Source organism: Aliidiomarina sedimenti (genome assembly GCF_003986955.1).
In the GTDB taxonomy this organism is placed as follows: Bacteria; Pseudomonadota; Gammaproteobacteria; order Enterobacterales; family Alteromonadaceae; genus Aliidiomarina; species Aliidiomarina sedimenti.
Window position 1 is genome coordinate 1 of record NZ_PIPN01000002.1, and the last position, 228733, is coordinate 228733.

Sequence of the window (228733 nt, forward strand, 5' to 3'; positions counted from 1 at the left end):
GCGTCATTACAACGAGGAAAGACCTCACAGTTCACTGAATTATTTACCGCCAGCTGAGTACGCAAAACAGGTGGCATAAAAACTGAAATCTCATTGAAAATGTGGTGTTATTTCAGGGGAAAGGTCAGCTCGCGTCAAATTCACTCTCCCCCTGAAACATAACGCCCGCCTAAACGCGAGCAACTTGTTGCGAGTCCAGCGGACAAAGGCCGCGTTGTTTAAGGCGTTTGTTATGCTTATTTTTTAACTATTTGCTCTGCCGGAGTTGAAGCCAGCGATGCAGCACAACCACCATGCATATTTATATATTGTGAAACTAAATTGAAGCCTACCCAATAGGCTGCGTGATTAGGGAATTTTGACTCGTCCTCACCGCCAAAATATACCGGGTAGCTAAATTTTGTGCTGTTTAGTTCCGGTCGCATTTTCTCATAGAGCGTCACCCAATCTTGATTCTGAATACCATTGAACAGAGAAGGAAGTTTACTACCGTTAAACTTGGTCTCAAAATGACAAGCTAAGCCCTCTGCCACAATATTCTGTAGTAGTGTTTTACACTCTACACCGGACGAAGCCCTAACCACATGGTGGATTTCATGCGCTATCACAGCAGGCAACTGAACATTAATTATATCGATAAGGTCTTCTCGGTCTGTATCTAGCATTAGATCAATAAGATATGGCGTAGTAACACACCCCAAGATACCGCTCTTAGTTCTATATTCTTCGGAGCAAGGGCTTATGACGATATCTAGGTTTGGTAACTTAAGGTAATTCTGGATCTCGCTTAGGGCACTAAGTGCTTTAGACTCTAAAGCCTCAATAACATGGTTGAATTTTTCACTGGCATTTAAAATGTTTATTTTGATACTCATATTCTTCCATGAAAACATAACTATTGATAAGCATAACGCCCCCCAATGTGCACCGCTTGCGGCATCGCTTTTGAGCGGTTTGTTAGTCGCTTCATCTCGCAAATACCGTGCTGATGCGCTTCGTAATGAAGCTATCTTAAATTCAACCTAATGAAGCCTTGGTTTCCTCAAAGCCATTTTGAAACCCATCAGAGAAGCCCGGAAGCGCAACAGCGACAACTAAACACAGAGACGCGGCGAGCATCGTGTTTCGATTGTTTTTCTTATACCCAACGACCATTAATACAACGAATGAAATCAATAAGATAACTTCTAAATAGAACATTTTCAGATTCCTAAGTTAAGGTATTACAGCAATTCGGTTTTCCAGATAACCATTGCCCCACTCACCGCTCAAGCACCTCACCCAGCCACTCAAATATATCGTCCTCTGAGACTCGCATAAGTGAGTGGCCCTGGCCGGGGTAGATCTTAAGCTCGTACTCGTGTCCGCTTTCGTCCAGCGCGGCGGCCAGCAGGTGGGCCTGTTCTACGTCCACTTTGTCGTCCTGGTCGCCATGTAGTATCAGTACTGGCACCTGAGGCAGCTCGTCGGCCCAGTAGACGACTGAGCGGTCTATCATCGCTTGCTCGCGGTTTTCAGCAAAGTTGGGGACCCGGTTTTGGTAGACCTGGAGCATTTCCGGGCGGGTTACCAGGGATTGTTCGTGGTCGGCTGCGCCCATCTCGAAAATCAACGCATGGATGTCGTCGCGCCCGCGTGCAACCTGCATCATTTGGCTGGCGCCCCGACTTGAGCCCCACAGTGCAATGCGGTTCTGGTCGACGTGGTCCATGCCCTTGACGATAGACAGAATGGTTCGTGCGTCTTCAACATCGACGCCACCAAATTCGTCGTCCGCACGCAGGTTGCTGCCGATAATGGTATAGCCCCGGTCCATCATTCCCATGTACCGGGCATACAGGTTCAAAAAGGTAATCGCACCGAATCCGCCGTTACCGCCGCGGTGATAAACCAGCACCGGCGTGTCTTCGCTATCACTGCTACCTGCATTAGGGGGGCGCACCATAAAGCCGGGTACTTCGACACCGTCTACCTCGTAGGTGAAACGTATGCATTCAGCCTGACGTTGCCGCATTGCAAACACCTGGTCACTAAAAAGGCGATCCACAGCCTCTCTGGACATGCCACTGAGTTCCCGCGCCATAGTGCGCAAACGCTCCGCGTCATCAAACGGTGGAGCGAAGCAGTCATGCTGGCTGGTCATGCCTTCATAGCTGCTGAAAGACTGCTGCAACTCCCCTGAATCAGCAACAGCCGACGTTGCAGTCGCCAAAAAAGTGAGAGAAATAAGTGGTACCGCAAGCAGTGACGTTTTGAACATGGTGATTTTCCCTTACCCTGGTTTGTAGCCGTATGCAGGTTATAGCGCCCACGCTACCGCCCCTGCTAAGAGCTGCGCAGATTCGATCATGCGGGTGCTGAAATTGAACAGAGGTCGATGGGGCTGTACGCTCTAATCCGTTAAAGCAGGCTGCACGTGGAGGGCAATTGTAATTATTTCGTTAAGTTGAAAATCCAGATTATAAGGTTCACTTTGCGATTGCAACCCTGACACTTGCCGGGCCGCGGGCATAAAAAAACCCAACCGATTGGTTGGGTTTTTAGGTTCATACCTAAACTGAAAGTAAGCTAAAGGTTACTTCTTCTTCGCCTTTTTGTTCGGCAAGTCAGTGATTGAACCTTCGTACATTTCAGCGGCAAGGCCAACTGATTCATGCAGCGTTGGGTGAGCATGAACGGTCAGCGCGATGTCTTCGGCGTCGCTGCCCATTTCGATGGCCAGGCAGATTTCGCCCATCAGTTCGCCAGCGTGTGAGCCAACAACTGCGCCACCAATCAAGCGGTCGTTTTCTTTATCGAAAATCAGCTTGGTGAAGCCATTGGTTGAGTTAGACGCAATGGCACGGCCCGATGCTGACCATGGGAAGGTTACAGCTTCGTACTTAACGCCCTGCTCTTTGGCTTCTTTCTCAGTCAAACCTGCCCAGCACACTTCCGGGTCGGTGTACGCAATAGAAGGAATCACCTTAGGTTCGAAGAAGTGCTTCTTGCCTGCGATGTTCTCAGCCGCTACGTGGCCTTCGTGAGTCGCTTTGTGCGCCAGCATTGGCTGACCAATGATGTCACCAATGGCGAAGATGTTGTCAGCGCTGGTGCGCAGCTGGTTATCGGTTTTGATAAAGCCTTTGTCGTCAACTTCAATGCCGGCTTTGTCGGCACCAATTTTCTTACCGTTTGGAGTACGGCCAACCGCGACCAGAACCGCGTCGTACTTAACTGGCTTGTCTGGTGCGTTTTTGCCTTCAAAGGTAACGTGGATGCCGTCTTTCTTGGCTTCAACTTTAGTTACTTTGGTTTCAAGCATGATGTTTTCATACTTGGTTTTCATTTCTTTGGTGAAGACTTTGATCAGGTCTTTGTCGGCCGCTGGGATCAGCTGGTCCATGAACTCAACCACGTCCAGTTTCGAGCCCAGTGCGCTGTAGACACAGCCCATTTCCAGACCGATGATACCACCACCAAGAATCAGCATTTTCTCTGGTACGAATGGCAACTCAAGTGCGCTGGTTGAGTCCCAGATACGCTCGTCTTCATGTGGAATGAACGGCAGTTCGACTGGCTGTGAGCCGGCTGCGATAATGGCGTTGTCAAACTTGATAGTGGTCTCTTTGTCGCCAGACACTTTCAGTTCGTTGGCGCCGGTGAATTCACCTTTACCGGTAACTACTTTCACTTTACGCATTTTCGACATCTGGTCGAGGCCGCCGGTTAACTGGCCGACTACTTTTTCTTTGTGCGCGCGAATTTTGTCCAGGTCGATCTTAGGTTCGCCGAAGGTTACACCATGGTCGCCCATGTGCTTGGAATCTTCGATGTGCTTAGCTAAGTGCAGTAGTGCTTTTGAAGGAATACAGCCAACGTTCAAGCAAACACCGCCTAAGGTGCTGTAACGTTCAACCAATACCACGTCGAGGCCTAAATCGGCCGCGCGGAATGCTGCTGAATACCCGCCAGGTCCTGCGCCTAGCACTACAACCTGAGTTTTAATCTCGTTACTCATGATGACCCCTATAGTTAACCGTTTAACTTACCCGGGTACTTAATTGACCCGCTCATCCGGTAAGCAACCTGTTAGTCCAAAATTTTGTACATATAGATACAAATTGCGCGAAATGGGCAATATTGTACCGAGAATTTCATCCAACGTCTTGTCCATTCGCCGCCTAATTCGCTCGAATGACGGCAGCGAACGGACAAAAGCCGCCTCAATCACAGGCGGCTTTTCAATCACTACAGCAGTAGCTTGCGAATATCAGACAGCGCGTGGTTCAGATACGTAGTGAACCGCGCGGCGACTGCGCCGTCAATGACACGATGGTCGTAGGACAGGCTCAGTGGCAGTTTCAGCCGCGGCACAAACTCGCTGCCGTTCCACACTGGCTTCATCTCGCTTTTCGACACGCCTAAGATAGCCACGTCCGGTGCATTCACGATTGGTGTGAATGCGGTACCGCCGATACCACCTAAGCTTGAAATCGAGAAGCATCCGCCCTGCATGTCAGCCGCTTTCAGCTTGCCGTCACGCGCCTTGACGCTGATCTCTGATAACTCTTCGGTCAGCTGCTTGATGCCTTTCTTGTCGACATCACGCACCACCGGCACGACCAGACCATTTGGCGTGTCTACGGCAATACCGATGTTGACGTATTTTTTCATGATCAGGTGTTCGCCGTCTTCATGCAGCGACGAGTTGAACACCGGATATTCGCGCAGTGCCTGAGCACAGGCTTTCATGATAAACACCAGCGGGGTGAACTTCATGCCAGACTTAATTTTCGCCTGGTATTCGTTCTCCGACTTCCGGAAGTTCTCAAGCTCAGTAATGTCCGCTTCGTCAAACTGCGTCACGTGTGGAATAGTGACCCAGTTGCGGTGCAGGTTCGGTCCGGAAATACGCTGAATGCGTGACATCTGGACTTTCTCGACCTCACCGAACTTTTCAAAGTCGACTTTCGGCTGCGCGATGACCTGCAGGCCACCTTCACCACCGGTACCCGGTGCTGCTGAGGCTTTCGGCCGTGACAATTCGTATTTCACAAACTGCTGCACGTCTTCTTTCAGGATGCGGTCTTTCGGTCCGCTGCCTTTCACCTGGCTTAAGTCGACACCGAATTCACGGGCCACACGGCGCACGGACGGTGACGCGTGGACAATGCCATCGCTCTGCCCTTTGCGCCCAAGCGGGTGATCCGGTACTGGTGGCTTGCGTGAACGCGAGCTGTGCGTTTCACTCTTACCTTCACTTTCGCCACTGTCTTTATCTTCGTTTGAAGATTTTTTATCGTCGCTTGAATCTTCAGTTGACGACTTGCTTGAGCTGCTGGCACTGCTGCTGTCGCTTTTCGCTTTCGAGTCAGCTGAACCTGAGTCTGACGACGCGGAGCTTTTGACTTCCAGCTTAATCACCAGCGAGCCCTGTTTAACCTTGTCACCTTCTTTCACCATCACTTCTTTGACCGTACCGCCTTGTGGGCAAGGCACGTCCATGGTGGCTTTGTCGGTTTCCAGGGTGATCAGACCGTCTTCTGCTTCAACGGTATCGCCTTCTTTAACCAACACTTCAATCACTTCAACTTCGCCGTCTTCACCGATATCCGGTACTTCAACGTCGATAATTTCAGAACCACCGGACTCGTCGCCGGAGGCTTTTTCGTCTTCTGAATCTTCGTCGTCCGACGCTGTATCTTCAGCTGAATCGTCGTCATCAGATGATTCATTTTCGTTTGAAGATTTTTTATCTTCTGATTCATCTTCATCTGAAGACTCCTCAGAATCATCCTCATCCGAACCACCCGCCTCGGCGATCATCGCCAGCAGGTCGCCCTCTTTAATTTTATCGCCCACCTGGACTTTAAGGTCCTCGATGGTGCCACCAAAAGGTGCCGGGATATCCATTGACGCTTTATCGCTTTCAACAGTAATCAGCGAGTCTTCAGCGTCAATGCTGTCGCCTTTGCTGACCAGTACCTCAATGACTTCGACTTCTTCGCCACCGACGTCGGGGACTTTAACTTCTTTTGCATCTGCCATAGTAGCCTCCGTTACGCGTGCAGTGGGTTGATCTTGTCAGCGTCGATACCGAAGTCTTTGATAGCTTTCGCTACCACTTTCTTATCGATATCACCCGCTTGAGCCAGTTCAGCTAACGCTGCCACAACAATGTAGTCTGCGTTCACTTCAAAGTGACGGCGCAGATTCGCGCGGCTGTCTGAGCGGCCAAAGCCGTCAGTTCCCAACACCCGGTAAGGTCCTGGCACCCAGGCGCGAACCTGGTCAGCGTACAGCTTCATGTAGTCGGTTGCGGCAATCACCGGCCCTTTACCGTTCTTCTCTAAGACGTCGGTAATGTAGGCAGTTTTTGCTTTCTTGGTTGGGTTAAGCATGTTGTAACGCTCAACGTCCAGACCATCACGCGCCAGCTCGTTCAGTGAGGTGGCACTGAAAATGGTGCTGCTGACGTTGAAGTCTTTTTCCAGAACCGCGGCGGCTTCACGAACCTGCTGCAGGATGGTGCCAGAACCCAGCAGGCGCACATGGCCTTCGGCTTTCTTGGCTTTTTTCTCATCCAGCTTGTAGATACCGCGCAGAATGCCTTCTTCTGAGCCTTCCGGCATTTCTGGTTGCTGATAGTTTTCGTTCATCACCGTGATGTAGTAGAAAACGTTTTCGTTCTCATCATACATCCGACGCAGACCGTCCTGGGTAATCACTGCCACTTCGTAGCCGTAAGTCGGGTCGTAGCTGATGCAGTTCGGTACAGTGTTGAACAGAATCAAGCTGTGGCCGTCCTGGTGCTGCAAGCCTTCGCCGTTCAGCGTGGTGCGACCGGCAGTACCACCGATTAAGAAACCACGGGTCTGACTGTCACCGGCTGCCCAGACCAAGTCCCCCACACGTTGCGGACCGAACATCGAATAATAGATGTAGACCGGGATCATCGGTTCGTTGTTGGTTGAGTAGCTGGTACCGGCAGCAACCCATGAGGCTAATGCACCCAGCTCGTTGATACCTTCCTGCAGTACCTGACCTTTCTTGTCTTCACGGTAGTAAGCGACCTGATCGGCATCCTGCGGGGTGTATTTCTGACCCTGGTGGGCATAAATACCAACCTGGCGGAACAGACCTTCCATACCAAAGGTACGGGCTTCATCCGGAATAATTGGGACCACGCGCTGGCCGATTTTCTTGTCTTTCAGCATCGCGGTTAAGACACGAACGAAGGCCATGGTGGTCGAAATTTCACGATCCCCTGAACCTTTTAAGACTGAATCAAAAGCTTTCAGTGAGGGTACTTCCAGCTCTTTATCGCTGTTTCTGCTGCGCACTGGCATGAAGCCACCGAGTTTTTCACGGCGCGCCTTCATGTATTTGTACTCTTCGCTGTCCTCAGGGAAGCTGTAGTACGGGATATCTGCCAGATCTTCGTCTTTAATTGGAATATTGAAACGATCACGGAAGTGCTTAATCGCATCAATGTCCATTTTCTTGACCTGGTGAGCCACGTTTTTACCTTCACCAGCTGAACCCATGCCATAGCCTTTAACGGTTTTAGCTAAGATCACCTGTGGACGACCTTTGGTGTTCACGGCTTTGTTGTAAGCGGAGTACACTTTTACAGGGTCATGGCCACCACGGTTGAGGCGCCAGATATCTTCGTCTGACAGGTTGGCCACCATTTCTTTGGTTTCCGGGTACTTACCGAAGAAGTGCTCACGGGTGTAAGCGCCGCCTTTGGCTTTGTAGTTCTGGTATTCACCGTCCACGCTCTCTTCCATGACCTGGGCCAGTTTGCCTTCGGTGTCACGGTACAGAAGCGGATCCCAGTAGCGACCCCAGACCACTTTAATCACTTCCCAGCCTGCGCCGCGGAAGGTGCCTTCCAGTTCCTGAATAATCTTGCCGTTACCACGTACCGGGCCATCCAGGCGCTGCAGGTTACAGTTCACGACGAAGGTCAGGTTATCCAGCCCTTCGCGGGTGGCCAGGCCGATAGCACCCAAGCTTTCTGGCTCATCCACTTCACCATCACCTAAGAAGCAATAAACGCGCTGCTTGGAGCAGTCTTTAATGCCACGGTCCGTAAGGTATTTTAAGAAACGTGCCTGATAAATCGCCTGAATAGGACCAAGGCCCATCGACACAGTCGGGAACTGCCAGAAGTCTGGCATCAGTTTCGGGTGCGGGTAGCTTGGTAAGCCATCGCCATCAACTTCCTGACGGAACTTGTCCAGCTGCGCTTCGGTGATACGGCCTTCAAGGAAAGCACGGGCATAAATACCTGGCGAGACGTGACCCTGAATAAAAAGGAAGTCACCGCCGTCTTCGTCCGTTGGTGCACGGAAGAAGTGGTTGAAGCCGACATCGTAGAGCATCGCTGATGAGGCAAAACTGGAAATATGACCGCCCAGCTCGAGTTCTTTTTTCGATGCGCGCAGTACCATCGCCAGTGCGTTCCAGCGGATAGCGGCACGGATCCGTGATTCCAGCGTGTGGTCGCCTGGCATCACTGGTTCCTGACTCACCGGAATAGTATTCAGGTACGCCGTGGTCGGCTTGTACGGTAAATACGCACCGCTGCGGCGCGCTTTATCAATCAGTTCTTCAAGCAGGAAGTGGGCGCGCTTTGGCCCCTCAGCTTCCAGCACACCTTCTAAGGCCTCAAGCCATTCCAGCGTTTCCTGTTGATCGATATCGTTCTTTTCTTGTTCAGCCATAATGATTCCTTAACTCTTTCACCGACTCTTATCACCGGTGACGGTGATTCATCTTACGATGCTTCTACTGTTCACTGCGCCGGCTTGCTCGCTGCTGACGCTGGTGATCACGATTTAATTGCAGCAGAGTAGCCTCAATATAGGTCAGATGCTGATGACATGCATCGCGTGCCTGCTCGGGCTGCCCTGCTAAAATAGCCTCAACAATAGAGGCCCTGTGCTGTTGTAATTGGGTTCGTATTTCACTGCGGCGGGTCAGGACGTCCAGGTTTTGCCGCATGTTCTCCATTAAAATATCCTGCATGCCACGCACCAGATGAAGCAATACCACATTGTGGGAAGCTTCAGTGATGGCGACATAGAATGTCATTAAGGCTTTGGCTTGTTCGGCCACCCCTTGTTCCGCTGCCTGAGTCGCCGCATCAAAGCTTTCTTCAATGCGGCGATGGTCGTCATCGGTGCCACGTAGCGCAGCATAATAAGAGGACACCCCTTCCAGGGCGTGACGAAACTCGAGCAGGTCATAATGGGCTTCCGGATTTTGCGCCAGCAAAGCAAACAGAGGGTCAGTGACTTTCTGATGCAACGCACCGGAAATATAGGTACCGCCACCCTGACGCCGGGTTACCAGACCTTTTGCTTCGAGTTTCTGAATGGCTTCCCGCAATGAAGGACGCGACACATCCAGTTGACGTGCCAGCTCGCGCTCAGACGGCAAACGTTCGCCGGCCGCATAGGTGCCGTCGACGATTAAGCCTTCCAGTTTTTCCATGATCACGTCGGACAATTTGAATGCCTGTACGCGCGATAAACCTGTCATCCTGATGTCGCTTCCTTAAATTGGTCTTACCAATAGACCTATTTTAAATCGTTCGACTATAAAACCCAAGTAAATCATGCCGCAGATTGGTATGACCAGCGCAACCGAGGCGGCAATCCAGAGTTTGTAAACCTTCCACCCCACTCAGGACAGCCAGCCGAGTAAGGTTGCCACCGCCGTGGCTGCCAATAAAAAGGTCATTGTCCGCTTAGCGAGCTTAAGCATCGCACAAGGCTCGTCGGTCAGGTCTTCGTGTTCTGCCTGGTCCTCGGCGCGCTCGGCGATGGTCTGTAAATACCCTGCATTTAGTTCGGCATCTTTGCCGAAACCTTTCAGCCAGACAGGCAAGGCCCGGTTGAAATGGCCTACCAACAAATAGGCAAAACCTGCGACCCGCACCGGCACCCACTCCAGCCAATGCAGAATACGGATAAAGTGGCTGTTCTGTTCAATGGTAGCGGTTTCTGCTTCAATTGCCTTGTCTGCGGAGGCATTCTTCGTTTGTGCCTGCGCCTGGGCATGCCGCGAATCACGCACTAACGCATAGAGTAGAGCCCCTGGCGCACCAAAAACAATAAACCAGCAGCACACCGCAAAATAGTAGCGAAAATTCAGCCACACCAGGTGCCCACCAAGGGTGGTGGCTTCCGCGTCCGGGTTCGCCGCGTCCAGCTCTGCTTTTAACTGCTGACAACCTGCATCGTTGTTGCGATGTGCCTTATGCAGGTAATCGCGGACCAGCAAGCGCTGCGGCGAACACCCTAAGGTCACCACCAGTACCAGAATATTCACTAACAATAGCAATAAAGCGCTGTCCTGCAGCCATAACAGAACTCCCAGGATCACTGCCGGTGCTACCCACAGCAGCACACTTCCGGCGGGGTCGCTGATTGCTCTTTGCAGTGGAGCGTGGTTGCGTGCCTGTTTGTGCAAAAAACGGCCCCAGCTAACTGCCAGCATCCGTGATTGCCAGCGTTGGCGCTGGCGTAAACTGCGATCAATCAAAATGGCGATGAGCAGTGAGAGAATAACCATGGCTAGCTGTTGTCCTTGTTGTTATTTGTTTTGAAGCTCGCCTGCAAAGCCGCAGCGCAGGGTTCCGGTTGAGCCTGGCACTGTGCTGCTAATGCCTGCCAGTCAAACCCGGGACCGGGGTCTGTTTTACGCCCCGGCGCGATGTGTTCATGGCCGGTCACGGCATGCCCGGCTATCTGCGGATAGGCAGTACGGAGGGCATCAATCAACTGACCCAACACCCGGTACTGTGCTTCGGTATACGGAATGTCGTCGGTGCCTTCCAGCTCGATTCCTATCGAAAAGTCATTGCAACGTTCGCGCCCGTGCCAGCTTGAAACCCCGGCATGCCAGGCTCGTTTGTCAAAAGGCACGTACTGAATAAGCTCGCCGTCACGGCGGATCAGGCAATGCGCTGACACTTTTAGCCCGTCCAGAATGGCGAAGTCAGGCTTTTCAGTGCAGTCCAGCGTGCCCAAAAACAGCTGATCGATATAAGGCAAGTCAAACTGCCCTGCAGGCAGGCTTATGCCATGCACCACAACCAGCTCAATGTCGCTGCCTGGGGGCCGCTCGTCGCAATGGGGCGAAGCACGAAAGCTCGCCGTTTCTACTTTATGCTGTGATACTCTAAGCACGAATACCCTAGAATGTTGATTTTATAGACCAGTATCAAGTATCCAAGGTCTTAGTGTAAAGGTAAAGCGAAGGTGGTTGTGGTATGAGCAGCTCGGACTCAAGTGCGCGTATCGGTAAATGGTTTGCCGGGTTAGCCTGGATTTTCCTCCTGGTGGTGTTGTACCTGTGGTTTGGCGACCTGCTGCAGAAGCAGGAAAACCCCAATCAGTCAGTCGCCAGTTACCAGCAGGACGGCCGTGCCGTGGTTGAATTAAAGCAGAATCGTTCCGGCCATTATGTCGCCAACGGCGCCATCAACGGTCAACAGGTGACCTTCATGCTCGATACCGGTGCGACCCAGGTTGCTATCCCGCAAACCCTGGCTGCAGAGCTTGGCCTTGCCCGGGGCAACCCGGTCATTGTACGCACTGCCAATGGCACCGCACGCGCGTATACCACCACCATTAATGAACTTCGGTTAGGCGATATCCGGCTTCACGATATCGCCGGGACCATTGTTCCCGGCTATCAGTCGGAGCAAATATTGTTGGGCATGAGCGCGCTGAAAACGTTAGAATTCACCCAACAGAATCGTGTTTTAACGATTTATCAGTAACTCATTACCCGTTAAGTTAAAGAAGGCAAGCCATGAACGAGATCCAGCCGCAGGTGCTGCAACAGCAGATAGAAGCCCAGGTACGTCTGGCCCTGAGTGAAGACCTCGGCGGCGACATCGATATCAGCCGGGATATCACTGCGCAGCTTATTAATCCGTCCACCACCGCTAACGCGCGCGTTATTACCCGTGAAGACTGCGTCTTTTGCGGTAAGGCCTGGGTGGATGAAGTGTTCGCCCAGCTCGGTGGCGATGTCAGTATTGCCTGGCGCGTCAACGACGGTGATGAATGTGCGGCCGGCGATACCCTGTTCGAGCTCTCCGGCCCGGCGCAACAACTGCTGACCGGCGAGCGCAGCGCGCTCAACTTTGTCCAGACTTTATCGGCGACTGCCACCCAAACCGCGCGCGCGGTCGATTTACTGCAGGGCTTCGCCACGCGCTTACTCGACACCCGTAAAACGCTGCCTTGCCTGCGCTTTGCACAAAAGTATGCGGTTGCCTGTGGCGGCGGTAAGAACCATCGCCTTGGCCTGTTTGATGCGTACTTAATTAAAGAAAACCACATCAGTGCCTGTGGTGGGGTCCAAGCAGCCGTGCAAACCGCTCGCCAGCGCCACCCCGAGCGTTGGGTTGAAGTTGAAGTCGAGAGCATGGACGAACTTCAGCAGGCACTGGACGCTGGTGCCGATGTGATCATGCTGGATAACTTCAGTCTGGATGATATTCGCCGCGCGGTAGACCTCACCGCAGGTAAAGCCAAACTGGAAGTGTCCGGCAACGTCACCGCCGATCAGCTGCGCGATTACGCGGCAACTGGCGTTGATTTCATATCCTCCGGTGCGCTGACCAAGCATGTGCAGGCAATCGACCTGTCAATGCGATTTGCCAATATGGGCTAAGCCCTGCACTGACCTCGAGTTAATAAGAAAAGGCTGCCTTCGGGCAGCCTTTTTGCGTTAAGGCGTACAAGGTCCGGCTGGCCGCTTTGGGCTTACAGGCTATTACTTAAGCATAGGGGTCTTTTGTGTCGATCTGCTCGTCCACAGGACCCGGATTAACGTCACTTTGCTAAGGATAGCGCTATGAACTTCATTACCTTTGGCCGCCAACGCGGCTTTAACCTGATTGAACTGATGATTGTGGTCGCCATTATTGGCATTTTAAGTTCGGTCGCCATACCTGCCTACACCGATTACACCCAGCGGGCACGGGTCAGCTCCGCACTGGCGGGGGTCGCCCCCTGGCTAACCTCAGTCGCGCTGTGCTGGCAAATGGAGAGTCAGCTCAGCAGCTGCCATTATGGGGGGAGCCACGTTGCCATGCCGGGCGACTTACCCCGCGGTATTACCAATGCGACCACCACCGGCAGTACACTCACGGTCACCCTGGATGCCAATGACCGCAGCTCGCAACCGATTCTGGTCCGCTATACACCAGATACCTCAAGTGCCGGCTATCTCAACTGGACCATCGGGTGTTCCGACTACGATGACACCGCGCGTCCGGTATCCCGGGTGACCGAATGCACTGAGGCAATACTGTGACCCCGCTCCCGGCCGACTCGGCGGCTGAGCGGCTGGTCAGCCAACTGGTCCAGCGCTGTGTTCAGTCTGCGGCTTCTGACTTACACCTTGAGCCTACGTCCACCGGCTACCGGGCGCGGTTGCGCAGCATGGGTCAGCTTAAGGTGATAGAGAGCATTGATGCTCAGTTAGCGCCGCGTGTAGTCGCGCATATTAAAGTCCTGGCGCAGCTTGATATCACCGAACGCCGGTTACCGCAGGATGGGCGTTGCCGCTTTCAGTTACCGGGCCAGTTGGTCGATTGTCGGGTTAATACCTTACCCACCTTAGGCGGCGAAAAGCTGGTATTACGGTTACTTGGTGTCGGCAATGCCAACCGCTGCCTGAGTGAGGCGGGTTTATTACCCAGCCAGCGCAAAACTGTCGACGGCATTCTAAATCACCGTGAAGGGCTCATTCTGACCACTGGGCCAACCGGCAGTGGTAAAACGCAGACTTTATATACGCTGCTGCAAATGCTCAACCGCGAAACCACCAATATCAGTACTGTAGAAGACCCGGTTGAAGTGGACCTTCCCGCCGTCAATCAGGTCAGCGTGCAACCGTCACTGGGCCTTACCTTCGCCCAGGTACTGCGCGCGTTAATGCGTCAGGACCCGGATATTCTGATGGTCGGTGAGATCCGCGACGCCGAAACCGCCAGTATGGCCTGTCAGGCTGCGCAAACCGGCCATTTGGTGTTGGCAACCTTGCATGCGGCAAGCCCATTAAGTGCCCTGATCCGATTGCAGCAACTGGGGGTTGATGGCTATCAGCTTGCTGCAAGCCTGTTACTGCTGATGAACCAGCGGTTGGTCAGCCTGACTGAGAGCAAGCGTATTGGCGTCTTTGAGCTGGTGCCAATGACCGACAGATTGCGCATGGCGCTGCTGGCTAATCCGAACCAGACCCATTACTGGCAAACGCTGGCCAATGCCTGTGTGGCTGATATCGACCTTAAGCAGGCCCAGCAGCAACACCTGGCGGAGCTGGTCGGTGTTTAGGAAAACCCTGCGCGCCTGGCACTGGCAGGGTCGTAACCGGCATGGGCTTAAGTTGCGAGGTATTGCCTTTATCCCGCCACAATTACTGCGCCTGCAACTGTGGCAGCAGGGTGTGCAACTGGTCTCGACCCGGCTGGTGCGTCAACGCCCCTTGCGCGGCAAACGGCTGCGTAGCTGGCAACTTGATTTCACCGCCGCCTGGGCCAGTTTACTTAATTCGGGGTTGAGCCAACTGGATGCTTTTCGGCTTTTAATGGAGCAGGCTCAGCATGCGGAAGTCAGTCAGTGGTTACACAGCCTGCTGGCAGCACTCCACAGTGGCAGTAGTTTGCACCATAGCCTGCAACGCAGTGCGGCTGGGTTCTCTGCGCAATACTGCCGGCTGGTCGAAGTGGGTGAACAAAGCGGCCAGTTGCCACAGGTACTAAGCCGGCTGCAGCAGCAAATGGAACAGTCCGCGGCGCAAGGCAAGGCGGTTCGTAAAGCCCTGACCTACCCCCTGATAGTGCTCACGGTGGCTGTTATGGTGGTATTTGCAATGCTTTACTTTGTGGTACCTCAGTTCGCCCAATTGTATCTGCAAATGGATGTGGCTATTCCGCCTTCCACGGCCTCGCTGCTGGCTTTAGCAGATGCGCTGCGCGAGCCAGCCAGTTGGTTACTCCTGCTTCCGCTCGCTGCGCTGTGGCCGCTTAAACGCGTCTTCCAGCACAGCATGGGACGTTCCCCGCTATTTGTACGCTGGCTCTATCAGCTTCCGGGTATCGGCAGTCTGCTGCTGCGTCAGCATTTAACCGCTGACTTTGCGACTCTGCAACTTGCCTATGCCAGTCATTTACCGCTGACCGACGCGTGCCAGCTCACCGCGCGCAGCTGCGAGTCGGCGTATCTGCGTCAGCACTGGCAACGCTGCACCCAATTACTGGCCGGCGGTAGTAGCCTGTATGAGATTCTGCAGCAAAACCCCTGCCTGAATCAGGAACAGCTGCGCATCATTGACCTTGGCGAACGCAGTGGCCGGCTAAGCGAACAGCTGGAGCGCTTGACCCAGCAACTGGCGGATCAGGTTGAACAGGTCCAGCAGCGTATTCTTAAAGCCCTTGAACCGGCATTTCTTGCTATTACTGGTGTTATTACCGGCGCTATTTTAATGGCGTTGTACATACCGCTCTTTCAGCTTGGCCAGTTGGTGGGGTAAACTGGCCTCATTGTGCAAGGAGCCAACTGTGACTGAACTTATTTTCGCTGCACTGCTCGGCCTGTTGCTGGGGAGTTTTTTTAATGTGGTAATTGTCCGCCTGCCGCGGATGATGGAGCTGCAATGGCAACTCGACTGTGGCCAACCGAAGCCGCCTCAGGGGAAACCCTATAACCTGGCCTGGCCGGGCTCGCACTGCCCTGCCTGCAAAACCCCCATTAAAGCCTACGACAATATCCCCTTGCTCAGTTACCTGCTCCTGCGCGGCCGGTGCCGCCATTGCCAGGCCCGAATCCACTGGCAGTATCCGACGGTTGAACTGATCAGCGCCCTGGTCCCGGTGTTGTGCATTCTCCAGTTTGGCCCGACCCCGCTCGCAGCGGCCTATAGCGTGCTGCTATGGGGGCTGCTGATATTAAGCGCAATCGATTTACGCCACTTACTGCTGCCTGACCAACTCAGTTACCCGCTACTCTGGCTCGGCTTACTCGCTTCGGTTAGCGTGCTGCCAGTGGAGCCGGTTGACGCTATGTATGGTGCTGCCGCAGGTTACCTTTCGTTATGGCTGGTTTACTGGGTGTTTAAACTATTGACCGGTAAAGAAGGACTTGGCTATGGCGATTTTAAGCTCCTGGCGGTACTTGGGGCATGGTTCGGCTGGTCCATGTTGCCGCTGATCATTTTAAGTGCCTCCTTCGCTGGGGCCTTGATGGGGATTGGTCTGCTGGCAGTGCAACGGCACCAACGGGGATCACCGTTGCCATTTGCGCCTTTCCTCGCCATGGGTGCGGTCATCGCGCTGTTCTTTGGTGACCCTATTTACAGCTGGTACTGGCAGTGGGCGGGGTTTGCATGAGTAATTTCGTGGTGGGCGTCACCGGCGGTATCGGCAGTGGTAAAACCACCGTCACCGATGCCTTCGCCGCCAAAGGTATTCCGGTTATTGATGCCGACGTCATTGCACGCGAAATGGTTGCTGCCGGCAGCGACTCGCTCAGCGACATTGCCCGCCATTTCGGGCCGGACATACTCACCGCACAAGGCGAACTGGACCGGGCTCAACTGCGGCAGCGTATATTCGCCGACGAGACCGAAAAAGAATGGCTCAATCAGTTACTTCACCCCCGTATTCGCCACGCCATCGAAACCCGGCTCAACGACGCAGATGCAACGTATTGCATCCTCTCAGCCCCTTTATTGCTGGAGAATAAACTCACCTACCTGACGGACCGGGTACTGGTTGTAGACGTGCCTGAGAGTCTCCAGATCGAGCGCACCATGGCCCGTGACAATAACAGCGAGGCTCAGGTCGAGGCGATTATTGCGGCGCAGATGCCACGCCAGCAGCGGCTGGCCCAGGCTGATGATGTGTTGAGCAATGACGGCACCGTCGCGGACGTGTATGATCAGGTTGAAGTACTTCATCAACAGTATCTTCAGGCTGCTGCTAGCAAGCGTCAGCAATAAACCTATTTTTAGATTCAGACAGGCAGGATTATCAGTGTATGAGTAAGCAATCGGCTCCCCTCATTGTGCAATGCCCAACGTGCGACAAGCCAGTGGTATGGCAGCCAAGTTCAGAGTTTCGTCCGTTTTGCAGCGAGCGCTGCCGACTGATTGATTTAGGTGAATGGGCGAACGGGGAAAAAGCAATTGCCGGGGATCCACTGCCGCAGGCCGTGAACCCGGATGCTGATAAAGAGGACGATGGGTGGTAATTGCTTACCGCTGGCAGTCGCTAACCTAGTCTTCCGCCAGCAGGCGTTCGATGATCGGCTCATTGGCTTGCGGAAACGGATAGGCTTCCAGTTGATGGCGCGGGACCCAGCGCCACTCCTGCCCTTCGAGCCCTTCAACCTGGCCGCTAAAACGAGTCACTGTCCATACATCCAGGCGCACTCGTTTGTCACTGTAAGCATGTTCGACCACGGTTAATGGCGCGGACTCTTCCACCACCAAATTCATTTCTTCACGCAATTCACGCGCCAGTGCATCCTGCACCGTTTCCCCGGCTTCCACTTTACCGCCAGGGAACTCCCACAGGTTGCCCTGATGCTGGTGCGCCGCGCGGCGACTTAGTAAAAACTCACCGCGCGTATTCTCAACCACACCTACCGCGACGTGGACAACGGGCTGCGATGCCATCGGTTAGCTCAGCTTACCGTGGCATTGCTTGTATTTCTTCCCTGAGCCACAAGGGCAAGGGTCATTACGCCCTACTTTTTCGCCTTCGCGAACCTGCGGCTGGCCTGTTGGCGCCCCCACCGGTAATGGTTTATCTGCAGCATCGTTGTTCGCACCGCTGGTTGCGGCACTCTCGTGCTGGAAGCTACGTTGTCCGGCGTCTGCTTTACGACGTTGCGCTTCGACCGCTTCCACGTCTTCTTCAGCCCGTACCTGAACTTTACTTAAGATACCGACCACATCAACTTTCAGTGCTTCCAGCATTTCCATAAACAGGGTATAAGCCTCACGCTTGTACTCCTGCTTTGGATTTTTCTGGGCATAACCACGCAGGTGAATACCCTGACGCAAATGGTCCATGGCTGCCAGATGCTCTTTCCAGTGCTGATCCAGGCTCTGCAACATGACCGCTTTCTCAAACTGACGCAGCACTTTTTCACCGACACGCTCTTCTTTCAGCTTGTAGGCTTTATTCGCTTCTTCAATAATCCGCTCGCGCAGAACTTCTTCAAACAGTTTGTCATCGTTGTCGAGCCATTGCTGCACTGGCAGCGGCAGGTCAAAGTCAGCACGTAAACGCTCTTCCAGACCACTGATGTTCCACATTTCGTCCAGTGAACCCGGCGCAATGTACTCGCTGATCACATCATTTAGCACGTCGTCGCGAATACGTTCGATGGTTTCCGCCACGTCGCCTTCGTCGAGCAATTCGTTGCGCTGCTCATAGACCACTTTACGCTGGTCGTTGGCGACGTCATCGAACTCAAGCAGTTGCTTACGAATATCAAAGTTGCGCGCTTCGACCTTACGCTGAGCATTTTCAATCGCTTTAGTCACCCACGGGTGTTCGATCGCTTCGCCGTCTTTCATGCCCATCCGCTTCATCATTGAAGCCATCCGTTCAGAGGCGAAAATACGCATCAGTGGATCTTCAAGGGACAGGTAGAAACGTGATGAACCCGGGTCACCCTGACGACCGGCACGGCCACGCAGCTGGTTATCAATGCGGCGTGATTCATGGCGTTCGGTGCCGACAATATGCAGACCGCCCGCTTCAAGTACCGCGTCATGGCGCTTTTGCCATTCCTGCTGTGCTTTTTCGATAGCGTCTTCGCTGGCATCGCCCATGCCTTCGAGCTCGGCCTGCCAGTTACCACCCAGCACGATATCGGTACCACGACCAGCCATGTTGGTAGCGATGGTTACAGCGCCCGCCTGACCTGCCTGGGCAATGATTTCAGCTTCCTGAGCATGGAACTTGGCGTTCAGAACCTGGTGCTTAATTTTTGCCTGTTTCAGCAACCGTGAAACCAGCTCTGAACTTTCAATTGAGCTGGTACCCACCAGTACCGGACGACCTTGCTCGCGGCATTCCCGAACATCTTCGACAATGGCTTTGTACTTGTCTTCAGCAGCGAGGAAAATCAGATCAGGACGGTCATCACGAACCATAGGTTTATTGGTTGGAACGACTACGGTTTCCAGACCATAAATTGACTGGAACTCAAAGGCCTCAGTGTCAGCAGTACCGGTCATACCGGCCAGCTTTTCATAAAGACGGAAGAAATTCTGGAAGGTAATCGACGCCAGCGTCTGGTTCTCGTTCTGGATCTTGACCCCTTCTTTGGCTTCAACTGCCTGATGCAGGCCTTCAGACCAGCGACGCCCTTCCATGGTACGCCCGGTGTGTTCGTCAACGATCACCACCTGGTCTTCTTTTACAATGTAATCGACGTCACGCTGATACAGGTGGCGCGCGCGCAGCGCCGCATTGACATGGTGCAACAGGGTAATGTTCGCCGCTGAATACAGCGACTGACTGTCGTCCAGCAACCCTTCTTCACGCAGGATATCTTCAATATGTTCCTGACCATGCTCGGTCAAATGCAACTGGCGGGCTTTTTCGTCGATAGTAAAGTCACCGACCTCGCCCACTTCGTTGCCATCTTCCATCAGCTGCCGGGTCAGCTGCGGCACTATGGTGTTCATTCGCTTATACAGCTCTGAGCTGTCTTCGGCGGCACCGGAAATAACCAGTGGGGTCCGCGCCTCATCGATTAAGATCGAGTCGACCTCATCCACAATCGCGTAATGCAGTGGGCGTTGTACGCGGTCTTGCGGGCTAAATGCCATGTTGTCGCGCAGGTAGTCAAAACCAAATTCATTGTTGGTGCCATAGAGCACGTCACAGGTATAGGCATGCTTCTTCTCGTGCGGCGCCATACCAGCGACGTTACAGGCCACAGTCATGCCCAGAAACTCAAACAACGGGCGGTTCCAGTCCGCATCACGACGTGCCAGGTAATCGTTCACTGTAACGATATGGACACCTTTGTCGGTCAGCGCATTCAGATACGCCGACAACGTTGCGGTCAGGGTTTTACCTTCACCGGTACGCATCTCGGCAATCCGGTTATTATTCAGGATCATGCCGCCAATTAACTGCACATCGAAATGACGCATTCCAAAAACGCGTTTACTCGCTTCGCGCACAGTTGCAAACGCTTCGGGGATTAGATCATCCAGTTTAGTGCCATCACTCAGGCGTTGCTTAAACTCGTCTGTCTTTGACCGTAACGCGTCATCGCTTAATTGCTCGTATTCACTTTCCAGCTGATTGACCTGGATAGCCACTTTGCGTAACTGGCGAATAATGCGGTCATTACGGCTACCAAACATGCGTTTAAATAAACTGCTGATCATGAGTTCTTATCTGTCCTAAATCCGTTATAAGTAGTGTCTGTTTGCTTCTACTGTGAAGCCAGACGGCGTTGCACATGGCTACTGGGGTTTACGTGGCGCCCGTTTTCTATTACTTCATAATGTACGTGCGGCCCCGTTGAGCGGCCTGTATTACCAACCGCGGCAATCGACTGACCACGGGTGACGACGTCGCCCACCTTAACATCAATCCGGCTCATGTGGGCGTAACGAGTTCGCAGTCCACCACCGTGGTCAACTTCGATCAGATTCCCGTATCCAGCACGACGACCCGCAAAGGTAACAATGCCTGCGCCGGTGACCACCACGGGTGCGCCTTCTGAACTGGCAAAATCAACTCCCCGGTGCATCCGCGGATTCCCATTAAAAGGGTCTTTACGAATACCGTAGGGTGAAGACAACCAACCAGTCGTAATCGGGCGCCCTGCAATTTGTCTCTCATCATTCATATGGTGATTAACCATCACAGACTCAAGTAGGCGAAGCTGTTTTTGTCGTTCTTCCAGCTGCCCCAGCATCGCATCGATGTCATTTAACACCGAATGCTCAGTGTCACTCGGCCATTCGGCAACGGTAACTTCAGGACCACCGACCGGCATTGGTTGTGAGAAATTGAATTCACCAGGTTCGAGCTGAGCTACTTCTGTTAACCGTTGGCCCAAGGCTTCCAGGCGCAGCAGTTGTGACTGCATCTCACCAACCCGCATGGTCATCGCCATCAGTTCCTGCTCAGCGTGACGACGCACTTCGCGTACAGCTTCACTTTGTAAAGCCAGTTGCTGCTTCTCGTCGCTAATGCGATGCTGCGCATAGGTGGCATCCAAACCGTCGCTGGCCCATGGCTGATAATAACTAACAACCAGAAATGCACTCAGACCGGCTAGCGACAACAAACGTCGACGCGAGAACCGTAGTCCGAACTTCACTTTCCTGCCACGATAAATAATTGATAAACTCATGCTAATACTCTTTTCTGTGCCGAGAACAAAATGATCCGCAAGCGAGCGCGAGACATTCGCCAAATTATGCAACAAAGCCGCCTGAGCTCGGTGCAGCAACGCACGGAGCAGTTTCAGCTATGGCAACGCGTCTGGCAGGAGTCTCTGCCTGCGGACTTAGCGCCTTTTTGTCGTTGTACCGCGGTATCTCAGGGCGTTATTAAAATCGCTGTCGCCAGCGCGGCCTGGATTCCACGGCTTCGCATGTTAGAGCCCCATCTTATTGATTATTTCAATCAATTTCTAGAACAACCTGTCCATGCGACCGAAATCAAAGTGGACCCTGGGTTTAGCCAGCGCCGCTAATTTCGCCTGCCTTAAAATGCGAAAAGCGGTGTCCTTTAGGGACACCGCTTTTTTTAATACTATTCAAGACCTTAAGCAAGTACGGGTTGCAGGTAACTAATTGGAGACTCGACCCGCTCTTCCTCGAAGGTTGTAAATTCCCAGGCCTGCTGATTTTCCAGCAAGGCAACCAGTAATTGATTGTTCAACGCATGACCTGATTTGTAGGCACGTAAATGGCCCAGGATACTGTGACCGCTCATGTACAGGTCACCCACCGCATCAAGGATTTTATGCTTCACAAACTCATCGTCATACCGCAGGCCGTCGCTGTTTAATACGCGGAACTCGTCGAGCACCACCGCATTTTCAAAGCCACCGCCCAGCGCCAGGTTATTTGCGCGCAGGGTTTCAATGTCTTTCATAAAACCGAACGTGCGGGCACGACTGATATCTTTAATGAAGTTCTGGCTACTAAAGTCCATCGATACCATCTGATTGGTATCGGCAATTGCAGGGTGCTCGAAGTCGATCGCAAAGTCGATGCGGAACCCGTTATGGGGTAACAGTTCCGCCCACTTGTCGCCATCTTCCACGCGCACCTTCTCTTTCACCCGGACAAATTTCTTCGGTAGCATCTGTTCCTGCACACCCGCAGACTGCAGCAGGTAAATAAACGGGTGCGAGCTACCGTCCATGATTGGAATTTCATGGGAGTCCACTTCAATGATCAGATTATCAATACCCATCCCTGAAATTGCGGCCAGCAAGTGTTCAACCGTCGACACGCGAACGTTGTCGTCGTTGATTAAACAGGTACACATACGGGTATCGCGTACCAGTTCAGGTGATGCTTTAATTTCCACCACCGGGTTGAGGTCGACACGACGGAACAACAGGCCCGAGTTTGCCGCTGCGGGACGCAACGTCAAATTGACCTTATTGCCTTTATGCAAGCCAACACCTGTAGTGCTGATCGCTTGCTGTATCGTACGTTGTCTAATCATAAAAACCTCACTTTCACTTGCTGCATGCCCCAACTTTATTTTGCGCATTACTTGCGCTTGGGGAAAGTGTACTAACCGCTCCAGTAAGGGCGGCCGAGCACTATAACAAATAACACAGCAATGGTCAATCAATAACCATTCGTATCAGTCTGCTTGTCGACGTAAAAACGCTGGGATATCAAGAAAGTCAGCATCCGTTGACGGCTTTGACTTCGCAGCTGGTTTTTCCAGTGACTCCTGAGTCTCGCTTTGCTCTTTATAAGCGCGCGCGGTGGCTTCTTTACTGCTCGCGTAGCTGCCAGTGCTTGCACTGCTGCTGGTACGGCTGCCGCTGCCTTCAGGTTTCTGTGTGTTAACCAGTGAAATATCCGGCTTGCGCTCTGCGCCAATACCCGTCGCAACCACGGTGACCCGTAATTCATCTGACATTTCCAGGTCAATCACGGTTCCCACGATCACGGTCGCGTTATCAGAAGCGAACGACTTGACCGTATTACCGACCGTTTCGAACTCTTCAATACTCATATCCATGCCCGCAGTGACGTTTACTAATACGCCACGCGCGCCAGACAGATCAATATCTTCCAGCAACGGACTGTTGATCGCCATTTCCGCGGCTTCCTGCGCACGGTCTTCACCTGAAGCGACGCCGGTACCCATCATCGCGGTACCCATCTCACGCATAACTGCCTGCACGTCAGCAAAGTCGACGTTGATTAAGCCCGGACGAGTAATCAATTCAGCAATACCCTGCACCGCGCCTAACAAAACGTTGTTCGCTGCGCTAAAGGCATCCAGCAAGCTGGTTCCGCGGCCCAGTACTTTAAGCAGTTTTTCGTTTGGAATGGTAATCAGTGAATCGACGTGCTCAGCCAGTGCAGCAATACCTGCATCGGCAGACGCCATCCGCTTCTTCCCTTCAAACGGAAACGGCTTGGTCACTACTGCAACGGTCAGAATGCCTAATTCTTTAGCAACTTCTGCTACCACAGGTGCTGCACCAGTTCCGGTACCACCGCCCATGCCTGCGGCGATAAACACCATATCGGCCCCTTGCAGTTGGCGCGCCAGCTCTTCGCGGTTTTCTTCCGCAGCCAGACGACCAATTTCAGGGTTAGCGCCTGCACCCAGGCCTTTAGTGACATCCACACCCAGCTGGATAGTGACATCTGCTTCATGTCGACGCAGCGCCTGCGCATCGGTATTGGCGGCAATAAACTGCACGCCTTCAATCGATTCGCTGACCATGTGTTGAACGGCGTTACCACCGCCACCACCGACACCGATCACCTTAATGACCGCATCGGACTCGTAATTGTCCATTAACTCAAACATGCTACTCATTGTTTTTCTCCACTTACCTGCTAGTTGTTGTTACCCCATTACGATCTTTTTCTAAGGCGCTTAGAACTCGCCTTTAAACCAGCTCTGGATTCGTTTCCACCATTTGCTGGTTTCCTTGCGTTCTTTTTCTTTTAACTGTTCATTCAATTTCAGCTGCCCGAAGCGTAGCAGGCCAATGCTGGTTGCATAGGCTGCATCGCTGACATAGTCGGTCAGCCCTTTGATATTCAGCGGGGTGCCTAAACGCACCGGCATCTGAAAGATTTCTTCGGCGAATTCCAGCGCGCCTTCCATCTTCGCGGTCCCTCCGGTCAACACAACACCGGCCGCTATCTGCTCATCCAATCCACTTTTCTGAATTTCGTCACGCACCAGTTCGAACAGTTCCTGGTAACGAGGTTCAACCACCTCGGCCAAAATATGACGTGACATGGTCCGCGACGGACGTCCGCCCACCGACGGTACTTCAATATTATCTTCCTGGCTAACCATCTGGCGCAGTGCACAGGCGTACTGCACCTTGATGTCTTCTGCGTGGCTCAGCGGCGTACGAAATATTTTCGCTATATCATTGGTGACCTGGTTGCCGGCCACCGGAATGACCGCGGTATGGCGCAACACGCCGCCTGAGAACAGGCAGATATCAATGGTGCCGCCGCCCATGTCGACCAGGGCACAGCCAAGCTCTTTCTCATCATCGGTTAAAACCGCATGACTTGAGGCCACCGCCGAGAAAATCAAGGACTCAACTTTCAAATCACAACGTTCGACCGCTTTCTGAATATTTTTCGCCATGTCGTTGGCACAGGTAATAATATGTACCCGCGCTTCCATCCGTACCCCGGACATACCGATCGGGCTTTTGATACTTTCTTGCGAATCAATCACATATTCTTGCGGCAGCACGTGCAGAATGCGCCGCTCCTGGGCGATTGGGACTGACTTGGCTGCGTGAATCACACTCTCCACGTCGTCCTGAGTTACTTCCGTTTCGTTGATCGGCACCATCCCGTTTTCGTTCTGGCAACCCACATGACGCCCTGAAATATTCAGGTACACCGAAGACACCCGGCAATCCGCCATCAGTTCGGCTTCATCAACCGCACGCTGAATTGACTGCACTACCAGGTTGAGGTCGTTGACGCCGCCTTTGTCCATGCCGCGGGCAGCGGTTACACCCACACCGACCACACTCAGTTCACCGTCGGGTAACATCTCACCGATCAGCGCGACCACTTTGCTAGTCCCGACGTCCAGGCTGACAATCATTTTGTCTTCTTCTGTTTTCACGATCACGGTTAACTCACTTCTCTCATTCTTCACGCCAACCTACGGCGACACCTGTGTCATACCGTAAATCGACATAGTCAATGTCTCTGTCATCGGCCCGCTGCAAACGTTCATGTAAATCAATAAAGCGTTGAATGCGTTGCAGCCGCGCTTCACGCCCTAAGTGAAGGGTAATTCCCCCTTCTAGTCCGACACTGACCGAGAATCGCTCGGTCACGCTCAGTTCATCAATCCGGTAGCCGTTCAACTGCAACAGCTCATCGATTCTCAGGTACTGACGCATTACTTCGTCAATATCTGCTGGCGGTCCGTACAAATGAGGAAGCCAGTCCTCAACTTGTTCAACCCGCCCGGAAAATACTTCGCCGTCTCGGTTTACCAGCGCATCGTCGTTCCAAATTGCCAGCGGCACCTGCTCGACCAGGAAAATCCGTAACCGTCCTGGCCATTCCTTGCGCACCGCCGCACTATATATCCACGGCAGAGCTTCAACCCGCGCCTTCAGGGTCGTCATATCGGCGCCAAAAAAGCTACCTACCTCGCCTGCCACCAGCGCATCGCGAACTTCATCGGAACTGGTATAGACCAGCTCACCCTGCAGCACTATCGCGTCCAGCGGGACCTGTTGCTCGTCCATCAGCACCCGGTAAACCCAGTTCCCGGCCAGATAGATCCCAACCAGCAACAGCACCAGACTGAGCAGGCCGAACCAAAAGTCCCATCGAACTTCGCGCCAGTCGACTGCCATCAGTCTCACTCCTGGCTGCTACGTAAAATCCGCACAACCAGGTCGCTAAAGCTCATTCCCTGCTGACGAGCGGCCATCGGTACCAGGCTCTTCTCTGTCATCCCCGGGACCATGTTCACTTCCAGCAATTGCAGGTCGCCCTGCGTATCGGTTTTAAAGTCAACCCGACCCCAGCCTTTGCCGCCGACGGCAGCAAACGCCTTGACCGCGACACGACGCAACTCATCTTCAAGTGCGGCGCTGATCGGAGCAGGACAAATGTACTCGGTGGTATTGTCCTGATACTTGGCTGCATAATCGTAAAACTCATGCGGTGTCCGCACTTCAATTGCCGGCAATGCGTCGCCATTCAATACCGCGACCGTGTATTCCGGCCCATCCAGCCACTGTTCCACCAGCACTTCCTGGTCATATTGCAACGCTTGCTGCAATGCATGCTGAAGCTGCTCCGCGTTTTCCGCCTTCGCCATGCCAACACTCGACCCTTCCTGGCTCGGCTTGACCATGACTTTGCCGCCCAGTTCAGCCAGCACGTTGGCCAGGTTCTCGTTCAGATCGATTTTTGTCAGTACTCTCGACGCCGCAGTCGGTAAGCCGATGCCACGCCATAAATATTTGGTTCGCGCTTTATCCATTGCCAGCGCACAAGCCATCACACCGCTACCGGTGTAAGGCAAATCAATCGCCTCCAATACCGCCTGGGTATGCCCGTCTTCGCCGCCACGACCATGCAAGGCAATAAACGCACATTGGTAGCCGACGTTTTTCAACGTCAGTACGTCGGTCTCTGCGGTGTCAACGAAGTGAGCGTCCACTCCTGCTTGCTGCAGACCTTTACAGACAGCCGCCGCCGAGCGCAGGGAGACTTCCCGCTCTGCCGAATTGCCGCCGCCAAGCACTGCTACTTTGCCAAAGGAAAGCGATTCACTCATTGCTTGCCTCCCGACTGCTGACGCAATTGTTCCGGGTTCAACGACTGGGCATCCAGTACTTTCGCCAGACCACCAACATTGCCGGCGCCCTGCGTTAAGACGATATCGCCGGGCTGGACGATGTCCGCCAGGCGACTGGCCAGTTCATCAACCTGTTTCACATAGACTGGTTCCAGACCCGCCTGCTGTCGTAACGAACGGCACAGTGAACGGCTGTCAGCGCCTGCAACCGGCTCTTCGCCCGCGCCATAAACTTCCAGCAACAGCAATGCGTCAGTTCGTCCAAGCACTTCAACAAAGTCTTCATACAAGTCGCGGGTGCGGCTGTAACGGTGTGGCTGGAAACACATCACCAGGCGACGTTCAGGCCAGCCCGAACGAACCGCTGCAATGGTGGCTGCCACTTCACTCGGGTGGTGGCCATAGTCATCAACCAGCATCACGTCACCATCGCCAAGCGGGTACGTGCCATAGTGCTGAAAGCGCCGGCCAATACCTTCAAAGTTAAGTAGCGCCTGCTCAATCGCACTGTTTTCGATCCCTTCGTCCGTTGCCACCGCAATCGCCGCCAACGCATTCAGAACATTGTGCCGACCCGGCAGGTTGAGCACCACCGACAATGGTGACTGCCCTTTACGCTGCACGGTAAAGCGACTTTCGTTGCCGGTTTGGGTGTAATCCAGTGCCCGCACATCGGCGTCTTCGCTAAAACCATACGAAACAATCTGACGGCCCACCTGCGGCAGCAATTTACGAATAACCGGGTCGTCAATACACATCACCGAGAGGCCGTAAAATGGCAGGTTATGCAGGAATTCTAAAAACGTATCCTGGACCCGGCTGAAGTCACCTTCATAGGTGTCCATGTGGTCCGCTTCAATATTGGTCACCACGGAAACCATTGGCTGCAGATGCAAAAACGAGGCATCACTTTCATCCGCTTCCGCGATTAGGTACTTGCTGCTACCCAGCCGTGCGTTACTGCCGGCGCTATTCAGCAAACCGCCAATAACAAAGGTCGGGTCACGTTCAGCCGCCGCAAAAATACTTGCAATCAGGCTGGTCGTGGTAGTTTTGCCGTGCGTGCCGGCAATCGCAATACCATGTCGGAAACGCATCAGTTCGGCCAGCATCTCGGCGCGACGCACAACCGGAATCAACTGCTCACTGGCGGCCGTTAATTCCGGGTTATCCGCTTTAATGGCGGAAGAGACCACTACCACACTGGCGGTTTTAACATGCTCAGCATCGTGGCCCATTTTAATACAGGCGCCTAACTGACGGAGTCGCTGCGTATTGGCGTTCTCAGCAATATCGGAGCCGGAAATCTGGTAGCCCTGATTGAGCAGCACTTCGGCAATCCCGGCCATGCCCGCGCCACCAATGCCAACGAAATGGATCCGCTTAACGCGGCGCATTTCAGGCACACTGATCACGGTAAATGGCTGGCGGTCGGTGCCGCTTCTGATCTCACTCATACTACTACCTGCTCTTTCATTAACTGCTGACAATGGCGCACAATCAGTGACGTCGCCTCAGGTTGCGCGACTTTGCGTGCATTTTCGCCCATTTGACGAAGCTTATCCGGCACCGCTGTCAGTTCTTCCAGGGTGGCAAGCAGATGCTCCGCCGTCATTTTCGTCTGTGGCATCAGTACCGCAGCGTGCTGCATGACCAGCACTTCGGCATTGCGCGTCTGATGGTCATCCACTGCATGCGGAAAAGGCACCAGCACACTGGCAATGCCTGCCGCTGCCACTTCCGCCACGGTTAACGCCCCGGAGCGACAAACAATTAAATCATGGCTGGCGTATGCCGCCGCCATGTCCTCAATAAATTCAAGCACTTCCACCTCAACCGTTGGCGGGCACTGCTGATAGGCCTGCAGGGTCTGGTCACGGTTGCCCTGTCCTGCCTGATGGGTAACGCGGATGGCATCACCCCGCCACTGACTCAGTGTTTGCGGTACGCGCTCATTCAGCACCCGGGCGCCTAAACTACCGCCAACAACCAGGATACGAATGGCCTGGTGAGCGCGTTCAACGCCCCGGTTGAGGGTGAAAACCTCCTCGCGTACCGGATTACCAACCCACTCTGCTGAGGGCAGGGTTTTACGCGCAATTTCAAATCCAAGCAAGCTCCGATTAGCGATCTTTGCTAATAATTTATTGGTCAGCCCGGGTACCGCGTTCTGCTCATGAATTAACAACGGCACGCCGATCAGTTTCGCTGCCACCCCACCTGGCCCTGCAGTATAACCGCCAAAACCAAGCACCAGCTCGGCACGCAACCGTTTTAACAGCCGGGCTGCCTGCCACACCGCGCGACTTAACACGAAAGGGGCTTTCAGGTAACCGACTACACCACGCCCGCGCAACCCCTGCTGCGACATCGCGTGAAACTCAAAACCTGCTGCCGGGACCACTCGCGCTTCAATTTTCTGCTCGGTGCCAACCCAGCTAATCTGATACCCCGCATCACGTAACTGGCGGGCCACGGCTAACGCCGGAAACACATGCCCGCCGGTGCCGCCAGCAAAGATCACCACTTGCTTACTCATGAGTGCACCACCTTACGCCGCCGCGGTGCGCTTTTTTTCTTCGCCGGGCTGGCTCGGTAGCCAACCCGAAGCTCGTAATCAATACGCAACAAAATGGCCAGTGCGATGGTCATCGCCAACAGACTGCTACCACCGTAACTGATAAACGGAATGGTTAAACCTTTGGTAGGAATAATACCGGCGGCGGCACCCACGTTGACCATGGTCTGAAAGCCAAACCAGATGCCAATTCCATGCGCCAGATAGCCGCTGAATGCCCGTTTTTGACGCAACGCACGTTGCCCCAGAAACAGCGCCTTTATCACCAGCGCAAAGAGCAATGTTACCGTAATCAACACACCGATAAAACCTAACTCCTCGGCCATCACCGAGACAATAAAGTCGGTATGGGCTTCCGGCAGATACTGTAACTTCTGCACACTATTGCCCAAACCCTGACCAAGCCAGTCGCCGCGACCAAATGCCATCAGCGACTGGGTTAACTGGTAGCCACTGCCAAAAGGATCTTCCCACGGGTTCCAGAAAGAGGTCACCCGGCGCATCCGGTAGGGTTCGAAAATAATCAGCGCCAGCAGCGCAATAAGCAGGGTCAGCACCACGCCAAAGAACTGGGTAATGCGGGCACCGGCCAGAAACAACATGCCCATGCTGGTCATTGCCACTACCACCACGGTCCCCAGGTCGGGCTGCGCCAGCAGCAGCATACTAATCAGGCCTAACAGCGCCAGCGCTTTAAGAAAGCCCTTAATATTTTTTCGCACTTCGTCATGCCGACGGTGCAGGTAACTGGCCAGAAAGATAAAGAAGAACAACTTGGCGAACTCAGCGACTTGCAGGGTCATTGGACCAATCCGGATCCAGCGGGTCGCAGCATTCACCGTATGGCCGACGAAGAGCACGGCGACCAGCATGACGATAGCAGCCAGACACAGCCAGCCATTGATCGCCTCCCAGCGTGACATCGGCTGAGTTAGCACGGCCATGGCCACTGCCATGCTGAATGCAAGGTAAAACCCATGGCGAATCACAAAATAGAATGGGTTACCGGTCAGCCGCTCGCCCACGGGCATCGATGCACTGCTCACCATAACAAGACCAATCGCCGCCAGAGCGAGCATAATGAGCAGTAACTGCCGGTCATATAACAGCACCGACTGTTGTTGATGATACCAGTGGCGAACGCGCGTCATCACACCATCGCGAACCGGCATCTGCAGTTCCAGTTGTTGCTCACGCGTCGCCATACAGCCCCTCCACCGCGGCAGTAAATACATCACCACGTTGTTGGTAGTCGCGGAACATATCGAGACTGGCGCACGCTGGCGATAACAAAACCAGACTATCTTTGCTGGTATGTCTGGCCGCTTCACGCACCGCTTCTTCGATGCCTTCGACCTCGATCGCACCGCGTTTCAGTGCTGCGATCTTGCTGCCGTCACGGCCAAGGGTAATAAGCACATCTACCTGTTGCAAAGGCGTTTTCAATACATTCAGATCAGCCCCTTTACCGTCACCGCCAGCTATCAGAATCAGCTTGCCGCTGACATCGCCGCGCAACCCTTCGATAGCCGCAATACAAGCCCCTGCATTGGTTGCCTTGGAGTCATTGACCCAACGCACACCGTCCACATTGGCTACCTGCTGGCAGCGATGCGGAAGCGGTTCAAAGCTGGCCACCGCATCTGCAGCACACTCAAGATCTGTGCCCAAAGCCGCTACCAGAGCCAGCGCTGCCTGTACGTTGAGCTTGTTGTAATCACCCGGCATTGGCATGCTCGACACCGCCAGCAGAGGCTGTCCGGCAAAAACGATGAATTCCTCACCGTCGACCATCTCAACTGTCAGGTTATGCTCGTCTGCGTGTAAACCAACACTGATAAAATGCTGCAGTTGACGACGACGTAACGGCACGCTGAGCGCATCATCACGGTTGTAAATGCACATATCGGCTTTACGGTAGATCCGGTTTTTAACCCGGGCGTAGCTTTCCAGATCCGCATAACGGTCCATGTGGTCAGCGCTGACATTAAGGACGCAGGCCGCTGCCGGGCGTAAGCTGTAAGTCTGCTCTAACTGAAAACTTGATAACTCGAGAACAATGCAGTCATGGCCCTGATCGAGTAACTCCAGCGCCGGGATACCTATATTGCCACCGAGACCGACATTGCGCCCGCACTGGCGCAGAATATGGGTGGTCAGGCTGACCACGGTCGATTTACCGTTCGAGCCGGTCACCGCTAACACGGGAACATCAACCAGCCGTGCAAACAATTCAATATCGGAAATAAACTCGACCCCGGCATCGCGTGCCATCAGCAGCGCTGGGGCAGTAAATGCCAGACCCGGACTGACAATGACCAGATCCAGGCCAAGCAGGTCTTCAAGTTTAAGCTCACCCAAATAGCATTCGTAGTGCGCTAAATCGGTTGCCTGCTGATACTGCTCAGAACCTTGTGGACGGGTATCAAACAATACAGGTGCGACGTCGTGCGCCGCTAAAAAGCGCGCAGCCGACATCCCGGTCATGCCAAGACCGATAACGCCGATGCGTTCATACCCCTGTAAAGCCGCCTTCACGTCCATAACTTACCTTAGTTTGAGTGTGGCCAGGCCGATTAACACCAGTACCAATGACAGGATCCAGAAACGCACAATAACCCGTGGTTCCGGCCAGCCTTTTAATTCATAGTGATGGTGAATAGGCGCCATCCGGAAAACCCGTTTGCCGCGCATTTTATACGAGCCCACCTGCAGCATGACCGACAGCGTTTCGATAACGAACACGCCGCCCATAATGAAGAGAACCAGTTCCTGCCGAACCAGAATGGCGATAATGCCAAGTGCTGCGCCCAGTGCCAGCGACCCAACGTCGCCCATAAACACTTGTGCCGGATAGGTGTTAAACCACAGAAAGCCCAACCCGGCACCGCAAATTGCAGCGCAGACGACGGTTAGTTCCGCGGTTTCCGGAATATAGGGAATCTGCAAATAGGTGGAAAAATTGGTGTTGCCGGTCACGTAGGCAAACACGCCCAGCGCACCCGCGACCATGACCGTCGGCATAATAGCCAGACCATCAAGGCCATCGGTGAGGTTGACCGCGTTGCTGGTGCCGACAATGACAAAATAAGCGAGTAGCATGTAAAAGGCACCCAGCTGCGGCATCACGTCTTTGACGAAGGGGATTAGTAGCGCCGTTTCCGCACTTTGCCCTGCGCTCCAGAAAAGGTACACCGCAACAGTTCCGGCAATCACCGACTGCCAGAAGTATTTCCAGCGTGCAATCAATCCGGCCGGGTCTTTGCGTACCACTTTGCGATAATCGTCAATAAAACCGACAAGGCCAAAGCCGCCGATAATAAATAAGGTTACCCACACATACCGGTTGCTTAGGTCAGCCCACAGTAATACTGAGACAAAGACTGAAATCAGGATCAGCAGGCCACCCATGGTCGGTGTGCCGGTTTTACTTAAATGACTTTGCGGGCCGTCGTCGCGAACGGTTTGGCCGACCTGCAAGCGACGCAATGCCCGAATCACTTTCGGACCCAGCCACAGCGACAGCATTAAGGCGGTTAAGATACCCAGAATGACACGCATGGTCAGATACTGAACAACGTTGAACCCGGTATAAAAGAACTGCAAATAATCCGCTAACCAAACTAGCATGTGGAGTACCCCACTTTTGCTTTAGCAGTGTAGTCACGGATCGATTCAACGATCCTTTCCATGCGCGCGCTGCGCGACCCTTTTACTAAAATAGTGACGTCGTTTTTCTGCTTCATAATTGTTATTAGTGCATCCACTAGTGCGTCGTTATTATCAAAGTGCTGGCCACCATGGCCGTTGAACATCTGGCTGGCACTCTGGCTGAGGCCTCCCAGAGTAAACAGACTATCAATCCCTGAATCGATAGCATAGGTTCCTACTTCTTCATGGTATCCCCGCGCATGCGCACCGAGTTCACCCATATCACCGAGGACCATCACCCGATAGCCAGTAAAGCTTGCCAATACATCCAGTGCCGCCTTAGCTGATGCTACGTTGGCGTTGTAGGTATCATCAATTACTCGTAAACCCGGGCGTAAATTGTATACATTCATTCGCCCCGGTACTGGTTTCAGGCTGGCAATCCCGCTGGCGACATCCTTCAGAGTGCTTCCGAGTTCCATACACAATCCAGCCGCAGCCAGCGCATTGGCGACGTTATGGGCCCCGGGCAACGGCACCGAAATGGCCTGCTGCTGGTTTTTACAGGTCAGGGTGAAATGCGCACAGCCCTGCTCATCAAGTTCAACGTCGCTGGCTTTGACATCCGCGGCTGGATTCTGCACGGCGAATGTTTTGTGCACCCGGTTGGCATATTCGCGTTGCCAGAACTGGTCAAATTCCGAGTCGGCATTGGTGTAGATCACACCATCCTGCGCCAGCCCCTTAACAATTTCTGATTTTGCCCGGGCGACACCCCAGATATCCCCGAACCCTTCAACGTGTGCCGGCTGAACATTGTTGATCAGGGCTACATCAGGTCTGACTAATGCACTGGTATACCCAATTTCACCACGATGATTGGCGCCCAGTTCTATCACTGCAAATTCATGCTCGTGAGTTAAATTAAGTAAGGTTAGAGGCACCCCAATGTCGTTATTGAAATTGCCCTGAGTCGCCAGCACGTTGCCGCGTTGACGCAGGATCGCCGCGCACATTTCTCTGACTGTGGTTTTTCCGCTGCTGCCAGTCATTGCCACCGTTTTAACATCGACCTCGGCTTTAACCGCGGCGGCTAAACGGCCTAACGCATAACGGGTGTCTTCGACCACCACCTGAGGCACATCCAGCGCCAGTTGCTGGCTGGTCATGATCGCCACGGCGCCGTCCGCAATAGCTTGCTGCGCATAGTCATGGCCGTCAAAACGCGGCCCTTTGATAGCAATAAAAAGGTCGCCTCTGCGCACGTCGCGGCTGTCAATAGTGACCCGGCTGATGTCTGCATTGCCACCATGTAAGTGACCATTCACCTTGCTTGCAACCCAATTAATATCAACGTCTATCATAGGGCGACCTCGTTCATACAGGCTGCTACCACAGCGCGTTCGTTGTAATCCAATGTTTGTGTACCTACGATCTGGTAGTCTTCATGACCTTTTCCGGCCATCACCACCACATCATCGGGCTGCGCATGTTGCAGGCTGTAGCGCACTGCTGCCTCCCGTCCGGGATGCTGAATTATCTGTGCGCTTCCGGTCACGCCGCTGACCACATCGGCGATAATTGCCTCAGCCGACTCGGTACGCGGATTGTCATCGGTGACCACCACGATATCGGCATGCTGGCTTGCTACATTGCCCATTTGAGGGCGTTTGCCGCGATCACGGTCGCCACCACAACCGAACACACACCATAACTGTCCCTTGCAATGACGACGCGCGGCTTTAAGAACCTGTTCCAGCGCATCCGGGGTATGGGCATAGTCGACAATGGCGAGCGCACGCTGCGGCGCGCTGAAGGTTTCCATGCGGCCGGCGACCGGTTGTAAGGTCGATAACAGCGGCACCACATCGAGTAAGGTGTAGCCTTCACTCAACAGCACCAATAACGCGGCTAAGGCGTTACTGACATTAAATTCACCCAGCAACGACAGGCGTGCCGCCACCTGCTGACCCTGCCAGTGCAAGGTAAACTGTGCACCCTCATGGTCAAACTCCAGACCCGTTGCGCGCAGAACACCTTCGCCGTTGTAGCCGTCAGCGGGGGCTTCAAGACTGTAACCATAGGCTGGTCGCGCCGACTGCTGATACCAGCCACAAACGATCGGGTCATCAAGGTTATAGATCCGCGCACGAGCCGGATAATGGTCGAATAAATCCTGCTTTGCAGCGGCGTAGGATTCCATCGAACCGTGGTAGTCGAGGTGGTCACGGCTCACATTCGTCGCCACCACGGCGGCAAAGCGTAAATCGTTAACCCGCCCCTGAACCAGCGCGTGGGAGGAGACTTCCATCGCCACCACATCCGCCCCTTCATTGGCGAGACCGGCTAACCGTGACTGCACGGTCAGCGCGTCGGGGGTGGTATTTTTTTCTGCCAGCAGCGCATCGATAAAGCCGCTTCCCAGCGTACCAAGCACCGCAGCTTTTTCAGCCAGCCCCTGGTATAACTGAGCCACCAGGTGAGTCACCGTCGTTTTACCATTGGTACCGGTCACTCCGATTAACTTAAGACGCTCACTTGGCTGATTATAAAAACGACCACCAATGGCTGATAGTTGCTCGTTTAACTGCGGTACCGAAATGATCGCAGCACCGTCCCGCTGCTCAATCGAAAAGTTGTCTGCTTGCTGTAACACAGCGCTGGCGCCCGCTTGCAACGCAGCGTTAATAAAGTGTCGTCCATCCACCTGATAGCCAGGTACAGCAACAAAACAGTCGCCGTGTGTAACCTGGCGACTGTCAAGTTTAAGTCCGCTCACCTCAATATCGGGCAGCGTTTCAGGTGCGTCCGGGAGTAACTGGATGAGTTTAATCACGTTGCCCCCCAAATCCTGCTGAGCGTAAAGTAGCTGGCGAGATGTCATCCGGTGCCACATTCAGGATCCGCATACTGCCTTCCGCTACCGTAGAAAAGAGCGGCGCAGCCACGCTACCGCCATGATAGGCATCACCTTCTGGTTCATTGATCATCACTGCAATCGCAATGCGTGGGTTCGAGGCGGGAATAACGCCGGCAAACAAGCCCACATATTCATCGCCGTAACCACCCGGCACCGCTTTTCTTGTGGTTCCGGTTTTACCGGCAACCCGGTAGCCGCGGACCCGAGCCTGACGCCCTGTGCCCTCGCTGCTCACCACTGATTCCATCATCCGCAATACGTCTTCAGTTAACTCGGGGTCAAAAACCTGCCGTCCCTCATGCGGGTTTTCCAGCGCCAGCACGCTAAGTGGACGCTGCACCCCACCGTTCCCCAGAATCGCATACATCTGAGCAAGTTGCATGGTCGTCGTTCCCAGGCCATAGCCATAGGATAACGTCGCCACTTCAAAGTCAGACCAACTGGTGCGGTGGCGGATTAAGCCCATGCTTTCGCCAATCAGGTTTATCCCGGTATCACTGCCAAAACCTGCCCCAGCGTAGGTATGCAGCAGGTCGTCAATGTCAATCGACAGCGCCAGTTTACTGATCGCTACGTTGCTCGAATGCTGCAAAATTTCCGCTAGGCTGAGTTCACCGTAATTGCGTGCGTCCTGAACCCGGCGCCCGCCGAGTCTCATCCAGCCAGGGCTGGTATCTATAGTGCTGTCCAGATCAACCACGCCCTGCCGCAGCGCCTCTAACATAACCAGCGGCTTCACCGTCGAACCCGGCTCAAAGGTGTCAGTAATGGCACGGTTGCGCATCAGGTGGGGCAGCATTTCCTGGCGGTTATTCGGGTTATAGGACGGGCTGTTCACCATCGCCAGGACTTCCCCGGTGTGCACGTCAACCGCAACCAGCGACCCCGAGGTCGCGCCGTGATAACTCACTGCTTTTTTCAATTCGCGATAGGCCATTGCCTGAATTCGCTGGTCGATGGAAAGACGCACATTCTGCGGGTATTCAGCCTGGCGAACTTCGAGCTCTTCGATAACCCGGCCCTGGCCGTCTTTGCGATACTGGCGCTGACCGGGCGTTCCGGTTAGCATGCCATCATACACCGCTTCGATACCGTCGAGGCCTTCACCGTCAATATTGGTAACGCCAATAATGTGCGAGTTGATTTCCCCGGTAGGGTAAAAGCGACGTGATTCGTTTTGCAGATAAACACCAGGAATATCCAGCTGCCGCACGTACTCAGCCACTGCCGGCGTAACCATGCGTTTGAGATACACAAAGCGCCGCTGCGGGTTATCAACCCGCGCTAATAAGTCATCCACCGGGGTTTGAAATACATCAGCCAGCGCCTGCCAGCGCCGCATATCTTCCAGTCCGCTTTGCTCATGCATGCGCAGTGGATCCGCCCATACGGTCTGCACTGGCACGCTGACTGCCAGCTCAACGCCGTTGCGATCGGTAATATTGCCACGCTGAACTTCACTGTGGGATACCCGCAGCGAACGAAGATCACCTTCATGGCGCAGCCGATCCGGTTCCACCACCTGAATAAAGGCCGCTCGCCCAACCAGACTGAAAAACACCAGTCCGATCATGGCCAGCATCACCTGAAAGCGCCATTGAATAGGTTCAGGTCGCAGGATGCGTTGGTTACGTTTTACCGCCATGGTACCAGCACCTCCTGATCTTCCTGCGGCCGCTGCATCGATAGATTGCGCGTAGCCAGCTGTTCAATACGGCTGTGCTCGGCCAATGCGGTTTGCTCAATCACCAGGTGACGCCACTCTACATCCAGCGCATCGCGCTGCTGCAGAAGCTCTTCGCGGTCTGCCACCAGTTCACGATTGAGGTGGGTCAGATAAATCACCCCAAGACTGGTGGCAACAGTCAGTGCCGTCAGCGTGAGCAACCCTAAATGGCGCCCCAGATCCTGACGGATCACGTGCAATAACGTGGACTGTTGTAGCCGGCTCATGCTAAACGCTCCGCAATCCGAAGAACGGAGCTGCGCGCTCGCGGGTTCGTCTGTACTTCAGCCGCTCCAGGTTTTATCGCACGGCTCAAGGGCTTTAAAGTACAGTCTTTCAGTCGTTCAGCTTCCGTCACCGGTAACCCGGCAGGCAACTGTGCGCCATCACTTTGTTGTTTGATAAAGCGCTTGACCAAACGATCTTCCAGGCTGTGGAAGCTAATAACTGCCAGCCGGCCACCCGGTGCAAGCACCTGAATAGCGGCATGCAGAGCCGTTTCGGCTTCTTCCAGCTCCTGATTTACATGAATGCGGATCGCCTGAAACACACGTGTAGCCGGATGTTTATGTTTTTCTTTCACCGGACTTACCCGTGCGATCAGCCCCGCAAGCTGCGCAGTAGAGAGAAAAGGGGTGGTTTTACGGTCATGTTCTATGGCCCGCGCGATACGGCGCGCATAGCGTTCCTCGCCATAGTGTTTAAATACATATACCAGGTCATCGATCGAGGCCGTGTTAATCCACTCTGCCGCAGACTGACCCTGTTCCGGGTCCATGCGCATGTCCAGAGGACCGTCACGCATGAAACTGAAACCACGTTCGGCGTCATCAAGTTGTGGGGACGAGACACCTAAGTCAAATAAAATGCCATCAACCTGGCCGCTGATTTGCTCGCGTTGCGCGGCTTCAGCCAGAGTGGAGAAAGGAGCTTGGATGAAGTGAAACTGGGGGTGTCCGGCGAGTTCAGCGGCGGCGTCTGCAGCACGCGGATCGCGGTCAAACGAATAAAGACGACCTTCTTCGCCCAATTCGTCAAGAATTGCACGACTATGCCCGCCACGACCAAAGGTCATGTCGATGTAGGTTCCATCCGGGCGAATCGCAAGTGCTTCAATGGCTTCATTGAGCAGTACCGGAACATGTTTGGCTGGCATCGTCATTATAATGTGAAATCTTTTAGTCGGTCTGGAACTTCAAAGTCGCCACGCTGCTCAATTTCAATGTCACGTTTAATTTGTTCGTTCCAGGCGTCTTCTGACCAAATTTCAAATTTGTTCAGTTGACCAACCAACATGACTTTCTTATCAAGCGCAGCATGGCTGCGTAGAATGGGAGCTATCAATAAGCGGCCATTTTTATCCATGTCACAGTCGTGGGCATGCCCGAGAACCAGGCGTTTAACCCGGCGTTCAGCAGGCTCAAAATTGGAAAGCCCCGCCAAATACTGCTCTACCACCTTCCATTCCGGCATGGCATAGAGCAACAGACAGGGTTGCAGAGTATCAATCGTGCAGACCATCTTACCTTCAGCCTGCGACAATACCTGGCTACGATACTTACTAGGTATCGCCAGTCGGCCTTTGTCATCAATGCTTACAGCAGTTGCTCCACGAAACATGATCGTCTCCGGGATCGCAGCGCGATCCACTTTTCTCCACTATTCCCCACAATAGTACAGTCTAGGCGTCATAAAAGCACCCTGTCAAGCAAAAACAGGGGCTTAAGAAGCATTGCTTTACCTTATTTTTACTGGGCTTTGAGCAAGTTCATGAAACTGGGTGGGAAATTGTGGGAGAAAATGAATGAGCCAACCTACTAATACTTTATATTGATCTAATTTTGACCATACTGGACTATGTATACATATTACCAGAATAATTAGGTTGTCCCTATGGTTGCGATGCGTCGCTGGTTCATTCTTTTTCTTGTCGTTAGCTTCGCTGTGCTACAAGGGATCCTGATCGCGTTACTCAATAGTTATCAGACACAACAGGCAAACAACGAACGTATCGCTGCATTTCAGCAGCTTGCCACCCTGCGCGCTCAGTTTGACGGCCTCCTCAATGCGAACCTCGCCAGCATGCGTGGCTTGCGTGCCGAATTCATGGCCAACCCAGCGATCGACGAACAACGTTTTGCGACGCTCAACCAATACCTGCTGGCTGATGATCTGCATACCCGCCATGTCGCCGTAGCGCCGGATCTGGTGATCCGCTATGTCTATCCACGCAATGGCAACGAGCAGGTCCTGGGTACTGACTACCGCGAGCTCCCCACACAAATGGAGTCAGTTCGTCAGGCCATTGAAAGCGGCGATATCGTATTTCAGGGGCCAGTCCCCTTACTGCAGGGAGGGGAGGCCCTAATCGCCCGGGTTCCCTTAGTCCATGACGACAATAACTGGGGTATTATCTCACAGGTTCTGGATCATCAGCGGCTGTTCGCTGATGCCGGGATTGGCCACGGCGACTCATTGAATACTGCATTGCGCGCTGGTGACGACCATCTCGCCGGTGATGAGCAGATCTGGAATCACGACGTGGTTGAACTACCCATTCAGTTGGGTGTGTTGCAGTGGTCCCTCGCCGGCTATCCAACATACGGCTACTGGGCACCGCCCTGGTGGCATTACTGGCCCTTGCTACTGGCTGGGAACCTGGTCATTGCCGCCATACTGGCGTTGTTTATTGTGGTCTTCATTAACCACCGTCGACTCCAGCACGCGTTCTCGCAGATTACCGAACAAGCGCAGCGTGACCCGTTAACCGGGCTTGTTAACCGTGTCTATTTGCGCCAGCTGCTGGGCCGCTATATCGACTATTGCGAGACGCACCAGGTAAAATTCTGTGTCCTTTTCATCGACCTCGACCATTTCAAACAAGTGAATGACAGTCTGGGCCATGATCTCGGCGACCAATTGTTGATTACCATCGCGGAGCGGCTCAGTAACCGTCTCCGTGAACGCGATATTGTTGCGCGCATCGGTGGCGATGAATTCATTCTGGTGCTCAAAGACGTCGACGATCTGGAAACCTGCATGAACCTGGCCAACCAGCTGCAGCAAACACTAACCCAGCCGGTCGAGCTGGACGGTCATCATATCCACATGCATGCCAGTATTGGCATCGCCATGTATCCGGAGGATGGCGAAGACGTCATGACGCTGATTAAACATGCAGATGTGGCAATGTATTCAGCGAAAAGTGCAGGCCGCAACACCAGTGCCTTCTTCGACGCCAGTATGCAGCGTTCCGCCGAAAGCCAGCTCAAACTATCCGAGGAGATGCGTACAGGCCTCAACAGCGGCCAGTTCGTGATTTACTATCAGCCGATCGTCACCCCCGTCGGCGCGATAACTCACCTCGAAGCCCTGGTCCGCTGGCAACATCCCGCGTTGGGGCTGCTCAGCCCCGCTCAGTTTATACCCTGTGCCGAACGCAATGGGATTATTGCACTTATTGGTGATTTTGTACTGACCCGGGTGTGCAGCGATTTGGCTTCGTTGCGGGCCTTGATCCCCGACGTCAAAGTCAGCATTAACCGCTCGCCGGCAGAATTCAATGACCCGCAGGTAGCATCGCGCTGGCTGGCGATCATGACCGAATATCAGGTCGCCAGTCGCGATGTGATTTTCGAAATTACTGAGTCCATGTTGATGCCGGATCAGCCTCGCCAGCATGCGCTGATCAATCAGCTTGACGAAGCAGGTATTCAATTAGCAATTGATGATTTTGGCACCGGCTACTCGTCGGTCAACTATGTCCGTCGCTTTCCAATCCGACTGATTAAAGTAGATCGCAGCTTTACTCAGCACCTGGCAGAGGACCGCCGGGTGGTGGCAATGGTCGGTGCGCTGGTGCAAATGGCGAAAGCGCTGGACGTACAAGTGGTTGCCGAAGGCGTCGAAACCCAGGCTCAGGCGCAGATGCTTGAGACCCTTGGGGTCGATTATTTGCAGGGGTATCTTTACACCGAGCCGTTACCGCGTAACCAGCTGGCTAAATGGTATCCAGACTATGCCGCCAGGCTTTCAGCCCGCGGCATAGCACAGATAAAATAAGGGGAGTCAGCCAGTAAGCCGGGTTCTGTCGTGGACAATCATTCGTCTAGGACTACAGTCGCCTGTAGCCTCCAGCAACCTACCCGGATCCGAGGCGGGCCACCCCAAGGATCCCTATTTGGTCTTGCTCCGGGTGGAGTTTACCGTGCCACGAACTGTTGCCAGCCGCGCGGTGCGCTCTTACCGCACCCTTTCACCCTTACCTGTTCCCACTCCGAAAAGTGAGTCATCGGCGGTTTGCTCTCTGTTGCACTGGTCGTCGGCTCGCGCCGCCCAGGCGTTACCTGGCACCCTGCCCTATGGAGCCCGGACTTTCCTCCCCCCACACACCCGAAAGTATGCGGGCAGCGATTGCCCTGGCTGACTCCGGCGGACATTGTACGCGCCCAGGGGGGCAGGTCAATCTATTCTTGTCCACCCTCCTGCTGCTCGAGGCCCCATTGGTAGAGCTGGTTTTTGCGTACCCCATAATGCTCAGCGACCACCGCAGCGGCTTTTTTCAATGCCATGTGGGGTAACAGTTGCAGCAACAGTCGGGTCGCGTCTGCTGGCAGTGCATCGGCTGCCCGTCGTGCACCGTGTACCATGATTACAATCTCACCACGTTGCTGATTGCTGTCCGCCGCGACCTGTTCAATCAACGACGAGAGGCTACCAGCAAGGAAGGTCTCAAATTGCTTGGTCACTTCACGTGCCACGACCGCCTGACGGTCAGCACCATAGACGTCCTGCATATCCCGTAAGGTGCTCAGAATGCGACGTGGGGATTCATAAAACACCAGGGTTCCGCTCTCCTCGCTGACCGCAGTGAGCTGGCTGACCCGGGCGGCGGATTTAGCCGCAAGGAAGCCAACAAACAAAAAGCGATCTGTGGGAAGCCCGGCGGCACTTAACGCAGCGATCGCCGCACAGGGTCCCGGAATAGGCACCACCTGAACGCCCGCTTCACGACAGGCATGAACCAGCGGATACCCCGGGTCACTGATCAACGGGGTCCCTGCATCACTGATTAACGCAATATTTTCACCTGCCAACAAGCGCTTAACCAGGTACTCACTACGCTGGCGTTCGTTGTGCTCATGCACCGTAGAAAGCGGTCCTTCGACCCCATAATGATCAAGCAGCGGCCTGCTGTGGCGGGTGTCTTCAGCCATAATCAGGTCCGCCTGCTGCAATACCTGAACCGCGCGGTAGGTCATATCGCTAAGGTTCCCTATCGGCGTGGCAACAATATAAAGTATCCCGCTGGGTGACTCAGACCGCATATCCTATAGCCCTTTGATTGTGTCCTCGCCGTTGGGCGTTTATAGTATGGACATGTGAATTACCAAGAGCGTTTATTGTGCCAAAGAAGTTACTTGCCTGCATCGCTATTTTCGCCCTCGCGGGTTGCGCGGGTCAGCCATCTGCACCGGTTACAGACCGATCTGCTATAGAGGATGAGCCGTTAGCGGACACCACGACGCTGATCGATGCCAGCCCGGAGGACTTCCTTGAACGCGCAGCGTTCGCTGAGAACCGCGCCCAGACCTATCAGTTCCTGCTCCAGGCCAGCGAAGCTTTCTTTGCCCGCGGAGAATGGCAACAGGGTGCATCGGTGTTGAGCCAAATGGAAGATGTCGCCCTGCCCGGCCGACTGCGCACTGAATACCTGATGCAGCGTGCCGCCTTGTTGCTTTACTTCGAGCAGTGGCAGACAGCGCAACAGATTCTTGATGATATTGAGCGAACCAGCTCCCGCGAGCAACGGGTTGCCCTTTTACGCCTGTATTATCAGTCCTACGCGGGGCAGCAGCGCCACCTCAGTGCCGCCCGTCAACTGGTCGAATTGTCGACCTACGATGAGCAGGACCATAATCCAAGGATTTGGCACCATTTAAGTCAGGTGCCCGCCGGGTACTGGCGCAATGCCGCCCGCGAAAGTAGCGAGCGGATGCGCGGCTGGACCAGCTTATTTACCCGTCTGACTCAGGCACTAGACTACCGGGAACCCGTCGCGCCAACATTAGAACGCTGGCTGCAACAGTTCTCCGGCCACCCCGCCCGACAACAAGTTGAAGAGGTGCTCGCCGACCAGCCATGGCTCCACGAGCAACCTCGCCGGATAGCCGTTTTGTTACCGTTGAGTGGTCAATTCGGACAACAAGGCCTGGCGGTTCGTGATGGCGTGCTCGCCGCGCTAAGCAATGAACGAAATGAAGACGTACTGTTTATCGACACCACTGCCTACAATGCCGACGAAGTACTAGAACGTCTGCAACGGGAAAATATCGAAGCGGTCATAGGTCCATTGTCCCGCGATTACGTTAACCGGTTCGCCGCGACGCTGAACGCACAGGACGAGCCGATGCCCTGGATTCAGTTGTGGCTAAACCGAACACCGGATGATTATGAGCCGGGGCTGGACAATTTCTTTGCCCTCGATATCGATACTGAAGTTGAATCCGCGGTTGACTATCTTAGCCAGCGCGACCACGAAAATGTCCTGGTACTAGGCGCTGATACCCAACGCGGACGGCAGCTCGCCAGCCAGTTTGAAAGTCAGTGGGTGGCTAAACACGGCGCCACCAGCGTCCATGTTGGTCGTTACAGTTCGAGCAATGACATGCCTGACCGGGTGGCTGAAAGCCTTCACGTGCGCGATTCCAACAACCGTATCGAGCTAGTCGAACGCGCCGCCGGCACCACTACGATTGAATCTGAACCGCGCAGTCGACGAGACGTTAGCGCTATCTACCTGCTCGGTGATGCAGCCCAGGCGCGACTGTTAAAACCCTTTATCGAAACGAATATCAGCCCGTTTGCCCGCCGCCTGCCGGTCTTTGCCTCATCCTCAGTTCACGAAAGCTCAGACAGCCGAGGCAGCAGTGACCTTGACGGCATTGTCTTTTCAGAAGCGCCGTGGCTGTTACCAGAGCATTCTGAGCGCGCTTTATTTGAACGCTTTCAGCAACTGCGTCCGAATCAGTCACCATCGTCGCAACGGCTTATCGGGATGGGCTATGATGCAATGGAACTGTTACCCCGCCTGAGCGTAATGAACTGGCTGCCCGGATATGACCATCCGGGCCTGACCGGGCAATTGCGTATTTCTGAGCATGCCATCAGCCGTCAGCTACACTGGGCCGTATTCGACAACGGCCGTATTGTGGAGCAACGCGGAAATGAGCAGTCGTTCAGTGGGGACACACTTTGAGTACCAGGCAGAAGCGTATTTGAAGCAGCAGGGGCTGACCCTGGTGGAGCGTAATTTTCGCCTGCATGGCGGTGAAATTGATTTGATTATGCGCGACCAGGACTATTGGGTCTTTGTCGAAGTTAAGTTTCGCTATAATGCGACCGTCGAGCATCCGCTGGGGCAGATCCGCCAGGGTCAGCTACAACGGATCCGTCACTGTGCAAAAGTTTATCTTTATTCCAATGATTTGTCCGAGTATCTTACCCCCTGTCGGTTTGACGTCGTCGCCATTACGGCCGACCCGGCGGAGTTACTCTGGGTCAAAGACGCTTTTTAAAAAACCTAAGGTTTTCCATGCGCGAGTTTCTCAAAAACTATTACAACGAGAGTATACAAATTCAGGTTGCCGCTTCTGAAACATTAGCCGATGTTTTAGTCGACGCTGCCGACCTGCTGGTCTCCAGCCTGCTGGCTGGCCAACGGGTATTCAGCTGCGGCGACGGACAGAGTTTGTTTGTTGCCAATCACTTCGCTGACCTCTTACTGCAGGGCTCAGAACTTGAACGCCCGCCCTTTCCCGCGCTGGCGTTGGGGCTCAGTTCAAGCCAGACCTCTGAGCTGGAGTCTATTGCGCGCCAGGTGCAGGCGATTGGGAGCCAGGGTGATATTCTGGTTGCCTTCATTAGTGAACAGCATTCCGAGCGGGTCCATCAGGCGATGGAAGCAGCGCTGTCCCGTGAGATGACCATTATCGCTATTATTGGCACCGAATCCGGCGACGCAACCGGTCTGCTCGGTCCGGCTGATATCGAAATACAAATCCCAGCCGCCAACCCGGCACGTATCACTGAACAGCAATTGTTTATCAGCCATCTGCTATGTAGTCTGATTGAACAACAGATTTTTCAGGGGGGGACGTCCTAATGAAACGCATGGTTATGCTGCTATGTTTACCGTTGCTGGTTAACCTTTCCGGTTGTGCCCTGGTCGTTGCTGGGGGTGCCGTCGGTGCTACTGTAGTGGCCATGGACGGGCGTGATGTCGGCACTCAGGTGGACGACAACAGTTTGCGCTTGCGGGTAGAGAGCCATCTTAATGATGACCAGACGCTTCGTGAGCAACGCATCCAGATCGTGGCTTACAATGGCAATGTATTAATTTTTGGGCAAGCTGAAAGCGACCGCATTCGCGATCAGGCAGTGCGGGTTACCCGTGATGTGAATGGCGTTAACCGTGTCTATGACCAGCTCCGTGTCGGTCCTAAAGCGACCTTAAGCGAACGCTCGCGAGACACCTTTCTCACCTCAAGGGTGAAAGCAGCCTTGATCACCGACAGCGAGTTTGACCATAGCAATATCAAAGTATATAGCGAAAAAGGTGAAGTGTTTCTGGTAGGAGTGACCACTGCTGATGCCGCCGCCGATGCCATTGAACAAGTTCGTCACATGAATGGTGTGGAACGGGTTATCGATGTACTGGAGCGCCGTTAACGCGCGCTCCAGCTTAGTCGTTACTTACTTGACTACTTTCAGTGAAGGTTTACCCTTCGCTGGTTTCTCAGCTGCGGGCTCAGAAGCAGACTCAGGATCACCCTGATAGTCATCCAGCCCCGGTTCCTGTTCGAAGATAGTGCCTGCACCATTCTCCCGCGCATAAATTGCGGTCACCGCCGTCATAGGGACCCAGATACGCCGTGCAGCACCACCAAAGCGGGCTTCAAAGCTGACGTGATTGAGATCCATGGTGAAGCGAGTCACTGCATCAGGATGCACGTTGAGCACGATCTGGCCGTCCTGCACGTGTTCCTGTGGCACATCAACAAACTCCAATGTCGCATCCACAATAAGATGCGGTGTACATTGGTTATCAACAAGCCAGTCATACATGGCTCGCAATAAATAAGGACGCTGTGGAGACATCTTTAAATCCATAACCCCTCTTGGCGCAGCTCAGGATTACCCCTGAGCTAATTCGCGCTCTGCTTCGGTCAGTGACTTCTGGAATGATGGACGCTCAAACAGGCGTACCATATACCGCTTAATCTCTTTCGCTGTGGAACCTTCTAACTCAATCTTGTACTGCGGCAAACGCCATAACAACGGCGCCAGATAGCAATCCACCAGGCTGAACTCTTCGCTCATGAAGTAATCACTGTCAGCAAACATCGGCGCCAGTGCCAGCAAGCCTTCACGCAGCTCCTGTCGGGCCTGGTTGGCTTCTTTGTTGCTGCCTTTCAGAATCGTCGATGCCAATGCATACCAGTCACGTTCAATGCGATACATCATTAAACGGCTGTTGCCACGGGCGACCGGATAAACTGGCATCAATGGAGGATGCGGAAAACGCTCATCAAGGTATTCCATGATAATTTTTGAGTTGTACAGAACCAGCTCGCGGTCGACTAAGGTCGGTACTGCGTCCGGATACGGATTCAACTGAATCAGATCTTCCGGTTTTTCATCACCTTCGACAAAGCTGATCTCAACACCCACCCCTTTCTCAGCCAGCACGATGCGGGCCTGATGACTGAACAAATCGTCTTTGCCAGAATAAAGGGTCATTACCGAACGTTTATTGGCAGCTACAGCCATGATTTTCTCCAGTTTATGCAAACAGCAAAGGGGGCGAACTTCGCCCCCAATGTTTTATGGTTTATCCTGCGGCGATTACTTAATATCGCGCCAGTACTCTTTCTTCAGCAATATTGTCAGAATTAAGAAAACAATCAGGAAACCAATAACGAAATAACCCATGCGCTGACGCTCAAGGATCATAGGCTCGCCGGTGTACACCAGGAAGTTAGTCAGATCGAGCATCGCCTGATCAAACTCTTCCGGGCTCATTGTGCCGTTACCATCGGCGCGAATACCGACGTACACGTCTTTCATTTCACCATCAACCATACGCTGTTCTTCAACGCGGCGAGGTGTGCCCTGCAGCTCTTCGAGTACGTGAGGCATACCGACGTTTTCAAATACGTCGTTGTTAACACCAAACGGACGCGAGTCGTCAGCATAGAAAGAACGTAAGTAAGTGTAGATGAAATCTGCACCACGGACACGCGCAACCATGGTTAAGTCAGGCGGCGTCAGGCCAAACCACTCAGCAGCAGCATCGCCGTCAATAGCAGAGGTTTTATGTCCGCCCGGCTCGTTGGTGAATTGCAGCAACTCTTCGCCCAGTTCCTGAGGAATATCCAGGTCATCAAAGGTACGCGAGTAGCGCTGATACTGCATTGAGTGACACGCCAGGCAGTAGTTCATATAAAGTTGGGCCCCACGCTGCAGTGACGCCTTGTCACTCAGGTCGTGGTCCGCGCGATCAAGCGGTCCGCTGTAGCCGGCCGCAAATGCGACCGACGGAAGAAGCAGAGCCAAGGCTAGAAGAAAACGCTTAATCATTTCGTAACCCTCTCTGGCAGTGGCTTAGTGCGCTCGTTTTTGCTGTAGAACCACATCACAATAAAGAACGCGAAGTACAGGAACGTAAAGATACGCGCCATAATAGTGTACACATCGGTTGCTGGCTTGACGCCCAGATACCCTAGCGCAATGAAGCTGATAACAAACACGGTCAGGTTCACCTTGTGCAAGGTACTGCGATAGCGGACCGAACGTACTTTACAGCGGTCCCACCAAGGCATCAGGAACAGGAACACGATGGCCAGGAACATTGCGATAACGCCGAATAATTTATCCGGGATAGCACGCAAAATTGCATAGAATGGCGTGAAGTACCAGACAGGTGCAATGTGCTCCGGTGTTTTCATTGGGTCGGCAGCCTGGAAGTTAGGCGGCTCAAGGAAGAAACCTCCCATCGTCGGCGCAAAGAAAATCACCCAGGCAAACAGAATCAGGAACCCTGCCAGACCTACCAGATCCTTAACCGTGTAGTACGGATGGAACGGGATAGCATCGACAATGTCTTTCTTCGCTGTGTAACGCTCGTGGAATTCAAACGGCGCTTTCTCGTCGTCTGGCACAGACCCTTTTGGTTTCTTAATGTCGATACCGTCTGGGTTGTTCGAACCTACTTCGTGCAATGCAATCAGGTGCAGGAACACCAGAATTACCAATACCAGCGGTAAGGCAATTACATGCAAGGCAAAGAAACGGTTCAGTGTGGCACCGGAAATAACGAAGTCGCCGCGGATCCAGGTCGTCAGTTCTTCGCCGACGAACGGAATTGCACCGAACAGCGAAATAATAACCTGCGCCCCCCAGAACGACATTTGTCCCCAGGGTAACAAGTAGCCCATAAAGGCTTCTGCCATTAGCACAAGGAAGATGAGCATGCCGAAGATCCACAGCAATTCACGTGGACGCTGGTATGAGCCATACATCAGACCACGGAACATATGCAGATAAACCACCACGAAAAACGCGGAGGCCCCGGTTGAGTGCATATAGCGCAGCAGCCAGCCGTAATCGACATCACGCATGATGTATTCGATTGAGGCAAAGGCGCCGTCGGCACTCGGGTTATAGTTCATGGTTAGCCAGATACCGGTCACGATCTGGTTTACCAGCACAACCAGGGCCAGTGAGCCCATGATGTACCAGAAGTTAAAATTCTTTGGTGCCGGATATTGCGTCACGTGCAGCTTCAGCGAGTTGCTGAAAGGTATACGTTCGTCTATCCAGTTCATAATACGTGACATTATGCAGCCCCCTCGTCTTCACCAATCAAAATGGTGGCGTCGTCGATAAAGTAATATGGCGGTACGACAAGGTTGGTTGGTGCGGGAACGCCCTGGAAAACACGCCCGGCGATGTCAAACCGCGAACCATGGCAAGGGCAGAAAAAGCCAGAGTCAACGCCGTCCATATCACCGAAATTACGCGGCAGAAACTGTGGAGAGCAGCCTAGATGAGTACACACACCGACCGCGACAAACCACTCAGGGTCAATCGAACGATGTTTATTCTTAGCGTATTCAGGTTGCTGCGGTTGTTCCGACTCGGGGTCGCGGACTTCGTCATCAGTCAGGCTTAACGATTCCAGCATTTCCGGGGTCCGACGAATAACCCAAACAGGGCTTCCCCGCCATTCAGTTCTGACCAGCTGGCCCGGCTCTATCTTGTCGATCTTCATTTCAACAGGAGCCCCGGCGATACGCGCGCGCGCACTCGGGTTCCATGAAGCAATGAAAGGCACGGCAGCAGCGACAGCTCCTGCTCCACCTACAACAGAGGTAGCAACAGTCAGGAACCGACGGCGGCCTTTATCTACAGGCGCATTGCTCATCCATTTATCTCCAGTTTTGGACGCTTGACGGAGGCATCCGCAGCGAAAAACTAATTTTATTGTGACAAATTTATCAAGCGTGATGATAAAGAAAAGCCCTACCTTTTACAAGGCTAGGCACCTCTTTATACGTGCTTAATCCGTTTTCTTCTTGGTGATTATCAGGTCTCCACAAGAATTGGGGAACCGGTGGTACTGGTCAATGTCGTTGCGCGCACCCTTTACTCTGAGGCAGGCTCCACGGTAAACCGGGTCAGGCCTATTAGCTGCCCCGAGTCGGTAACCACCCGTACCTGCCAGTTGCCTTCCGCGTTCACCGGGAAATTAAGCTTATGAGTCCAGGCGCGGTAGCCCTGGTCGCGGCCGCCGACGATATCCACAGTAATACGGTCAACCTCGTTGCCATTTAGTAACCACAGGTGGTGAATGCGTTCGTTGAGACCTCGTGGGGCCCGTACCGCTGTCCAGGCAAAGAGCCCATCGCGGTGAAGACTGGCCACGTCGATGTTTCGAATACTGTCCCCGGGAACCCGTTGTTCACGATCCATTTGCTGCGACAACGTGATTTCTGTCATGCGCAACGACGCCGGCGGGATCCAGCTGCGTATCTGCCAGGCGCCCGTCGCCATCACAACCAGCATCAAAGATATCAGCGGCAAGCGCCACCAACGGCCGCTGGGTATGAATCCCTTAAGACTGGGTAGACTGAACAACAAGGCTAAAACCAGCGCGAGTATCAGACTCTGGCCCGTATCCAGATTGAGTAACAGAGGGTTAACCACCAGCAGCACGGCAAAAAGAGTGAGCGCATGAAAGGCAACAAACAGTCCGCGCTTGGGAGCCAGCCAGTTGTAATAGATAGGATCTATAAGGGAGATAAGCGCGCAGGTAATAAGTAACAGCGTAAATACCAGCTGACCGTGATTCCAGGTGGTTGCCGCCAGAAAAAATGGAAGGGTAAAAAAGAGACTTTCCTGGTGCACCATCTGGGTCGCAAACCGCATCACTGCAGGGGGCATTTTGAAGCCAAAACGCTTGATAATACCCAGTCGCAACCAGCGCTCCAGAATAAGCCATGCCCAGCTAAGCAGCATCAGCAACGCTATGACCTGTGCCAGTGATTCATTGCGCTCAACCAGAAAAAAACTGGCCAGCCCGGAGGCAAAACCGAACGCTGCCATTAAGCCGGGATGGTCCTGAACCAATGTTGCCAGACGGGTAAGCAGGTTTAGCAAGGCAGCTTTAACTGATTTCATTTAAATTTTCCGGATGCGGTCACTTACTTGGTACTCCTGATGTTGCAATATACCACCTGCAAGCGGTGAGCAAAACGGGCACAAAAAAACCGCGCCGAAGCGCGGTTTTTGTAGAAGGTCCAGAAACCCGGGCGACTTAACGCTTCGAGAACTGTGGACGCTTACGTGCTTTATGCAAGCCGACTTTCTTACGCTCAACCTGACGCGCGTCACGAGTAACATAACCCGCTTTACGCAGTTCAGGGCGTAGTGATTCGTCGTACTGCATCAGTGCACGAGTAATACCGTGACGGATTGCGCCCGCCTGACCAGTCGTACCGCCACCTGTTACAGTGACGTAGAGGTCGAATTTCTCAGTCATTTCTAACAGCTCTAGCGGCTGACGAACAACCATGCGAGCCGTTTCGCGACCGAAGTATTCTTCCAGAGTACGCTGGTTAATTTTGATGTCACCGCTACCTGGACGCAGGAAAACACGTGCAGTCGAGTTTTTGCGACGACCGGTACCGTAGTATTGATTATCTGCCATTTTCATCTGCTCCGTAATTAAATATCAAGGGTTTGAGGCTGTTGAGCAATATGGTTATGCTCAGCACCTGCATACACTTTCAGCTTACGGAACATGGCACGACCCAACGGACCACGTGGCAACATGCCTTTTACCGCGCTTTCGATAATCATTTCAGGTTTTTTAGCCTGCAACTTATCGAAGCTGATCTCTTTAATACCACCCGGGAAACCGGTGTGTGAGTAGTACATTTTGTCAGTGGTTTTATTACCAGTAACAACAACTTTCTCAGCGTTTACAACGATGATGTAATCACCAGTGTCAACGTGCGGCGTGTATTCAGCCTTGTGCTTGCCACGCAGACGGCGAGCGATTTCAGTGGCCAGACGACCAAGTGTTTTATCAGTGGCGTCTACCACGAACCAGTCGCGTTTTACGCTTTCTGGCTTAGCTACAAAAGTTTTCATGACTTTTAATTACCCAGTTTAATAAGTTCCACAACATGACATATTCCGGGCTTCCCCGCGAAATGCCAACATATATAACGGCTTGCGACGCCCCTTTCGGGTTTTATCGCTACCGGTAACGTGGGCTGGCGCGGATTATACACGCACCAAGGCTAGTTTTTCAACAACGATCGCACGTCAAATTCAAGATTCAGGCGCGGGGCTTGAATGTTGAATTACGCAAGGTGCTCGCGAGCGAGGTATTCGTGCGACTGCATCTCCTGCAGACGGCTGATACAGCGTTTAAATTCAAAGCTGAGGCGGCCGCCGCTATACAACTCTTCCAGCACAACTTCGGCTGACATAATCAGCTTGACGTGGCGCTCATAGAACTCGTCGACCAGGGCAATAAAACGGCGGCTGATATCATCATTCTTTTCGCCCATCTGGCGCACATTGGCCAGCAACACCGCATGGTAAATACGGGACAGTTCCATGTAATCATTCTGGCTACGCGGCCCACCACACAACACGTCAAACTCAAACATAGCGACGTCATCGGCTTCCATGCGGGTCGCAATTTCACGTCCATTCACCACAATCGGTTTGCCGGTAGAATGCGCCTGATGGTCTGGTGCCAGTTGCTTAAAGTAGGTGACCAGGTTCTCATCGGCGTCATCATCCAGTGGCGAATGGAAAATTTCGGCCTGGGTCAGGGTACGCATTCGGTAGTCAATCCCGCCATCCACGTTGACCACCTCACAGTGAGCGTTAATCAGCTCAATGGCCGGCACAAAGCGTTGCCGTTGCAATCCGTTCTTATAAAGATCGTCCGGCACTATGTTTGACGTGGCGACCAGCACTACGCCGCGCTTAAATAGCTCCTGCATCAGGGTGCCCAGAATCATCGCATCGGTAATATCCTGCACAAAAAACTCATCGAAACAGAGCACCCGTGCTTCCTCAGCAAACTTGTCTGCTATTAGCGGCAACGGGTCAGAGCGTCCTTTAAGTTGCTTCAGTTCATCGTGTACACGATGCATAAAGCGATGGAAATGGATGCGCATTTTACGTTCAAACGGCAATGCATTGTAAAAGGTATCAACCAGATAGGTCTTGCCGCGTCCGACGCCGCCCCAGAAGTACAGGCCCTTCACTTTCTCCGCCTGACCGCCACCGAAAACATTCTTTAACTTACCCAACAAGCCATGTCGTTGAGGCTGTTCGGTGGCCAGCAGGTCATCGTAAAGACGTTGTAAATGGTTGACTGCGTTTTGCTGTGCCGGATCATGGCTAAAACCATGACTACTAAGGTCTCTTTGATATAATTCTTTGGGTGTCATCACTGCGCTTACCACTGCCAGATTGAGAAAAACCCACTATCGTGTCGGGCAAAGCATGGTATCATAATCCAATATAAATTAGCATTTTCGGGAGATGTCATTATGGATTGGCTCATTGGTTTGCTGCTGGTTGTCGTCGGCGCTGTCATCGGCTTTTTCGCAGCTCGGTACTATCTTTCTTCTCATTCTGACTCTGCCCAGCTTGAAGCTCAGGTAGCGGCAAATAAAGAACAGTTTGACGCCTACCGCAAAGATGTCTTCGAACATTTTGAAACGGCGCGGCAATTAGCTGAAGACCTGAATGACACTCAGACTAAGCTCAATGCGTTTCTGAGTGACAGCCAGCAACTGCTGCAACAGGAAAAAGAATGGCAGCAGCCATTGCCATTTTTCTCTGCCGACACTATCCGTCAATTGCGGGCTGCCAAGGCGCTCGACAACGACCAGGCGCATCCTGATCGTCCGGGTGATGCAGCACCCCGTGATTATTCTGAAGGTGGCAGCAGCGGACTGTTTCGTAATGACGAAGACTACTCGTCCCGCGATCGTAACTAATTTCACCTCTTGAATTAAAAAAATCCGAACTTATTAATAGCTTCAGCAGTCTCTAACTTCGATTCCCTTGTTGTTAATGCTGGAGCTATAAAACCATGAAAAAGCTTGTGCTTTTATTTCTTGCAGCAAGTGCGCTGGTACTTACCCCTGCGCATGCGCAAATTCCGTTCTCTACCAATTCAAAAGAAGTTCCTACCCTTGCCCCCATGCTGGAGCAGGTTACACCCGCGGTGGTTAACATCTCCGTCGAAGGAACCCGCGTCACGCAGCAGCGCCTGCCTGATGCCTTTCAGTTTTTCTTTGGCCCTAATGCGCCGCAAAATGGCACCCGCGAACAGCCGTTCCGCGGCCTGGGTTCGGGGGTTATTATCGACGCCGAGGCCGGCTATGTGGTGACCAACAACCATGTTATCGATGAAGCCACCGATATCACTGTAACGCTTAAAGACGGCCGCCAGTTTGCTGCCCAGGTATTGGGTCGCGACGAGCAAAGCGATATTGCCTTATTAAAAATAGACGATCCCGATAACCTCACCGCGATCGCGATTGGCGATTCCGATGACATGCGGGTTGGCGATTTCGTGGTCGCCATTGGCAACCCATTCGGACTCGGTCAGACCGTCACCTCGGGCATTGTGTCAGCGCTCGGTCGCGGTGGTTTCGGCTCCGATCGGCTGGAAAACTTTATTCAAACCGATGCTGCAATTAACAGCGGCAACTCGGGCGGTGCCCTGGTCGACCTGCGCGGCAACCTGATTGGTATTAACACCGCCATTCTTGGTCGTGCCGGCAACATAGGGATCGGCTTTGCCATCCCCTCAAGCATGATGAACGACCTGGTCGCCCAGATAATCGAGCATGGAGAAGTGCGCCGCGGCATACTGGGAGTCCGGGGCGGCAACCTGACTCAGGAGCTGGCAGATGCTCTCAACATTTCCCGCACCCGTGGGGCCTGGGTCAGCGAAGTCGTTGAAGACGGTGCCGCTGCCAAAGCCGGCATCGAAGCAGGTGATGTGATTGTCAGTCTCGACGGCCGGCCATTGCATTCGTTCGCTGAGTTAGCGGCCAAAGTTGGCAGTATGGGAGCGGGTCGCTCGGTAACCCTTGGACTACTGCGTGACGGCGACGAACTGGAGGTAACGGTGGAACTGGAAGAGCACAGCGTCGAAGCCGTCGCCGCCTCGATGCATGCGGCATTGCAAGGCGCGCAACTGAGCACCCTCGACAACGACCAGGGAGTTCGTATCAGCGCCGTTGAGGACAACACCCCGGCCCACCAAATTGGCTTGCGCGAGGATGACATTATTATCGCGGTCAATCGCCAGCGGGTTACCAGCGTCGGCGAACTTCGACGCCTGTTGGACAATGCACAAGGTGTTATCGCTATGCATGTCCGCCGGGGGTCCAGTACCCTGTATCTGGTCTTACCCAATTAAGCCCACAACGGGTGATGAAGAGGCGGCATTTTAGCCGCCTCTTGCTTTACTTCACCTGTTCGAAATTGCTCAGGAATGCTAGTATGTTCAATTATCTAGCGACTAGCCGATTGAGACCACAACCGCATGAGTAAAGCAGGTGCCAACGTACTCCAACTTTTTATTAAGCCAGCCCTGATGGGCTTGCTTGTCGCTGCTGTTGTGCTCGCTGTACTGTCTTACCTGAATTCCGATCCCCAGCCGCGGATGACCCCATCAAGCTCCGTTGCTTCGTATGCAGATGCGGTGACAAAAGCATCTCCGGCGGTGGTTAACATCTACACCCAGTCTCTTCGCCAGGGCCCCTATGACCCGCGGCCGCGTAATTCAGTGCGGCTTGGATCAGGGGTAATAATGGATGATCGTGGTTTTATTCTGACCGCCAACCATGTCGTCTCGGAAGTGGATGAAATCCGGGTTGCGCTGCAGGACGGACGTCTGCTGGCCGCACAAATGGTTGGCAGTGATCGGCTGACCGATCTGGCTGTACTTCGAATCGAAGCCGATAATTTACCGGTCATACCGCAGAATACAGACCTTCAGCCACGAGTCGGTGATGTAGTTCTCGCCATTGGTAACCCCTACAACCTGGGCCAGACGGTGACCCAGGGGATTGTGTCTGCAACCGGGCGAATTGGTCTTGCTGAGCGGTCCCAGGGGCTGGGTAGTGGTTACTCCGACTTTATTCAGATGGATGCCGCCATTAATGAAGGCAATTCCGGTGGTGCTTTGGTCAACTCCGCAGGCGACCTGGTCGGTATCAATAATGCCTCCTATCAGTCGCAGTTGACTGATCAGGGCACCAGCGGGATATATTTCGCGGTTCCCTATCAACTGGCTTATCGCATCATGCAGCAGATTATTAGCGAAGGCCGTGTGGTTCGTGGCTACATCGGGATTACTGCTGAACAGCATTATAACTCGATCCAGGAAGCTCGCGGCTTGCTGGTCAGCGCCATTGACCCTGAAGGCCCCGCTGCGGAGGCAGGCATTGCTATCGGTGACTTTATATACGCAATTGGTGGCGAGCCCATTCAGTCGGTGAATCAAGGTTTAGACTTAGTCGCCGAGACCCGCCCCGGTGAGCTGCTGGAAGTTCAGTTTTACCGCGACGTACGCCCAATGGTCGCGCAAGTACAGATTGAGCGCCTGCAACATCAGTAAAACCCCAGGCGACCAATAAAAAAAGGGCCTAATGGCCCCTTTTTTTGCGCGCTGACGTCAGATATCTTCGTCTTTCTCGCTTTTATCCATCTTAGCCCGTTCAATATCGGCGCCAAGACGACCCAGCTTATGTTCTATCTCTTCATAGCCACGGTCGATATGGTAAATTCGCTCGACCTCAGTAATTCCCTCAGCCACCATGCCGGCGATAACCAACGACGCCGATGCTCGTAAATCGGTACACATCACCTGAGCGCCAGTCAGTCGGTCAACCCCGGTACATATAGCAGTGTTGCCTTCCAGATCGATCTCGGCGCCCATACGTCGCAATTCAGGCACATGCATAAAGCGATTTTCAAAAATGGTTTCACGAATAAACCCGGTGCCACTGGCAATACTGTTAAGCGCCGTGAACTGTGCCTGCATGTCAGTTGGGAAAGCTGGATGCGGCGCCGTGACAATATTCACTGCCTTGGCCCGCCCCTGACTGCGAAGCTCTATCCAGTTTTCGCCGCGCTCAATCTGCGCACCCGCTTCGGTCAGCTTTTTAAGTACCGCATCCAGCATCCGTGGATCGGTATCGGTGCAGCGCACGTGGCCTTGTGTTGCCAGTGCGGCGACTAAAAAGGTACCGGTTTCAATTCTATCCGGCATCACTTTATAACGACCGCCGTGCAGGCGTTCAACGCCGTGAATCTCTATAGTATCCGTCCCGGCGTTGCGTATATCAGCGCCTAAGGTATTCAGGAAACGGGCTAAATCAATAACCTCAGGTTCGCGAGCCGCATTTTCAATCACGGTCACACCGTCGGCCAGAGTTGCAGCCATCATCAGATTCTCGGTGCCGGTCACACTCACCGTGTCCATCAGCAAATGCGCACCGGTCAGACGACCGCTGGTGGTCGCTTTAATGTAGCCGTTTTCGACCACGATGGTCGCACCCATCTGGCGTAAACCCTGGATATGAAGGTCGACCGGACGTGCACCAATGGCACATCCACCCGGCAAGGAGACTTCTGCGTGTCCACATTTGGTCAGCAGAGGACCCAGCACCAGTACAGATGCACGCATGGTCTTAACCAGCTCGTACGGCGCCACGCAGCCATGCTCACGGCAGGCCCGAATACGGTAGCTGTGTTCGCCTTCGCGTGTATGGGGGATTCCCAGTTGGTGAAGAAGCTCAAACGATGTTTCAACGTCCTGAAGACGCGGTACATTCTCAATGATGACATCGTCTTCGGCCAGAATGGCGCCTAGAATAATAGGCAGGGCTGCGTTCTTAGCGCCCGAAATTGCAACCTCACCCGACAGGCGATGACCGCCACGAATAACCAGTTTTTCCATAGCTATTTTTGCTGCCTTATGATGGTTGATTAAGCAGCTTATCGCGCCGCCACTGTTCCGGCGTGTAGGCCTTAATACTTAGTGCATGAATGCTGCCATCTGCAATGGCAGCATTCAAGGGGGCATAGATCATTTGCTGTTGTTTGACCCGCGGTACGTCCGCAAATACGGCACCGACTGCAATAACCTCTACATGGCTACCATCGGTCTTAACAAATACATCTTCTAAATCAATAGCTTCGCGTAATTTCGCGGCGATTTCCTGGGCGTCCATGACTGCAGCCTCAATATACTGACGTTAACAAATAACGCTTAGCTTATCGAAAGCAGCTCCTGAACGCCACTGACCTCAGCGAATTGTTGCAGTTGTTTGTTTACATGGCGTAAAGAAAGGGTCTGTTTTTTCATCTCCAGTTCGGAACGCAGACGAATCAACAACGCCAGTCCGGCTGAGTCAGCGTGGGCCACACCTGAGAGGTCAAGAACCACGTCTGTGCCTGTCGGTACCCAGTTTTTACGGTCTGCCCAGGCTTTAGGAACCGAGCCGCGGTCGAGATCGCCACTAACGGCGACCTCATTATCCCGGCGCTTAAATGAAAGCTCTTGTGTCATCAGCTTTACCCTTAATTTTCGCGCTGGCTAAACAGGAATTGGCCGATTAACTCTTCCAGTACCATCGCTGAGTTGGTGTTCATGAAGCTATCACCGTCTTCCAGCATCATAATGCCGTCGTCAATAAAGCCTGGTTCCACACCAAGATACTGCTCGCCTAGCAGACCAGAGGTTAGCACGGAGACCGTCGAGGTTTCCGGCAGCGCGTCATAGTCAGTACTAATCTGCACTTCGACCACAGGAACATAGTACTCACCTTCAAGGTAAATACGGCTGACCCGCCCTACAGTGACACCACCTATTTTAACCGGCGAACGTACTTTCAGACCGCCAATGTTGTCAAAGGTCGCACTCAGCGTATAGGTAGAACCGCGGGTAATATCGGTGTTACTTGCCACACGCAAGGCCAGGAATACCAGCGCCACAATGGTAGCGGCGACAAATACACCGACCAGAATTTCAGTTTTTCTCGTTTCCATTACTCACAATCCACTTTAGTTAACTAAACATAATCGCAGTCAGGACAAAGTCGAGTCCTAAAACCGCCAATGACCCGGTCACCACCGTTGAAGTCGTCGCTGCGCTAATGCCAGCGGACGTAGGTTCAGCGGTATACCCTTTATAAAGCGCTATCCAGGTTACTACGAAGGCAAATACCAGACTTTTTATAACGCCATTCATCACGTCGGCACGCCAGTCTACAGACGCCTGCATAACCGACCAGAACGCACCGTCGTCTACGCCAAGCCATTGCACACCAACCCAGTACCCGCCGATAATACCAACCGCCGTAAACATCAGCGCCAGCATCGGCATGCTGACAAACCCCGCCCAAAAACGCGGAGCGACCACACGTCGCAGCGGGTCCACAGCCATCATCTCAAGGCTGGAAAGCTGTTCGGTGGCACGCATCAGACCAATTTCGGCGGTCAATGCAGAGCCAGCGCGTCCTGCAAACAACAGTGCAGTCACCACAGGCCCCAGTTCACGCAGTAAGGATAGTGCCACCATCGGCCCCAGCGCCTGCTCTGCGCCAAAGTCGACTAAAATGGTATATCCCTGAAGCCCAAGCACCATGCCGATAAACATGCCCGAAATAATGATAATGAGCATCGACTGGACACCCACCACATACATCTGGCGCAGGAAAAGCGGGAACGACTTAGCCGGTTGCGGTTTACCGATGATCGACTGCAGTAGCATGATCAACGCAGCGCCCATACCACTGAAAATATCCAGGCTAGAACGCCCGAGTTTCGCCAATTTATCCATCTATGCTTTCCTCGCCATCAAATCATCCAAATAATCAGGCGCCTGATAATGAAACGGCACCGGCCCGTCCGGTTCCCCTTTGAGGAACTGTTGGACCAGCGCAGAATCATGATTCATCAATTCTTCTGGCGAGCCTTCCGCGACCACCTGCATGTTAGCGACAATCACTACGTGATCAGCAATTCCCATGGTTTCATGAATATCATGCGACACCACGATACTGGTTAAGCCCAGTGTTTCATTCAGCGACCGGATTAATTTCACAATCATTCCCATCGAAATCGGATCCTGCCCGGTAAATGGTTCGTCGTACATAATCAGTTCAGGGTCGAGGGCAATAGCCCGCGCCAGCGCAGCGCGTCTGGCCATACCGCCGGACAGTTCACTCGGCATCAATTGACCAGCACCACGCAAACCAACCGCCTGCAATTTCATTTTGACGATGGTATCGATGAGTTCCTGCGACAGCTTAGTGTGTTCCTGGATAGGAAACGCGACGTTCTCAGCCACCGTCATATCGGTAAACAAGGCACCGCTTTGAAACAGCATGCTCATGCGTTTACGCACGTCATACAGACGCTGACGGCTTAATCCCGGGATCTCTTCACCGGCAAACTGGACACTGCCGCTGCGCGGCTTCAACTGACCACCAATTAAACGCAGCATGGTTGTTTTACCACAGCCGCTCGGCCCCATGACCGCGGTAATTTTACCTTTGGGCACCCGCAGGTTAACCCCTTTATATATTGGCGTAGCACCCCGGTAGAAGTGTACATCCTTAATTTCGACTAAATTTTCCACGTTGCAACCCTTTTGCAGAGGGGGAATCCAATGAGACGCCCGTCAGGCCATTCACTTAATCGACATACGCCCGAATCGCGTTAACAAAGCGTTCACGGTCGGCCGGTGAGCTGTCAACCATACCCAGTTGCTGCATAAGGCGTTCGCCCAAGACCGCAAAAAAAGCGATCCGTGCTTTATCACCGCCCATTTCACTCTGATCAAACTTCAGCAACAGATCATTGAATCGGCCGCGCATCGGAGACAAAAGATCACGATTATTCGATGCTGCACAAAGCACGGCACTATCCAGTGCCAGCTCATCCTCGCCATCAGCGTTTGCGCCTGCGCGCACGTTGGCCTGAGCCATGATAAGCGCCTTTATTTCAGCGTCAGTGCCACTGAACTCGGGCTGGATTGTTTCCCGCAGTTTCTCGCGACTATCGAGCAAACGCTCCATCATCGCCAGCACCAGTTCGTCTTTACTGGCAAAATGGTATAGCAAACCACCCTTACTAATACCAGTTTCCTCGCTTAACCGGTCAAAAGTCAGCTGGGCAGGTCCCTGCTTTTTCACCAGTTGCTCGGCTGCCACCAGAATAAAGCTACGCTTGCTCGGGCGACCGCCACGCGGTTTGTCATTCATAGTTGTTTCTCCTCAAGATTAGCCCGAGTGTAACAAATACCGTCTGCATGGTACATAAATAAGTTGTAACAAGATGCTGCCGTTGAAAAGTGACTTCAGAAGCAGCAGTGATATACTGTCGGCAAGAGCTAAACCCGTATTATGGTTACAACATCAGGAAGCTTATGACTGAGCAAGCGGATGAATTTATTCGTCAGGGATTGCGTGTTCTCGATATCGAGCGCGAAGCGATCAATGACATTACCCCCTCCATCGACCAGAATTTTGTTCATGCATGTCAGGCCATGCTCGGCTGCAAGGGTCGGGTCGTGGTAACTGGCATGGGTAAGTCTGGCCATATCGGCAGTAAAATAGCCGCCACCCTGGCCAGTACTGGGACCCCCGCCTTTTTTGTCCACCCCGGCGAAGCCAGCCACGGCGACCTCGGTATGATCACCGCTCAGGACGTGGTTCTGGCAATGTCCAATTCCGGCGAAACGCAGGAAGTGGTGAGTATCATTCCGGTCATTAAACGCCTGGGCCTGACCCTGATTTCGATGACCGGCAATCCCCAGTCCACGCTTGCACGCTCTTCGAACGTGCACATTAACGTGGCGGTGCAAAATGAAGCCTGCCCACTTGGGCTGGCACCGACGGCCAGCACGACAGCCGCCCTGGTGATGGGCGATGCGCTGGCTGTAGCGTTACTGAATGCCCGCGGTTTTACCGCTGACGACTTCGCTCTGTCGCACCCGGGTGGTAGTCTGGGCCGCCGTCTGTTATTACGGGTCAGTGACCTTATGCATGCTGGCGAGCGCTTGCCTAAAGTTGAGCAAAAAGCGTCGATTAAAGATGCATTGCTGGAAATTTCACGCAAAGGGCTTGGCATGACCAGTATTGTCGATGAGCAGGATGTTTTGCTGGGGGTGTTTACGGATGGTGATTTACGCCGCATTCTGGATCTTCAGGTCGACTTGCACGAGACCAGCATTGCCAGTGTGATGACCGCGCGTTGTATTACAGTAACCGCCGACACGCTCGCCGCCGAAGCACTTAAATTAATGGAAGATAAAAAAATAAATGGTCTGATTGTGGTCAACCCGCAGCAGTGCCCAATTGGAGCCTTTAACATGCATGATTTATTACGCGCAGGAGTGCTTTGATGGTCAGTACCTGGTACGGCGATATTTCAGAGACCCTGTGGCAGCGCTTTGCATCCGTGCGCCTGCTGATTTGCGATATTGACGGCGTCTTTTCAGACGGACGCATATACCTTGGTAACCAGGGGGAAGAGCTGAAAGCTTTCCATACCCGCGATGGTTTTGGCGTGAAAGCGCTGTTACAGAACCAGGTCGAGGTTGCCGTCATGACGGGCCGTCAGTCCACAATTGTGGAATCGCGCATGCAGGCACTTGGTGTCCGGCATATTTATCAGGGGCTCAGCGACAAGACAGTGGCCTACCAAGAATTAATCCAGCAACTCTCACTAAACGATGCTGACGTAGCTTATATTGGCGACGATGTGCCCGACCTGGCGCTCATTCAACAGGTTGGACTTGGTATCGCCGTGCGCGATGCCCACGCCAGCGTGCAACAGTCTGCTAACTACGTTACCGCGCTCCCCGGTGGGTTTGGTGCGGTGCGCGAGGTCAGCGATCTGATTCTGTCGAGTCTCGGCCGGCTTAATCAATACATGGGTAGCAGCGAGTGAACTGGCGCGTCAGCTTTATTCTGGTCAGCATTGCTATTGCTCTGCTGTTTTTATTCTGGCGCCCATTTTCTGAGCCTGAGGAGACCCTGCCGCAGCTTGATCCCGCTGAATTGCAGCCTGACTTCGTGGCAGAAGGCTTGTTTACCCGTATATTCAACCCGGACGGTGAGCTACAGCATCGGATTGAGTCGACGCGAATGGCGCATTTCAGCGTTATCGGCCTGACTGAACTCAGCAATCCTGTGTATATCACAACTATCCAGCGTGACGATGGCGTGACCGAATTATGGCAACTTCGCGCCGATCGAGGGAACTATTACGATGACGAACGCCTAATCCTGGAAGATAACGTTCGCATTACCAACGAAGATGAAACATCGTTTATCCGGGCCATAGAAACCGAGTATCTGACTATCAATACAAGCACCCAGGTGATCAGCACCGACCACCCCGTGCGTATTTATGGTCCACAATTTGAAGTGCAGGGTCAGGGCATGCGTACCAACCTTGAAAGCCAACAACTGGAGTTGACCGAACATGTGCAAACTGTCTATTTCCCTGAGCGTCGCTCTCAGTAGCCTGCTCATCAGTGCCATTGCCTGGGCCGATGTCGAGTATGATTCTCAGCAACCGATTAAGGTTGAAGCTGATCATGAAGAACTGGACTTACGTGCCAACCGCTTAACGTTTCGCGACAATGTCATTATCGCCCAGGGAAGCCTTCGGATTACCGCCGATTTACTTGAGGTAGAAGGCGATAACGATGCCGAACTCGGCCAGGGTGAAGTATTTGTGGCCACAGGCTCACCGGCCACCTATCAACAAACGGTTGATGAAGGGGTCACGGTCAACGCACATGCCAATGAAATTCGATTTGATTCCCGTCGCCGGGTGCTGACCTTAACTGGCAATGCGGAGATGCGCGAGAGCGGTAATCAGGTAACGGCCGAGCGTATCACCTACTACGTCGACGAACTGAGAGCGACCGCCGAACGCAGTGAAGACAGTGACGAACGCGTGCGCAGTATTTTCCAGCCCCGTTCAAATAATTCATCACAAAACGAGCAAAATAATGGCGATTCTTAAAGTCGAGCATTTAGCCAAGAGCTACAAAAAGCGTGCAGTGGTTAAAGATGTCAGCCTGCAGGTAGAGGCCGGCCAGGTGATAGGTTTGCTGGGCCCCAATGGCGCTGGCAAAACAACAACCTTTTATATGATCGTTGGCTTAGTGAACAACGACAAAGGCCGTATCACCCTGGATGATCAGGACCTTACGCTGCTGCCAATGCATGCCCGTGCACGGCTCGGTATTGGTTACCTGCCTCAGGAATCCTCGGTGTTTCGTAAGCTAAGCGTTCGCGACAACATTATGGCTATTCTGGAAACCCGCAAAGACCTTAGCAGTGAGCAGCGCGAAGAAGCCTTCGATAGTCTCGTCGCCGAGTTTAATATCGGCCATATCGTCGGCAGTCTCGGTATGAGTCTTTCTGGCGGTGAGCGCCGCCGGGTGGAGATAGCGCGCGCCCTGGCCGCCGAACCCAAATTTATTCTGCTCGACGAGCCGTTTGCCGGGGTCGACCCTATCTCTGTGATTGATATAAAGAAAATTATCAATCAGCTGCGCAACCGGGGCATCGGGGTGTTAATTACCGATCATAATGTAAGAGAAACCTTGTCAGTCTGCGAGCGTGCCTATATTGTCAGTCAAGGAGAGTTGATTGCCTCTGGTTCAGCCCAGCAAGTTTTGGCAAATCAGCAAGTTAAGGATGTCTACCTGGGTGACCAGTTTTCGCTATAAGTAAAAATTATGAAGCAAAGTCTGCAGTTAAAACTTGGCCAGCAACTTACCATGACCCCGCAACTGCAACAGGCCATTCGCCTGCTGCAGCTTTCCTCGCTGGACCTGCAACAGGAAATCCAGGATGCGCTGGACAGCAACCCACTGCTCGAAACGGATGCTGAAGATGACCCGCACAGCGAGTCTCTCGATGACTTCCAACAGCAGGACGGTAACAGCAGCACAGCCGATAGCTCGGATATGGAAACCAGTGACGCCTTAGGTCAGCAGGATATTCCTCAGGACTTACCCACAGATTCCAGCTGGGACGACGTCTATTCTGCCAGCACGGCGCCCGCCAAAAGCAGTGTCAGTTCCGATGAAGACTATGTTTACCAGGGGGAAACCAGCGAAAGCCTGCAGGACTATCTGATTTGGCAAATGCAATTGTCGCACTTCAGCGATGAGGACGAGGCCATCGCTCAGGCTATTATTGATGCGGTGGATGATGCCGGTTATCTGACCATTGATCTGGACGAAGTTCAGGCCGCTGTGCAAAAAGATTACCCGGAAGTTACCGACGCCGAAGTGTGCATGGTTCTGAAACGCGTGCAGCGATTCGATCCCGTCGGCGTCGCCGCGCGCAGCGTCAGTGAATGCTTGCTTATTCAGCTCACTCAGCTTCCCGAAGACACCCCCATGCGCGCTGAAACTATGATGGTAATCCGCGATCATCTGGATTTATTGGCGTCGCGTGACTATCGAACTCTGGCGCGAAAGTCTAAGCTTAAAGAAGACCAGTTACGAGAGGTCATGCGCCTGATGCACCGGCTTCATCCACGCCCAGGTGAAACCGTTGTTCAGCGCGAGTCAGAGTATGTCATACCTGACGTATCAGTGTTTAAGCATCAGGGTCGCTGGGTGGTAGAGCTGAATCCTGACTCGGTGCCAAAACTACGCGTTAACGAAGAATACGCAGCATTGTCCAAGCAGGCCAAACGCAGCGAAGATTCAGATTATATTAAGCAGCATATGCAGGATGCTCGCTGGTTTATTAAAAGCATCGAGAGCCGCAACGAGACTCTGCTAAAAGTCACCAACGCGATAGTACACCGCCAGCAGGCATTTTTTGAACAGGGTGAAGAAGCGATGAAACCGATGGTTTTAAATGACATTGCAGATGCCATCGACATGCATGAATCAACGGTTTCACGGGTGACAACGCAAAAATTTATGCACACCCCGCGCGGTATCTTCGAGCTGAAGTATTTCTTTTCCAGCCATGTAAGTACCGAAGACGGTGGTGAATGCTCCTCAACCGCTATCCGCGCCCTTATCCGGAAGCTGGTTGCGACAGAGAATCCCGCAAAGCCACTGAGTGACAGTAAAATTGCTGAACTCATGGCCGAACAGGGAATCCAAGTAGCACGACGAACGATTGCGAAGTATCGGGAATCGCTCAATATTCCACCTTCCAATCAACGTAAGAGCCTACTTTAACGACGGCAACAGAAGGAAGATGTACTATGCAAATTAATTTAACTGGTCATCATGTCGAAATCACAGAGTCACTGCGTGAGTATGTAGACAACAAATTCGCCAAGCTGGAACGCCACTTCGATCACATTACCAACGTCCATGTGATTTTAAATGTTGAAAAGTTAACCCAAAAAGCGGAAGCTACCGTCCATTTAAGTGGGGGCGAGGTCTTTGCTACCTCGCAACATGAAGATATGTACGCTGCTATTGACGGGCTTATCGACAAGCTCGACCGTCAGGTGGTCAAGCATAAAGAGAAGATGCAACGTCATTAACTTATGCAATTAAATGAAATCCTTAGCCTGGACTGCACTCATTGTGCAGTCCAGGACTCTAGCAAAAAGAAATTACTGGAAACAATCAGCGGTATGGTGGCCCCTAAATTAGCTGGGATCAGTCGTGCCGATGTTTTTGACAGTCTCCTTCAACGTGAACGTTTAGGCAGCACCGGGATTGGTCTTGGTATTGCTATCCCCCACGGCCGCCTGGAAAAAGCAGGTAAACCGGTGGCAGTCCTGGTAACCATGGCGCATGCAGTCGATTTTGATGCCATCGATAACCAGCCGGTGGATATTATCTTCGCGTTGTTAGTGCCGGAAAATGAGCCAGAGCAGCATTTACGCACCCTGGCTGAGGTTGCTAAACGGCTTAATCAGAAAGAATGCTGCCGCGCGTTACGCAAAGCGACTACCGATCAGGAGCTGTACGATATTTTTCTAGAGGAAGGAAGTGCGTGCAATTAATTATTGTTAGCGGTCGTTCCGGTTCAGGGAAAACCATTGCCCTTCGGGTGCTCGAAGATCTCGGCTTTTATTGCGTTGACAACATCCCCATCAGCTTACTGCCTACTCTGGTTCACGCAGTGATGGATAAGTACGAATCCATTGCGGTCAGTATCGATGTTCGCAACCTCCCTTCCGATGAAAACGACCTGGTTGAGACACTCGAGTTTTTACCCGCCCAGACTAAAGCTGACATTCTGTTTATTGATGCTGCCGACGAAGTGATTATGCGTCGCTTTGGTGAAACCCGGCGTATGCACCCCTTGTCGCAGGGGAACATTATGCTGAATGACGCCATTGCGTTAGAGCATAAACTGCTTGAGCCGCTGGCCACCCGTGCCACCTGGCGCATCGACAGTTCGGCGTTTAGTGTGCATGAGCTCAGCGAACAGGTTACCGAGCGTGTACTGGGCCGCAAAATGAATAAGCTCATACTGGTTTTCATGTCGTTTGGTTTTAAACATGGCTTACCCTCAACTCTGGATACCGTGTTCGATGCCCGTATTTTGCCTAATCCGCACTGGGAACCCGAGCTAAAACCCTACACCGGCCTGGATGCACCGGTACAACGCTTCCTTGGCCAGCAACCGCTGGTAACCAAATTCGTTTATCAGGTAGAGAACTTTATCGCCACCTGGCTGCCTTATTTTCAGCGCAGCAACCGCAGTTACCTGACCGTCGGTATCGGCTGTACGGGTGGACAACACCGTTCGGTTTACATTGCCGAACAGCTTGGCACCTATTTTCGGACTCAGCACGAACAGGTTCAGGTCAAACATCGGGAACTGGAAAAGAAATGAGTGAAATAAGTCGCGAGATGATTATTCGCAACAAGCTCGGACTGCATGCCCGTGCTGCCACCAAACTGGTGCGCCTGGCGAATCAGTTCGATGCCAAAGTAACCCTCACTCAAGGCACCCAGGAAGTCGATGCAAGCAGTGTCATGTGCCTGATGCTGTTGGCAAGTCAGCAAGGAAAGAGCATTCGTGTCACCGCACGCGGCAATGACGCCGCAGCGGCTTTAGATGCAATCGAAAACCTAATCCAGAACCGCTTCGATGAGGCTGAGTAACAGCCCCATCAACAGCCCTCGTTAATTTCCCGCTATTGACATCTGCTCGACTAAAACTGAACCGGTTTGAATACCGTGCCGCGGATCAATGTCGCTCCCCACCGCCACCAGGTTCTGGAGCATGTGGTCCAGATTTCCGGCAATGGTCACTTCGCTGACCGGATACTGAATTTCACCATTTTCAACCCAAAAACCCGCGGCGCCGCGACTGTAATCACCAGTCACAATATTAACCCCCTGCCCCATCAATTCAGTAACCAACAGGCCACGTCCCATTTTCTTGCACAACGCGTCTAAATCGAGACCACTGTGTTGGACATACCAGTTATGGATACCGCCCGCATGCCCGGTGGGCTGCATACCCATCTTGCGTGCCGCGTAGCTGGTCAGTAAGTATGTGTTCAGTTCACCGTTGGTTACAATCTCGCGTGGCTCTGTACGCACACCTTCATGGTCGAATGCACTACTGGCGAGGCCACCCTGAACGTGCGGATCTTCACTGATGGTTAACCAGTCGGGTAATACCCTGGTCCCTAAGCGGTCGAGTAAATAGCTCGATTTACGGTACAGACTTCCGCCACTAATGGCAGCAACCAGATGGCCAAAAAGGCCATGTGCAACGTCACTGTGGAAAAGCACGGGGACTTTGCAGGTATCCAGGCTACGTGCGCCTAACCGTGATACGGTGGCTTCTACCGCCGCTGCCGCAACTTGCTGTGGGCTTTGCAGTAAGTCAGGGTTGCGCGCCAGGGTGTAGGCATAATCGCGTTCCATGACATCGCCTTCTTTCCCAATCAGCACACAACTCAGACTCTGTCTCGAGCTCATATAGCTGCCAATAAAGCCATGGCTGTTACCGTACACCCGGAAACCCGCATGGGAGCTGTAATTGGCGCCGTCTGAATTGACAATGCGCGGATCCTGGTCAAGCGCCGCCTGTTCGCAGCGCTTAGTTTGTTCAATGGCGTATTCAGGATCCATATTGGCGTCAAAGTACAACCCAAGCTCCGGATAGTCGTCCGCCATTAAGGCTTTATCAGCCAGACCGGAATACGGGTCCTCGGAGGTAAAACGGGCGATCTCATTGGCTTTACTGACCGCCGCTTTCACCGCATCAGGTTTCAGATCCGCAGTTGCCGCGGCACCTTTACAATGACCGCGGTAAACCGTAATACCGAGACTGCCATCCTGGTTAAATTCAACCGTTTCAACCTCGCCTAAGCGACTGTCGACACTAAGCCCCCGGCTTTGGCTCAACCCACACTCGGCTGCACTGGCTCCAAGCGATTTGGCAAACGCCAATGCTTCCTGTACGGCTTCCTGCGCCTGCTGCATGTCTGCCTGCAATAGTTTACGCTGATCGTTGCTTTGCCCTGACACCCGTTTCTCCTCGTCTAAATTCAATAGTTACAGCATATCATGTGTTACTATAGTTGGTGTTGTTTAGCCCTTCAGAAATCAATTGTTAGCATGTGCAAGAGAGTAAAAAATGGCCAACCCGAATCAGCCAGGTAATGAACCCAAAGCGGAACGCCCGAATAAAAGCCAAATCAAGCGTGAAATGGCAGCATTACACGATATTGCAGTCCGTCTGGTTGATCTATCCGATGGCGCGACTAAAAAAATGCCACTCAGTGATGAACTTGAGAACGCAGTGGTATTGGCCCGCCGTATTCGCAACACCCGGGAGGGTTACCGCCGCCAACTGCAGCTGGTAACCAAACTATTGCGAGCCAATAACCACGAAGAGATTTTACAGGCGTTAGACGGCTTGCAACGCAGCGGTGACCAGGAAAATGCCCGTTTCCACGCGTTGGAGCGCTGGCGTGACCGGATCTTAGACGAGGGCGATGACGCTATTCAGGGCTTTATCGACAACTATCCAGAGACCGACCGTCAGAAAGTTCGTCAGCTGGTACGTAAAGTAAAAAAAGAGCAGGCGGAGAATAAACCACCTGCTGCTTTTCGTGAGTTATTTAAATATTTACGCGAAGTTTCAGCGTAACGCTCAGTTAGCCGGTTCCGCCTACTGTCATAGCATCCAGTTTCAACGTCGGTTGGCCCACGCCAACCGGCACGCTCTGTCCATCTTTACCGCACACTCCAATACCGGTATCCAACGCTAAATCGTTGCCTATCATGGAGATCTGCTGCATGGATGCCGGCCCGTTGCCTATCAGGGTGGCACCTTTAATCGGCCGGGTGATTTTACCGTTTTCGATCAAATACGCCTCTGATGCGCTGAAGACAAATTTACCCGAGGTGATATCAACCTGTCCGCCGGCAAAGTAAGGCGCATAAATGCCGTTCTTTACTGAACCGATAATTTCATCCGGGCTGTGCTCACCACCCAACATGTAGGTATTGGTCATCCGCGGCATTGGCAAGTGAGCAAAGGATTCACGTCGGCCATTCCCGGTTGCAGGCATGCCCATTAAGCGTGCATTCAGTTTATCCTGCATATATCCGACAAGACGGCCGTCTTCGATCAGCACATTGTGCTGGCTGGGCGTGCCTTCATCATCGACCGATAACGAACCACGCCGGTTTTCCAGGGTCCCGTCGTCTATCACGGTAACCCCTTTCGACGCGACCTGCTGACCCATTTTACCAGCAAACGCCGACGAACCTTTGCGGTTAAAGTCACCTTCAAGGCCGTGCCCTACAGCTTCATGCAGCAATACACCCGGCCAGCCCGGTCCCAGGACCACCGGCATTTTACCAGCAGGTGCTTCTTCAGCTTCGAGATTCACCAGCGCCTGACGCACCGCCTCTTCGGCAAAGGCAAAATGGCGCGGCTGGCCGCGTTCATTGCGCTGAGCAAAATAGTCGTAGGTAAAGCGTCCACCACCACCTGCACTACCGCGTTCACGGCGTCCATTCTGGGTCGCCAGTACACTGCAGTTGAGTCGCACTAAAGGACGAATATCGGTGGCTAAAGTGCCATCTGTCGCGACCACCAGAATATGTTCGTATACCGCGGTCAAACTGACCGTGACTTCGCTTATTCTCGGGTCCTGCTTCTTCGCATGGCGGTCCACGGCATTCAGAATGTCTATTTTCTGTGTTTCTTTCCACGCTGACAGCGGATTATCCGGCAGGTACAGGGACGGCGCTGCAGTCGCTGTTAACGCCTGCACGGTTTTTTGTTGTCCCGCTGCGGCAATGCCACGTGCTGCCGCCGCAGTTTGTTTTAGCGCTGCAGTGGAAATATCGTCGGCGTAGGCGAAACCTGTTTTCTCGCCCTCCACCGCACGCACACCAAGCCCCCGGTCTATCGAGAAACTACCGGATTTAACAATACCATCTTCAAGCACCCAGCTTTCATGATGGCTGGACTGCAAATAAATATCAGCATAATCGATACTGCCCTGATACAACTGTGCAAGACCAGACTCAAGATCAGTCATCGACATCTCGGCTCGATCCAGCAATTGGGCTTTTACTTCATCATGCATTTTTAAACGTCACCTTAAATTGATTGTGCGCATCGACGGGCATTCGGCGGCGAACTTTTTCCAGACTGGATGTGTCCAGTCGTACCGAGCCAACGCCAATGTCGCTACTAATTTCCGTACAAATTTTGCCCCAGGGGTCAATGATCATCGAGTGACCCCAGGTCTCACGTCCGTCCGGATGTTCCCCACCCTGATTCGGCGCAATCATATAGCATTGGTTTTCGATCGCTCTTGCCCGCAACAGTGGTTGCCAGTGCGCCCGTCCGGTAACCCTGGTAAACGCTGAGGGGAGCACGATAATATCGGCCCCGGCCTGGCGCAGAGCACGAAACTGTTCCGGAAAGCGCAAGTCATAACAGACCGCCATGCCGATACGGCCAAAAGGTGAATCGACAACGACCAGCTCGTCACCCGGTTTGGTGTACTGAGACTCCCGGTAACTACCTGTGCCATCTTCAACCGTGGCATCAAACAAATGAATTTTGTCATAGCGGGCGCGCTGTTCGCCCTGGTCATCGAATAGCAACGAGGCGCCCGCATAGCGCTCGCCCGCCTGCAAGGGGATGGTGCCGGCAACTATCCACAATTTATGGGTGCGCGCCAGATCAGCGATAGCATCCTGAATCGGGCCCTTTCCTGGCTCTTCAGCACGTTGTAACTGGTTCGACTCCCCGGCACCAAAGCTGGCGAAGGCTTCCGGTAAAACAACCAACTGCGGCCGTTCTGCCGGTAATAACTGGATCAGGCGTTTTAGCTGGGCAATGTTCTCTTCAGGTTCGTTGCCCGACGTCCATTGAATCACACTAACTTGGGTCATCTTCGTTCTCCGTCGATTGCTCAAACTCTATGTCAGGGATATCAACATCCATCTGGTCACGTGCCTCTTCATTTACAACTGGCTGTGAAACCGTTCCGGTAATCGAATATTCTAAACGTGATATAACCTGAGCGTCATGTAGCACCCGGTCGATCAGCAATGCGGCAATCCCGGTCGGCGGGTTCACCATCCATGCAACTAACACTGGCAGGCTCGAGGTAACTTTAGGTACATACACCAACTGGTAATCCAGTGCTTCACTGACCAGGTTGGTACTGCCACGTACATCCATATCACCAGCCGAACCATTCATACGGGTATTGTCAGTGTAGACAATACCCTCGTCGATCGTCAGCGTACCGCGAAAGCTGGAGTAAAACATCCCGCGGGCAAATATATCGCGAAAATCGAGTGTTAGTTTACGCATCAGGCTTTCCAGGCTGAACAGCGAAAACAAACGGGCCCCGCCGTCACTCACATCACGTAAATAGCCTGACCCGAGCTCCCAGTCGATCTCCCCCGTCAGACTCTGCTTATTAAACTCAGCCGGCGAACCGTCCCAGTGCAGATCGAATTCAAGCTGGGTACTGGAGTCCCGCACCACAGAACTGGCGCCAAAATCGGCAAACAGGTTGCCAATGTCATTGACCGCGACCCAGCCTTGCACGCGACTGACGTAACCTGTGCCTCCTTTCTGCCAGCCGCCGGTCATATCCACCTCTGCGCCCGACCGTCGTATATTCAGGTTCCGTAACTGTTCACCCTCATAGCTGGGGTCAATCGTCGCTTCGATACGCCCAATTTCTTTTTCGTCGTAGCGACATAGCTGGCAAACCAGATGGATCGCAGGTAACTGGTCGAAGACGTCTCCAGCTGGGGTTAAATCCACACTCGAAGACTCTGAGTTGTTGTGCTCAACTTTTTGCAGGCTAAGATAATCCGCGCGAACAGCAATCGGCTGTTGCGGGTCGTGCGGAAGCATCATCGCCACCCGGCCTGAATCCGAAATAAGGTCGAAACTAAGGCCCACGTCGTCGGACTGGCCACTAAGCTGAACATCCTCCAGCTGCTGACCCACAAGACTGAGCTGCTGAATACGGCCACTAAGCTGGTTCAACCCTGGCAGACGCCACGGTATACCGGCACGGTCGCCCGTCCCCTGGGGGGCGGCTAGCAACGCATTGCGAATGGCAAGCCATGAGCTGACATCCAGTTCGTCCAAATCAAGATACAGCGCAAGCCCCTGGTCATTCAGTGCCGGACCCCGTTCTGGTGTCTCACCCAGTTCCACCAGCGCGCGGCTAAATGTTTTCTCGCCAAGCGGGAGCGCTCCTTCAAAGCGCAGCAATGATGGCCATAATGCGGTTACCATCATCTGTTCATGATCACCACGAATATTGACATCAAAGTAGTCACCCGCTGCACGTTCAGCTCCTAAAGGAGCAGGCAACTCCATCGTCAACTGATCGAGCATCGTTCGCATCGCCCAGCGATAACTGAATCCGTCGTCGATAAAGCGCAACGCAAGCGTTGCGTCACTGCGCACATCGCCATCCACAAACTCATCCAGCCACTGCGCGTCCAACTGGCGGTGAATAAATTCAGCAGGCCACTCGCCCGCCACAGTTACATCAAGGCCGTACCCCTTGTCAGCTTCCTGCTCAAAAGGAGCGCCAGCCAGCGACAGTTGCAACGGTAAGTTATAGACTTCCGCCGTTACCGACTCAGCGTCGAGCTGATCATCGTCAAAGTTGAAACGGCCTTCGAGATTATTCAGCGTCATGCCAATCGGCTCAATCAATAACTGCTGGCCGCTAAAATCGACATGCCCTGCAACATGTATACGAGGGTCCTCACTCTGATCCTGCGCAGCAGCAAACAGCGGGATCTGTAATTCCACTTCACCGTAAAAGCTGTCCTCGGAATGCAACCGCTGCAATGCGGCTCCGACTGTTTTCTGTAGTGGACTGTCCATAAACAGTTCGCGCGCAGCAACACCGGTTGAGCGGGCTTTCGCGTTTATTCTCAGCCAGCGTTGCGGCAACATTAAATCACTGATTTGTGCATCTACTTCGAGCACCTCAGTGCCACCCAAACTGCCGCCTTCAGCCAGCATACGCAATGCATGGTCGCGGAATTCGATGGTCATCGCAGTATCTGTAACCATCGGCCAGTCCGGTCGAAAACGGAAATCCAGCGGGCTTGCCTGCAAGCTCGCCAGGAAAACACCGTCATTCTGATAATACGGAAAGGTTTCTAAAGCGCCACGCCAGAGCAAGGACATTTTGTTAACCTCACCGTCGACAATGGCGTCACGCAAATAGTCTGTCAGCCGCGGTCCCAGCTGCAGTGGCAGTAGTTCAAGTGCATCAGCTACCGCAAGTTGCGCGCCGTCTCCACTCAACCACCATTCCACAGCAGGCACACCATCACCTTCCCGGGTCAGGGTAAACTGCTGATTGAACGCTACATCGGCAAGCCGCACCCGGCCTTCCGGTAGGGCAACACGCCAACCGTCGTTTAGTCGCTCCCAGTAACCCTGCCAGTGGATACGCGACAACTGTTGAGTGTTGCTAAAGGTGGCCGGGGAGACCAGTGCAACGTTTTCCCCGGACAGACGGTAGGCGCCCCGTTTAAGGTCACTCCAGAAATCGAAACTAAGGCCTTGCAGGCCCGGAACTCCTCGATGCGATTGCCAGCGAATGTTGTCGGCGCTGGCGAAGAAACTCCACTCCAGTGCAGGGCTTAGTCTGACCTGTACATCATTCACCACGCCCGCAGGTTTGATCCCTGCAAACCAGTCACGAATTTGCGCACCCGGTGAGCCAAATAAGCTCCACAGCGGTGCGGTATCACTGAAAACAAGGTTATGTAAATTCCAGGTATGTTGACCGTCCTGGAAATGCCAGCGCACAGAGTCCACCGGCCATTCACTGTCATCGACGCGGAAGGTTAAGGGTTCACTGTTCATCAGCCAGCCGTTGTCTTGCGGCCAGATCCCCCAGGTTACCGGGCTCGATACCAGTTGATGATCACGTCCGTCGCGCTGCCACTGCAGCACATTTTCGCCAAAGTGCACCTGACCATTCCCCAGGCGTCCCTGATCAAAGTCAAACCAGGCCCGCACATTCAATTCGGCGCGGCTGATATCGACGCCGGCAATAACCGCTTCAAGCCAGGGTGACATATCCAGTTGCTCAGCTTCCAGATAGAGCTCACCACGCATGGTCAGGAAGTGGTCACCTTCGACATCCAGAATAAAGTTCAGGTTATCTGCAGTTACATCAGACACCCGCACTCGCCCACGACCCTGACGCCGATCGACACGGTTAACCCAACTGAGTTGCTCAATATAAAGGGTTCTGCCGCTCCCTTCCTGGTTGCGCAAATTGATTTGGGACTCTACGACCTGAAACTGTTCCAGTTGCTCCAGCAACAAACCCTCTAGCGCATCGAGCAACGGCAGCTCGCCGCTAGCTGGGTCGCTGAAATCAATCAGATAATCAACGTTCACCCCTTCCAGCACAAAGTCGTCCAGCTGCCATTGCCAGTTCCACAGGCTCTGCCACAAATTAACCACTAAATGCGTTCGCCCAACATGCAGGGTAAAGGGCTGAGCCTGATCCACCGTGACACTCACGTCCTGCAATACCAGCGAGGGGCCGAAGGTTGACCAGTCCGCTGCCAGGGCACCGATTTCCACGCGTTGTCCGTAGCGCTCTTCAATCAGCGATTCGATATCGCTGCGGTAGTGGTCAAGGTAGGGCAAACTATAACGCACGCCGCTTAATACTACCGCCGCGAGCACCAGCAAGATGGCCAACATCAGCCATAATTTGCGCACTGTGAAATGGAGAATTCTTCGCACCATACTACATCATAACCACATCGAACTGCTCTTGGTGGTAAAGGGGCTCGACCTGAACTTTAACCTGTTTACCGACAAATACCTCGAGCTCTGCTAATGCATGCGACTCCTCGTTGAGCAAGCCTTCTGACACAGCGGCTGAGGCGTACACAACAAACTGGTCGGCGTCATAGGCACGGTTGACGCGGACAATTTCACGCATGATTTCGTAGCATACGGTTTCCACCGTTTTCATCGTGCCGCGGCCCTGACATACAGGGCATTCCGAGGAAAGCACGTGCTCCAGACTTTCACGGGTTCGTTTACGGGTCATTTCGACCAGACCTAAACTGGTAAAGCCATTGATCGTGGTCTTCGCGCGGTCTTTCGCCAACGCCTGTTCCAGGCTGTGTAGCACACGACGCTTATGGTCTTCATTCTGCATATCGATAAAGTCGATAATAATAATGCCACCAAGGTTGCGCAGTCTGAGCTGCCGGGCGATCGCCTGGGTTGCTTCGGTGTTGGTGTTAAAAATAGTTTCTGCGAGATTACGGTGTCCGACAAAGGCACCGGTATTGATATCAATGGTGGTCATGGCTTCAGTCTGATCGATTATCAGGCTGCCACCCGACTTTAGATTAACCTTGCGGTCGAGGGCACGCTGGATCTCATTTTCAATATCGAAAATATCAAAAATAGGCCGTTCGCCTTCGTAAGATTCAAGGGCATCTTTCAGTTCCGGAATAAACTCGTCAACGAAGTCTTTTAACTGCTCATAGCTCAATTTGGAATCGACACGAATGCGTTCGATCTGGCCACCGACAAAATCACGCAATACCCGTGCGCCCAGATTGAGATCCTGGTAAAGCACGCCGCCCTTACTAAATCGCTTCTTTCGTTCCTTAATCTTTTCCCACAAACGGCGCAAAAAGCGTGCGTCCTGTTGCAGTTCGTCATCACCCACGCCTTCTGCGGCGGTGCGGACAATAAACCCAAGCTGTTCATCAACAACTTCTTTTACCTGCTGTTTAAGTCGGTCACGTTCCCCCTCGTCATCGATACGCTGCGACACGCCTACGTGATTCGAACGCGGGGTCAGGACCAGGTAGCGGGACGGAATGGTGATATCCGTCGTCAACCTTGCTCCCTTAGTGCCCAGAGGGTCTTTCACCACCTGCACCATGATGTATTGCCCCTGCCTGACTAAACTGGAGATATCCCGTGCAGGCAGCTGCTCGCGGTCAAGCTCTTCGACCTGGTCAATGTGGGTAATAATGTCCGATGCATGCAGAAACGCGGCCTTTTCCAGCCCAATATCGACGAACGCAGCTTGCATACCGGGTAGCACTCTGGCCACTTTCCCCATATACACATTGCCCACCAGCCCGCGACGCGCTTCCCGTTCAATATGGATTTCCTGCAGAATGCCGTTCTCGACCAGAGCGACCCGGGTTTCACTCGGGGTGACGTTAATCAGTATTTCTGCGCTCATTGGCTATCCTCTGCAAGTCGCTTAATCAATTGGTCCGTTTCATACAGTGGCAGTCCGACCACCGCAAAGTAGCTACCCCGGATAAATTCGACAAACTTACCTGCGTACCCCTGAATACCATAGCCACCCGCCTTGTCCGTGGGTTCACCTGTGGTCCAGTAGTGCTCAGCTTCGTCGCTACTAATCTGACGAAAACGAATTTCGGTGGTCACCAGGTCATGTAGCTGGCGGTCACCGTCATCCACACATACCGCGGTCATCACCTGATGAGCGCGCCCGCTGAGACGGCTAAACATTTGCAGAAAATGCGTTTTATCACGTGGCTTTTCCAAAATGTCACCGTCAACGACAACTATAGTATCGGCACCAATAACGATGCCTGCAGTGCTTTCGCGCAGAGGCAACCCGGCAGACGCTTTGCTGCAGGCCAGACGTGACACGTAGGCATGAGCAGCTTCGTCATCCTGCGGTATTTCAGGCACGTGGGGGCGGATAACTGAAAAGGGGTACTGCAGCAACTGTAGTAATTCATAGCGTCGCGGCGAACCGGACGCCAGGTAGAGAGGTTTCATGCGACTCCAAAACGACGGCGAACTTTCCTCATTACCAAGAACAACCAAGGCCAGATAATTGCGGAGCTAACCGCCGGTAGAAAATAGTTACTCTGTAAACTGGCGTTACTTACGTAGTATTCGACCAGATAAACAATTGAGCGTTCAATCATGACCATAAGACCGACGAACAATGCTTGCTGTGACAACGAGAAATTGCGGATACGTTTATAGTGATGCGCAAAAATATAGCCTACAAATGACATCCCGGCGGCGTGGATACCGAGCGTGGACCCGAGCAGTACATCCATTAACAGACCGATAATGAAACAGGTTCCGATATTCACCCGGTTGGGAACAGCCATCACCCAATACAACAGAATCATCATCGACCATTCCGGCCGCCACGCTTGCAAGCCAGCTGACATCGGCATGACCGAAAGCACCAGTCCCATCATCAACGCGGCATTAATCGCCATCCGCTGAGAAAAACGTGAGGTCATTGCCCTGCCTCCTCGAGTAACTCTGGTATTGCCGAAGGTGCGTGTTCTCCATCGGCTGGCCACAACAGCAGAACCATCCGTATTCTGTCCAGCTGCGCCACCGGACGGGCATCGACCTGTGCAAACGGGAATGATTCGTCACGCCGGATACGGGTAATCTCTGCAACCGGATACCCTTCAGGAAAGACACCACCCAGAGAGGAAGAAAACAATAACTCACCTTCTTCTAAATCGGTGGAATGTGGTACATGCATAAGTTCCAGGCGTTCGGTCTCTCCGACCCCCTGGGCAACAACCCGGATGCCGGAGATGCGTGACCGCGTTGGTAAGCCATGACTCGGGTCTGAAATAAGAATAACCCGCGAGGTGCTAACCCCCACACTGCTGATCTGGCCCACAATGCCCTGATCATCAATCACTGGCTGACCCAGGTAGGCGCCATGTAACAGGCCTTTGTTAATAACAACCTGCTGACTAAAAGGGTCCGAATCCACAGCAATGACTTCAGCCACCATCCGGGTGGTATCCAAATCCGATTCGCTTGAAAGCAGGCTTCGCAGGCGTTGATTCTCAGTCGCGAGGAAGTCAAAGCGCTGTACCACGCCCTGTAACTCCAGCATCTCTCGCTTTAACTGCGCATTTTCGCGACTTAGCGAGCGCCGGGTACGAACACTTTCGTACACCCCTTGTAGCAGTTGCTCGGGTACTGCTGCAAGGTACTGAACCGGGCTGACCGCTGAATTGAGGACCATCCGTACCTGCTGCATCGCCCCCATGCGTAAATCAAGAATCAAAAGCAAAAACGCCAGCACTAAGGCTAGCGTTAGACGCCCTTTAAGGGAGATCGGTTGATTAAAGAGCTGGTTCACAACTACTCGTAGCTAAACAAGTCGCCACCATGCATGTCGATCATCTCCAGCGCTTTACCGCCACCTCGAGCGACACAAGTCAGTGGATCGTCAGCGATGATAACCGGGATCCCGGTCTCTTCCATCAACAAGCGGTCGAGATCTTTAAGCAACGCGCCGCCGCCGGTCAGAACCATACCGCGTTCGGAAATATCCGACGCCAGTTCTGGCGGAGATTGTTCCAGCGCAACCATAACCGCTGACACAATACCGGATAACGGTTCTTGCAATGCTTCAAGGATTTCGGCGTTGGTCAGAATAAATGAACGTGGTACACCTTCGGCAAGGTTACGTCCGCGAACTTCGACCTCTTTCACTTCGTCACTAGGAAACGCGGAGCCAATCTCGTGCTTAATCCGTTCCGCCGTGGCGTCACCAATTAACGAGCCGAAATTACGGCGCACATAACTGATAATAGCTTCATCGAACTTATCGCCACCGATCCGAACCGAGGCAGAATAGACCACACCGTTTAACGAGATAATAGCAACTTCGGTGGTACCACCCCCGATGTCGACAACCATAGAGCCGGTTGCCTCTGAAACAGGCAGACCAGAGCCGATCGCCGCCGCCATAGGCTCGTCGATCAGGTACACTTCGCGCGCACCTGCGCCCAGCGCAGACTCACGAATAGCGCGACGCTCTACCTGGGTCGAACCGCAAGGCACACAAACCAGCACTCTCGGGCTTGGTTTGAAATAGCGGCTGTCATGCACCGTTTTAATAAAATGCTGAAGCATTTTTTCGGTCACGAAGAAATCAGCAATAACGCCGTCTTTCATCGGTCGAATCGCGCGGATATTACCAGGCGTACGGCCTAGCATTTGTTTCGCCGCGGTCCCTACAGCTGCGACGGTCTTCGGACCGCCTGAGCGCTCCTGACGAATCGCGACTACGGAAGGTTCGTTCAGTACGATACCTTCGTCTTTGACATATATAAGGGTATTTGCTGTGCCAAGGTCAATTGACAAGTCATTTGAGAAAATACCGCGCAACTTCTTAAACATGGAGGGCTGATCCTAAAATAATCTGTGTATTAAAACCGGCGTAACTGTAGCAGGCCAACGGGTAGCTAACAAGCGACCAGCAAGGCGGATACCCCCCTTGCCGGAGAAATAAATCACTCTTCTCGCACGACCCGGAAACCAACATAGTTTGCGCTAAACGATGAATATAGCTCCATTCTGGACGACACTCGTACCAGACTTGGAGCAAAGTTGTAGGCTCCCCCGCGTGCGACTGGAGACGAACCATCCGTAGCACTCGTCCATTCCCACACATTTCCCACTGTATCTTCTAAACCAAACGGATTCTTGGCAAAGGTTCCCATTGGCGATGGACTATCTCCAGCCCAACGAGTACCGCAACTAAAGCAATTAGCACGCCCAGACCCGATACCATTTCCCCACCAGTAGTGCGTATCGGTACCAGCGCGGGCTGCGTATTCCCATTCGTCTTCACTGGCTAAACGATAGCGCTCACCTGTTTTTTGCGTCAACCAGGCCGCATAACGCTGCGCATCACCATAGCTCACACAGGTCACCGGCATACGTTCCTGCACGGCGTAACCAGGCTCTTCCCAGGTAATATTTGGGTCAGCCTGGACCATGCCATCAATCATCACGTTACACGCATCGCCTTGTTCAGCGCTCGTCACGTAACCTGTATCACGCACGAAAACACCAAACTGTTCAATCGTAACGGGGAACACACCAACCGCTAAAGGTACACTCAGTTCAAAATTACGAACCTGAGGGTCACCGCTGGAACCACTACGGATATTACCTAACCGCTGACTTCCTGAAGGAATAACAATCAGCGACGGCCCTTCGTTACGATTTCCAACTGAGTCCTGAATAATTTCGCCAGGAGAGAAATCATAGGCTAAACGGTCAAGTTCAGCACTGTAGGTAGCCGACCGGTCGACATTCATTCGTACATTGTGCGACGTATACCCGCGACGGCTCACTATCAAATCGTATTCGCCGGTTTCCAGCATTAACTCAAGAGGGGTCGAGCCATAGCGCTCGCCATTAATCATTACCTGGTCATCATAGACGTTGGAACGAATGAGGACGCGGTGCATGACGTCCTCGTCAGACGGCTTTTTTCCGTCATCACTCGCCTCTTCGTTAGAGGCTTGCAAATTGTCGGTGCAATAACGAACATCAAGTTCAAGTAATTTACAAACATCAGTGCGTGTAATACGGCCCTGCAGGTCGACCTGCAAGTTAACCGAATAGTTACGCTGCCCACTGAAACCACTGTTCAATGGACGTGAACCAATAAGACGGACATCCGGACTCACCTGGTCGCGGTGCTTAAGAGCTTGTTCAGATTCAGTCAGGCGGTCAAATGCACTGTCAAGGAAATTGCGTGACGCTCGTTGCTTGGCAAGCAAGTCAGCACGGCTTTCACATTGACCGATAGTTTCATCACGATCACAGGTTACTTCTTGTTCTACGCGAACCTGGCTGGTCGCTCCGAATTCAGTTATCACACGATCAACACGAGCCAATGCCAGGCGTTCCTGGTAGGTTGCCAGCTGGTTAACGAGGCCATGCTCACGAACCCGGTGACGCTCCTGCTGAGCCTGCAAATTCGACAATTCAGCAGATAGTTCACTGACCTGCTGTGTATTGCGCTGCGCGTTTACCACGGCTTGCTGGTACGCCTGCTGGGCTTCAGAGATATCAGTTTCAGGGTTGTCAACCAGTTCACGATAACGGCGGTTCATCTGTTCCAGCGCCTGCCGACGTTCCTGTTCAACCGCCTCACTTTGCTGACGCGCCTGCTCAAGACGCTCGCGCACACTATTAAGCTGCGCCTCCATCTCTCGGCGCTCTTCCTGTGTGCTCTGATACTGAGACTCAATAGTCGAAATCTGACTTTCGATCTCAGCAACAGTTACCTGCTCACTCCCCTCCGATGCACTGGCGAGAGTGCTGAATAACGGCGAGGCGAATAATGCGGCTATTATTATCGATGTTTGAGCCAGTCGCATGTGTTTCCCCAAGTGTGATATGTGATTTGATGCCTAACAGGCTTATGCTATTTGTTGCACGCTCAAATGGCAAGCAAAGGCTATATAATAGAGCCAATGTTGTGATCAACAAACGTCATTTACAATTGTTATTGTTTTTATTTTCGTTCTTTTTTATCGACCGCTATCGCAGATTCTACATCCTTACAGCGGCGGAATAACCCTCAACTTAACGAAGTTATATCGGCTCGGCAAGCGAAAGGGAAGCCCTAATCGCGAATTTTGCTTCCAGCCTAAGTACTAAACAGGCAATTTTGCAAGGCTATATGCCGATAAAAAGTTTAGCTGCGTCTTTGCAAAGGCAATGCGATTATTACTCTTGTTCCTTTCCCTTGCTCACTTTGCAGGCGGATCGCTCCACCGTGATCACGAATAATACCCTGCGCAATACTTAATCCTAAGCCAAAATGAGTATCATCTTTGCCCCTGGAAAAAAAAGGCTCGCAAGCGTGTTCGCATTCTTCCTTCGCCATCCCGCTGCCGTTGTCAACGATGCGGATCTGCACATGGTCTGCTTTTACCGATAGCTCAGCCTTTATTGTCACCCGACCTGTGGTCGACTCAGCCGCGTTGAGCAAAATATTCAGCAATGCCATAAAAATCTGACTTTCCACCAGCTTAATAAGCGGAACCTCGCTGTTCTCTTCAAATACAAAACGAATTTTGTCAGCATACCGGCTCAGCACCACATTGCGGCAATGCTTCACTGTTTCGTTCAGATCAGTTGAGGCCCACTCGTTATTTCCAGCTGTCTCGGCGGTGTCGCAAAGCGCATCGACCAGTCGTCTGAGCTCGTCAATAGATTCCATGCTTTGCCCAATCAGGCCTTTGCTCTTGCTATTGTCGGCAAAATCCAGCGCCGTCAGCAAATGCTTGCGACTGAGATTGATCGCGCGATTCGCCTCCTGTCCGACACCTGCAGCCAGTAGTCCCAGTGTTGCCAGTTTTTCTGAACTAATCAGCCGCGAACGGGTACTTTTAAAGCGTTCTATCAGGTCTAGTAATTTCTTGTTGCGTTCTTCCAGCAATGTACTTTTTGCTACCAGCTTACGTTCGGCCTGCCTGGTTTGTTCAAATAGCTGACGTAACTGAATTTCATCTTCCACAACCCGTGCCAGGCGCTTTAACTGCGCTAGCTGATCCTCACTGAATGAGCCTGGTACATGGTCTATCACACATAACGACCCTAAAACATAGCCTTCGCTGGTTGTGATTGGTGCGCCAGCATAGAATCGAATTGGCTTATCCTCGTCCTGCACCAGGGGGTTGTCAGCAAACCTCGGGTCATTCAGGGTATCTTCGACAATGAGCGGTGTATTTTCAGCCACCACATGGGCGCAAATAGACACTTCACGGTCAGTTTGTTGCAGCTCCATACCGCAACGAGCTTTAAACCACTGGCGATCCTCATCAACCAGGCTGATCAGGGACACCGGTTTGGCAAATATTGCAGCGGCCAGTTGGGTGATGTTATCCAGCCGCTCTTCCGGAGCTGTATCCAATATTTTCAACGCTTTTAAATGAGCCAGACGTTGCACTTCATTTTCCGGTTGAACTGGTATTTGCATTCGCGCCTCCTCTGGTTTGTTCACCAGTTTACTATTATCAGGCGCTTAAATCTTCATCAATGCAGAGACAATTTGACGAATCACCAAATTGCTTAGCAATCCGTTACCACAGTTCCAATCACCGGCTGGGGACTGTCCGCTGGCAGATAGTAATAGGCGAAACACCCCCGGTTGCCTCTGGCTGAACTGCGCTCCGGCTCGCCAAGAGACCACTTACGGGACACCGACACATCCGCCGGACGCCAGGCAACAATGTCTTCACCCATACTGTCGAAAATAACCCACTCGCCGTCAGTCCCGCCCAACGCGGCGCCGATACCCTGCCCGGACGGAGCGGCAAAGGTGCCTTGTAAGAGAATATCGCCGAGCTGTTGCGGGGCGACTCCTGCCTGCGCATTGATTCGCTGCGATGCACTATGCAGCGAACGACTAAATTCCTCCACACTGCTAGCCCATGCTCTGTCGTCGCCTTTAAACCATTGTGGCACCGCAGTGAATAGCAACAGTCCGAGAATCGCCAGCACAATCACCATCTCTACTGCGGTCAAGCCATTTTGTAGTTGTCTTGTCATCCCTATTTCCTACCGCATGTGTTACGTACGTTTAGCCATCATACGAACAACTGAGCAAGAAATGAACTACTTCTTTGAAATTTTGTTTCTTATGAATGACTTATTAAAAAAGCACCCTAAGGTGCTTTGTTCTGTAACCAGCGGTTCTACGCCCGCAGCTGCGCTATATAAGGCGCCAGTGAAGTGGTTCATTAGCCCAGTAGGGGACAAACGGAGAGCCCGCAATATCGACACTCGCTGGCACTGTCCAGGAGTTGGCCTCCAATGTGATTTGGTCGGTATTGCGCGGTAAACCGTAAAAGTCTGCTCCAAAATGGCTGGCAAAGCCCTCCAGCTTATCCATTGCGTCATGCTGAAAAAACAGCTCCGCATACAACTCAATCGCTGCTGGTGCTGAGAAGCAGCCGGCGCAACCACAGGCAGCTTCCTTCTTATCCTGCGTATGGGGGGCCGAATCAGTCCCCAGGAAAAATTTCGGGTTGCCACTCAAAGCCGCTTGTTGCAGGGCCTGTTGATGACTTTTGCGCTTCAGGATCGGTAAGCAGTAGTGATGCGGCCGGATTCCGCCAACCAGCATATCGTTGCGGTTCATCAACAAATGTTGCGGGGTAATAGTCGCCGCGACCTTGCTATTTGCCGCCGCAACAAAGTCGACCGCCTGGCGCGTCGTGATATGTTCGAGTACCAGCCGTAACTGGGGATGGCGCTGATGCAATGGTTTCAGATAACGCTCGATAAACACTTCTTCACGGTCAAAGATATCAATCTCCGCATCGGTGACCTCACCGTGCACCAGCAAAGGCACTTCAAGGCGCTCCATCGCAGCAAACACGTCAGCCAGTGCGTTAATATCGGTTACGCCTGAGGCCGAGTTTGTGGTGGCCCCGGCCGGGTATAACTTGAATCCGATTATCGCTGGATTAGCCGCCGCCTTGGCGATGTCCTCGACACTGGTTTGCTGAGTTAAGTAAAGCGCCATTAATGGCGTGAAATCAAGTCCTTCCGGCACTTGCGCCATGATCCGCTGATGATACGCCATGGCCTGTTCGACCGTGGTCACCGGCGGGACCAGATTAGGCATGATGATAGCCCGTGAGAACTGCCGCGCGCTCGCCGGTACGGTGCCGCTGAGTAAAGCATCATCACGCAAATGCAAATGCCAGTCATCAGGGCGGGTAAAAGTGATGCGTTCAGTCATTTAGCTCTCCTCGGGGTAGTGGTCGCAAACGGCAGTATTATACACACCTTGCTGGCACTTTACTCGCTTGCCAGCGCCTGCACCGGATCCAGTCGTGATGCTTTACGGGCGGGTAAAAATCCAAAAATAAGACCGGTCAAAAACGCACAGGCAAACGCCAGCACGACCGGAAACACGGCATACAGCACTGGCGTGCCGAGTGACTGAATCACAGCCGTCGTAGCCAGGCCTATCGCGACACCTAACAGGCCGCCTACCAGCGAAACGGTCAGTGCTTCGATCATAAACTGCTGCATAATATGCAGGCGCCTGGCCCCCGTCGCCATCCTTACTCCAATTTCCCGGGTCCGCTCAGTGACACTGACCAGCATAATATTCATCACCCCAATGCCACCGACTACCAGCGAAATCACTGCGATCACTGCAAGCAAAATGGTCATCGTATTTTCAGTTTCGGTTTGGGTTTCAATAATCGATGCCATGTTGCGAATGGTAAAGTCTTCTATGCCATGACGTTCAAGTAGCAAATTATGCACCTGCTGGTGGGTATCATGCATTAAACTGGTGTCGTCAACGGCCACCGTAATATTGCGCACATAACGCTGTCCAAACAAACGCAATGAGCCGGTGCTGAACGGGACCAGCACCACATCATCCTGATCCTGGCCCCAGGGCGACGCCCCTCGTTCCTGCATCACCCCGATGACCCGAAACAGCACGTTATTGACCAGTAAGAACTCCCCCAGTGGGTCACGGTCAGGAAACATTTGCCGCGCCACCGTCTGCCCAATGACCGCCACAGTCGCGGTCATAGCTTCATCTTCAGGGGTAAAAAAGCTGCCCTTAAGCGGAAACCAGTTGCGCGCCAGCGGGTAGCTGGAATAGGTTGCATTGACTGAGGTTTGCTGATCAAAGCCCGCGCGACGCAGGGTTTGATTACCACTTAATTCAGGCACCGCCGCCAGTACGTTAGGTAGCCGCGCCACCGCATCGGCATCTTCCGGTACCAGTGATGCCACACTCCAGCGCCCGCGTTGATTCGGTGCCCCCGGAAAAACCGAGAGTAAATTGCTGCCCATCGAGCTAATCCGATCCACCACTTCCTGTTGCGCACCCTGCCCGATCGCCAGCATCGAAATCACAGAAGCGACTCCGATCACTATGCCTAGCAAGGTCAGCATCGTTCTGAACACATTGGCCCGCAGCGAGCGCAATGCGGTGCTAAAGGCCTCACCTAAATCATTGAGCAGGCTGGCGTTAGCGCGTGGCGGAGTCGACTTAGGGGGCGCTTTCTGTTCCGTCTGCGGCTTTTTCTGATCACTGATAATGCGACCATCTTTGATTTCAATCAGCCGGTCCGCATGAGCCGCCACCCCGGCATCATGGGTAATTAAAATCACCGTATGCCCGGCCAGCGACAGCTCACGCAACAACGCCATCACTTCCTGCCCACTTTGGCTATCCAGCGCGCCTGTCGGTTCGTCGGCAAGAATAATGTCTCCGCCGTTCATCAGCGCGCGGGCAATCGAAACCCGCTGTTGCTGACCACCCGACAACTGACCTGGCTTGTGGTCAAGCCGGTCGGCGAGACCCAACTGACCAAGCAATTCACGCGCTCGTTGCCGCCGTTGCCCGACTGGCTGTCCCGAATAGACAGCAGGCAACTCGACATTGGCCACCGCATCGGCTGCGGCAAGTAGATTATAACTTTGAAACACAAACCCAAACGCATCGCGCCGCAAAGCCGCCAGCTGATCTGCAGTCAGCCAGGCTACCGACTGGCCGCGAAAGTAGTACTCACCGCTGCTTGGTTTATCCAGGCAGCCCAAAATATTCATCAGGGTCGACTTACCCGAGCCAGAACTACCGACAATGGCTACAAACTCGCCAGCTTCAATATCAAGATCGATGTCATGCAGAACCTGGGTGGTGAGCTCGCCGCTCTGATAACTCTTGCTGATACCACGCAGTGACAGTAACTGGCTACCCACGAGGCACTCTACCTGCACTGCCGGTCGCGCCAGCCGTGGGCAGGATCACGCGTTGCCCAGATTCCAGCCCGGCCTGAACTTCAGTATGGATACGGTCACTCAAGCCGGCTTCAATCCGCACTTGCTGACGCTGATTGTCTGCCTTGAGCGTTTCCACATAAGCCCCTTCGGAATCACGCTGCACCGCGGCAGCTGGCACCGCCAGCACATCCTCGGCAGCATCAGACACAAAGAAGACCTGAGTGGTCATCTGCGTCATTAAGCGCCGGTCCGGGTTTGGCACTTCAAACAGCGCGTTGTACAGCACGACGTTGTTTTCAACCACCGGCGTTGGTTCAATCAGGCGCAGCTCGCCATGCCAGCGCTGAGTGCGATTACCCATAGTCGTAAAGTAAACCGGCATGCCAACCCGCAAACGTCCGATATCCGCTTCTGAAACCTGCGCCTGCACCGTCATCTCAGACAAGTCGGCTATGGTTAATATGGTCGGCGTGGTCTGGCTCGCATTCAGGGTTTGCCCGCGCCGGGCGTCAATGGTGACCACCGTGCCGGCCATCGGCGCAAAAATTCGGGTGTAGTTAAAGTTTGCCTCAGCCGCGCGCAAGGTAGACTGTGTTTGCTCGATCTGTGCCTGAATGGAGTCCACCTGTGCGGCTGCCTGTTGCATGCCTGCACGGGCCGTTTCAACCAGTTCTTCCGAGGTCAGGTTGGCAGTCTGCAAACGTTCCTGACGCTGGTAGTTGAGCCGTGCCAGTTCGTGGGACGCCTCGCGCTCACGTAACACCGCCTGTTGATTGCGCAGTTGCGCCTGATTCGATTCTACCTGCGCCTGCAACAAGGTGGCATCAATCTCGGCTAGCAAATCACCCGCTTTAACTTCATCACCCACCTCAACATAGAACTCTTTTAACTGCCCTGAAACCTGAGCCCCGACGTCAACGTAATCACGCGGCTGCAGGCGGCCTGTGGCGGTAACCAGTACTTCGATATCACGCCGCTCGACCTGTGCCGTCGCCGGTACCTGGTGGCGATTACTCTCTCTCACCAATCCAAACCATGCTACCAGCGCCACAGCTGCCAGTAGTATCGCCGCCATCCAGACTTTCGTCCCGCCATCCATGCGGGCGCGCGGTGCCATTAGGTTGCTCATCCGTTTATCATCCAGTTATTTCATAGTCCCAGAATAGACGGCTGCACCCCTGCGTCCTGCAACGCCTGCAGCCAATGTTTGCGGCAACAGGAGACATACCTGTCGTTGCCGCCAATCGCAATTTTTTCACCCGAGCCAACGGCGCGGCCATCCTTGTCAACACGCAGCGACATGGTTGCTTTACGCCCGCAATGACAAATCGTTTTCATCTCCACCAGTTTGTCCGCAATAGCCAGTAACACCGCACTGCCGTCAAAAGCTTCCCCGAAGGCATCGGTGCGTATGCCGTAACACATAACCGGTACATTCAGAATATCCGCAACCCGCGCCAGCTCCCAGACCTGGGCCACGGTCAGAAACTGAGCTTCATCCAGCAGTACACAGTCAACACTGGCGTTGGTCAGGTAGTCACTGACCAACTGGAAGAGGTTGGTTTTACTGGTAAAAGTTGCCGCTTCACGCTCTATTCCCAACCTCGAATGAATCCGTCCCCGCCCACCGCGGGTGTCCAGCGCGGGCGTCAGCAGCAACACATGCTGGTCGCGCTCCTCGTAGTTATGCGCCACCTGAAGCAACGATGTACTTTTGCCTGCATTCATCGCAGAGTAGGTAAAATAAAGAGATGCCATAAAATTAAACTGCCAGCTTGCGTGTAGCCATCGCTGGAGAGCTTCCAGCCACGGCGTTTACTGTGAACGATGTAATAAAGCCTTGATGATGCGTAAATTTACCGCCAAAGACCAGCGCTGGACATCGTTTCTTTGCACTTTTCGGTGAATGGCAGATTTTATGGTACGATCCGCGGTTACATTCACCCCGCATCAGGAGTACCCGTCACGATGGCTGTATCAACCTCACCCCATTCGAAATACTCGCTCGACTTTCTGAAGGAAATGCCCAAAGCAGATCTCCACCTGCATCTCGATGGCAGCCTGCGGCCTGACAGTCTGATAGAGATGGCCAAGCGCAACAAGATTGAGTTGCCTTCCTATACCGTAGACGGCCTGTACGACCTGGTGTTTAAGGAAAGTTATAAGAATCTCGGTGAGTATCTGAATGGCTTTCAGTACACCTGTGCAGTACTGCGCGACCTTGAAAGCCTGCAACAAGCGGCGTATGAGCTGGCGGTCGATAATCAGAACGAAGGGGTGAATTACATTGAGGTTCGTTTTGCACCACAGCTACTGATGGACCCGGCCAGGGGCATTACCTTTGACACTGTGATGCATGCCGTCAACGACGGCCTGAAAAAAGCTCAGGACGAGTACAACCGCAGCGATGCCGTAAAGCGAGAAGGCAAGCCGCCTTTCCACTACGGTATTATCAACTGTGCCATGCGCATGTTCGGCAATAAAGGCTTCTCACCCTACTACACTCACATGTTTCAGCTACTCAGTGACCATAAGCCGATCGATGTGATCAAGACCGCGGCGATGGAACTGGTTCGCGCCAGCGTTCGGGTTCGTGACGAACAGGACTTACCGATTGTGGGGCTGGACATTGCTGGCCAAGAAATTGGTTACCCAGCGCACAAGTTTAAAGATGTCTACGAATATGCTCATCAGAACTTTCTCCTCAAAACTGTGCATGCCGGCGAAGCCTACGGTGCTGAGAGTATTTTTGAAGCGCTGACCCAGTGCTATGCCGACCGTCTCGGCCACGGGTATTCACTGTTTTCACCCGACATGATTGAAGATGAAAGCATTAGCGATAAAGCCGACTATTCACGCAAACTTGCCTCCTTCATTGCGGACCGTCGCATTGCGGTAGAAGTTTGCCTGACCAGTAATATGCAAACCAACCCAGCCATTGGTGAGTTGAAGAACCACAATTTTGGTCACATGCTGGAAAATCGTTTAGCGACTATTATCTGTACCGATAATCGCCTGGTGTCGCGCACCACCGTCAGCGACGAATACAAATTAGCGCTGGACACCTTTGATGTGCCACTGAAACGGCTAAAAGACATCGTTGCATACGGCTTCAAGAAAAACTTCTTCCCCGGTAACTATATTGAAAAACGTGCCTACGCCAAGCAAACCCTCGAGTACTTCGACCAGGTTGCGCATAAATACGGCTTTATTTAAATAAGTTGGCATTATTTCTGCAAAAGCCCTTTAAGATACTCAACTTAAAGGGCTTTTTTCATGTTGAATGTAACCTCCAGTGCGGCGGTCACCTACAACACCGACACCAGCGCACAACAGCAACAACGAGAGCAGCAAAGCGTTGATCAGCAGCGTTCCGACGACCTTATCCGTGCCTTGCAGGGTAACAGTTTCGAACGACAAGGCTTTCTTGAAGAGGCACAACGACTGACTCTGCTCAATCGAATGGGCGTAGACATCGACGCGCTAAATGAAGTCGAATCCAGGATCGAAGACCTGGAAAGTGTCGAAGAGCGCACCCAACTTGATGCCGAGAAGCTGGAAAGCCTATATGAACAGCGCAAAGAACTTTTCCGGCAAGCCAACGAACGTGCAAACGGCGAATCATTGCCGCCTGGCAGCATGCTCTCGCTAACGGTATAGTAAGGCTATTTGCTGGTTCGCACCCGCGAACCACCGTCAGGCGAAGAGATTTTGATCATGCGACACTCCGTAACCCGCTGTATCCGTATTGCCTCCATGCTGTGGGCGTCTATGTTGCTGATCAGTTGCAGCAGCCAGACTATCGAGTCGTCAGAATACGAATTCAGCCTGCAAATTGCCCATATTAATGACACCCATTCGGCGTTTGAGCCAACGCCAGGGCAGTTCAGCACGCCTCACCGCGACGTTTTCAATCAATGGGGTGGGCATCCTCGCCTGGCCTCACGCTTACAGCAACATCGCCTCAATGCGGCAGAAGCGGGGCAGCCGTTGCTGGTGCTTCACGGCGGCGATGCATGGCAAGGCAGCGCCTATTTCAAGCTAAATGAGGGGCAAATGAATGCGGATATTCTCAGCCGCATGCAAATCGACGCGATGGCTCTGGGTAACCATGAGTTCGATTTAAACAATGCTCGCCTGAACGATTTCATCAGCCGTGTTAATTTCCCCCTGCTTGCGGCCAATATCGACGCCTCTGAAGACGCCGACCTGGGCCAGCAAACGAACCTGCAGCCTTTTACCCTTTTTGCCTTTAAACGTGATCAGAAGCGCTCAGTGACGCCCGCTGAAATGACCGCCAGCCTGAGTGATGAAGTGAGTCGTCAGCATGCGGACGGCTTTACGGTTGTCGCGGTATTTGGACTGGTCCTCGATGACATGCCCACTATTGCACCCAATACCGGCAATGTAGACTTCTTCGACCTGACCACCAGCGCTCAGCGCACTGTCGACCAGTTGCAGGCGGCCGGGGTCGATAAAGTTATCGCACTGACTCATATTGGCAACGCCCTCGACGTGGAATTGGCCAGCCAGGTAAACGGAATTGATGCCATTGTCGGCGGCCATTCACATTCGCTGTTGGGTGACTTCCGCAACCTCGCTCTGGCCACCAGCCAACGGCCATATGCTGAACGGGTCAGCAACCCCAACGGTAGTACCACAACCTGCATCGTCCAGGCCGGTGAATATGCGCAGGCCGCCGGATTGCTTCACCTGTCGTTTGATGCCCGGGGGGAGCTTACCCGGTGTGAGGGTGGCAATACCCTGCTTAGCAACGCGGAGTGGTACCAGGATCAGCAGCGAACCGTTGCCCTTGACCCCAGCCAGAGCGAGGCCGTTCACGACTTTATTGGCCAGCAGCCCAACATCACTGTCATTGACGAAGACCCGGCATTACGCCAGCACATCGAGCGCACTTATCAGCCTGCGCTAAAAGAAGCGTATGGCGACGTGATCGCCCACTTAGCCAGTGCTATTTCCCATCTCCGTCGGCCCGGTGACAATGACTCGGACCAACACGGTTCGCGACTGGCCCCCTTAATTGCGCATGCTCACTACGCCTTTGCTGCCCAGCCAGAGGTCATCGCTGAAACAGGCCTGCAACCGGACTTTGCGCTGGTCGGTGCAGGTGGTATTCGCAGCGGTCTCGACGCCGGTGAATTGCATGAAGGTATTATTTCACTCGAAGTTCTGCCGTTTGCCAGCCAGCTTGCGGTAGTGCCATTGGCGGGTTCGACAGTTCGTCAGGTACTGCAGGAAACGATAGAAGCGACCTTGCCGGAGGGAGCGCACGCAGGACGTTATCCATACGGTGGCATGCTCCGCTACCAGTTTGTTGAAACCCAGGCCGGTAGGCACGGCGAACTGCGCCAGCTGGACGTCAATGTTGGTACTCTGCAGCAGCCTGACTGGCAACCACTTGACGACAGTAGACGCTATAACGTGGTGGTAAACAGCTATCTAGCCAACGGCAACGACGGATGGACCTCGTTCTACCAGGCACAACGTGAGCACAGTGGTCGTGTTGATCTGGCGTACCATAACGGTCACCTACAGGCCTTTCCGGTGGATAAAGTTATTGCCAGCGACGGCGGCTACCGCCCTCGTTACCAGGGCTCTGCGCTTGTCTGTGATGACGCAGAAGTCAGATGCAATACCGATGCAGTCGCGGTGATTGAATTTATGCGCCGCTTTCCCGGACAAATTCAGTCAGCGACTGAACCCACAGTGACACTGCTAAGACAATGAGTGCGGCATGACTACTCCACAGGAATTACTCCACAGGAACTACCAATGAATTCGCGTAAGGGAAACAGTGACTTTCGCTTTACAGAGCACTCAGCAGAGGCTCTACTCGAAATACTCGACAACGCTCAACTCGGGCTCTGGGAACTAAACCTGAGAACCGGCGACAGTCAGGTCACTCCACGCTGGGCAGATATCCTCGGATATCAGCCTGAAGAGCTCGAACCCGTTACGTTTGAACGCTTTTTGTCGTTGCTGCACGATGACGATAAAGCGTCGCTTCAGGCTCATCTTGACAGTGTTCAGCATGGGCAACAAACCGGCTATCAGATGGTCTTTCGCATGCGCCATAAGAACAATCAATGGCGCTGGATAAAGTCACACGGCACGGTTTCAGCCCGGGACAAAGGTACGCCACTGATGATGGCTGGCTTTCATCTTGATGTAACAAACGAGGTGACTCAATCCATAACCGACAGTCTGACGGGCTGGTATACGCGCCGTCATTTTATGCAAATTGGCAGTAAATCAGTCCAACGGGCGCACCGTCAGGATAGTCGCCTGGCACTCATTATCTTCGACATTGACTATTTTAAGCAGGTCAATGACAAATATGGTCACGCTACCGGTGACAAGGTTCTCATCGCAGTAACACAGCAATTGGGTGAGCGCTTACGAACAACCGATGTAGCAGCCCGGATCGGCGGTGAAGAGTTTGCCATTTTACTCGAAGGCGCCAGTCTGTTCGATGCCCGCAACATCGCCGAAACCTTACGCGAGCAGATACGTCAAAACCAGTTTAGCGACCCCAAAGGCAGCGACTTTTGCATCACCAGTAGTTTTGGGGTCAGCATGCTCAATCCCGATGATCGAACTATCGATGATTTGTTGTCGCGGGCTGACCAGGCGCTTTACAGAGCGAAGGCCAACGGCCGCGACCGGGTGGAGCTGGCCTAAGCCGCTGAAAGCAAGAAGCCCCAACTAATGGGGCTTCTTAACGCTATCGTTAACAAAACACAAAAACGTGTCCGTCAGAACGGGATGTCGTCATCAAAATCAGGATCCGGTGCCAGTGGTTGTGGCTGCGGCGCCTGGTTACCCTGACTGCCTTGCTGGCCGCCGAAGCCGCCTTGCGACCCCTGATTGCTTTGGCCGCCGGTTGGTTTACCACCTTGCTGACCTCCACCAAAGCCACCCTGGTTGCCCTGGCCACTTTGCTGGCCGCCGCCATAGCCGCCCTGATTAGCCTGACCGCCTTGCTGACCACCGCCGAAACCGCCCTGGTTAGCCTGGCCGCCCTGTGGTGGAGCGAATCCACCCTGGCCACCCTGACCGCCTTGTCCACCACGGCCATCTAACATTTGCATATCGTTGCAGACGATCTCGGTGGTGTAATTGTCTTTACCATCCTGACCCTGCCATTTACGCGTTTGCAAACGACCTTCAATATAAACCTTTGAACCTTTGCGCAGGTATTCACCGGCAATCTCGGCCAGACGGCGATAGCAGACCACGCGATGCCATTCGGTTTGTTCGCGTTGCTCGCCGCTTTGTTTGTCTTTCCAGGTTTCACTGGTGGCTACACTTAAATTGGCGATCGCGGTGCTATTCTGGGTATAGCGAACTTCCGGATCGGCTCCCAGATTACCGATAAGAATAACTTTGTTAATACCACGACTGGCCATGCCACTCTCCTTTACTTGAATACGTGTAATCGTTTAGTGCAGCTGCAATAAGCGGCGCGCGGCCTGGTCATCAAACTGATCGCGCTGCACTTTTAAATAGGTTGTTTGTTCATCTGCCAGCACTACTGCTTCCAGCACACCGGGCAATTCTGCCAATTGTTCTGCCAGCTTTACTGCCATCTGCCGCTCGGCAGGTGCGGCTGCATAACTGACGTTGGCAACACCGGTGTGCAACTTCATTCCGGCACTGACTAACAGCCAGATGATTAACAGCAGGATACAGAATAAAACCACCCCGGTCATGCCGAATTTACCAAACAGCATGCCACCGGCAACACCGCCGATGAAGGCGCCGAGGAACTGACAGCTGGTGTAGACCCCACTGGCGCTGCCTTTGCTTCCGGCCGGCGCAAACTGCGCTAACAAGGCTGGCAAGTTAGCTTCAAGATAGTTGAAGCCAATAAAGAAAATCCACACAGCGAGGAAAAGTATTGTTAAAGACTGGGCAAAAGCCGCAATTGCGCACATCGCCAGCACCAGCATCGCAATAGCGACGCGAAAAGCGACTAACTGACGTTTACGCCGCATTGCGATAATCATCATCGGTACCATGACCAGAAAAGACAACAATAAGGTCGGCAAATAAAGCCAGCCGTGCTGCTCTGCGGCCAGGCCCGCATCGACTAGCGTCAACGGCAAGGACACAAACCAGGCGGTTAACACCAGATGAAGAATAAAAATGCCAAAATTGAGCTGTAACAGCTGGGGGTGCTTGATAAGTCGCATTAATTCAGTCGGAACCGCCACTAAATCACGCTTCGGGGTACGATTCACTGGCTGTGGCGTTATGGTCAGCACCAATACCACGGCCAGCAGTGCTGATAGCGCGGTAAACCAGAACAAACCACTCATTCCGACGATGCCGCCAAGCCACGGTCCTAGCACCAATGCCAGCGCAAACGCGAGGCCGATACACAGCCCGATAGTCGCCATGACTTTAGGCCGCTGCTCATCTCGTGAGCAGTCTGAGGCTAAGGCCAGAATAGCACTCGCAATAGCGCCTGCTCCCTGCAGCGCGCGCCCGACGATAACCCAAACCAGACTATCCGCCATGGCGGCGACAACACTACCGGCCGCAAATACCAGTAAGCCGCCGACAATCACTGGCCGCCGTCCAATCCGATCAGACACCCAGCCCATCGGAATCTGCAACATTGCCTGGGTCAGGCCATAGGCGCCTATGGCCACCCCTATCAACATCGGCGAATAATCTGCATAGTCCTGCCCGTACACCGCGATAACCGGCATGATCAAAAACAGGCCTAGCATGCGTAACCCGAAGACGGAGGCCAGCGATACTGCCGCTTTCTTTTCGACTGAGTTTAATCCGTGTTTATTCAAACCCGAAAACACCTGAATATGGTTGATGGGAGCAGCTAAAATAAGGCAGCACAGTGTATCAGAATACTCAGCGGGCGACCACGCTGGCTGTGCTTGCGGTTGAAATGTGCGATAATACTCGTTTGATCCAGCTAGCCAGCGGGCGTCATCATACACCCAGTCACGAGAAGTCGGAGATTATGGATAAAATTGAAATTCGTGGGGCTCGTACTCACAACCTGAAAAATATTAATCTTGAAATTCCGCGTGACAAGCTGGTGGTAATCACTGGCCTGTCGGGTTCCGGTAAGTCCTCACTTGCCTTTGATACCTTGTATGCCGAAGGGCAGCGCCGCTATGTTGAATCATTGTCGGCCTACGCACGGCAGTTCCTGAGTCTGATGGAAAAGCCGGACGTCGATTCCATTGAAGGTTTGTCGCCGGCTATTTCCATAGAACAAAAATCAACGTCGCATAATCCGCGCTCCACCGTCGGTACCATTACCGAGATTTATGACTACCTGCGACTGATGTTCGCACGTGTCGGTGAGCCACGCTGCCCGACCCATCATAAAACACTGGCAGCACAGACCGTAAGCCAGATGGTCGACCAGGTACTCGAGTTACCCGAAGGCAGTAAGGTCATGCTGTTGGCGCCAGTGGTACAGGGACGTAAAGGTGAACACCAGAAAACCCTGGAGAACCTGGCAGCACAAGGCTACCTGCGGGCCCGCGTGGACGGTAATGTTTGCGACCTCAGCGATCCGCCCTCACTCGAGCTGCAGAAAAAACATGATATCGAAGTGGTGGTTGACCGTATTAAGGTGCGCCCCGGTCTCGAACTTAGACTGGCAGAGTCCTTTGAAACCGCACTCGACCTCAGTGGTGGAACCGCCTTTATCGCCCCAATGGAAGGCAAAGGTGAGACGCTCATATTTTCTGCCAATTTTGCCTGTCCGGAATGTGGCTACAGTATGCAGGAGCTCGAACCCCGGCTGTTTTCGTTTAATAACCCGGCGGGTGCCTGCCCGACCTGTGACGGCCTTGGCGTCGAACAGTATTTTGATCCGGATAAGGTGGTCGGTAACGCCGAACTCAGCCTGACCGGTGGTGCCATTCGTGGCTGGGATAAACGCAATTTCTATTACTATCAAATGCTGCGTTCACTGGCCACGCACTACAAATTTGACCTCAATGCCCCTTTTCAGGACCTCACGGATGAAGTCCGCAGTAAGGTCCTGTTCGGCAGCGGCAGCGAAGAAATCAAATTTAAGTATGTAAATGACCGCGGCGATACCGTGGTTCGCAAGCATGCCTTTGAAGGCATTATCCCCAACATGCAACGCCGCTATCGGGAAACAGATTCCAGCGCCGTGCGTGAAGAACTGTCGAAGTACCTTGCTGCGCAGCATTGTAAGTCGTGCCACGGCACCCGGTTACGCGAAGAAGCACGCAATGTATTCGTGGAAAAGACGACCTTGCCGGAAATTGTGGAGCAGTCCATCGGTGATGCTCTGGAATTCTTTACCAACCTTGAGCTGCACGGGCAGCGAGCCAGCATTGCAGAAAAAATATTAAAAGAAATCAATGACCGCTTACGCTTTCTGGTCAACGTTGGCCTGAACTACCTGAGCCTGTCCCGCAGTGCCGAAACATTATCCGGCGGCGAAGCGCAGCGTATCCGCTTAGCCAGTCAGATTGGTGCTGGTCTGGTCGGTGTGATGTATGTACTCGATGAGCCGTCCATTGGTCTTCACCAGCGTGACAATGAGCGCTTACTTACTACCTTGCGTCACTTGCGTGATCTGGGTAACACCGTATTGGTCGTTGAACATGACGAAGACGCCATTCGCAGTGCCGACTACGTGATCGATATCGGCCCGGGTGCAGGTGTCCACGGTGGTGAGGTCGTTGCCGCTGGTCAGGTGGATGACATCATTAATAGCGAAGCCTCTTTAACCGGTGATTACCTGTCCGGACGCAAAGCCATTGCGGTGCCGAAGAAACGTCATAAGCCGGGTAAGGACTTCCTTGAAGTTCGTGGGGCTCGGGGCAACAACCTCAAAGGCGTGGATCTTAAGATACCACTGGGCATCATGACCTGTGTCACCGGCGTATCCGGTTCAGGCAAATCAACCTTGATCAACGACACACTCTATCCACTGGCTCACCATGAACTGAATGGTGCTACCACGGGTATGGCGGCCCCCCACGACAGCGTACACGGGCTTGAACACCTCGATAAAGTCGTCGACATTGACCAAAGCCCGATTGGCCGCACACCACGCTCGAACCCTGCCACCTACACCGGGATATTTACCCCGGTGCGCGAGTTTTTCGCCGCGGTGCCGGAATCTCGTTCACGTGGTTACAAACCAGGCCGGTTTAGTTTCAACGTCAAAGGCGGTCGTTGTGAAGCCTGCCAGGGTGACGGCATGATCAAGGTCGAAATGCACTTCCTGCCGGACGTTTATGTACCCTGTGATATCTGCAAAGGCAAACGCTATAACCGGGAAACCCTGGAAGTTCAGTACAAGGGCAAAAACATCCACGAAGTGCTTGAGATGACCATTGAAGAAGCTCGTGAATTCTTCGATGCTGTCCCCGCTATCGCGCGTAAACTGCAAACACTGATGGATGTCGGCCTGTCCTATGTGCGCCTCGGCCAGTCGGCCACCACCCTGTCCGGCGGTGAGGCCCAGCGGGTCAAACTGTCGCGGGAGTTATCCAAACGTGACACCGGTAAGACCCTGTATATTCTCGACGAGCCAACCACCGGCCTGCACTTTCACGATATTCAGCAACTACTTGCGGTACTCCATCGATTGCGTGACCATGGTAATACCATTGTTATTATCGAGCATAATCTGGATGTCATAAAAACGGCCGACTGGATTGTCGACCTTGGGCCTGAAGGTGGTTCAGGCGGGGGTGAGATCCTGGCTCAGGGAACCCCGGAAGACGTAGCCCAAAGCAAAGTGTCGCACACGGCTCACTTTCTCAAACCTATGTTGTAACAGCATCTAAACGCAAGGAACTACACCCGATGTACACAGAAGATCTTAAAGTCCGCTTCTATGAAACTGACGCCCTCGGCCATGTTAATAATACGGTCATTCCGGCCTGGTTTGAAACCGGCCGCCTGCCCGTCTTTGAACTCTTCACTGAGCAGGGTAATCTGTATGAAGTCAGTCTGATTGTTGCCAATCTGAATGTGGATTTTTTGCGCCCGGTCTACTTCGGCGAGATGGTCACGTTAAAGACCTACATTGCCCGCATCGGTAAAAGCTCGTTCGATATTGGCAGTGAGGTCTGGCAGAGCGGTCAGCTTTGCGCGAAAGGCACCACCATACTGGTTAACTACGACCATAAAAACGGACGTTCAGTGCCAATTAGCGAGACGATCAAAGCTAAACTGTTGCAACAGACGCACCCTGATCACCCTTTAGCCAGCTAATACGCTAGTCACGGAGCTTTGCATGGAAGGAACATTTAAGCGCCCCACCAATCAGGAACTGCTGCTGCAGGAGATCCTGCAGGAGGCGCTCGACTTGCCGCTCAGCGGCGAATCCGCTAATTACATTCCAGCTCTTGCCTCCATCAACCCCAATCAGTGTGGTATAGCGTTAGCCAACCTGGATGGAGAAGTGCACGTTGCCGGTGACGCCGACGTGCCTTTTTCCATTCAGAGCGTATCGAAAATATTCGGCCTGGTCATGGCCATGCTGCGCATGGGCGATGACTTATGGCGACGGGTGCGAATGGAGCCGTCGGGCCATGCATTTAATTCGATAGTGCAGCTGGAATGGGAACATGGTATTCCGCGTAATCCCTTTATCAACGCAGGAGCCATTGTTGTAGCCGATACCCTGGTAAGCCATTACTCGGCCAGCAAAAGTGCGCTGATGTCGTTTGTACGCGGCCTGGCGGACAATCAGGACATCCATGTGAATCAGGATATTTTTCAGTCTGAAAAAATGCATGGCAGTCGTAACGCAGCGCTCGCCTACCTGATGAAAAGCTTTGCTAACATCGACGCCGACGTCAACGACGCACTCGACCATTACTTCTACCAGTGTTCAATTGATATGAGCTGTCGGGATGTTGCCAGAAGCCTTGGCTTTCTCGCCAATCGAGGGGTGCAGCCACACAGCGGTGATCAGATTTGCTCGCGCCGCGACGCCCATCGGTTAAACGCAATTCTGCAAACCAGTGGGATGTATGATCAGTCCGGCGAATTTGCCTTTGAAGTCGGCCTGCCGGCCAAGAGTGGGGTCGGCGGTGGTATCGTCGCAGTCGTCCCGAATTACGGGGTTATCTGCGCCTGGAGCCCAAGGCTGAACCAGTATGGTAACTCCTGTCTGGGCATGTACATGATCACGCGGTTAGCCAAAAAGCTTGGCTTATCCGTTTACTGAGGGCTCCCGGCCTGCACACTGGCCGGACTGGGGTCATACACAAGATGGTTCTCCAGCCCAAAGGACGCAAATAACTCCGCTAATGAACCGTCCTCCCACATTTCATTCAGCTGCCCGCGCAGCCACTCAACACTGACCACAGCGTCGTCAGCTACCAGCACATGAGTCGCATAGGTCTGGTCGACAGTTTCGCCGGCCTTAAGGGTTTTAGCTACGTCCGGGTCGTGCAGCTCTAGCATCGCGAGCAGTTCAGTATTCAGTAAAATACTCTGCAATCGCCCACGGCTTAACATATTAATCAGGGTCACATGGCTGTCTGCCAGGTACAGGTTATGCTCTTGTTCCAGCACCGCAACATCGCTCTGGTAATCGACAAAGTCATAATGGTAGCCAACGATGCCCCCCACCCGCGCCGCGCCGTCGGTGTCATCGCTAACGTCACTGGTGTCTTCCTCAGCGCGCAGGACATGGATATCAGCCCCCTCAGTCAGCTTAGGCCCCTTTTCAACATCCGTCCCAATATAACTGCTCCAGCCCCATTGCTCTGCTTCAAAGAAAATCAGCTGACAACAGCCTTCAGGTTCTAACGCCTGATAGCGATGTGGCGGACGGATTTCAATAATTTCAAAATGAAAAGTCTGCTGGCGTTGGTTGACCGCCTCAAGCAGCGCCCCAAGTACATGGCGCTCCAGACGCGACGAATAATAAGGAGGAAACTCATAAGCAGCTACTGCCACATGGGTTGGCTCATCGCTGGCATTAACCCGACTACTGAGCCCGGAGCTTAAGGCTACCACCAGTAAACATATACACCAGGTACTCAATTTCATACACGCCATTCCATGCCTTTACTACGACTGCTGACCAGTGGTCTATGTTTACCACGTTGGCTGCCAGTGTCAAATGCAAAGCAAGGCGTAAAAAAGGCCTGCTCGAAAGCAGGCCTTTTTTACTACCCTTAGCCGACCTGATAATAGGTGGCTGCGCCGGGGCCCACTGGCAACCCAAACAGGAACACCCAGGTATAGAACAGCATTATCCAGCCTACCAGGAAGACCATACTGTATGGCAACATAATCGAAATTAAGGTGCCGATACCGAGGTTCTTCTGATACCTGGCAGCCACGGCCAGAATCAGACCAAAATAGCTCATCATCGGGGTGATGATATTGGTCACTGAGTCCCCTATCCGGTAGGCCGCCTGAATAAGTTCAGGGGCATAGCCAATTAACATCAGCATAGGTACGAAAATTGGCGCGGTCACCGCCCATTGCGCTGACGCCGAACCCAGCATCAGATTGACAAAGGCACACATCAAAATAAACAGCACAAATACGCCGGGGCCGGTTAAGTTAATCGTCTGCAGGAAGTTGGCCCCGTTCACCGCGAGTATGGTGCCAAAGTTTGTCCAGCCAAAAAAGGCGACGAACTGAGCGGCGAAGAATACCAGCACAATGTACAGACCCATGGTACTCATGCTCGCCGCCATGGCGTTAATCACGTCACGGTCTGTACGCATCACTTTAGTGACAAAGCCGTACACGAAACCGGGAATGGCGAAGGTGATAAAGATAAAGACCACAATTCCGCGCAGGAACGGCGAGCCTGACACGCTACCGGTTTCAGGATCACGAAGAATGCCCCATTCAGGCACAACGGTGAGTGCCAACAAACCAATCAATGCCGCAAAAGTAACGCCAGCCCAGATCAAACCTGACTTTTCAGTGCGGGTCAGGTTTTCCATCTTGACGTTTTCATCAATATCAGCGTCGGGGTCCATGTCTTTCGGATTGTATTTACCCAGCTTAGGCTCAACAATTTTTTCAGTAACCAGCCAACCCAGCACGGCAATCAGGAAGGTACTAACAAACATAAAGAACCAGTTCATTTCTGGCCCGACTTCATAGGTCGGGTCAATCAACTGGGCTGCCGAGGTGGTGAAACCAGCCAGTAACGGGTCGACAGTACCAATGAATAAGTTCGCACTATACCCCGCCGAAACCCCGGCAAAAGCGGCTGCAAGACCCGCCAACGGGTGGCGGCCAAGGGAATGAAAGATCATCGCGGCGAGCGGCACCAGCACCACATAGCCGAGCTCTGACGCGGTGTTTGACACGACACCGGCAAACACAATAGTGACGGTTACCATCCGCGGCGACGCATTCATAACCATGCCCCGCATCAGTGCAGAGAGCAGTCCGGAGCGTTCCGCAATACCCACACCCAGCAAGGCAACCAGGACCACACCGAGCGGTGGGAACTGGGTAAAGTTAGTCACCAGATTGGAGACTATGTAACGCAGTCCCTCGGCACTCAGCAGGTTATTGACCGCAATTTCCTGGCCTAAGGTCGCCGGTCGCGGGTCGGCCACGCTTAGACCAAAAAAGGACGCAATACCGCTGGCGACAACGACAAAGACACAAAATAATGCAAACAAAGTGACCGGGTGTGGCAGTAGGTTGCCTAACCATTCAACGGTATCAAGAAAGCGGGTAAAGGCACCGCGCTTCTGGGTCGGATCGGCGGCGTTGGAGTTGCCTTCAGACATCTAAATATCCTCTCTTGGCGGCCAGTGGCGGCGCCTTGATGTTTTTTACCAGCGCAGCATTGTAAAACAAATAGCGTGTTATAGAAACCGAGCTTTCGCAAAGACCACAAGGCTTTGCGCAGGCTGTTGTATCAGCAAACAAAAAGGGCTCCCAATGGGAGCCCTTTTTTATGCGTTAACTAAAGGAATGCATTGCAGACCTCCAGTACATGCTGTTCCAGCCTTAGATTAATCTAAGATTTTAGAAACAACACCAGCGCCTACAGTACGGCCACCTTCGCGGATTGCGAAACGCAGACCGTCGTCCATCGCGATTGGTGCAATCAGGTCCACTACGAACTTGATGTTGTCACCAGGCATAACCATCTCTACGCCTTCTGGCAGCTCTACAGCACCAGTAACGTCAGTCGTACGGAAGTAGAACTGTGGACGATAGCCTTTGAAGAATGGCGTATGACGGCCACCTTCTTCTTTGCTCAGTACGTATACTTCTGCTTCGAACTTGGTATGCGGAGTGATTGAACCTGGCTTAGCCAATACCTGACCACGCTGGATATCTTCACGCTTAGTACCACGCAACAATGCGCCGATGTTCTCGCCTGCACGACCTTCGTCAAGCAGTTTACGGAACATTTCAACACCCGTTACAGTTGTCTTCGTGGTGTCTTTGATACCTACGATTTCAACTTCGTCACCAGTGTTCACGATACCGCGCTCTACACGACCTGTTACAACAGTACCACGGCCTGAGATAGAGAATACGTCTTCGATTGGCATCAGGAACGGCTTGTCGATGTCACGCTCTGGCTCTGGAATGTAAGAATCCAGGGCTTCAGCCAGCTCAACAATTTTCTTCTCCCATGCTTCGTCACCTTCCAGTGCTTTCAGAGCTGAGCCCTGAATAACTGGCAGGTCGTCGCCTGGGAAGTCGTACTCTGACAGAAGTTCACGAACTTCCATTTCGACCAGCTCAAGCAGCTCTTCATCGTCAACCATGTCACATTTGTTCATGAATACAACGATGAAAGGTACGCCTACCTGGCGAGACAGCAGGATGTGCTCACGAGTCTGTGGCATTGGGCCATCAGTCGCAGCGACTACCAGAATAGCGCCGTCCATCTGAGCAGCACCGGTGATCATGTTTTTCACATAGTCAGCGTGACCTGGGCAGTCAACGTGCGCATAGTGACGGATCGGAGTGTCATACTCAACGTGTGACGTTGAGATAGTGATACCACGCTCACGCTCTTCTGGAGCGTTGTCGATTGATGCGAAGTCTTTTGCCGCACCGCCGTAAACTTTTGCAAGTACGGTAGTGATTGCAGCAGTCAAAGTAGTTTTACCGTGGTCAACGTGACCGATGGTGCCGACGTTTACGTGCGGCTTACTACGTTCAAATTTTTCTTTAGCCATTGCTATTTCCTTTCTATAAGTTTAAAGCCCGGCCCTTGGGACCGGGACCAGACCTCAACTAATCTTTAGCGTTACGCGCTTCGATTACAGCGTCAGCAACATTGTTTGGTGCTTCTGCGTACTTCAGGAACTCCATAGAGTAAGAAGCACGGCCTTGCGTTTGTGAACGCAGGTCAGTCGCATAACCAAACATCTCTGCCAATGGTACTTGTGCATTAACTGCTTTCAAGCCACCTGGCGAATCTTCCATACCTTCGATCATACCGCGACGACGGTTCAAGTCACCAACTACGTCACCCATGAATTCTTCAGGGGTGGTAACTTCAACTTTCATCATCGGCTCAAGGATCGCAGGTTTAGCTTGCAGGGCACCTTTTTTGAAGCCCAGGCTACCAGCGATTTTGAAGGCCATTTCGTTGGAGTCAACATCATGGTAAGAACCATCATACAGAGTCGCTTTAACGCCCAATACTGGGAAGCCAGCCAAAACACCGTTTTGCATCTGCTCTTCGATACCTTTTGATACCGCAGGGATGTACTCTTTTGGTACCACACCACCAACGATTTCGTTAACGAACTCGTAAGTAGGCGCATCTTCGTCTTTTTCATCGATTGCCAGAGGCTCAAGACGTAACCAGACATGACCGTATTGACCACGACCACCTGATTGACGTACGAACTTACCTTCAACTTCGACTTTCTGACGAATTGCTTCACGGTAGGCAACCTGAGGTTTACCAACGTTACATTCAACGCTGAATTCACGCTTCATGCGGTCAACGATGATGTCCAGGTGAAGCTCACCCATACCAGAGATAATGGTCTGGCCAGACTCTTCATCCGTTTTAACACGGAATGACGGATCTTCTGCAGCCAGTTTACCCAGTGCAACACCCATCTTCTCTTGGTCAGCCTTGGTTTTAGGCTCAACCGCAACAGAGATGACCGGATCAGGGAATTCCATACGCTCAAGGGTGATCTTGTTGTTGATATCACACAAGGTGTCACCAGTGGTCACGTCTTTCAGGCCGATAGCCGCCGCGATGTCACCAGCGCGAACTTCTTTCAGTTCCTGACGGTCGTTGGCGTGCATCTGTACGATACGGCCAAAACGCTCTTTCTTGTGCTTAACCGGGTTATAAACAGAGTCACCTGTGTTTACAACACCTGAGTAAACGCGGAAGAAGGTCAGCGTACCTACGAACGGGTCGGTTGCGATTTTGAACGCCAACGCCGCGAACGGTTCGTTGTCGTCAGCTTTACGCACACCTTCAGACTCGTCATCGTTAATACCGTTAATCGGCTTAACTTCAGTTGGCGACGGCAGATATTCAATAACCGCATCCAACATCGCCTGAACACCCTTGTTCTTAAACGCAGAACCACACAGAGTCAGAACGATATCGTTGGCCAGGGTGCGCGCACGCAGACCAGCTTTGATTTCTTCTTCTGTCAGTTCGCCTTCTTCAAGGTACTTGTTCATCAGGTCGTCGTTCGCTTCAGCTGCTGCTTCAACCAGTTCGTTGTGCAGAGTTTCCGCTTCGTCCATCAGGTCTTCTGGAACTTCGCCATAGGTAAACGTCATACCCATGTCTTCTTCGTTCCAGTTGATAGTCTTCATTTTGACCAGATCGATAACGCCTTTGAAGTCTTCTTCAGCGCCGATAGGCATCTGAATTGGAACAGCATTGGCTTGCAGACGCGTTTTCATTTGGTTCACAACAGACAGGAAGTCCGCGCCAGCGCGGTCCATTTTGTTGACGAAAACCATGCGCGGTACTTCGTATTTGTTCGCCTGACGCCATACAGTCTCGGTTTGAGGCTGCACACCAGATGAAGCACAAAGTACAACCACTGCGCCATCAAGTACCCGCAAAGAACGTTCTACTTCGATGGTGAAGTCAACGTGACCCGGGGTGTCGATGATGTTGATACGGTGCTCAGGAAACTGCTTATCCATACCAGCCCAGAAGCTAGTTACGGCAGCAGAGGTGATAGTAATACCACGCTCCTGTTCCTGCGCCATCCAGTCAGTCGTTGCTGCGCCGTCATGTACTTCACCCAGTTTGTGCGACAAACCGGTGTAGAAAAGTACACGCTCAGTAGTGGTGGTTTTACCAGCGTCTACGTGAGCACAGATACCGATATTACGATAGCGCTCGATAGATGTTTTTCTTGCCACGTTAAAATCCTCTTAATTGAGTGTGAGCGTGAATTACCAGCGATAGTGAGCGAACGCTTTGTTCGCATCTGCCATACGGTGAACGTCTTCACGCTTCTTAACCGCAGAACCTTTGTTCTGTGAGGCATCTAACATTTCGCCAGCCAGGCGTTGAGCCATGGACTTCTCACCACGTGCGCGAGCTGCGTCAACCATCCAGCGCATTGCCAGAGTGTTACGACGTACAGGACGAACTTCAACTGGTACCTGGTAAGTCGAACCACCTACGCGGCGTGACTTAACCTCAACACTTGGACGGATGTTGTCTAAAGCTTCTTCAAACACTTCCAACTGATCTTTACCAGCTTTATCAGCGATGATGTCTAATGCACCATAGATGATTCTTTCAGCGACTGATTTCTTGCCATCAACCATGACAATGTTAATAAATTTCGCCAACAACTCTGATCCGAACTTAGGATCCGGCAGGATTTTACGTTGGCCGACTACGCGTCTTCTTGGCATATTAATTCTCCGGTGTCTTCAGGGATTACCCAAAACATACAAATTTAAAAGTTTGGCCTTACTAGAAACGGAGAACCGTTAAGATTTAGGCCGCTTCGCGCCGTATTTAGAACGGCCTTGTCTACGATCATTTACGCCAGCACAGTCTAATGCGCCGCGTACAGTGTGGTAACGAACACCTGGCAAGTCTTTAACACGACCGCCACGGATCAGAACAACACTGTGTTCTTGCAAGTTGTGACCTTCACCACCGATGTATGAAGTAACTTCAAAACCGTTGGTCAGGCGTACACGACAAACTTTACGTAATGCAGAGTTTGGCTTCTTAGGAGTGGTGGTATATACGCGAGTACATACGCCACGTTTTTGTGGGCAAGCTTCTAACGCAGGCACGCTGCTTTTCACAACTGGTGCTTTGCGCGGCTTACGCACTAATTGGTTTACTGTTGCCATGGTTTCTCCAAGTAATCAGTACTTTTTTAAACGACACAAAGCGCCCGGGTGAACAAACACCCAAGCGCAGCTTTGGTTTTAATGGTCTCAGTCGCTACAACGAACCATATATTCCAAGTGATTCCCCATATAAGGGAGGCCGAATTTTATAGGTCACAGATTAACCTGTCAACCAGATCCCGCGATCTATCTGGTCTTTACGCCTTTGCCAGGCCTCTTTGATATGCATGTGAAGCGTGCCTGCACTCAATTTATCGGTGCCACGCAGCGCTCCCGCAGGCCAGTGGTGGAATATACCACCACGCCCTACCCGGACGCAGGCAACAAAAAAGGCCCCGAAGGGCCTTTTTTTAAACGTGATAACGATTACTCGTTGTCGTCGCTTTCGTTCAGTGCGTCAGAAAGTGCTTGTTCTGCTTCTTCCGCGCTGACCGTGGTTTGCTGGGTTGCTTCCATCGCCGCGGCACGTTTGCGCGCACGGTCCTGATGATAGGCATAACCAGTACCTGCCGGGATTAAGCGGCCCACGATAACGTTTTCTTTCAGACCTTGCAGGCTGTCTTCTTTACCCTGCACGGCTGCTTCAGTAAGAACACGCGTTGTTTCCTGGAACGAAGCCGCAGAAATAAACGACTCAGTCGACAGTGACGCTTTGGTGATACCCAGCAACTGACGCTCGTATAGCGCAGGCATTTTGCCTTCCGCTTCCAGCGCACGGTTTCTTTCGATCACGGCAGCCACTTCTACCTGCTCACCTTCTAAGAACTCAGAGTCACCTGAACGCAGAATCATCGCCTTACGCAGCATCTGGCGAACAATCGCTTCGATGTGCTTATCGTTAATTTTTACACCCTGCAGGCGGTAAACTTCCTGAACTTCGTTGGTAATGTAGTTGGCAACTGCAGACACACCACGTAAACGCAGAATATCGTGCGGCGCTTCAGGACCATCGGCAATAACTTCACCGCGGCTAACCTGGTCACCTTCGAAGACATTCAGCTGACGCCATTTCGGAATCATCTCTTCGTAGTGGTCACCACCTTCCGCCGGGGTAATAATCAGACGACGTTTACCTTTGGTTTCCTTACCGAACGACACGGTACCAGTCACTTCAGCAAGAATCGCAGGTTCTTTCGGCTTACGCGCTTCGAACAGGTCAGCAACGCGTGGCAGACCACCGGTGATATCCCGTGTTTTCGAACCTTCCTGCGGGATACGAGCCAGGGTGTCACCGATACCAACTTCTGAACCATCGGCTAAGCTGACAATGGCACCGCCTGGCAGGAAGTACTGCGCTGGCATATCGGTACCCGCGATATTCACGTCGTCGCCATTCTGGTCAACCAACTTAACCGCTGGGCGCATGTCTTTACCAGCACTGGTACGTTGACCAGTTTCCAGTACAACATAGCTGCTCAAGCCAGTTAATTCGTCGGTTTGAGTCGTCATGGTGACGCCATCAATCATGTCCACAAACTTAATCATACCTTTTACTTCGGTAATGATTGGGTGAGTGTGCGGATCCCAGTTTGCTACTGTCTCGCCACCTTCAACCGCCGCGCCGTCACCCTTCTTCAGGATGGCACCGTAAGGTACTTTATAGCGCTCGCGCTCACGACCATATTCATCAATCAGCGTTAACTCGGTTGAACGTGATGTGATAACCAGGTGGGTATCGCTGTTTTCAACGGTTTTCGCATTGTGCAGTTTCAACTTACCAGGGTTCTTAACCTGGATGTTGTTCTCTGCTGACGCCCGCGAAGCCGCACCACCGATGTGGAAGGTACGCATGGTAAGCTGAGTACCTGGCTCACCGATTGACTGTGCAGCAATAACACCCACTGCTTCACCTTCGTTGACCATGTGCCCACGTGCCAGGTCACGGCCGTAACAGTGTGAACACACACCGCGTAACGAGTCACAGGTAATGATTGAACGAACTTTAATTTCGTCCACTGAGTTGGCTTCCAGTATGTCACACCATTTTTCATCAAGCAGGGTGTTACGTGGAATCAACACATCTTCAGAACCAGGCACTAAAACGTCTTCACAAACGACACGGCCCAGTACACGTTCACGCAATGGTTCTACTACGTCACCACCTTCAATCAATGGTTTAACGTACAGGCCACCAAGGGTGCCACAATCGGATTCGGTAATAACCAGATCCTGTGCCACGTCAACCAGACGACGAGTCAGATACCCTGAGTTCGCTGTCTTCAATGCGGTATCAGCCAAACCTTTACGCGCACCGTGAGTTGAGATGAAGTACTGCAGTACGTTCAGACCTTCACGGAAGTTAGCAACGATTGGGGTTTCGATGATTGAACCATCTGGCTTCGCCATCAGACCACGCATACCAGCCAACTGACGGATCTGTGCGGGGCTACCACGAGCGCCCGAGTCAGCCATCATAAAGACCGCGTTGAAGGACATTTGCTCTTCTTGCTCGCCTTTGGCGTTGGTCACTGTCTCTTTCGACAGATTTTCCATCATCGCTTTGGAAACTTTTTCGTTGGCCGTTGACCAGATATCGATAACCTTGTTGTACTTCTCACCTGAGGTTACCAGACCCTGCTCAAACTGCGCCTGAATTTCAGCAACTTCAGCTTCCGCGCCTTCGATCAGCTCTTTCTTCGCGTCCGGAATTTCCATATCGTTGATACCGACTGAGGTACCTGAAACCATTGCATAATGGAAACCGGTGTACATCAGTTGGTCAGCAAAGATAACGGTATCTTTCAGACCACAGTCACGGTAGCAGCTGTTCAGCAACGCTGAAATCTGCTTTTTACCCATGTTCTGGTTGATGCTCTGGTAGCTAATACCCTTAGGCAGAATCAATGACAGCAGGGCACGACCCACGGTGGTATCGACCACGTGTGTGTACTCAGTGACATTACCGTCATCGTCACGCTCGACATCGTCGATGCGCACTTTAACGCGGGCATGAATACTTGCTGCGCCAGTCCGGTAAGCTTTCTCCGCTTCAGCCGGGTTCTTAAACATCATCCCCTCGCCTTTTGCGTTAATCGCTTCACGAGTCATGTAGTAAACACCTAATACAACGTCCTGTGACGGAACGATGATTGGGTCACCACTGGCAGGCGACAGGATGTTGTTGGTCGACATCATCAGCGCACGTGCTTCCATTTGCGCTTCTAAGGTCAACGGCAAGTGAACCGCCATTTGGTCACCGTCGAAGTCAGCGTTATACGCCGCACAAACCAACGGGTGCAATTGGATAGCTTTACCTTCGATGAGAACAGGTTCAAACGCCTGGATACCCAAACGGTGAAGTGTAGGTGCACGGTTCAAAAGGACCGGATGTTCGCGGATAACTTCGTCCAGCACGTCCCAAACTTCTGGGATTTCGCGCTCAACCATTTTCTTCGCCGCTTTAATGGTGGTGGCTAAACCACGACCTTCCAGCTTGCCATAGATAAACGGCTTAAATAGTTCCAGTGCCATTTTCTTCGGCAGACCACACTGGTGCAAACGCAACTTAGGACCAACGGTGATAACCGAACGGCCTGAGTAGTCAACACGTTTACCCAACAGGTTCTGACGGAAACGACCTTGCTTACCTTTGATCATGTCAGCCAGCGACTTCAATGGACGCTTGTTAGAACCAGTAATCGCACGACCGCGACGACCATTGTCTAACAGAGCATCGACTGCTTCCTGCAACATACGTTTTTCGTTACGTACGATAATGTCAGGTGCAGCCAAATCAAGCAGACGCTTCAAACGGTTGTTACGGTTGATCACGCGGCGATACAAATCGTTCAGATCTGAGGTCGCAAAACGGCCACCGTCCAGCGGTACCAACGGACGTAAGTCTGGTGGTAAGACTGGTAATACTTGCAGAATCATCCACTCTGGCTTGTTGCCAGACTGTTCGAATGATTCAAGCAGCTTCAAGCGCTTAGAAATTTTCTTACGCTTGGTTTCTGAATTGGTTTCAGGCAGCTCTTCGCGCAGCATTTTGATCTGCTCAGGCATGTTAACCTGACGCAGCATATGCAGAACGGCTTCAGCACCCATCTTCGCTTCGAACTCGTCACCGTGCTCTTCAAGCGCATCTAGGTAATCTTCTTCACCTAGCAGCGAGCCGACTTCCATCGACGTCATACCGGCATCGATTACGACATAGCTTTCAAAGTACAGCACCCGCTCGATATCACGCAGGGTCATATCCAGCATCAGGCCGATACGAGACGGCAATGACTTAAGGAACCAGATATGTGCAACCGGGCTTGCCAGTTCAATGTGGCCCATGCGCTCACGACGCACTTTGGTCAGAGTTACTTCAACGCCACACTTCTCGCAGATAACACCACGGTGTTTGAGACGCTTGTATTTACCACACAAGCACTCATAGTCTTTGACCGGGCCGAAAATACGCGCACAGAACAAGCCGTCACGTTCTGGCTTGAAGGTACGGTAGTTAATGGTTTCCGGCTTTTTGACTTCGCCATACGACCAACTTCTAACCTGGTCAGGCGACGCCAGACCAATGCGGATACCATTAAACTCTTCCGCTTGGTTAGCTGGTTTTAGAAACTTTAGTAAATCTTTCACGCTTCTTCTCCTGTCGGAGTTAAACCTTCGGGGAGCCGGTTAAGGCTCCCGCCTAAGATGCCATGGCTTGCGCCGTGACGGCTAATCGTCTTCCAACTCGATGTTGATCCCGAGCGAGCGGATTTCCTTCAACAGTACGTTGAACGATTCCGGCATGCCTGGATCCATCTGATGGTTGCCGTCAACAATGTTCTTGTACATCTTCGTACGGCCGTTCACGTCATCCGACTTAACCGTTAGCATTTCTTGCAAGGTGTACGCCGCGCCGTATGCTTCCAGTGCCCATACTTCCATCTCACCGAAGCGCTGACCACCAAACTGTGCCTTACCACCCAGCGGCTGCTGAGTAACCAGGCTGTACGAACCAGTCGAACGGGCGTGCATCTTATCGTCAACCAAGTGGTTCAGTTTCAGCATGTACATGTAACCAACGGTTACCGGACGCTCAAACTCATTACCAGTACGACCGTCACACAAGGTGATCTGGCCTGACTCTGGTAAGTCTGCCAATTTCAGCAGCGACTTAATTTCAGACTCAATTGCACCATCGAACACTGGTGTCGCGGTTGGCAGACCAGCTTTCAGGTTGTCGGCCAGACGTAACACTTCGTCATCGCTGAACTCAGCAATATTGACTTGCTGGCGACATTCACCAAGGTCATACACTTTTTGCAGGAACTCACGCAGTTCTGCTAACGCACGCTGTTCTTTCAACATGGTCTCGATCTTACGACCTATACCACGCGCAGCGGCGCCTAAGTGAGTTTCCAGGATCTGGCCCACGTTCATCCGCGACGGTACACCCAACGGGTTGAGCACGATATCAACAGGCTCACCATTTTCGTCGTACGGCATATCTTCTACCGGTACGATAGTCGAGATAACACCTTTGTTACCGTGACGACCGGCCATTTTATCACCCGGTTGGATGCGACGTTTAACAGCCAGGTAGACCTTAACGATCTTCAGTACGCCAGGCTGCAGGTCATCGCCCTGAGTGATCTTACGGCGTTTTTCGTCATAGCGTTTGTCGTAATCTGTGCGCAGCTCTTCATGCTGTTGCGCCAGGTACTCAAGTTGCTGTTGCGCGTCTTCGTTTCTGAGGTTCTGAATCAACCACTTGCTGCGCTCCAGCGCGGCCAGTTTAGATTCATCAAAGCCATTCGCCAGAAGCAGGTTACGAACACGTGCGTAGACACCTTCTTCAAGGATCTTAAACTCGTCGGTTAAATCTTTCTTAACCTGAGCCAGCTGCATTTCTTCGATATCCAGTGCACGTTTGTCTTTTTCAACACCGTCACGGGTAAACACCTGCACGTCAATTACAGTACCAGTCACGCCGTTTGGTACGCGCAATGAACTGTCTTTTACGTCAGATGCTTTTTCACCAAAGATAGCACGTAGCAGTTTCTCTTCCGGCGTCAGCTGGGTTTCACCTTTTGGTGTGACCTTACCGACCAGGATATCGCCGCCATTTACTTCAGCACCGATATACACAACACCAGACTCATCCAGCTTGGACAGCGCCGATTCACCGACATTAGGAATGTCAGAGGTGATTTCTTCCGGACCTAACTTGGTATCACGCGCTACACAGTTCAGTTCCTGAATGTGAATCGTGGTTAAACGGTCTTCAATCGCGACGCGCTCTGAAATCAGAATCGAGTCCTCGAAGTTGTAACCGTTCCATGGCATAAATGCCACGCGCATGTTTTGGCCCAGCGCCAGATCGCCCATGTCAGTTGACGGACCATCTGCTAATACATCGCCTCGCTGAACTGGCTCACCCGGGTTAACCGTTGGTTTCTGGTTAATACAGGTGTTCTGGTTCGAACGGGTGTACTTGGTCAGGTTGTAGATATCGATACCAGCTTCGCCAGGTACCATTTCTTCTTCATTAACCTTAACCACGATGCGGCTCGCGTCTACGTAGTCGATCACACCACCACGTTTCGCAATCACCGTAACACCAGAGTCAACCGCAACGGTACGCTCAACACCAGTACCAACCAGCGGCTTGTCGGCACGCAAAGTAGGCACGGCCTGACGTTGCATGTTTGAACCCATCAAAGCACGGTTCGCATCATCGTGTTCAAGGAACGGAATCAGAGCCGCTGCAATTGATACGATTTGCTGTGGTGACACGTCCATATACTGGACCTGTTCTTTACTGGTCAGAGTGAATTCACCCTGGTGACGACATGGTACTAAATCTTCTTCAATCGCACCGTCATCGGTCAGCGCAATGTTTGCCTGGCCAATGATGTACTTGCCTTCTTCGATCGCTGACAGGTAGTCAACTTCGTCCGTTACCACACCGTTTTCAACACGGCGGTACGGTGTTTCGAGGAAGCCATATTCGTTAGAACGCGAGAACGACGATAAGGAGTTAATCAAACCGATGTTCGGGCCTTCCGGCGTTTCGATTGGGCATAAACGACCATAGTGAGTCGGATGCACGTCACGAACTTCGAAGCCTGCACGTTCACGGGTCAAACCGCCCGGACCAAGCGCAGAAATACGACGCTTATGGGTCACTTCTGACAACGGGTTGTTCTGATCCATAAACTGAGACAGCTGACTTGAACCGAAGAACTCTTTCACCGCCGCCGAAATAGGCTTGGCGTTGATCAGATCCTGCGGCATTACGCTGTCCAGGTCGCCCAGGCTCAAACGCTCTTTAACAGCACGTTCAACACGGACCAGGCCGACGCGGAACTGGTTTTCAGCCATTTCGCCGACAGAACGGATACGACGGTTACCGAGGTGGTCGATGTCATCGACAACGTCCAGACCGTTACGGATCTCGATCAGCTTCTGCATAACCGCAACGATGTCTTCTTTGCTCAGGTTACCGGAACCGGTTTCACCATCACGGCCAAGGCGACGGTTAAACTTCATCCGGCCTACCGTTGACAGGTCATAACGGTCTTCAGAGAAGAACAGGTTTTCAAACAATGCTTCAGCCGCATCTTTGGTTGGCGGCTCGCCTGGACGCATCATACGATAAATTTCAACCAGCGCTTCTAAGCGGTTGGTCGAGTTATCAATGCGCAGGGTTTCACTCATGTACGGACCATGATCGAGGTCGTTCATGAACAAAGTGTCGAATTTCTTGAAGCCAGCTTCACGAAGTTCAGCCAGTAATTCTAACGTAATCACGTCATTCGCAGAGGCAACCAGTTCACCAGTTTTGGTGTTTACATAGTCTTTCGCCAGCACTTTGCCTACCAGATAATCAACCGGAACTTCCATCTCTTCGATGTTCAGTTTTTCCAGTTGCTTAATATGGCGCGCGGTAATCCGACGGCCTGTCTCAACCAGCACATCACCTTTGTCGTCTTTGATATCAAACAGCGCAGTTTCGCCACGCAGACGTTCTGGGATCAGGGTCAGTAAGATCTTGTCACGTTTAACTTCAAAGTGTGTGGTTTCGAAGAATAGAGCAAGAATTTCTTCATTGCTGTACTCAAGCGCACGCAAAATGATAGACGCAGGCAGTTTACGGCGACGGTCGATACGTACAAATACGTTGTCTTTCGGGTCAAACTCGAAATCCAGCCAGGATCCGCGGTAAGGAATCACGCGAGCGTTATATAGCACTTTGCCTGACGAATGGGTTTTACCCTTGTCATGGTCAAAGAATACGCCTGGCGAACGATGCAGCTGAGAAACGATAACACGTTCGGTACCATTGATTACAAAAGTACCATTCTCGGTCATGAGCGGAATTTCGCCCATGTAGACTTCCTGCTCTTTAATGTCTTTTACTGTGCCTGCTGGTGCGTCTTTGTCATACAGCACCATGTGCAGCTTGACCCGCAGTGGTGCTGAATAAGTCACCCCGCGAATTTGACATTCATTTACATCAAATACGGGATCGCCTAAGCGATAGCTCACGTATTTTAGTTCTGCGTTACCCGAATAGCTGGTAATTGGAAAGACCGAACGAAATGCGGCTTCCAAGCCATATTGGCCTTCTGGGTCGGCATCAATAAACTTTTTAAATGAATCAAGCTGAATAGATAGTAAGTAAGGTACTTCAAGCACGTGTGGGCGCTTACCAAAGTCCTTACGAATTCGTTTTTTCTCAGAGTAGGAGTACGCCATGGGGTTCCTCAGCTAGCTGATTTCTGACCCTAACTGCCAAACTGCGTGGCAGCTACTACTACAATTTCTATACTAAATGCATCCCAAACTGTAGTGGAAATGGATGCATCCTCTTTAGCGCAAAAGGGCTGGTGACTAAAAAGTCACCAGCCCAAGCCCTAAAAAGGCCTTAATGCAAACAGAACTTACTTAAGTTCAACTTCTGCACCAGCTTCTTCAAGCGTTTTCTTCAGCTCTTCTGCTTCGTCTTTTGCAACGCCTTCTTTAACTGCTACTGGAGCAGACTCAACCAATGCTTTAGCTTCTTTCAAGCCAAGACCGGTTGCGCTACGCACAGCTTTGATAGCAGAAACTTTGTTGCTACCAGCAGCTTTCAGGATTACGTCAAATTCAGTTTGCTCTTCTGCAGCAGCTTCGCCGCCAGCAGCAGGTGCAGCTACTGCAACAGCAGCAGATGCGTCAACACCGAATTTTTCTTCAGCAGCTTCGATCAGTTCAACCAGTTCCATAACTGGCATATCAGCGATCGCGTTTAAAATGTCTTCTTTGGTCAGAGCCATGTCTCTAAACTCCTGGGATTATGAATGTAAATTCGATTAAAAAAATATCGCTTATTTAGCGTCTTTGATTGCACCCAATACGCGGACAAATTTAGTTGGTACTTCGTTAATAGTACGAACAAATTTAGTAACCGGCGCTTTGAAGGTGGCAAGCAATTTAGCCAATGCTTCGTCGCGAGTCGGAAGTGACGCTACAGCGTCCAGTTTTTCTGGACCCATCAGACCGTTACCGATCGATAGCGCAGTCACATTCAGGTTTTTGTTCTCTTTATGAAAATCTTTGAACAGACGAGCAGCGCCGCCTGGTGCTTCCAAAGAAAAACCGTAGAGAAGTGGACCCTTCAATGCCTCGTCCATGTCCGCAAAGTTTGTACCTTCAAAAGCGCGCTTCGCCAGGGTGTTTCGTACAACCTGAAGGTGTACGCCCTGCTCACGAGCTAAGGTACGAAGTTTGGTCATGTCCGCAACTTCGATTCCACGATACTCAGCAACAGCGACGGATAGTGCCTGCGAAGCGACTTCGTTAACTTCTTTAACGATCGCCTTTTTTGCATCTAAACCTAGTGCCACTAGTATCACCTCTTAATGTAAGAACTTTGGTGTTTCCACCTCAGTTCTTTCGTTACAAGTTGGTAGTTCTGCCGAAGCGTCGCTACCCCTTTGTCACGGTGAATCTCTCCCAGAGAGTCTGAGTCGGATGTCACCATCTGCGCAGGCCCCTTTCCGAAGAAAAAAGATTAAGCCCTCACCTCCCGGTGTGGACACCTGCGGTCTTGGATGAGAGCCGCATCATAATGAGAGGCAACTCCAACCCTAAAACCTTTGGTTCCCGCTAACCGAAGTTAGCGACAACAGACCAACCTTAAGCTTTGTCGCTTAGGGTACCTTGGTCAACACGAACGCCTGCGCCCATAGTGGTCGACAAGCTAATGCGTTTAATAAACGCACCTTTCGCAGAAGACGGCTTGGCTTTCTTAAGAGCAGCCAGCAGTGCTTCTAAATTTTCTTTCAGCTTAGCGTCATCGAAATCTACACGACCGATAGTGCAGTGGATGATACCATTTTTGTCGTTACGATACCGAACCTGACCAGCTTTTGCGTTTTGAACCGCAGTTGCTACGTCTGGGGTGACCGTACCAGTTTTCGGGTTTGGCATCAGACCACGAGGACCTAAAACCTGACCTAACTGGCCAACAACGCGCATTGCATCAGGTGATGCAATAACAACGTCAAAATTCATTTCGCCTTTCTTCACTTGCTCAGCCAGGTCTTCCATACCAACCAGGTCTGCACCAGCAGCTTTTGCTTTTTCAGCATTGTCGCCAGAGGTGAACACGGCTACACGAACATCACGGCCAGTACCGTTAGGCAGTACAGTTGCACCACGAACGTTTTGGTCTGATTTACGTGCATCAATTCCCAAGTTGACTGAAACGTCTACGCTTTCAGTGAACTTAGCAGTTGCTAATTCTTTCAACAAAGCGATTGCTTCGTTTACGTCGTAATCGCGAATTTCAACTTTTTCGCGAATGGTACGCATACGCTTAGTTAGTTTTGCCATTGCATTAACCCTCTACGTTCAAGCCCATTGAGCGAGCTGAACCCGCGATAGTACGAACTGCTGCATCCATAGACGCTGCAGTCAGATCCGGATCTTTCATAGTAGCGATTTCTTCTAACTGAGCGCGGGTAACAGTACCCACTTTCTTCTTGTTAGGCTCGCCTGAACCACTTTTGATACCAGCTGCTTTTTTCAGCAAGAACGCTGCAGGGGGAGTCTTAGTGATAAAGGTGAAAGAACGGTCTTCAAACACAGTGATTTCAACTGGAACCGGAGCACCTTTTTCAAGGTTGTCTGTTTGCGCGTTAAACGCTTTACAGAATTCCATGATGTTAACACCGTGCTGACCCAATGCTGGACCTACGGGTGGTGAAGGGTTAGCTGCACCAGCTGCTACTTGCAGCTTGATAATGGCACTTACTTTTTTAGCCATGTTTCTCTACCTCTGCTATGGGTTAAACGCCTCGCCAGACCTTGAGGAAGGTGGCTCAAATGGCTTCCCGATGAAAATTTGAGCGCGGATTATATACAAATCCGCGGCTTTGATCAAGACTTTTCGACTTGACCGAAATCTAAATCGACCGGCGTTGAGCGGCCAAAAATTGAAACCGAGACTTTCATCCGGCTCTTTTCGTAATCGACTTCTTCAACAGTACCATTGAAATCTGCAAACGGACCGTCGGTAACCCGTACCACTTCGCCCGGTTCAAACATCGTTTTCGGACGCGGTTTGTCTTCAGACTCATTGAGGCGATTCAGTATTGAATCCGCTTCTTTGCTGGTAATAGGAGCAGGTCGCTCAGCAGTACCACCAATAAAGCCAAGTACTCGCGGCGTACTTTTAACTAAATGCCAGGTGTCTTCGTTCATCACCATTTGCACCAGTACGTAACCGGGGAAGAACTTGCGTGCGCTTTTACGGCGCTGACCACCACGCATTTCTACAACTTCTTCGGTCGGTACTAAAACCTCACCAAATAAGTCTTCCATGCCCTGCGTTTTAATGTACTCAAGCAAGGTTTTCTGTACGCGCTGCTCGTAGCCAGAGAAAGCCTGTACTACATACCAACGTTTTTTCTGTTCTTCCGCCATGATGATCTCCGCTTGGATTGCAGCTTAAATTACGCGCTAACACCAGTTGCCATACCGACAACCCGCACTAGAATCCCGTCGAGGCCCCATAACAGCAACGCCACAACCAAGGTCGCAATTAATACGATCGCTGTGGTTTGGGTTGCTTCTTTACGGCTTGGCCAAACCACTTTGCGTACTTCAATACGGCTTTCTTTAGCAAACGAAATAAACGTCTGACCTTTCGCGGTACGGCTGGCTATCAGACCCGCTGCAACAACAAGTAAAACCACTCCCAGGGCACGAAATACCACTGATACGTCATCATACATGTAGTTACCGACGACTGCCGCCGCCAGCAGCGCAATCACGATGACCCACTTAAGGGCTTCCATTGGGGTAGATTGACTCTCTGTATTTGCACTCATGGTTGCTAATCCTGCAATGTACGCTTAACACCAAATGCCGAAGCACTCTGTCGAATATGGCAGGGGTGGAGGGATTCGAACCCCCAACCGTCGGTTTTGGAGACCGCTGTTCTACCAATTGGAACTACACCCCTAAAAACACATACCACCCAAATCTTGGACTAACCCCGTGTAGAAGGAAAACAAGGGAAATGAAGGCTGATTAGGATGGACGCCGTATTATACCGATCAAACTTGCGAAAGCAAGGCCGCGCGCTTAGTTAAACCTGTAGCCAAAGGTAATATTGAGTCCGCTAGCACTTTCTCCTGCCCGCGAACCATAGCCGTAGGACACGCCAATATGGAAACCACCGAGGGCCGCACCGCGAGGGTGGTAGTTATAGGCAAGCAGACCCCCATAGATAACATCATGATAATCGGTTCGGTAGTGCCACCGCCCGGCGTTGTCCTGCTCGACAAAATACCTCCAGCGATGACCGACCGGCGCGATGCCGATGCCAAGGGCGTGCTCACCGCTTTCTGCATTGATCAAATCGAAGCGGTGATACATCAGGCTTGCACCATAGGCCTCACCAACGATTCGATGGCTATTCACGAGCCCGCCACCGACGGTAATCTTGTCATTATCGGTCACTCGCTCTATGGTCGCGCCCAAGCCTCCATATTCCGGCCCTGCCCCTACACCAACATGGTAGGTGGTTTGGGCCAATGCTACGCCTGAGCAAAGTATGCTAACTACGCCGAGTATCCATGCCTGAGTCATCGCCTGTTCCTGTCGTTTTATGGTCGTTTTTATGGTTGACTATCAGCGCTTTGTCGACATGTCACGCATCAGGTGCGCGTGATTTGTCAGCAGCTCATCGACACCCGCCTTGAGCGCCTGTTCATGTTCAACCAGCGTTTCTGGCAAGTAACCTATAACCTTCGCATTCTGTTTGTGATAACGCTTCACCAGGCCGGCACCAAGTAACGGCAGTCCGCCAAGTTTAGGTGGGATCGCATACACCTGCTCTGCCTTTACACCCAATGCAGCGGCTCCCACCAATGCCGACAGCCCTGCCCGCACGCACGCTTTGTCCCGCGCCAGGCAAAACGCATTATCAATGGTGCGCTGGACCTGTACCTCGTGGTCCGGGTGCCACATCAGAAAACGCGCTCGATTGGTCAACAGTGCTTCCGCCTTTGGATCTCGCATCCAGTGTTCAAGTTGCCTGATGGTCTGTTCAGCGCTATCCGGCTTAATATCCAAAATCCAGTTTAAATGGCTGTAGCGCTCAATGAACTCGTCAAAGAAAAGCAAAGGCTCACCTTTGGCCAGCTTGATCGCTTCAAGCTCCTTTCGGGTTAGCTGATTGACGGTGGTTGTTTGCGCACTGATACGCGACAATTCAGGATCGTGACACAGCACAATGTGGCCATCGCGAGTTGTACGCAAGTCGGTCTCGAGGTGGTCGAACCCCAGTGCGATGGCATCTTCAAACGCTTTTGCAGTGTTCTCAGTGGCATTCTTGGTATACCCACGGTGGCTGATCCAGGTGGTCATTGACGCCTCTCTGCTTACTACGAATGTCTGTATCTAGTGTAAGACAGATCCACTGAACTAAGCTACCACGCAAAAAACAAAAAGGGCTCCCAATGGGAACCCTTTTTTTGACGTTGCTGTTGGCTAACCGCAGGCTAAGCCTGCGCTACCAATTAATCTAAAATCTTAGAAACAACACCAGCGCCTACAGTACGGCCACCTTCGCGGATTGCGAAACGCAGACCGTCGTCCATCGCGATTGGTGCAATCAGGTCCACTACGAACTTGATGTTGTCACCAGGCATAACCATCTCTACGCCTTCTGGCAGCTCTACAGCACCAGTAACGTCAGTCGTACGGAAGTAGAACTGTGGACGATAGCCTTTGAAGAATGGCGTATGACGGCCACCTTCTTCTTTGCTCAGTACGTATACTTCTGCTTCGAACTTGGTATGCGGAGTGATTGAACCTGGCTTAGCCAATACCTGACCACGCTGGATATCTTCACGCTTAGTACCACGCAACAATGCGCCGATGTTCTCGCCTGCACGACCTTCGTCAAGCAGTTTACGGAACATTTCAACACCCGTTACAGTTGTCTTCGTGGTGTCTTTGATACCTACGATTTCAACTTCGTCACCAGTGTTCACGATACCGCGCTCTACACGACCTGTTACAACAGTACCACGGCCAGAGATAGAGAATACGTCTTCGATTGGCATCAGGAACGGCTTGTCGATGTCACGCTCTGGCTCTGGAATGTATGAATCCAAGGCTTCAGCCAGCTCAACAATTTTCTTCTCCCATGCTTCGTCACCTTCCAGTGCTTTCAGAGCTGAGCCCTGAATAACTGGCAGGTCGTCGCCCGGGAAGTCGTACTCTGACAGAAGTTCACGAACTTCCATTTCGACCAGCTCAAGCAGCTCTTCATCGTCAACCATGTCACATTTGTTCATGAATACAACGATGAAAGGTACGCCTACCTGGCGAGACAGCAGGATGTGCTCACGAGTCTGTGGCATTGGGCCATCAGTCGCAGCGACTACCAGAATAGCGCCGTCCATCTGAGCAGCACCGGTGATCATGTTTTTCACATAGTCAGCGTGACCTGGGCAGTCAACGTGCGCATAGTGACGGATCGGAGTGTCATACTCAACGTGTGACGTTGAGATAGTGATACCACGCTCACGCTCTTCTGGAGCGTTGTCGATTGATGCGAAGTCTTTTGCCGCACCGCCGTAAACTTTTGCCAATACAGTGGTGATCGCCGCCGTTAGCGTGGTTTTACCATGGTCAACGTGACCGATAGTACCGACGTTTACGTGCGGTTTACTACGTTCAAATTTTTCTTTAGCCATGACAGCCTCTCTTTAATACGCTCGGTGACGATACTCACCAGTGCTTAGGTTTATAAAACATTCAATTTAATGCAGAGGCAGGAAGCTGGCAAAGAAGAATAAGAACGTAAGAGAATGGTGCTGATAGGCGGATTTGAACCGCCGACCTCACCCTTACCAAGGGTGCGCTCTACCAACTGAGCTATATCAGCACGGATTATGTTCTTATTGGAGCGGGTGGCGGGAATCGAACCCGCATCATCAGCTTGGAAGGCTGAGGTAATAGCCATTATACGACACCCGCAAATCTTACTTTCGGCTACCTGGGGTCTGCAGAAAAAATGGTGGAGGGGGCAGGATTCGAACCTGCGAAGGCTGAGCCGTCAGATTTACAGTCTGATCCCTTTGGCCGCTCGGGAACCCCTCCACAAATTTTTTTCTAAATGGTGCCGGCACCAAGAGTCGAACTCGGGACCTACTGATTACAAGTCAGTTGCTCTACCAACTGAGCTATGCCGGCTTCACCGTTTAGGTGGAGCGCATTCTATGGCATGGATTTTAGTCTTGCAACAGCTAATCGGGTTTTTTTTTGATTTTTGCGGCTAAGTGCTCAATTTTTGCCTAAAGCGGGTGCTTTTTACACATTTAGCTGCAAACGCAAAGTAGGTTCAATGACTGCCATCTCCCCTACTTTGCCGCTTCTTTCAACGCTTACGCCGAGAATGGATGGCGCAACGTTATCGTCTCGATGCGATCCGGACCCGTTGAGATAATATCAACCGGAACCTCAAGCAAAGCTTCGATTCGGGCTATGAAAGCCAGTGCTTCAGCAGGCAACTGTTCATGCTTTGTCGCGCCTATGGTCGGTTGCTGCCAGCCTTTCATGGTTTGATAAACCGGTTCGACGGCATCGTAGTCTTCCGCGGACAGAGGGGGTAACTCAACAACCTCTCCGGACGGTAATTTATAACCGGTACAAATCTTAACTTCGTCCAGACCATCGAGAACGTCTAACTTGGTCAGACAAAGGCCACTAATCGAGTTCAGCTGAACGGCACGGCGCATGGCAACGGCATCAAACCAGCCCGTACGTCGCTTACGACCGGTGGTAGCGCCGAATTCGTGCCCTTTAACCCCTAAGTGCTGACCAACATCGCAATCCAGCTCGGTCGGGAACGGACCTGACCCCACCCGGGTGGTATAGGCTTTGACAATACCCAGCACATAATCGATATAACGTGGACCAAAACCGGCGCCTGTGGCAACACCACCGGCTGTGGTATTCGAAGAGGTCACATAGGGATAGGTACCATGGTCGATATCAAGCAGCGTGCCCTGAGCGCCTTCAAACATCATATGATCGCCATTGCGGCGAGCCTTATCCAGAATACCCGGAATATCGGCAATCATTTTAATCAGTACAGGGGCGATTTCTTTGCAATACGCAAGAACCGCATCGGCGTCCACTGCTGGCTGCTTATAATACTCAGTCAACGAGAAGTTATGATACGCGATGACTTCCCGCAGCTTGGCTTCAAAGCGCTCCATATTTAACAAGTCGCCGACCCGTAAAGCACGGCGTGCGACTTTATCTTCATATGCAGGACCGATACCACGTCCGGTGGTGCCAATTGCTTCTTTACCACGTGCCAGCTCGCGCGCCTTGTCGAGTTCTACATGGTACGGAAGTATGAGCGGACATGCCTCGCTGATAAGTAGACGGTCACGGACAGGTACACCGCGCTTTTCCAGCATCTCAACTTCTTCCATCAGTGCTTCTGGTGACAACACCACACCATTGCCAATCAGGCAGGTGACGTTTTCACGCAGAATTCCAGACGGGATTAAGTGCAGAACAGTCTTTTCACCATCGATGACCAGCGTATGGCCAGCATTGTGACCACCCTGATAGCGGACTACGTAAGTTGCCTTGTCTGTAAGCAGATCGACAATTTTACCTTTGCCCTCGTCACCCCATTGGGTGCCAAGAATAACGACGTTTTTACCCATGATTCTCAAGCAGTGGAAAATTAAGCCGCGATTCTATCAAAGCGGCGTTCAGAATTCACCCAAATTTTCAGCCTTTAATCTGCGCAAAGTCTTCTGGGTTCTGATATAACGCGAAGCCAAACCGCAAGCGGTCGTGTCGATAGTCTGTTGCTACACCCTGTTCGCGTAGTCGCGACGCGAGTCTGCTGACATCGTCGGCTGACGCCAGCTTAAAGGTGAAAAAGTGGCCATGGGTTGCAACGTCATCAACCAGTAAGTTCGCACGTTTCAGTTGTGGATGCTGCAGGCTGTCTATCTGCTCTAAGAACGCTTCCTGCAGCGAGCGTATATAGCGATCAATTACATCGGCCGTCAACGCTTGCTCCTGCCATAGCTTCAATACTGCCTCGAGTCGATACAGCGCGCTGTAATCCATAGTTGAACCCGCAAACCGGAAACCGTCTGTAGCATACTCTACTGCGCCTTGTTGTGGCTTCGCCAGGTTTTCAAAGTCAGCAAACCAACCCGTGTATTCAGGTCGTAACGAACAATCCGTCGGCACAACGATAAAGCAGGTTCCCTCGCCGGCCTGGGCATATTTATAGCCGCCGGCGATATAGAAAACTCGCTGCTGATAGGCTGACCAGTCGGTCGGTATGGCGCCAAAGCCATGGTAGCCATCGACCACAATGACGCTGTCATCGCGCACCACGGCATCCAACCATAATCGCGGCTCGGGCGCCGCCACCCCGGAATTAAAAAACACCTGGCTAATAAAAATTAAATCATACTCAGAGGCGGCAACGGCGTCGCGCCAGCGCTCGGCAAAACTGTCGAACGGCTCGGTCGCGATACGTTCTATCTGCACATTGCCGCGTTCCAGTAAACGACGGCTCTGCCGGTTAAAGCTATGAAACTCGCTGTCGGTGGTAAGAATTTTAATTGCTTTCCCGGGGTCAAAACAGCTTAAGATCCGGTACACAAATTCATGTGTATTCGGTGCAAATGTGATTTGCTGCGGCTGGCTTATATTCAGTCGCCCGGCAATTAACGCCTGCACCGAGGGGACCCGCTGAGAAAAAATGATATCCCATTTGTCATCAGCATACTGTGCCGCGTCGTCCCAATACTGCATATGCGCCTCACGGGTAACATCCGGCCAATAGTAATGACTATGCGGCGAGCAATGCAGAATATCTGGCCGCTGGGCCAGGAAGCGCGAATACAGATGTTTATACATACGGTCTCCTTGGTTGCTTTCGCAAGCGTACAAAAAAGCCGATGTCAGGCCTACCTGCACATCGGCTTTTTAATTCACAGTCGTTACAACCTTAGCAAAGCTAGTCGTTGTTAGTACCGCTCATTTGACTCAAATAACGGAAGAATTCGCTATCCGGGCTTAGCACCAACACGTCATCGCCACCGGCGAAGCTCGCCCGGTAGGCTTCCATACTGCGCAGGAAGGCGAAAAACTCTGGGTCCTGGCTGTATGACTCACCATAGATACGAGTTGCTTCAGCGTCACCTTCACCACGGATCTGACGCGCCTGACGTTGTGCGTCAGCCAGCATAACGGTCACCCGGGCGTCGATATCAGCACGGATAAACTCCGCTTCAGCCCGACCTTCAGCACGGTGTTCACGTGCGACCGCATTACGTTCAGCACGCATGCGGGCAAAAATCGACTGGCTGACCTCGGTTGGCAAGTTGATTTGCTTCACCCGTACGTCGAGAATTTGCACCCCTAAGTCGGATGCGCCTTCGCCTGCCTGAACCAACGCTTGCTCCATCAACTCATCCCGCTCACCGGAAACGATATCGCGAATGGTACGGGTACCAAACTCACTGCGCAGGCCAGAGTTAATGCGTCGCATCAACAAATCTTCGGCCTGACGCTCATTACCGCCGGTGGACAAATAGAATTGTGAGAAGTCGGAAATACGCCACTTCACAAAGGCATCAACGATAAGGTCTTTCTGCTCGCTGGTAATAAAGCGATCCGGCTGACCGTCCAGGGTTTTCACCCGGGCGTCCAGCTTCCTGATCCGCTCAATAAAAGGCACTTTAAAATGCAGACCTGGCTGATAGACCACCGCCTCACCGCTTTCGTCCTGAGCTATTTTACCGAACCGAATCACAATCGCGCGCTCGCCTTCAGACACCGTGAACAGTGACGAATAGCCAAGTACAGCTAGAATCACAGCGACAACAATCAATAGATTACGCATGCTTAGTTACCTCCCCGGCCACTTGTGCCACGGCTTGTACCACCGCGAATACCTTCTGGTTGAATCACCTCTGGTGAGCCACCCGATGTTCCCGGAGCACGCTGTTGCGAACCGGTTGGCAATAAAGGCGCTGCCTGCTGTTGACGATTTTTCATAATCTGATCAAGCGGCAGATAGAGCATATTATTGCTGCCATCGACATCGACGAACACTTTCGCGTTGTTGGAGTAAATCTCCTGCAACGTTTCAATGTACATACGCTGACGCGTGGTCTCTGGTGAAATCTGGTATTGCGCGACTAATTCATTAAATCGTGCAACCTCACCCTGCGCTCGCAAAGTAACCTGCTCTTTATAGGCCTGAGCTTCCTGTTGCATACGGCGAACCTGACCACGTGCTGCTGGCTCGCGCTCACCGGCATAGGCTTCAGCTTCGCGAATAAAACGCTCTTCATCTTCCTGAGCGGCGATGGCATCATCAAATGCATCACGCACTTCTTCAGGTGGACGGGCTGGCAGGAAGTTAACATCTATAACTTCTAAACCAAGGTCATAGCGCTCAACCAAACGGTCAATAATTTCCCAGGTTTGCTGGCGGATCTGTTCACGACCCACGGTCAGGATGTTATCCATGGTGTTGTGTCCGACAACATACCGTAATGCACTGTCGGTGCTCTGTGCCAGACTAGAGTCAGGCGATTCGACGTTATACAGATAGGCACGGGCATTGGTAACCCGGTACTGCACGCCCAGTTCAACGCGAACCACGTTTTCGTCTTCAGTCAGCATAAAGCCGCTGGTTTTTTGTGACTGAACGTTATTCACATCGACATTGCTGACGCTGTCGACAAAGGTTGGACGCCAATGCAGGCCTGAACCGACTTCGGTATGATAGGCTCCAAAGCGCAATACCACTCCGCGCTCAGCTTCATTGACGGTATAGAAGCCAGAAATGAACCACACCACCAGTGCCAGTACCGCAACCAGGATTAATCCTTTGGTTGGTACGCCACCACCACTGCGGGTTCCGCCACCTTTACCTTTGCCGCCTTTACCGCCAAGACCTAATTTGCCTAGCAGGTTTTTCAGAGCTTCGTCCAGATCAGGGGGACCCTGATCTTTACCACCCTGATTATTCCATGGGTCGCGGTTTTTATCGCCGCCATTCCCCGGTTGATTCCAGGCCATCGATTACTCCACATTAAACATAAATAATTTGACCTTACTTGAAGGCACTAACCCGCATCGCGTACGAAGCCAGTCAGTTTTTCCGCATAATTCTTGAGCAGACGCTGCCACTCGATAGCAGGCATTCGCACAGATACTAACATATCACCATTATCAAGTATCTGCTCACTTTCAACGCATTCAAGCGCGTACAAATGACTGCGTAGTTTACCTTCCTCCGGTGGCAGGCGTAAACTCTCGGCCACCATTTGCTTAGCCAGGCGCTCTTCTAAAGCCTGTAGCAACAACTCACAGCCCTGCCCGGTTTGCGCTGACAACCAAACCCGCTGCGGCAGCCCCTGGTCGTCGTAATCAATCCGCGGCTGTTGTGAATCAAGTCTGTCTATCTTGTTGCAGACCAGCAACTGGGGCGTATCAGCCGCTTCAATTTCAGCCAGTACTGCGTCGACCTGACGCTGATTATCTGCCTGGCGCTCGTCACTGATATCCATCACATGGAGCAATAAGTCTGCGTCCCGTGTTTCCTGCAGGGTGGCTTTAAATGCAGCAACCAGGTCGTGCGGCAAGTGACGAATGAAACCCACCGTATCAGCGAGGATCACCGGCCCCACGTCCTTTAATTCTATTTTGCGCAGCGTCGGGTCCAGCGTCGCGAAAAGCTGATCCGCTGCATACACAGTCGAGTTCGTAATCCGGTTAAACAACGTTGATTTACCCGCGTTGGTATAACCAACCAGCGCCAGGGTGGGGATCTCAGCGCGAAGACGAGCCCGGCGGCCTTGTTCCCGTTGTTTTGCCACTTTAGCGAGACGTGCCAGAATTGCTTTAATACGAGCCCGTAACAAACGACGGTCCGTCTCCAGCTGGGTTTCCCCTGGCCCACGTAGCCCAATCCCACCTTTCTGTCGCTCAAGGTGAGTCCAGCCCCGGATCAGGCGGGTCGAAATATGGCGCAGCTGAGCGAGTTCAACCTGCAGTTTACCTTCATGGGTACGCGCTCGTTGCGCGAAAATATCCAGGATTAGACCGGTCCGGTCGAGGACCCGACACTGAAACACTTTTTCCAGATTACGTTCCTGAGACGGAGACAAGGCATGGTTAAAAATTACGATATCCGCCTGATGAGCTTTCACCAGAGCAGCTATTTCGTCCGCTTTGCCGGTACCTATGAATAATTTAGCATCCGGCGCACGCCGACTGGTTGAAACAACATCTAACGCTTCAACTCCAGCCGACGAGACCAGCAATGCTAATTCTTCTACATCTTCACGCGCGGACTCGTTGGGGAAATCAACATTGACGAGTATTGCCTGCTCGCCGCCTTCATATCTATCAAACAAGCGAGCTACCTCTGCTTACTAGAGTTGTCCGACACTACCTTCCTCTTCATCACCGTTTGCTGTCGGGTGATAATTGTTAGGGATCCGGGATGGTACAACAGTCGAAATGGCATGTTTATACACCATCTGACTAACCGTGTTTTTTAAGAGCACTACGAACTGGTCAAATGATTCAATTTGGCCCTGTAGTTTGATGCCGTTTACTAAATAAATCGAAACGGGAATACGCTCACGACGTAACGCATTCAAAAATGGGTCCTGTAAGGTTTGCCCCTTGGCCATGAGTAGGTTCCTTTAGCAATTTGTTATTAGAATTAATGCTTCGTGTAGCACGCATTAGTGTAGCAACATATTTAGATAAATGAGGTCAATTTCTGAGAAATCAAGTTTTTTTTAACCACATCTGTGGCTGGCTCGGTTGCTCACTCTGCAATATAGACCACGCCCTGTCAGCAAGGTTCTCACGCTCCGGGTCAAGCCAATGTAAATCCGGCCAGCTTCGCAACCAGGTGATTTGCCTTTTCGCCAGTTGACGGGTCGCTGCAACCCCCTTCAGAATCATCTCCGGGTAGCTGTAATCGCCATCAAGGTACTGCCACATCTGACGATAGCCAACACAGCGCATTGACGGCATATCAAGGTGTAAATCCCCGCGCTGGCGCAACGCCTCGACCTCAGCCTGAAAGCCTTGCTCCAGCATCTGCTCAAAGCGATGTTCAATACGTTGGTGGAGGACACTTCGATCATCCGGTGCTACCGCAAACTGGAAACTCGGTAGGTGTAAGCCTGGTTCCCGCGTTGCGGTCATGTCGGTCAGCGATTTACCACTGAGATGAAAAACTTCCAGTGCTCGTAAAATGCGCTGCGGATCATTGGGGTGAATTCGCCCTGCGGACACTGGGTCAATCGCCTCCAGCTTTTGATGCATACTGGCCCAGCCGTTTGCTTCGGCCTCGTCGCTAAGCCGCTGGCGCAGTTCAGCATCGGCTTCCGGTAAATTGGACAGCCCACCCAGTAATGCGCGGTAATACAGCATGGTGCCACCCACCAGCAAGGGCGTTTTGCCGGCCTGCAGCGCGTCGTTGATGCACTGCAGCGCATCCTGACGAAAATCCGCTGCCGAGTAAGTTTGTGCCGGGTCTTTTATATCAACCAACTGATGAGGGTAACGGGCCCGCTCCTCAAGCGTCGGTTTCGCGGTGCCAATATCCATTTGGCGATAAATCAGTGCCGAATCGACGCTAATTATGGAACAGGGCTGGCGGTCAGCCAGGGTCATCGCTAATTGGGTTTTGCCTGCGGCGGTCGGCCCGGAGATGCAGATAACGTAGGCGTTGTTTTTATTAGCCTCTAGCATAGTGCGCGCCAGTCAAGTTTACGCAGATGATCGCTGGCACGCCCTAGTGCCTGTGCCTGTTGCCACCAGTAAGCGGCCTGTTCGTCGCTATACTGAGGTTGGGTCACTTGCGCTGCTAACCAGCTCGCAAGCTCGCTCTCATCCGTACCCTGCTCGCGCAATAAAGCCAGCAGGTTATGCAGGGAGTCTTCCACAGAATGGTTGCGTAACATGGCGGGTACCTGCATCACTATGACTTTATCCGTACTCAATGGTTTAAGCATAACGCCGAGCTTCGCCAGCTGATGCACCGAGGCCTCGCTCAGCGCATGATCCAGCTTCAATTGAACCGGTACCAGCAATGGCTGGCCACTCAGGCCCTGGGCTAACTTCTGCTGCAAACGAGACCGCTCGACTTCATAGTGCAGCTCACTTACCCGCGCCAGGCTCAGGTCACTACCCTGCCTTACCAGCACGTAGGCCTGTTCCAACACCGTCAGCAGTTGCGTGTCGGTAGGTGTGTCCGTGCGCGCGGCCGAACGTTCATCCGCTGCCGGCGTCATCAATTGCTGATAGCCAGCAAACGCCGCTGAACTTGACGGCGAACGCGACTCTGGCCGCGCAGTGGACGAGAGCGGTTGCTCCTGAGCCGTGTGCCCGCTGCGCTCTGGCTGATGGTAAAAATGCTGTGGTGGTGGCTGATAATCATCCCCACCTTCAGTTTGCGGGTTCGTGCCCGGCAACGCCTGACGTAAAGACTGCAAGACAAAATCGTGTACCTGACGTGCCTGATGAAAACGCACTTCGTGCTTCGCCGGGTGCACATTGACATCGACATCCCGCGGCGGCAGTTCCAGATACAACACAAATGTGGGTTGTCGGTCATCGCCCAGCTGTTCACCATATGCCTGTCGTATCGCATGATTGAGTAACTTGTCTTTCATCATCCGACCGTTGACATACATATACTGAATATCACCCTGATGGCGACAATGCGCTGCGGGTGCAACCCAGCCGCGCAACCGCCAGGGCGCTACTTCAGCCTGCAGGCTCAGCGCATGCTGCGCAAAAGCATTGCCAACAATAGAACTGAGTCGTTGCGTGGCGTTGCTTTCATCCCGCAAGGGCCGGTAGTCACGAATTCTGCGACCATTATGCTGCAGCAGAATACGCACACGCGGGCAACCCAGTGCAATACGCCGGACGACTTCGTCGATGTGGCCGAATTCGGTTTTTTCCGTGCGCATGAACTTGCGCCGGGCGGGCGTATTAAAAAACAGGTCCTGCACGTCAATCGTGGTGCCGGTGGGGTGCGCCGCTGGTTGGATTTGCACCCGCATCTCGCGTCCTTCACAGAACGCTTGCCAGGCTTCTGCCTGAGCGGCCGTTTTTGAGGTCAGCGTTAACCGCGAAACCGAGCTTATGCTGGCCAGCGCCTCACCACGAAAACCTAATGAGGCAATGCTTTCAAGGTCGTCCAGCGAGCTGATTTTACTGGTCGCATGACGACTCAACGCCAGCTCCAGCTGATCCTGTTCGATGCCGCTGCCATTGTCACGAATACGAATCCGCCGCGCCCCGCCCTGCTCAATATCGATGAGCAGTTCACTGGCGCCGGCATCAATGCTGTTTTCAACCAGCTCTTTGACCACCGATGAGGGACGTTCTACCACTTCTCCGGCAGCAATTTGGTTAGCCAGCTGGGCGGGTAATTGACGGATTGGCATCAGGAAATAGGAATATCCAGTACTTGCCCAACCCGCAGCGTGGTCGAACTCAGATTATTGTGTCGCTGAATCGCCCGTACCGTTGTCCCGTAGCGCTGAGCCAGTATCGATAGTGACTCGCCTGACTTAACCGTATGCTGACGCTCAGTTTGGTTGGCGAGAATAGTACCGTCCACCGGATGATTAACAAAGAACTCCCGGGTACCACGATAAAGCGCCTCAGCCAGGCGCTGCTGGTGAGCACTACTGCGCATTTGTGTTTCCTCGTGGGGGTTCGATATAAAGCCCAGCTCAACCAGTACCGACGGGATATCCGGACTATTCAGTACCGCAAAGCTAGCCGCCTGTGGTTGGCGGCTGTGTAAACGCGTCACTGTACCCAACTGATCGATTAATATGTTCGCCGCATCAAAACCACCGCTCATGGAACTGTCCAGAGACATATCCAGCAAGGTTCGCGCCAGATAAATGTCATCGCCATTGGTGGAAAGTACCTCTGCGGCTCCACCAAGCAGCTCAGAATGCTGCTCACGGTTTTCCAGCCATCGGCCTAACTCTGAGTTCGCCCGACGTCGCGACAATACCCAGACCGACGCGCCGCGCGGCTGAGGCGATGTGAACGCATCGGCGTGAATTGAAATAAACATATCGGCCCGTTGGCCACGCGCTACGCGGGTGCGCTGATTCAATGGCACACCGTAGTCACCGGTGCGTACCAGCACCGCTTTCATGCCAGGATCTGAGTTAATTAATGCGGCCAGCTTAGTCGCCACTGGTAACGTGATATTCTTTTCATAGACGCCGGAGGGGCCAATTGAACCTGGGTCTTCTCCGCCGTGACCGGCATCTATAGCGACAATAACCTCGCGCTCGGGCAACCGGTCAGCGCTGCGCGTGACTCGCTGTTCAGGCACCGACTGACCAGGAATATCGACCACCAACCGGTGGCCATAGCGTTCATTCGGGGGAAGCGGGAAAATTACTGGTTCAACCTGGTCACTGAGTTCAAGCACAATCCGCGCGGTCGAACTATCCGGCGGCGAACTGGCGCGCACACGCCCCACCATCAGCGACTCGAAGTTCAGCGCGTCAAGGTTGACCTGGTTGCGGGTATTGTGAAAATCGATCACCAGCCGATAGGGTTGACTGTCATACAGGGTAAAATAACTGTGGGTGGGCGCCTCAGCTAAATCAAACACAATACGCGTCTTATCCGGTGCAGGCCAAACCCGCACAGATTCAATGGCTTCAGCCGCCATGGCCTGTGGACTGGACAGAACGGCAAACAGTAATAGCGCACTGGTTATCATTTTTGTCATGATTATCTTTATCATGGTTTTTTACTTCAACTTACAACTTTTTTCAGGCACGTTTCACCGGCCGAGGTCCGTGCTGTGATCATCACGTCTCGCCCGCCATCAGAATTTTCCCGCAATTCAACCTCAAGATCCGCTGGCGGTAGCAGCCCAAAGCCTCGCTCCGGCCATTCTACTAAGCATACACAATCATCAGCGAAATAGTCACGAATTCCCATAAATTCGAGCTCTTCCGGGTCTTGTAAACGGTACAGGTCAAAATGAAAAACACGCATCGCGGTGAATTCATACGATTCAACCAACGCATAGGTGGGGCTTTTTACCGCGCCCTGATGCCCGAGAGCCTGTATCAGTCCCCGCGTGAACGTGGTTTTCCCCATTCCCAGGTCGCCCTGTAAATAAATCACCAGGGGCGCATGCAACGCCGTTGCCAGCTGCGAGCCTAGTTCAATAGTCTGGCGCTCATCCGCCAGAGTTCGCTTAATCATCATGTGTGTTTACTTGTTTCCGTATTGCGTCCATTAAGTCGCTGGCTAACATGCCCCGGGGCGCTGCCTGCGCGGCTTCATCCGCGGCCGAGCCGTGCAACAATACGGCATAGCCGACGGTTTCAGCCAAGCTCTGACGTAACTGCATCGAATGGCTGAAAAGCGGTGCCAGTAAAGCCGCAATGATACCTGTTAAGGTGTCCCCCATGCCAGCACTTGCCAGTCCGGGATTACCCGTGGTGTTCACGGCGGTGTATTCCTGACCATGGACAATGCTGCCTGCGCCTTTAAGAACCACGATACCGCCAAATTGTTCCTCTAATCTGCTAGCGGCCAGCCAGCGGTCTGCCTCAATCTCGCTGCCCGAACACTGCAGCAGCCGCGCTGCCTCACCCGGGTGAGGTGTCAGCACCCAGTCTTCGCGTCGGTTGGGCGACTTCGCCAGCCAGTTCAGTGCATCGGCATCAACCACCATAGGCGCATCGTAATCAGAGACCTTTTGCCACCATGCCTGCCCCCAGCTACCCTGCCCGAGGCCCGGGCCCACCGCGATCACATCCGCCTGTGCCAGTAATTCATCCGCTGTCTGGTCGCTCGCATCCAACCCACGAACCATCAGTTCGGGCTGCAGCCCAACTAAACTCTGTTGCCCTGGCTGACAGATCACTGAGACCTTTCCTGCCCCAGCCCGCAATGCCGCTAACCCGGTTAGTCGGGCCGCACCCGCCATACCGTCGCTACCGCCAATCACCAGGACATGGCCGAACATGCCTTTGTGGCTATTCCAGGGGCGCTTGCTAAATGCATGCTGCAACTGACTGGCATCCAAACGCCAGACTGAAGCTTCATTCAACGCCCGGAACTCGCGCAAGATACCGAGATCCGCAAACCAGTGCTTACCGCAATAGTCGCCTGCCTGGCCGGTAAACATGCCGCGTTTCGCCGCCACCATGGTAATGCTATGCGTGGCCTTAACGGCACACCCCAACACCCGCCCGCTGTCTGCGTTGAGGCCGCTGGGCACGTCGACCGCCAGCACTGGTATGCCGCTCTCATTGAGCGCATCTATGACTTCCGCAATTTCACCGCGGACATCGCTGGTAAGGCCGGTGCCGAGCAAGGCATCAATTACCACATCCGCTTCAACGTCCTGCCAGTCACTCAGTGACTCGGTCTGGCCACCCTGCTGATGCCACTCCTGCTGCGCACGCTGACTGTCTGCGGTGGTCGGCGCTTTGACCGCACACACCCGTACCGAATAACCGGCCAGGCTGGCAAGCTTGGCAACCACATAGCCATCGCCGCCGTTGTTACCACTGCCACACAGCACCAGTACCCGCTGCGGCACCGGGTACTCTGCATGCAGGCATTCAAAAACGGCGCGGCCAGCTCTGTCCATCAACTGCCACATCGACAAGCCGGCGAGCTCAGCAGCGCGGCCTTCTGTCTCGCGCACTTGTTCAGGCCGATACAGTTGCTGTGGTATGCTCTGTGTTATAAACCTATTCATTTGTTACCTTCGCTTACCTTGCTGAGGAATCGCCTTACCATGCCAATCACCATGCCAATCACCACGCCAGACGCCATCGATTATCACGCTCTCGCCCGCGACATCAAAGAATGGGGAAAAGAACTTGGCTTTCAGGATGTTGGTATTACTGACCTCGATCTTAGTCAACACCAGGCCAGCTTACAAAAATGGTTAGACAATGAATACCACGGCGAAATGGAATACATGCAACGACATGTCGATCTGCGTTTGCACCCTGAGTTGCTGCACCCGGGTAGCGTGCGCGCTATCTGCGTTCGTATGGACTATCTGCCCAAAGGGGCGCTGTTTGCAAAGGTTCTGAAAAACCCACAACTTGGCTATGTCAGCCGCTACGCCCTTGGTCGTGACTATCACAAGCTAATGCGTAAGCGCCTGAAAAAGCTTGGCGAGCGGATTAAAGCGGCCTTCGCTGATACCGACTTTCGTCCGTTTGTCGACAGCGCACCGGTGATGGAGCGCCCACTGGCAGAAAAAGCGGGCCTTGGCTGGACGGGTAAACACAGTTTACTGCTGGACAGTAAAGATGGCTCCTGGTTTTTCCTCGGCGAGCTGTTCATCAACCTGCCCTTACCGGTGGATGAAAAGCAGCCCGAACAGTGCGGTAAATGCACGGCCTGTATGACCATCTGTCCGACCCAGGCTATCGTCGAACCTTATGTGGTTGACGCACGTCGTTGTATTTCCTACCTGACCATTGAACTTAAAGGACCGATTCCCGAGGAGTTCCGTAGGCCGATGGGCAACCGTATATACGGATGTGATGACTGCCAGCTAATCTGCCCCTGGAACCGCTATGCGACGCCTACCGACGAAGGCGATTTCGCGCCACGTCACCAGCTCCACGCGCCTGAATTACTGACCTTGTTCGGATGGGACGAAGCGACTTTTCTGCAGCAGACAGAGGGCTCGCCAATTCGCCGTATCGGTCACCAGCGATGGTTACGCAATATTGCGGTTGCTCTTGGCAACGCGCCCTACAGCGAGGACATCGTAACTGCGCTGCAATCGCGGCAACACGAGGTCAGCGACATGGTTAGCGAACACATTGCCTGGGCTTTAGCTGAACAGGCAGCGAAAAAAATCGATAGCCTGCGACCGTCGCAGCAAATAAAACGACTGGTCAGAGTGATTGAGAAAGGACTGCCGCGCGACGCGTAATCCGTTCACTGATTCTTAGTCCGGCTTAAACACGCCAATAACGCCGTCAAAGGTCCGCTCTGACCCGCTACCCTGTTCTTTCGGCTCACTCATTTTAAAGCCACATTCAACGCATTCCACATGCTCGACACCGTGTTCGGTAAATAACATCAGGCTGTCGGCTGCATTGCATTCGGTGCAGGTTGCTCCTGCAATAAAGCGCTTTTTCTGACGCGTCATAGTTCACCTCTGCCTTTATCAATCTGACCCACTGTTCGCCCGGTTTGCCTGTGTTAAACTTGCCAGCACTCTTTTTCAGGTGGGCAGTTATGATTCAGGCAGACGGTTTAGCACTTATGCGCGGAGGCAAACAGCTTCTGCAAAACAGCGATTTTACCATTTTTCCCGGCCACCGTGTTGGATTAGTTGGCGCCAATGGTAGCGGCAAGTCGTCCTTGTTCGCCCTGCTGCGTGGCGAGCTAAAAGAAGATGCCGGCACCATTCAGGCTCCAGCTGGCTGGCAGATCGCCTCAGTTGCCCAGGAAACTCCGGCGCTGGATAGCTCTGCACTGAATTACGTGATCACTGGCGACCAGGAGTACACCGCCCTGACACAAAGCCTGGCCGACGCTGAGCAGGCAAATGATGGTCAAGCCATCGCCCGGATTCACGGTCAAATTGATGCCATCGGCGGCTATCAAATCGAAGCCCGGGCAGCGAGTTTGCTCTCCGGCCTTGGCTTCAGCCAAGCCCAGCTAAGCCAGCCAGTAAGTGCCTTTTCCGGCGGTTGGCGGATGCGTCTTAATCTGGCTCAGGCGTTGATTGCACGTTCGGACCTGCTGTTACTCGACGAACCTACCAACCACCTTGATTTGGATGCTATCTACTGGTTAGAGAACTGGTTACTGCGCTACCCGGGTACCCTGGTGCTTATTTCCCATGACCGCGACTTTCTCGATGCGGTGGTGACACACACAATTCATATCGAGCGTCAGCAAACCCAGTGTTATAACGGCAACTACACCAGTTTCCAGCGCCAGCGCAGTGAAAAACTGGCCCAGCAACGACAAACTTATGAAAAAGAACAGGCCCAACGCGCCCACCTGCAGAAATTCGTCGACCGTTTTAAGGCTCAGGCGACCAAAGCCAAGCAAGCACAAAGCCGGGTCAAAGCACTGGAAAAACTGACCGCCAGTGCGCCGATAGAAGACGCCGCCCCCTTTGTGTTCGAATTCCGTGAACCGGGTAAATTGCCTAACCCATTAATGGAGATGGAAAAACTTCGGGCTGGGTATGGTGACACCACCATTCTCGAAAACATCCACCTGAACCTGGTGCCCGGCAGTCGCATTGGCTTACTCGGCCACAACGGCGCTGGTAAATCGACGCTGATGAAACTGCTAGCGGGCGAACTCAAGCCGCTGGCGGGCGAGCGTCGGGTCAGTGCCGGGCTCGAAATAGGCTACTTCGCCCAGCATCAACTGGAAACATTGCACCCTGAAGAGAGCCCGATGACCCACATTCAGCGCCTTGACCCACCGGCAACGGAACAGTCATTGCGTGACTACCTGGGCAGCTTTGGCTTTCATGGTGACGTAGTGTATGACCCAACCGGCCCGTTTTCCGGCGGCGAGAAAGCTCGTCTGGTGCTTGCGCTGGTGGTCTATCAACGCCCTAATCTGTTGTTACTGGATGAGCCAACCAACCACCTCGATCTCGACATCCGCGAAGCACTGATGCGCGCGTTGCAAAGTTTCACCGGCGCCATGGTCATCGTCTCTCATGATCGTCACTTTTTACGTGCCACTGTGGATGATTTTTACCTGGTTGCCAACCAGGCGGTCCAGGCGTTTGATGGTTCACTGGAAGATTATCAGCGATGGGTTGAGGATGAGCGGGCGCAGCAAAAAGCGGTTGATAAAGAAGCCCAGTTAACCAGCAATGGCGGTAAAACCGAGAGCACGAAAGGCAACAAAAAAGAGCAGAGACAAGCGGCCGCGGACAAACGTAAGCAGCTCAAACCGGTAACAGATAAGGTAAAAGCTGCTGAAAAACGTATTCAGCAGGCAGAGCAGGCATTGGCTCAGTTGCACGATAAGCTCAGTGACAGCGAGCTTTACGAGGCAGCTCGAAAAGACGAGTTAACCCGCCTGCTTCAGGAGCAGGCCCAGTATCAGACCCAATTGGATGAGGCCGAAGCGATATGGCTGGAACAAAGCGAAATTCTACAAGCGCTGCAAAGCGAGGATTAAGTTACCAGACACTTTGGCAGGCGGCGCTGCAAATCTATCAGGAGCCTGGTATGCAGGCGCGGTTGATTGCGGCTCAGGACAACGCCGGAGACAACGTTAATCTGGCGCTGCTGCAAATCTACCTGCAGCGCCAGGGTCACGCACTCAGTGAGGCTCAGCTCAGTCAACTGGCCGCCTCGTTGCAGCCGTTTTCTGCACAGCATACGGGGCAACTTCGCAAACTTCGCCGTGAACTGCTGGCGAGTGAGGCACTGGATGAAAAAAGCCGCCAGCAACTGAAAGAGCAGTTACTGGCGGCTGAACTTACCTTAGAGGCGGCGGAGCAGCGGCTGCTGGTCGATTTATACAACCAGCTGTGACGCCACGCCCGCTTTATTCTTCAAACTGACGCTGGAATTCGGCGACGTCATCTACCACCACCGCGTCATCAAGTTCAATCCAGTCACTGTCACTGAACTTAGTACCCCGTAACTGGATCAGAACCCGCATATTGGCGTCCGCCTGCAACACCTGCTGCTGATAAAAGGCCAGCATATCGTCAAGGCGCAGGTTCTCAACCGCAGCGATCAATTGATCTCTGCTATCAAAGCTGAAGTTTTCACGACGCCAGTCGGCACGGATGCGGCCCGCTTCCTGACTAATATTTTGCGGTTGCTCACGCAGGCTTCCAAGTACCCCTTCTTTCGCCTCAGCAAAGGTGTCTTCGTCGAGGGTCTCAAGGTACTCAGTATACTCCGTGCGGAAGCTGTCAAAGTGACCCATAATGTCAGGCAGGTTAGCGACCGAACTCTGAATATAGAAGCCTAACCCCGGATAATCCGCGACGGAGAGCTGAGTAACGCCCACTGCGTAACCAAGCTGCTTATCGGTGCGTAATTCGTTGAAGAAGCGGCTGTGCATAAGCTCCGCCAGCAAGCTCACCCGGGCCCGGGTTGCCGCTGACTCGTCAGCAAACAAATAGCTATCTAACAGCGCAACATCCTCAACCGGTACATCCTGCGCATGGATAACTGTTTGCCCCGGCTGAGGAGTAACCACTGGGTCACGTGCATAATTTACCTCAGCAGTCACCGATACAATTCCGCTCATTCGCTCAAGCAAGGCTTCAACGTCCTCTGCCGTGTAGTTGCCGACCACCAACGCACGCAAATGAACATCATTTAGCAACGCATCACGCATGTCGACCACATGGTTTAGTTTAACCTTGTCAATGGCTGCAAGCACCGTTGCATTGTCTTCGCCCGGCTTATTCATTAACTGACTAAAACGAGGCCCCAACTGTTGCACTGGGAACTGCAACGCCTGGTTTTCAATGTTACGGCGTAGGCGGTCTTTGATCTGGCTGAGACGCTCGGCGCTTGGTTCGTAGGACGCAAAGCTGGTCAGCACACGCTCGGCAAGTTGCGCCTGCTTGTCGTTAAAACCCGATAAGCTCAGATTTAAACCCTGCTGCAGGCTCAGGTTATAACTGACACTGGCAATCGAGGCTTCACGGGCCAGCGCCTGCTCGGCAACATTGAATGCTTCGACCGCTATCGTGGCTGCGATCCGCTCCTGCAAATCGCGCTGCGCATGATCCTGGTAAAACATCAGCGTCACATCGGCGCGCGGCTCACGGAACCTTTCGCTTACCTGTAGCCATGCACTGAGACCTGGTTCTTCAACAACCTGCTGAGCGGTTGTCGTTTCCGGCAACGGTTTTACCGACAAGTCTTCGGGTAACAACGTATTAACCGACGGCAACCCTACTTCGATCTCGGCGGCTTGTTCACGCCATCCGTTGATGATCTCATCATTCAGCGGCTGCAGCCGATATTCGCCGTCGTAAAAATGCAGTGTTTGATCAACCTCTTCATTCTGCGACATAAACCAGACTCGTGCATTGTCCGGGGTAAGCTGACTTAATAAGGCACTCACCGCATCACGGTTAAAACCATCGAGCCGATACGAGGCATCAATAACGTTCGCCACAGGGTAGTACTGCAACGCTGCTGCCAGTTGAGTTGCGTAGCTAAAGGCGTCGTCGCGCTGCAGAAACTGGAAGCGGTTGCTAAGCACCGTGGCCAGCTCGTTGTAATGTGCGTCACTAATCCCTTCTTCGCGTAATGTATCCAGGTAATTAAACAGCATTCCGGCGATTTGCTCGCGATGAGCAAGCCCCGATTCGGTCAGTTCGGCCTGGATAATAAAACGTCCGCTATTGCCATAAGCGCCTGGCTGCGCGTAGGCATTAAGACTGTCAGCCCAGCCCTGTTCGCGCAGGAATGCGCCCGGCGTTCCCGGCATTTCAGAATTCACCATATAGGCCACCAGTTCATTCGGCTTGGAAGCAAACTGCTGACGGTTATTGTCGATGGTGAAATCAATCTGCAGAATGCGCATTTCCATCTGTGGCTTATAGAATATCTGCACATTGCGTTCGCGCTCAGTCACCGCTGGCACGTCGATCTCCGGCACTTCAGCATTGTGGTTAGGCACGTCGGCAAAATGGCGACGCGCCATCTCGGTGAGCTCCTCAACTGAGTAGTTACCAACAATAGAGGCGGTCATCAGGTTGGCAGAGTAATAGCGTTCATAGAATGCGAGCATTTCTTCATACAGTACGCTGCCCTCTTTATCGCCCAGACTTTCGTTGTTACCAATACGAAAGCGCGCAATCGGATGCTCAGGATTCAACGTCATATTATTGAGCTTAAAGAGAATAAACCCGTCCGAGGCACGACGCATCGACCACTCAGAATCGACTGCGTTAATTTCTTTTTCCGAGTACTCAGGATCAAAAATTGGCGCTTTAAAGAAGTCGGAGAAACGGTCCAGCGCTTCATCGAGACGGTCATTATTTATCTGGAACATATAATTGGTATGGTCATCAGCGGTGTACGCATTATGCATACCCCCATGACGCGACATATACTCACCATATTCGTCCGGATCAGGGTACTTTTCAGTCCCCAGAAACAGCATATGCTCGAGGTAGTGAGCCAGGCCAAGTTGCTGCTCCGGGTTTTGCATACTTCCCACATGCACATTTAGTGCGGCAGCTGCTTTATCGGCATTGCTGTCACTGACTACCAATACGGTAAGACCGTTGTCCAGGCGGACCACACCATAGTCACGTTGATCATTGGGACTCACGTAAACCTCGCCAGACTGTGCAGCCGGGCTATCTGCCTTCTGCTCAGCGGGCTGACATGCCGTTAGTGTGGTAAACACCAGGGCCAGTAAGGCAGCGGACGAGGCCCGCTTGACTCGTTGCAACAATAATTCACTCATTATCTTCTAACATCCTGACTGTAGTTGTTAATGAAAAGTTACCCATTATGCAGCGCAGTGTGCTGGCTTGCAATCAGCAGTTCAGGCACACTGCGCACTTACTTGTAAAGAAGTGTGTAGTAGATAGATATGGCCGAAAACAGTTCATTCCAGCCCCACCCATTGCTGAAAAATTGTCACCTGCAGACGCTGTGGACCCGGCTGGCCAGTTATAAACCGGGTAGCAAATTATTCTGGCAAAGCCTGAGCCTGGCGGATGGTGACTTTGTTGATCTCGCCTGGACCACGCCACCACAACGCGCTCTGCAGGATGAACAAACACCCTTAGTGGTTATTTTTCATGGTCTCGAAGGGTCGGTCTATTCGCCCTACGCTGATCACCTGATGCAAACGGCTCATGCGCGCGGCTGGCACGCGGTGACCTTTCATTTTCGCGGTTGCAGTGGGCGCCTGAACCGCAGCCACCGGGCTTATCACTCAGGTGATACCAGCGACGCCCGCTATTTTTTGCAGCAACTTGCCAGTCAGACAAACAAACCTCTGGTTGCCGCAGGCTTCAGCCTGGGTGGCAACATGTTGGTTAAACTGCTTGGCGAGACCCCTGATATTCCGCTCAAAGCAGCCGTCAGTGTGTCGGCACCCCTGGCATTAGGACCCAGCTCTGTGCGCATCGATCAAGGGTTCTCCAGAGTCTATCGCGGACACCTGCTCGGTAGCCTCAAACGCAAGGTATTAAAGAAAATAGAACTCGGCCAGTTGCAGGGATTTATTGACCTCAAACCGGCTCAGCTGCGCCGACTGCGAACCTTCCGCGAGTTTGATGATCAGGTCACCGCGCCCTTACACGGTTTTCAGGACGTTGATGACTACTACTCAAGCTGCAGTGGGTTAAAGTTCCTCCCTTCGGTTCGTACGCCCCTGCTGATTATTCATGCCGCTGACGATCCTTTTACCTGCAAGGCTTGCATCCCCCCGCCGGACAGTTATCCTGCAGGCATAGTTACCCACCAGCTCACCCAGAGTGGTGGTCACGTCGGGTTTGTTGGCTCGCGCCGGGGCCGCCCCTACCACTGGTTAAGTGAACGCATTCTGAATTACTTTGAAACAAGCAATTTTGGAAGAAGCAATTTCGAAACAGGAAACGCTGAATGAAAGTACCTTACGAACAACTCGAAACAGACACGCTTAATACGCTGATCGAGCATTTTGTGCTGCAGGAAGGTACTGACTATGGTGAACAAGAGGTCAGCCTGTCGACCAAAGTGGAGCAGGTACGCGATCAACTGCGTCGGGGTGAGGCTCTTATTGTTTACTCTGAACTCCATGAAAGTGTGCATATCGTGCTGGCGGCGGACTATCAGCCTGACGACGGCTGAAGCCCGCTACGCGTTTAAACCGTTAAACCGGGGAAAACTGAAACCCAGTCTACCCGCGGGTCGCCAAGCACCATGAAATTGGGATTCCCCAGACTTGCTGTGCGATTATAAGTGACAGGTTCAAAATGCTCGCTAACCAGCGTTCCGCCTGCTTCTTCAACGATCACCTGAGCGGCCCCGGTGTCCCATTCTCCGGTCGGCCCGACCCGCAAAAAGCAATCGGCAGAGCCCTCAGCAACCAGGCAGGATTTTAGCGAACAGCTGCCAGTCATTAAGGTGTCGATATCACGCTGCGGATTCATCCGCGACAGCACGGTGTCCTGCGACTGGCGACGACTGATCGCCAGGGTTAAGCGGTCCTGCCGGGGGTCCGATAAACGGCGTACGCTAATAGGTTCACTGCTGAACGACTCATCGCGGAATTTTGAGCGCAGCGCTCCCCGTCCCTTAACGGCATGGTACAAAATATCTTCGCTCGGCCAGTAGATTGCACCTAATACCGGGGTGTAATGCTCAACCAGCGCAATGCTAATCGCAAAATCGCCGCTGCCATTAATAAACTCCTGAGTCCCGTCAATGGGGTCAACAAGCCAATAGCGCTGCCAGCTGCGCCGCTCGTGCCATGGCACAATGGCTTCTTCGGAAAGGACTGGAATATCGGGGGTATACGCCTGAAGAGCGGCGGTCAGAAATTCGCTGGCTTCAATGTCGGCACTGGTCACTGGTGAATGATCGGCTTTATCACTCACGGTAAAATCCTGTTTACGATAGTGTTCAAGGACCAGTTGCCCTGTTTCCCGCGCAATCTGCGCTACCCTGGTCTGCATCTCAGTCATCATATGCGCTCCTCTGCCTGCAACCAGCGCTGCATTAGCAACAGTGCAGCTACACTGCGGGCCTCAGTGAAATCCGGCTGGGCCAGTAACTCATCGACCTGATCAATCGGCCAGGGTACGATTTCCAGCGGTTCTGGTTCGTCCCCTTCTAACCGCTCCGGGTAAAGCTGCTGGCCGATGAAGAGGGTCATTGACGCAGAAAAAAAGGCGGGGGCCATGGTCACCGATTTCAGCTCGATCAAACGCTCAGCGCCATAGCCAATCTCCTCTCGGAGTTCTCGGTTTGCCGCGGTGGCTGGTGTTTCGCCCGGGTCAATGAGCCCTTTAGGGAAACCAAGCTGGTAGTTATGCAGCCCTGCGGCGTATTCACGCACCAGCAGCATGGTTTTATCATCGAGCATAGGAACGACCAGAACCGCGCCGCGGCCACTGCCCTGAACGCGCTCGTAGCGACGTTCTTCGCCGTTACTAAACTGAAGGTCAATACTCTCAATACGCAGCAAGCGGCTCTCTGCAACAAGCTGACGCGCGAGAATTTTAGGTACTTGCTTCTGAGCCATGATTCCCCGACACTGCTAGGTATGCTGTAACCCTACTATAAACTGAAAAGTTAATGAAACCCATGCTCAATTGGTCACAAATCGATACCTTATTGCTGGATATGGACGGCACGCTGCTGGATTTGCACTACGATAACCAGTTTTGGAACCATCGGGTGCCAGAGCATTACGCCGAGTATCATCAGGTCTCTATAGACGAAGCCCGTCAGCTGGTTCATAACCACTTCAAGCAGGTTGCCGGTACCCTGAACTGGTATTGCCTTGATTACTGGCAAACGACCCTGCAGCTTCCCATTCGCGAATTAAAAGCCCGCACTGTGGACTTAATTCGGCTGCGTGATGATGTCCCACCGTTCCTGCAGGAAGCCCGCCGGGCCGGAAAGCAGATCCTGCTGTTAACCAATGCGCACCCGGATGCGCTGGCACTGAAAAATCAGCATACCAACCTCGAACAATTGTGTGACCAACAGTTTTCGACTCATAGTTTCGGAGCCTGCAAAGAAGACCAGAAATTGTGGCAGCGGTTGCACGCAGCGGTTGGCTTTAACCCCGGACGAACGCTTTTTATTGACGATGGTGAAGCCATTCTCGATTCTGCGCAGACCTTTGGTATCGCCCATTTGCTCGGTGTGGAAAACCCTGACAGCCAATTGCCAGCCAAGGTTTTTCAACGCCACCGCAGTTTTGACAACTACGCCCGGTTACAGCCTATAATAAGCACCTGATAAACTGCAGAAAATCCGTTCTCAAGCAATAAGGGCAAGCTATGGCGAAAACGAAGTACGACTACGATGCAATTGTAATCGGTTCAGGCCCGGCGGGTGAAGGCGCGGCCATGAAGCTAGCGAAAAGTGGCAAGCGGGTCGCCATGATCGAGCGCCATAGCAGTATCGGCGGGGGTTGTACCCATTGGGGCACTATCCCGTCCAAAGCCTTACGCCACTCCGTCAGTCGCTTGATCGAGTTCAATGCGAATCCCTTATTCTCGCGTCAGGATATCCCGTTACACCTCAAATTCAGTGATATCCTTGACCATTCTCAGTCCGTTATCCGCCGCCAAATCAAACTGCGCGGAAGCTTCTATGAACGAAACGGTGTTCCGGTATTGCACGGCGAAGCAAGTTTTAAAGATAAACACACCTTAAAGTTCGTCCGCGACGATGGCTCCAGTGACGACATTACCGCTGCTCAGTTCGTGATTGCTACGGGCTCCCGACCCTACCGACCCAAGTCGATCGATTTTAATCACCCCCGGGTCTACGACTCCGATACGGTGTTGTCACTGAAGCATGACCCACGCAGTATTATTATTGTCGGTGCCGGCGTGATTGGCTGTGAATACGCCAGCATATTCCGTGGCCTCGGCGTCAAGGTGGATCTGGTTAATATGCGTGACCGCCTGCTTTCATTTCTCGACACTGAGATTTCGGATGCGCTCAGCTACCATTTACGCAACAGTGGGGTAGTGATTCGCCACGGCGAAGAGTTCGCCAAGGTGGAAGGCTTTGACGACCGTGTCGTACTAACCACGGAGTCAGGTAAGATTATGCAGGCCGACTGCCTGCTATTCGCTAATGGTCGTTCAGGCAACGTTGAAAGCCTGCAGGTTGGGAATGTCGATTTACAACCTAACGGACGCGGGCAGCTCGAAGTCGATGACAACTACCGTACCAGCACCGATAACATCTACGCTGTTGGCGACATCATTGGCTACCCGTCACTGGCCAGCGCTGCCTATGATCAGGGTCGTTTCGCGGCCACCGCCATGATTGACGGCAAATGCGAGAAGAAACTCATTACCGACATACCAACGGGTATCTACACTATCCCGGAAATCAGTTCAGTCGGAGCCACCGAAGAAGAACTTACGGCAAAAAAGGTGCCTTACGAAGTGGGCCGGGCTCAGTTTAAGCACCTCGCCCGGGCACAGATAGCAGACACCCAGGTCGGGTGTCTGAAGTTATTGTTCCACCGGGAAAGCCGGAAAATTTTAGGGATCCACTGCTTCGGTGAGCGGGCCGCTGAAATCATTCACATCGGTCAGGCCATCATGGAGCAAAAAGGCAAAGGCAATACACTGGATTACTTTATTGATACTACGTTCAATTACCCCACCATGGCTGAAGCCTACCGGGTGGCTGCATTGAACGGTATCAACCGGGTCGACGGCTAATACCGGATTTTAATTAAGCCGCTGGCGTGACCGTATTACGGTGACGCAGCGGCAATTCAATTCGGACTATCAGACCAGCATGAGGGTGGTTGCGTAAGCTAACCTCGCCCTGATGCAACTGTACAAACCGCCTCACGATAGCCAGGCCGAGCCCTGACCCTTCACCACCACGCGCCTGATTGCCCTGCATGAACGGCTCGAATACATCGTCCATTTTGCTTTCATCGAGCCCCTGTCCTGAGTCAGTCACTTCTAACCAGACACGCGTTTTTGCACTGACCTCTCCAGTTGCGGTTAATTCAGTCACACCGGTTTCAATGCAAATCGGTGATGCACCATAGTGTTGTGCATTTTCGATAATATTGCTGATCACCCGTTTCATGGCGACCGCCTGCATAGGCACCAAAGGTAACTCAGCCAGGGTCAGCTTGATGTCGTCCTCGCCGATGTACTGCAGGCCTTCTACCACGTCCTGAACCAGCACATTAAGGTCTTCTTCGGTAAAGGTTGCTGTATCACGTGCCCGTACATAATCGATAAACTGGTCAATAATCGCATTCATATCATCAATATCATGGACGATGCCCTCGACCAGGTAGTCTTCTGTCGACGGCATCATTTCCGTAGCAAGACGAATACGGGTTAGCGGTGTCCGCAGGTCATGTGAGATCCCTGCCAGCAGCAAATTACGGTCCTGTTCCAGGCGTTGAATGCCACGCGACATCTGGTTGAACGCTCGAGTCACCTGAACAATTTCACTGGCACCACGCTCTTCGAGCAGACCCGGGTCATCACCAGCAGCTATTTTGCGAGCCGCCGCCTGCAATGCTTTCAACGGCCGGTTGAGCCAGCGGGCAAACCAGATCCCGCCAAAAACACTGAGGGTTCCAATTAAAAACAGATAAAAAATAATCGGGGACGAGGTTCGCTCATCAATTTCGGTGAGTAGAATGCGCTGCCATTGGTCCGGGGCCGAAGAGCGACGCACCCAGGCATACATGTCATCGTTGTTCGACAATCGCACTTCCGCCGGCTCACCCAGCACCTTGCTAATTTCATTGCCAAGAAAACTATAAGCTACGGTGTATTCAAGCCCTGCTTCAAGCGCTTCGTCGAAAGTAAAGTGCTCCACGCCCCCGAGTGCTTCATAGTCGCGAAGCACAGCGTCCCTGTTCTCGATGTCGAGGCGCTCGAGCAACGCCCGGGTTTCAACCTGGCTACCGATCAGGTACACAATCTGTTGCACACCAGGCTTCACCACATAGACCGCTATCATCAGGTAGGAAACCGCCTGATTAATAACCAGAATGAGCGCAATAAGAAAAACAGTGCGGGCGAACGCGGTTCGGGGAAGTAAACGCCACATTAGTGTTTAGTGCCATCAGGAACGAACACGTAACCGAGCCCCCATACCGTCTGGATATAGCGAGGTTTGGTCGCATCCGCCTCAATCATCCGCCGTAACCGTGAAACCTGTACATCAATGCTGCGCTCAAGCGCGCTATAGTCACGGCCCCGCGCCAGATGCATCAGTTTATCGCGCGACAGAGGTTCACGCGGATGCTGCACCAGCGCTTTGAGTACAGCATACTCGCCGCTGGTCAGAGAAATAGGTCTGTCACCGTGGCGCATTTCACGAGTCGCCAGATTGAACCAGAAATCACCGAATTCAACGATGGTTTCTTCGTCACTCGGCGCCCCCGGCAATTCACGCTTCTGTCGCCGCAATACGGCGTTAATGCGGGCCATTAACTCACGCGGGTTAAACGGCTTTGCCAGATAATCATCAGCCCCCTGTTCCAACCCCATAATCCGATCAACCTCGTCACCTTTTGCAGTCAGCATAACAATTGGTAACTGGCTGCCCTGCTCACGAAGGCGCCGACATATCGACATGCCGTCCTCGTTCGGTAACATCAGGTCGAGAACCATTAGCGAAAAGTTCTCACGCTCAAGCAAACGGTCCATTTGCAGATTATCTGCCACAGAGCGCACTGCGAACCCCTGCTCAATAAGATAACGCTCAAGTAACGCTCGCAAGCGCGCGTCATCATCGACAACAAGAATTTTATGGGTTTCTGTCGGGGTTTGAATACTCATAATGCAGGGTTCAGTTAGTGTAACTAAACCCAATATAAGAGGGCACGCCTTAATCTGCAATCGCGTAGCGCGTATTTAAGCGGAAGATTTGTTACAAAGCGTAACGAGGCACTCCGGCCCGTCACGCTCTTTTACCGTTACTAAAGGGCTAGTAAACGTCGCTAGTTTCATCGTTTTCGTCATCGTACGAGTAGCGCGCTATAACCTCGCCATGCTGGTTGATCCGTTCAACGACCCGACCCTGGGCATCAATCCGTTTGCGTGGATAATTAACCCAGAATAGCGACGCGTTGCCACGGCTAGACTGCTCAACCCGATTCACCTGATCCCAGTCGATGACAAGCCGGGTACCTTCATATTGACTGCCTTGGTTACCCGCACATGCGGTTAAACCTATCACAACAGCCGCCACTGATAGTTTAGTGACTAACCACATACCACACCTCCTAATTAAACAGTGGGCACTGGTTAAATAATACTCAATATTTAATCAGGTTGATATACCAATTTCTTCTGCCTGACGGAGTTTTAACAACCGCTTCGTCATTCACTTCCTTTTTCAGCAGCGCCCGGGCCATTGGTGAGTCAATCGAGACGTAGTCTTTACGGCCATAAATTTCGTCCGGGCCGACAATCTTGAAGTTCAGCACCTGACCATCGTCGTCTTCAACCTCAACCCAGGCACCGAAAAAAACCCTGCCATCCTGTTGCGGGTTGTAATCCACGACCTGGACATCTTCCAGTCGTTTGCGCAAATAACGCACCCGCCGATCTATTTCCCGCAGGCGTTTCTTGTTGTATTGATAGTCTGCATTTTCAGAGCGGTCACCAAGACTCGCAGCCCAGCTGACCTTTGCGGTAGTTTCCGGGCGTTCTTTGCGCCACAAATGGTCGAGTTCAGCTTGCAGGCGTTCAAAGCCTTCTCGTGTAATCAGGTTGGTTTTCATGCTCTGGTTCTTTGTCTGGTTACTTGAAAGGGTACTTACTTCATATGCACTTTGCCGCCAATCATCTTATAGGCGGGGGCGCCACGGATCATGGTTTCTCTGGCAAATTGTTGTTCACAGCCCGGACAAACACAAGGGGCATTGGTCTTGTCTTCAACGATACGCTCGATGAAGCATTTAACCAACGCCCCTTTGCCACCTTTACGGTATTTGAATAACTGGGCCTTGCAACGCGCACAATACACATTAACTGTGCGTACTGGCCCTTTCTTGTTCGGTTTCGCCATCACTCCATTGTAACAAAACCAAACTGATTAATTGCGGGCTTTATCGATCTTTCCGCGCAACTCATCCATTTTCTTTTCCAGTTTAATCTGGCCATCGGCACTCGCTTCCTTCGCCTCAGCCTTGAGCTTTTTCAGCTCGGCTTCCCATTGCTCTACCTGAGCTTCACCTTTGCGTTTATGTGCATCTGAATCACTCATATCGTCATCCTTCTGTAGAAAACCTATTTAAAGCCTAGCTGTTGTCGGCGAATATGCATCCCTTCGATGCAACCTTTACATCTTTTTTGGCTTTTCTCAGGCCCTTAGCGCTGCGCCCGACGCTGACTGATGCGGACTGGCCCCTGAATCGATTTGGTACTTACCTTGCCACCGCTGCTATGCTCAATACGCACCCCACCGACATTGCTAACGTCAATATCGCCACTGCCACTTTCGATACTGACCATCCCCGTCAGATCCTGAATAAACAGATTACCATTGCCGTGCCGCACCGCTGCACTGAAGCTGGCCGGGACCCGGATAACCACATCCATGTAGGGCGCCAACCCGGTGTAATTGCTTTCGATAAAGCCACCCTCAAGACGAGCTTCGCCGTTGAGCTGTTCCAGCGACAGCAAAATCGATTCCTCGGCGTAATAATAAAGCGTCGCCTGCACCTCCACCTGCTCACGACCCGGTTCGCCGATCAAGGTCAACTGACCATCCCCGAGGCGCGAGTGTATATGGTCAAGATCGGCACTGGCTAAATACAGGGTGCGCTCTGTTGTGTGCGGCGGCTGCTGTGCTGCAAGGGGAAATGATACCGCCAGAAAAAGGCTCGCTGAGCCCAGTAGTGTAGCGGCCCAGGTACTCAGCCCACTGCTAAACCAAGTCGCAAAATCGTTCATTGTTATGTCCTTTATCACTCGTATACATAGGTTGATCTTCATCGCGCAGCACAAGGCAGCAATTGTGCTATGATGCTGGCTTTAAATCTGGAGCCGGAGCTCCGGGTTGGGTAAAAATCAGTCAATTAAAGATAGCAGAGAGATGCCATGACGCACGTTGTATCCACTATCGCCAACGAATTAAATGTGCGTGAAGCACAGGTTCAGGCCACCATCGCCTTACTTGACGAAGGCGCAACCGTCCCCTTTATCGCCCGTTACCGTAAAGAGGTCACTGGTGGTCTCGATGACACCCAGTTACGGACACTGGCGTCACGGCTAACCTACCTGCGCGAATTTAACGAGCGCCGTAGTGTCATTCTGAAGAGTATTGACGACCAGGGTAAGCTGAGCGACGAGCTGCGTACGGCGATCGCGCAGGCACAATCGAAAACTGAACTGGAAGATCTATATCTGCCGTTCAAGCCTAAACGTCGCACCAAAGGGCAGATCGCAATTGAAGCCGGGCTTGAACCGTTAGCCGACAGCCTGTTAAACGACCCTGCGCAGACCCCTGAGCAGGCCGCGACGCAGTATATTAATACTGACGCTGGCTTCGCGGACGAAAAAGCCGTTCTGGAAGGTGCCCGTTATATCCTGATGGAGCGCTTTGCCGAAGATGCCGCGCTACTTAAAACCATCCGCCAAAGTTTGTGGCAGGGTGCCGAGCTCACCGCCAAAGTGGCCCCAGGGAAAGAACAGGAAGGCGCTAAATTCCAGGACTATTTTGAGTACAGCGAAGCTATTCGCAAGGTGCCATCGCACCGCGCATTAGCGCTGCTTCGAGGCCGCAACGAAGGTGTTCTGCAGCTGCAGTTGAATGCAGACCCCGAGCACGGTGATACGAGTCGAAACAGCCAGTATGAGTCAGTCATTGCGAGTCATTTTGGACTTCGCTTTAATGACGCGCTGGCAGATGGCTGGCGACTGCAAGTCGTGCAGTGGACCTGGCGGATTAAGATCCTGCCACGCATGGAAACTGATCTGTTCGGCCAGCTGCGGGATGCCGCAGAGAAAGCCGCAATCCAGGTTTTTGCCACCAATCTGAAAGACCTGCTGATGGCAGCGCCGGCCGGGCAACGCACGACAATTGGTATCGACCCGGGTCTGCGCACTGGTATCAAAGCCACAGTCGTCGATGGTACCGGCAAGCTGCTGGCTAAGGCCACGCTCTTTCCGCATGCTCCACAGAACGCCTGGGATAAAACCATTCGCTCGCTGGAACAGATGTGTAAAACACATAAGGTCGAACTGGCCGCAATTGGTAACGGCACCGCCTCCCGTGAGACCGACAAGCTGGTTGGCGAACTAATGAAAAAAGCACCCGAATTAAAGCTGACCAAAGTTATGGTCAGCGAAGCGGGTGCATCAGTTTACTCGGCCTCTGAACTGGCCGCCCGCGAATTTCCCGATCTCGATGTGTCCTACCGTGGAGCGGTGTCCATTGCCCGTCGCTTACAGGACCCACTCGCGGAGCTGGTTAAAATTGAACCTAAATCAATCGGTGTTGGCCAGTACCAGCATGATGTCAGTCAATCACTGCTGGCTGAAAGCCTCGATGCCGTGGTCGAAGACTGTGTGAACGCCGTAGGCGTTGACGTCAATACAGCATCGGTGCCATTACTGGCACGGATTTCAGGCTTAAGCCGGATTCTGGCGCAGAACATTGTCAACCATCGCGACCTTGAAGGGCCGTTCGAAAGTCGTCAGCAGCTGCTCAGCGTATCCCGCATGGGGCCGAAATCGTACGAACAGGCGGCTGGCTTCCTGCGTATTATGAACAGCTCTAATCCACTCGACGCCTCAGCCGTTCACCCGGAAGCCTACCCGGTGGCAAACCGCATAGCCACGAATCATGGCCGTGACGTGAAAGGCATTATTAGCGACGTTGCATTCCTGCGTAAACTGGAAGCGAAAGACTACACCGACGAGACCTTTGGTGTGCCGACGGTGACAGATATTATTCAGGAGTTAGAGAAGCCTGGACGCGATCCACGTCCTGAGTTTAAGACCGCCACCTTTAAAGACGGCGTAGAGACGCTGAGCGACCTGAAGCCAGGAATGAAACTGGAGGGTGTGGCCACCAACATTACTAATTTTGGCGCCTTTGTCGATATCGGTGTGCACCAGGATGGTCTGGTTCATATCAGCGCCTTGTCGCATGACTTTGTTAAAGACCCGCACCAGGTCATTAAAGCGGGTCAGGTCGTCAAAGTGAAAGTGCTTGAGGTCGATATTCCGCGTAAACGGATCAGCCTGACCATGCGTCTGGACGACGAGCTTCCTCCGGCCGATAAAGCGACAGCACCCGGCAAGGGCGGCCCTAAAGGCGGTTCCCGTCATCGCAGCAATAGTGGCGGCGGCAAGCCAAAACCCGCCTCCAATGCCAATGCTGCTATGGGCAATGCACTCGCCGACGCGTTTGCTAACGCCAAGAAAAAGTAAGCCATGCTCGGTTTTGCGATTGTTCTGAGCTTTCTGCTCGTCGGCGTTATCCTGCAACGGGTGCCTGCGCTGCCGATCAGTACCGCCCGTTGGCTAACCCGCTATGTACTCAACGTGGCGGTGCCTGCAATGGTGTTGCTGCACCTCGCGCAGCTAACCGTAGACGCCACCATTTGGGTGCCGGTGCTGACCCCCTGGGCAATGCTGATAGGCAGCATGCTGATGGTGTTCCTGCTGACCAAATGGTTCGGCTGGTCACGTCAGGTAATGGGTGCGCTGTTGATTGTAGTGCCGTTGGGGAACACCTCGTTCTTAGGCTTCCCTATTATCAGCAGTTTTTACGGCAACGAAGGTCTGGCCTACGCCGTGCTATACGACCAGTTTGGTTCCTTCATTGGCCTCGCTGTTATCGCCACGACGCTGGCTGCTATCTTTGGCCGGCCGCTGAATGGCGCTGGCATGACCCCTTCTGCTCGCGGCATTGCGCTGAAAATTCTCAGCTTCCCGCCGTTTATCGCGCTGGTTCTCGCGTTGCTGGTGCTTGCCAGTGAGGTTACTTACCCGGTCTGGTTCGCCAGCGCATTAGCAATACTCGGTATGACCCTGGTTCCCGCTGTCATGGTTGCGGTCGGGCTGCAGTTGCGTTTACGGGTTCCGCGCGAGGATGTAGGTCCGTTTGTAGCCAGTCTGTTGCTAAAACTGGTGATATTGCCGGCATTGGCGTTTTTAACGATGTGGGGGCTTGGCCTGGATGGTTTAGCAGTGAAAGTTTCGCTACTTGAAGCGGCGATGCCACCCATGATCACCGCAGGCGCGATTGCCATTGCCGCGGGCTTGCGCACCACACTTGTCGCTGCAATTATTGGTTATGGGGTGTTATTGAGCGTGTTGACGTTGCCAGTATGGTACTGGCTGATTGAACTGGTATTCAACTAGGGTACTTGTATTACCGGGCTAGGCTACGCCTAACAGAAAGCGTTCTTTCGGCCGATAGCTGCTTTGGTAAAACTGCTCAATACGCTCGCCCCGCGCTAAAATCTGCGGGTCAACGGCAGCGCCGTTGTCAGCAATATTTACCGAGGTTTGATACGACCCATCGTCATTGCGCCAGGTCAGTGTGGTTTGCGCGGCTGGGCTTTTGGCAGTGCCCCATTCCCTGGATAAATCAGAAAAGCGCGTATTGAGTCGATCGTCGTCGCGCTGCAATTGTCCGTCACTGCTTAACGTTGCCGGCTTAGCATCCTGCTCAGCGCTATTTACGGCTTCAGACTGCTGCTCTTGCTGACGATCACCCTGTTGACGTTCGCCCTGCCCCTGCTGACGTTCTTCGACCCGATTCAGAAAATTAGGAAAGCCTGATTCTATACGGGCTTCAGCCAATTGCTGGGCGTAAGAGCGGTCTTGTGGCAATGGGCGGCGTTCTGAATCAGTCCCTAGCCCCCGTTCCCGATTGAACGCTTCATTCGCATGCATCGGGCTAATAACTTCCCGGGTTGTATTGTCGCGCCGTAAAACATCGGTCGGTTGAGCGGCCGTGGTGGGCAGGAAGCTAACAGGTTGAGCGGTTACGTTCATAATGAATCGCCCCGCTGATCGGCACGGGTATCAGGGTCACGACCAGCCGCCAATAAACTGTCAAACATCGTCTGCGCGGCTTCGATAGAACGGGCATTGGCCTTAAACGCCATTTCGCCTTCGCTTAGATTAATCAGTTCTCGCATCATCGAACTGCGTTGTGGACTAAGCTGCAGGCCGGTCTGCTCAGTGCTGGTTTTCTCAGCATTGGCTTGCGAGCCAGCCTGCGCTTGTTCGCGCACTTCTCGTTGCTCTTGCTGGTACAGCGGCTGTCGGGCAATTTCATTGCTCGCGCCTGCCACCTGCTGTTCGGCAGATTGCATTCCCGTCTGTCCATTTTGCAAAACCTGAGTTGGCATCGCACCAATATAATTAACCAGCATGATTCAGCTTCCGTAACTATTTACCAATAACGATTCATCAGTAACTATTAAACGTCTGAAACGAAAAAACCTCAAGGCCGACGTATTAACATTCTACGTAGGACTTGAGGTTAATTATTCACCAGCATGACGCGCTTGTAAAGAAACTTACCAAGCTTTTACAAGGCGGCACGGACCATTTTGCGCCAGCGACGACGTTCTTCGCGGAAGCTGCTTTTCAGCTCCTGGTACTGTGCCATCAGCGCTGAGTGTGCAACCTGGTCTTTAATCGACTGGGTTTTTGTATCCAGCAATTTTTTCCGTGACAGATAATAAGCCTTGGTTTTTTCCAGCAACTCGTCGTACTCGTGCTGCATCCATTCGGCGGTTGTCTGACGCTTGCGCTGCAGACGTAACCACATCACTTCCATCCGCGCTTTCTCGATCTGGTACTCTGATGCCCGCTTCAGGTTACCTGCAAGGCCAATGAAACTCATGCCGCGAATAAGCCACTTAGTCGGGTCAAACTGATACCAGCGGACGCCGTTGCGGTAGTCGCCTGAAAATATATGGTGAAAGTTATGATAGCCCTCACCAAAGGTTACGAACGCCAGCGCGCCATTATCACGAGCCGAATTACGCTCTGTGTATGGGCGGTTACCCCAGATATGGGCTAACGAATTAATAAAGAACGTGGTGTGGTGATTCACTACCAGGCGCAGGAACCCGGTGACCAATAAAGCACCCAGCACGTTACCAACCAGTAAGCCGAGGACAACAGGCAGGCCAATATTCAGCGCCAGCGCAAGTGGCAGATAGTACTTGTGCTGCCACATAACAATTTTGTCACGCTGCAGGTCTTTGACATTGTTGTAGTCATAGTACTTATCCGGGTGATACTCGCGCAGCATCCAGCCAATGTGCGAATACCAAAAGCCACGACTTGCCGAGTACGGGTCGTTGTCATCATGGTCGACATGCTTGTGATGCTCGCGGTGATCTGATGACCAGTGCAAAGCACTGTTTTGCAGCGCAAGTGCGCCACCCAGCGCAAAAATTGCACGCACGCTCCAGTGTGCGTCATAGGTACGATGCGACCACAGGCGATGGTAACCAGCCGTGATCGACAGACCCGAGAAAATAAACATAGCCAATGCGGCCCACCACAGGCTGGCATCGATGCCCACCGTTAAAGCGTATACAGGCACACCAATTGCTGCGACAGCAAAAGTGATACTGAAAACCAGAACGTTGAGCCAAATAATTGGAGCTTTTTTCATAAATACCTTACTTTTCAAACCATCAAAACACTTTCAGCTTACAAGTGTTCGCTCAATGTAGCTTAGTTAAGTGACAGACTCAAGTGAAACTTGTTACACTGGCATTAATTTCCTACCTGTTTACCCTGACTACACCGAGGATTGCCATGGCTGGTGTGCGTGCCCGACAAAAAGAAAAAACCCGTCGCGCTTTGATAGATGCTGCGCTGAATCAGCTTAGTGCAGAGATATCGTTTTCCAGCCTCAGTTTGCGTGAAGTTGCCCGTGAGGCACAGATTGCACCAACCTCGTTTTACCGTCATTTCCAGAATATGGAAGAACTCGGTTTAACCTTAGTTGATGAGGGCGGACTCGCGTTAAGACAACTGCTACGACAAAGTAGACAACGTATCGACAGCGGAGGTTCAATTATCCGTGTGTCGCTGGAAACCTTTATCTATTTCGTGACCCACCACAGCAGCATATTCCGCCTGTTATTACAGGAGCGCAGCGGCACCTCACGAGAGTTTCGCGACGCTGTGGCCCGCGAGATAGACCACTTTAAATCTGAGTTAGCCGACTATCTGATGGCTGAGCGCAGCATGCCACGTCGTCTCGCAGAGCTGCAGAGTGACGCGATTGTAAGAGTCGTCTTCAGCGCCGGCGCCGATGCCCTTGACCTCGAAGATGACGCTAAATTACGTTTGATGGAACAGACCATTGTTCAGGTCAGAATGGTCGCCCGCGGGGCGCAAACCTTTATGGGCGATGACCAGATTTTGCCAGCCAGCGTCCACATCCCTGCAAAACCTGATCATTCCAGTTAATCTGAATACTGGACGGATACGGAGTTGGGTCTCCGGCGCGACGACATAAGCCGTCGGTGATTTGAACCCGCATCCGTTCTTCCCGGGTTTGCACGTTATACGTCCACATATCAAGATAATAATCAGCTTCACCAGCCGGCAGATTGCGCCGTTGAACCGCTTCGCCGGCCTCCTTCAGTTCAATCAGCACGCGATTGCCCTGCAGCTTAAACTGCCATTGCTCATTTGCCCCTTGGGCCATGTAGTGGAGCTGATTACGTGGCGCCTCACTGATCGCTTGTTGCCAGTCACCCGGAAGTGCGCGCTCAGTGCAGTGCCTGGTTTGTTCAAGCTGAGTCCAGGTCGCCGTGTCCCCGCGAAAACGAAAGCTATGGTTTTCTGCCCGGAACACCTTGCCAACCTGGGTACCGCGGTCAAGCCAGTGTGAACTCTTGCTGTCGCTTATTACCACTCGGGCCCCGTAAAACTGAGCCAGCACCGGCTCACCGTCGCAATTCCATTCGCTAAAGGCGGCACGCTCACTGGCTCGGGTCGGATCCATGGAGGGAGTCTGCTGACAGCCACTGATGAGGGTCACGACGGCGGTGGTAATGGTCGCACAGAGCAGGCGCTTGAACTTCATGCACGTTCCTTTTTATCGGTGATCAAGGTAGAGTATTTAACTATCATGCCTTGCATGGCTAACGCGTAGCAAGCACCGTGGTTCTACCACGGCCTGTTGGCACACAATTAACGTAGTCAGCTAACCTATTCAATTAGCATCTACAACAACGTAATCAGGGAGTTCGCATGGCTCGACTAATTAGCTTTTGCCTCGGCGCTGCACTGGCCAGTGCATCCGTCGCCCAGGCGCACGACATTACCTTGCAGGATATCGTGCAAATGCAGCGGGTAAATTCCGCCATTACCACCTCCGATGGCGACTACATCGCCTATACCCGGATCCGCCCCAGAACCGCCTATGAAGACGATGACGGTCCAGCCTACACTGAACTGTTCGTCAAAACACCTGAAGGGGAGCATGTCCCCTATATCAGTGGCGACGTACAGGTCAGCCAGATCCGTTTCAGTGATGATGAAAACTACATTCATTTTATTGCCAAGCGCGAAGACGATGAACATAACACCCTGTATCGCATTCCACTGCGTGGAGGCGAATCGTCACAGTCCTATTCGCATGACACAGCGATTAACAGCTACTCGATAGGCAGTGATGGCAATACCTTTGCTTTTACTACCCGTGAAGCTGCAGCAGAAAATAACGAAGACCTCGCCAAAAAAGGTTTTCGCGCTGAAGTCTTTGAAGAAGAATTACGCCTAGGCCAGGTGTTTATCCACACATTGAACAGCGAGGACGACAGCGAAGCTCGCCAGGTTGAGCTCAACGAACACGTTTTAAGTGCCGCATTGCGTCCTCAGCATGAGCAGCTGTTACTTCGCGTCGCCGCCACCCCGTTTGTTGACGACAGTATGATGCTGAGTAACTACCTGCTGATTGATTTCGACGGCAATGAAGTCGTGCGACTACAAACCGAGGGTAAACTTGGCGCCGCCCGCTTCTCAGACGACGGCTCTCAGCTGGCGGTGTTGGGCGCGGACGATCAACATGACCCCGCCGTAGGCCGCATCCTTCATGCCAACCTCACCAATGGCGAAACCCGTGACCTGTTGCCCGGCTACGAAGGGCATGTCCGGGATATGCTGTGGCAAGATAGCGAACACTTACTTATTTTAGGCGAAACTGGCACCGAGACAGAAATCCTGCGCTTCAATGTCCGCTCGAACGAACACAGCCAGTTGCTCGAACCCGGCCGATTGATTGTCCAAAGCCTGGTTAATTACGACGACAACGGGCGCCTGACTATCCTCGCTAACTCCCCTGCCCATCCTGGTGAAGTCTATCAGTTAGCAAACGGTGAGCTGCAACGGATCACAGATTCAAACCCATGGTTAGCTGACGTAGAGCAACCTCGCCAGGAAACCATTCGCTACACAGCACGCGATGGTCTCGAACTTGAAGGCGTTATGGTTTACCCACTTAACTACCGTGAAGGCCAGTCGGTGCCGGTAATCATGAGTATTCATGGTGGCCCCGAAGCCCACGTCCGCAATGGCTGGAACGACCGCTATTCAAGCCCGACCTGGTATGCAGCTGCACAAGGCTTTGCCACCTTCTTCCCTAACTACCGTGGCAGTACTGGCCGTGGCGTCGAGTTTTCCAAGCTGGGGCAAAATGACTACGCCGGTGAAGAGTTTGATGACATTGTCGATGCCAAAGAACATCTGGTTGAGGCAGGTATTGCCGACCCTGACCGTGTTGGTATTACCGGTGGTTCCTATGGCGGCTACGCGTCGGCCTGGGGTGCAACGAAACAGACCGAACATTTCGCGGCCGCGGTGATGTTCGTTGGTATCAGTAACAACCTGTCTAAATTCGGCACCACCGATATTCCAAATGAAATGCATCTGGTGCACGCCCGCAGCTACCCGTGGGATAAATGGCAATGGTACCTTGAACGCAGCCCTATCTACTGGGCCGAACAGGCACGTACCCCAATCCTGATTATGCACGGTAAAGATGACACCCGGGTTCACCCTAGCCAGTCGATGGAGCTCTACCGGTACCTGAAAGTGCATGACAACGTGCCGGTTCGCCTGGTGCTCTACCCGGGTGAAGGGCATGGTAACAGCCGCGTCGGTTCGCAGCTGGATTACGCCATGCGTCTGATGCGCTGGATGAACTTTTATCTGGTCGAACAGAACGAAGGCATTCCGGAGCATGAATTGCCGCACGCAGATAATTTGTAAGCGCTTGCCAACTTAGGGAAGGCCAGCTCGATTGAGCTGGCCTTTTTGTATCCGGGCGTTGACTGCTAATGCCCGTTCGCTTGCTTGAGATCAACCTATAAGGCTCTTGCCTGACGTAGAATTCAGGTCTCACCGTGCAAGCAGCGTACAGGCAGGAGTCGACCATGCAGAATACTCAGTGGAATCAGTCGTTAGTAAACAAATACAATGTTAACGGCCCGCGTTATACCAGTTATCCGACTGCACTCGCGCTCGACACCGGATTCGCTGCAGATCAGGTTATTTCTGCGCTGCAGACTAGCAATCAACCGTTAAGCCTTTATATTCATTTACCTTTCTGCCACAAGCTATGTTACTACTGCGGCTGTAACCGGGTCATCACCCGTCACCAGGACAAAGCCGATAGCTACCTTGATGCGTTGGCCGATGAAATGCGACTGTACGCGCCGCTTATTGCGCACCGGGGGATCCGTAACCTGCACCTTGGTGGAGGGACCCCGACGTTTCTCAATGAGCAACAGTTAAGCCGTTTGATGTCGCTGCTGGCCGAGGAACTGGCGTTCCACCCAGGCCACGCCGATGAAGTCAGTATCGAGATTGACCCACGTAGCTGCAGTCTGGATAAACTCGCGCACCTTCGCCATTTAGGCTTTAACCGGGTCAGTTATGGCGTTCAGGACTTTAATCAGGACGTCCAGATCGCCATCAACCGGGTGCAAAGTGAAGAGTTGGTTTCAAGTCAGGTCCACGCCGCAAAAGCGCTCGGTTTTAGCTCGATTAACCTCGATCTGGTCTATGGCTTACCACACCAGACGTTGGACAACTTTCATCACTCACTCGACAAAGTGATAGCTCTGTCACCGGATCGGGTGTCAATGTTCAGCTACGCGCATTTACCCACCCGCTTCGCAGCGCAACGAAAAATTGCCGACGAGACCTTGCTGCAAGGTGCTGATAAACAGGCGCTACTGCTTGCGGGAATTGAACGATTAAATGCGGCTGGCTATCAATTTATTGGTATGGACCATTTTGCCAAACCAGATGACCGCCTCGCCCAGGCCCAACGTGAAGGTCAAATGCAGCGCAACTTTCAGGGCTATACGACCCATGGTAGTGACGCCTTGCTTGGGCTTGGCGTATCGTCGATTAGCCAGGTTAACGGGGTTATCTGGCAGCATGAGAAAGACCTGCAACCCTATTACAGTAAGTTGGCCCATGGACAGCGCCCGATCAGCAAAGGAATCGTTCTGCATGAGGACGATCGCCTCCGCGCTGCACTTATTGCCGAGCTAATTTGCCACTTTAAACTCAACATTGATGAATTTGAAAAGGCCTGGGGCATCGCCTTCAGCGACTACTTTGCGCCGGCTTTGCGACAGCTGCAGCGTTATCAGGACGACGGCCTGGTTAAGGTAAGCACGACTGAAATAGAAGTCACCGACGCAGGTCGGTTATGGGTGCGGATCATATGTGCTGCATTCGACGCCTATCTTCAGGAACAGAGCCAGCAATATTCTAAAGTAATCTGACTAGTAGCCCGTAATTCTGTCCAGCGGGCTGGTGATATCGGCGTCAAAATTCACGCCGAGTTTATCATGAATAAATCGCAACGCCCGATAGGTATCAGCCAGACTACAGGGCTCGCCTGAATCGGTGTGCAGCCCTAATTCGGTTAGCTCAATGTGCCAGGTAGGTGCTACATTGCGCAGCGCCAGGCAGCGTTTTACACACCCCAGTGAACAGCCATCCAGGGCAATAATCTGGCGACCCGATGTGGCGACGCTCACCAACTGACGGACTCCCCCTCCGACCCCGGCAATACTGGACATCTCAGCGATGCCATCAGCGTGTAGCCACACGGCAAGATCGTTTGCCAGTTGAGCCAGACTGGAGCAACCGGAGCACGAATAAACCAGTGGCTTCAAATCCTTGCTCGCACGTTGTTGCATGACCGTCCTCCGTTTCAATTGATATAAACGAAGTGTATCGCTGCGCGTTAACAACGGATTGATTTGAATCAAGCACTCGCGATAACAGCCTCCACAATTAGCCGTCTTTACTCTGTTAGTTGTCGTTCTGATCGATCCGGGGATGCATTAATATCCGCCAATAGACTAACGTGTACAGGCTAAATGCGATGATCCAGCCTGCCGCCGCGGCGTTAAGCACCAGCAGGCCCCACTGCGGGAATACCCATGGATAGAAAATGCGCAACAGCGCCGTTCCGGTTATCAGGGCAAAAGCCAGCGCCATTATAGGGTGTGGATGCAAAGAGCGGCCAGTGTGACCCAGCGCGACACGTGCCATCATTGCCAGGATCATGCATCCCATTGCGCCCGCGGTTAGTGCATGCAGGGCCGATGAATGCGGAATTCCAAATCCGGCGTAACGCAATGCAAACAACGCATACCCGACGGGAATAAACGCGGCAGCCAAATGAAGTGACCACAACAACGGAAGTCGCCTGGCCTGCCAGCCACGCAACCGCAACAGCCGCCATGCAGTAACCACAGCGGCAAAACCGAATAGCAGACTCATCACCAGGGCCGGAAGTCGTGCTGACACATTGAGCAGATGTATAACTGCGACAGCCCATGTGGACACCAATGCACAGCGCTCCAGCCAGGGTACGCTAGCAACCCTGGGCCGTTGTAAGCCATTTGCGGTGAACATCGGTAAAACCCGGCCCGAAATGACAACCATAAGCACGGTAATCAGAAATATGGCCGCATTGCTGCTGTAGGTTACTAAACTGGACATCTGATTCCAGACCCCCAGATGCATGACCCCGTTTAACAAAGTCAGAATGAGCAAAACCGGCACGAAAAACAAATTCCGCATATTGCCCGCCCGGATAACTATCCACGCGAGAAGCCCCGCTGCATATACCAGGAAACTAAGGTCGATACCCGCTACCAGCCAGACCGGCCAGGCAGCCCCCATCGCTATTATCACCCGGCCTAAAAACCAGAGTAGGGTTAGCATTAGTAGCTGGGAACCATGAGGCGCCCGAAGACCGGTCCAGTTTTGAGCAGCTGTTAATAAAAAACCGACGATAGCTGCAGCGACAAAACCAAATATCATTTCATGTTGATGCCAGAACATCACATCGCCATACGGTTTGAATTCAACCGCTGCGTTTAATACCAGACCCCAGAGGAGCATGGCCATTGCTGTAAATACGGCCGCGCCTAAAAACAGTGGTCGAAATGCCTGATCCCATAGTGAGCGCATACAAACTCCCGCAACGTTTAAACCATAGAGGCCGGCAGGTGCCGGACGCCTTATCTTAACTCTCGCCCGAGCTGGGATTGCGCCACTAAACGCAGTACATAGGCCAGCTTAAACAGCCCTGCTGTAACAATTTGAGCAACATGGAGCAAGGTAATCGCCATCAGCGGAAGCTCAGCTTCAAGCCCCCATGCGCCGTACACCGCAGCACCGAACGCCAATAGGAAAAACAGCATGCTTGCGTTCGACCACTTTAATAAAGTTTCACCTGACATAAACATACCTTAATAATGCATCTTATTAAGATGCATTATTAAAGCATGTACTTACTTTGTCAACGTGTGCGATAATTTTGTCATGCAAATTAAAAAATACACCGACTACGGTTTACGCACACTGATCTATCTTGCCACCCTACCCAAAGGAAGGCTGGCCACTATTAATGAGATCTGTGCTGCCTATGAGATACCCAGGAATCACCTGAATAAAGTGATTCACCAATTGGGTAAAGAGGGTTTTATCATCACCAGGCGTGGTAAAAACGGTGGTTTTCAGCTCGCAGCTGAACCCGCGGAAATCCGCCTGGATCACGTGATAAGACGTTTAGAGGGAGATACACCCTGGGTTAATTGCCATAGCCCAGTGTGCGTCATTGAGCCGGCGTGTGAACTGAAGCACATTCTGGCCGCAGGCAAACGTGTGTTCTACGATTACCTGGCCAGTTACACGTTACATTCGCTACTACACAACCGGAATGAGCTAGAGCAGATATTTAGCACCCGAGAACTCTAAAGACTAAGCGCCGCAGAATAACTCATACAACGTTTCCAGCACTTTCTGCGCTTTCGCATCCGCCAGATGGTAATAGACGGTGGTACTTTCCTTGCGGAATTCGACGATACCCTGCTCGCGCAAGCGGGCCAGATGCTGCGACAGCGACGATTGTGAGATGTTGAGTCGCTCCTCAAGCTTACTCACGCAAAGCTCACCTTCAACCAAATGGCACAGGATTAACAGGCGATGCTGGTTACTCAGCAGCTTTAACAGCGTGGCCGCTTCGCCAGACTTTTCTTCAATTTGGGCCATATCGATGTGTTGTGTATTCATACGTCGCCAACATAACAAAGGTAATTAATGTTTGCGGATTATAGCGCAAACTATTCGATCTTTGTGATAGATCAATGGGATTTACCGAACATTTTATACACTATACCGCCCCTGCCTGGGAAGCTCCCCTAGGTATTTTGTCGTATTTTGAGGATAATTATGCAACCAGAGCTTCTTTCGCCGGCCGGTAACCTCGACGCAATGCGCTCCGCCTTCGCCTACGGAGCCGATGCAGTCTACGCTGGCCAGCCACGCTACAGTCTTCGTGTACGCAATAACGCATTTGATCTGGCTACCCTCGCTCAGGGTATTGAAGAAGCCCATAAACTACGTAAAAAGTTTTATGTAGTAAGTAATATCGCCCCACATAATCGAAAGATAGACACTCTGGTGGATGACTTGGCTGAGGTGATTGAATTATCGCCCGATGCGCTCATTGTCTCTGATCCCGGGGTTATTATGTTACTTCGCCGACATTTCCCCGAGATGCCGTTGCACCTGTCGGTACAGGCCAACACCATCAACTGGGCCGCCGTCGAGTTCTGGCAGCAACAAGGCATAGAACGGGTCATTTTGTCGCGTGAACTGGGACTCGACGAAATCGCTGAGATCCGCCAACGCTGTCCTGATATGGAACTTGAGGTATTTGTACACGGCGCCTTGTGCATGGCCTATTCGGGACGTTGTCTGCTGTCCGGGTATTTCAATAAGCGCGATCCGAACCAGGGTGCGTGCACCAATGCCTGTCGCTGGCAGTACAAAGCCAGCGCCGCGACTGAAGACCAGGTCGGTCAGCTAAATCCGCAGCCCGTGTTGCTGGAAGAACCCATGCGTCCGGGAGAGTACATGCCGATGGATGAGGATGAACACGGTTCCTATATCATGAACTCGAAGGACCTTCGTGCGGTTCAGCATGTTGCTGCATTGGCAGCGATGGGCGTGCATTCATTAAAAATCGAAGGGCGCACCAAGACGCCGTATTACGTCGCACGCACCGCCCAGGTTTACCGTCAGGCGATCGATGACGCGGCCGCAGGCCGTCCGTTTAATACGCGCTTGCTGCATGCGCTTGAAGGCATGGCCAATCGCGGCTTCACTGAAGGCTTTTTGCAGCGGCACCGGCCGCAGGATACGCAAAATTACGCCACCAGTCACAGCGATGGCAACCAGCAATTGGTCGCAACCTTTACCGGTAAAGCGGAAGGTGACTGGGTCGAGGCAGAAGTGAAGAATAAGTTTAGTCTGGGTGATCAGCTCGAACTGATGACCCCGCAAGGGAATCACGCCTGGACGTTAAGTAGTTTAAGCAACGCGCAGCGGGCTCCGATTGAGGTCGCTAAGGGGTCCGGGCACCAGGTATGGCTGCAGTTACCGGCTCCGGCAGCCACTGCGAAAACGCAGCTTCAACATGCTTACCTGCTTCGTACCGACAGGGTGCTGGAAACCCTGGCCGTGGAGGCAGGCTAATGGCACTTACCATTACCAGCGACTGTATCAACTGTGACATCTGCGTTGCCGAATGTCCTAATGATGCAATCACTATGGGTACGCTCATCTACCAGATAAATCCAGACACCTGCACCGAATGCGAACGGTACTACGACCAGCCCCAGTGCATTCCGGTGTGCCCCGTCGATAGTATCATTCAGCTACCGGCTAACCGCTAAAAAGCGGCTAGCCCGGTTTGTGCACGCCCCAGAATAAGCGCATGCACGTCGTGAGTGCCTTCGTACGTATTCACCGCTTCTAGGTTCATCACATGACGAATAACGTGGTAGTCATCGGCGATACCATTACCGCCGTGCATATCACGGGCTGCGCGTGCAATATCCAGCGCTTTACCACAACTATTGCGCTTAATCAGGCTAATGGTTTCCGGCGCCAGTTGGCCCGCATCAGCCATTCGCCCGGCTTGCAGGCAGCCTAACAACCCAAGCGAAATGTCTGTTTGCATATCCGCCAGTTTCTTCTGAATCAACTGAGTCGCAGCCAGCGGCCGGTCAAATTGTTTACGTTCAAGGGTATACTGCCGCGCTGCATGCCAACAGAATTCAGCCGCCCCTAATGCGCCCCAGGCAATCCCGAAACGGGCTTTATTGAGGCAACTAAAGGGACCTTTCAGACCTCGAACGTCAGGAAAGATATGGCTTTCAGGTACAAAAACCTGGTCCATCACAATTTCACCGGTAATCGACGCACGGAGGCTGAACTTCCCTTCAATTTTGGGCGCTGACAAACCTTGCATGCCTTTTTCCAGCACAAAACCACGGATCTCACCATCGAGCTTGGCCCACACCACAAAGACATCCGCTATCGGGCTGTTGGTGATCCACATCTTACTGCCACTCAGTTGGTAGCCCCCGTCGACACGTACAGCACGGGTTTTCATACTCGCAGGGTCGGAACCGGCATCGGGTTCAGTAAGGCCGAAGCAGCCCACCCATTCGCCACTGGCAAGCTTAGGCAGGTAAGTCTGGCGCAGGCTATCAGTTCCAAACTGATAAATTGGATACATCACCAGAGAACTTTGCACGCTCATTGCGCTGCGATAACCACTATCGACCCGTTCGACCTCGCGTGCGATCAAGCCATAACTGACATGGTTGACCCCTGCGCAGCCATACTCTTCGGGTAGTGTCGCGCCGAGTAAACCGAGTTCGCCAAGTTCATTCATGATCGCGCGGTCAAAATGTTCCTCACGATTGGCTTGCAGGATCCGCGGCTGCAATTTTTGCTGACAGTACTCATGTACGCTATCGCGGATTAAACGTTCTTCGTCGGTGAGCATGGTATTCAGAGCAAAGGGGTCCTGCCAGTCAAAGTGCGCGCGCGAACTTGTCATTGTGCTTCCTTTTTTAAGTCAGTTTATTAGCCAGTGTCGCCACTCGGTGTCTCGACCCCCGCCTCAGGTTCGGGTTGCATGCGGGTCGTTTCACGGGCACTGAAGAGCGCCTTTGTATCTGTTACAAACCCCCAGCATAACCGGGTATTGTGAAGTACTGCCTGCTTGCAAAAGTCCGGACTGGAGGTGGCGGTCGCATCCTCTATCAGCAACACATTGTAATCCCGGAAGCAGGCATCTTCCATCGTTGTAGTGACGCATTGGTCAGTGTTTACACCTGCAAATAATAAAGTATTAAGCCCCTGGGTACGCAAAATCTGCTCAAGATGGGTACCGTAAAAACCACTGGTGCGTACTTTATCTACCACAACGTCGTTATCTTGCTGCAGATCCGCAAGCTCTTCCACCACTTCGGTTCCCCAGGTCGCGCTGATCAACGCTTTGTGGCTACCGAGGCTCTCACCAATGCCCTGCATAGCAACGGACTTCTTATACTGGTATAGCGTTGGCGCGCCCAGATTGCGCAAGTCTTCCCGGTTCGCCCACCCAATCCAGACGACCCACAGGTCATGCTTTCGCGCCCATTCTAAAGCGCGCTGAATCCCGGGTATTGCGCTACGACAACGTTCCGTCGCAAAGCCTGCCTGATCAGCCCAGCCTCCGGTACTGCAAAAATCGTTCTGCATATCCACAATCAGCAATGCCATGCGGCGGGTGTCTTCAACCACAGGTATTTCGGCAGTTCCTATTTTAAGCAGGCGGCCAATAGGCCGATGGTGAGGTGACAGGTCGATATGATCGTGTTCCAGGTGCCAGCGCGCGGTACTGGCGCCTAACTGAACACCACCAAGGTCGGTCTTTTGATAGGTTTTACGCTGGGGCATGTGGTCTCCCGGGCTGTGGCCGATGACTACAGCCTAGGAGAAGTAGCGAGGTTATTGAAGTATTTCGTTCATACTTTGCAGGTAACGACGAGCATTATCTAACACCCGGCTGTTATCCATCGTTTCGGAACCAAGATGAACTTCTTCCAGCACGTCAGCGGTGCCTTCGAGTTCAGCTTGCAAGCGCTGCAGCGCATTTTCAAGGGTATAGGTAAGTTCGTGAATTTTTACCATATCCTCATCGCTTAATTCGCTTTGGCTAATCAATGCCTCCAGTTCCTGATTGTAACTGGTCAGATTGCTCACCGCCTGTTCAATGGACTCAGCCGGTAAGGCCTGATAGTGCTCCGGCCGCTGGTCAGCGTTCGCTGTCGACAGGGTGGCACCCCATAATAAAGCGGTAACAGTCAGTACTTCTTTAATCATATCTTCACTCCCTCGGTTAGGTTGTGGCGTTGAGACGAACTCAATGCAACAACAGCACACCAATGATAATGATTATCATCTTCATGATCAAGTCATGCACCTTAACTACCTATAAAAAAAGCCCCACCAGTACTGGTGGGGCTAGTTCTAATTAGCTGGCGATTAACTAGGTATTAATAATCACGCGCCAGATATCGCGCCAGCCCGGCTCCTTGCCATACATAGTAATCCCGTAACGGAACAGGCGGGCCGCCAGTTTACGCGCCCAGTACAGCGTGACCAGCATCAGCCCCACCGAGATCAGCCATTGCCACCAGGGCACCCCAACTTCAGCGACCCGGATAGGCATTGCTGCAAACGACGTCAGCGGAAAGATACTTAAAAACGTAGCTAAGCCGCTGTCAGCTGAGCCGACAATGGAGAAACTGGCAAACACCGGTACCATCGGAATGAACATCACCACCGAGCGCGATGAATGATTAGGGTCATCAATAGTGGCGGCGAAACCGGCGAGGAAGCTGTTTACCAGCAACAACCCGACAAGCAGGAAAAATATCGCATTCAGAAACACCAGCAAGCTCAACGGCAACTGCATAAAGCCGCCCTGAAATGCCATGTGCACGCCATTCACCAGTAAGAACATTAAAAAGCCGGTCAGTAGCATCGACTTGGCGCTGTGCATGGTGACGCCAAGGATTTTTCCATCCATCCACTCCTGCGGATTGAGCAGGGTCAACAACTGCTCTGTGACCCGGGTTTGTTTTTCCTGGGTAATCGAAGACATCATCAGCGCGAAACCATTCATCACACCGATAAACAGCAACAGCACAATCCCGCCGGTAATCAGACTGCGTCCGCGGCGCTCATTCTCGGCGCTTTCTGCATCCTCATCGTCAGCCCGGCTGGTGTAGAACATACTGATCTCAACGTCACTGTGGTAAAACTCACGGGCGTCGTCGTCCAGCTCCAGCGCATCAAACTTACGCGCCTGCATCCACTGGCTCAGTTCCTCGCGCAGACTGTCCTGCCAGGACGCGCTCTTTTCGACATGCAGCACCATGTCAAAACCTTCCACGTCCAGAACGGCGTCATAGTCTTCGCCAATGGAACTGATAATCCGGTCTTTCTGGACCGGTGGCAGACGAACAAACTCGACCTTTTCGATCTCTGGCAAGGCGCCTTCATCAAACACCGCGATACGTTGCTCGCTATCGAAAAAAGCGACAATCATCGGCCACAGGATAGCCAGCATGAAACCACCCAGCATTAAACCTATGGTGAGCAGCTCTTGCTTCCACTTAAAGAAACGTAAAAACTCAAAAGTCGCGACACGACGAACTCGTTGCAGATAAGCTGAACTCATGAGCGGATCTCCTGGGTAGCAGTAGAGCTGCGGACAGCGGATAAATACAGATCATGCAATGGCTTGCGATGGCGCCGGAATTCTTGCAACGGACCGCAGGCAGCAACCTGTTTAAGCAACTCATCGAGCGCCGCGTTTAAGTCAACGTCGGCTTCAAAATGGGTGCCGGCGGCATTACTTTGCAAATTGTCCAGCGCCAGGCTTTGCAGCGCGTCCGTCTCGACCTGACGAGAAAAACTAAAGTGAATCTGCTGGCGGTCCGCGAGCTGGTTATGGATGGCATCCAACGAGCCTTTGGCGATGACTTCACCACAGTTCATCAGCACGAACTCGTCGGCCAGGCGTTCAACCAAATCCATCTGATGAGCACTTAATAAAATCGTCACCCCTTCTGCCTTCAGCTCTTTGAGTACCGTTAGCACGTGCTCCTGGTTAACCGGGTCCAGGCCTGAAAAGGGTTCATCCAGAATGACCATAGGTGGACGGTGCAACAGAGTCGCGATCAACTGGATCTTCTGCTGATTGCCCTTGGATAACTGCTTCAGGTGTTCGTTGGCACGCTCGGTGAGTTCAAAACGCTGCAGCCAGTGGTCAAGCTGCCGCTCTATCTCCGCCTTCTCAAGGCCGCGCAACTGACCAATATAGATTAAGTTCTGCTTTAAGGTCCGGTCCTGGTACAACCCTCGATCTTCCGGCAGGTAACCGAAACTACCGTCGGGTAAATGGGGATAGGTCTTGCCTTCCGACTCTACCCGGATCTCGCCGCTGTCCGGCTCTGTCAGTCCAACCAGCATTCGCACCAGCGACGACTTACCGGCCCCGTTAGGCCCCAGCAACGCGATAATGCCGCCGTCATTGACCGAAAAAGAGACCTGGTTGACGGCACGCAGAGTGGCGTACTCTTTTACCAGATTAGAAATTTCTATATGCACGTTTTTATCCTGTCTTGTTGTCGTAAGGATTGCATCCACAACTGCCTAGTGTGCCTTGCAGTTGTTAAAAAATCATAAAAAAAGTCGGCGAATGCCGACTTTTTATGTTTCAGATTGTTACTGTCGCCAGAGCAACAGCCGCGCCTGCGGTTACAACTGAGGTCCTGCTGCAACCAGCGCCTGGCCTTCGTCATTGTCGGTGAACTTCTCGAAGTTCGCGACAAACCGAGCCGCCAGATCCTGAGCTTTTACATCCCAGTCATTTGCATCCGCGTAGGTCTGCCGTGGATCCAAAATCGAGCTGTCTTCAACGCCTGGTAAGCTAGTCGGCATCGCCAGGTTAAAATAAGGCAATTCAACAAACTCTGCATCTTCAATGCTGCCATCAAGAATCGAGTCAATAATAGCGCGGGTCGCTTTGATCGAAATACGCTTGCCGGTGCCATTCCAGCCGGTATTCACCAGGTAGGCTTCGGCGCCAGCCGCTTCCATCCGCTTGCCTAACACTTCAGCGTACTGAGTCGGGTGCAGACTTAAGAACGCCGCGCCAAAACAGCTTGAGAAGGTCGGCGTTGGCTCGGTAATACCGCGCTCCGTGCCGGCCAGCTTGGCAGTAAAACCAGACAGGAAGTGGTACTTAGTCTGATCTTTGGTCAATTTTGAAACCGGTGGTAACACACCGAACGCGTCGGCGGTTAAGAAAATCACTTTCTTCGCATGACCTGCTTTGGAGACTGGCTGGACGATGTTGTCGATGTGATAAATCGGATACGAAACACGGGTGTTCTCAGTCTTCGAGTTATCATCAAAATCAACCATACCATCATCACCTACGGTGACATTTTCCAACAAGGCATCGCGGCGAATGGCATTGTAGATATCCGGTTCAGCTTCCTGCGACAGGTTGATTGTCTTGGCATAACAGCCGCCTTCAAAGTTGAAGACACCATCGTCATCCCAACCATGCTCGTCATCACCGATCAACTGACGCTTTGGATCCGTCGACAAGGTGGTTTTGCCGGTACCCGACAAACCAAAGAAAATTGCCACGTCGCCTTCTTTACCAACATTGGCCGAGCAATGCATCGAGGCGATACCTTTCAATGGCAAAAAGTAGTTCATCATTGAGAACATGCCTTTCTTCATTTCGCCACCGTACCAGGTGCCGCCGATAAGCTGGACACGTTCAGTCAGGTTGAAAGCAACAAAGTTCTCAGAGTTAAGGCCCTGCTTCTGCCATTCAGAATTAATGCACTTGGCACCATTCATAACGATAAAGTCTGGCTTGAAGGTTTTCAGTTCGTCGTCTGAAGGGCGGATAAACATGTTCTTAACGAAATGTGCCTGCCACGCCACTTCGGTAATAAAACGTACCGCAAGACGAGTGTCTTCGTTGGCGCCACAAAAGGTGTCGACCACAAACAAACGCTTACCGGATAACTGACTGGTGACCACACCTTTCAAATGGTTCCAGGTGTCCTGATCAATTGGCTTGTTGTCGTTCTTACCTTGATCCGACCACCACACGGTATCCCTGGTGGTGTCATCGCGCACAATGTATTTATCTTTCGGGGAACGACCGGTAAAAATACCAGTATCTACTGCGACCGCACCTAAGTTGGTGACAACGCCTTTTTCATAACCTTCTAAATCACTGCGAGTTTCTTCTTCGAAAAGCAGCTCATAGGAAGGGTTATAAACGATTTCCGTGGCCTCTGTAATACCATATTGGCTCAGATCCAGATCGGTCATGATACGACTCCTGCGGGACAGTCTGTTTAATTAAGTGGGTAAAGCGTCAACCCAAAAAGCCAGCCCGCGGAGAACCGACTTTTTGACCAGACCAGTTCATTGCCCCAAAGTGGCGATTGAACGGTCAAATTTTGGGCGAGAATCATAGCGGTTTTCCGCCCGAAAAGATACCCCGCTATGCATTTTGCATTAATTTTGCGCGAGGGCTTTTTGCAGAGCTTCAGCGACCCGCGCATCGGTAAACTGCGTTACATCGCCATGGTGCAACGCGACCTCTTTTACTAAGGTCGAGGAAATAAACGAGTTTTCTTCTGACGGGGTTAAAAATACCGACTCCAGACCGGGGTGTAAGCGACGGTTCATATTCGCCAGCTGGAACTCGTATTCGAAATCCGAGACCGCCCGTAAACCCCGAATCAGCACGGTGGCGTCCTGCTCACGCGCAAACTCTACCAGTAAGCCGGAAAACCCTACCACTTCGACGTTCGGCAAATGACTGGTGACAGCCTTAACCAACTCAACCCGCTGCTCAAGAGTAAACAATGGCTTCTTACTTGGACTCGCCGCTATGCCGACCACTACCTGGTTAAATAAGTTGGCGGCACGCTCAATTAAATCGCTGTGACCATTGGTGATAGGATCAAAGGTTCCGGGGTAAATTGCTTTTGTGTGCATCGGCTGTTTACCTGTGTGCAAATGGCTGGCCAGGGCTTAAAGCATGGCCACTGTTACTAAAAGTGTACAAATCATAACAGGGAAAGGTCTGCGCTGTGAAAGAAAGGATGATCATTTAACGGCGGGCGCGTAAAATGGCGGCTATTAATTGACAGACAGCATGCTAAGGCAGAGGTTAAGGATGAAAAACGATTTTTACCAGCAAATCCGGACACAAATTGAAGAGGTGAAAGACGAAGGCCTGTTTAAGAAAGAACGGATTATTTCATCCTCACAGTTTTCCGAGATTGAGGTAAATCAGCACAAAGTACTCAACTTCTGTGCCAATAACTACCTGGGCCTGGCGAATCATCCGCAGCTTATTACCGCCGCTAAAGAAGGCCTCGACAAGCACGGCTTTGGTGTTGCCTCAGTGCGCTTTATCTGTGGCACTCAGGACATTCACAAAACCCTTGAGCAAAAGCTAAGCGACTTCTTGGGAATGGAAGACACCATTCTCTATTCGTCGTGCTTTGACGCCAATGCAGGCCTGTTCGAAACGCTGCTTGGCCCGGAAGACGCAATTATCTCCGACGCGTTGAACCATGCCTCTATCATCGACGGTGTTCGTCTGTGTAAAGCGAAACGCTACCGGTATGCCAATAACGACATGCAGGCATTGAAAGAACAACTCGACAAAGCAAAAGCTGACAACGCCCGACATATCCTGATTGCGACCGATGGTGTGTTCTCCATGGACGGCGTGATTGCCAATTTATCCGGCATTTGCGACTTAGCCGAAGAATACGGCGCCATGGTCATGGTCGATGACTCCCACGCGGTTGGCTTTGTCGGCCAGAAAGGCCGCGGCACCCATGAGTACCATCAGGTCATGGACCGGGTGGATATTATTACCGGCACCCTGGGTAAAGCATTAGGCGGCGCGTCAGGCGGCTTCACCGCAGCAAAAAAAGAAGTTGTTGAATGGCTGCGTCAGCGTTCACGCCCTTATTTGTTTTCCAATTCACTGGCGCCATCGATTGTTACAGCATCGATCCGGGTACTTGAGATGCTCAGCGAAGGCGATGAGCTGCGCGAAAAACTGAATGAAAACAGCCGTTATTTCCGTGAAAAAATGAGCGCCGCAGGCTTCGAATTAGCCGGTGCGGACCACGCGATTATTCCAGTCATGCTGGGCGACGCGAAAGTCGCATCGAAAATGGCTGACCGTCTGCTGGACGAAGGTATTTATGTCATCGGTTTTTCATTCCCGGTGGTACCGAAAGGTCAGGCACGGATTCGTACCCAAATGTCAGCCGCGCACAGCCGCGAGCAATTAGATCGCGCCATTGATGCCTTTATCCGCATTGGTAAAGATCTTGGCATCGTTTCCTAGCCCCGTCTGAGCGCCTGATAGCACTGACATTCATTCCCGTTTGAGGATGTAGCATGAAAGTTTTAGCAAAGTTAAAGCCTGAACAAGGCATCTGGATGAGCGAAGCCGACAAACCTGAGGTAGGCTACAATGACATTCTGATTAAAATTAAGAAAACCGCCATTTGCGGGACCGACGTACACATTTACAACTGGGACGAATGGTCGCAGAACACAGTGCCTGTCGGCATGACCGTAGGCCACGAGTATGTCGGTGTAGTTGCCGCCATAGGCGAAGGGGTGCGTGGCTTTGAAATTGGTGACCGGGTATCAGGCGAAGGCCATATCACCTGCGGGCACTGCCGTAACTGCCGTGCCGGCCGTCGCCACTTGTGCCGCAATACCATGGGCGTTGGTGTGAACCGCCCGGGCGCATTTGCCGAATTCCTGTCCATTCCAGCCGACAACGCCTTTAAGTTACCCGATGAAGTCACTGACGACATGGCTGCTATTTTCGACCCCTTTGGCAATGCGGTGCATACCGCGCTGTCCTTTGACTTAGTCGGTGAGGACGTTCTTATCACCGGTGCTGGGCCAATCGGAATGATGGCAGCCGCCGTGGCCAAACACGCAGGCGCCCGCCATATCGTGATAACCGACATCAATGACTACCGCCTGAAACTGGCCAAAGAAATGGGTGCAACACGCACGGTTAACTCAAAGCAGGAAAACCTTAACGACATCATGAACGAGCTGGGCATGAGTGAAGGCTTTGATGTCGGCCTGGAAATGTCCGGCGTTGCGGTCGCTTTCAATGACATGCTGAAAGCAATGAACCATGGCGGTAAGGTTGCCCTACTGGGTATTCCGCCCGGAGATATGGCGATAGACTGGAATCAGGTCATTTTTAAAGGGCTGGTGATTAAAGGTATCTACGGCCGCGAAATGTTTGAGACCTGGTATAAAATGGCAGCGCTCATCCAGTCTGGTCTGGATCTGACTCCGATGATCACCCACAGCCTGCCCATCGATGAGTTCCAGCAAGGCTTCGATATCATGCGCTCAGGGAAATCGGGTAAAGTTATTCTCGACTGGGAGGCCTAGGTGGCCGACTTTAAACGTCTCAGTATTGAACAGGCACGTCAGTTAATGGCGACCCGCGAGGTCGTCCTTGCCGATATTCGCGACCCTCAGTCCTACGCGCTCGGGCACATCCCGGGCGCCGTGCGTTTAAGCAATGAAAACCTGCATGAATTTATTCTTGAGCAGGACCAACAACGGCCGGTTATTGTGGTTTGCTATCATGGCGTCAGCAGCCAGGGTGCTGCACGCTACCTGGTTGAACAGGGGTTTGCTGAAGTCTACAGTCTGGATGGCGGCTTTACCTCCTGGCAACAGTACCAGCCTGATCAGGTGGCCCAGAATCACGCAGGACGCGATTAAGGCGAAGGAAATACAGCCCACAATGAAAAAGCTAACGACCAGTTCAGATACCACCAAAATTGCCCGCTTGCGTCAGTTTATGTTGCGTCACGGAGTGCCGGTCAGCGTCTCGGAAAGTGCCGGCAAACTTGACCTTTGGGTGGTGGACGACGGTTACTATGAGACAGCGCTGTCGCTGCTCGACCAGTTTGTTGACGACCCCGCCGACAATGCACAGGTCCCCTCGCAAGGCTCGGTGCTGGGACCGACCATCAACAGCCTCTCGCAGCAGGCCGGCCTGCTTACCTTTGTGGTTTTTCTGGTTGCGCTTGCGGTTGCTGGATTGCAGTTTTTTTGGTCGATGGACGGCGTTTTCTCGGCACTGATGATCACCCCTGGAGGCGGTAACGAGCTTGACTTAACTCAACCCTGGCGGTTGATCACACCGGCATTTATTCACCTTTCGGCGACCCACTTACTGTTTAATTTGTTCTGGTGGTGGTACCTGGGTGGACGCATCGAACTGCGCTTTGGCGCGGCTCATCTGGCGCTTATATTTTTAGTTACCGGGGTCAGTGCGAATCTGGCCCAGTGGTACACCAGTGGACCGCTGTTTGGTGGGCTTTCCGGTGTCGTTTACGGTTTGCTTGGGTTCTGTGCGGTGTATGGCTGGCAGCGTCAAAATAGTCTGACCCTGCCCAACGCCTTGCTGGTGTTTATGGTGGGCTGGCTAGTACTTGGCTACACCAATCTGCTGTGGGTTAATATGGCCAATGAAGCGCATTTACTCGGCTTACTCAGCGGTGTGCTGCTTGGTTTTATTTACCGTCTTCGCTACTGATACATGTACGTAGTAAACAGCAGATTTTCTATTACCGGGCGACCCGTTTCGCGCTCCAGCAGCTCCTGAGCAGTAGTAATGCATTCCTGACGAAGCTCTTCGCGCCCGGTCATAGAGCGAACTTTACCTTCCTGAGCGGCACCAAATATTTCCACGAACGCACTGCGCAGCAATGGCGCATGGTGTTCGACAATGCCGAGATCCACCGGATTGCTGACTGCGGCCTCTATAGCAACCCGGATATAGCCTAAATGGCGGGTCTCATCGAGTTTAATGAAGTTTGTGGTGATATCAGGGTCGAAGGGGAAGTACATCACCCGACGCGGCTCTTCATTGCCGAAACTTGCTGGCGAAACTAACAGCATGAGCGCCGCCATACTGGAAAGCCAAAACTTCGTGTTCATTAAAACTGCAAACTGCATCGGTAATCACCTGTCATCAAACCTGACCCCAGTATACCGAATGCGGACGCGACGGCAATCACTGCGAGCAGGACCGGCTTCTGCTATTATCGGCAAACCATGACCGAAGGACGAACACGCTTGGCTAGTACACATTTATCCGATGTCACCTGGGTAAACATCGATGACCTCCCTTTGCCTGATGCGCTGGCGGACTGGCTCACAGATGAGGACTCGCTAACCCTCAAATTGCAGCGCTATACCGGGCAGTTCAATGTGCGCGTGTTACGCCATGAAAAAGCAACGGCACAGAGCGACGAGGTTGCGTTTATGCAAACTGCACAGCACACCCCTGACGTGCAGGTACGCGAAGTCCTGCTCTGTGACGAGGAACGTCCCTGGGTGTTTGCCCGGAGCATTATCCCGCAACACCCCAGTCGTATTTTACAGCAACTGCAGGACATCGGCGAACAACCACTCGGCCAAATCCTGTTTACACATCCGGATGTAGTCACCGGGCCATTTCAGGTGGCCAGGTTTGGGCCAGCGAGTCATATCGGCCGTTTCAGTACCGGTTTAACTGGCTCGGAGCGCGATTTATGGGCACGTCGGCGCAATTTCTGGCTGGCCGATCAGGCTATTCTGGTCGCCGAGGTATTTCTACCCAACGCCCCCTGCTATGATAAATAATACTATTATTGATACCAACCTGTGACCAAGGAGCTAGCATGAGCCGTCTGCGACACTACCGCGCCCTGATGCGAATGGATAAACCGATCGGAACCTGGTTACTCGCCTGGCCTACGTTTTGGGCACTGCTGGTTGCAGGCGCGGGTGACCCGTCAATCCGAATTGTTGCTATTTTCGCCGCTGGGGTCTTTTTAATGCGTTCCGCTGGGTGTGTTATCAACGACTTTGCTGACCGCAATCTTGACGGTCAGGTTAGCCGCACACGCGAACGCCCTTTGGCCACCGGCGCGGTCACCTCGCTCGAAGCTCTGCTACTCTTCGCAGTATTGGTGTTGCTCGCATTTCTACTGGTGCTGACGTTGAACTGGTTAACTGTTGGTTTAAGTGTGGTGGCATTAGCACTGGCTGCGGTGTATCCATTTGCCAAACGTTTTACTCACTTCCCCCAGCTTTTCCTCGGCGCAGCGTTCAGCATGGCGATTCCAATGGCCTTCGCGGCAGTCGAGTATCGGGTACCTGTGCTGGCGTGGGTATTGTTTGCGGCAAACTTCCTGTGGACAGTCGCCTATGATACCGAGTACGCAATGGCCGACCGCCCGGATGACCTCCAGGCAGGAATTAAGTCGACCGCGATCTTCTTCGGTCGCTACGATATTCTCGCCATTGCGGTGCTGCAGGTTGTTACCCTGGCCTTGCTCGCATTAGCCGGCTGGATGTTCAGCGCTGCTCCCTACTACTGGATCGCACTGGTTATCGCAGCGGCGATGTTCGTCTGGCAACTATGGATGATCAGTGGCCGCGAGCCAGACCAGTGCATGCGCGCATTCCGACAAAATTACTACGTCGGCATGGTTATCACCATCGGCGTTGCCTTGCATTTTTGGCTGCCCGATGTGCCCTGGCTGGGCAGCCTGATCTAAGCGGACTCTTTTAGTTTTAGCACCGACTGGCGAATGGTTTGCACCACCGGACTCGGTAACAAACCATCGATTTCATCGCTCAACAGGGTGGTTCGGTCATTGGAGACATAATCACCCTTGTCATTGACCACAATGTAACCTTCCTGCTTCAGCACCTGAACCAGGGTGCTGAAAATGCGTTTATCGAAGAACTCTGGTGCATCGATCCCATGCATGGAGCCAAGCCGCATCGCTAGTAACTCGCTGTGTTTCTCCAGCTCGGCGCGCGACAGATTGTCAAACATCTGCACCAGCTCCAGCACTATCGCATAGCGTGCCAGGGTTTCATTAATAGCCGTCGCCAGCAGACGCAGCTGAAAATACGGTTGCGAGTCATGCGTCGGCACACGGAAGCCCTGCTCGGTTTTAACCAGCCACTTTTGCTCGCTGAGCTGCTCACAAATCGCGGCGACCCAGCTCGGTACGTCCTCAGCATCCTGGTTCAGGAACAGCTCAGCACGGATCATGGGGATGACGTTGGTGACAAAAGCGACCACCTGGTCGGTACTGAAGTTCTGTCTGGCCAATGCAAAGTTAGCCACCAGGGCGGGTACCGCAAAAAGGTGTAATACATTGTTGCGGTAATAGGTCATGCTTAACGCCTGCTCTGCGTTCAGACTAACGACTTCACCCACCGCATCCTGTTCAACCTGGAACTTATCCATCTTAACCGCATGCTGCCAGAACGCTTTGCCGTCCAGCTTGGGAACTACCGCATAACAGCTATACGGAACCTCACGCAAAAGCGTCAGGTACCCATCAAACTGGGCAATCAGCTCTTCTTTCGTTAACGAATGCTGCTCAGCGCTGAGCAAGCATAACCCGCTCAGATTAATCGAATTGACCACGGCCCCATCGTTGATGTTGCGCATCAGGATATCGGCCAGGTGGTTAACCCTCGGCGTTAACCAGCTTGGTTTAGCCGGCTCTTCAACCCCACGGGTGCTAGACTCTCGCCAGTCCGGCTGGTTGCTATCAAGATATTCATCCAGGCGCACCGGCTTACCAAAGGTGACATAGCCATGGCCGAAATTACGAAGTTTGCGCAAAATGCCAAAGACCTGGAAGACGGACTCTTTTTTCTTATTTTTGCCGCGTAGCTCTTTATGGTAGGTCGACACTTCCATCACGTGTTCGTAGCCGATATAGACAGGAACCAGGCTAATCGGCCGACTGATGCCGCGTAACTGGCCCTGCACCGTCATTGCCAGCATACCGGTTTTCGGCGCCAACAAGCGTCCGGTCCGGCTGCGGCCACCTTCCATAAAGTATTCAACCGAATAGCCTTTCTCGAACAAACGTCCCAGATATTCGCGGAACACCGTGGAATACAGTTTGTTGCCGCGAAAGCTACGGCGAATAAAGAACGCGCCACCACGGCGAAAAATAGGTCCGGCGGGCCAGAAATTCAGGTTTACCCCGGCCGCGATGTGAGGCGGCACCAGGCCTTCTTTATAAATAACGTACGACAACAGCAGGTAATCCATGTGGCTGCGGTGGCAGGGAACATAAATAATTTCATGCCCGTCCTGCGCTAACGTACGGACCACCTTGGCATGACGGACATCAATGCCGTTATACAACCGGTTCCACAACCAGGTCATCACCCGATCGCCAATACGGATCAGTCCTTCGCGGTAATCGGCGGCGATTTCCTCGAGGTATTCCTGGGCCCGTTTGCGTGCTTTGTCTTCACTTATTTTTTTACTCCGGGCTTCATCAGCAATGGCTTGCTTCAACACCGGCGTGCGCAGTAAGGAGCGGATCATTTCATCGCGTGACCATAGCTTCGGCCCTGCCACGGCATGGCGCAGACGGCTAAAATGGGTGCGTGCCACACGTGATAACTTCTGCCCCAGCTTATCGTCATCCTGATATTTATCAGCCATCAGACGCAGGCTTACCGGCCGGCTAACACGAAGCATAATAGTACGCCCAGCAAAGAGCAGGACCATCATTCGCTTCCACAGACTGGGCACCTCGATATCCGCACTGACCATGCCGGTCGGCTGTTCACGCCCGGCATTCCGCCCCCAGAACAGGCTCGCTGGATACATGATCACGTTGCAGGCAGGGTTGGCTTTATGCAAGGCCAGTAATTCGCCAAACGGGGTTTCAGCCTCATATTCCAGGCGCCGCTTCGGATCTTCGACAAACAACACCCGGTCAAAACGCTTATCGCCTATTTCAAGTGCGGTCATCGGGTCCGGCAACCCAAGCTTACTGACCGCGCGCTGCAATACCACCAGGTCACTGAACGACGGCGACTTCATCACATACACCACATGGTCGGCGGCAGACGCCGTGGTGTCATGTTCATCACAAATCGTTTCTGCTTTCGTTAGCCAACGCACTGGCCATTTAAAAACCGTAAATAACGTATGTTTTATGCTCATAGCTGTCACATCAACCTATGCCAAATCTGCTCCAGAGGATACCACCAACGTATGCCGTTGTCCTTTATTCAAGGTCTGTCCAGCTGATACCGCGGCGGCCCCCGCGATCCGACCAGGCTGTTGCGCAAAAATAACGCAACAGAGGTTGCACTGGTTAAAATACTGTATATACTCACAGCATACTGTATAGAAAAACAGGTACTAATATGCGACCGTTAACCCCTCGTCAAAGTGAAATTCTGGAGCTCATCAAGAGCAATATCGAAGCCACCGGCATGCCGCCAACACGCGCGGAAATTGCCAAGCGGCTGGGCTTCCGTTCCGCCAACTCGGCTGAAGACCACCTTAAAGCGCTGGCCAAAAAAGGGGTCATCGAGATTTTGCCTGGTATGTCTCGTGGCATTCGTCTGTTGCAGGATGACACCCTGGCAGAACCCGAGCAATTAGGCTTACCCCTGGTTGGTCAGGTGGCCGCCGGCGAGCCAATTCTTGCCGCTGAGCATATTGAAAATCACGTTCAGGTTGACCAGCAGTTATTCCGCCCGGCGGCTGATTTCCTGCTTCGGGTTAAAGGCATGAGCATGCAAAAAATAGGTATTCTGGATGGCGACTTGCTGGCTGTGCATAAAACAAATCAGGCGCGGGATGGCCAGGTTGTGGTGGCCCGCATCGACGATGAAGTGACAGTGAAACGCTTTGAGCGTCAGGGCAGCACTGTACTACTGCATCCGGAGAACGATGAATTTTCGACTATCTATGTCGACCTTACTTCTCAGCCGCTCACTATTGAGGGGCTGGCCGTCGGTGTTATTCGAAATGGAGGCTGGTTATGAATGCGAATTTAAAGGCTCACCGTCACCCCGGGTTATGGTCCTTGCCCCAGGCACAGGAAGAAAACCAGTTGCCATTGTTTCCACCGGCTCCGATGCCCCAGGTATCAACGTCACAGGCTCCGCTGACAGAGACATCGTTGCCTGCTGTTGAACAGGAATTACGTCACCTTGCCACGCTATTTCAGCAAAGTGCAGTGCTAGCCGAGCAAAGCGGAAAATGGATCACGCTGATCGGAATGCCCGATGATGTCGACCATGCCAGTGGTATGCAGAAGCAAATCGAAAGCCTGCTCAATAAAGCAGGAATCGCTTTGCATAAGGTCCGCTGGATCCGCTCCACAGATGCTGAAAATAAAGCCTGGGCCACCGAACAGGCCCTGTTACTCGACAATAGCGCACTTGTGGTAGCCTGGTTGGGCCAGTGTGAATGGCGTGACCTCAAGCGTCTGCAACTTGCGCGTAAACACAGCCAGGCGCAAAGCTGGCTCAGCACTTCAGCCTGCGTACCAACTCCACTCCACTAGCCCTTGCTGGGCTAATTCCAAGGGGCTGTTATTAACAGCCCTTTTTTATTAACAAATATGATGCTATTTTGATCTGCGACAATATGTCCTGATTAGCTTTTGCGCGCTAAGTAGTTCATCTTAGGTTTACTATACTTATAAGCCCGATGAGACGTGCACTTGCCAAGCAACCTATAACAAAATAAATCTCGTTCAGCGGGAAATAATTAAAATATAACAAAGGGTTAGGCAAGAACTGCGATTTCTGGGGAAAAGCTGTTCCAATTCTTGCGTATCTCTTTGTTCTTGCGTTACCAATTCACCCCATGGATTGGATAACAAAAGACTAAGAGGAGATGTCGAGTGAAAGCGAGACTGTACCGCGTGCTTACGGCGGCGCTGGTGTTATTCGTCATGCCAGCGGCCTTTGCTGAAAGCCTGCAAATTAATCTGCCACGCGGCGCCACTGAGGTTAGTAATTCAGTTTACAGCCTTCACATGTACGTATTTCTGGTATGTGTGATCATTGGTGTCATTGTGTTTGCGGCCATGTTCTGGTCCATCATCCGCCACCGGAAATCCCGCGGCGCTGAACCAGCGAAATTCCACGATAATGTCCGAGTCGAGATTGCCTGGACGGTCATTCCGTTTTTGATTCTTATCGCCATGGCCTGGCCTGCGACTTCTCTGCTGCTGGACATGGACGATACAGATGATTCTGATCTGACCGTTCTTATCACCGGATCGCAATGGCGTTGGGACTACGAGTATTTTGACTATGACGTGCAGTATCGCAGCAGCATGGCGACCATGCGCGATCAGGTCTATGCAAACTTGCCCAAAGGTGAGAACTATCTTCTCGAAGTTGACCGTCCTTTAGTTATTCCGACCAACCGAAAAGTTCGCTTATTGATAACCTCTGATGACGTTATTCATAGCTGGTGGGTTCCTGAATTCGCAATCAAAAAAGATGCAAACCCGGGCTATATTAATGAAGCCTGGACCCGCGTCGACGAACCCGGCATCTACCGTGGTCAATGTGCTGAACTCTGTGGTCGTGACCACGCTTTCATGCCGATTGTAGTCATCGCACTCGAACCCGATGATTTCGAGGAGTGGGCAACAAACGAAGAAACCCGACTGGCTGAAGAACGTGAAGAAGAAGAACGTTTGCTTTCTATGCAAATGACCATGGACGAGCTCATGACGCTTGGTGAAAGTGTGTACAACGCACAATGTGCGGCGTGCCACCAGCCAAACGGACAGGGTGTTCCTGGTGTCTTCCCCGCGCTTGCTGGTGAAGGTGTGTCTGTCGACAGTGACGGGCTGAACGACCATATCGACACTGTCGCCAACGGGGTTCAGGGAACCGCGATGCAGGCCTACCGCGATCAGCTCAGCATGCGTGAACTTGCCGCAGTCATTACCTACGAGCGAAACGCTTGGCAAAATGACACCGGCGATGAAGTTCAGGCGGCTGATATTCATAATTATATCCAAGGCGATAACTAAAGGGGGATGGCCATGAGCACTGTTGTAGATACACATCATGAGCATGATGACCATCATGACCATAAGCCAACGGGCATTAAACGCTGGCTCTTTACCACCAACCATAAAGACATAGGGTCGCTGTATCTGTTATTCAGCTTCCTGATGTTCTTCGCTGGTGGCACCATGGCGCTGGTTATCCGCGCCGAACTGTTTCAGCCCGGTATGCAAATCGTTGATCCGCACTTTTTTAATCAGATGACCACCATGCACGGTCTGATTATGGTGTTCGGTGCGGTTATGCCTGCCTTTACTGGTCTCGCCAACTGGATGATTCCAATGATGATCGGTGCGCCAGACATGGCGCTACCGCGAATGAACAACTGGAGCTTCTGGATCCTGCCATTTGCCTTCATCATCATGCTTTCCTCGATGCTGATGCCTGGCGGCGGACCGGCCTTCGGCTGGACCTTCTACGCCCCGCTATCGACCACCTATAGTACGGATTCAACAGCACTGTTTGTGTTTGCCATCCATATCATGGGGATTTCGTCGATTATGGGGGCGATCAACGTTATCGTCACCATCATGAACATGCGAGCTCCAGGCATGACCTATATGCGCATGCCGCTATTCGTCTGGACCTGGTTTATAACCGCTTTCCTGCTCATTGCGGTAATGCCGGTGCTGGCGGGCGTGGTAACTATGGTACTGACCGATAAGTACTTTGCGACCAGTTTCTTTGATGCGGCCGGTGGCGGTGACCCCGTACTGTTCCAGCATTTGTTCTGGTTCTTCGGTCACCCTGAAGTTTACATTATGATCCTGCCGTCATTTGGTATTGTTTCTGCGATTATCCCAGCGTTTGCCCGCAAGCCATTATTTGGGTATGCATCAATGGTATACGCTACCGCAGCGATTGCTGGCCTGTCCTTTCTGGTCTGGGCTCACCACATGTTCACCACCGGTATGCCGGTCTTCGCGTCCTTGTTCTTTATGTACATGACGATGTTGATTGCCGTCCCTACCGGCGTCAAGATCTTCAACTGGGTGAGTACCATGTGGCGCGGCTCGATGACCTTTGAACCGCCGATGTTATTTGCCCTGGCTTTTGTGATCCTGTTCACTATCGGTGGCTTCTCAGGGATCATGCTGGCGATTACCCCGGTCGACTTCCAGTATCATGACACCTACTTCGTGGTCGCGCATTTCCACTATGTTCTGGTTAGTGGCGCGGTGTTCTCGATCATGGCCGCTGCCTACTACTGGCTGCCAAAATGGTCCGGTTTTATGCCTGACGAAGGTCTTGCCAAACTGCACTTCTGGTGCTCAGTGATTTCAGTCAACATTCTGTTCTTCCCCATGCACTTTGTGGGACTGGCCGGCATGCCACGACGGATCCCTGATTATGCACTGCAGTTTGCCGACATTAACGCAATCGTCAGCGTCGGTGCCTTCCTGTTCGGTTTCTCTCAGCTGATTTTCCTTGCCGTGGTAGTTAAATGCATGGCGAAGAAAGGTCAGGCTGCGGTTGCCAAACCCTGGGAAGGAGCAGAAGGTCTGGAGTGGGATGTACCATCACCTGCGCCGTACCATACCTTTGATACGCCACCCAAAATTGAAGCACCGATCCGTTAAGTGAGGTCATTATGAGCGAACAGCATTCAAAGCCTGATAACAGCAAGATGATTACCCGCTTGCTTGCATCTGTTGTGCTGATGTTTGCGTTCGGTTTTGCGCTGGTCCCCTTGTATGAGAAATTCTGCGAGGTGACCGGATTTAATGGACGCACCAACAATTCAGCAGCGGCGGGCAGCGATGGTAACCTCGTCGATACTACCCGCCTGGTGACGATAGAGTTTCATACCCGGGTTAACCGCGGGTTACCCTGGGAATTCAGTTCAGAGGTTCGTCGCCTGCAGGTGCACCCCGGCGAAACTACAACCGTTAACTTTACCGCTAGTAACCATACAAACCGGGACATGACCGGTCAGGCGCTGCCATCTGTGGCGCCTGGCGAAGCCGCGCCCTACTTGCTGAAAACAGAATGTTTCTGCTTTCAGAATCAGCCTTTGGCTGCGGGTGATACAGCGGTAATGCCGATGCAGTTCTACGTTGACCCGGATATTCCCAATCACATACGTACTTTCACCTTGTCCTACATGATGTATGACATGACGGAAGCTGCGGCCCAAGGGCGTGTCGTTGTCGACACCTCTGAGTGAGGAACAGGAAATGAGTTCAGAAAACACACAACACGAAAAATATTACGTACCCGATTCAAGTATTTGGCCGTTAATTGGTGCCATCGCACTGGGTCTTATCGCGTTCGGCGCGGCCCATTATATTATCGAATGGTCGAATGAAGAAGCGGGCTTTGGCCACTGGGTATTACTGGCCGGGATTGTCGTTCTGATGGTGATGTTGATAGGTTGGTTCCGTGACCAAATCAACGAATCGCATCAGGGCCTGTACAGTGAACAGATGGGCCGTTCGTACCGTCAGGGCATGAGCTGGTTTATCTTCTCAGAGGTAATGTTTTTCCTCGCCTTCTTCGGCGCGCTGTTTTATACCCGTATGATCGCAGTGCCCTGGTTAGGCGGCGCCAGTAACAACGCCATGACCGGTGAAGTTTTATGGCCAGCGTTCGAGGCTATCTGGCCTCTGACCACAACCCCGGACGGTCGCGAAACTCAGGCCATGGGTTGGGGTTTGCCCTTTATCAATACGCTGATCCTGGTTACCTCATCAGTTACTCTGCACTTTGCTCATCACGGGCTTGAGCATGGTAAACGCGGCGCTTTGAAACTGTGGCTTGCGCTGACCATTGTGCTTGGTTTGATCTTTCTCAGCATGCAGATGTATGAGTATGTCCACGCGTATCGTGACCTTGGCCTTACCATGCAGTCCGGTATTTACGGCAACACCTTCTTCCTGCTGACAGGTTTCCACGGCATGCACGTCACCCTCGGCGCACTGATGCTGATTGTGATGTTCTTCCGGGTACTTAAAGGCCATTTTAACAAAGAGAACCAGTTCGCCTTCGAAGCCAGCGTCTGGTATTGGCACTTTGTCGATGTGGTGTGGATTCTACTCTTTGTTTTCGTCTATATCATTTGAGTCAAAAAAAGCCGTACTCGCTACTGCGGTACGGCTTTTTTATCAGCGCCAGTTAACTAGTTCATAACGTTAGTTAATAAGGCCTTGGGTTTGGGGTCAGAATACCTGTCGCCAGGGCCAGCACAATAAGTGCAATGATAATGACAGAGAAAAGCACTCGGCGACCAATGAAGTGCGACATCCGTGGCCCATCCTGCTTCTGCCGCATAAGGTGAAACAGGCCCTGAAACAGGTTGTAGATCACATACAGCAGTAACGCAACGAGCAGTATTTTTAAAATGATGTTTATCACGCAGTATTCTCCGGGTTATTTATTATGTCGTTTGATGGCCTGAGTAAAGCATTCGCCTCGCGGCGCCGCAACGCGGGTTTTTACCTGCATCCTGTCGCTCTGCTTATTACTTTGCTAGCTATCGCTGCGATGGTCAAGCTAGGCTTTTGGCAAATTGACCGTGGCCAGGAGAAACAGGCTATAGTCGATTACCATGCAACCTCATCGGCTCAGCAGACCCAATCTCTTACCCTCGAGCATATTCGGCAGCAATCGCTGCAAACCGATGACCAGATCGAAGTAACGGGTTCGTTTCAGGAAGGCGCTTATTTTCTGATCGACAATCAAACCTACAATGGTCGGGTTGGCTATCACGTCGTCGCCTTACTCGAAAGCGAGGCTCTCGCGCCTTATCTGGTTCCGGTTAACCTGGGCTGGGTTCCACTCGGTGGGCCACGCGACACGCTGCCTGACGTAGCGCTTCCCCAGGGTACACGGACAGTGGCAGGACGTATTCAATTGCCAGCCGAGCGCCCTTTCCTGCTTGCCGAGCAGGAATTTTCTGCTCAACTGCCACAGCGTGTGCAGTATCTGGAGCTTGATTCTATCCGTGCACAAACACAACTGCCGTTGGCTTCATTCAGCGTTTTACTGAATGAAGACATCGACTTTGGCTTTCGCCGTGACTGGCCAGTCGTGGTGATGGAGCCCCATCGTCATTATGCGTATGCCGCGCAGTGGTTCGGTCTGGCAATTGCAGCCCTGATTATCTTCCTGATAGCGAATAAACGCCTCGCCCGCGGCCCACAACAACATACGTCTGAAGACTCTGGCAATACCAATAAGAATGGTTCAGGAGAACATACACCATGACCACCTCTGATAACTCATCCACTGCGCAAAGCGAACAACAGCGCAAACAAAAGAACCGCCGTCTGTTTATTGGCATCTTCCTGTGCTTTCTGATCCCGTTAGCAGGCGCCCAGATTATTCTTAGCCTCGGCTGGTTTACCCCGGGTGTCACCAATAAAGGTGAACTCATTAGCCCGCCGATTGAAGCCAGCAGCAGCGAAAACGAATCCATGCCGCAAACCTGGCGCCTTGCTTACCGCGTTCCAGCAGACTGTGACCAGCGTTGTATCAACGGCCTCTATGTTATCCAACAGGTTGATATGGCACTTGGCCGCGATAGTGATCGCGTTACCCCGATAGCAATTCAGGCCGGGTCCGAGGTCTCTGCTCTACCGGCGCCTGAAGAGGGTAGCCGTTTGCAGTATCTGGTGCTGCCGCAGTTACACGACCAGCTTAGCGAGCAACCGCAAGGCAGTCTGTTTATTATCGATCCGCTGGGCGCGGTGATGATGCGCTATGAAGGCAGTGCAGACCGTGACACTGCTATCCAAAGCGGTAGTGATATGCTGGATGACTTAAAAAAACTATTAAAAATGTCTCGTGTGGGGTAAGCACTGATGCGTAATCTGGTTAAATTTTCCCTGGTTTTTTGCTTTATCGTTATTGTCCTTGGCGCATTCACTCGGCTGACGGATGCCGGTTTGGGCTGTCCCGACTGGCCCGGCTGTTATGGCTTTCTGAGTGTTCCTCAGAGCGAAGCACGACAGACAGTAGCCATTGACGCATTCCCTGATGCCCCTCTGGATACACAAAAAGCCTGGCACGAAATGATCCACCGGTATGCAGCCGGCACCCTCGGTTTTCTTGTTCTCGCCATTGCAGCGGTCGCCATTCGTCGCAAGCTACAAGCACCGCAGAGCAGCAAACCAACGAAGCTGCCAATTATTCTGCTGGTGCTGATTTGCTTTCAGGCTGCGCTTGGCATGTGGACGGTTACCATGATGCTGCAACCGGTGATCGTCATGCTTCATTTACTTGGCGGGTTCGCCACCTTTTCCTTGCTTTACCTGTTATATCAGCGGGAAAACGACTTCCGCATTCCGGGCGGCGATTTGAATTTGCGTAAACTAAGGGGCCTGGCCGCGTTAGCCTTGGTTGTTGTAGTCGGCCAGATAGCTCTGGGTGGCTGGGTCGCGGCGAATTATGCCGCGGTTGCCTGTACCGAGTTACCCATTTGTGAGGGCCCCTGGCTTAGTCGTTTCGACCTCGGCGGAGCCTTTAGTCTGCCCAAAGCCGCGACGTATGAATTTGGTGTTCATAGCTATGCTGAACGCATGACCATGCATGTCCTGCATCGGCTTGGTGCCATTGTTACGACCTTAGTGGTGGGTTATTTACTATACAAGCTCTGGCATACAGCCCGCTCGAACCAGTTCCGTACTCATACATTTATTATTACCCTGTTACTGATCGTGCAATTGACGCTCGGTGTTAGTAATGTAGTGTTTAGTTTGCCGCTTGCAGTAGCCGTCGCCCATAATGCGGTCGGTGCGCTGTTGCTCATTTCCTTAGTCGGACTAAACTATAATTTATCCCGCAAAGCATAATAAGAAAGGGGAACCTCTTATGGCTCATCAAGCGATTGCACAGGCGTCAGCCAAACGTGCGCAATGGCGCGATTATCTCGAACTCACCAAACCTCGGGTTGTGGCGCTACTGCTGTTAACCGCCGTGGTTGGCATGTGCCTGGCCACGACCACCTGGGTCAGTCTCGAGGTAGTAGTGCCGGCAGTCGCCGGTATTGGCCTGATGTCTGGTTCCGCAGCGGCTATTAATCATCTTGTTGACCGCCATATTGATGCCAAGATGGCGCGAACCCTGCGCCGTCCATTGCCCACCGGCGCTTTGTCACCGGTCAAGGTGCTGACGTTTGCTGCGATTATTGGCGCCCTTGGCTACCTGGTCCTCGAGCTATTTGTGAATCGCATTACCGCGCTGCTCACCCTGGCCAGTTTAGTTGGTTACGCGTTCGTTTATACCATGTACCTCAAACGCGCGACCCCTCAGAATATCGTGATTGGCGGGCTTGCCGGGGCCTCACCACCCTTGCTGGGCTGGACCGCGGTGACCGGTGAAATCCACGCCAATGCGGTCTTACTGGTGATGATTATTTTCACCTGGACGCCTCCGCATTTCTGGGCACTCGCCGTGCATCGCGCTAAAGACTACGCAAAAGCCGATATCCCGATGCTACCTGTAACCCACGGTATAGACTTCACTAAAACCTGCATTTTTCTCTACACCGTCTTACTGACGGTGGTCTGTATTCTGCCGTTTCTGACTGGCATGTCGGGCTGGCTCTACCTTACCGGTGTGAGCGCACTGAATCTTGGTTTTCTAGGCTATGCCTGGAAACTGAAGTTCGCCCCTTCAAAGCTAACCGCTTATAACATGTTCAAGTACTCTATCTGGTACCTGATGGGATTATTCATTCTTTTACTTGTGGACCATTACTTATTCACATGATGTTACGTATCGTTTTTATCTTATTATTGGCACTGGTCGCATTTGGCGGTGTGTGGAGCTATCAGAAAATTGGCAACCCGGGACCACCGGCGCTGGAAACCAGTCTGCTTTACTCCAGCCCTCGCAGTATCGACCCGTTCACCTTACAAAGTACCGCTGCACCGGCGGCGGAGAGTGACACCGCTGCAGGGCACGAGGTCAGTAATGACGACCTGTTAGGGCAATGGACCATTATCTTTACCGGGTACACCTTTTGTCCCGATATCTGCCCCACCACCATGGCGCAACTCAAGCAAAGCTGGAGCGATATTAATCAGGTCAGCGAAACGCCGATGCAGGTGTGGATGGTCTCGGTTGACCCCCAGCGTGATGATATTCCTCGCCTGAGAGAGTACGTCGGCTTCTTTAATGAGGGTCTTGAAGCTTCGCAACAGACTCCTTTTCTTGGTGTTCGCGGTGAACACAAAGATCTGTTCCCGTTCGTGCGTAACATCGGGCTGATGTATAGCATTCCGGAAGAAGATGAAACCAACTACCTGGTTAATCACAGTGCGGCTATTATTTTGATTAGCCCGGAGGGCCATCAGCAAGCGGTTTTTCGTGCCAGCCATGAGCCGGGAATGATACCAACCGTGAACCCTACCCTGCTGGTGAATGATCTGAAACGGATTATTCGGTATCTGGAGACCGAAGACGCCCGAACCTGGTTCGGACGTTTTCTACCGGATGCACTTACTTAGCCTGGCCAGCTGCCCTCTTCGTTCATTCGTATCCACTGCTGTGAGTACCAATAGTAACGACCCGGCTTACTGATGCTAGGCGCGGTGCAATTGTAGCGGGAACGGCCAAAGCTAAGGTCGTCTTCCGCCTGTACGCGCATGGTGTTGTCATCAAGCCACTCAATATCGTGCGGCCGATTACTAATAAAGCAGGTTACTTGTGAGGTGCGAAAATCGCGCACCTCGAATTCGATCTCCAGCGTCGGACGGGTTTGATCATGCGTCAATAAGGTGTCCTCGTAGCGAACCTCCTTAATGGGGAATGCCAGTGCCGCCATTTTGGTCCCCAATGAACTGAGATCTGCATACACCCCGGCAGCCGCGAACCGCGGAATGGCACGCATATCCGAGGCCGGCCCGAATCCGCCCGAGTGCTGAGCAAAGCCGGTGAAGCCAAGCTCTTCAACAAGCTCCAGCAACACATTGTCATACTCCCCATATGGGAAAGCGAACAACTGGTGACTAACGCCTACTTCATCGAGGATTTTTTGCTCCGCCTGGAGAATATTCTCGGCCGCACGTTGTCGCCACTCGGCGTCAGTTTCGTCTTCGCCGCGGCGAGGCATATGGGCATGGTCAGTGGTGTGGTTGGCAATGGTAACGCCTTCGTCATGTAACTGACGGACCTGGTCCCAGCTCATATAGCGCCCGGGCCGCTCACCTATGGGGTCGGTGGTAACAAATAAGGTCCATGGCACCTCAAATTCCTGCAAAATCGGTCGTCCAGCACTAAAAATGTTTTCGTAAGCATCATCAAAGGTCAGCACTACCGCTTTATCAGGTAACTCGGCCTCGCCTTTAACACCAGCAATAGCGTCACGGATATCAATCACGGTAAAGTCATTGTCCGCCAGGTACTGCAGATGTGCTCGTAATTCATCCGGTGACACTGTGGTTGAGCGTGGTGTACTCTCACTAACATGGTGGTACATTAATATAGATACACTCGGCTCAGCCTCGGCGGCAGCGTCGAAAGGCAGCGACATTGCCAGCAGCGCCGCCAAAGCAGTGCCTTTTACCAGTCCCCAAAAATGCATAGGTAGTCCTCTTTGTTGCAGTCCGTACTGAAAAATCCAGGTGACCATCGCACGCTGTTTGCGATTGCCTTGCCAATGATTATTTCCAACATCGCCGCCCCTTTATTAGGGTTGGTTGATACAGCCATCATAGGGCATTTGCCGGATGCTATCTACTTGAGTGCCGTTGCAATTGGTGCCATGGCTATTAATTTCGTCTATTTATTGGCGGTTTTTTTGCGCATGTCCACCACCGGGCTGGTGGCACAAAGCTTCGGCGCAGACGACATCCACTCACAACGTACCTTTGCCGTGCACGGCTTGTTATTCGCGGTAGTCCTCGGTGTTGTCATGATTGCATTGCAGCCATTTATTTTGTGGTCTCTGTGGCAGCTGGTGAGCGCCAGCGACGAGTTACAGCTGTTAGCCACGGACTATATCCGTATTCGCCTGTGGGGCGCGCCAGCCGCGCTGAGTATGCTGGTCATTCTAGGCGTATTACTTGGACGGCAACAAGCGCGGAGCGCCATGGTACTGGTGATCCTGAGTAATCTTATTAATGTCATACTCGATGTGATTTTAATTATGGGCCTCGGCATGAACGTTGCGGGCGCCGCCTGGGCATCAGTCAGTGCTGAATGGGTAACTGCTCTGACCGGCCTGGTTTTTCTTCACCGCGGCCTGGCACTGCAGTTGCGTCATTTTAAGCAAGTCAGCCTGAAGGTATGTAAAGACTTACTAACCCTGAACCAGAATATATTCATCCGCTCGCTAGTGCTCCAGCTGTGTATGGCAGTGATGACCGCCTACGCTTCCTATTATGGGGCCACTACCGTCGCCGCAAACGCGGTGCTGATGCAGTTTCTGATGCTTATTTCACTGGGGCTTGATGGCGTTGCTTATGCAGCAGAAGCATTGGTGGGTCAGGCCAAAGGGCAGCGCAATGATGCCAGACTGAAGCACTGGTTTCGTTTAAGCCTGTTTTGGTCAATGCTTTTTGCCGTTAGCTACAGCCTGCTGTTTTTGTTCACCGGTAGCGCCATTATTCGCTTGATTACCAATATTCCAGACGTCATTCGCGTCGCAGAAAGTTACCTGCCCTGGCTGATTGTGATGCCATTGCTAGCTCACTGGAGTTATCTGTTTGATGGTATCTATATCGGCCTTTCACAGAGTAAAGCGATGCGTGATTCAATGCTGCTGGCCGCACTGTTTGGCTTTGTACCGGCCTGGTTGCTAACGTTAAGCTGGCAAAACCACGGGCTGTGGTTCGCCCTTAGCCTGTTTATGCTCAGCCGGGGTGTCTGGCAATGGCTGTTATTGCAACGCCGCCAGATGCTCACCCTAACCTCATAATCGATGAGAAAAAAAAGGCCGCCCAAAGGCGGCCTGAAATGACATGGGCATGTCGAAAGTTAAACTATTAGTTTCCGCTCGGGGCTAGATCGTCCATTAGCACCAGACCCAGGCTATCCGCATCGTTGCCGACAGCTACCGCCGTGTAGATTCCACCCGCTTCAAGATCCACTTCAAGGGGACCCAGCGCTGCATCGGTCTGACCGGCCAGGGTGACCGTCACAAAGTACGTGCCTGCTGCCAGCGGCACGTTTCCGGTGGTCGCTAGTTCAGCCGCATTAAAAGGTACACTTTCAAATGCCGGAGCTGAGTCGGTAAAGTCATTGGTTGGCGTAACGTAAATGTCGACATCACCAGCGAACGGTGACGCATGCACAATCCGAACACGTGCTTCGGTGGCCACGCGGCGATTGTCGAAGGTGAGTGCCTGAAGGTTGGCGCTGCCATCGCCGAGTTCACCGGCGGCAACTACAGTACCCTGCCAACCGTCAACTAGCGACGCTGCCAGCTCTAATTGCACGTCCGCATCGTCGGCCAGTGTGACCAGAAAATCATAGTCGCCCGCCGCGACGTTCAGATAGTCCGTGAATTCAGGGAATGCCAGTGCTGCAACCGCTGGCGTACCTGTGACTTCATTCGCATACACATCCACCGCCGGTACGTCAGCGGCAGCATGCACCACTCTCAGGTCAGCACCTGTCGTGGTCGAGTACACCACCGATGAACTCTCACCGTCTGCGACGAGCAGTGCAAGCGGCGCGTCATCGGCGTTCGCTGCGGTGTTTAAAGTGGCCGTGACCATCAGGTCGTCACCATCATTCAGAGTCAGCGGTGATGAGAAAAGTACGCTACTGGCATCACCTGACGCCGTGAGAGTTACCTCATAGTCGCCCGCTGGTACCTCGAACGGCTCCGAATCTTCTTTGTACGATAATGTGTATGCGGCATTGCCTTCGACAATATCGGCGCCTGGCTCGGTCAGGTAAACATCAACAGCGACATCCACCGGCGCCCCATGCAGGACCCACAGCCGGGCATCGCCATCAGTGACCGAACTTACCGGACGATTCAGAATAAAAGGTTCAAAGGCGAACGCATCGTCCGCACCTAGCTGACCAATGGCAAATACTTCGTAACGAACATCGGTCTCAAGCGCCAGTGTCTCGTCGATAACGGTGCTAAATTCGCCACCTGGCAATATGCCATCAACCGTGACATTATAAGATGCTTCAGGCACTTCAAGGGCGGGCGAAGACTGTTGATAGTCGACATCTTCGAGACCACCCAGAATGTCGCCATCAGCAAGAATATTGACCGCCGGCGCATCCGCTGAAACATGATGAATACGCAGTTGCGCATTGCCGGCGGGATCGGGGTCTGGCGTAGGAGTAGGTTCAACCCGTGTGCTACTACTGTTACAAGCAGCCAGTGCCAACGCCAGTGACGACACGGCCAGGGTTTGTGTGATTCTGATCATGATGTACCTCGTTAATATGTAGTTAGGGTTCAGCAATCTTAACTACGCGGGTACAAAGTGATCAGGATCACACTTCTAGTGCAAAAAACTAACATCTCATTAACGCTTAAATAATTAACTCATTGATTACTCAAGCATTTGAATTGTTATTTTTTATACAACTTTTTAATAGTAAGAATGCTCGCCACGGCTATGCTCGGTCACGTCACGAACACCGTTCAGCTCATTTGGAAACTCTTCCAGAAGTTGTTTTTCAATGCCTTCTTTAAGGGTTACATCGACCATTGAGCACCCGTTGCAACCACCACCGAACTGCAGAATGGCAAAGCCATCGTCGGTAATCTCAGCAACCATCACCTGTCCGCCATGACTCGCTAACTGTGGATTGATTTCAGTCTGGATCATGTACTCCACCCGCTCAATCAATGGCGCATCATCGTCCACTTTGCGCGCTTTGGCGTTGGGCGCTTTCAGGGTCAGCTGCGAACCCAGATCCTGCTCTACAAAATCAATTTCGGCGGCTTCCAGAAACGGCGCGCTTTGGGCATCGACAACGGCATCGAAACCTTCAAATGGCAACGTTGTGTCAGTCGGTTCAAGCGAATCTGCCGGGCAGTATGAAACGCCGCATTCCGCATTGGCCATGCCAGGATTAACCACAAACACGCGAATATTAGTGCCCTCTGGTTGCTGGCTTAATAGTTCACGGAAATGACCCTGCGCTGCTTGCGAAATAGTAATCATCACTCACCTCTTTGCACGATATATTGCTCTCACTCAGAATACCCGAGTAATTTACTAGGGTTTATTTTATCGCAAACAAACGGCAATGCATAGTAAAGCGCTAGAGCTTGAGTCGCCCTTCTGTTAGCGTGCCTGATAACGATATGTAAATCAGGGGAGTTACCATGCAACACCACCTTTTTCGATGGGCACTGGCGATCGTCGCTTTAGTTGCCTTGCCACTCCAGGCAGCAGACTACGATCTGGATTACTACCTGCCTGCAGGTACCGAGCTTGACCCAAGCGTGCCAACGCCGGCTGAAGTATTGCATTATGAAGTCGGTGAATGGCATGTTCGTCATGACCAACTGGTGCGTTACATGGAAGTACTCAGCGATCATTCCGACCGCTTTCAGATGGAAATTATTGGTTACAGCCACGAACGACGTCCGCTGATCCTGGTAACAGTGACCTCGGCAGAGAATAAAGATCGGGTCGAGGAAATGCGTCAACAGCACCTTGCCCTGACTGATCCCGATGCGGACGCCGATGTCACGGAAGCGCCGTTGGTCGTTTACCTTGGTTTTAGTGTTCATGGCGACGAGTCGTCTGGCGCTAATGCGTCACTGCTGACGGCCTATTATCTGGCTGCGGCACAGGGAGAGGAGGTTGAGCAGTGGCTGGACAATACTGTGATTCTGCTTGAACCTGCCCTTAACCCGGATGGTCTGGGACGCTTTGCACAGTGGGCCAATCAGTTTAAGAGCCAGAACCTGGTTAGTGACTCACAAAATATCGAGCAGCAACAACTTTGGTTACGTGGACGCCAGAACCATTACTGGTTCGACTTAAACCGCGACTGGTTATTGCTACAACACCCTGAGTCCCGTGCCCGTATCAGTGCATACCAGCGCTGGATGCCCAATGTACTGACTGACCATCATGAAATGGGGACCAACTCGACGTATTTCTTCCAGCCCGGCATCCCGTCGCGCAAGAACCCAATGACGCCTGACGGCAATGTCGAACTAACCGCATTGTTAGCCGAGTACCACGCAGACAGTCTGGATGATGTGCATAGCCTGTATTACACCGAAGAATCTTTTGATGACTTCTATTACGGCAAAGGCTCAAGCTACCCGGACATCCAGGGAACCATCGGAATTTTGTTCGAACAGGCGTCGTCGCGCGGCCATTTACAGGAATCAGTTAACGGCGAGCTCTCCTTTCCGTTTACTATCCGCAATCAGTTCCTGACCTCCTTGTCGACCATTCGTGGGTCGGTTGAAAACCGGGATCGTCTGAATAGTTATATGCAGAGCTTTTACCGTGACAGCATTGAACTGGCCAGTGACGCTGGCTTTGACGGTTACATGCTGCGTGGTGATGACGCCGACCCGGCGCGGATGGACGAGCTCCTTAACATTCTGCGCCAGCATCAAATCGAAGCCTTCGCGGTCAGTGAGGACTTTTCTGCCGACGGCGAAGACTATAAAGCGGGCCGCGATTTTTACATTCCAGCCAGTCAGCGCCAGTTCCGGTTACTCGAAGGCGCTTTCAGCACCCGCCAAGACTTTCCTGACAACACCTTTTACGACGTATCTGCATGGACCTTACCGAGCGCCTTTAACATTGAGTTCGCCCAGGTGGACAGTACTCGTAGTTTCCGTGTCAGCGACGAACCATTCGACGGCGAACGCAACTGGCAAGAAAATCAGCTAACCGAAACCAACGTTGGCTATGCATTCAGTTGGGAGCACTATTTTGCCCCTCGCCTGCTCAGTAATTTGCTGCAAGAGGATGTCCATGTTCGTCTGGCCCATCAGCCAATGACCATCGAAACAGCCAACGGCGAACAACGCTTCCCCGCTGGTACGGCTCTGGTCACTCGTGCTTACCAGACGAAAGAATGGGACCAGGTTACTAATTTAGTTGCCGGGTATGCCAACGACAATCAGGTGCCAGTGCATACCATCGCTCGTGGTCTTACCCCAGGCGAAGGCATGGATATTGGTAGCCGCAGTATCGACCCGGTTGAAATGCCGGAGGTACTTCTGGTCGTCGGCGATGGCGTTCCGGTACAGGAAGCCGGAGAAACCTGGTACTACCTGGATCGTCATCTCAACCTGCCGGTCAGTAAAATCGAAACGCAACGCCTGGAGCAGGTCAACATTGACCGCTACAGCCATATTATTATGGTCAACGGCCGCTACAATTTTAATGATCAGCTGACGAACCGCATCCGTAACTGGGTCACTCAGGGTGGTACCCTAATCGGTCAGAAAGGCGGCGCGCGCTGGATGGCAGAGAAAGAGATCCTTGGGGTGAGCTTTGTCGAACAGGAAGAGTTTGACGAGCAGTTCAAAAAACATGGCCTGAGTTACGGCGAACGTGACCAGTTTTACGCTCAGCAGCGTGTAGCCGGTGCCATTTTTGAAACCGAGCTTGATCTCAGTCACCCGCTTGCAGTGGGCTACACCCGTCAACATCTGCCGGTCTTTAAAGACAGCACGATGGCGATGATGGCAGATACCGCTCCTTTTGTGGATGTCGCCCGTTATCGCGAAGAGCCTGTCCTCGCTGGGTACGTGTCCAGCCAGAACCGCGATGTATTGCGTGACCGCACCAGTGTCGCTGCACACCGTTTCGGTAGCGGACGAGTTGTTGGTTTTGCCGATAACATTAACTTCCGCGGCTTTTTCTGGGGTACTTCTAAACTGTTAGCAAATGCTATTTTCTGGTCTCAGTATGCGCAAGGCACGACGTCGGACGACGACGAAGCGGCTGATGCAGAGATGGAGAATGCGCACGCGCACTAATCCTCACCATGGTGTTCAGCGGGTGTGTACGCCAGTGCCCACCCGCTGACCTGTTCTACCCCATTCTCCAGTAGCACTCTGGCAGCCGCAGTCAGGGTGGCACCTGTCGTAATAACATCATCCACAATTGCCACATGGCGACACCCACAGGCTCGTCCACAGTGGGCAAATGCCTGGTCTGCGTTCGCCTGCCGCGCGGCCCAGTCCAACTGATGTTGCTGATGTTCGCCACCAACCCGGATTAGTCTATCAAGCACTGGCAGTCCCAATACCTTTGCAGTCGCTGTAGCCAGCTCACGGGCCTGGTTAAAACCGCGCTGCCGCCACCGACGCCATGACATGGGTACCGCACATACCGCATCCGGTAAGGGGGTACGTGACTGCTTATGATAGGCAATAATCTGCGCCGCCAGCAAGACCGCAAAATGGCTGGCCAGCGCCGGCGTTGAGTGGTATTTAAAGCGATATAGCCAGCGGTCTGCCGGCGGCTGAAACGACAACGGGGCAACCCAGATATGGCAGTAATCAGGGCGTGTCAGTGGCCGTAGATTGTGCGGTGGTAATCGCGGTAAATCGTTAAAGCAGGTAGAACACAGGCCGCAGTGGTCAACGCGGCTCTGGTCACACAACCAGCACTGCCCTACAATATCCAGAGAAAAGAAAGACATAGCTCAACATGAGTGAATAATCATGGGTTTAGTATGAACCCTTACCCTATTAAACAGGAGTCAGCCATGGCGCAAAGTTTGGTTCTGCTGCACGGCTGGGGGCTGAACGCCGCAGTCTGGGAATCGATAAAACCTCAACTTGAGCACGCCATACCAGGCTCAATCGACGTTCATGCGCTTGATTTGCCTGGCTTTGGCGATGCGCAATGGAAAGACGAGTTGACTGATGCCGATGCCGTTGCGGACTATCTGGCTGATTATATTAGAACCCGCACTCCGACCGGTCAGGCAGCGGTACTTGGTTGGTCGATGGGCGGCTTGCTCGCCACGACACTGGCGTTGCGTCATCCACAGTGCGTCACCGGGCTCTATACAGTCGCCAGTTCCCCTTGCTTCGTCAGTCGACCCGGCGACGGATGGCCCGGCATGGACCCCACCGTATTAAAGGCGTTTCAGGCTCAGCTAAGGGATGACTTTAAGACCACTCTGAAACGCTTCTTAGCGGTGCAGGCAATGGGGGCGCCTTCCGCCCGGAATGATATCAAGCAGCTGCAGGCACTGCTGCTTAAAAAGCCGCTACCGGTGCCCGAAGCACTACAAGCTGGTTTAAACTGGCTGGAAAAAATCGACCTGCGCGACAAGTTGTCGCAACTGAATATGCCCTTCTACCGCGCCTATGGTCGACTCGATAGCCTGGTACCGGTGGCCGTCGCAAGTCAGATTACATCAGGTGACTGTGAAATTTTTGCCAGCAGTGCACATGCGCCCTTCCTCAATCAGCCTGAGGACTTTATTGACTGGATTACGGCGACAATGTAAGACAATGTAAAACCACAGCAAAGAGCCACCACGGACGGCACAAAGCAACTAAAGTAAGCTCAGCTATTTGTATCTGTTTTGCAGTAAGTTACTCTACATTTATGTAGCATAAATATGTTTATTTTCTATACTTAGCAGCGTTTGACTACTTACCATCAAGGACTCGATAACTATGATTCGCTCCCCTTTCCGACCGGCGCTTTTGCTCCTCGTAAGCATCACTCTGGGTGCCTGTGCCACTTCAACCAATGAACGGGTGAATCCGACCCCGTCATCGCCGCAGGTTAGTCCAAGTCTGCAGCAGGATGAACCTTATGAAGGACTGAAACGACGCGTCGCCATTGCCCGGTTTAGCGATGAAACACGTCGCGGCAGTAGCTTTTTTGTGGACGACAATTTTGACCGTCTGGGCAAACAGGCAAGTGATATCCTCGCCACCCGACTGACCGACAGCGGTCGCTTCATTATGTTAGAACGCACTGACCTGAATCAGGTCATCGCAGAACAAAGCTACGCCAACCTTGAACCCAGCCGGGTCGGTGCGGACTATCTTATCGTCGGTTCAGTCTCTGAGTTTGGTCATTCGAACGTCAGTGAAACCGGTATTTTCACCCGCAACCGCATCCAGCAAGCGCGGGCAACCGTTAACGTACGCTTGATTGACACCAGCAACGGACAAATTGTCTTTTCGGAAGAGGCCAGTGGCGAAGCCCGGGCCGAGGCAAGCACGACCTTTGGTGTTGGGGAGCGCGCCGCATTCAACACCGCGCTGGCAGATCAGGCGGTCTCAGCCGCTATATCGCAGCTGGTCAGCAACCTGATGGAAAACCTTTTGGATAAGCCCTGGCAGGCCTATTTAATTGGTCGTCAGGATGGTCATTTGTTAATGACTGGTGGCTCGCAGCAGGGTCTTAGCCGTGGTCAACAGCTGGTCCTTTATCGTCGTGGTGAGCAGGTTGAGAACCCACAGACAGGGCTCAACATCGAACTTCCTCCGACTCGACTCGGTCAAATTGAGGTCATCGACTTTATTGGTCGTGGTGACAATGAATTGTCGCTGGTACGCAGCGACACCGAGTTAAGCGGCGACTTCGATAACCTGGTCATACGCGCCGAGTAGATAACCGATATTCTGTCTTTAAGGAATTGACTATGCCCCGTTTTATAACCATTATCAGTGTCGCGTTCGCCCTACTGGTGCTCAATGCCTGCACCAGCAGTTATGAACGGGTCACACAGCCAGCCAGCGAGCAGGCCTTTTTACATCTTACAGGTAACTTTATGGGTACGGTTCTGATCATCAACAGCCAGGACCCAATCACGCTGCGCGAGGGTAAAACCCGGACCTTTCAACTTGAAGGTCAGCGCTTTGCCGCCTTTGAAGTTTCACCGGGGCCTTTGCATGTGCAGATATACCGCAACGACAGAGTGTTAATCAATCGCGAGCTGTACGTTTCAAACGGAAACGCTATCGCCATTCGTGTGCCCTGACCTAAACTCATATGACTACATTACGCTTACGCCACGGGCTCATAATCAGTCTCTGTCTGCTCCTCTCAGCCTGCGCCAGCCAACCACGGCAAGGAATGTACTGGGGTAGCTATGAATCGAGCTATTATGAGCTTGAGAATACGCCTGGCGACCAGGCCCGGCAACGCCACATCGATACCCTGCGTAATATCGTTGCGGTCAGCGACAGTCGTGGCTGGCCACCGCCTCCCGGGACCTTACTTGAGCTTGCTAACTACGAGCGCCAGTTAGGCAATCAGCAGACCTACGCGTACTACGTTAATCGTGAACGTCAGCTTTATCCTGAGTCGAACCTGTTTATTCGGCGCTGGTTTGCTGATGTGGTGCCGCCTGTGGTTGTGCCTGAGCCTGCGATGACCGACGAAGACGACACACCAGCAGACCCATCAAAAGACCAGGATGCCACTGAGGAGCAAGCCAATGAGCCATCTTAGAACACTGCTTCTCGCCCTCGTCGTGGCGCTGACCCTGAGTGCATGCGCAAGTTCAGCGCCACCCGATGAGTACGCGTATTTCAATTCACCCAATATGCGCAGCGTACTCGTACTGCCGCCAGCCAACCGGACCACCGCAGCTCAGGCGCCGGATCTTTTCTATACCAGCCTTGCGGTGCCTTTAACCCGGGCCGGGTTTTACGTATTTCCCAGTCAACTGACCCAACAGCTGTTACGTGATCAGGGTATTATCGACGGCGCTCAGCTTGAGAGCGTCGACCCACGCCGTTTCTATGACTTGTTTGGTGCCGACATGGTATTGCAAACCACGCTGGTTGCATGGGATACCAGTTATCTGGTGATCGGTGGGTCGGTTACCGTCGCAGCCCAGTATCAACTAGTTTCAACCCATACCGGCGAGGTTGTCTGGCAGGCTAATGAGCGACAATCGGTAAATACCGGAGGAGACAGCAGCAGTCTGCTGGGGGCCTTGTTAGAAACCGCATTGAACACGGCGCAGCAAGACTATATTCCGCTGGCACGAGAAATGAACCGACGGGCATTTTCAAGTCTGCCGCATGGCCCCTACCACCCCCGTTTCATCTCAGCCGCAGCGCGAGCGGATATTCCTCAGTCAGAGCAGGACGACGCCCGCTAGCGCTGACAGCGACGACAATAGACAGAGGCGCGCTGTCCTAGCTGAATGGTCTCCAGCACCGTCTGACAGCGCACACAGGGCTCTCCGGCGCGGCCATACACCAGCAGCTCCTGCTTAAAGTACCCAGGCTTGCCGTCCGCCTGGGTAAAGTCTTTTAAGCTGGTGCCGCCTTGTTCAATCGCTTTAGTTAATACCGCTTTAATTGCGCTGCTCAGCACCTGATACCGTGCCAGCGAAATACGCCCGGCCGCACGTCGCGGGTCAATACCCGCCGCAAACAGCGCTTCGGTTGCATAGATATTACCAACCCCTACGACCACTGCATTATCCATAATAAAGGTTTTTACTGCGCTGCGTCGCGAGCGCGACAAGGTATAAAGACGCTGCCCGCTGAACTCATCGGTTAACGGTTCCGGGCCAAGGCGACTCAGCACAGACAATTCGCTGCCGTGCTCCTGCCACAGTACAGCACCAAAACGTCGCGGGTCATTCAGGCGAAGTACCTGACCTGAAGCGAATTCAATTTCGAAATGGTCGTGTTTACTGCGTGGTAGCGTTGCATCAACGATGCGTAACGCACCGGACATACCCAAATGAATGATCAGGATGCCCGGGGGGGTATGCAATAGTAAGTACTTGGCACGGCGTTCAACGCTGGTGATCGCGTGACCGTTTATCAGCTGAACGCTAGCCGGTATTGGCCAGCGTAGCTGAGGCCGATGGACTCGTACCTGAACCACAGGGTTGCCGACAATATGCGGTTCAATTCCGCGTCGGCTGGTTTCTACTTCGGGTAATTCTGGCATCTGATTGCTGCCTAACGCGGTGGTCGTAAGCTGGTGGCTTGGTCATGGGTGGCTAAAAACACGGTATCGTAACCAGGCAACGCTACCAGAACTTGGTTCGGCTGAAAGAATACCGCAATTTTTAGCACTCCGCTCTGATCCGCCACACTGACTTCAACTGCATATTCTTCGCCTTCCAGAAGGCCGTCATAGGGTTTCAGGGTAAGACTTTGCCAGGCATCGAGCCAGGTACTCTGCTCTGCACTGGTCAACTGCCCGCCGCGCAATTCCCATTGGTTGCCAACGCGAACAAGATCATGCTGCTGATCGCGTAACTCAACAATATTAAACACCGCAAACGGGCGGAAAGACTCGTCAGATGCAGTACGGCTGCTATCCTGACCAAGGAAGTAAAAAATAAACATAAAGGCCAACACAACGTAAATGATCACGTTGTTCCAACCCCGCTTTGAAAGCGTGATGCCGAAAATGCTACGTTGGTCAGACTGTGTTTTTTTCATATTATGCCTGTTCACTTGTTCGCCAGAACACTATATATTGTGCGCCGTTTGACTAAAGGAAACACCACACTTGGATATTTCTGGTATTGCCGACGAGCTCGCCGAGCACGGTTATTTCATTGTGCCACAATTTTTTAGCCAACAGAAAGCTCTGCAGTTCTATCACTATGCTCAATCACTGGATGATAGCCAGTGGCAGCTGGCTGCGATTGGTCGCCAGCAGCAGCAAACCATTAATACCAACGTCCGCAGCGATACCATCCATTGGCTGGACAGGCACGACTCGGTTGAGTCCGATTACCTGACGTACATGGACCAGCTGCGGCAGGGACTCAATCGGGAATTGTTCATGGGCCTGTTCGATTACGAAGCTCACCTGGCGCGTTACCGGCCAGGCGCTTTCTATAAGAAACACCTGGATGCTTTTAAAGGTCGCAGTAACCGAATCCTGACCACTGTGCTGTATCTCAATCCGCAATGGAGCAAAGCCGATGGCGGCGAACTTGTGCTCTATGGTGAGCGCGGTGAGGTGCTGACAGAGGTGCTGCCGACTTTAGGGACTATGGTGATTTTTCTCAGCGACCGTTTCGTCCATGAAGTGAAAACCGGACTAAAAGAACGCTTCAGCATCACCGGCTGGTTTCGCCTTAACAGTTCAATTAGCGGTATTATCGATCCGCCCCGCTAACCCCGGCTAAGGCTTTTTGCGCCAGCGCAGATACAGCACTAGCCCCCAGACTACGTAGTACCAGAGCACACTCAGCGCCAGTAACACCAGCGCAGCAAGCGATATCGAAGCATTCAGCCGCAGTCCCGCCGTATCCAATAGAAGAATCAGAACATTGAGCAGCATCGATGCAATCAGGAACGTCGCCAGCAACGGCCAGCGCAAGGTCGCGCCGGTAGCTGGCCCGGACGCGAGCAATACCAGCAAGACATGATAGCCATGCTGATAGAAGCCTTGCCCACTAAGCAAATACCAAAGAAAAGGTGGCACATAAGAGAGCATGACCAAGAGGTATACTGGCTTAACAAGGCGGCTACTGGAAATCAGTCTAAACATAATTGGCTGGCCAGATTGCAGATACAAAAAACCCGGCCAGAGCCGGGCTTTTAACAAACACTACTTACTTGATTTTCGCTTCTTTGAAAATCACATGCTTGCGAATTTTCGGATCAAACTTTTTGATCTCCATTTTCTCAGGCATGGTGCGTTTGTTTTTATCAGTGGTATAAAAGAAGCCTGTACCAGCTGAAGATACTAAACGGATCTTATCGCGCATCGTAATGAGCTCCCTTTATTTAGACTTTAACGCCATCGGCACGTAAACCTGCCAATACTGCGTCAATGCCGTTCTTATCAATAATACGCATTCCTTTAGTAGAAATACGCAGCTTCACCCAACGTTTCTCGCTCTCAACCCAGAAACGGTGAGTCTGCAGGTTTGGCAGGAAACGACGACGCGTTGCGTTGCGCGCGTGTGAGCGGTTGTTTCCAACCACAGGTCGCTTACCTGTAACTTGGCATACTCGTGACATTTTCATTTACTCCAAAAATTGCTTGCAAGCTCGCCTTTCGCCGCGGTGGCCTTGCCTTAAATTCGAGGGCGCAATTTATACAAAATTTGAGCGGTAAAAGCAAGTAAAACCGCTTAATTTTTTAGTTGCTGCTCAATTAGTGACCATTGCTGATCAAAATGATCGATTGGTTTGCGGGTAAAACCAGAACGCACGAATTGTACGATCTTCCCCTCTACAAAAGCTAGTACCCAATTGGCTAAAATGCCTTCATCCATGCTCGAGGTCAGCCCATCACGAATCCGTCGCTCACGAAGCATCTGTTTAAACTGTGCTTCGATCTTATCTGCGATCGCTGCAACGCGGTGACGCAGGCGTTCATGCTCCCCGCTTAATGCATCTCCTGTGTATATCCGCGCCATACCAGGACTTCGCGTGGCGAAATCCAGCAACAGGCGAACACTCAGGCGAACCCGTTCGGTACTGTCCTTTTCATGCTCGAGAATGCGGTTAATACCACCCAGCAGAATATCTTCCAGATAGTCCAGCAACGCCTCGAACATGCGCGCTTTAGACGGGAAATGGCGGTAGAGCGCCGCTTCCGATACACCGACCTCTGCGGCCAGACGCGCCGTTGTGATAGGTTTTCCCGGGCTGTTTTCAAGCATGGTAGTGAGGCTCTGCAGAATAGCCTCGCGACGATTGGTTTTCGGCTGTGACATGTGTGGGTCCTTCTTTAATCCCTGATATATGCTGCGTTATTTTTATCGTAGTGTGTATCTGTGTAGCTTATTGCGTTCCTGAATGACCGAAGCCGCCTTCCCCACGGCTACTGTCAGTAAACTCATCAACCAGATTAAACTCCACCTGCACCACTGGCACTATCACCATTTGTGCAATACGTTCACCGGGTTCAACCCTATACGCGTTGTCACTGCGGTTCCACAATGACACTTTCAGCTCGCCCTGGTAATCCGAGTCAATTAAACCGACCAGGTTTCCAAGTACGATACCATGTTTGTGACCAAGCCCAGAGCGTGGCAGAATAGTTGCAGCAAGGCCTGGATCGGCAATATGCATCGCCAGCCCGGTGCCGATTAAAACGGTTTCTCCCGGCTCAATACTGAGCGGCGCGTCCAGACAGGCGCGTAAATCCAAACCCGCTGAACCCGGTGTTGCGTATTCAGGTAACGCGATGTCCTGACCCATTTTCGGATCCAATACTTTTATATCCACTTTCTTGCCTGGGCTTTTATTCATCATTCAGTGTTCTCGTTGCTGTAGTTGTTGACTCAGATGCTGGACAATTTTTTCTGCCAGCTCTCGCTTGCTGGCACTACCAAGCGATTCATGCGCAATATCGCCGGGACCATCGCGCCAAAACAGCTCGATGCTATTGGCATCACTATTGAATCCGTTGCCTGCCACGCTTACATCATTGGCCGCAATCATATCCAGGCCTTTGCGCTCGAGCTTGCCTATCGCATAATCCGCTACATTCTGTGTTTCGGCCGCAAACCCCATAGTATAAGGGCGTGACTGCGAAATAGTCGCGACACCAGCCAGAATATCCGGATTTTTAATCAGCCGCAGCTCAAGCTGGTCATCGTCGCTGCCTTTCTTTTTCATCTTGTGTTCAGCAACCTCGGCGGCGCGGTAGTCGGCTACGGCGGCACAGCCTATAAAGACGTCCTGCTCCGCGACCCTGGCATCCACTGCTGCTTGCATCTGCAACGCAGATTCAACATCAATTCGGGTCACACCCGGAGGGGTAGGCAACGTGACCGGCCCGGCGATCAAAGTAACCTCGGCGCCTGCCGCTCGCGCTGCTTCAGCCAGCGCAAAGCCCATCTTACCGGAACTATGATTGCTGATATAACGCACCGGATCGAGTGCTTCACGGGTTGGGCCCGCCGTGATCATCACCCGGGTGCCAGCCAATAAACTGCTCCTGCCTTCGAGCTGTTGAATAACCCGGTTGATAAGCTCAGCGGGTTCCAGCATGCGTCCCGAGCCGACATCACCACAGGCTTGAGAGCCCTCGCCCGGCCCCCAGATAAGTTTGCCGTCGGCACGTACCTGAGCCAGATTACGCTGGGTGGCTGCCGCCGCCCACATTTGCTGGTTCATCGCCGGCGCAATAGCGACCGGCGCGGCCGTCGCCAGACACAAGGTGCCGAGCAGGTCATCCGCCTGTCCATGTGCCAGCTTCGCCATCACACTGGCAGTTGCCGGGGCGACCAGAATTAAATCTGCCCACTTGGCCAGTTCAATATGGCCCATGCCTGCTTCTGCAGCCGGGTCGAGTAGATCATCGTGAACCGGCAGGCCTGAAACCGCCTGCATAGTCAGCGGCGTGATAAACGACTTAGCCCCTGCGGTCATCACAACTCTTACTTCAATGCCACGTTCTTTCAAACGGCGCACGATTTCTGGCGTTTTATAGGCGGCGATGCCACCGGTCAGGGCCAGAATGACGCGCTTAGACTGTTGGTTTTCGATCTGTGAAGTCATCTCTGAAGTCGCCGATATGTCGCAAATTTAGCTTAAGATACCACGACCTATAGGCATTTGGCACCTACCTTAGCTAGGCTGTAAGTGCTTACTAGCTCAGGGCTGAGCGGCGGACAATAATCAAGGAACAATAAATCAGGGAACAATCATCAGGGAGGCGCTGAATGGACAACATAATCAAAAACTGGCCGGTTGAAGAACGGCCGCGTGAAAAATTTATTCGTCACGGCAGCCAGTCATTAAGTGATGCCGAGCTCCTGGCACTGCTCTTTGGGACTGGTACGGCCGGAAAGAATGTCATTAACTGGGCGCGCGAGTTACTGCAGCAAAGCGGTGGGCTTGCGCCCTTACTCGCCATGGACGGCAAGCAGCTTTGTGCGCTCAATGGTATCGGGCCGGCGCGCAGTATTCAGTTGCAGGCGGTGCTTGAGCTTTCCAAACGCTATCTGGCGGCGGCACTGAGTCGCGGAGAGGGCTTCACACGCCCGTCACTGGTTCGCGACTACCTGGCTACCCAGTTGCGTCACCAAGCGCGTGAAGTCTTTGCTGTGCTGCTGCTGGATACTCAGCATCGACTGCTGCACTATACGGAACTGTTTATGGGCACAATCAACGCCGCGCCCGTCTATCCGCGGGAAATTGTTAAACTGGTGATGCACCACAATGCCGCGGCGGTGATCATCGCCCACAATCATCCGTCCGGCGTCGCTGAACCCAGTCTGGCCGATCAGAAAGTCACCGAGCGGATCAAACGCGCACTGGACGTCATCGATGTTGGCTTACTGGACCACTTTGTCATCGGCGGTGAAGGCACCGTGTCCTTCGCCGAGCGCGGGATGCTCTGAGGCCTACAGAAAGTAACTACAGCCCTTCCGTGGTGCGCGCTCGAGCTAGCAGGTCCTGAGACGCCTGCATCGGGTCTTTACCTTCATACAGCACCAGGTAGATTTGTTCAACAATCGGCATTTCTACATCATAACGCTTAGCAAGCTCATAGACTTCCTTGGTATTACGATAGCCTTCAACCGCCTGCCCAATCTCTTTGACTGCCTGATCAACTGTTTTTCCTTCACCTAAGGCCATGCCGAAACGACGGTTTCGCGACTGGTTATCGGTGCAGGTCAGAATCAAATCGCCAAGCCCAGCCATTCCGGTAAAGGTTTCCGGTTTTCCACCCACCGCCAGGCCTAAGCGGGTTAACTCGGCTAAGCCTCTGGTGATAAGAGCGGTCCGGGTATTGGCCCCGAAGCCAATGCCGTCAGCCATACCAGCGCCAATGGCGATAATATTTTTCACCGCCCCGCCGAGCTGCATACCGGTAAAGTCGTCGTTCTGATAGACCCTGAACGATTTATCGCAGTGCAGAATTTCAGACAGCTCATTGACAAAATTGGGCTGGTTCGACGCCACGGCGATCGCCGTCGGCATGCCACGGGCCATCTCGCCGGCAAATGTCGGCCCCGATAAGACAGCCAGCCCCCGCTCTGGTCCCAACACATCCACGGCTACGTCTGATAACAGACGCCCGGTGCCAGGTTCGAGTCCTTTTGTTGCCCAGGCAACTCGCGCATTCGGGCGCAAGTGAGGCTTGATCTGTTGCAGTACGTCCGCAAAACCATAACTGGGAACCACCACCAAAATGGTGTCGGCATCCGCCACCGCTTTGGCCAGGTCTGCTTGCAGGGTAATGGTATCAGGCAACTGAATATCCGGCAGATAGCGGGTGTTTTCACGCTGGCTCCGCATGGTTTCAATGTCATCCTGATTGCGTCCCCACAATGTCAGCGGGACCCCTTTTCTCGCAATACAAATAGCAAGGGCGGTGCCATAAGACCCCGCCCCTAATACGGTAATTGCGTTGTTCGCTACCGATGTCGTCACAATATGACTCGCTTACGCGTCCTGCTTTTGCTCAGCGGCTTGCTGTTGCGCTTGCTGCTGTTGCATGTGCTGAGCGAAAACCGCATCAAAGTTGACCGGCGCCAGGTTTAATTGTGGGAACGTACCACGGGTTACCAGGCTGCTGATGGCTTCACGTGCGTATGGGAACAGGATGTTCGGGCAGAACGCACCCAGAGTGTGTGCCTTGTTCGGCTCAGGCATGTCTTCAGAAACACTGAAGATACCAGACTGCGCGACTTCGCACAGAAACGCTGTTTCACCTTCTACGGTGTTTTTAGCCGTTAGCGTTAAGGTGACTTCATACACGCCTTCATCAATTTTCTTGTTACCAACGTTCATATCAACGTTTAGCTCAGGCTTCCATTCTTTACGGAAAACATCTGGGGCATTCGGCGCTTCGAAAGAAACATCTTTCAGAAAGATACGCTGAATTGCGAATTGAGGTTGCTGTTGCTCACCCTGAGCGGCGCCATTTTGCTGTGCTGGTTGCTTTTCATCAGCCATAATAAATTCCTGCCTAAATGTTGTTGAATAAGATTATTTTGATTTCTTACCAGAGGTTTTCGACTTAGAAACCGGGAAACTGGCATTTTTCCATGCAAACATCCCACCTTGCAGCACTGACGCTTGTGAAAATCCTGCTTTCTCAAGGGCAACTGCGCCCTGTTTAGCCGTGTTACCATGGTTGCATACTACAACGATGGGGGCGTCCTTAAATTTTTCAAGGTTTTTTGTTTCACCGGCTTTAAGTTGCTCCAGGCTGATATTACGAGCCCCCTGGATATGCCCCTGGCTGAATTCATCTGCCGAACGAACATCGACAAAGACACCACCCCGGTTTACAGCAATGGTCGCTTCCTGCGGTTTTAACATTTTAGCTGAGGATAAACCGCCCTTAATAAGGCTATTGACCAAGAGGAAAAACGCCACTAACCATGCAGTGGTAAGAATGTAATGCTCGGTCGCAAAATCGATAAATTCATTCATGTTACTGCTGCAACTCCCGTTGAATCTTTTGCTGCCTGAACCGAAAAACGTCGCTGTAGCTCGCCTGACGGCATAAAATCGAGCCCCAAAGTATACCGACTCAAATTTGAGTTACCAGTAAAATCTCCGTCTGGACGGGTGCTTAAATAGCCAGTTTGCAGTAAAATATTGACACTATTGTAAATCACCTGGATAAAACCGGTTTTCTGCAGACGACTAATCTAATTGAGGCAGTTTATGAATACGTCGCCAGGCGCTCGCAAAAAAACACTCGCTCTTTTAATTCTTGATGGCTGGGGTTTACGTGGAGACGCCCCTGATAATGCGATTGCAGCGGCACACACCCCTGTGCTGGACGAATTATACAAAACCCGCCCGAACACCCAGATTGATGGGTCCGGTATGGCCGTTGGCCTCCCCGACGGACAAATGGGTAACTCCGAAGTAGGCCACGTCAACCTGGGTGCCGGTCGCATTGTTTATCAGGACTTTACCCGCATCAGTAAAGCCATTGACGACGCCACCTTTGAAGACAATCAGGTCCTCAACGACGCTATCCAGCAGGCCAGTCTGGCTGGCGGCAAGGTCCATATTATGGGCCTGCTATCTCCCGGCGGCGTACACAGTCATGAGGAGCATCTGCTGGCGATGGTCAAAATGGCGGTTCACAAAGGTGCTAAAGACGTTATTGTGCACGGCTTCCTCGACGGCCGGGACACCCCTCCACGTTCGGCGAAGCCAAGCCTGCAGCGTTTTCAGCAATGTTTCACTGAACTTGGAAAAGGCCGTTTTGGCAGTCTCATCGGCCGTTATTACGCAATGGACCGTGATAACCGCTGGGACCGGGTTGAACGCGCCTATCGTTTACTTACCGAATGCCAGGCCGAGGTCTATGACGATGCCGAGAGCGCATTAGAAGCGGCCTACAACCGCGACGAAAGCGACGAGTTTGTACAACCGAGCTGGATCGGCGAGCAAACCCCAGTCAGCGACGGCGACGCAGTCATTTTCATGAATTTCCGTGCCGACCGTGCACGTGAACTGACCCGGGCCTTCGTTGAAACTGACTTCAACAACTTTCAACGTAACCGGCATCCAGCCCTCGCCAGCTTTGTTATGTTGACCGAGTACGCGGCGGATATTAAAGCCCCGGTGGCCTTCCCGCCTGATGCGCTAGGTAATGTATTAGGCGAGTGGCTGGCTAAACATGACCGCACTCAACTGCGTATTTCCGAGACTGAAAAATATGCCCACGTCACCTTTTTCTTTAGTGGTGGACGCGAACAGGAATTCCCGGGCGAGAAACGCGTACTGATCCCCTCGCCTGATGTGGCGACCTATGATCTTAAACCGGAAATGAGTTCTACTGAACTGACCGATGCCTTAGTAAAGGCAATCGACAGTGGCGAGTACGATGTTATCGTGTGTAATTATCCAAATGGCGACATGGTTGGACATACCGGAAACTTTGACGCTGCGGTAAAAGCCTGTGAAGCCGTCGATGCCTGTATTGGCCGAGTACTTGAAGCCCTTGAACGCAATCATGGTGAGTGCCTGATTACCGCCGACCACGGCAATGCTGAGCAAATGGCTGATCATCAGACCGGGCAGTCGCACACCGCCCACACCAGTTTACCGGTGCCCTTTATCTACGTTGGTCGCGACGCGACCCCGGTAAGTGGCGGGCGGCTGTCGGATGTAGCGCCGACCATCTTGCATTTACTTGGGTTAGCACAGCCGGATGAAATGACCGGCAAACCTTTAATGCAGCTAAAACAAGGATAAGTAATTGATGACATGGCGCCCTGGCCTGATTCTTTTCGGAGCATGTTGCTGCCTTATGGCAGCAAGTAGCAATGCACAACCCGATACCGAACAGGAACGCGAGCAAGCTCAACAGCAACTGCGAGCCCTGCAAAACGAAATTGAATCGCGTCGGGAATCAGTCCAGCGTCGTCAGCAGCGATTGAGTTCACTGGAGCGCGAACTGCGCGACATCGAAAATCGAGTCGCTGATACCACCCAGCAGATCCGCCGCACTGAAGCTGAACTGGATGCGAACCAGTCCCGTATCAGTGACCTGGAACAGGAACAGGGCGTGCTTGAAGCGCAGTTGCAGGAACAGGCGGAAATGCTCGCCGACCAGATTGAAAGTGCCTACCGCAGCGGAGGCAACGACTTCGTCCAAATGCTGTTAAACCAGCAGGACCCGGCGCGGATTGAACGTCTGCTGACCTATTATCGCTATTTCAACCAGGCCCGAATGGAACAGATCCAGGCACTGCACGCCACCGAACAGGAACTGCGTAGTGTCGAACAGGCCCTGACGTCGCAGCGTGACGATCTTAGCCGCACTATCGCCCGCCAGGAACGGCAACGCCAACAGTTACGAGAAGAGCAGCAAACACAGCAGCGTAACGCGCAGCAACTGCGCACCGCGCAACAGAATGAAGAGCGTGAATTAACCGATATGCTGCAGGACGAACAGGAGCTGACCGAACTTCTTGCCGCATTAGACGATGTCATTAGCCAGCAGGAAATCGAACTCTCAGGTCTGGCATCGCAACGCGGGGAGTTACGCTGGCCTGTTAACGGTTCGATTCGTCATGCCTTTGGTCAGCGCCGCAGCGGCCAGGTGAACTGGAAAGGGCTCATCATCAATACCGATGCAGAGGAGCCGGTTCGGGTTATTGCGGACGGTCGGGTTCTTTTCTCAGACTGGTTACGAGGCTTTGGGCTGGTCGTTGTGGTCGACCATGGGGAAGGCTATATGAGTCTCTATGGCTACAATCAGTCATTAACCCGGGACGTCGGTGAAGCCGTTCGAAGTGGCGAGACCATTGCCTTGACCGGTCAAAGTGGCGGTCAGTCAAGACCGGGGCTTTACTTCGAAATACGCCATGAAGGCAATCCAGTCGACCCGGTGCGCTACATTCGTCGCTAAGGCTCAGGAAGTAGACTCTTCCAGTGTGCTCAGCAGAATCAATGCCTGCTCCCTGTTGTCACCGCAAACATAGGCTTCGGCACTAAATTGTGCACACACGTCGGGCCGACGCGGATCGCCAAAGAGCTTACACAGATTATCGCTGTCGAGCTGGACACAGGGAGTATTGGCGGGTTTGCCATTCGGCATGCCTGGAATAGGCGAAGAGATAGAAGGGGCGATGCAGCAAGCACCACACCCCTTCCGGCATTGCATACTAAACGACAATTTAAAGCATAGCGGAACGCAGTTTCTTCATCGCGTTCTGCTCAAGCTGACGGATACGCTCCGCCGAGACCTGATATTCTTCTGCTAAATCCTGTAACGTCACTTTGCTGTCATCCAGCCAGCGCGCCCGCACAATATGCTGACTACGCTCGTCAAGCGCATGCAGGGCCTTGCCTAAACGTTTATTAGCATGCGCATCCCAGTCATCATTTTCTACCTGACTGGCAACGTCGGTGCTCTTGTCTTCGAGATACTGAGCAGGTGAGAAATTGCCGCCTTCGCGGGCATCATCGTCATCAGAACTTAGTTCGAAGGCTGGATCATGGGCGCTCATACGCGACTCCATTTCCATCACCTCGGCACTGGTTACACCCAGTTCGCTGGCGACAGTTTCCACTTCAGCACGGTTAAACCAGCCCAGACGTTTTTTCGCTTTACGCAGATTAAAGAACAACTTACGTTGCGCTTTGGTGGTCGCTACTTTAACAATACGCCAGTTACGCAAAACGAACTCATGAATTTCAGCTTTGATCCAATGCACTGCAAAAGAAACCAGGCGTACGCCGACCGTTGGGTCAAAACGCTTAACGGCTTTCATCAGGCCGATGTTACCTTCCTGAATCAGATCCGCCTGCTGCAGGCCGTAGCCTGAATATCCGCGGGCAATGTGAACGACAAAACGCAGATGCGACATGATCAGCTGCTTAGCCGCCGCTAAGTCGCCTTCATTTTGCAAACGTTCTGCCAATGACTTTTCTTCCGCGGCAGTTAGCATCGGAATGCTGTTTACCGAAGAAATATAGGCTTCCAGGCTTCCGCTGCGCGGAACCGAAAGTGCCATTGAGTTAACGTTAGTGCTCATTTACTACCTCGCGTTCATGTTCTTTGGAGAGCTCTCTGCACTTCTTAACGGAAGTTTAGCGGAAGAAACGTTTACCAGAGTGACTGTCCGCTACAGATCGCACTCGTTCAGAGCCCGAAACGGTGAAAAAGTTCCGTCGGACCCACTATACTAGCAGAGCCAACGACGATCTCAAGCGCTGTAAATCGTATAACCTGGTCAGTTTAGCCCAGGGGTATGACAGGCAGATGACGGCTTCACTTAGCGTGGCTCTATCGCTGCCACATGCCGCCGCACCGCAATCCAGGAGCCCAGTAAGCCGAGTCCAACTGCCACCGCCCACAGAATTAACAATTCATTGAAACTCAGTCCCTGCAGACGAAACTGGCTGTCGTAGAGTTCAGTCACCCGCAGTACGGCAGCGCGTATCCACCAGATCAGAAGAAACGTCGCCAGCCAGGCTATCAGACCACCTATCACGCCATACCAGGCACCCGTATATAAAAATGGCCGCTGGATGTAGCCGTCCGTCGCCCCAACCAGCTTCATGATCATGATTTCGTCACGCCGGTTCAAAATACCCAGACGTATCGTATTACCAACAATCAATACCACGGCAATACAGAGCAAAATTGCCAATGCGCCTAACGCATCTTCGATCAATTGAATCAGTGCCTGCAGGCGTTCGACCCAATCCAGGTCCAGTTTAACTTCACTGACTTCGTTTTCAGCCGCCAGTTTACGCTGCAGTTGCGACGCACGTTCGGACGAACTGTAATCACGAACCGGAGTAATAATAAGGACGTCTGGCAACGGGTTGCTGTCCAGATAATCAATCGCACTACCAAAGCCGGAGTACTCCCTGAATTCCCGCAAGGCCTCCTCGCGTGAAATATGGCTGACCTCTGCCACTTCGTCCATCAGGCTTACCCGACGCTGGAACGTTTCGACCTGTTGACTACTGAGGTCTTTGTCCAGAAAGGCAGTGATCTCCGCCGGATTATCCCACTGCTGACCCACTGCCTGGCTGTTTTTAACCACCACGTACAAGGTGGCCGGCAATGTCAGGCTAAGGCCGAGCACAGCAATGGTCATCAGCGACGCAAACGGAGTGCGCCATAACTCGCCCAGGCTGCCCACCGCCTGTTGTGCATTGGAGACGAAAAACATAATAAAGCGACGTATCGGACCGATACGAGTGATTTTTGCACCCTGCTCGCCGCGTTTACTGCGAAACAACAGACTCATAACTCGCTCCCTGTCAACGCGCCACCATGATGTTCATGGGCCAGCCCATCATCAATCATGCGTCCGTCTTTCAGTGTCAGTGTGCGATAGCGCATCCGCGCAATCAGCCCAAGGTCGTGGCTCGCAATCAGCACCGACATACCAACACTGTTAAATGACTCAAACAAACGCATGATGTCCATCGACAACTTAGGGTCAAGGTTACCAGTCGGTTCATCGGCGAGTAACAGCGGCGGTTTATTTACAATCGCGCGGGCGATGCCAACACGTTGCTGCTCACCGCCGGATAGCATAATCGGGTAGTGCCGTTCTTTACCGCCAAGCCCCACTTTATCGAGGCTTGCGCTGACCCGCTTGGCTGCTTCCTTATGGGTGTACCCTTCAATCAGCAAGGGTAAGGCGACATTGTCATAGACGGTTTTGTCCATCAGCAGCCGGTGGTCCTGGAAAATAACCCCAATATCACGACGCACATACGGGATCTGGCGTCGTTTAATTTTACGCAGGTCGTGGCCATTAATTAAGACTCGCCCAATGCTCGGACGCTCCATCAACGCAATTAAGCGCAGTAGCGTACTTTTACCGGCCCCGGAGTGACCGGTCAGGAACGCCAGTTCCCCCGCCCGCAAATGGAAATTAACCTGATTCAGCGCCTGAAAGCCACCGGGATAGGTTTTACTGACCTGCTCAAATTTAATCATATTGGGTATCGCTTCACTTAAAGTAAGCTTTGGCTATGTAAGCTCTTGTCAAAGCAGGCCGCGCTGGCTAAGCCTGCCGACTTCAATCGGCGCTCTTCACGTCGGCAGTTTTGACCTCAGCAAAAAGTGCCTCAATAAATTCGTCACCTTTAAACGGACGCAAATCGTCCAACTGCTCACCCACGCCAATATAGCGGATTGGAATCGCAAACTGGTCTGCCAATGCAAAAATCACCCCACCCTTGGCAGTGCCATCAAGCTTGGACATAACCAGACCCGTGACCCCAACCGCCTCATTAAAAAGGCGCGCCTGACTAATCGCATTCTGACCTGTCCCCGCATCCAGGGTCAACATGATCTCGTGCGGCGCCTGTGGGTCTACTTTCTTCATCACGCGGACGATTTTTTTCAACTCTTCCATCAGGTTGGCTTTATTCTGTAAGCGTCCGGCAGTATCCGCGATCAACACATCCACATCACGTGCGCGCGCTGCTTCAACCGCATCATAGATAACCGACGCACTATCGGCCCCGGTATGTTGCGCAATAACAGGAATATCGTTGCGCTCACCCCAGACCTGCAACTGCTCGACGGCAGCCGCACGGAACGTATCGCCTGCCGCCAGCATCACCGATTTACCTTCACTCTTGAACTGTTGCGCCAGCTTACCAATGGTGGTGGTTTTGCCCACACCGTTGACGCCGACCATCAGAATCACCATAGGGCCATTTTCCGGCTTAATCACCAGTGGCTTACTTACCGGCGCGAGGATTTCCTCAAGGTATTCTTTCAGTCGGTCAAACAAGCGCTCTGCGTCTTTCAGGTCCTTGCGCGAGGCATGATCGGTCAGCTCATCAATAATCTTTTGGGTGGTTTCCACCCCAACATCGGCCATCAATAACTGAGTTTCTAAATCTTCAAACAGCTCGTCATCAATCTTTTTACCAACAAATACATTGGCCAGGCCTTCACCGATATTCGACGATGTCTTACGCAGGCCCTCGCGTAAGCGGCTCCATAAGCTCTTTTTATCCTGCTCTTGCTGAGTCGGAGCTGGTTCAGTTTTTGTTTGCACCTGTTCAGTCACCGCTGTCTGATCAAGCGACCGCTGTCGTGCGGCAGATTCCGCCATCGCGGTGGCGGCATCCTCGGTGGCTTCGTTTGAGCGCACCGGCTCCACTTCTGGTGCAGCAGGCTGCGCGTCGGTCTGTTCCTGATGATTGTCGTTATCAAGCGTATCGGGCGTTGGTTCAGGCTCTTTCTTACCTTTGAACCATGAGGAGAATAGGGAACGTTTTTCAGCCATAGCGTAGCAAGTATCCAGTTCGTCAAATGCGTAATTTGCGTTCAATTCTAACACGCACGTCTCAAAAGTGGCCACCGAGGTGAGATTTTGGATACAATTTACCAAGATATCTCAATCAGGTACCCCGACATTGAAAGCTAAACCCAAAGCACGCTCTACTCAGGCCACAGGCAGCATTCGAATTATTGGGGGCCGCTGGCGCGGTCGAAAACTGCCAGTGTTGGCCGCGGAAGGGTTACGCCCGACCACGGACCGGGTAAAGGAAACCCTGTTTAACTGGCTCCAGTTTGAGCTTCAGGGTGCCCGCGTGCTGGACTTGTTTGCCGGAACCGGAAGTCTTGGTCTGGAAGCGCTATCGCGCGGGGCTGCTGAGGTAACTTTCGCAGAAACCCAACGCCCGGCCTGTCAGCAGCTAGGCAGTAATCTGGCAATGCTTGAAGCGAGTGGACAGATCGATAGCCAAGGTGCAGAGCATTGCCTGCAGCAGTTGCCAACCCATAGCATCGATATCGCGTTTATTGATCCGCCGTTTGGCAAAGACTGGCTGCAGCGTATTATTGCGCCGATGGAGACCCGTCAACTGGTCGCCGATGGCGGCTGGGTCTATGTCGAAAGCGGAGTCAATGACCCATTCACAAGCTGGCCATCAGCCTGGCATCTGCACCGCGAAAAGCGTGCCGGGCAAGTCCATAGCCGTTTATTCAGGGTGCGTCGTGAAAACGCCGGGGCAACTACCGACTAGGCGCTTCAGACAAGGTATCGATGGCTAAGCCGAGGTTACTGATGCCTTCGTCCTCTACCATGCCGCGAACCATCTTAACCAGTTCAGCAGTAATCTCAGGCTGACCTTGCAGAAAGGTAACCATCGCTTGTTGCATGGCAATTTCGTACTCAACCAGTTCATGCTCCTGCAGCATTTGCTGACGATCATCCGGGCTCATTTCAGCCCCTTCGGTCAGTTCAAGGAAATGAGCGACACTACCCTGGGAAACTTTCGCTACGTCCAGCAACGGCTTGTCCTCTTTGTCCAGCAAGCCTTGCAGTAAAGTACTGATCGCCACGCAGGCTTCCATTGCCGGGTAAACGCCGAGCAGATCATGGCCATGCTCACTGGGGGTTTGCTCATCGATTTTTTCCTGCCAACGGGCAAAATTCGCTTTGCCACCATGGCCGAGCCAATGCCAGACGACATCCAGCGCGCCCTGCAATACCTTGGGGTCACCAAAGCCGGTGACACGATGAAACAGATCGTAGTTTGGTCGCATTCGTGCACTTAAGTAACAGGCAAGCAGAGCCTGATGGAGAAAAGGTAACTCACGGATTTGCTGAAAAGTAGTACGTTTACTCATGCCTGCCCCGCCTGCTCCATATACGCCATAATCCCGTCCAGGAACATCTGCACTGAAATCATAACCAGAATCATACCCATAAGCCGTTCAATAGCATTCAAGCCACGTTGACCCAGGGCCCGTAAAAATACGTTGCTGAACATTAGCACAGTCGCCGTAATTCCCCAGGCGATAACACTGGCCGCGGTCCAGTCCAGCATCCGGTCAGGCGCCTGGTTGGCAAACAGAATCAACGCGGCGAGCAAGGAAGGCCCGGAAATTAACGGGATCGCCAACGGTACAATAAAAGGTTCATCCCCTGCCGGAAGCCCCAAGACACCGCCGGGCTGTGGAAAAATAAGCCGCAACGCGATAATAAACAGAATGATACCACCCGCAATTGATACCGACTCCTGACGCAGACCCAGCCAGCTCAACAGGCTTGCCCCGAGCCATAAAAATAGCAGCATAAACGCCAGTGCAAACAGCAGCTCACGCATTAATACCAGCCGACGACGCTTTTGTTCGACATGACGCAGCACCGACAGGAAGATGGGCAGGTTGCCGAGCGGGTTCATAATCAATAACAGAGTAACGGTTGCAGTCAGTATATCCATCTGCGTGGTGGGTCCTTAGGCTGGCGTGACAGGTTGTCGATAGTGTACTCTGAAGTCAGTTATTCACCAACCAGCAAAGGCGAATTTTTAGCGTATGAACTGGCAACATGTCGCAGGCACCGAAGCGCTTCAGCTGAGCGCTATTCATCAGGCTCATCAATTGATAGAGCCTTATATTGTGCATACCCCGGTGCTGCAGAGCCCGCAGTTAGATGAACTGACCGGGGCGTCACTATTTTTTAAGTGTGAAAACCTGCAACGCACTGGTGCCTTTAAATTCCGCGGTGCCTGCCACGCGTTACTGCAGCTGACCAAAGCACAGCGGGCGGCCGGTGTATACACCGTTTCGTCCGGCAACCACGGTGCAGCACTAGCCTGTGCCGGGCAGTTATTGGGTATCAAGGTAACGGTCGCAGTGCCCGCCAGTGCCCCAGCCAGTAAAAAAGCCAACATTGCCCGCTACCACGCCACCACGGTCGAGATTGAACCAGGCATGCCGGCACGCGAGGCGATCATAGCTCAGTGGCAGAAGGAGCGTCCGGACGCATCCTTCATACCGCCCTACAATCACGACCACATCATTGCTGGCCAGGGCACTGCTGCGCTGGAACTGATTAAAACCGTAGCAGACCTCGACTGCCTGATAACGCCTGTTGGCGGCGGCGGTTTGCTCAGTGGAAGCGCCATGGTCGCCCACAGCCAGAGCCTGCCGATCTATGCCGCGGAACCAGAGCAGGTCGACGATGCCTGGGCTTCGCTGCAAAGCGGCTCTATTGAACCATCGCGCGGACCCAATAGTATCTGCGACGGTTTGCTGACCAACCTCGGCGACAGAACCTTCGCCATCATTAAGCAACACGTCAATGATATCCTGCGTATCAGTGAAGACGAGGTGGTCGCAGCGATGCGCTTACTATGGCACGAGCTCAAAGTCATTGTTGAACCTTCGTCGGCTACCGTGCTCGCTGCTGTGCTGCGCTACCCCGAGTTATTTAAAGGTAAACGGGTCGGGCTGATTATAAGCGGCGGCAACGTCGACCTTAGTCGCTTACCCTGGCCAGTCGATTATCAGGAGCTGACATGACCCATTTGCAATGGCAACACATCACCGGCCCGCGGGTTCTTGTCGACCGGTTTCGCGCGCAGCGCAACATCCAGCGTATGCAGCAAAAGGCCATTCAGGCGGGTGTTCAGTTACGCCCCCATTTTAAGACACACCAGTCGGTAGAAATAGGGCGCTGGTTCCGCGAAGCCGGTACCCACGCCATCGCGGTGTCATCGGTTCGCATGGCACAGCAATTTGAGAGTGCAGGCTGGCGCGATATCATGCTCGCGATCCCGCTCAACCCCCGAGAACTGTCCGCCATCAACCAGCTCGCCGGTAACTGTTCATTAACCCTGACCATTGAAAGCGGGGAGGCACTCGATACCATCCGCCGACTCAGTCAGGACGTGAACCTGATGATCGAAATCGATGCTGGCTACGGCCGCACTGGCATTGACTGGCAGCAACAGCGCCTGATCAGCGACCTCGCCAACCAGGCACTGCAGTTACCCCAGGTGCGTCAGGTCGGTTTGCTGCTGCACGCAGGCAACAGCTATCAGGCAAGCGGTGAAAACGCTATCCAGCAGGTTCATGAAGAAAGTCTGCAACGTTTAGCTGAGGTCAAAGCGCATATTGCCGAGCCAGCGCACAGCCAGCTTTTCGTATCCGCTGGCGACACGCCGACCTGCAGCCGCATGCAAAGCTTTCCCGGGGTAGATGAGATCCGCCCCGGTAATTATGTGTTTTACGACTTACAGCAACAACATATCGGTGCCTGCGACTGGGATGACATTGCGCTGACCCTGGCCTGCCCGGTTATCGCACGATACCCGGAACGCAACGAAGTCGTCGTTCATGCCGGAGCTGTGCATTTGAGTAAGGATTATTTGCTCAGTAAAGAGCGCTATGAAGGGCGGCCCTGTTATGGCCAGATCATGCAGATGAGTGAGCATGGCTGGCAGGGCAAGCCCGTCGAGGGTGCGTTCGTGCATGGCCTGTCACAGGAGCATGGCAAGGTGCGCATGCCACCCGCTCTGATCGAGCAAACCAGGCTCGGTGACCTGTTAGTGATCGCCCCGGCCCACTCCTGCCTGACGATGGCCGCTATGCACGACTTTATGATTATTCAGGGGACGCGTTAAGCGTCCTTTGCCTGCTTACCCCTACCCATCCCTCATTCGCTCACTCCGGGTCGATCCCGCCACTTTAGCGCGACGATTTAAGTTTTTTCCGTGCGTCCTTGACAGATTTACTAATCTCATCCATATAAGTATAGACTTATATAAATACTAACTTGATAAGGAGCATGCTATGTCCGTTGATTTTGGTGCTTATTTGGGTAAGGTTACGCATTCGGTGGCAGTGTTAGAACGTGACGGTAAACCCGCCCGGGGCGTCACCCTGGAGCGGGACTTTAAGACGACTCTTGAGGATCTCTGGGATGCTATTACCAACCCGGAACGACTTCCACGCTGGTTTTTGCCGGTTAGCGGTGAGCTGAAACACGGTGGTCACTATCAACTGGAAGGCAATGCCGGTGGCACTATCACCGAATGCACAGCGCCACGTTCGTTAGCGCTAACCTGGGAGTTTGGTGGCGGCGTGAGCTGGGTAGAGGTAACGCTTACCCCCCTGGACGAGCAGTCCTCACATCTTAAACTGGTTCATATCTGCCCGCTTGACGAGGAGTTCTGGCCAACCTATGGACCCGGTGCCACAGGCGTTGGCTGGGATCTCGGTTTAGTCGGACTGGCGGTTCACCTTGAATCTGAGGGCGGCGAACGTTTTGATGAAGAGGCTTTAACAAAAACGGCAGACGGTCGGGCTTTTATCACGGCACTAAGTCACAACTGGGGCGAGGCTGCTGTTGAAGCGGGTGACAATGAGCAAGAAGCAAGACTGGCGGCCGAAAAAACAGCGGCGTTTTATTCAGGTGAATAGTCAGGTGAATAGTCAGGTGAATCTGCAGGTGAAAGCACGTAGGTAAAAATAAAGAGGATTGTCAGATGCACGCTTTCGATGTACTGGGCGACCCCGTTCGTCGTCGCATACTGGAGCTGCTCGCTGAAAGCGAGCACAAATCAGGCGATATTGTTTTGGTCATTCAGAGTGAGTTCGGTATTACTCAGGCGGCGGTATCCCAGCACCTTCGGGTGCTCCGTGAAACCGGTTTCGCTAACGCCCGTATCGATGGAGCCAGGCGCATCTACTCAGTGCAAGCAGCACCTTTGCAGCAAGTAGATGCCTGGCTGGATCGTTTTCGAACCTTCTGGGAACCCCGGCTCAGCGCACTGGAGACCGAAATTGCCAGAGGCAAAAAGCAACGCGATTAACTGGCAAACAGCTGATTAATGTCAGCGAACGCTTTGAATTCCATTGCATTGCCCGCCGGGTCGTAGAAAAACATCGTTGCCTGCTCACCCGGCTTGCCTTTAAAGCGCACATAGGGTTCGATAACGAATTCGATACCCGCCGTCTTCACTTTATCCGCCAGTGCCTGCCATACATCCATTTCCAGCACCGCGCCAAAATGTGGCACTGGTACATTGTGACCATCCACAGCGTTGTGTGCTGGTGGCAGAATACGCTCTGGCGCTACATGGGTTACCAGTTGGTGGCCAAAAAAGTTCCAGTCTATCCACTGCTCGGAACTTCGGCCTTCTTCACAACCTAATAATGTCCCGTAAAACTCGCGCGCTTTGCCCAGGTCATCGACCGGAATAGCCAGATGAAATGGTGGTATCGCAGTCTGCTTCTGATGAGCCATTACATGGCCTCCAGCGCTTGCCCGAGGTCTGCAATCAGATCATCGGTGTCTTCGATACCGACAGAAATACGCACGAAATTATCGTGGATACCGAGCTTTTCGCGATTTTCCGCAGGAATGGATGCATGAGTCATAATGGCAGGGTGCTCAATTAAACTCTCAACGCCACCCAGACTTTCCGCCAACGCAAAAATCTCAACAGCCTTCAGGAAACGCCGCGCACTCTCAATATCACCGTCCAGGAAGATTGAAATCATGCCGCCGAAACCAGACATTTGTTTTGCCGCCAACGCATGCTGCGGGTGACTTTCAAGGCCCGGATGCACCACTTTGCGTACCCGTGGGTGTTGTTCCAGCCACTGGGCGATTTTGAGGCCGCTTTCGTTGTGCTGCTTCATCCGCAGCGCCAGTGTTTTAACCCCACGCAAAGCAAGGTAGCTGTCAAAAGGGCCGGCGATCGCGCCGACCGCGTTCTGTAAGAACACCATCCGCTCAGCCAAATCGGCGTTGTCGCCAACCACGACGATGCCGCCAACCATATCAGAGTGACCATTGATGTACTTGGTCGCTGAATGCATCACAATATCAGCGCCTAACTCAAGCGGGCGTTGGTTGAATGGGGTCGCAAAAGTGTTGTCAACGACCACAATCATATCCGGGTTGTGCGCTTTCGCTGCCTTGGTAACCGCTTCAATATCCACTAACTTCAGCATCGGGTTGCTCGGTGTTTCTATCCAAAGCATGCGTGTTTTATCGGTGAACGCGGTTTTTACCTGCTCCAGATCGGCCAGGTCGACGTAAGAGAACTCAAGTCCTGCAGAACGTCCACGGACCTTATCGAATAAACGGAAGCTGCCGCCGTATAAGTCGTCCATTGCCACCACATGGTCACCACTGTCGAGCAGCTCGAGAATGGTTGAAGTAGCCGCCATACCTGACCCAAACGCCAGCCCCTGGCTACCACCTTCAAGGTTGGCTACTGCTCGCTCATAGGCAAAGCGGGTCGGGTTGTGAGAGCGCGAATATTCAAACCCTTTATGTACACCCGGGCTGTCCTGCAAATAGGTTGAACTGGTCACAATCGGCGGCATCACCGCGCCGGTGGTTGGATCAGGCGCTTGCCCGCCATGAATAGTACGGGTTGAAAATGCTAAATCTTTTTTATTGCTCATAACTACCTCTTAATCCAGTTTCTGCTCGGCTAGCCAGTCATCATTGAATAGCTTCGATAAATAGCGGCTACCGGTATCGCACGCCAGGGTCACTACGCGTTTTGCTTCAGTCTGTTCACGGCAGTAACGCAACGCTGCGGCAATTAACGTACCGCTGGATGAACCGACCAAGATGCCTTCTTTGGACAATACATCACGCGCGGTCTGAAACGACTCTTTGTCGCTGATAGCATAGGCTTTATTCGCCAGACTGATATCACAGGTGTCAGGAATAAAGTCTTCACCAATGCCTTCGATCAGCCAGCTGCCCGGCTCAATCTCTTTACCTTCATTGACCAGCGGCGCCAGAATTGAGCCATCCGGGTCAGCCAGCACCAGATCGACATTGGCATTTTGCTCGCGCAGGTATTTGCCGACGCCACTTAATGTTCCGCCAGAGCCGACGCCACACACAAATGCATCCAGCTTACCATCCAGCTGCTGCCACATTTCCGGGCCTGTGGTGGTGTAATGGGCCTTCACGTTTGCCTGGTTGGCAAACTGGTTGACATAGTACGCATTGCGTTCTTTCGCAATCCGCTGGGCCATATCCTGATAGTATTCCGGGTGGCCTTTGTTCACGTCGGAGCGTGTTTCAATA

Annotated in this window: 227 protein-coding genes, 5 tRNA genes, 1 other RNA gene and 1 pseudogene (1 of these 234 cut by a window edge); 84 read left to right on the plus strand and 150 right to left on the minus strand. The window is 52.7% G+C overall.

The window, feature by feature from the left end; all coding sequences use genetic code 11:
• Positions 1 to 79 (plus strand): integrase core domain-containing protein (locus CWE12_RS04610; RefSeq protein WP_133306974.1); only part of this gene is annotated, 79 nt, incomplete at its 5' end.
• Positions 80 to 236: 157 nt separating this feature from the next.
• Here the strand turns inward: CWE12_RS04610 and CWE12_RS04615 are convergent.
• The 8 genes from CWE12_RS04615 to ampD all read right to left on the minus strand — a co-directional run bounded on the left by CWE12_RS04615 (position 237) and on the right by ampD (position 11186).
• Complete coding sequence (locus tag CWE12_RS04615) at positions 237 to 875, minus strand: DUF2268 domain-containing putative Zn-dependent protease (protein WP_157981926.1); 639 nt, start codon at positions 873 to 875, stop codon at positions 237 to 239.
• Between the two features lie 386 nt (positions 876 to 1261).
• A complete protein-coding gene (locus CWE12_RS04625; protein WP_126788528.1) occupies positions 1262 to 2260 on the minus strand; it encodes an alpha/beta hydrolase family protein in 999 nt (332 codons plus the stop codon).
• Positions 2261 to 2575: 315 nt separating this feature from the next.
• Entirely contained in the window at positions 2576 to 4000 is a 1425-nt protein-coding gene (lpdA, locus tag CWE12_RS04630; RefSeq protein ID WP_126788529.1) for a dihydrolipoyl dehydrogenase, read from the minus strand.
• A 230-nt stretch (positions 4001 to 4230) separates the two neighbouring features.
• Positions 4231 to 6030, minus strand: a complete 1800-nt coding sequence (gene aceF, locus CWE12_RS04635) for a dihydrolipoyllysine-residue acetyltransferase (RefSeq protein ID WP_126788530.1) — start codon at positions 6028 to 6030, stop codon at positions 4231 to 4233.
• Positions 6031 to 6041: 11 nt separating this feature from the next.
• The gene (gene aceE, locus CWE12_RS04640) at positions 6042 to 8714 is read right to left on the minus strand and encodes a pyruvate dehydrogenase (acetyl-transferring), homodimeric type (protein ID WP_126788531.1); all 2673 of its coding nucleotides are present in this window, start codon (positions 8712 to 8714) and stop codon (positions 6042 to 6044) included.
• A 64-nt stretch (positions 8715 to 8778) separates the two neighbouring features.
• Complete coding sequence (gene pdhR, locus CWE12_RS04645) at positions 8779 to 9534, minus strand: pyruvate dehydrogenase complex transcriptional repressor PdhR (protein WP_126788532.1); 756 nt, start codon at positions 9532 to 9534, stop codon at positions 8779 to 8781.
• A 144-nt stretch (positions 9535 to 9678) separates the two neighbouring features.
• On the minus strand, positions 9679 to 10569 hold the full coding sequence (gene ampE / locus CWE12_RS04650) for a regulatory signaling modulator protein AmpE (protein WP_126788533.1): 891 nt from the start codon (positions 10567 to 10569) through the stop codon (positions 9679 to 9681).
• Between the two features lie 2 nt (positions 10570 to 10571).
• Entirely contained in the window at positions 10572 to 11186 is a 615-nt protein-coding gene (gene ampD, locus CWE12_RS04655) for a 1,6-anhydro-N-acetylmuramyl-L-alanine amidase AmpD (protein ID WP_126788534.1), read from the minus strand.
• 83 nt (positions 11187 to 11269) lie between these two features.
• Between ampD and CWE12_RS04660 the strand changes: the two genes are divergently transcribed.
• The 8 genes from CWE12_RS04660 to yacG all read left to right on the plus strand — a co-directional run bounded on the left by CWE12_RS04660 (position 11270) and on the right by yacG (position 17267).
• The gene (locus CWE12_RS04660) at positions 11270 to 11782 is read left to right on the plus strand and encodes a retropepsin-like aspartic protease family protein (protein WP_126788535.1); all 513 of its coding nucleotides are present in this window, start codon (positions 11270 to 11272) and stop codon (positions 11780 to 11782) included.
• A 32-nt stretch (positions 11783 to 11814) separates the two neighbouring features.
• The gene (gene nadC / locus CWE12_RS04665) at positions 11815 to 12684 is read left to right on the plus strand and encodes a carboxylating nicotinate-nucleotide diphosphorylase (protein ID WP_198675693.1); all 870 of its coding nucleotides are present in this window, start codon (positions 11815 to 11817) and stop codon (positions 12682 to 12684) included.
• A gap of 183 nt (positions 12685 to 12867) precedes the next feature.
• Positions 12868 to 13329 (plus strand): pilin, encoded by a 462-nt coding sequence (locus CWE12_RS13705; protein WP_126788536.1) that lies wholly within the window; start codon positions 12868 to 12870, stop codon positions 13327 to 13329.
• A complete protein-coding gene (locus CWE12_RS04675) occupies positions 13326 to 14351 on the plus strand; it encodes a GspE/PulE family protein (protein WP_126788537.1) in 1026 nt (341 codons plus the stop codon). Before CWE12_RS13705 ends, CWE12_RS04675 begins: the two co-directional genes overlap by 4 nt.
• Positions 14344 to 15549 (plus strand): type II secretion system F family protein, encoded by a 1206-nt coding sequence (locus CWE12_RS04680; RefSeq protein ID WP_198675694.1) that lies wholly within the window; start codon positions 14344 to 14346, stop codon positions 15547 to 15549. Before CWE12_RS04675 ends, CWE12_RS04680 begins: the two co-directional genes overlap by 8 nt.
• Positions 15550 to 15577: 28 nt before the next feature.
• Positions 15578 to 16405: a prepilin peptidase gene (locus CWE12_RS04685; RefSeq protein WP_241984136.1), complete on the plus strand. Its 828-nt coding sequence runs from the start codon at positions 15578 to 15580 to the stop codon at positions 16403 to 16405.
• Positions 16402 to 17016: a dephospho-CoA kinase gene (gene coaE / locus CWE12_RS04690; protein ID WP_126788539.1), complete on the plus strand. Its 615-nt coding sequence runs from the start codon at positions 16402 to 16404 to the stop codon at positions 17014 to 17016. Before CWE12_RS04685 ends, coaE begins: the two co-directional genes overlap by 4 nt.
• Positions 17017 to 17054: 38 nt before the next feature.
• Complete coding sequence (gene yacG, locus CWE12_RS04695; protein ID WP_126788540.1) at positions 17055 to 17267, plus strand: DNA gyrase inhibitor YacG; 213 nt, start codon at positions 17055 to 17057, stop codon at positions 17265 to 17267.
• 25 nt (positions 17268 to 17292) lie between these two features.
• Here yacG and mutT read toward each other — a convergent pair whose 3' ends face one another.
• The 3 genes from mutT to CWE12_RS04710 are packed head-to-tail and all read right to left on the minus strand — an operon-like array spanning position 17293 to position 21413.
• Positions 17293 to 17694, minus strand: coding sequence for an 8-oxo-dGTP diphosphatase MutT (gene mutT, locus CWE12_RS04700; RefSeq protein WP_126788541.1), 402 nt, complete (start codon positions 17692 to 17694; stop codon positions 17293 to 17295).
• A gap of 3 nt (positions 17695 to 17697) precedes the next feature.
• A complete protein-coding gene (gene secA / locus CWE12_RS04705) occupies positions 17698 to 20436 on the minus strand; it encodes a preprotein translocase subunit SecA (protein WP_126788542.1) in 2739 nt (912 codons plus the stop codon).
• A gap of 47 nt (positions 20437 to 20483) precedes the next feature.
• Complete coding sequence (locus CWE12_RS04710) at positions 20484 to 21413, minus strand: peptidoglycan DD-metalloendopeptidase family protein (protein ID WP_126788543.1); 930 nt, start codon at positions 21411 to 21413, stop codon at positions 20484 to 20486.
• A 30-nt stretch (positions 21414 to 21443) separates the two neighbouring features.
• Between CWE12_RS04710 and CWE12_RS04715 the strand changes: the two genes are divergently transcribed.
• The gene (locus CWE12_RS04715) at positions 21444 to 21758 is read left to right on the plus strand and encodes a DciA family protein (RefSeq protein ID WP_126788544.1); all 315 of its coding nucleotides are present in this window, start codon (positions 21444 to 21446) and stop codon (positions 21756 to 21758) included.
• Between the two features lie 71 nt (positions 21759 to 21829).
• Here the strand turns inward: CWE12_RS04715 and lpxC are convergent, their stop codons facing one another.
• The 16 genes from lpxC to mraZ all read right to left on the minus strand — a co-directional run bounded on the left by lpxC (position 21830) and on the right by mraZ (position 39574).
• On the minus strand, positions 21830 to 22744 hold the full coding sequence (gene lpxC / locus CWE12_RS04720) for a UDP-3-O-acyl-N-acetylglucosamine deacetylase (protein WP_126788545.1): 915 nt from the start codon (positions 22742 to 22744) through the stop codon (positions 21830 to 21832).
• Between the two features lie 144 nt (positions 22745 to 22888).
• Entirely contained in the window at positions 22889 to 24079 is a 1191-nt protein-coding gene (ftsZ, locus tag CWE12_RS04725; protein WP_126788947.1) for a cell division protein FtsZ, read from the minus strand.
• Positions 24080 to 24148: 69 nt separating this feature from the next.
• A complete protein-coding gene (gene ftsA / locus CWE12_RS04730) occupies positions 24149 to 25357 on the minus strand; it encodes a cell division protein FtsA (RefSeq protein WP_241972342.1) in 1209 nt (402 codons plus the stop codon).
• 43 nt (positions 25358 to 25400) lie between these two features.
• Positions 25401 to 26126, minus strand: a complete 726-nt coding sequence (locus CWE12_RS04735) for a cell division protein FtsQ/DivIB (protein WP_126788546.1) — start codon at positions 26124 to 26126, stop codon at positions 25401 to 25403.
• Between the two features lie 5 nt (positions 26127 to 26131).
• Positions 26132 to 27058, minus strand: coding sequence for a D-alanine--D-alanine ligase (locus CWE12_RS04740; RefSeq protein ID WP_126788547.1), 927 nt, complete (start codon positions 27056 to 27058; stop codon positions 26132 to 26134).
• Positions 27055 to 28536, minus strand: a complete 1482-nt coding sequence (murC, locus tag CWE12_RS04745) for a UDP-N-acetylmuramate--L-alanine ligase (protein ID WP_126788548.1) — start codon at positions 28534 to 28536, stop codon at positions 27055 to 27057. Before murC ends, CWE12_RS04740 begins: the two co-directional genes overlap by 4 nt.
• Entirely contained in the window at positions 28533 to 29618 is a 1086-nt protein-coding gene (murG, locus tag CWE12_RS04750; protein ID WP_126788549.1) for an undecaprenyldiphospho-muramoylpentapeptide beta-N-acetylglucosaminyltransferase, read from the minus strand. The genes murC and murG overlap by 4 nt, the downstream gene beginning before the upstream one ends.
• On the minus strand, positions 29615 to 30862 hold the full coding sequence (gene ftsW / locus CWE12_RS04755) for a cell division protein FtsW (RefSeq protein ID WP_198675695.1): 1248 nt from the start codon (positions 30860 to 30862) through the stop codon (positions 29615 to 29617). Before ftsW ends, murG begins: the two co-directional genes overlap by 4 nt.
• The gene (gene murD, locus CWE12_RS04760; protein WP_126788550.1) at positions 30849 to 32201 is read right to left on the minus strand and encodes a UDP-N-acetylmuramoyl-L-alanine--D-glutamate ligase; all 1353 of its coding nucleotides are present in this window, start codon (positions 32199 to 32201) and stop codon (positions 30849 to 30851) included. The genes ftsW and murD overlap by 14 nt, the downstream gene beginning before the upstream one ends.
• A gap of 3 nt (positions 32202 to 32204) precedes the next feature.
• Positions 32205 to 33287, minus strand: coding sequence for a phospho-N-acetylmuramoyl-pentapeptide-transferase (gene mraY, locus CWE12_RS04765; RefSeq protein ID WP_126788551.1), 1083 nt, complete (start codon positions 33285 to 33287; stop codon positions 32205 to 32207).
• Positions 33281 to 34672, minus strand: a complete 1392-nt coding sequence (locus tag CWE12_RS04770) for a UDP-N-acetylmuramoyl-tripeptide--D-alanyl-D-alanine ligase (protein ID WP_126788552.1) — start codon at positions 34670 to 34672, stop codon at positions 33281 to 33283. The genes mraY and CWE12_RS04770 overlap by 7 nt, the downstream gene beginning before the upstream one ends.
• Positions 34669 to 36144 (minus strand): UDP-N-acetylmuramoyl-L-alanyl-D-glutamate--2,6-diaminopimelate ligase, encoded by a 1476-nt coding sequence (murE, locus tag CWE12_RS04775; protein ID WP_241984137.1) that lies wholly within the window; start codon positions 36142 to 36144, stop codon positions 34669 to 34671. Before murE ends, CWE12_RS04770 begins: the two co-directional genes overlap by 4 nt.
• A complete protein-coding gene (locus CWE12_RS04780) occupies positions 36137 to 37873 on the minus strand; it encodes a penicillin-binding transpeptidase domain-containing protein (RefSeq protein WP_126788553.1) in 1737 nt (578 codons plus the stop codon). The genes murE and CWE12_RS04780 overlap by 8 nt, the downstream gene beginning before the upstream one ends.
• The gene (gene ftsL / locus CWE12_RS04785) at positions 37864 to 38181 is read right to left on the minus strand and encodes a cell division protein FtsL (RefSeq protein WP_126788554.1); all 318 of its coding nucleotides are present in this window, start codon (positions 38179 to 38181) and stop codon (positions 37864 to 37866) included. Before ftsL ends, CWE12_RS04780 begins: the two co-directional genes overlap by 10 nt.
• Positions 38178 to 39119, minus strand: a complete 942-nt coding sequence (gene rsmH / locus CWE12_RS04790; RefSeq protein ID WP_198675707.1) for a 16S rRNA (cytosine(1402)-N(4))-methyltransferase RsmH — start codon at positions 39117 to 39119, stop codon at positions 38178 to 38180. The genes ftsL and rsmH overlap by 4 nt, the downstream gene beginning before the upstream one ends.
• Positions 39116 to 39574: a division/cell wall cluster transcriptional repressor MraZ gene (mraZ, locus tag CWE12_RS04795; protein ID WP_126788556.1), complete on the minus strand. Its 459-nt coding sequence runs from the start codon at positions 39572 to 39574 to the stop codon at positions 39116 to 39118. Before mraZ ends, rsmH begins: the two co-directional genes overlap by 4 nt.
• Positions 39575 to 39847: 273 nt before the next feature.
• On the opposite strand from mraZ, the gene CWE12_RS04800 reads away from it, so the two are divergent.
• Positions 39848 to 42016, plus strand: coding sequence for a putative bifunctional diguanylate cyclase/phosphodiesterase (locus CWE12_RS04800; protein WP_126788557.1), 2169 nt, complete (start codon positions 39848 to 39850; stop codon positions 42014 to 42016).
• Here the strand turns inward: CWE12_RS04800 and rnpB are convergent.
• Together rnpB and rsmI are read right to left on the minus strand one after the other, a co-directional pair.
• Positions 42015 to 42384: RNase P RNA component class A (gene rnpB / locus CWE12_RS04805), an RNA gene on the minus strand. The genes CWE12_RS04800 and rnpB overlap by 2 nt on opposite strands.
• A 36-nt stretch (positions 42385 to 42420) precedes the next feature.
• On the minus strand, positions 42421 to 43281 hold the full coding sequence (rsmI, locus tag CWE12_RS04810) for a 16S rRNA (cytidine(1402)-2'-O)-methyltransferase (protein WP_126788558.1): 861 nt from the start codon (positions 43279 to 43281) through the stop codon (positions 42421 to 42423).
• A gap of 77 nt (positions 43282 to 43358) precedes the next feature.
• Here rsmI and CWE12_RS04815 point away from each other — a divergent pair, with 77 nt between their 5' ends.
• From CWE12_RS04815 to CWE12_RS04830, 4 genes are read left to right on the plus strand one after another with little or no spacing between them, the layout of a single operon-like run.
• Positions 43359 to 45212 (plus strand): penicillin-binding protein activator, encoded by a 1854-nt coding sequence (locus CWE12_RS04815; protein ID WP_157981927.1) that lies wholly within the window; start codon positions 43359 to 43361, stop codon positions 45210 to 45212.
• A complete protein-coding gene (locus CWE12_RS04820) occupies positions 45181 to 45531 on the plus strand; it encodes a YraN family protein (RefSeq protein ID WP_157981928.1) in 351 nt (116 codons plus the stop codon). The genes CWE12_RS04815 and CWE12_RS04820 overlap by 32 nt, the downstream gene beginning before the upstream one ends.
• A 17-nt stretch (positions 45532 to 45548) precedes the next feature.
• Positions 45549 to 46118 (plus strand): D-sedoheptulose-7-phosphate isomerase, encoded by a 570-nt coding sequence (locus CWE12_RS04825; RefSeq protein WP_126788561.1) that lies wholly within the window; start codon positions 45549 to 45551, stop codon positions 46116 to 46118.
• Positions 46118 to 46684 (plus strand): BON domain-containing protein, encoded by a 567-nt coding sequence (locus tag CWE12_RS04830; RefSeq protein WP_126788562.1) that lies wholly within the window; start codon positions 46118 to 46120, stop codon positions 46682 to 46684. Before CWE12_RS04825 ends, CWE12_RS04830 begins: the two co-directional genes overlap by 1 nt.
• Before the next feature lie 24 nt (positions 46685 to 46708).
• Here CWE12_RS04830 and CWE12_RS04835 read toward each other — a convergent pair whose 3' ends face one another.
• The 9 genes from CWE12_RS04835 to zapE all read right to left on the minus strand — a co-directional run bounded on the left by CWE12_RS04835 (position 46709) and on the right by zapE (position 53994).
• Positions 46709 to 47113 carry a ClpXP protease specificity-enhancing factor gene (locus CWE12_RS04835; RefSeq protein ID WP_126788951.1) on the minus strand — a complete coding sequence of 135 codons (405 nt, stop codon included), beginning with the start codon at positions 47111 to 47113 and terminating at the stop codon, positions 46709 to 46711.
• Between the two features lie 36 nt (positions 47114 to 47149).
• The gene (gene sspA, locus CWE12_RS04840; RefSeq protein ID WP_126788563.1) at positions 47150 to 47785 is read right to left on the minus strand and encodes a stringent starvation protein SspA; all 636 of its coding nucleotides are present in this window, start codon (positions 47783 to 47785) and stop codon (positions 47150 to 47152) included.
• A gap of 75 nt (positions 47786 to 47860) precedes the next feature.
• Positions 47861 to 48592 carry a cytochrome c1 gene (locus CWE12_RS04845; protein WP_126788952.1) on the minus strand — a complete coding sequence of 244 codons (732 nt, stop codon included), beginning with the start codon at positions 48590 to 48592 and terminating at the stop codon, positions 47861 to 47863.
• Entirely contained in the window at positions 48592 to 49854 is a 1263-nt protein-coding gene (locus CWE12_RS04850; RefSeq protein ID WP_126788564.1) for a cytochrome b, read from the minus strand. Before CWE12_RS04850 ends, CWE12_RS04845 begins: the two co-directional genes overlap by 1 nt.
• Positions 49854 to 50441, minus strand: coding sequence for a ubiquinol-cytochrome c reductase iron-sulfur subunit (petA, locus tag CWE12_RS04855; RefSeq protein WP_126788565.1), 588 nt, complete (start codon positions 50439 to 50441; stop codon positions 49854 to 49856). Before petA ends, CWE12_RS04850 begins: the two co-directional genes overlap by 1 nt.
• Positions 50442 to 50662: 221 nt before the next feature.
• Positions 50663 to 51697: a DUF5924 family protein gene (locus tag CWE12_RS04860; RefSeq protein ID WP_241984138.1), complete on the minus strand. Its 1035-nt coding sequence runs from the start codon at positions 51695 to 51697 to the stop codon at positions 50663 to 50665.
• A 136-nt stretch (positions 51698 to 51833) separates the two neighbouring features.
• Positions 51834 to 52226 carry a 30S ribosomal protein S9 gene (rpsI, locus tag CWE12_RS04865; RefSeq protein ID WP_126788566.1) on the minus strand — a complete coding sequence of 131 codons (393 nt, stop codon included), beginning with the start codon at positions 52224 to 52226 and terminating at the stop codon, positions 51834 to 51836.
• 17 nt (positions 52227 to 52243) lie between these two features.
• Complete coding sequence (rplM, locus tag CWE12_RS04870; RefSeq protein WP_126788567.1) at positions 52244 to 52672, minus strand: 50S ribosomal protein L13; 429 nt, start codon at positions 52670 to 52672, stop codon at positions 52244 to 52246.
• Positions 52673 to 52887: 215 nt separating this feature from the next.
• Positions 52888 to 53994 carry a cell division protein ZapE gene (zapE, locus tag CWE12_RS04875; protein WP_126788954.1) on the minus strand — a complete coding sequence of 369 codons (1107 nt, stop codon included), beginning with the start codon at positions 53992 to 53994 and terminating at the stop codon, positions 52888 to 52890.
• Between the two features lie 102 nt (positions 53995 to 54096).
• Here zapE and CWE12_RS04880 point away from each other — a divergent pair, with 102 nt between their 5' ends.
• The 3 genes from CWE12_RS04880 (at position 54097) to CWE12_RS04890 (ending at position 57188) form a co-directional block, all read left to right on the plus strand.
• Positions 54097 to 54549, plus strand: coding sequence for a Z-ring associated ZapG family protein (locus CWE12_RS04880; RefSeq protein ID WP_126788568.1), 453 nt, complete (start codon positions 54097 to 54099; stop codon positions 54547 to 54549).
• 95 nt (positions 54550 to 54644) lie between these two features.
• Positions 54645 to 55985 carry a Do family serine endopeptidase gene (locus CWE12_RS04885; protein WP_126788569.1) on the plus strand — a complete coding sequence of 447 codons (1341 nt, stop codon included), beginning with the start codon at positions 54645 to 54647 and terminating at the stop codon, positions 55983 to 55985.
• Positions 55986 to 56111: 126 nt separating this feature from the next.
• Positions 56112 to 57188, plus strand: a complete 1077-nt coding sequence (locus tag CWE12_RS04890) for a trypsin-like peptidase domain-containing protein (protein WP_126788570.1) — start codon at positions 56112 to 56114, stop codon at positions 57186 to 57188.
• 57 nt (positions 57189 to 57245) lie between these two features.
• On the opposite strand, the gene murA is transcribed toward CWE12_RS04890, so the two are convergent.
• The 7 genes from murA to CWE12_RS04925 are packed head-to-tail and all read right to left on the minus strand — an operon-like array spanning position 57246 to position 61842.
• Entirely contained in the window at positions 57246 to 58532 is a 1287-nt protein-coding gene (gene murA, locus CWE12_RS04895; protein ID WP_126788571.1) for a UDP-N-acetylglucosamine 1-carboxyvinyltransferase, read from the minus strand.
• A 16-nt stretch (positions 58533 to 58548) separates the two neighbouring features.
• Positions 58549 to 58806 carry a BolA family protein gene (locus CWE12_RS04900; RefSeq protein ID WP_126788572.1) on the minus strand — a complete coding sequence of 86 codons (258 nt, stop codon included), beginning with the start codon at positions 58804 to 58806 and terminating at the stop codon, positions 58549 to 58551.
• A 38-nt stretch (positions 58807 to 58844) separates the two neighbouring features.
• Positions 58845 to 59144: an STAS domain-containing protein gene (locus CWE12_RS04905; RefSeq protein WP_126788573.1), complete on the minus strand. Its 300-nt coding sequence runs from the start codon at positions 59142 to 59144 to the stop codon at positions 58845 to 58847.
• Positions 59145 to 59155: 11 nt separating this feature from the next.
• Complete coding sequence (gene mlaD / locus CWE12_RS04910) at positions 59156 to 59623, minus strand: outer membrane lipid asymmetry maintenance protein MlaD (protein ID WP_126788574.1); 468 nt, start codon at positions 59621 to 59623, stop codon at positions 59156 to 59158.
• A gap of 19 nt (positions 59624 to 59642) precedes the next feature.
• Positions 59643 to 60416: a lipid asymmetry maintenance ABC transporter permease subunit MlaE gene (gene mlaE / locus CWE12_RS04915; protein ID WP_126788575.1), complete on the minus strand. Its 774-nt coding sequence runs from the start codon at positions 60414 to 60416 to the stop codon at positions 59643 to 59645.
• The gene (locus tag CWE12_RS04920) at positions 60417 to 61217 is read right to left on the minus strand and encodes an ATP-binding cassette domain-containing protein (protein ID WP_126788576.1); all 801 of its coding nucleotides are present in this window, start codon (positions 61215 to 61217) and stop codon (positions 60417 to 60419) included.
• A gap of 55 nt (positions 61218 to 61272) precedes the next feature.
• Positions 61273 to 61842: a TetR/AcrR family transcriptional regulator gene (locus CWE12_RS04925; protein WP_126788577.1), complete on the minus strand. Its 570-nt coding sequence runs from the start codon at positions 61840 to 61842 to the stop codon at positions 61273 to 61275.
• A gap of 164 nt (positions 61843 to 62006) precedes the next feature.
• On the opposite strand from CWE12_RS04925, the gene CWE12_RS04930 reads away from it, so the two are divergent.
• Genes CWE12_RS04930 through CWE12_RS04975 form a run of 10 tightly spaced genes read left to right on the plus strand, consistent with a single transcriptional unit; the run spans position 62007 to position 68702 of the window.
• Positions 62007 to 62984 (plus strand): KpsF/GutQ family sugar-phosphate isomerase, encoded by a 978-nt coding sequence (locus CWE12_RS04930; RefSeq protein WP_126788578.1) that lies wholly within the window; start codon positions 62007 to 62009, stop codon positions 62982 to 62984.
• Entirely contained in the window at positions 62984 to 63532 is a 549-nt protein-coding gene (gene kdsC, locus CWE12_RS04935) for a 3-deoxy-manno-octulosonate-8-phosphatase KdsC (protein ID WP_126788579.1), read from the plus strand. The genes CWE12_RS04930 and kdsC overlap by 1 nt, the downstream gene beginning before the upstream one ends.
• Positions 63529 to 64110 (plus strand): LPS export ABC transporter periplasmic protein LptC, encoded by a 582-nt coding sequence (gene lptC / locus CWE12_RS04940; RefSeq protein WP_126788580.1) that lies wholly within the window; start codon positions 63529 to 63531, stop codon positions 64108 to 64110. Before kdsC ends, lptC begins: the two co-directional genes overlap by 4 nt.
• Positions 64070 to 64618, plus strand: a complete 549-nt coding sequence (gene lptA, locus CWE12_RS04945) for a lipopolysaccharide transport periplasmic protein LptA (protein ID WP_126788581.1) — start codon at positions 64070 to 64072, stop codon at positions 64616 to 64618. Before lptC ends, lptA begins: the two co-directional genes overlap by 41 nt.
• Positions 64605 to 65330: an LPS export ABC transporter ATP-binding protein gene (gene lptB, locus CWE12_RS04950; RefSeq protein ID WP_126788582.1), complete on the plus strand. Its 726-nt coding sequence runs from the start codon at positions 64605 to 64607 to the stop codon at positions 65328 to 65330. Before lptA ends, lptB begins: the two co-directional genes overlap by 14 nt.
• A gap of 9 nt (positions 65331 to 65339) precedes the next feature.
• Entirely contained in the window at positions 65340 to 66809 is a 1470-nt protein-coding gene (locus CWE12_RS04955; RefSeq protein WP_126788583.1) for an RNA polymerase factor sigma-54, read from the plus strand.
• 26 nt (positions 66810 to 66835) lie between these two features.
• Positions 66836 to 67123 carry a ribosome hibernation promoting factor gene (hpf, locus tag CWE12_RS04960; protein WP_126788584.1) on the plus strand — a complete coding sequence of 96 codons (288 nt, stop codon included), beginning with the start codon at positions 66836 to 66838 and terminating at the stop codon, positions 67121 to 67123.
• Positions 67124 to 67126: 3 nt separating this feature from the next.
• Complete coding sequence (ptsN, locus tag CWE12_RS04965; protein WP_126788585.1) at positions 67127 to 67591, plus strand: PTS IIA-like nitrogen regulatory protein PtsN; 465 nt, start codon at positions 67127 to 67129, stop codon at positions 67589 to 67591.
• Entirely contained in the window at positions 67582 to 68430 is an 849-nt protein-coding gene (rapZ, locus tag CWE12_RS04970) for an RNase adapter RapZ (protein WP_126788586.1), read from the plus strand. Before ptsN ends, rapZ begins: the two co-directional genes overlap by 10 nt.
• The gene (locus CWE12_RS04975) at positions 68427 to 68702 is read left to right on the plus strand and encodes an HPr family phosphocarrier protein (protein WP_126788587.1); all 276 of its coding nucleotides are present in this window, start codon (positions 68427 to 68429) and stop codon (positions 68700 to 68702) included. Before rapZ ends, CWE12_RS04975 begins: the two co-directional genes overlap by 4 nt.
• A 21-nt stretch (positions 68703 to 68723) precedes the next feature.
• Here CWE12_RS04975 and pmbA read toward each other — a convergent pair whose 3' ends face one another.
• Positions 68724 to 70049: a metalloprotease PmbA gene (gene pmbA / locus CWE12_RS04980; protein WP_420836631.1), complete on the minus strand. Its 1326-nt coding sequence runs from the start codon at positions 70047 to 70049 to the stop codon at positions 68724 to 68726.
• A 142-nt stretch (positions 70050 to 70191) separates the two neighbouring features.
• Here pmbA and yjgA point away from each other — a divergent pair, with 142 nt between their 5' ends.
• Positions 70192 to 70707, plus strand: a complete 516-nt coding sequence (gene yjgA, locus CWE12_RS04985) for a ribosome biogenesis factor YjgA (protein WP_126788588.1) — start codon at positions 70192 to 70194, stop codon at positions 70705 to 70707.
• Positions 70708 to 70714: 7 nt separating this feature from the next.
• On the opposite strand, the gene tldD is transcribed toward yjgA, so the two are convergent.
• The 15 genes from tldD to CWE12_RS05060 form a co-directional block, all read right to left on the minus strand.
• Positions 70715 to 72160: a metalloprotease TldD gene (gene tldD, locus CWE12_RS04990; protein WP_126788589.1), complete on the minus strand. Its 1446-nt coding sequence runs from the start codon at positions 72158 to 72160 to the stop codon at positions 70715 to 70717.
• Positions 72153 to 72977: a carbon-nitrogen hydrolase family protein gene (locus CWE12_RS04995; RefSeq protein WP_126788590.1), complete on the minus strand. Its 825-nt coding sequence runs from the start codon at positions 72975 to 72977 to the stop codon at positions 72153 to 72155. The genes tldD and CWE12_RS04995 overlap by 8 nt, the downstream gene beginning before the upstream one ends.
• Positions 72964 to 76821, minus strand: coding sequence for a YhdP family protein (locus tag CWE12_RS05000; RefSeq protein WP_157981929.1), 3858 nt, complete (start codon positions 76819 to 76821; stop codon positions 72964 to 72966). Before CWE12_RS05000 ends, CWE12_RS04995 begins: the two co-directional genes overlap by 14 nt.
• A gap of 28 nt (positions 76822 to 76849) precedes the next feature.
• A complete protein-coding gene (rng, locus tag CWE12_RS05005) occupies positions 76850 to 78319 on the minus strand; it encodes a ribonuclease G (RefSeq protein ID WP_126788592.1) in 1470 nt (489 codons plus the stop codon).
• The gene (locus CWE12_RS05010) at positions 78316 to 78891 is read right to left on the minus strand and encodes a Maf family protein (RefSeq protein ID WP_126788593.1); all 576 of its coding nucleotides are present in this window, start codon (positions 78889 to 78891) and stop codon (positions 78316 to 78318) included. Before CWE12_RS05010 ends, rng begins: the two co-directional genes overlap by 4 nt.
• The gene (gene mreD, locus CWE12_RS05015) at positions 78888 to 79373 is read right to left on the minus strand and encodes a rod shape-determining protein MreD (RefSeq protein WP_126788594.1); all 486 of its coding nucleotides are present in this window, start codon (positions 79371 to 79373) and stop codon (positions 78888 to 78890) included. Before mreD ends, CWE12_RS05010 begins: the two co-directional genes overlap by 4 nt.
• Positions 79370 to 80242 (minus strand): rod shape-determining protein MreC, encoded by an 873-nt coding sequence (mreC, locus tag CWE12_RS05020; protein WP_126788595.1) that lies wholly within the window; start codon positions 80240 to 80242, stop codon positions 79370 to 79372. Before mreC ends, mreD begins: the two co-directional genes overlap by 4 nt.
• A 2-nt stretch (positions 80243 to 80244) precedes the next feature.
• Positions 80245 to 81288 carry a rod shape-determining protein gene (locus CWE12_RS05025; protein ID WP_126788596.1) on the minus strand — a complete coding sequence of 348 codons (1044 nt, stop codon included), beginning with the start codon at positions 81286 to 81288 and terminating at the stop codon, positions 80245 to 80247.
• Between the two features lie 113 nt (positions 81289 to 81401).
• Positions 81402 to 83285, minus strand: a complete 1884-nt coding sequence (locus CWE12_RS05030) for a formylglycine-generating enzyme family protein (RefSeq protein WP_126788597.1) — start codon at positions 83283 to 83285, stop codon at positions 81402 to 81404.
• Positions 83286 to 83605: 320 nt separating this feature from the next.
• Positions 83606 to 84892 (minus strand): sensor histidine kinase, encoded by a 1287-nt coding sequence (locus CWE12_RS05035; protein ID WP_126788598.1) that lies wholly within the window; start codon positions 84890 to 84892, stop codon positions 83606 to 83608.
• Positions 84893 to 84984: 92 nt separating this feature from the next.
• A complete protein-coding gene (locus CWE12_RS05040) occupies positions 84985 to 85464 on the minus strand; it encodes a type II secretion system protein (protein ID WP_126788599.1) in 480 nt (159 codons plus the stop codon).
• Positions 85465 to 85627: 163 nt separating this feature from the next.
• The gene (gene pyrC / locus CWE12_RS05045) at positions 85628 to 86662 is read right to left on the minus strand and encodes a dihydroorotase (RefSeq protein WP_126788600.1); all 1035 of its coding nucleotides are present in this window, start codon (positions 86660 to 86662) and stop codon (positions 85628 to 85630) included.
• A gap of 59 nt (positions 86663 to 86721) precedes the next feature.
• On the minus strand, positions 86722 to 88653 hold the full coding sequence (locus tag CWE12_RS05050) for a MacB family efflux pump subunit (protein ID WP_198675696.1): 1932 nt from the start codon (positions 88651 to 88653) through the stop codon (positions 86722 to 86724).
• Positions 88646 to 89803 (minus strand): efflux RND transporter periplasmic adaptor subunit, encoded by a 1158-nt coding sequence (locus CWE12_RS05055; protein WP_126788602.1) that lies wholly within the window; start codon positions 89801 to 89803, stop codon positions 88646 to 88648. Before CWE12_RS05055 ends, CWE12_RS05050 begins: the two co-directional genes overlap by 8 nt.
• 20 nt (positions 89804 to 89823) lie before the next feature.
• On the minus strand, positions 89824 to 90432 hold the full coding sequence (locus CWE12_RS05060; RefSeq protein ID WP_126788603.1) for a thymidine kinase: 609 nt from the start codon (positions 90430 to 90432) through the stop codon (positions 89824 to 89826).
• Between the two features lie 210 nt (positions 90433 to 90642).
• Here CWE12_RS05060 and CWE12_RS05065 point away from each other — a divergent pair, with 210 nt between their 5' ends.
• The 4 genes from CWE12_RS05065 to CWE12_RS05080 are packed head-to-tail and all read left to right on the plus strand — an operon-like array spanning position 90643 to position 95376.
• A complete protein-coding gene (locus CWE12_RS05065; protein ID WP_126788604.1) occupies positions 90643 to 91890 on the plus strand; it encodes an adenosine deaminase family protein in 1248 nt (415 codons plus the stop codon).
• Positions 91891 to 91950: 60 nt separating this feature from the next.
• Positions 91951 to 92334 (plus strand): hypothetical protein, encoded by a 384-nt coding sequence (locus tag CWE12_RS05070; protein WP_126788605.1) that lies wholly within the window; start codon positions 91951 to 91953, stop codon positions 92332 to 92334.
• A gap of 57 nt (positions 92335 to 92391) precedes the next feature.
• Positions 92392 to 94422 (plus strand): bifunctional metallophosphatase/5'-nucleotidase, encoded by a 2031-nt coding sequence (locus CWE12_RS05075; protein WP_126788606.1) that lies wholly within the window; start codon positions 92392 to 92394, stop codon positions 94420 to 94422.
• 45 nt (positions 94423 to 94467) lie between these two features.
• The gene (locus CWE12_RS05080; RefSeq protein ID WP_126788607.1) at positions 94468 to 95376 is read left to right on the plus strand and encodes a sensor domain-containing diguanylate cyclase; all 909 of its coding nucleotides are present in this window, start codon (positions 94468 to 94470) and stop codon (positions 95374 to 95376) included.
• Between the two features lie 74 nt (positions 95377 to 95450).
• Here CWE12_RS05080 and ssb read toward each other — a convergent pair whose 3' ends face one another.
• Both ssb and CWE12_RS05090 read right to left on the minus strand, forming a co-directional pair.
• A complete protein-coding gene (ssb, locus tag CWE12_RS05085) occupies positions 95451 to 96104 on the minus strand; it encodes a single-stranded DNA-binding protein (RefSeq protein ID WP_126788608.1) in 654 nt (217 codons plus the stop codon).
• 33 nt (positions 96105 to 96137) lie between these two features.
• Positions 96138 to 97505, minus strand: a complete 1368-nt coding sequence (locus CWE12_RS05090) for an MFS transporter (RefSeq protein WP_126788609.1) — start codon at positions 97503 to 97505, stop codon at positions 96138 to 96140.
• A gap of 179 nt (positions 97506 to 97684) precedes the next feature.
• Here CWE12_RS05090 and uvrA point away from each other — a divergent pair, with 179 nt between their 5' ends.
• From uvrA to CWE12_RS05105, 3 genes are read left to right on the plus strand one after another with little or no spacing between them, the layout of a single operon-like run.
• Positions 97685 to 100501 (plus strand): excinuclease ABC subunit UvrA, encoded by a 2817-nt coding sequence (gene uvrA / locus CWE12_RS05095; RefSeq protein WP_126788956.1) that lies wholly within the window; start codon positions 97685 to 97687, stop codon positions 100499 to 100501.
• 29 nt (positions 100502 to 100530) lie between these two features.
• Complete coding sequence (locus CWE12_RS05100; protein WP_126788610.1) at positions 100531 to 100941, plus strand: acyl-CoA thioesterase; 411 nt, start codon at positions 100531 to 100533, stop codon at positions 100939 to 100941.
• Positions 100942 to 100963: 22 nt separating this feature from the next.
• Complete coding sequence (locus CWE12_RS05105) at positions 100964 to 101902, plus strand: glutaminase (protein ID WP_126788611.1); 939 nt, start codon at positions 100964 to 100966, stop codon at positions 101900 to 101902.
• Here the strand turns inward: CWE12_RS05105 and CWE12_RS05110 are convergent.
• From CWE12_RS05110 to CWE12_RS05270, 33 genes are all read right to left on the minus strand, one after another.
• Entirely contained in the window at positions 101896 to 102732 is an 837-nt protein-coding gene (locus tag CWE12_RS05110) for a hypothetical protein (protein WP_126788612.1), read from the minus strand. The two genes, CWE12_RS05105 and CWE12_RS05110, sit on opposite strands and share 7 nt — an antisense overlap.
• A 128-nt stretch (positions 102733 to 102860) precedes the next feature.
• Positions 102861 to 104450: an AbgT family transporter gene (locus CWE12_RS05115; protein ID WP_126788613.1), complete on the minus strand. Its 1590-nt coding sequence runs from the start codon at positions 104448 to 104450 to the stop codon at positions 102861 to 102863.
• 228 nt (positions 104451 to 104678) lie between these two features.
• Positions 104679 to 105863: an elongation factor Tu gene (gene tuf, locus CWE12_RS05120; RefSeq protein ID WP_126788614.1), complete on the minus strand. Its 1185-nt coding sequence runs from the start codon at positions 105861 to 105863 to the stop codon at positions 104679 to 104681.
• 58 nt (positions 105864 to 105921) lie between these two features.
• On the minus strand, positions 105922 to 108045 hold the full coding sequence (fusA, locus tag CWE12_RS05125; protein ID WP_126788615.1) for an elongation factor G: 2124 nt from the start codon (positions 108043 to 108045) through the stop codon (positions 105922 to 105924).
• A gap of 33 nt (positions 108046 to 108078) precedes the next feature.
• Positions 108079 to 108549: a 30S ribosomal protein S7 gene (rpsG, locus tag CWE12_RS05130; RefSeq protein WP_126788616.1), complete on the minus strand. Its 471-nt coding sequence runs from the start codon at positions 108547 to 108549 to the stop codon at positions 108079 to 108081.
• 78 nt (positions 108550 to 108627) lie between these two features.
• Positions 108628 to 109002 carry a 30S ribosomal protein S12 gene (gene rpsL, locus CWE12_RS05135; protein ID WP_126788617.1) on the minus strand — a complete coding sequence of 125 codons (375 nt, stop codon included), beginning with the start codon at positions 109000 to 109002 and terminating at the stop codon, positions 108628 to 108630.
• 366 nt (positions 109003 to 109368) lie between these two features.
• Positions 109369 to 113586, minus strand: a complete 4218-nt coding sequence (gene rpoC / locus CWE12_RS05140; RefSeq protein WP_126788618.1) for a DNA-directed RNA polymerase subunit beta' — start codon at positions 113584 to 113586, stop codon at positions 109369 to 109371.
• Between the two features lie 81 nt (positions 113587 to 113667).
• On the minus strand, positions 113668 to 117696 hold the full coding sequence (gene rpoB / locus CWE12_RS05145; protein WP_126788619.1) for a DNA-directed RNA polymerase subunit beta: 4029 nt from the start codon (positions 117694 to 117696) through the stop codon (positions 113668 to 113670).
• Between the two features lie 185 nt (positions 117697 to 117881).
• Positions 117882 to 118256 carry a 50S ribosomal protein L7/L12 gene (gene rplL / locus CWE12_RS05150; RefSeq protein WP_126788620.1) on the minus strand — a complete coding sequence of 125 codons (375 nt, stop codon included), beginning with the start codon at positions 118254 to 118256 and terminating at the stop codon, positions 117882 to 117884.
• 51 nt (positions 118257 to 118307) lie between these two features.
• On the minus strand, positions 118308 to 118826 hold the full coding sequence (rplJ, locus tag CWE12_RS05155; RefSeq protein ID WP_126788621.1) for a 50S ribosomal protein L10: 519 nt from the start codon (positions 118824 to 118826) through the stop codon (positions 118308 to 118310).
• A 292-nt stretch (positions 118827 to 119118) separates the two neighbouring features.
• A complete protein-coding gene (gene rplA / locus CWE12_RS05160) occupies positions 119119 to 119817 on the minus strand; it encodes a 50S ribosomal protein L1 (protein ID WP_126788622.1) in 699 nt (232 codons plus the stop codon).
• A gap of 4 nt (positions 119818 to 119821) precedes the next feature.
• Positions 119822 to 120250 (minus strand): 50S ribosomal protein L11, encoded by a 429-nt coding sequence (rplK, locus tag CWE12_RS05165; protein ID WP_126788623.1) that lies wholly within the window; start codon positions 120248 to 120250, stop codon positions 119822 to 119824.
• Between the two features lie 113 nt (positions 120251 to 120363).
• Positions 120364 to 120909, minus strand: a complete 546-nt coding sequence (nusG, locus tag CWE12_RS05170; protein WP_126788624.1) for a transcription termination/antitermination protein NusG — start codon at positions 120907 to 120909, stop codon at positions 120364 to 120366.
• 29 nt (positions 120910 to 120938) lie between these two features.
• Positions 120939 to 121316, minus strand: a complete 378-nt coding sequence (gene secE / locus CWE12_RS05175) for a preprotein translocase subunit SecE (protein WP_126788625.1) — start codon at positions 121314 to 121316, stop codon at positions 120939 to 120941.
• A gap of 57 nt (positions 121317 to 121373) precedes the next feature.
• Positions 121374 to 121450 (minus strand) — tRNA-Trp (locus CWE12_RS05180).
• A gap of 122 nt (positions 121451 to 121572) precedes the next feature.
• Entirely contained in the window at positions 121573 to 121911 is a 339-nt protein-coding gene (locus CWE12_RS05185) for a hypothetical protein (RefSeq protein WP_126788626.1), read from the minus strand.
• 210 nt (positions 121912 to 122121) lie between these two features.
• On the minus strand, positions 122122 to 122859 hold the full coding sequence (locus CWE12_RS05190; RefSeq protein ID WP_126788627.1) for a glycerophosphodiester phosphodiesterase: 738 nt from the start codon (positions 122857 to 122859) through the stop codon (positions 122122 to 122124).
• 152 nt (positions 122860 to 123011) lie between these two features.
• Positions 123012 to 124196, minus strand: coding sequence for an elongation factor Tu (gene tuf / locus CWE12_RS05195; RefSeq protein WP_126788614.1), 1185 nt, complete (start codon positions 124194 to 124196; stop codon positions 123012 to 123014).
• 115 nt (positions 124197 to 124311) lie between these two features.
• A tRNA-Thr gene (locus tag CWE12_RS05200) sits at positions 124312 to 124387 on the minus strand.
• 17 nt (positions 124388 to 124404) lie between these two features.
• Positions 124405 to 124479 (minus strand) — tRNA-Gly (locus tag CWE12_RS05205).
• Between the two features lie 38 nt (positions 124480 to 124517).
• Positions 124518 to 124602: transfer RNA gene (locus CWE12_RS05210), tRNA-Tyr, on the minus strand.
• A 17-nt stretch (positions 124603 to 124619) separates the two neighbouring features.
• A tRNA-Thr gene (locus tag CWE12_RS05215) sits at positions 124620 to 124695 on the minus strand.
• Positions 124696 to 124886: 191 nt separating this feature from the next.
• Positions 124887 to 126185, minus strand: coding sequence for an adenylosuccinate synthase (locus CWE12_RS05220; RefSeq protein WP_126788628.1), 1299 nt, complete (start codon positions 126183 to 126185; stop codon positions 124887 to 124889).
• A gap of 67 nt (positions 126186 to 126252) precedes the next feature.
• On the minus strand, positions 126253 to 127404 hold the full coding sequence (locus tag CWE12_RS05225) for an aminotransferase class V-fold PLP-dependent enzyme (protein ID WP_126788629.1): 1152 nt from the start codon (positions 127402 to 127404) through the stop codon (positions 126253 to 126255).
• A gap of 100 nt (positions 127405 to 127504) precedes the next feature.
• Complete coding sequence (gene hflC / locus CWE12_RS05230; protein ID WP_126788630.1) at positions 127505 to 128392, minus strand: protease modulator HflC; 888 nt, start codon at positions 128390 to 128392, stop codon at positions 127505 to 127507.
• Between the two features lie 2 nt (positions 128393 to 128394).
• Positions 128395 to 129579 carry an FtsH protease activity modulator HflK gene (hflK, locus tag CWE12_RS05235; protein WP_126788631.1) on the minus strand — a complete coding sequence of 395 codons (1185 nt, stop codon included), beginning with the start codon at positions 129577 to 129579 and terminating at the stop codon, positions 128395 to 128397.
• A gap of 47 nt (positions 129580 to 129626) precedes the next feature.
• A complete protein-coding gene (gene hflX, locus CWE12_RS05240) occupies positions 129627 to 130919 on the minus strand; it encodes a ribosome rescue GTPase HflX (RefSeq protein WP_126788632.1) in 1293 nt (430 codons plus the stop codon).
• Positions 130920 to 130937: 18 nt separating this feature from the next.
• Positions 130938 to 131201, minus strand: a complete 264-nt coding sequence (gene hfq / locus CWE12_RS05245) for an RNA chaperone Hfq (protein ID WP_126788633.1) — start codon at positions 131199 to 131201, stop codon at positions 130938 to 130940.
• Between the two features lie 100 nt (positions 131202 to 131301).
• A complete protein-coding gene (miaA, locus tag CWE12_RS05250) occupies positions 131302 to 132276 on the minus strand; it encodes a tRNA (adenosine(37)-N6)-dimethylallyltransferase MiaA (protein ID WP_126788634.1) in 975 nt (324 codons plus the stop codon).
• On the minus strand, positions 132270 to 133982 hold the full coding sequence (gene mutL, locus CWE12_RS05255) for a DNA mismatch repair endonuclease MutL (protein ID WP_126788635.1): 1713 nt from the start codon (positions 133980 to 133982) through the stop codon (positions 132270 to 132272). Before mutL ends, miaA begins: the two co-directional genes overlap by 7 nt.
• Positions 133982 to 135301 (minus strand): N-acetylmuramoyl-L-alanine amidase, encoded by a 1320-nt coding sequence (locus CWE12_RS05260; RefSeq protein ID WP_241984139.1) that lies wholly within the window; start codon positions 135299 to 135301, stop codon positions 133982 to 133984. Before CWE12_RS05260 ends, mutL begins: the two co-directional genes overlap by 1 nt.
• A 26-nt stretch (positions 135302 to 135327) precedes the next feature.
• Complete coding sequence (tsaE, locus tag CWE12_RS05265) at positions 135328 to 135789, minus strand: tRNA (adenosine(37)-N6)-threonylcarbamoyltransferase complex ATPase subunit type 1 TsaE (RefSeq protein WP_126788637.1); 462 nt, start codon at positions 135787 to 135789, stop codon at positions 135328 to 135330.
• Positions 135779 to 137296, minus strand: coding sequence for an NAD(P)H-hydrate dehydratase (locus CWE12_RS05270; RefSeq protein WP_198675697.1), 1518 nt, complete (start codon positions 137294 to 137296; stop codon positions 135779 to 135781). Before CWE12_RS05270 ends, tsaE begins: the two co-directional genes overlap by 11 nt.
• A gap of 39 nt (positions 137297 to 137335) precedes the next feature.
• On the opposite strand from CWE12_RS05270, the gene queG reads away from it, so the two are divergent.
• A complete protein-coding gene (gene queG, locus CWE12_RS05275) occupies positions 137336 to 138496 on the plus strand; it encodes a tRNA epoxyqueuosine(34) reductase QueG (RefSeq protein ID WP_241984140.1) in 1161 nt (386 codons plus the stop codon).
• 15 nt (positions 138497 to 138511) lie between these two features.
• Here queG and CWE12_RS05280 read toward each other — a convergent pair whose 3' ends face one another.
• Positions 138512 to 138715: a YheV family putative zinc ribbon protein gene (locus CWE12_RS05280; RefSeq protein ID WP_126788638.1), complete on the minus strand. Its 204-nt coding sequence runs from the start codon at positions 138713 to 138715 to the stop codon at positions 138512 to 138514.
• Between the two features lie 89 nt (positions 138716 to 138804).
• On the opposite strand from CWE12_RS05280, the gene CWE12_RS05285 reads away from it, so the two are divergent.
• Together CWE12_RS05285 and CWE12_RS05290 are read left to right on the plus strand one after the other, a co-directional pair.
• Positions 138805 to 140727 carry an ATP-binding cassette domain-containing protein gene (locus tag CWE12_RS05285; protein ID WP_126788639.1) on the plus strand — a complete coding sequence of 641 codons (1923 nt, stop codon included), beginning with the start codon at positions 138805 to 138807 and terminating at the stop codon, positions 140725 to 140727.
• Entirely contained in the window at positions 140679 to 141086 is a 408-nt protein-coding gene (locus tag CWE12_RS05290) for a TIGR02444 family protein (protein WP_126788640.1), read from the plus strand. The genes CWE12_RS05285 and CWE12_RS05290 overlap by 49 nt, the downstream gene beginning before the upstream one ends.
• A 13-nt stretch (positions 141087 to 141099) precedes the next feature.
• Here the strand turns inward: CWE12_RS05290 and ptrA are convergent, their stop codons facing one another.
• Positions 141100 to 144000, minus strand: a complete 2901-nt coding sequence (gene ptrA / locus CWE12_RS05295; RefSeq protein WP_126788641.1) for a pitrilysin — start codon at positions 143998 to 144000, stop codon at positions 141100 to 141102.
• 129 nt (positions 144001 to 144129) lie between these two features.
• On the opposite strand from ptrA, the gene CWE12_RS05300 reads away from it, so the two are divergent.
• Both CWE12_RS05300 and CWE12_RS05305 read left to right on the plus strand, forming a co-directional pair.
• On the plus strand, positions 144130 to 145152 hold the full coding sequence (locus CWE12_RS05300) for a hydrolase (protein WP_126788642.1): 1023 nt from the start codon (positions 144130 to 144132) through the stop codon (positions 145150 to 145152).
• On the plus strand, positions 145149 to 145376 hold the full coding sequence (locus CWE12_RS05305; protein ID WP_126788643.1) for a YheU family protein: 228 nt from the start codon (positions 145149 to 145151) through the stop codon (positions 145374 to 145376). The genes CWE12_RS05300 and CWE12_RS05305 overlap by 4 nt, the downstream gene beginning before the upstream one ends.
• Before the next feature lie 14 nt (positions 145377 to 145390).
• Here CWE12_RS05305 and cysQ read toward each other — a convergent pair whose 3' ends face one another.
• Both cysQ and nudE read right to left on the minus strand, forming a co-directional pair.
• The gene (gene cysQ / locus CWE12_RS05310) at positions 145391 to 146215 is read right to left on the minus strand and encodes a 3'(2'),5'-bisphosphate nucleotidase CysQ (protein WP_126788644.1); all 825 of its coding nucleotides are present in this window, start codon (positions 146213 to 146215) and stop codon (positions 145391 to 145393) included.
• On the minus strand, positions 146212 to 146772 hold the full coding sequence (gene nudE, locus CWE12_RS05315; RefSeq protein WP_126788645.1) for an ADP compounds hydrolase NudE: 561 nt from the start codon (positions 146770 to 146772) through the stop codon (positions 146212 to 146214). The genes cysQ and nudE overlap by 4 nt, the downstream gene beginning before the upstream one ends.
• 62 nt (positions 146773 to 146834) lie before the next feature.
• Here nudE and yrfG point away from each other — a divergent pair, with 62 nt between their 5' ends.
• Entirely contained in the window at positions 146835 to 147497 is a 663-nt protein-coding gene (gene yrfG, locus CWE12_RS05320; protein WP_198675698.1) for a GMP/IMP nucleotidase, read from the plus strand.
• 41 nt (positions 147498 to 147538) lie between these two features.
• Positions 147539 to 148945, plus strand: coding sequence for a Si-specific NAD(P)(+) transhydrogenase (sthA, locus tag CWE12_RS05325; RefSeq protein WP_126788647.1), 1407 nt, complete (start codon positions 147539 to 147541; stop codon positions 148943 to 148945).
• Between the two features lie 13 nt (positions 148946 to 148958).
• On the opposite strand, the gene envZ is transcribed toward sthA, so the two are convergent.
• The 7 genes from envZ to CWE12_RS05355 all read right to left on the minus strand — a co-directional run bounded on the left by envZ (position 148959) and on the right by CWE12_RS05355 (position 153166).
• On the minus strand, positions 148959 to 150311 hold the full coding sequence (envZ, locus tag CWE12_RS05330; RefSeq protein ID WP_126788648.1) for a two-component system sensor histidine kinase EnvZ: 1353 nt from the start codon (positions 150309 to 150311) through the stop codon (positions 148959 to 148961).
• Positions 150311 to 151045, minus strand: coding sequence for an osmolarity response regulator transcription factor OmpR (gene ompR, locus CWE12_RS05335; RefSeq protein ID WP_126788649.1), 735 nt, complete (start codon positions 151043 to 151045; stop codon positions 150311 to 150313). Before ompR ends, envZ begins: the two co-directional genes overlap by 1 nt.
• 148 nt (positions 151046 to 151193) lie before the next feature.
• A complete protein-coding gene (locus CWE12_RS05340) occupies positions 151194 to 151481 on the minus strand; it encodes a hypothetical protein (protein WP_126788650.1) in 288 nt (95 codons plus the stop codon).
• Positions 151482 to 151524: 43 nt separating this feature from the next.
• On the minus strand, positions 151525 to 151992 hold the full coding sequence (gene greB / locus CWE12_RS05345; RefSeq protein ID WP_126788651.1) for a transcription elongation factor GreB: 468 nt from the start codon (positions 151990 to 151992) through the stop codon (positions 151525 to 151527).
• 35 nt (positions 151993 to 152027) lie between these two features.
• Positions 152028 to 152279, minus strand: coding sequence for a hypothetical protein (locus CWE12_RS05350; RefSeq protein WP_126788652.1), 252 nt, complete (start codon positions 152277 to 152279; stop codon positions 152028 to 152030).
• Positions 152280 to 152306: 27 nt separating this feature from the next.
• Positions 152307 to 152477 carry a sll1863 family stress response protein gene (locus CWE12_RS13600; protein WP_157981930.1) on the minus strand — a complete coding sequence of 57 codons (171 nt, stop codon included), beginning with the start codon at positions 152475 to 152477 and terminating at the stop codon, positions 152307 to 152309.
• 104 nt (positions 152478 to 152581) lie between these two features.
• Positions 152582 to 153166, minus strand: a complete 585-nt coding sequence (locus tag CWE12_RS05355) for a DUF4097 family beta strand repeat-containing protein (RefSeq protein ID WP_126788653.1) — start codon at positions 153164 to 153166, stop codon at positions 152582 to 152584.
• Positions 153167 to 153313: 147 nt separating this feature from the next.
• Between CWE12_RS05355 and CWE12_RS05360 the strand changes: the two genes are divergently transcribed.
• Both CWE12_RS05360 and CWE12_RS05365 read left to right on the plus strand, forming a co-directional pair.
• Positions 153314 to 155650: a Tex family protein gene (locus CWE12_RS05360; RefSeq protein WP_126788654.1), complete on the plus strand. Its 2337-nt coding sequence runs from the start codon at positions 153314 to 153316 to the stop codon at positions 155648 to 155650.
• A gap of 3 nt (positions 155651 to 155653) precedes the next feature.
• On the plus strand, positions 155654 to 156586 hold the full coding sequence (locus CWE12_RS05365; RefSeq protein ID WP_126788655.1) for an AEC family transporter: 933 nt from the start codon (positions 155654 to 155656) through the stop codon (positions 156584 to 156586).
• A gap of 18 nt (positions 156587 to 156604) precedes the next feature.
• On the opposite strand, the gene CWE12_RS05370 is transcribed toward CWE12_RS05365, so the two are convergent.
• The 3 genes from CWE12_RS05370 to CWE12_RS05380 all read right to left on the minus strand — a co-directional run bounded on the left by CWE12_RS05370 (position 156605) and on the right by CWE12_RS05380 (position 158867).
• A complete protein-coding gene (locus CWE12_RS05370; protein ID WP_126788656.1) occupies positions 156605 to 157225 on the minus strand; it encodes a hypothetical protein in 621 nt (206 codons plus the stop codon).
• A complete protein-coding gene (locus CWE12_RS05375) occupies positions 157222 to 157608 on the minus strand; it encodes a hypothetical protein (protein ID WP_126788657.1) in 387 nt (128 codons plus the stop codon). The genes CWE12_RS05370 and CWE12_RS05375 overlap by 4 nt, the downstream gene beginning before the upstream one ends.
• 158 nt (positions 157609 to 157766) lie before the next feature.
• The gene (locus tag CWE12_RS05380) at positions 157767 to 158867 is read right to left on the minus strand and encodes an acyl-CoA desaturase (RefSeq protein WP_126788658.1); all 1101 of its coding nucleotides are present in this window, start codon (positions 158865 to 158867) and stop codon (positions 157767 to 157769) included.
• Between the two features lie 146 nt (positions 158868 to 159013).
• Between CWE12_RS05380 and fabR the strand changes: the two genes are divergently transcribed.
• Complete coding sequence (gene fabR, locus CWE12_RS05385) at positions 159014 to 159673, plus strand: HTH-type transcriptional repressor FabR (protein WP_126788959.1); 660 nt, start codon at positions 159014 to 159016, stop codon at positions 159671 to 159673.
• On the opposite strand, the gene CWE12_RS05390 is transcribed toward fabR, so the two are convergent.
• The gene (locus CWE12_RS05390; protein WP_126788659.1) at positions 159606 to 160295 is read right to left on the minus strand and encodes a hypothetical protein; all 690 of its coding nucleotides are present in this window, start codon (positions 160293 to 160295) and stop codon (positions 159606 to 159608) included. The genes fabR and CWE12_RS05390 overlap by 68 nt on opposite strands.
• Positions 160296 to 160462: 167 nt before the next feature.
• On the opposite strand from CWE12_RS05390, the gene CWE12_RS05395 reads away from it, so the two are divergent.
• Both CWE12_RS05395 and hemN read left to right on the plus strand, forming a co-directional pair.
• Positions 160463 to 162481 carry an alpha/beta hydrolase family protein gene (locus tag CWE12_RS05395; RefSeq protein WP_126788660.1) on the plus strand — a complete coding sequence of 673 codons (2019 nt, stop codon included), beginning with the start codon at positions 160463 to 160465 and terminating at the stop codon, positions 162479 to 162481.
• Positions 162482 to 162645: 164 nt separating this feature from the next.
• Positions 162646 to 164010, plus strand: a complete 1365-nt coding sequence (gene hemN / locus CWE12_RS05400; protein ID WP_126788661.1) for an oxygen-independent coproporphyrinogen III oxidase — start codon at positions 162646 to 162648, stop codon at positions 164008 to 164010.
• On the opposite strand, the gene CWE12_RS05405 is transcribed toward hemN, so the two are convergent.
• From CWE12_RS05405 to CWE12_RS05415, 3 genes are all read right to left on the minus strand, one after another.
• Positions 164011 to 164430, minus strand: a complete 420-nt coding sequence (locus tag CWE12_RS05405) for a putative zinc-binding protein (protein ID WP_126788662.1) — start codon at positions 164428 to 164430, stop codon at positions 164011 to 164013. It abuts the gene before it with no gap.
• Between the two features lie 115 nt (positions 164431 to 164545).
• On the minus strand, positions 164546 to 165715 hold the full coding sequence (locus CWE12_RS05410) for an NnrS family protein (protein WP_126788663.1): 1170 nt from the start codon (positions 165713 to 165715) through the stop codon (positions 164546 to 164548).
• A 50-nt stretch (positions 165716 to 165765) separates the two neighbouring features.
• Positions 165766 to 165987 (minus strand): hypothetical protein, encoded by a 222-nt coding sequence (locus CWE12_RS05415; RefSeq protein ID WP_126788664.1) that lies wholly within the window; start codon positions 165985 to 165987, stop codon positions 165766 to 165768.
• Positions 165988 to 166069: 82 nt separating this feature from the next.
• Between CWE12_RS05415 and CWE12_RS05420 the strand changes: the two genes are divergently transcribed.
• Positions 166070 to 166504, plus strand: a complete 435-nt coding sequence (locus CWE12_RS05420; protein ID WP_126788665.1) for an Rrf2 family transcriptional regulator — start codon at positions 166070 to 166072, stop codon at positions 166502 to 166504.
• Between the two features lie 3 nt (positions 166505 to 166507).
• On the opposite strand, the gene CWE12_RS05425 is transcribed toward CWE12_RS05420, so the two are convergent.
• Positions 166508 to 166819: an ArsR/SmtB family transcription factor gene (locus tag CWE12_RS05425; RefSeq protein ID WP_126788666.1), complete on the minus strand. Its 312-nt coding sequence runs from the start codon at positions 166817 to 166819 to the stop codon at positions 166508 to 166510.
• A gap of 156 nt (positions 166820 to 166975) precedes the next feature.
• Between CWE12_RS05425 and trhP the strand changes: the two genes are divergently transcribed.
• Both trhP and CWE12_RS05435 read left to right on the plus strand, forming a co-directional pair.
• Positions 166976 to 168286, plus strand: a complete 1311-nt coding sequence (trhP, locus tag CWE12_RS05430; protein ID WP_126788960.1) for a prephenate-dependent tRNA uridine(34) hydroxylase TrhP — start codon at positions 166976 to 166978, stop codon at positions 168284 to 168286.
• Complete coding sequence (locus tag CWE12_RS05435; RefSeq protein ID WP_126788667.1) at positions 168286 to 168486, plus strand: YfhL family 4Fe-4S dicluster ferredoxin; 201 nt, start codon at positions 168286 to 168288, stop codon at positions 168484 to 168486. The genes trhP and CWE12_RS05435 overlap by 1 nt, the downstream gene beginning before the upstream one ends.
• Here CWE12_RS05435 and CWE12_RS05440 read toward each other — a convergent pair.
• From CWE12_RS05440 to coaD, 7 genes are all read right to left on the minus strand, one after another.
• Positions 168483 to 169661: an acyl-CoA dehydrogenase gene (locus tag CWE12_RS05440; RefSeq protein ID WP_126788668.1), complete on the minus strand. Its 1179-nt coding sequence runs from the start codon at positions 169659 to 169661 to the stop codon at positions 168483 to 168485. The genes CWE12_RS05435 and CWE12_RS05440 overlap by 4 nt on opposite strands.
• Before the next feature lie 26 nt (positions 169662 to 169687).
• Positions 169688 to 170545, minus strand: a complete 858-nt coding sequence (locus tag CWE12_RS05445) for a cysteine hydrolase family protein (protein ID WP_126788669.1) — start codon at positions 170543 to 170545, stop codon at positions 169688 to 169690.
• A 51-nt stretch (positions 170546 to 170596) separates the two neighbouring features.
• The gene (locus CWE12_RS05450; RefSeq protein WP_126788670.1) at positions 170597 to 170971 is read right to left on the minus strand and encodes a DUF6746 family protein; all 375 of its coding nucleotides are present in this window, start codon (positions 170969 to 170971) and stop codon (positions 170597 to 170599) included.
• A gap of 166 nt (positions 170972 to 171137) precedes the next feature.
• Positions 171138 to 172334 carry an ABC transporter permease gene (locus CWE12_RS05455; RefSeq protein WP_126788671.1) on the minus strand — a complete coding sequence of 399 codons (1197 nt, stop codon included), beginning with the start codon at positions 172332 to 172334 and terminating at the stop codon, positions 171138 to 171140.
• On the minus strand, positions 172331 to 173266 hold the full coding sequence (locus tag CWE12_RS05460; RefSeq protein WP_126788672.1) for an ABC transporter ATP-binding protein: 936 nt from the start codon (positions 173264 to 173266) through the stop codon (positions 172331 to 172333). Before CWE12_RS05460 ends, CWE12_RS05455 begins: the two co-directional genes overlap by 4 nt.
• Positions 173267 to 173416: 150 nt before the next feature.
• Entirely contained in the window at positions 173417 to 175018 is a 1602-nt protein-coding gene (pckA, locus tag CWE12_RS05465; protein ID WP_126788673.1) for a phosphoenolpyruvate carboxykinase (ATP), read from the minus strand.
• A gap of 189 nt (positions 175019 to 175207) precedes the next feature.
• The gene (gene coaD / locus CWE12_RS05470) at positions 175208 to 175693 is read right to left on the minus strand and encodes a pantetheine-phosphate adenylyltransferase (RefSeq protein ID WP_126788674.1); all 486 of its coding nucleotides are present in this window, start codon (positions 175691 to 175693) and stop codon (positions 175208 to 175210) included.
• Positions 175694 to 175874: 181 nt separating this feature from the next.
• Between coaD and CWE12_RS05475 the strand changes: the two genes are divergently transcribed.
• The 4 genes from CWE12_RS05475 to CWE12_RS05490 are packed head-to-tail and all read left to right on the plus strand — an operon-like array spanning position 175875 to position 179309.
• On the plus strand, positions 175875 to 177068 hold the full coding sequence (locus CWE12_RS05475; protein ID WP_126788675.1) for a glycine C-acetyltransferase: 1194 nt from the start codon (positions 175875 to 175877) through the stop codon (positions 177066 to 177068).
• A 53-nt stretch (positions 177069 to 177121) separates the two neighbouring features.
• Positions 177122 to 178150 (plus strand): L-threonine 3-dehydrogenase, encoded by a 1029-nt coding sequence (gene tdh, locus CWE12_RS05480; RefSeq protein WP_126788676.1) that lies wholly within the window; start codon positions 177122 to 177124, stop codon positions 178148 to 178150.
• Positions 178151 to 178489 (plus strand): thiosulfate sulfurtransferase GlpE, encoded by a 339-nt coding sequence (gene glpE / locus CWE12_RS05485; protein WP_275540978.1) that lies wholly within the window; start codon positions 178151 to 178153, stop codon positions 178487 to 178489. It abuts the gene before it with no gap.
• A gap of 22 nt (positions 178490 to 178511) precedes the next feature.
• On the plus strand, positions 178512 to 179309 hold the full coding sequence (locus CWE12_RS05490; RefSeq protein WP_126788677.1) for a rhomboid family intramembrane serine protease: 798 nt from the start codon (positions 178512 to 178514) through the stop codon (positions 179307 to 179309).
• Here CWE12_RS05490 and CWE12_RS05495 read toward each other — a convergent pair.
• On the minus strand, positions 179303 to 179731 hold the full coding sequence (locus CWE12_RS05495) for a flagellar basal body-associated FliL family protein (RefSeq protein ID WP_126788678.1): 429 nt from the start codon (positions 179729 to 179731) through the stop codon (positions 179303 to 179305). The two genes, CWE12_RS05490 and CWE12_RS05495, sit on opposite strands and share 7 nt — an antisense overlap.
• A 120-nt stretch (positions 179732 to 179851) precedes the next feature.
• Between CWE12_RS05495 and CWE12_RS05500 the strand changes: the two genes are divergently transcribed.
• The gene (locus tag CWE12_RS05500; protein WP_157981931.1) at positions 179852 to 180400 is read left to right on the plus strand and encodes a chorismate--pyruvate lyase family protein; all 549 of its coding nucleotides are present in this window, start codon (positions 179852 to 179854) and stop codon (positions 180398 to 180400) included.
• A gap of 38 nt (positions 180401 to 180438) precedes the next feature.
• Complete coding sequence (gene ubiA, locus CWE12_RS05505; RefSeq protein ID WP_126788680.1) at positions 180439 to 181320, plus strand: 4-hydroxybenzoate octaprenyltransferase; 882 nt, start codon at positions 180439 to 180441, stop codon at positions 181318 to 181320.
• On the opposite strand, the gene plsB is transcribed toward ubiA, so the two are convergent.
• On the minus strand, positions 181317 to 183755 hold the full coding sequence (plsB, locus tag CWE12_RS05510; RefSeq protein WP_126788681.1) for a glycerol-3-phosphate 1-O-acyltransferase PlsB: 2439 nt from the start codon (positions 183753 to 183755) through the stop codon (positions 181317 to 181319). The two genes, ubiA and plsB, sit on opposite strands and share 4 nt — an antisense overlap.
• 206 nt (positions 183756 to 183961) lie before the next feature.
• Between plsB and lexA the strand changes: the two genes are divergently transcribed.
• The 6 genes from lexA (at position 183962) to CWE12_RS05540 (ending at position 189702) form a co-directional block, all read left to right on the plus strand.
• Positions 183962 to 184588: a transcriptional repressor LexA gene (gene lexA, locus CWE12_RS05515; RefSeq protein WP_126788682.1), complete on the plus strand. Its 627-nt coding sequence runs from the start codon at positions 183962 to 183964 to the stop codon at positions 184586 to 184588.
• The gene (locus CWE12_RS05520; protein WP_126788683.1) at positions 184585 to 185112 is read left to right on the plus strand and encodes a hypothetical protein; all 528 of its coding nucleotides are present in this window, start codon (positions 184585 to 184587) and stop codon (positions 185110 to 185112) included. Before lexA ends, CWE12_RS05520 begins: the two co-directional genes overlap by 4 nt.
• 393 nt (positions 185113 to 185505) lie before the next feature.
• On the plus strand, positions 185506 to 186603 hold the full coding sequence (gene coxB, locus CWE12_RS05525; RefSeq protein WP_126788962.1) for a cytochrome c oxidase subunit II: 1098 nt from the start codon (positions 185506 to 185508) through the stop codon (positions 186601 to 186603).
• Between the two features lie 12 nt (positions 186604 to 186615).
• Positions 186616 to 188220, plus strand: a complete 1605-nt coding sequence (gene ctaD / locus CWE12_RS05530) for a cytochrome c oxidase subunit I (protein WP_126788684.1) — start codon at positions 186616 to 186618, stop codon at positions 188218 to 188220.
• Between the two features lie 11 nt (positions 188221 to 188231).
• Positions 188232 to 188807 (plus strand): cytochrome c oxidase assembly protein, encoded by a 576-nt coding sequence (locus CWE12_RS05535; RefSeq protein WP_126788685.1) that lies wholly within the window; start codon positions 188232 to 188234, stop codon positions 188805 to 188807.
• A 10-nt stretch (positions 188808 to 188817) separates the two neighbouring features.
• On the plus strand, positions 188818 to 189702 hold the full coding sequence (locus CWE12_RS05540; RefSeq protein WP_126788686.1) for a cytochrome c oxidase subunit 3: 885 nt from the start codon (positions 188818 to 188820) through the stop codon (positions 189700 to 189702).
• Positions 189703 to 189775: 73 nt separating this feature from the next.
• Here the strand turns inward: CWE12_RS05540 and CWE12_RS05545 are convergent, their stop codons facing one another.
• The gene (locus tag CWE12_RS05545) at positions 189776 to 189994 is read right to left on the minus strand and encodes a DUF2909 domain-containing protein (RefSeq protein WP_338022818.1); all 219 of its coding nucleotides are present in this window, start codon (positions 189992 to 189994) and stop codon (positions 189776 to 189778) included.
• Between the two features lie 24 nt (positions 189995 to 190018).
• Between CWE12_RS05545 and CWE12_RS05550 the strand changes: the two genes are divergently transcribed.
• The 5 genes from CWE12_RS05550 to CWE12_RS05570 are packed head-to-tail and all read left to right on the plus strand — an operon-like array spanning position 190019 to position 194091.
• A complete protein-coding gene (locus CWE12_RS05550) occupies positions 190019 to 190846 on the plus strand; it encodes an SURF1 family protein (RefSeq protein WP_126788687.1) in 828 nt (275 codons plus the stop codon).
• On the plus strand, positions 190843 to 191436 hold the full coding sequence (locus CWE12_RS05555) for a hypothetical protein (protein WP_126788688.1): 594 nt from the start codon (positions 190843 to 190845) through the stop codon (positions 191434 to 191436). The genes CWE12_RS05550 and CWE12_RS05555 overlap by 4 nt, the downstream gene beginning before the upstream one ends.
• Before the next feature lie 6 nt (positions 191437 to 191442).
• Entirely contained in the window at positions 191443 to 192432 is a 990-nt protein-coding gene (locus CWE12_RS05560) for a COX15/CtaA family protein (protein WP_126788689.1), read from the plus strand.
• A gap of 19 nt (positions 192433 to 192451) precedes the next feature.
• Positions 192452 to 193351 carry a heme o synthase gene (gene cyoE, locus CWE12_RS05565; protein ID WP_126788690.1) on the plus strand — a complete coding sequence of 300 codons (900 nt, stop codon included), beginning with the start codon at positions 192452 to 192454 and terminating at the stop codon, positions 193349 to 193351.
• Positions 193348 to 194091: an SCO family protein gene (locus CWE12_RS05570; protein WP_241984142.1), complete on the plus strand. Its 744-nt coding sequence runs from the start codon at positions 193348 to 193350 to the stop codon at positions 194089 to 194091. Before cyoE ends, CWE12_RS05570 begins: the two co-directional genes overlap by 4 nt.
• On the opposite strand, the gene CWE12_RS05575 is transcribed toward CWE12_RS05570, so the two are convergent.
• The gene (locus CWE12_RS05575) at positions 194088 to 195167 is read right to left on the minus strand and encodes a polysaccharide deacetylase family protein (protein ID WP_157981932.1); all 1080 of its coding nucleotides are present in this window, start codon (positions 195165 to 195167) and stop codon (positions 194088 to 194090) included. The genes CWE12_RS05570 and CWE12_RS05575 overlap by 4 nt on opposite strands.
• 12 nt (positions 195168 to 195179) lie before the next feature.
• On the opposite strand from CWE12_RS05575, the gene CWE12_RS05580 reads away from it, so the two are divergent.
• Complete coding sequence (locus CWE12_RS05580) at positions 195180 to 196502, plus strand: MATE family efflux transporter (RefSeq protein WP_241984143.1); 1323 nt, start codon at positions 195180 to 195182, stop codon at positions 196500 to 196502.
• A 67-nt stretch (positions 196503 to 196569) separates the two neighbouring features.
• On the opposite strand, the gene CWE12_RS05585 is transcribed toward CWE12_RS05580, so the two are convergent.
• Together CWE12_RS05585 and nfuA are read right to left on the minus strand one after the other, a co-directional pair.
• Entirely contained in the window at positions 196570 to 197979 is a 1410-nt protein-coding gene (locus CWE12_RS05585) for a DUF4397 domain-containing protein (protein ID WP_126788692.1), read from the minus strand.
• A 165-nt stretch (positions 197980 to 198144) separates the two neighbouring features.
• On the minus strand, positions 198145 to 198723 hold the full coding sequence (gene nfuA / locus CWE12_RS05590; protein WP_126788693.1) for a Fe-S biogenesis protein NfuA: 579 nt from the start codon (positions 198721 to 198723) through the stop codon (positions 198145 to 198147).
• Positions 198724 to 198887: 164 nt separating this feature from the next.
• Here nfuA and CWE12_RS05595 point away from each other — a divergent pair, with 164 nt between their 5' ends.
• Positions 198888 to 201521 (plus strand): M14 family zinc carboxypeptidase, encoded by a 2634-nt coding sequence (locus CWE12_RS05595; protein ID WP_126788694.1) that lies wholly within the window; start codon positions 198888 to 198890, stop codon positions 201519 to 201521.
• Here the strand turns inward: CWE12_RS05595 and CWE12_RS05600 are convergent.
• The gene (locus tag CWE12_RS05600) at positions 201518 to 202189 is read right to left on the minus strand and encodes a ComF family protein (protein ID WP_126788695.1); all 672 of its coding nucleotides are present in this window, start codon (positions 202187 to 202189) and stop codon (positions 201518 to 201520) included. The genes CWE12_RS05595 and CWE12_RS05600 overlap by 4 nt on opposite strands.
• Before the next feature lie 66 nt (positions 202190 to 202255).
• Between CWE12_RS05600 and bioH the strand changes: the two genes are divergently transcribed.
• The 5 genes from bioH to CWE12_RS05625 all read left to right on the plus strand — a co-directional run bounded on the left by bioH (position 202256) and on the right by CWE12_RS05625 (position 205630).
• A complete protein-coding gene (bioH, locus tag CWE12_RS05605; RefSeq protein ID WP_198675699.1) occupies positions 202256 to 203008 on the plus strand; it encodes a pimeloyl-ACP methyl ester esterase BioH in 753 nt (250 codons plus the stop codon).
• Positions 203009 to 203180: 172 nt separating this feature from the next.
• On the plus strand, positions 203181 to 204128 hold the full coding sequence (locus tag CWE12_RS05610) for a CsgG/HfaB family protein (protein ID WP_126788697.1): 948 nt from the start codon (positions 203181 to 203183) through the stop codon (positions 204126 to 204128).
• Between the two features lie 32 nt (positions 204129 to 204160).
• A complete protein-coding gene (locus tag CWE12_RS05615) occupies positions 204161 to 204499 on the plus strand; it encodes a hypothetical protein (RefSeq protein ID WP_126788698.1) in 339 nt (112 codons plus the stop codon).
• An 11-nt stretch (positions 204500 to 204510) separates the two neighbouring features.
• A complete protein-coding gene (locus CWE12_RS05620) occupies positions 204511 to 204972 on the plus strand; it encodes a DUF4810 domain-containing protein (RefSeq protein ID WP_126788699.1) in 462 nt (153 codons plus the stop codon).
• A complete protein-coding gene (locus tag CWE12_RS05625) occupies positions 204959 to 205630 on the plus strand; it encodes a GNA1162 family protein (RefSeq protein WP_157981933.1) in 672 nt (223 codons plus the stop codon). The genes CWE12_RS05620 and CWE12_RS05625 overlap by 14 nt, the downstream gene beginning before the upstream one ends.
• On the opposite strand, the gene mutM is transcribed toward CWE12_RS05625, so the two are convergent.
• Positions 205627 to 206436: a bifunctional DNA-formamidopyrimidine glycosylase/DNA-(apurinic or apyrimidinic site) lyase gene (mutM, locus tag CWE12_RS05630; RefSeq protein ID WP_126788701.1), complete on the minus strand. Its 810-nt coding sequence runs from the start codon at positions 206434 to 206436 to the stop codon at positions 205627 to 205629. The two genes, CWE12_RS05625 and mutM, sit on opposite strands and share 4 nt — an antisense overlap.
• A gap of 11 nt (positions 206437 to 206447) precedes the next feature.
• Complete coding sequence (locus CWE12_RS05635) at positions 206448 to 206936, minus strand: hypothetical protein (RefSeq protein WP_126788702.1); 489 nt, start codon at positions 206934 to 206936, stop codon at positions 206448 to 206450.
• Between the two features lie 70 nt (positions 206937 to 207006).
• Between CWE12_RS05635 and CWE12_RS05640 the strand changes: the two genes are divergently transcribed.
• Positions 207007 to 207624 carry a 2OG-Fe(II) oxygenase gene (locus CWE12_RS05640; RefSeq protein WP_126788703.1) on the plus strand — a complete coding sequence of 206 codons (618 nt, stop codon included), beginning with the start codon at positions 207007 to 207009 and terminating at the stop codon, positions 207622 to 207624.
• A 6-nt stretch (positions 207625 to 207630) separates the two neighbouring features.
• Here CWE12_RS05640 and CWE12_RS05645 read toward each other — a convergent pair whose 3' ends face one another.
• From CWE12_RS05645 to coaBC, 6 genes are all read right to left on the minus strand, one after another.
• A complete protein-coding gene (locus CWE12_RS05645; protein ID WP_126788704.1) occupies positions 207631 to 207999 on the minus strand; it encodes a hypothetical protein in 369 nt (122 codons plus the stop codon).
• Between the two features lie 64 nt (positions 208000 to 208063).
• Positions 208064 to 208219, minus strand: a complete 156-nt coding sequence (rpmG, locus tag CWE12_RS05650; RefSeq protein ID WP_111568740.1) for a 50S ribosomal protein L33 — start codon at positions 208217 to 208219, stop codon at positions 208064 to 208066.
• 19 nt (positions 208220 to 208238) lie between these two features.
• Complete coding sequence (gene rpmB / locus CWE12_RS05655; RefSeq protein WP_126788705.1) at positions 208239 to 208475, minus strand: 50S ribosomal protein L28; 237 nt, start codon at positions 208473 to 208475, stop codon at positions 208239 to 208241.
• Between the two features lie 113 nt (positions 208476 to 208588).
• Positions 208589 to 209176, minus strand: coding sequence for a nucleoid occlusion factor SlmA (slmA, locus tag CWE12_RS05660; protein WP_126788706.1), 588 nt, complete (start codon positions 209174 to 209176; stop codon positions 208589 to 208591).
• Between the two features lie 67 nt (positions 209177 to 209243).
• Positions 209244 to 209714, minus strand: a complete 471-nt coding sequence (gene dut, locus CWE12_RS05665; protein ID WP_126788966.1) for a dUTP diphosphatase — start codon at positions 209712 to 209714, stop codon at positions 209244 to 209246.
• 3 nt (positions 209715 to 209717) lie between these two features.
• On the minus strand, positions 209718 to 210968 hold the full coding sequence (gene coaBC / locus CWE12_RS05670) for a bifunctional phosphopantothenoylcysteine decarboxylase/phosphopantothenate--cysteine ligase CoaBC (RefSeq protein ID WP_126788707.1): 1251 nt from the start codon (positions 210966 to 210968) through the stop codon (positions 209718 to 209720).
• Positions 210969 to 211132: 164 nt separating this feature from the next.
• Here coaBC and radC point away from each other — a divergent pair, with 164 nt between their 5' ends.
• Positions 211133 to 211813 (plus strand): RadC family protein, encoded by a 681-nt coding sequence (gene radC / locus CWE12_RS05675; protein WP_126788708.1) that lies wholly within the window; start codon positions 211133 to 211135, stop codon positions 211811 to 211813.
• Between the two features lie 16 nt (positions 211814 to 211829).
• Here radC and gpsA read toward each other — a convergent pair whose 3' ends face one another.
• The 3 genes from gpsA to CWE12_RS05690 are packed head-to-tail and all read right to left on the minus strand — an operon-like array spanning position 211830 to position 213857.
• Positions 211830 to 212849, minus strand: coding sequence for an NAD(P)H-dependent glycerol-3-phosphate dehydrogenase (gene gpsA, locus CWE12_RS05680; RefSeq protein ID WP_126788709.1), 1020 nt, complete (start codon positions 212847 to 212849; stop codon positions 211830 to 211832).
• Between the two features lie 12 nt (positions 212850 to 212861).
• A complete protein-coding gene (gene secB / locus CWE12_RS05685) occupies positions 212862 to 213374 on the minus strand; it encodes a protein-export chaperone SecB (RefSeq protein ID WP_126788710.1) in 513 nt (170 codons plus the stop codon).
• Positions 213375 to 213407: 33 nt separating this feature from the next.
• Positions 213408 to 213857 (minus strand): rhodanese-like domain-containing protein, encoded by a 450-nt coding sequence (locus CWE12_RS05690; protein WP_126788711.1) that lies wholly within the window; start codon positions 213855 to 213857, stop codon positions 213408 to 213410.
• A gap of 237 nt (positions 213858 to 214094) precedes the next feature.
• On the opposite strand from CWE12_RS05690, the gene gpmI reads away from it, so the two are divergent.
• A complete protein-coding gene (gene gpmI, locus CWE12_RS05695; protein ID WP_126788712.1) occupies positions 214095 to 215642 on the plus strand; it encodes a 2,3-bisphosphoglycerate-independent phosphoglycerate mutase in 1548 nt (515 codons plus the stop codon).
• A 55-nt stretch (positions 215643 to 215697) separates the two neighbouring features.
• Positions 215698 to 216801 carry a murein hydrolase activator EnvC family protein gene (locus CWE12_RS05700; protein ID WP_157981934.1) on the plus strand — a complete coding sequence of 368 codons (1104 nt, stop codon included), beginning with the start codon at positions 215698 to 215700 and terminating at the stop codon, positions 216799 to 216801.
• Between the two features lie 3 nt (positions 216802 to 216804).
• Here the strand turns inward: CWE12_RS05700 and CWE12_RS05705 are convergent, their stop codons facing one another.
• The 5 genes and pseudogenes from CWE12_RS05705 to ftsY form a co-directional block, all read right to left on the minus strand.
• Complete coding sequence (locus tag CWE12_RS05705; RefSeq protein WP_126788714.1) at positions 216805 to 217056, minus strand: YkgJ family cysteine cluster protein; 252 nt, start codon at positions 217054 to 217056, stop codon at positions 216805 to 216807.
• A gap of 13 nt (positions 217057 to 217069) precedes the next feature.
• Complete coding sequence (gene rpoH / locus CWE12_RS05710; RefSeq protein ID WP_126788715.1) at positions 217070 to 217930, minus strand: RNA polymerase sigma factor RpoH; 861 nt, start codon at positions 217928 to 217930, stop codon at positions 217070 to 217072.
• Positions 217931 to 218170: 240 nt separating this feature from the next.
• The gene (gene ftsX, locus CWE12_RS05715) at positions 218171 to 219157 is read right to left on the minus strand and encodes a permease-like cell division protein FtsX (RefSeq protein ID WP_126788716.1); all 987 of its coding nucleotides are present in this window, start codon (positions 219155 to 219157) and stop codon (positions 218171 to 218173) included.
• Entirely contained in the window at positions 219154 to 219858 is a 705-nt protein-coding gene (ftsE, locus tag CWE12_RS05720; RefSeq protein WP_126788717.1) for a cell division ATP-binding protein FtsE, read from the minus strand. Before ftsE ends, ftsX begins: the two co-directional genes overlap by 4 nt.
• A gap of 82 nt (positions 219859 to 219940) precedes the next feature.
• A pseudogene (gene ftsY / locus CWE12_RS05725) lies at positions 219941 to 220870 on the minus strand (signal recognition particle-docking protein FtsY); the annotation flags it as partial.
• A gap of 424 nt (positions 220871 to 221294) precedes the next feature.
• On the opposite strand from ftsY, the gene rsmD reads away from it, so the two are divergent.
• Positions 221295 to 221906, plus strand: a complete 612-nt coding sequence (gene rsmD / locus CWE12_RS05730; RefSeq protein ID WP_126788719.1) for a 16S rRNA (guanine(966)-N(2))-methyltransferase RsmD — start codon at positions 221295 to 221297, stop codon at positions 221904 to 221906.
• Here rsmD and CWE12_RS05735 read toward each other — a convergent pair.
• Positions 221896 to 222513, minus strand: coding sequence for a YjaG family protein (locus tag CWE12_RS05735; RefSeq protein ID WP_126788720.1), 618 nt, complete (start codon positions 222511 to 222513; stop codon positions 221896 to 221898). The genes rsmD and CWE12_RS05735 overlap by 11 nt on opposite strands.
• On the minus strand, positions 222510 to 223109 hold the full coding sequence (locus CWE12_RS05740) for a YhgN family NAAT transporter (RefSeq protein ID WP_126788721.1): 600 nt from the start codon (positions 223107 to 223109) through the stop codon (positions 222510 to 222512). The genes CWE12_RS05735 and CWE12_RS05740 overlap by 4 nt, the downstream gene beginning before the upstream one ends.
• A gap of 94 nt (positions 223110 to 223203) precedes the next feature.
• Here CWE12_RS05740 and CWE12_RS05745 point away from each other — a divergent pair, with 94 nt between their 5' ends.
• From CWE12_RS05745 to CWE12_RS05760, 4 genes are all read left to right on the plus strand, one after another.
• The gene (locus CWE12_RS05745) at positions 223204 to 224193 is read left to right on the plus strand and encodes a threonine ammonia-lyase (protein WP_126788722.1); all 990 of its coding nucleotides are present in this window, start codon (positions 223204 to 223206) and stop codon (positions 224191 to 224193) included.
• Positions 224190 to 225296 carry an alanine racemase gene (locus CWE12_RS05750; protein ID WP_126788723.1) on the plus strand — a complete coding sequence of 369 codons (1107 nt, stop codon included), beginning with the start codon at positions 224190 to 224192 and terminating at the stop codon, positions 225294 to 225296. Before CWE12_RS05745 ends, CWE12_RS05750 begins: the two co-directional genes overlap by 4 nt.
• Before the next feature lie 169 nt (positions 225297 to 225465).
• Positions 225466 to 226095, plus strand: a complete 630-nt coding sequence (locus CWE12_RS05755; RefSeq protein ID WP_126788724.1) for an SRPBCC family protein — start codon at positions 225466 to 225468, stop codon at positions 226093 to 226095.
• A gap of 65 nt (positions 226096 to 226160) precedes the next feature.
• Complete coding sequence (locus tag CWE12_RS05760; RefSeq protein WP_126788725.1) at positions 226161 to 226487, plus strand: ArsR/SmtB family transcription factor; 327 nt, start codon at positions 226161 to 226163, stop codon at positions 226485 to 226487.
• Here the strand turns inward: CWE12_RS05760 and CWE12_RS05765 are convergent.
• The 3 genes in view from CWE12_RS05765 to CWE12_RS05775 are tightly spaced (at most 9 nt apart) and all read right to left on the minus strand, a layout consistent with a single transcriptional unit that may run on beyond the window.
• Entirely contained in the window at positions 226484 to 226921 is a 438-nt protein-coding gene (locus CWE12_RS05765; RefSeq protein WP_126788726.1) for a VOC family protein, read from the minus strand. The genes CWE12_RS05760 and CWE12_RS05765 overlap by 4 nt on opposite strands.
• Positions 226921 to 228093, minus strand: a complete 1173-nt coding sequence (locus CWE12_RS05770; protein WP_126788727.1) for a cystathionine gamma-synthase — start codon at positions 228091 to 228093, stop codon at positions 226921 to 226923. Before CWE12_RS05770 ends, CWE12_RS05765 begins: the two co-directional genes overlap by 1 nt.
• Positions 228094 to 228102: 9 nt before the next feature.
• On the minus strand, positions 228103 to 228733 hold the 3' portion of the coding sequence (locus CWE12_RS05775) for a PLP-dependent cysteine synthase family protein (protein WP_126788728.1). 335 nt of this gene lie beyond the right edge of the window; 631 of the gene's 966 nt are visible here — the last part of the coding sequence; the start codon falls outside the window, past its right edge — the gene reads right to left on this strand; it ends in the stop codon at positions 228103 to 228105.

What these genes read in the sequence shown, in the direction of transcription:
- CWE12_RS05475 (WP_126788675.1), top strand. Translation starts at nt 175,875, where the DNA reads ATGAAAAACGATTTTTACCAGCAAATCCGGACACAAATTGAAGAGGTG.
- CWE12_RS04710 (WP_126788543.1), bottom strand. Translation starts at nt 21,413, where the DNA reads ATGAGTTTATCAATTATTTATCGTGGCAGGAAAGTGAAGTTCGGACTA.
- hflK (WP_126788631.1), bottom strand. Translation starts at nt 129,579, where the DNA reads ATGGCCTGGAATCAACCGGGGAATGGCGGCGATAAAAACCGCGACCCA.
- ctaD (WP_126788684.1), top strand. Translation starts at nt 186,616, where the DNA reads ATGAGCACTGTTGTAGATACACATCATGAGCATGATGACCATCATGAC.
- yrfG (WP_198675698.1), top strand. Translation starts at nt 146,835, where the DNA reads ATGCTCAATTGGTCACAAATCGATACCTTATTGCTGGATATGGACGGC.
- CWE12_RS04905 (WP_126788573.1), bottom strand. Translation starts at nt 59,144, where the DNA reads ATGACACAAGAGCTTTCATTTAAGCGCCGGGATAATGAGGTCGCCGTT.
- CWE12_RS04825 (WP_126788561.1), top strand. Translation starts at nt 45,549, where the DNA reads ATGCGCGAGTTTCTCAAAAACTATTACAACGAGAGTATACAAATTCAG.
- CWE12_RS05055 (WP_126788602.1), bottom strand. Translation starts at nt 89,803, where the DNA reads ATGAGCAACCTAATGGCACCGCGCGCCCGCATGGATGGCGGGACGAAA.
- gpmI (WP_126788712.1), top strand. Translation starts at nt 214,095, where the DNA reads ATGAATACGTCGCCAGGCGCTCGCAAAAAAACACTCGCTCTTTTAATT.
- rplL (WP_126788620.1), bottom strand. Translation starts at nt 118,256, where the DNA reads ATGGCTCTGACCAAAGAAGACATTTTAAACGCGATCGCTGATATGCCA.
- rpoH (WP_126788715.1), bottom strand. Translation starts at nt 217,930, where the DNA reads ATGAGCACTAACGTTAACTCAATGGCACTTTCGGTTCCGCGCAGCGGA.
- CWE12_RS04830 (WP_126788562.1), top strand. Translation starts at nt 46,118, where the DNA reads ATGAAACGCATGGTTATGCTGCTATGTTTACCGTTGCTGGTTAACCTT.
- CWE12_RS04740 (WP_126788547.1), bottom strand. Translation starts at nt 27,058, where the DNA reads ATGAGTGAATCGCTTTCCTTTGGCAAAGTAGCAGTGCTTGGCGGCGGC.
- CWE12_RS05735 (WP_126788720.1), bottom strand. Translation starts at nt 222,513, where the DNA reads ATGAGTAAACGTACTACTTTTCAGCAAATCCGTGAGTTACCTTTTCTC.
- uvrA (WP_126788956.1), top strand. Translation starts at nt 97,685, where the DNA reads ATGGATAAAATTGAAATTCGTGGGGCTCGTACTCACAACCTGAAAAAT.
- CWE12_RS05520 (WP_126788683.1), top strand. Translation starts at nt 184,585, where the DNA reads ATGAATGCGAATTTAAAGGCTCACCGTCACCCCGGGTTATGGTCCTTG.
- tsaE (WP_126788637.1), bottom strand. Translation starts at nt 135,789, where the DNA reads ATGATGATTAAGCGAACTCTGGCGGATGAGCGCCAGACTATTGAACTA.
- ftsE (WP_126788717.1), bottom strand. Translation starts at nt 219,858, where the DNA reads ATGATTAAATTTGAGCAGGTCAGTAAAACCTATCCCGGTGGCTTTCAG.
- nusG (WP_126788624.1), bottom strand. Translation starts at nt 120,909, where the DNA reads ATGGCGGAAGAACAGAAAAAACGTTGGTATGTAGTACAGGCTTTCTCT.
- miaA (WP_126788634.1), bottom strand. Translation starts at nt 132,276, where the DNA reads ATGCTAGAGGCTAATAAAAACAACGCCTACGTTATCTGCATCTCCGGG.
- CWE12_RS04715 (WP_126788544.1), top strand. Translation starts at nt 21,444, where the DNA reads ATGATCCGCAAGCGAGCGCGAGACATTCGCCAAATTATGCAACAAAGC.
- hemN (WP_126788661.1), top strand. Translation starts at nt 162,646, where the DNA reads ATGCAGAATACTCAGTGGAATCAGTCGTTAGTAAACAAATACAATGTT.
- CWE12_RS05595 (WP_126788694.1), top strand. Translation starts at nt 198,888, where the DNA reads ATGCAACACCACCTTTTTCGATGGGCACTGGCGATCGTCGCTTTAGTT.
- envZ (WP_126788648.1), bottom strand. Translation starts at nt 150,311, where the DNA reads ATGTGGCGTTTACTTCCCCGAACCGCGTTCGCCCGCACTGTTTTTCTT.
- mlaE (WP_126788575.1), bottom strand. Translation starts at nt 60,416, where the DNA reads ATGGATAAATTGGCGAAACTCGGGCGTTCTAGCCTGGATATTTTCAGT.
- rplA (WP_126788622.1), bottom strand. Translation starts at nt 119,817, where the DNA reads ATGGCAAAACTAACTAAGCGTATGCGTACCATTCGCGAAAAAGTTGAA.
- bioH (WP_198675699.1), top strand. Translation starts at nt 202,256, where the DNA reads ATGGCGCAAAGTTTGGTTCTGCTGCACGGCTGGGGGCTGAACGCCGCA.
- nfuA (WP_126788693.1), bottom strand. Translation starts at nt 198,723, where the DNA reads ATGATTACTATTTCGCAAGCAGCGCAGGGTCATTTCCGTGAACTATTA.
- CWE12_RS04860 (WP_241984138.1), bottom strand. Translation starts at nt 51,697, where the DNA reads ATGAAATCAGTTAAAGCTGCCTTGCTAAACCTGCTTACCCGTCTGGCA.
- CWE12_RS04625 (WP_126788528.1), bottom strand. Translation starts at nt 2,260, where the DNA reads ATGTTCAAAACGTCACTGCTTGCGGTACCACTTATTTCTCTCACTTTT.
- petA (WP_126788565.1), bottom strand. Translation starts at nt 50,441, where the DNA reads ATGAGCAATGCGCCTGTAGATAAAGGCCGCCGTCGGTTCCTGACTGTT.
- ftsX (WP_126788716.1), bottom strand. Translation starts at nt 219,157, where the DNA reads ATGAGTCTGTTGTTTCGCAGTAAACGCGGCGAGCAGGGTGCAAAAATC.
- fabR (WP_126788959.1), top strand. Translation starts at nt 159,014, where the DNA reads ATGGCTGGTGTGCGTGCCCGACAAAAAGAAAAAACCCGTCGCGCTTTG.
- CWE12_RS05450 (WP_126788670.1), bottom strand. Translation starts at nt 170,971, where the DNA reads ATGATTAAAGAAGTACTGACTGTTACCGCTTTATTATGGGGTGCCACC.
- CWE12_RS05425 (WP_126788666.1), bottom strand. Translation starts at nt 166,819, where the DNA reads ATGAATACACAACACATCGATATGGCCCAAATTGAAGAAAAGTCTGGC.
- CWE12_RS05760 (WP_126788725.1), top strand. Translation starts at nt 226,161, where the DNA reads ATGCACGCTTTCGATGTACTGGGCGACCCCGTTCGTCGTCGCATACTG.
- CWE12_RS13600 (WP_157981930.1), bottom strand. Translation starts at nt 152,477, where the DNA reads ATGAGTGATTCAGATGCACATAAACGCAAAGGTGAAGCTCAGGTAGAG.
- CWE12_RS05555 (WP_126788688.1), top strand. Translation starts at nt 190,843, where the DNA reads ATGACCACCTCTGATAACTCATCCACTGCGCAAAGCGAACAACAGCGC.
- sspA (WP_126788563.1), bottom strand. Translation starts at nt 47,785, where the DNA reads ATGGCTGTAGCTGCCAATAAACGTTCGGTAATGACCCTTTATTCTGGC.
- ubiA (WP_126788680.1), top strand. Translation starts at nt 180,439, where the DNA reads ATGAGCCGTCTGCGACACTACCGCGCCCTGATGCGAATGGATAAACCG.
- CWE12_RS05110 (WP_126788612.1), bottom strand. Translation starts at nt 102,732, where the DNA reads ATGAAATTGAGTACCTGGTGTATATGTTTACTGGTGGTAGCCTTAAGC.
- rplK (WP_126788623.1), bottom strand. Translation starts at nt 120,250, where the DNA reads ATGGCTAAAAAAGTAAGTGCCATTATCAAGCTGCAAGTAGCAGCTGGT.
- CWE12_RS05585 (WP_126788692.1), bottom strand. Translation starts at nt 197,979, where the DNA reads ATGATCAGAATCACACAAACCCTGGCCGTGTCGTCACTGGCGTTGGCA.
- CWE12_RS05765 (WP_126788726.1), bottom strand. Translation starts at nt 226,921, where the DNA reads ATGGCTCATCAGAAGCAGACTGCGATACCACCATTTCATCTGGCTATT.
- CWE12_RS05380 (WP_126788658.1), bottom strand. Translation starts at nt 158,867, where the DNA reads ATGAAAAAAGCTCCAATTATTTGGCTCAACGTTCTGGTTTTCAGTATC.
- CWE12_RS05410 (WP_126788663.1), bottom strand. Translation starts at nt 165,715, where the DNA reads ATGCGCTCACTATGGGATCAGGCATTTCGACCACTGTTTTTAGGCGCG.
- ptsN (WP_126788585.1), top strand. Translation starts at nt 67,127, where the DNA reads ATGCAATTAAATGAAATCCTTAGCCTGGACTGCACTCATTGTGCAGTC.
- CWE12_RS05030 (WP_126788597.1), bottom strand. Translation starts at nt 83,285, where the DNA reads ATGCGACTGGCTCAAACATCGATAATAATAGCCGCATTATTCGCCTCG.
- CWE12_RS05375 (WP_126788657.1), bottom strand. Translation starts at nt 157,608, where the DNA reads ATGCTGGTTAATTATATTGGTGCGATGCCAACTCAGGTTTTGCAAAAT.
- CWE12_RS05645 (WP_126788704.1), bottom strand. Translation starts at nt 207,999, where the DNA reads ATGTTTAGACTGATTTCCAGTAGCCGCCTTGTTAAGCCAGTATACCTC.
- CWE12_RS05490 (WP_126788677.1), top strand. Translation starts at nt 178,512, where the DNA reads ATGAAAAAGCTAACGACCAGTTCAGATACCACCAAAATTGCCCGCTTG.
- rpsG (WP_126788616.1), bottom strand. Translation starts at nt 108,549, where the DNA reads ATGCCAAGAAGACGCGTAGTCGGCCAACGTAAAATCCTGCCGGATCCT.
- pckA (WP_126788673.1), bottom strand. Translation starts at nt 175,018, where the DNA reads ATGACCGATCTGGATCTGAGCCAATATGGTATTACAGAGGCCACGGAA.
- rpsL (WP_126788617.1), bottom strand. Translation starts at nt 109,002, where the DNA reads ATGGCAACAGTAAACCAATTAGTGCGTAAGCCGCGCAAAGCACCAGTT.
- CWE12_RS05100 (WP_126788610.1), top strand. Translation starts at nt 100,531, where the DNA reads ATGTACACAGAAGATCTTAAAGTCCGCTTCTATGAAACTGACGCCCTC.
- CWE12_RS05365 (WP_126788655.1), top strand. Translation starts at nt 155,654, where the DNA reads ATGCTCGGTTTTGCGATTGTTCTGAGCTTTCTGCTCGTCGGCGTTATC.
- CWE12_RS04880 (WP_126788568.1), top strand. Translation starts at nt 54,097, where the DNA reads ATGGATTGGCTCATTGGTTTGCTGCTGGTTGTCGTCGGCGCTGTCATC.
- CWE12_RS05610 (WP_126788697.1), top strand. Translation starts at nt 203,181, where the DNA reads ATGATTCGCTCCCCTTTCCGACCGGCGCTTTTGCTCCTCGTAAGCATC.
- CWE12_RS04615 (WP_157981926.1), bottom strand. Translation starts at nt 875, where the DNA reads ATGAGTATCAAAATAAACATTTTAAATGCCAGTGAAAAATTCAACCAT.
- CWE12_RS05290 (WP_126788640.1), top strand. Translation starts at nt 140,679, where the DNA reads ATGGCTGGAACAAAGCGAAATTCTACAAGCGCTGCAAAGCGAGGATTA.
- CWE12_RS05620 (WP_126788699.1), top strand. Translation starts at nt 204,511, where the DNA reads ATGACTACATTACGCTTACGCCACGGGCTCATAATCAGTCTCTGTCTG.
- mutM (WP_126788701.1), bottom strand. Translation starts at nt 206,436, where the DNA reads ATGCCAGAATTACCCGAAGTAGAAACCAGCCGACGCGGAATTGAACCG.
- slmA (WP_126788706.1), bottom strand. Translation starts at nt 209,176, where the DNA reads ATGTCACAGCCGAAAACCAATCGTCGCGAGGCTATTCTGCAGAGCCTC.
- ftsA (WP_241972342.1), bottom strand. Translation starts at nt 25,357, where the DNA reads ATGATTGTCAGCCTGGACGTCGGGACTAGCAAAGTGGTCGCGCTGATC.
- CWE12_RS05285 (WP_126788639.1), top strand. Translation starts at nt 138,805, where the DNA reads ATGATTCAGGCAGACGGTTTAGCACTTATGCGCGGAGGCAAACAGCTT.
- CWE12_RS05225 (WP_126788629.1), bottom strand. Translation starts at nt 127,404, where the DNA reads ATGTATAAACATCTGTATTCGCGCTTCCTGGCCCAGCGGCCAGATATT.
- coaBC (WP_126788707.1), bottom strand. Translation starts at nt 210,968, where the DNA reads ATGACTTCACAGATCGAAAACCAACAGTCTAAGCGCGTCATTCTGGCC.
- rpsI (WP_126788566.1), bottom strand. Translation starts at nt 52,226, where the DNA reads ATGGCAGATAATCAATACTACGGTACCGGTCGTCGCAAAAACTCGACT.
- CWE12_RS04820 (WP_157981928.1), top strand. Translation starts at nt 45,181, where the DNA reads ATGAGCAGTCGTTCAGTGGGGACACACTTTGAGTACCAGGCAGAAGCG.
- murD (WP_126788550.1), bottom strand. Translation starts at nt 32,201, where the DNA reads ATGGACGTGAAGGCGGCTTTACAGGGGTATGAACGCATCGGCGTTATC.
- rsmI (WP_126788558.1), bottom strand. Translation starts at nt 43,281, where the DNA reads ATGCGGTCTGAGTCACCCAGCGGGATACTTTATATTGTTGCCACGCCG.
- murG (WP_126788549.1), bottom strand. Translation starts at nt 29,618, where the DNA reads ATGAGTAAGCAAGTGGTGATCTTTGCTGGCGGCACCGGCGGGCATGTG.
- yacG (WP_126788540.1), top strand. Translation starts at nt 17,055, where the DNA reads ATGAGTAAGCAATCGGCTCCCCTCATTGTGCAATGCCCAACGTGCGAC.
- tdh (WP_126788676.1), top strand. Translation starts at nt 177,122, where the DNA reads ATGAAAGTTTTAGCAAAGTTAAAGCCTGAACAAGGCATCTGGATGAGC.
- CWE12_RS05115 (WP_126788613.1), bottom strand. Translation starts at nt 104,450, where the DNA reads ATGTCTGAAGGCAACTCCAACGCCGCCGATCCGACCCAGAAGCGCGGT.
- lptB (WP_126788582.1), top strand. Translation starts at nt 64,605, where the DNA reads ATGGCGATTCTTAAAGTCGAGCATTTAGCCAAGAGCTACAAAAAGCGT.
- CWE12_RS05040 (WP_126788599.1), bottom strand. Translation starts at nt 85,464, where the DNA reads ATGACAAGACAACTACAAAATGGCTTGACCGCAGTAGAGATGGTGATT.
- CWE12_RS05440 (WP_126788668.1), bottom strand. Translation starts at nt 169,661, where the DNA reads ATGACAAGTTCGCGCGCGCACTTTGACTGGCAGGACCCCTTTGCTCTG.
- CWE12_RS04995 (WP_126788590.1), bottom strand. Translation starts at nt 72,977, where the DNA reads ATGACCCAAGTTAGTGTGATTCAATGGACGTCGGGCAACGAACCTGAA.
- CWE12_RS05080 (WP_126788607.1), top strand. Translation starts at nt 94,468, where the DNA reads ATGAATTCGCGTAAGGGAAACAGTGACTTTCGCTTTACAGAGCACTCA.
- CWE12_RS05280 (WP_126788638.1), bottom strand. Translation starts at nt 138,715, where the DNA reads ATGACGCGTCAGAAAAAGCGCTTTATTGCAGGAGCAACCTGCACCGAA.
- dut (WP_126788966.1), bottom strand. Translation starts at nt 209,714, where the DNA reads ATGAATAAAAGCCCAGGCAAGAAAGTGGATATAAAAGTATTGGATCCG.
- CWE12_RS13705 (WP_126788536.1), top strand. Translation starts at nt 12,868, where the DNA reads ATGAACTTCATTACCTTTGGCCGCCAACGCGGCTTTAACCTGATTGAA.
- CWE12_RS04885 (WP_126788569.1), top strand. Translation starts at nt 54,645, where the DNA reads ATGAAAAAGCTTGTGCTTTTATTTCTTGCAGCAAGTGCGCTGGTACTT.
- CWE12_RS05750 (WP_126788723.1), top strand. Translation starts at nt 224,190, where the DNA reads ATGACCCATTTGCAATGGCAACACATCACCGGCCCGCGGGTTCTTGTC.
- cysQ (WP_126788644.1), bottom strand. Translation starts at nt 146,215, where the DNA reads ATGATGACTGAGATGCAGACCAGGGTAGCGCAGATTGCGCGGGAAACA.
- CWE12_RS05220 (WP_126788628.1), bottom strand. Translation starts at nt 126,185, where the DNA reads ATGGGTAAAAACGTCGTTATTCTTGGCACCCAATGGGGTGACGAGGGC.
- zapE (WP_126788954.1), bottom strand. Translation starts at nt 53,994, where the DNA reads ATGACACCCAAAGAATTATATCAAAGAGACCTTAGTAGTCATGGTTTT.
- CWE12_RS04800 (WP_126788557.1), top strand. Translation starts at nt 39,848, where the DNA reads ATGGTTGCGATGCGTCGCTGGTTCATTCTTTTTCTTGTCGTTAGCTTC.
- CWE12_RS05615 (WP_126788698.1), top strand. Translation starts at nt 204,161, where the DNA reads ATGCCCCGTTTTATAACCATTATCAGTGTCGCGTTCGCCCTACTGGTG.
- pyrC (WP_126788600.1), bottom strand. Translation starts at nt 86,662, where the DNA reads ATGACTGAACGCATCACTTTTACCCGCCCTGATGACTGGCATTTGCAT.
- CWE12_RS04955 (WP_126788583.1), top strand. Translation starts at nt 65,340, where the DNA reads ATGAAGCAAAGTCTGCAGTTAAAACTTGGCCAGCAACTTACCATGACC.
- CWE12_RS05435 (WP_126788667.1), top strand. Translation starts at nt 168,286, where the DNA reads ATGGCACTTACCATTACCAGCGACTGTATCAACTGTGACATCTGCGTT.
- lpxC (WP_126788545.1), bottom strand. Translation starts at nt 22,744, where the DNA reads ATGATTAGACAACGTACGATACAGCAAGCGATCAGCACTACAGGTGTT.
- CWE12_RS05705 (WP_126788714.1), bottom strand. Translation starts at nt 217,056, where the DNA reads ATGCAATGCCGGAAGGGGTGTGGTGCTTGCTGCATCGCCCCTTCTATC.
- radC (WP_126788708.1), top strand. Translation starts at nt 211,133, where the DNA reads ATGGACAACATAATCAAAAACTGGCCGGTTGAAGAACGGCCGCGTGAA.
- greB (WP_126788651.1), bottom strand. Translation starts at nt 151,992, where the DNA reads ATGAAAACCAACCTGATTACACGAGAAGGCTTTGAACGCCTGCAAGCT.
- ftsZ (WP_126788947.1), bottom strand. Translation starts at nt 24,079, where the DNA reads ATGTTTGAGTTAATGGACAATTACGAGTCCGATGCGGTCATTAAGGTG.
- yjgA (WP_126788588.1), top strand. Translation starts at nt 70,192, where the DNA reads ATGGCCAACCCGAATCAGCCAGGTAATGAACCCAAAGCGGAACGCCCG.
- CWE12_RS04975 (WP_126788587.1), top strand. Translation starts at nt 68,427, where the DNA reads ATGAGTGAAATAAGTCGCGAGATGATTATTCGCAACAAGCTCGGACTG.
- CWE12_RS05300 (WP_126788642.1), top strand. Translation starts at nt 144,130, where the DNA reads ATGGCCGAAAACAGTTCATTCCAGCCCCACCCATTGCTGAAAAATTGT.
- CWE12_RS04770 (WP_126788552.1), bottom strand. Translation starts at nt 34,672, where the DNA reads ATGATAGACGTTGATATTAATTGGGTTGCAAGCAAGGTGAATGGTCAC.
- CWE12_RS05340 (WP_126788650.1), bottom strand. Translation starts at nt 151,481, where the DNA reads ATGTGGTTAGTCACTAAACTATCAGTGGCGGCTGTTGTGATAGGTTTA.
- CWE12_RS05570 (WP_241984142.1), top strand. Translation starts at nt 193,348, where the DNA reads ATGATGTTACGTATCGTTTTTATCTTATTATTGGCACTGGTCGCATTT.
- lexA (WP_126788682.1), top strand. Translation starts at nt 183,962, where the DNA reads ATGCGACCGTTAACCCCTCGTCAAAGTGAAATTCTGGAGCTCATCAAG.
- CWE12_RS04925 (WP_126788577.1), bottom strand. Translation starts at nt 61,842, where the DNA reads ATGAATGACAAACCGCGTGGCGGTCGCCCGAGCAAGCGTAGCTTTATT.
- hfq (WP_126788633.1), bottom strand. Translation starts at nt 131,201, where the DNA reads ATGGCCAAGGGGCAAACCTTACAGGACCCATTTTTGAATGCGTTACGT.
- CWE12_RS05455 (WP_126788671.1), bottom strand. Translation starts at nt 172,334, where the DNA reads ATGAGTTCAGCTTATCTGCAACGAGTTCGTCGTGTCGCGACTTTTGAG.
- coaE (WP_126788539.1), top strand. Translation starts at nt 16,402, where the DNA reads ATGAGTAATTTCGTGGTGGGCGTCACCGGCGGTATCGGCAGTGGTAAA.
- nadC (WP_198675693.1), top strand. Translation starts at nt 11,815, where the DNA reads ATGAACGAGATCCAGCCGCAGGTGCTGCAACAGCAGATAGAAGCCCAG.
- plsB (WP_126788681.1), bottom strand. Translation starts at nt 183,755, where the DNA reads ATGAGCATAAAACATACGTTATTTACGGTTTTTAAATGGCCAGTGCGT.
- CWE12_RS05370 (WP_126788656.1), bottom strand. Translation starts at nt 157,225, where the DNA reads ATGAACGTAACCGCTCAACCTGTTAGCTTCCTGCCCACCACGGCCGCT.
- CWE12_RS05060 (WP_126788603.1), bottom strand. Translation starts at nt 90,432, where the DNA reads ATGGCATCTCTTTATTTTACCTACTCTGCGATGAATGCAGGCAAAAGT.
- CWE12_RS05260 (WP_241984139.1), bottom strand. Translation starts at nt 135,301, where the DNA reads ATGACAAAAATGATAACCAGTGCGCTATTACTGTTTGCCGTTCTGTCC.
- CWE12_RS05025 (WP_126788596.1), bottom strand. Translation starts at nt 81,288, where the DNA reads ATGTTTAAGAAGTTGCGCGGTATTTTCTCAAATGACTTGTCAATTGAC.
- ftsL (WP_126788554.1), bottom strand. Translation starts at nt 38,181, where the DNA reads ATGAGCCGGCTACAACAGTCCACGTTATTGCACGTGATCCGTCAGGAT.
- CWE12_RS05625 (WP_157981933.1), top strand. Translation starts at nt 204,959, where the DNA reads ATGAGCCATCTTAGAACACTGCTTCTCGCCCTCGTCGTGGCGCTGACC.
- CWE12_RS05070 (WP_126788605.1), top strand. Translation starts at nt 91,951, where the DNA reads ATGTTGAATGTAACCTCCAGTGCGGCGGTCACCTACAACACCGACACC.
- secE (WP_126788625.1), bottom strand. Translation starts at nt 121,316, where the DNA reads ATGAGTGCAAATACAGAGAGTCAATCTACCCCAATGGAAGCCCTTAAG.
- secA (WP_126788542.1), bottom strand. Translation starts at nt 20,436, where the DNA reads ATGATCAGCAGTTTATTTAAACGCATGTTTGGTAGCCGTAATGACCGC.
- CWE12_RS05415 (WP_126788664.1), bottom strand. Translation starts at nt 165,987, where the DNA reads ATGTCAGGTGAAACTTTATTAAAGTGGTCGAACGCAAGCATGCTGTTT.
- CWE12_RS05540 (WP_126788686.1), top strand. Translation starts at nt 188,818, where the DNA reads ATGAGTTCAGAAAACACACAACACGAAAAATATTACGTACCCGATTCA.
- mreD (WP_126788594.1), bottom strand. Translation starts at nt 79,373, where the DNA reads ATGACCTCACGTTTTTCTCAGCGGATGGCGATTAATGCCGCGTTGATG.
- ompR (WP_126788649.1), bottom strand. Translation starts at nt 151,045, where the DNA reads ATGAGTATTCAAACCCCGACAGAAACCCATAAAATTCTTGTTGTCGAT.
- mlaD (WP_126788574.1), bottom strand. Translation starts at nt 59,623, where the DNA reads ATGGAAACGAGAAAAACTGAAATTCTGGTCGGTGTATTTGTCGCCGCT.
- CWE12_RS04900 (WP_126788572.1), bottom strand. Translation starts at nt 58,806, where the DNA reads ATGGACGCCCAGGAAATCGCCGCGAAATTACGCGAAGCTATTGATTTA.
- rpoB (WP_126788619.1), bottom strand. Translation starts at nt 117,696, where the DNA reads ATGGCGTACTCCTACTCTGAGAAAAAACGAATTCGTAAGGACTTTGGT.
- CWE12_RS05305 (WP_126788643.1), top strand. Translation starts at nt 145,149, where the DNA reads ATGAAAGTACCTTACGAACAACTCGAAACAGACACGCTTAATACGCTG.
- CWE12_RS05420 (WP_126788665.1), top strand. Translation starts at nt 166,070, where the DNA reads ATGCAAATTAAAAAATACACCGACTACGGTTTACGCACACTGATCTAT.
- CWE12_RS05740 (WP_126788721.1), bottom strand. Translation starts at nt 223,109, where the DNA reads ATGGATATACTGACTGCAACCGTTACTCTGTTATTGATTATGAACCCG.
- CWE12_RS04835 (WP_126788951.1), bottom strand. Translation starts at nt 47,113, where the DNA reads ATGTCTCCACAGCGTCCTTATTTATTGCGAGCCATGTATGACTGGCTT.
- CWE12_RS05745 (WP_126788722.1), top strand. Translation starts at nt 223,204, where the DNA reads ATGAACTGGCAACATGTCGCAGGCACCGAAGCGCTTCAGCTGAGCGCT.
- CWE12_RS05105 (WP_126788611.1), top strand. Translation starts at nt 100,964, where the DNA reads ATGGAAGGAACATTTAAGCGCCCCACCAATCAGGAACTGCTGCTGCAG.
- aceE (WP_126788531.1), bottom strand. Translation starts at nt 8,714, where the DNA reads ATGGCTGAACAAGAAAAGAACGATATCGATCAACAGGAAACGCTGGAA.
- mraY (WP_126788551.1), bottom strand. Translation starts at nt 33,287, where the DNA reads ATGCTAGTTTGGTTAGCGGATTATTTGCAGTTCTTTTATACCGGGTTC.
- CWE12_RS05390 (WP_126788659.1), bottom strand. Translation starts at nt 160,295, where the DNA reads ATGAAGTTCAAGCGCCTGCTCTGTGCGACCATTACCACCGCCGTCGTG.
- ssb (WP_126788608.1), bottom strand. Translation starts at nt 96,104, where the DNA reads ATGGCCAGTCGTGGTATTAACAAAGTTATTCTTATCGGTAATCTGGGA.
- CWE12_RS05755 (WP_126788724.1), top strand. Translation starts at nt 225,466, where the DNA reads ATGTCCGTTGATTTTGGTGCTTATTTGGGTAAGGTTACGCATTCGGTG.
- rplM (WP_126788567.1), bottom strand. Translation starts at nt 52,672, where the DNA reads ATGAAAACTTTTGTAGCTAAGCCAGAAAGCGTAAAACGCGACTGGTTC.
- cyoE (WP_126788690.1), top strand. Translation starts at nt 192,452, where the DNA reads ATGGCTCATCAAGCGATTGCACAGGCGTCAGCCAAACGTGCGCAATGG.
- CWE12_RS05495 (WP_126788678.1), bottom strand. Translation starts at nt 179,731, where the DNA reads ATGCAGTTTGCAGTTTTAATGAACACGAAGTTTTGGCTTTCCAGTATG.
- lpdA (WP_126788529.1), bottom strand. Translation starts at nt 4,000, where the DNA reads ATGAGTAACGAGATTAAAACTCAGGTTGTAGTGCTAGGCGCAGGACCT.
- ampE (WP_126788533.1), bottom strand. Translation starts at nt 10,569, where the DNA reads ATGGTTATTCTCTCACTGCTCATCGCCATTTTGATTGATCGCAGTTTA.
- pdhR (WP_126788532.1), bottom strand. Translation starts at nt 9,534, where the DNA reads ATGACAGGTTTATCGCGCGTACAGGCATTCAAATTGTCCGACGTGATC.
- rpmB (WP_126788705.1), bottom strand. Translation starts at nt 208,475, where the DNA reads ATGTCACGAGTATGCCAAGTTACAGGTAAGCGACCTGTGGTTGGAAAC.
- CWE12_RS05270 (WP_198675697.1), bottom strand. Translation starts at nt 137,296, where the DNA reads ATGAATAGGTTTATAACACAGAGCATACCACAGCAACTGTATCGGCCT.
- CWE12_RS05445 (WP_126788669.1), bottom strand. Translation starts at nt 170,545, where the DNA reads ATGCCCCAGCGTAAAACCTATCAAAAGACCGACCTTGGTGGTGTTCAG.
- mutL (WP_126788635.1), bottom strand. Translation starts at nt 133,982, where the DNA reads ATGCCAATCCGTCAATTACCCGCCCAGCTGGCTAACCAAATTGCTGCC.
- CWE12_RS05035 (WP_126788598.1), bottom strand. Translation starts at nt 84,892, where the DNA reads ATGCAAATACCAGTTCAACCGGAAAATGAAGTGCAACGTCTGGCTCAT.
- tldD (WP_126788589.1), bottom strand. Translation starts at nt 72,160, where the DNA reads ATGCATGATGAAGTAAAAGCCCAATTGCTGGATCGAGCCGAGATGTCG.
- hpf (WP_126788584.1), top strand. Translation starts at nt 66,836, where the DNA reads ATGCAAATTAATTTAACTGGTCATCATGTCGAAATCACAGAGTCACTG.
- CWE12_RS05075 (WP_126788606.1), top strand. Translation starts at nt 92,392, where the DNA reads ATGCGACACTCCGTAACCCGCTGTATCCGTATTGCCTCCATGCTGTGG.
- aceF (WP_126788530.1), bottom strand. Translation starts at nt 6,030, where the DNA reads ATGGCAGATGCAAAAGAAGTTAAAGTCCCCGACGTCGGTGGCGAAGAA.
- ptrA (WP_126788641.1), bottom strand. Translation starts at nt 144,000, where the DNA reads ATGAGTGAATTATTGTTGCAACGAGTCAAGCGGGCCTCGTCCGCTGCC.
- CWE12_RS05190 (WP_126788627.1), bottom strand. Translation starts at nt 122,859, where the DNA reads ATGACCACCTGGATCAGCCACCGTGGGTATACCAAGAATGCCACTGAG.
- mraZ (WP_126788556.1), bottom strand. Translation starts at nt 39,574, where the DNA reads ATGTTTCGTGGAGCAACTGCTGTAAGCATTGATGACAAAGGCCGACTG.
- CWE12_RS05600 (WP_126788695.1), bottom strand. Translation starts at nt 202,189, where the DNA reads ATGTCTTTCTTTTCTCTGGATATTGTAGGGCAGTGCTGGTTGTGTGAC.
- queG (WP_241984140.1), top strand. Translation starts at nt 137,336, where the DNA reads ATGCCAATCACCATGCCAATCACCACGCCAGACGCCATCGATTATCAC.
- CWE12_RS05770 (WP_126788727.1), bottom strand. Translation starts at nt 228,093, where the DNA reads ATGAGCAATAAAAAAGATTTAGCATTTTCAACCCGTACTATTCATGGC.
- CWE12_RS05690 (WP_126788711.1), bottom strand. Translation starts at nt 213,857, where the DNA reads ATGAATGAATTTATCGATTTTGCGACCGAGCATTACATTCTTACCACT.
- CWE12_RS05700 (WP_157981934.1), top strand. Translation starts at nt 215,698, where the DNA reads ATGGCAGCAAGTAGCAATGCACAACCCGATACCGAACAGGAACGCGAG.
- CWE12_RS05560 (WP_126788689.1), top strand. Translation starts at nt 191,443, where the DNA reads ATGCGTAATCTGGTTAAATTTTCCCTGGTTTTTTGCTTTATCGTTATT.
- CWE12_RS05635 (WP_126788702.1), bottom strand. Translation starts at nt 206,936, where the DNA reads ATGAAAAAAACACAGTCTGACCAACGTAGCATTTTCGGCATCACGCTT.
- CWE12_RS05010 (WP_126788593.1), bottom strand. Translation starts at nt 78,891, where the DNA reads ATGAAACCTCTCTACCTGGCGTCCGGTTCGCCGCGACGCTATGAATTA.
- CWE12_RS04735 (WP_126788546.1), bottom strand. Translation starts at nt 26,126, where the DNA reads ATGGCAGTCGACTGGCGCGAAGTTCGATGGGACTTTTGGTTCGGCCTG.
- rng (WP_126788592.1), bottom strand. Translation starts at nt 78,319, where the DNA reads ATGAGCGCAGAAATACTGATTAACGTCACCCCGAGTGAAACCCGGGTC.
- CWE12_RS05550 (WP_126788687.1), top strand. Translation starts at nt 190,019, where the DNA reads ATGTCGTTTGATGGCCTGAGTAAAGCATTCGCCTCGCGGCGCCGCAAC.
- coaD (WP_126788674.1), bottom strand. Translation starts at nt 175,693, where the DNA reads ATGCACACAAAAGCAATTTACCCCGGAACCTTTGATCCTATCACCAAT.
- hflC (WP_126788630.1), bottom strand. Translation starts at nt 128,392, where the DNA reads ATGCGTAATCTATTGATTGTTGTCGCTGTGATTCTAGCTGTACTTGGC.
- CWE12_RS05355 (WP_126788653.1), bottom strand. Translation starts at nt 153,166, where the DNA reads ATGAACGATTTTGCGACTTGGTTTAGCAGTGGGCTGAGTACCTGGGCC.
- lptA (WP_126788581.1), top strand. Translation starts at nt 64,070, where the DNA reads ATGTGCAAACTGTCTATTTCCCTGAGCGTCGCTCTCAGTAGCCTGCTC.
- coxB (WP_126788962.1), top strand. Translation starts at nt 185,506, where the DNA reads ATGCCAGCGGCCTTTGCTGAAAGCCTGCAAATTAATCTGCCACGCGGC.
- CWE12_RS05350 (WP_126788652.1), bottom strand. Translation starts at nt 152,279, where the DNA reads ATGGCGAAACCGAACAAGAAAGGGCCAGTACGCACAGTTAATGTGTAT.
- CWE12_RS05535 (WP_126788685.1), top strand. Translation starts at nt 188,232, where the DNA reads ATGAGCGAACAGCATTCAAAGCCTGATAACAGCAAGATGATTACCCGC.
- CWE12_RS05405 (WP_126788662.1), bottom strand. Translation starts at nt 164,430, where the DNA reads ATGCAACAACGTGCGAGCAAGGATTTGAAGCCACTGGTTTATTCGTGC.
- CWE12_RS05575 (WP_157981932.1), bottom strand. Translation starts at nt 195,167, where the DNA reads ATGCATTTTTGGGGACTGGTAAAAGGCACTGCTTTGGCGGCGCTGCTG.
- tuf (WP_126788614.1), bottom strand. Translation starts at nt 124,196, where the DNA reads ATGGCTAAAGAAAAATTTGAACGTAGTAAACCGCACGTAAACGTCGGT.
- rpmG (WP_111568740.1), bottom strand. Translation starts at nt 208,219, where the DNA reads ATGCGCGATAAGATCCGTTTAGTATCTTCAGCTGGTACAGGCTTCTTT.
- tuf (WP_126788614.1), bottom strand. Translation starts at nt 105,863, where the DNA reads ATGGCTAAAGAAAAATTTGAACGTAGTAAGCCGCACGTAAACGTCGGC.
- CWE12_RS04850 (WP_126788564.1), bottom strand. Translation starts at nt 49,854, where the DNA reads ATGTCACGTATTATGAACTGGATAGACGAACGTATACCTTTCAGCAAC.
- sthA (WP_126788647.1), top strand. Translation starts at nt 147,539, where the DNA reads ATGGCGAAAACGAAGTACGACTACGATGCAATTGTAATCGGTTCAGGC.
- murA (WP_126788571.1), bottom strand. Translation starts at nt 58,532, where the DNA reads ATGGAAAAACTGGTTATTCGTGGCGGTCATCGCCTGTCGGGTGAGGTT.
- CWE12_RS04780 (WP_126788553.1), bottom strand. Translation starts at nt 37,873, where the DNA reads ATGGCGGTAAAACGTAACCAACGCATCCTGCGACCTGAACCTATTCAA.
- nudE (WP_126788645.1), bottom strand. Translation starts at nt 146,772, where the DNA reads ATGGCTCAGAAGCAAGTACCTAAAATTCTCGCGCGTCAGCTTGTTGCA.
- murC (WP_126788548.1), bottom strand. Translation starts at nt 28,536, where the DNA reads ATGAGTGAGATCAGAAGCGGCACCGACCGCCAGCCATTTACCGTGATC.
- kdsC (WP_126788579.1), top strand. Translation starts at nt 62,984, where the DNA reads ATGGTCAGTACCTGGTACGGCGATATTTCAGAGACCCTGTGGCAGCGC.
- secB (WP_126788710.1), bottom strand. Translation starts at nt 213,374, where the DNA reads ATGGCTGATGAAAAGCAACCAGCACAGCAAAATGGCGCCGCTCAGGGT.
- CWE12_RS04890 (WP_126788570.1), top strand. Translation starts at nt 56,112, where the DNA reads ATGAGTAAAGCAGGTGCCAACGTACTCCAACTTTTTATTAAGCCAGCC.
- CWE12_RS04930 (WP_126788578.1), top strand. Translation starts at nt 62,007, where the DNA reads ATGACTGAGCAAGCGGATGAATTTATTCGTCAGGGATTGCGTGTTCTC.
- ftsW (WP_198675695.1), bottom strand. Translation starts at nt 30,862, where the DNA reads ATGGCGACGCGTGAGCAACAACTGGAACTGCAGATGCCGGTTCGCGAT.
- CWE12_RS05395 (WP_126788660.1), top strand. Translation starts at nt 160,463, where the DNA reads ATGGCTCGACTAATTAGCTTTTGCCTCGGCGCTGCACTGGCCAGTGCA.
- CWE12_RS04660 (WP_126788535.1), top strand. Translation starts at nt 11,270, where the DNA reads ATGAGCAGCTCGGACTCAAGTGCGCGTATCGGTAAATGGTTTGCCGGG.
- CWE12_RS05065 (WP_126788604.1), top strand. Translation starts at nt 90,643, where the DNA reads ATGGCTGTATCAACCTCACCCCATTCGAAATACTCGCTCGACTTTCTG.
- CWE12_RS05360 (WP_126788654.1), top strand. Translation starts at nt 153,314, where the DNA reads ATGACGCACGTTGTATCCACTATCGCCAACGAATTAAATGTGCGTGAA.
- mutT (WP_126788541.1), bottom strand. Translation starts at nt 17,694, where the DNA reads ATGGCATCGCAGCCCGTTGTCCACGTCGCGGTAGGTGTGGTTGAGAAT.